Below are 230,686 nucleotides of genomic sequence, written 5' to 3' on the forward strand. Positions count from 1 at the left end.
GTGCTGCAGGCCATTCAGGAGCTGAATTACCGCCCCAGCCTGCTCGCCAAAAGCTTGGTCAGTAAGAGGTCGGGGCTGTTGGGCGTGGTGGCCTACGGCACCGACCAGTACGGACCGTCGCAGGTGGTTCAGAACGTAGAACGCTGCGCCCGCAAACACGGCTACGAAGTCATTCTGGTTACGCTGCGTGAATTCAAGGAAGCCGAGATGCTGAACGCAGTGGGCCGGTTGCAACAATTTGGCGTCGACGGCGTGGTGTTGCTGGCTCCCTACGACGCCCACGACATTGTGCGTGGCCTGGGCAGTCAGGTGCCGTTTATTCTGGTCGACGCCACCGCTGATGTCGACGGCACCACCGTCAGCATCGATCAGGTCGAGGGGGCCGTGATCGCCACCGAACACCTGATCGGCCTCGGTCACCGCGATATTCTGCACATCAGCGGCCCGCGTGAGTGGAGCGACGCCGAGTTGCGGCATCAGGGCTACGTGCAGACTCTAGAGCGCCACGGCTTAGGTGTTTTGCCCCGGCACGAGGGTGACTGGAGTCCGGGCAGCGGATTTGCGGCCACGCGGCGGGCGCTCGACGCCGGAATATCGTTCAGTGCGGTGCTGGCAGGCAACGACCAGATGGCCCTCGGTGTACTGACGGCGCTCAAGGGTGCGGGCCTGAATGTCCCAGCTGACGTGTCGGTGGTGGGCTTCGACGATACCCCCGAAGCGGCCTTTTACGACCCGCCCCTGACCACGGTCGTGCAAGATTTTGGCCTGCTGGGACGCAAGAGTTTGGACGAACTGCTGCGCCTGATCGAGCAGCCCACCGCACACAGCCGCCACGTCGTGTTCCAGCCGCAACTGATCTTGAGGGGAAGTACGGCACGCCGGCCTGATCCAGAAACGCACTAAGACTTTTTGGCACGGAAAACGAAGTTGCAATGAAACGCCAACGCTTCTTTATCAGGTTGCCCCTCTCCGCTGGCTACTTGGACTCCAGATAATGCCGTGACAGCATTGGGAGTGCCGCCTGTACGGCCCCGAACCGGAGTCCGTATCATACGGACTTGCTTTGATTTCCGAACATCTGCAAAGGCACCGATAGAGTCGTCCATCGCCGCCAGCCCGTACCCATTGCCACTCGTTCGGCCCGGATGATGTTCAGGAATCATCGCGATTCGGTATCAGGCCAAGGGGAATTCCCAAAGAACAATGGAGCACTCATAACTCGGAACTGCCTATCATGCGGTGTCGTACAGAGCACAGAGCAACGTCACCACAGGAGGCTAGTTATGCTGGACGCCACAATGCGGCCCCACCGAGAGTTTTTATTGGCCCATACCGCAGGGCAGAAGTTGTTTGTCATGTTGAATGTCTTGCCGGATCAACAGGCCATGCAGGCGCGGCCCAATCTGTCGGTGGTGTTTGTGGTCGACACGTCCGGCTCTATGCGTGAAGTCGTGACCGAGCCGACGGAGCACACCGGGCAGACCACTGTCGTTGATGGGCAACGCTACGAGATCGTGCGCGGGGGCAAAAACAAGTTGCAACTGGTCACTGAAGCGTTGCGCGGCATCATCACTTCTGATCTGATTCAGCCGGAAGACCGTCTGGCTCTGGTCAAATTTGATGATCTGGCCGAAATCCTTGTGCCATTTACCGCTGCCACCGACCGGGCCGCCTTGCTGAAGGCCACCGATCAGCTGGACTGGTATTCGGGCGGCACCCAGATGGGCGCGGGCATGAAAGCCGGGGTACGGGTGCTGAATACCGAATCGGGCAGCCGCCGGATGGTACTCCTCACCGATGGGCAGGCCTTCGATTCGGAAGTGGTGCAGGAACAGGCGGGCGTGCTGGCCGGAATGCAGGTGTCGGTGACCACCATCGGCGTGGGCGACGACGTGAATACCGAACTGCTGACCGAGATCACTGACCGCACACAGGGCCAACCCATCGACGTGGTGCCCGACAACCAGAATCCCCAGCCTCCTGCGGTGCGGGCGTCCGAGTTGCCCGCCGCGCTGCTGGGCGACCTTCAGCAGGCGGCCAACGAAGTCGTGACCAACGTGGCGCTGACCGTGCGGGCCGTCAAGGACGTGAAACTGGAACGGGTCACCCGTGTGCAGCCCACCCAGACCGAGGTGACCAAAACCGAGGGGCCGCTGCAACTTGGCAATGTTGAAGCCGGAACAGGCGCGACCTACATTCTGGAATTTACCCTGCCAGAGCGCCCTGCGGCCCGAATGCGACTGGCCCAACTGGGGCTGACCTACGAAGTGCCCGGTGCCAAATACCGGGGCGAATTGCCGCCGCTGGACGTGGTGGTGGAATTTACTGGTGACGAAACGATGGCCGCGCGGGTAGACGGAGAAGTGATGCAGTGGGTTCAGCAGCGCAATATCGAAAGTCTGGTGGCGCAGGCCAGCCGGGAAGCGCAGAGCAACCCCGAACAGGCCGCCAAGACGCTCGAACAGGCCCGCAACATGACCCAGCGCCTCGGCAACGGGGCCATGACTCAGGTGCTTGACCGGGCCATTGGCGAACTGGGCAGCAGCAAGACCATCAGCCTCGGCACAGCCAAAACCATGCGGCTGGGCGCAAAAACACAGACCCTCAAGGCGGGCAGCGGCGCGGGTGGCCTGCCCACCGACGAGGAAATTCGCAAGCTGACCGGAGCTTAGGTCGGTGAGTTGCCCCGTCTGCGGCTCGGCTGTTCAGCCAGGCGAAACGGTCTGCCACACCTGCGGCGCACCGCTGACCGCCTCCGGGCTGGTGGCCTTGCCCGTCGGTATGGCCTTGGCGGGCGGTCAGTACACCCTCAGCCGCGTGCTGGGGCAGGGCGGCTTCGGCATCACCTACGCGGGCGAGGACACCCGGCTGGGCCTCAAGGTCGCCATCAAGGAACTGTTTCTGGACGGGTCTTCGCGGCGCGGCAAAACGGTGGTCGCGCCGGGCAATATCAGCAGCGCCGAGTACCAGACCACCAAAACAGGCTTTCTGGACGAAGCCAAAGTGCTGGCCAGCTTCAACGATCCCGGCATCGTCAAGGTGATGAATTACTTCGAGGAAAACAGCACCGCCTACCTGGTAATGGAATTCTTGGAAGGCAGCACGCTCGGCGGCCTGATCGAAAAGCGCGGCCCCATGCCCCCTGACGTGGTGTTCGAGGTGGCCCGTTCGGTGGCAAAGACTCTGGAGGTGATTCATCAGCGCGGCTTGCTGCACCGCGACATCAAGCCCGACAACATCTTTTTCAATCAGACCGGGCGCATCGTGCTGATCGACTTCGGCTCTGTGCGGGCCTTCGTGGCGGGCAAAACACTGAGCCATACCCGGCTGGTCACGCCCGGTTACGCGCCGCTGGAACAGTACGGCAATTCGGGGCGCTTTGGGCCATACACCGATATTTACGCGCTGGGGGCCACATTACTGCACGCCCTGACCGGCCAGATGCCGCCGCCCGCCACCGACCTGATGTTGGGCACGTCCCTGCCACCGATGCCCGATTCAACCTTACCGGGACTCCGCAGGGCCATCACTCAGGCAATGGCTCTGCGCGTAGAAGACCGACCCCAGAGTGCACAGGCTCTGTTGGCGATCCTGACGACACCAACGACAAGGCCGAAGACGGCCGCGCCCCCTTCCCCTGTTCCCCCCGCTCCAGCCCCCCGCGCCCCGACTCCTGCACCACCAGCCCCAAAACCTTCAGCCCCTCAGGTTCCGGCCCCAGCCGCCCGGCCACCCGCGCCCAAGCCGAAACCTGCTCCGGTACAGCCCGCCGCCGCGCCGCCAAAGCCTGTGCCCCCTGCGCCCAAACCCTTGCCCCGGACTCCCGCCGCGCCTGCTCCTAAACCCTCACCGACCCCCGTTCCAGCGGCTCCCGTCGCCACTCCGAAACCCGCTCCTACGCCCCCACCTGTCCCTCTTCCCGCGCCCAGTGCTGCCGCTGCCGTGCCTGTGCCGACTGCGCCCGCTACCAAACCCCGCGCCCCGGTGTCCCGCATCATCTTTATCGCGGTCTGCACTCTCTTGGGGGCGGCGGTTGCTGCTCTATCGGTAGAAGAATACTTTGCCGCGCCCATTCAACTCACCCAGTATGCTCTGGCCGCTGGCGTGGGCGCAGTGGCGGGGGCCGTTGCGGGCGGCCTGCTGTGGTTCGCGTTGCCGGTGGCCCTGCCCCTGGCGGCGGGTGCAGCGGCGTACTTCTACACCCAAACGGCGGGGCTGAACTGGCCCACCGTCGTTAGCGCCAGCATCGGCGCAGCAGACCTCGCCCTCATTTTCCTGATCCTCATTCGCCGTATCTCACTTTAATCTCGTCCTAGTCGACATTCCCGGAGGAACCACCATGACCATTCTCTGCACCGTCTGCGGCACCGCCAACCCCGAAGGCACTACCTACTGCGAGGGCTGCGGCGTCGAATTGTCGGCCACTGCCGCGCCCACGCCCACCACAACGCCTCAAACTCCGCAGGAAGTCCTGCCCGAAGTGGTTTCCACCGAAGCTGCACCCGCTCCCGTGGACGCGACGCCGCCAGCCGCAGTGTTTAATGAACCTCCTGTATTCAGTGAAGCGCCTGTGTCCAGCGCAGAATTGACTGCCGCCGCACCGACAGAACCTGTGGCCGAGGAAGCCGCGCCTGTGGGCGGGGAATTTACAGAAGAATCAGCGTCAGCAACGCCCGTCTCTCCAGAACTTGGGTCTGAACTGTCCACAGCCGAAGGCGCTGCTCCCGCGCCAGCCGCTGAAACGCCCTCAGCCACTCCCGTCCTGACTGGAGAAGCCAAGCTGGGAATCAAGAAATTTGGTGCGCCCACTGGCGAATTCATTCCACTGCAAGGTGAGCGTCTGGTTGTCGGGCGCTTCGACGCTTCCAGCGGCCCAGTAGACATCGACCTGAGCGGCCTGGGCGGGCAGGAGCATATTTCGCGCCGCCACGCCGAGTTGTACCGCGAACTGGGCGTGTGGGCCGTGCGCGACCTCGGTTCCACCAACGGCGTGTACATCAAGCGCAAGGGTGAACCGAGTTTCTCGCCGCGCCTGCAAGAGCCTGCAACGCTGACAGACGGCGACGAATTGGCCTTTGGCAACCTGATGCTGATCTTCCACCAGAGCTGAAATGACCCAGGCTGACGACTTGCCGCGTGATCCGGCGGCCTCTGAACAAACTCCGCCGCCCGAAACTCTGCCCACCGAACCGCCTCAGGCATTGACGCTTCCCGAAGCAATGTTGCCACCCGAAACGCCGGAGCCGCTTGCCGCCGATCAACCCGAAGACGGCCTGTTGGACGTGGATTACGTCTTTCCCTCCCATCCGGAAATGAGTGGTGGAGAGACTACAACTCCTGAGCTCCACAACGCTGAGGTGTTGGGAAGCTCTGACGTTGGAGAAAGCCAGATTCATTCAGACGGTTCTGGAACGTCAGAAACTCCATTGGCTCTGGATGCACCACCGATTCCGGAGAGCGCGACCCCTTCAGCCAGTCCAGACCCGGTTGCAGCCCTTCCCGCCACACAGAGCGCAGTAGCCGAAGCAGCTTCCGCCCCCGCAGCGCCGCCCAGTGTGCCGGAGGCTGTGGCCGTTGAGGAATCCTCTGATCTGTCCAGCTTCTCTACGGGCGAATTGGAGGAAGAAACCTACGCGCCCACCGTGGCCGTGCAGGGACCGCAGGCAGGCGAGGTGATCAGCGGCTACCAGCTGAATCAGGACTTGGGGCGCGGCTGGTTCAGCGCCAATGCCCTGGGCGCTGGCCCCAGTGTAGACGTGTATGTGCGCCCTGCGCCGCTGTGGGCGGGGTTGCGGCCTCACCGTCTGCTGCCCAAAGTGACTCCGGCGGGCGACCTGTTGGTGCTCGCTCCTACCGATGGCACGCCGCTGACCCCGCCGCTTGATCCAGCTACGGCGCAGGCGTACGTGACCGAATTGGCCCGGCTGCTGTTTGCGCTGGAAAAGCAGGGCTACGCCGTCACAGACCTCGATCCGGCCAGCGTTCACCAAACCCGCGACGGGTTGAAACTGAGGATGCCGCCGCAAGTGGCCCGCTTGGGCGAAGCGGTTCAGCCCACCTTGCGCGACAGTTTTACGCCGCCTGAAGTGCAGGAAGGACAACCTGCGCAGGCCAAAAGCGGCGTGTATCTGCTGGGCGCACTGTTTTTCCAGTGGCTGACCCAGCAACCCCTGCCTGCCGAAGGGCCGTCCTCTGTCGTGCTGGCGGGCATCAATGCGTCGGGCGTGCCGCAACTGCTCAACGGCATGTTGGCCCCGCTGCCGCAGCGCCTCTCCCCCACTGAACTGCTGGCGGCCCTGAAAACGGCGGCCACCACGCTGCCGGTGTACCAGTTGGCGGCGGCCACCGACATCGGCCTCAACCCCGAACGGCCCACCAACGAGGATTCCTACGGGTTCGTGTGGAAGCAGATTGGGCAACACGGCGGCGGAAATCTGATCTTGCGGGCCGTTGTTTCCGATGGCATGGGCGGTATGGCGGCGGGTGAAGTGGCGAGTCAGGCGGCGGTGCGGGCTTTTCTGGCTTCCGAGGCCCTCAGCTTTGAGGCTTCGGCGTTGGAGGCTCAGGTCTGGGAGGCCAACGCTGCCGTTCTGACCGATATGAAGGGCCGTGACGGAGGCTGCACCTTCACAGGCGTAGAGATTCGCGGCACGCAGCTGCATCTGGGACATGTGGGCGACACGCGGGCTTACATAGCTCAGGGGGGCGCAGTCGTGCAGCTCAGCAAAGACCATTCCTACGTGGCCGCGATGGTCGCTAGTGGTCAGATGACGCCCGAAGAAGCCCAGGTCAGCCCGGAGCGCAACAAGGTGCTGCGTTCGTTGGGCAGCTTGCGTGCCCCGCAGGACGACTATGTTCAGGTGCTGCCAGAGCCGCTGGAATTACCAGTGGGCAGCCGCGTCCTGCTCCTCTCGGACGGAGTTTGGGGTGAAATGCTGCCGCCCGTGATTCACGATATCTTGCTCCACGAACCCTCTTTGCAACGCATCGTAGACCACCTAATCGAACTGAGCTTGGCGTCGGGTGCACCAGACAACGCGACGGCCCTCGTGATCGAACGGGTGAGGTAACCACGCGCTTTGGTGAGACGGCGTAAAGAATGGTTTTACCGGGAGGGAGCCAGAAAGCCGGGAGCAACAACTACGGGAGGCGCGGCATAGCCAGCCACGTCATCAAGCAGAACGGACTGTCGTCGTAAACGGACGCACATGAGGACGCCTGACCGCCGCGCCAGCCGAGGGGCGACGGGCAAGGCGTCCCGTCCCACATTGCAGTGCCAACTCTGAGGTTCTCAAGTCGGTTTCCGCAGAAGTTGTGTCTCGTCCATTGCCCGTAGTTTCTGAGGGATTGGCAGCAGCCTGACGGTGACCCCTATATTGGCCCTATGCCTGAGCGCAAACCACGGCGAAGCGCCGGGACTCCCCCGTCGGTACCGGACATAACCAGCGGCTACGATGAACTCAACCTGGGCCGACTGGCCCTCATCAGCGGCCAAAAAACCGTGCCCGGCACGCTGCGCCGCTGGCAAAAGCAGGTCACCACACCCGATGGCCGCCCAGTGATCATCACCTGCACCGTGCCCGACGATCAGGTGGTGCCGCACGGCCTCGACAACGACTTTATGGTGGGGTTGGTCAACTTGTGTTTTGAGGCGGGTCTGCCCGACGGCCCCTTCAGCGTGTCAGCCTACGGCCTGCTCAAGGCGTCGGGTTTTTCCGATTCTGCCCAATATTACCGGTCGCTCGAAGAAAGTTTGGTGCGCCTGAACAAGGCGTCGTACACCATCGACGAAGGCTGGTTCGTGCAGGGGCCGCATGGCTGGACGACCCAGTCGTTTGCACAGGTGAGCTACCTCTCGTATTCCCGCTCGCGAACAGGCGTGCAGGGCACCAGCGTGGTGACGGTGCAGCTCGCCCCCCCAGTGATGGAGAGCCTGCGGGCCGGGTACATCAAGCCGCTCGATCTGAACTTCTACCGGGGCCTCAGCCAACCTCTTGTGCGGGCGGTTTACCGGCAACTGGACGCCCTGCACTTCGATGAATCGACCGCTGACGGCTTGGTGCGCGAACTGACTGCCCCCCTGATGGCCTGGGGTAACCGACTCGGACTGCTCAGCGACCGCCCCGACAATGTGGTACGTACCCTTACACCCGCACACGAGGAACTGCAGGCCAAAGGCTATGTGGCTGCCGTGGAAATCACGGGCCGGGGCCGGGACAAGGTCGTGCGCTACGTGTTCGGCCCGCCGCCCCAAGGCGAGCATCCCGGCCTGGCCGCGCTCCTCACAGACCGGGGGGTCAAGCAAGGCGTGGCGGTGCGGCTTTCTACCGTCTTTCCAGAGCGTATTGAGGAAGCGGCCCGGCGCTTTGACCACTACCTGAAAGTCAGCCAACGCCCGGTGGGCAATCCGGGGGGGTTGTTGGTGGCGATGGTGCAGCGCCCCGAAGACTTTTCCGAGTTGCCGGGCTATAGAAACCAGAGCGGCGCTGAGGCCCGTGCGCCTGTGAAACGAGCGGGGCAGCGCACGGCGAGGCAAGGAGCCGACGAGAACGAAGCGGATTTGGCGCAGGAAGATGTGCGCCTAGCGGCCCTGAGCGGCACCGACCTGGTGGATTGGATGCTGCGCCAGCTCAGCGTGCTGGGCATCCTCAAGCACTTCACGGTCCCGGAACGTGCCCGCCTCGCCGACGTGGTACTGGCAGGAAATCTCGATGGTCGGCATCTCGTGCGGGCCGCTACCCGCGCCATGGTCGGGGGTGCGCCTGCCATCGGCGCAGTAGTCCAGGACGTCAGGGCACACCTCTAGCGCCACCCGTATGTTCTGAGGGATAGAGAACAGGCCTCACCCGTATATTCTGAGGGGAAAGATAAAAAACTTCGTCCTACACAGCATCTCTCGAAGCAAAATTACAAGCCCGTATATTCTGAGGGAAAGGGGGCGATTTGTCCCCTTCTTTCCCGTATGTTCTGAGGGGACGAAGAGGAAGGTCTACTTTTTTCTCCCGTATGTTCTGAGGGATTGAGGATGGACTCGCCCATACGTTCTGAGGGAAAAGAACGGCCTCTGAATTCTCCTTGCCCGTATGTTCTGAGGGATTGAAGTTGGACTTGCCCGTATGTTCTGAGGGGAAACAGGTTGTTTTGCCCGTATGTTCTGAGGGGAAAGATTGAAAAAGCAGCGCTGGCCGCCACATCTCGCCGCTCTCCTGATGATGTTTTTTCATCAAGTTTTTAAATCTTTTCAATCAGGAGAAAATCAACATCATTCCAATCCCTTCAGACCGTTTGCACCCGCAGGAGAGGAAAGTCTGATTCGGAAGCATATTTAAGAAGTGGCGTGGTACTGCTCCAGGAAAGACTTCCAGAACCTGACCCTCTCGAAGCGAGGGACGAGCACACTGGAGAGCATCATGGGCAAACAACGGAAAACCTGGACGACCGACGTCAAAGAAGCCATTGTTCTGAGTGTCTTGCGCGGAGAACTGGGCGTGGCAGAAGCGGCCCGACAGCATGATGTCAATGAAAGCCTGATCCACAGTTGGAAAGCCCAGTTCCTGGAGGCGGGCCGGGCCCGCCTCGCCGGAGATCGTCCGGAGCAGGGCGTGAGCCTGCTAGAACGCGAAAACGACCGTCTGAAGCGGATCCTCGCGGAAAAGGAATTGGAGCTTGATATTGCGCGAAAAGTGCGGCGGCTCTGACGATGGACGAGCTGATGGTCCTCCGGCAGAGCCATCCCCAACTCAGCTTGCGACGCTTTGCTCAGTACGCGGAGATTCCGTATTGGCGACTCCGAGACCATCAGCACAGCGCACCGGTGCGCTGTGCGCGCCAGCAGCACCGGGATGAGCTGTACGAGCAAGTGCGCCAGACCGCGTTGTTACACCCGACTTCGGGCTACCGGCTGCTGTACCAGGAATTGAAAGCTCAAGGCCAAGCCATCGGATTGCACCAGATTCGAGTGGCGCTCGGTGAACTGCAACTCCATCCTCCGCAGCCTCGGAAAACAAGAAACCCTTCTCCCAAAGTGTCCAGTCCTCAGGACTGGCCCGAAGGCCGCCGGATACAGATCGATGCCACACGCCTCTCCCTCCCGGATGGCGTCTGCTGGATTTACTTTGTGTTGGACGTCCTTTCACGGGTGGTCTTGGCCAGCCGGGTGGTGCGGAGCCTGTCGATGCACCTCGCCAAGCTCACGCTTGACGACGCGGTTGCTGTCCTGCGGGCCGAGGGCCACCCGGATACCATCCTCGTCCAAAGCGACGGGGGCAGCGACTTTACGGGCGACATCTTTCAACAGGGCTGCTTAAAGTACGGCAGTTGGGTGCGCTCCAAGGTGTCCCAACTGGGGGGTACCGGAATCCTGGAAAGACTCAATAGAACCTACAAATATCAATTTGCTTTCCGTCACGACTGGCAGTCCATGGCTGAGGTTCGCGCTGCGATGCCTGACTTTCACCGCTGGTATAACCACCAGCGCCGTCACTCGGCGCTGGGTTACACCACGCCTTGGTCTACACTCACCTCATCGGCGAAGGCTCGCAACGCCGCTTGAAGAATTTCTTCGAGCACTACCCGTTGCTGTGGATTCGTTGACTCGAGAAGAAAGCCATCTGGTTTGGCTCACGTCCGGCGTCAGGCTGGGGACAACGTTGCATTCAGACGGGGTGCAAGGGTGAACAGGTTGCTAGCAGATAGCTGAGCGGGGCCTGTGCTTGCCTTGCAAGGCAGGGGGAGTGCTGGTTAGGGATCCTTTTGGCAGGCAAGGTCTAGGAGACCCCTTAGCGGCCCTCCTGCGGCGTCCTGTGCCACTCTGAAGGCGGTTCCCTCCCATCCGTCTAGTGCTGCTCTGCTGGAGTGGGCTGCGCTTCTCGCTGTCTCAATAGGTCAGCGTATAGCAGTGGTAGAGCCAGACCGGATGGCCGGTGACCGAGATTGGGAATCGCTAGCCTGGAAGGTTCTGGTCGGTTAGCATGGCTTCACCCTACGCAAACAACTGGACTGGGCACTGCTCTGGCAAGTTGCACGGCTTGAAAAGCTGCCAAGCAACAAGAGAAATAAGCTCATGCCAAGCCGTCAATTCAGACGGAGTTCGTTCCGGGCCGAGTTGCTGTACGGGGCTGCCGAAATCCTGCAGCCTGGGCCCGTGCGCCCAGGCTGCAGCTAGAGCCCAGCGCCCGTGTCGTCTCTGCGTCTCGTGGGCGCTAGATTACACCTATCTATGAAGGTGATCACGTTCTTTAACCATGCGGGCGGCGTCGGCAAGTCCAGCAGCGTGCGGGATATAGGCTTTACACTGGGTCAGCTTGGGCACCGCGTCCTCCTGATCGACGCTGATCCACAGGCCAATCTGACCGACTGGCTGGGAGTACGCGGCGTAACCAGCGCAGACGGCCAAATCCGTGATCTGCGGCTGGAAGACACTCTCTACCCGGCGGTATTGGCCGACGACGACACCGAGTTGGCTCTACCCTCCCCTCTGCGGATTCATGGCCTCGACCTGATTCCCGGCCACTTAGACGTGGCAACTATCGAGCCGCTTCTGCCGGGCCAAATGATGGGTCTTTTGCGGCTCAAAGACGCTCTGCGCGCACTGAGTGGTCGATACGACTTTGTGCTGATCGATCCTCCGCCCAGTCTCGGGCAGCTCAGTGCCCTTGCGGTCATTGCCGCGCAGTATGTGGTGGTGCCCGTTCCGGCCAGCGGCAAAGGCCTCAAAGGACTCCAGACGGTCATGCAGATGCTCAACCGCTTCCGCAAGGCCAATCCGGAACTGGCGCTGGCGATGATTCTCGTGACGCAGTACAACGACACCACCAACCATAGCCGCGAAAGCCTGGCGCAGCTTCGGGCGCAGTTTGGGCACTTGGCCCCGATCAGCACGCCGCTGACCTACCGCCCCGCGCTCTATCCGGATTCTCAACTGCACGGCGAGCCACTGCCTGCATTCGCCAGGCGCAGCCCAGCCACCCAGGAGATTGCCAACGTGACCGCCCAACTACTGGACGCCCTCGGGACGGCGCACCATGTCTAAAGCCGCCAAACGCAGCCGGGCCGACGCGTTCGGATCGTTGCTCGGTGCCCTGCCTGACCTCTCCCCTGACGCCCGCCCGCCCATCAGCGCAGTGCCGCTTCAGAACATTCAGATACGGCCCAGTCAACCTCGGCGGCATTTTAGTGAGGGAGCCCTGGCTTCCCTGGTTCAGAGCGTGCGGGAACAAGGCGTGCTGCAACCTGTCTTGGTTCGGCCAGTCACCGGGGGCTACGAGTTGATCGCCGGGGAGCGGCGGGTGCGAGCGGCGCAGTTGGCAGGCCTGACCGCAGTTCCAGCCGTGGTGCGCGACGCCACCGATGAGCAAGCCGACCTGTTGGCGGCACTCGAAAATTTGCAGCGTGAAGACCTCAATCCGCTTGATGAGGTAGACGCCACCCTGACCATCGTGGCGCGGCAATTGAAGATTGCTCAGGGCGAAGTGCTGCCGCTGCTGCACGCCCAGCGCCGCACGCCTCAGCCCGAAGTGACCGAACAACTTGACGGGGTGTTTGCCCAGTTGGGCCGTGGCACCTGGCGGTCGTTCGCGTCCAACAAGGCCGGTGTCCTGCGCTTTCCGCCCGACCTGCTTGACCTGATGCGGCAGGGGACGTTGGAGTACACCCGCGCCGCAGCCTTGGCCCGCATCAAAGATGAGCCGCTGCGTCTTCAGCTGACCCAGCGCACCCTGAAAGAAGCGCTGAGCGTGCGGGACATTGCCCTGGCTGCCAGACCGGACAAAGCGGTGCCAGAGCAGATCATGCGGGTTCGGACGTTGCTTGATGAGCGGCGAGTGGGCCGGTTAGGATTGCCGGAACAGGGGAGAGTCAAGGCGCTTTTAAGCGAACTGGAGGCACTCTTGCTGGGACAGGGTCAGCGCTCCACGCGGGCCAAGTCGAAACGCTCTTAACGTTAAGAGCAGACCGGAAGGGGAGGGCGGCTGGCCTTCTTGCTGTGCCTAGGCAAAAGCTAGCTCCCTGTGCTCTTAACGTTAAGAGCAGCGCCATGAGCCTGATTCGGTTTTGCTCACGTCTGGTTAAATTATTCCTGCTTGGCGCTCGAGCTCGTGTGGTGTCAAGCAGGCGAGTGTCGACAGACGGCGCCGGTTATAGAAGACCTCAACTTATTAGAAGATGGCTTGGCGAGTGACATATCGGCTGTCGAAGTGAGCGTAGAAGGCCATCTAGGACGCTGTTATCTGCATAACAGAGGTGGATGGGGTGTTGCCCTCCTGTTCTCTGGCTCCGTGGCCTTGTTGGGAACTGCACACCTCCATCCGCCCTCAGCTAGATCCGCTGCGTCGCCAGATACCAGGCTGCCTTGGGGCCCAATTTGACAGAGCTGCGCGCTGCTCATCCCGCTTGAATTTGGAGGTTGGGCTGATCACAGTCGGACTTGATCCCCATCCTGACAGTCACACCGTGGCTGCCCTTGACGAGCAGGGCACTCCGTTAGCATCTCTGACGGGTCCGAACACCGCTGAAGGTCTCGCGCAGCTGCAGATGTTCGCGCTACCGTATCCGTGTCGGCAATGGGCGATCGAAGGTGCGGCGAAGCGGCTTCATCACGGCGTTGGTCAGCCAACTCCTGGCGGGTCACGAGCCAGTGACCCACATTCCTGCAACGTTGACAAGCCCGTACCGGGCTCGAAAGGGCTGTAAGAAGAACGACGTCGTTGATGCACAACACGTCGCTCGAGCGCTCATCGCCAATCCGGACTTGCCGAAGTTTGCGTTGGGGGCACAGCAACGTGCATGCAGGAGCTCACCCCCGCTCAGCGCAAGCTCTCTCAAGAACACCAGGCCCATAAAGCGACATTGGCATCGCTGGAAGCCACCTCTCCTGTGCGGCCCATTTTGGAAACGGTGATGAAGACCCCCCTAGAGCAGCTGAAGGTGCTCGAGAAGCAACTCAAGGCGGTCCTGACCTCCTGAATGCCGAGCTTGCTCGAGGTTCAAGGGGTTGGGCCTGTCGTGGCAGAGATCGTGTTGGGTGAAACAGGGAGGATTGAGCGCTTCAAAAATAAATGTCATTGTGCGAGCGACTGCGGAGCCGCACCTGTTGAGCGGGGGAGCGGTCAGAACACTTGAATGCAGCTCAACACCGGTGGGAATCGGCGACCCAATTGGGCGCTGCACATCGTGGCGATTGTGCGGTTGCGGCGGGATGAGCGCACCAAAGCATTTCCCGCCAAACTGAAGGTCGCTGGCAAAATCAACGGACTTCACGGCGCATTCTCAAAACCTATATTGCACGGGAACTGTTTCCTGTATTGCGTCAAGCGGCGTCCGCGTTGATTTTCAGCGCGGGAGTCGTCGTCGCGGACGCCGCTTGACAGGCTTATCCCAGGTTCCTAACAAGTGCCCTTACGGGTCATGCTTCCTTAGCGCATCAATTCGGCCCCAAAATTCTACTGGCGTATTGATTTCTACGCCCATGAGTGATGGGGAGGCAAGGTGGCGGGCGTGTGCGGTTCTATGGCAACCCACCCCCGCCCGTGAATGCAGGTCGAGCGTCCGCCACTTTCCCTGGGCCCGCAGGCCACCAGCCCGCACCAAGCGCGAAATCCGCTTGCAGGGAAGGTGGTGTCCCTCAGCTCAGCTTGAAGAAGCGGTGCACCGCATCCTGCTCAGCGTGTGGGGAGGGGGCGTTCTTTAGCAGATGTAGAACGTACTGGTGGGCGCGTCCAGCACCCGGCATCAGACTTTCAGCGGGCACTGGACACGCTTCAGCTTTCGGTTGCCCGTCTGCCCGTTCTCAATTGGGTTGATGTGTCTCTCGGATTCAGGGCTTCAGCAAGCCCACCAGTGCAGCGTACCCGCGCTCCTGGGCATGCTGCAGGGCGGTCATCCCGTCCCGATCTGCAAGGGTGGGATCGGCACCCGCGCCGAGCAGCAGGCGCACGATTTCAGTGTGGTGCGGCCCCCCGTCTCCAAGAATCACGGCTTCCAACAGGGCTGTCCATCCCAGGTTGTTCACGTGGTTAACGTCGATGCCCGTCTTCAGGATTTCCCGCACGTATTCGGTGTGCCCCCGGTCTGCCGCCGGAATCAGGGCGGTGCCGCCAAAGCGGTTGGTGCGCGTCAGATCCGGGTGGGCACGCAGCACCTCTCGTAGCATGGCCACGCTCCCCGTTTCCCCCGTCACCAGCAACGCGTTGTTGTCGGCCTGATCCTGGCGGTCTGGGTCGGCCCCGGCATCAATCAGCACTCTGGCTGCCTCTACATGGTCGCCCAGTGCAGCAGCGGTCAGAGCGGTGCGGCCATCTTCCTGCACAGCGTCCGGAGACGCGCCGCGCTTCAGCAGCACCCGGACAGCAGCGGCGTCTCCGCGCCCGGCAGCCTGCACGAGCTGTGTATTCAGCAACGTACGGTTCACCTGAGGCACCGGGGAGGGTGCTCCACCCGCTTCTGCCGGGGGCAGAGCCAACAAAGCGGCCAGCAGCAGGAGTCTCACCGACCCAGTACGGTAGTGACCGCGTCCGTACCGCACTGCTCGTCAATGGCTCCGCTGGGTGCGCCGCCCACCCCGATTGCGCCGACCACGGCATTGTTGACGCGAACAGGAGCGCCGCCTGCCAACACCAGGAAGCGGTCGAGGCGGGCGAGTTCTGCCGAGGCCGGGTTGGTGCGGATATTCTCGGCGATTCCAGCGGTGGTGTTGCGGGCCGAGGCGCTGGTGTAGGCCTTGCGGTAAGACGCGTCCACGGTGTGCGGCCCGGCATTTTCCGAACGTGCCACCGCCAGCGTGATCCCGGCACGGTCGACCACAGTCGCGGTGACGTTGTAGCCCTGCTGGGCGCAGTTCTGCACGGCAAGCTGGGCCATGCGCACAGCAGCCGAGAGACTCAGATTCGTCTGGGTGACGGTGGGCGTGGTGGCGAGTTGTACCGGTTGAGATGGGGCGGTCTGGGCCAGGGCGGCGCCGCTGAGGGCGGCAGCAAGCAGCAACAGTTTCATGCCCCTAGCCTGCCCGGCCCGGCCGGTCCATACCATTCGGGCCTTCCACAGCCGCCCTACGTAGTTTTACGGAGTCGCTGGGCCACGGTCTGCGGTCTAGGCTGGCGAGTCGCTGGGTTACGGCGTCTCCAGACTGCTGAGGTACACCCGCACGAGCTGCGCCAGTGAATCCACCCCTAGCTTTTCGAAGACGCTCGCGCGGTGTGTCTCCACTGTGCGTGCCGAGATGCCCAGGGTACGGGCGGCCTGTTTGTTGCTGGCTCCCTCCACGATCAGGCGCAGCACCTCTCGTTCACGGCCTGTCAGTCCGGCCACGGCGTCCTGCGCTTCCTGCGTGACCAGTCGCCGTGACCTGCGGGCCAGATGGGTGCGAATCCCAAGCCCAATGGCCTCCAGCAGCGCCAATTCGTCTACAGGCTTGGTCAAAAATTCCACAGCCCCTGCCCGGAAGGCGCGTCGGCATACATCAATGTCGCCGTGGCCGGTGATGACGATGACCGGCAGATCGATGCCTGCCTGCGTGAGGTGCTCCTGAAGCTGCAGGCCACTCACCTGCGGCATTCGCACATCGACAATCAGGCAGCCGATGGCCTCCGGGTCAAGCGTTTGCAGGAACGCCTGGGCATTGGGGTAGTCGTGTACCTGAAGGCCCATGGTGCCGATCAGGGTGGCGAGTGCGTCGCGTACGGCCTCGTCGTCGTCGACCAGGAACACAGCGGGTTCGGTCGGTAGAACGGAATCAAGCATAAGGCGCCTCCACGGCCAGTGGCAACGTCACGGTAAAGACTGCGCCACCTGCAGGGCCGTTGTGTCCCCGCAGGTCGCCGCCCATGCCCTGCATCAGGGTATAGGACAGAGACAGGCCCAGTCCCAGTCCCGCAGGCTTGGTGGTGGTAAAGGGCGTAAACAGCCTCTCCTGCACTGCCGCGGTCAGACCCGGCCCGGTGTCCTGCACCTCCACGAGTGCGTTTCTTCCCTGATGACAGGCCAGGAGGCGCACCTCGGCTCCCGGCCTGTCCCGCGTGGCCTCGACCGCATTCCGCACCACATTGAGCAGCACCTGTTCCAAATGAACAGGATCACCCCGCACCATCAGCGGCGCGGTGCCTGGCTGCACTACCAGCCTCACCCCCAGGCGCTCGGCCTCGTGGGCAATCAACATCTCTACGTTTTCCAGCACCTGGTGAACGTCCACGGGGCGAACCTCGGAAGGTGCGCGCCTCACCAGCGTTCGCAGGTGGGCGATGATGCTCGCGGCCCGTTTGGCCTGGGTCACCGTGGCCTCCACCGAGCGCCGCACCCGCGCCCCGTCCCACTGAGGATCGTCCCGATCAGAATCGTCCAGCAGCCGCAGCGCCGCTTGCCCGTGGCTCACGATGGCCGTGAGGGGCTGGTTGAGTTCGTGGGCCAGGCCCGCGCCCATCTCGCCCAGAGTCGACAGGCGGGTGACATGGGCCAGCGTCTCGGCATGCTCGCGCACCCGCCGCTCCCCTTCTTCCAGAGCGGCGACCACTCGTGACCGGAGCGGCCCCACATCGCGCAGCACCAGAACCCATCCGGCGGGAGGCTGATTGCGGTCTTGTACGGGAGCCAGCGCCCCTTCCACCAGTCGCGCCGCCCCGCCAGCAACCAGCGAGACGCCTTCCGGCAGCGTCACCAGCCCAGGCTGATTCCAGAACTCGTTGGGGTTGAAGGGCACCTGGTTCAGGGTGGCCCGGAAGTGCACGACCTCCCGCAGATCGCGGCCCGCAGTAAGTGGGTCGCCCAGCAGGGCGCGAGCGGCGGGGTTAGCCAGACGAACTCGGTGCAGTTCGTCGGTCACGATAAGGGCCTCGCTTACCGCGTGAAAGGCCCGTTCGGCACGGGCACGCTCGGTGTGTAAAGCCTGTTCGGCGTGCTGGGCCGCAGCGTGGGCCCGTTCCCGCCCTTCTGTCAGGCGCACCACCCCGGCAGCCGCCAGCGCCGAACACAGCGCGAACAGGGCCACGCCGGCCAGGGGCAGTTCAGCCCAGCCCAGGGGGTGCTCGCCCTCAAAGGTCAGCGGCTGGTCGGCACTGCCCAGCACTTTTTGCACGCTCAAGACGGGCAGCAGGCGGCTCACTTTACGCGTGCGCACGGCCTGCTCCACGAGCACCGGGCCGTTTCCAGGTCGGTGCAGGCGAAACCCTGAGGCCAGGTCGGTAAAGTCGTCCTCCCGAAACAGGCGGCGGACGTCCACCCAGACCCGCACGTCTCCCTGGGCCAGTGCATAGACCGCCGGGAACACGGGGTGCCAACGCAGGCCGCTGTCGTCTGGCTGGAGCGGCTCGGTGGGCAGGGTCATCCCCTGGGGCCCGACGCTCTGGCAGCCTGGTTGGCAGCGCTGGATTCCCGCGATCTGTGGGTACTGGGCCCGCATGGCGGCGGCGTACTGACCCAGCGCTGCGCCGGTCACTCCGGCCTGGGTCAGCGCCGTCATGCTGGCCAGCACTGCCTCCTGCTGCTCGCTGCGCTGCGAGAGTACCCGGTGCAAAATGCGCGCCCCAGTTTCAAACTGTGTCCGGGAAGCCCGCACTGCAGCGGCCGTCCAAGTCAGGGCGACCAGCACCACCACCAGGCCCCACAGCAGGAGGGCGGCGCGGCGCAGGGGGGTCGTCATCGTGGGGGTAGTGTACCGGAGGGCTGAAGGTGCAGCGGGTGCGCCAAGAAACAACGTTCAGCCCAGGGGAACGGGGGGCAGTGGAAACTGGACGGATTAGGCATAGGCATCGATCTGGTTGCCCACTCCCGCAGCGCAACTGCTCGGAGCGTGCGGCGCTTCAGAACTGCCGATGAACAAGAGGTTGCGGACCTACTGACCCTGCAGAGTGGCATTTGTTCACTCAATCAGAACGGGGAGCGGCCTTCCAGATGAAGCTGTTGCTCGCCATCAGAAGGAGCGGTTTCCTGCTGGAGACCAATGGTCTTTTGCGTCTGTGTCAACGTTCGATAGCTTGAATCCTGAGGTAACGTCCATGACAGCAGGCTCGCCGTGTGTCAAAAAATCGGTTGCTCCTTGTGCTCAGTTTATTGGTGCTCTCCCTCAGGAGTTCACATGACGCTGTTCATTTGATGATGTTCACTCGACGGCGTTCAATTGATTCTGCAAGCGTTCCAGACTACCCCGCCAATTTTGATGCAGCGCTCCCTTGGCCTCATGCCAACGCCGCTCCCGCACGGCATCAAGGAGGGCTGCATGTTCGGCCACCGAGGCGTGCCCGCGTGGCCCGGCGTCAAAGTACGCCAGTTCCACTCGGCGCAGCTTGATCCGCAGTTGCCCCAACACGATTGCCAGTTCCCGGTTGCCCGCCCGCGCCAGCCACACGCCGTGAAACGCCTCATCGGCGGCCACTGCACCTCCGGCGTCTTGCCCTTCCAACGCCCGGCGCAGATCCTCGTTGGCTTGCGTCAGAAGGTGCAGGTCTTGCTCGGTCAGGGTGGGGGCGGCCATGTCCAGCGCCAGCACCTCTAGCGCCTCGATCAAGGGGTACAGTTCCGCCGCGCGTGTGAGATCCAGGGGAGCCACGCGAGTCCAGCGGTTGAGGGCCGTTTCCACCAGTCCCTCGTCTTCCAAGCGGCGCAGGGCCTCACGCACCGGGGTGCGGCTTACTCCCAGCCTGGCAGCGATGTCCTGATCGCGCAGGGCCTCACCAGGGGCGAGCACGCCCTGCACGATCCAATCCCGCAGACAGATGTAGGCTTCCTCACGGGCCAGTGTCCGGGGCAACGCCGAGGTGGCAAGGGGCAGGGGCATCTTGCCTGTAGTATAGGTGCCAGACGTGATATGTAATATATCAGTGGGGTGAACTTGAAAACGTTGACGACATTGTTGGCCGATCTGGTGGGGTTGGACTCTATCAACCCGGACCTGGTGCCGGATGGGGCGGGAGAAGCCCCTATCGCCCGGTACGTGAGCGACTGGGCGGGGGCGCAGGGTCTGGAGGCCCACTGGGTCGAGCCGGTGGACGGACGGCCCAGCGTGGTCGTGGTGGCGCGTGGCAGCGGGGGTGGGCGTTCCTTGATGTTGAATGGTCACCTCGATACCGTGGGCGTGGCGGGCATGACCGATCCCTTCAGCGCCCGAATCGAACACGGCCAATTGTTCGGGCGCGGCGCATACGACATGAAAGGGGGCCTGGCGGCCTGCTTGTGGGTGGCGGCTCAGGCCAAGCAGCTATCTCTGCGGGGCGACGTGATCGTGGCCTGCGTGGCCGACGAGGAGGCCGCCAGCTTGGGAATGCAGGCGGTGCTGGAACACTGGCACGCGGACGCCGCCATTGTCACCGAGCCGACGGGCCTCGACGTCTGTGTGGCCCACAAGGGCTTCGTGTGGGTAGAGGTGAAGGTGCAGGGCCGCGCCGCCCACGGCAGCCGCCCAGACCTCGGCGTAGACGCCATTGCCAAAGCGGGGCCGGTGCTGATGGGTGTGGAGGCCCTGGATAGGCACTTACGGGCGGGCCCAGGCCATCCACTTCTCGGCACCGGGTCTGTTCACCTGTCGCTGATTCGCGGCGGGCAGGAGATGAGCAGTTACCCCGACAGCTGCTTCGTGGGTTTGGAGCGCCGCACCGTGCCGGGCGAAACTCCTGAGAGTGCGGAGGCAGAGGTCGAGGCTCTTCTGAACGAGGCTCGCCAGCGCGATCCGGCCTTCCGGGCCTCGCACCGCGTGACGCTTGTGCGGAGTGCCTTTGAAGTTCCGCCGGAGACCGAGGTGGTTCGTCTCGTTCGGCGGTATGCCGGGCAGATTACAGGTGCAGAGCGCCGGGTATACGGCGAGACATTCTGGATGGACGCCGCCTTCCTGGGTGCGGCGGGGATCCCGACCGTGGTCTTCGGCGCGGGTGGCGGCGGAGCACATGCTACCGAGGAGTGGGCCGACCTGACCAGCGTGCAGCAGTGTGCGGATGTGCTGCTGGCGGTTGCGGGCGAGTTTTGTGCCTGAGCAAGTGAACAGGAGATCGCTATGAAGCCAGCTGTTCAGGGGCATGAAGCGTTCCGCGTCGTGTACAACCCTTCGCCCGCCACCTTCCCGGCTTCCACCCGGAACCCAGACCTGCTGGCCTTCCACCGCCGCTTGCCCGGTTACGCGCCCACTCCGCTCGTCTCTGCTCCAGAAGCCGCCCGGCACCTTGGCGTCAGGCAGGTGTGGGTCAAAGACGAGGCCAGCCGACTGGGCCTGCCCGCTTACAAAATCCTGGGGGCGTCATGGGCGACGTACCGGGCCGTCGAGGAGCGGTGCGGCCCTTTTAAGGAGTGGGCGACCCTCTCAGACCTGGCAGCGCAGCTTAGGCCCTCTTCCGGACTGACCGTGGTGGCCGCCACCGACGGCAATCACGGGCGGGCGGTGGCACGCATGGCCCGCTGGCTGGGGCTGGAGGCCCACATCCTCGTGCCGCAGGACATGGTGGAGGTGCGCCGGGAGGCCATCGCCTCAGAGGGTGCGCGGGTCACGGTGGTCGAAGGCAGCTACGATGACGCGGTGGACGCCTCGGCCCGGCTATCCGGCGACGCTCACTTGGTCATCAGCGACACGGCCTGGGACGGCTACGAGCAGATTCCAGCCTGGGTGATCGAGGGCTACGCGACCATCTATGGGGAAATTGACGAGCAACTGCGGGCGCAGAGGGCCGCTCAGCCGGATCTGGTGGCCGTCCAGATCGGAGTGGGCTCGCTGGCGGCTTCGGTGGTGCAGCACTACCGCCGCCCCGGCAGCCTGACTCAAATCATCGGAGTGGAACCCACCCGTGCCGACTGCGTGCGGCGTTCGGTGGAGGCCGGGCATCTGGTCGAGGTGCCCGGCCCCCACGATTCGGTCATGTCCGGCCTGAATTGCGGGCGGCCTTCCCCAGTCGCCTGGCCGCTGGTTTCCGGGGGCATCGCCGCGTTCGTGGCTATCTCCGATGCCCGTACCGAAGATGCGATGCGGCTGCTGGCCCAGGACGGCGTGGTGTCCGGCGAGAGCGGGGCTGCGGGGTTGGGAGGGGTGACGCAGCTCCTGGAGTCCGCAGACCACTGGGGCTGCCTGGGGCTGAACGGTGCGAGCAGCGTCCTGGTGATCTCCACCGAGGGCGCGACGGATCCAGCAGCCTACGCCCGCATCGTGGGGGGCCATGACTGACCCCACCGGGCTGAACTTCCGAACCGATGTTCCTTGAAGAACAAAGAGATGGGTTCAGGGTGTGAGTGCCTGAGAAACTCGACTTCTTCCTCTTAAAGGGACTGGCCCGCTGATCTGACACTCTGCAATCGCTCCCAGCTCCAGACCAATCTTTCTGTGCCTTGAGGCCAAGAAGGCACCATGTTTGATCCCTCCACTCTTCTTGCATTTCTCATCGCTGGCTTGGTACTCCACCTGATTTCTGGCGCACTCGTTCATACGCTGGCCGTTGCCGTTGGCCTATCCGCTCTGATCCTCTCTTCTTCGTTGGCCTTTGCGGCCATCCGATAGACCTCTTGCGAACGTCATGACGGGCAAGTCCGGGTCAGATTGCAGAGCGCCGCGATGAGTTGAACCCGGAGGGCGAACCGCCGCCGATAGACACCCTTGAGCACACGAAAAACCTTCATCCGGCGGATGACGTGTTCTCCGCCGGATGCGTGGTGATGGCGTGCCCGGGGGTACTCCACAGGCCCTGAGCCCCCACGTCCCCGATCAGGGCCGTATCGTGGGGCAACCGCACGCCAGATGGACAACGCTTGGGATCATGAACCGCCCCAGCACCCGTGGCCGTGCCCAGGATGCGCTGCGTCACCGTGCAGATCAGCAGCTGGAACTTCAAGGTGTGCCGCTTTTTCTTGCCGCTGTCCCCGCGGCGCTGTTTTTCTGGCGCGTTCGCACGGTACTTCAGAAGCATCGACGCGGGCGATGCTGTAGACGAGTGGCGCTTTCTGAAACACGCGTTTTCTGAGCATCTGGAACTGCGCCCGAGTGATCAAGGCCGCTTCCACGCGTTGCACGCCAGGCTCATGGCCGCTCCAGTCGTCACCCAGGTGTGCAACGGTTCGGGACTCGCGCCAGAATTCCAGGGTCATCAGGAGTTGTTCAGCCGCGCTGAGCGTGGCTGGGCGACCAGATGTCTTCTTCCGTCCTTCGCGGAGGGTCAGCACGGCTTCCATCTCGGCGAACGTTTCCGGGTACACCCCGGTGCGTCGACGGAATTGCTTGCGGTTCATCTTCAGCGTGCGTGTCAGGCGGTCTCGCTCCACCCTGTGAGCTTAGCCCACGACTTTCGCAAGAGGTCTAATAGAAACCGCAGTTCGCTGTCCTGCAAAGAAAAATGACTGGGGGCATCTTCGTGGTCTTGGCTGCACGCCTCGCTCTTGCCCCTGAATAACCGCGAAGGAGGGGCCAGACGGAAACCGACTTGAATGCCCCATAGTGTGGGCTTGAAATTCGGGCGAACTGGCAAAGTTGACGACGATGGAGCTTCCAGCGGTGCTGTTTCAGGTTGTGGCGCAATGGAGCGCAGTCCGTATCATCCCCGCAGGCTGAAGCAGTGGTACGGCCAACTGGCCTGTTGAATGCTGATAGGGAAGCGGTGGCGGGCGTTGGGTCAGTCTCCAGCCCCACGCTACTGGTTGACCTGACAACACCTTTTGAAGAAAGGCAAATACTGTGTTGAAACGCAGGTGTCAAGAGACGACTTGGGGGCGTTGGTACCCCAGCTCGAAGGGTTTCGCAGACCGAAGGACGGCGAAACTTGTGCGAAGGATTTTGCGTGCCAGGGCAATCAGGGCGACCTTCTTCGGCTTTCCTGCCGCAACCAATCGTCGATAATAGTCACCCATCGGATTTTTGAGACGAGACACCGTGACAGCCGAGAGGTAAAAGGCCTTTCTCAGTCGACTGTTTCCAATCTTAGAGATCCGACACCGTCCCACCATGGCGCCCGACTGGCGCGGCACCGGAGACAATCCAGCGTAAGCGGCCCATTGCCGCGAATCCTGGGCGTCTTGGAGATGACTCGTCTCGGCCAGCACGATCGCTGCGGTCAACTTCCCGATCCCCGGCACGGAAGACAGGAGGGCCACTTGTTCGCGGAGTCCAGCGGATTCCGCCACACACGCATCCATCGCCCGTTCAACCGTGGCGCGCTGCTGTTCAAGCAGCGCCAAGCGCTCTCGACCCAGTTGGACGACCAACTCAAGAGCTTGTTCACGATGATCCAGGGCGTGCTGACGTCCTTTTTCAAGAGTGATCAGAGAAATGACCGCATCCCGTTCGTGGATCAAAGCACGGAGTGCTTCTCGATCTCGTTCAGCGGGCATCCAGCAGGCTGGATGCATCGTCTCGCCATACCGCGCAATCAGCTCGGCATCCATTTTGTCTGTTTTGCCCCGCCTCAACGTACTTTTCGCATAGAACTTAATCTGCGCTGCGTTAACCACACTGACCCGGTAGCCTGCCAAGTGAAGCTTCAACGCGATTCGCTCCCAGTACACGCCGGTCGCTTCCATCACCACCGAGGTCTCTTGGGCCGTGACGCCCTGTGTCTCCAGCCAGGTCTGCAGACCGGTATGGCCTTCGGCGGTGTTGGCCACCACCTGCCGAGCTGGTTTCAATTCGGGTTGCAGGAGACAGGCGTACAGCTCGCTTTTCCCCACGTCAATGCCGAGTACCACCATAAAAACCTCCTGGAAAGGGAAAGGTCATCACAGCCCGGTTCGCTCGGCGAGATTTTGTGTGCAGGCTTCTTGGCCTCAGATACTGTTGCGCCTGATCGAAAGGGCCTCGAGCCGGCCAGAATTTGCAATCCGACCTTGGAAGGTCAAAGATGTCAACAGGCTTGATGGCTCGAGGGGGAGTGACAAGCACAGCTTCCCACAGCTCTGCTCAACACACAAAGATGTCTGTTGAGCTTGACCGATCGGATCGAGAGAACGGAGAGCAGGGGAGACTGGGAACAGAGAGGTTTCAGTGCTCTGCCGGAGGGTCGTCATGTTTAAGTGCGCCCTCCTTAGCAGACAGACACCACGTCTATTCCGAGCAGCGCCCCCAATTTCTGAAGGCGCCCGGCGAGGTGCCCAACGCCAACCGCGCAGTGATGGGCTGGCCCCTGCGCGTTCCACGCCTCCACAAAGGCCCGTGCGCCGGGGGCAAAGCGGTAGCGGCTGTTGGTATTGCCGATCTCCAGAAGCGGCCCCGGCACCGACTCACCCTCGGCCACCAGCAGTTTCAGGCGACTGCCACTCTCGACCACCGACAGCAGTGTGACCGGGCCGTGCTGCACCGACATTTCCACGCTGAGGCCGCGTCCGACTTTGCCGTGAAAGACTTCCAGCGGGCGCACTTTGGTTTTCCCTTCGGCGATCCGGGTATGGCCGGGGCCGTCGTGTCCCATCAGCACCACGTCGTCGGCAAAGTCCAGCGCGTAATACTCGGTAAACGAACCGCCTGCGCCAAACGCATCCATGATTTTCATGGCCTGTGCGTTCTTGATTTCATATTCTCCGGCTACTGGAATTCCCCGCGCTGTCAGCAGCGAGCAGCCCAGAATAATGGAGGTCATGACGTCTTCGTTGTCGTGACCCGGCACCGATTCGGCGTAGTAGGCCAGTGACCCGAGGCGGTGCCGATCGACAAAACGGTCGAGGGCGACACTTGTCCGGGCGGCGCGGGTTAGTTCGGCAGGATCGCAGTCGGGCTGAAGGTCGAATTCGGTCTGAAACAGCGTGACACGCTCGGCGGCTTCGGCCTCCGTGACGCCCTGTCGCAGCTGTGCCAGTTCGTCCAGTTCCACCATCTGAAGATGCGTGCCGAACGTGATGGCCTGTAAGGTCGGGTCGCTGTAAATGTCCAGCATCCCGTTGTACGGGCGGCCCATCAGTCCGAGGCGGTTGTGGGCCATCACGTGCTTCACCTGCGCCGCTTCGATCCAGCCCTCAATCTCGTTCCAGACGTGTGGATCGCCCTGCAACACCCCCGTGACCTGATGCACGGCCAGCCCAGCGCGGGTCAGCACGTTGGCAATTTCGGGCACCGGACAGGCCGAGCAAAACGCCAGCCAGTCGCCCGTCATGGCAGTGCGGTTGCCCAGCGCATTGAAGGCGGCGTAATCGATGGCCGCTTCGGGTTGAAGATTCAGGATCACCACCGGCACGCCCGCCCGTTGCACCACCGGAAGCACCGTGCTGGACAACGCGTAGGTCGTAACATACAGGAAAATAAGGTCTACGTCGGCCTGACGGAAGCGGTGGCCTGCATCCAACGCTTTTTCGGGCGAATCCACCAATCCGAGGTTGACTACCTCTACGCCGGGGCGTTTCAAACGGGCGGCCACCTGGGCCACGTAACCTTTCAAACGGTCTTCAAGGCCCGCGAACTGCGGCCAGTAAGTGTCGAGGCCGATTCCGAACAGGCCGACTTTCAGGGGATAGCTGGTGTGGACTTGACTCATAGGCCTCCTGCGGCGACGGTGGGTGCAAAAAGCCGCCTTCGCCCAGAAAGGGGTTGGCGGCTGACTGGGGGAGGGGGTTGGCTGAACATCGGCCTTGGCTCCTCCCCGAATCCTCAGAAATTAAACTTGTCGATGTTGCTCTTGTCGAAGGTGTAGGGGGGGCCAAGCACGATTTCGCCGTTCTTGCCGATGGTGTATTTGCCCAGTTTGCCGGCCATAAACGTTTCTCCGGTTTTGCCGGTGATCTGTTTGCTGACCAAGGCTGCCGCCGCGTAGGTCGCGAGGTAGCCCACGTCGCCGGGATTCCACAGCTGGAAAGCGCTTACGGTGCCGTCTTTCACAAACTGGCGCATCTGATTGGGCGTGCCGAGGCCCGTCAGCATCACTTTGCCTTTGAGGGGGCTGGTGGACAGGTAACGCGCCCCTGCCGAGATGCCGACAGTGGTGGGCGAAATCACGCCTTTCAGGTTGGGATACGCCTGAATGAGGCCCTGCATTTCGGTGAACGATTTCTGGTCGTCATCGTTGCCGTAAGCGATTTTGACCAGTTTCATGTTCTTGTATTTGGGCAGCTTGAGTTCTTCTTGCATCCACTTGATCCAGGTGTTCTGGTTGGTGGCGTTGGGCGTGGCCGACAGGATGGCAATGTCGCCCTTGTAGCCGGTCAATTTGCCTACCAGCTGCACTTGAGCGCGGCCAATGCCCTCGGAGTTGGCCTGATTGATGAACAGCGTGCGGCCTTCGGGGGCGGTGTCCGAGTCCATCGTGACCACCTTGACGCCCGCCTGCATGGCCCGCTTGAGGTACGGCAGGAGCGCGTTGGCATCGTTGGCAGCCAAAATCAGCGCGTCTTGCCGCTGGGCGATGGCGGTGTTGATGTAGCTGACCTGACTGCTGGCTCCCGCGTCCGATGGCCCCACCACTTTGGCGACTGCGCCGATTTCTTTGGCCGCGTCGAGGCCGCCCCGCGTTTCGGTGACGTTGTAGGGATTGTTGATGTTCTTGGGCAGCAGCGTGATCTTCAGCCCTTTTTTGAGGGCGGGCGTCTGGGCCAGCGCGAGGGTGCCGAGGCCGAGGGTAACGGCCAGAGAGGAGAGCAGCAAGCGACGTTTATTCATGGACAACCTCCGAGAGAAGGAAAAGGACGGGTAGGGACAAAGTGCAGAGGGCGTTCCCATCACAGCTACCGCATGGCGTCCCTCCGGAGTTGCTGCCGCTCGCGGGCAGAGCGGGCGCGGGCCAGCAGGTTGGGAACGAGTACCGAACCGATCAGGAGCAGGCCAGTCACGATGGTCAGGATTTCGTTGGACACGTCCACGATGGTCAGTGCGCCGTTGATGATGCCGATCAGGAACACGGCCGCCACCGCGCCGACGACACTGCCCTTGCCCCCGAAAATACTGACGCCCCCCAGCAGCACGGCGGCAATCACGCTGAGTTCGAACCCCGAAGCGTTGTCGGCGCGGGCGCTGGAAAAGCGGAAGGTGTAGACCACCGCGGCCAGCGCTGCCATCAGACCAGAGACCACGAACAGGGTCAGTTTGACCCGCTCGACCCGCAGTCCTGCGAACCGGGCGGCGACCTCGTTGGCTCCGATGGCGTACAGCGAGCGCCCGAACGGCGTGGCGTGCAAGACGATTGCCGTGACCACTGCCAGTACCAGAAACAGGGCGATGGGAATGGGAATCAGGGTGCCGGGGACGTTCCCGAAACCGAAATTGGTGTAGGCCGCCGGAAACTCGGCAATAGCCCGGTCTCCCAGCAGCACGTAGGCCAGCCCCCGGTACAGCGCCAGCGTGCCAATCGTGACGGCCAATGACGGCAGGCCGAGGCGCGTGACCAACAGGCCGTTGAACAGCCCGGCCAATCCGCCCACCACGAAGCAGGCCAGAATAGCCAGTGGCATCGGCCAACCCGCTGCGAACAGCACGCCTAGCACCGCGCTGCACAGGCCCAAGATAGATGCCACCGACAGGTCGATCTCGGCCACGATCACCAGCAGGGTCATGCTCAGGGCCATCAGCGCTACCTCACTGAAATTGGCCGTCAGGAACGACAAATTGGAGCCGGTCAGAAAGTCGGGCGACAGGAGTGCCCCGCCCAACAGGGCCACGAACACCAGTCCCGTGATGGTCAGTTCCCAGCCCACCACGCCTGCAAATCGGCTCCGCTTGGGGCGGTTCAGTTCAGGGCTGCTCATGACCCACGTCCTTGGTTCCAGCCTTTGGCGGTGCGGCGAGATACCCACATGTCGATGCTGATGGCGGCCAACAGCAGCGCACCCTGAATGGCCTGCTGATAGAACCCCGGCGCACGCAAAATGACCAGGGCGCTACCCATGACGCCCAGCAGCAGCGCCCCGATGCCCGCCCCAAACAGCGTGCCGACGCCGCCGTTGATCGAGACGCCGCCCACCACTGCCGCCGCGATGACCTGAAGCTCTAAGCCGGTACCTGCGGTGGCGTCCACGGTGCCGAAGCGGGCCAGATACAGCACGCCCGCCAGCCCGGCCACCGCGCCGCTGAGAGCAAAGCCCAGCATGGTGCGGCGGTTCACGCGGATGCCGGCCAGCCCCGCCGCTTCAGCGTTGGATCCCAGCGCGTAGTACTCGCGCCCGCCCCGGTAGGATTTGAGGTAGATCCCGAACCCGGTCATGACCGTCAGCACCAACAGCACCAAATTAGGAATGCCCCACACTGCGCCTGTCGCAAACCCCAGAAAGCCCGCTGGCAGGTTGGACGCGTTGATCTGGCCGCCGTCGACCACCGCGTAGGTAACGCCCCGGAACACATACAAGGTTCCAAGGGTTGCCACCAGGGCAGGCACCTTGCCGTAAGCCACCAGCAGGCCGTTGACTGAACCCAACGCCGCGCCCAGCACCAGCCCGAACAGCAGGGCCAACGGGACAGGCAAGCCCGGAACAGCAATAAACAGAGAGCCAGTGAGGAAAGCGCTGAGGCCCACCACGCTGCTGACGCTCAGATCGACGTGTTTCATCAGCAGCACGATGGTCTGCCCGATCACCACCAACGCGATGATCGACACGTTCAGGAACAGGTCTTTGAGGCTGCCGAAGCTCAGGAACAGGGGATTGATGGCGGCAGTGCCCAGCGTGACCACCAAGAGCAGGGCCACCAGACTGACCTCGCGTGCCCGCAAGAGCCGGGACAGCAGAGGCGGCGCACTGGCGGCTGATTTTGCCGTCTGACTGGTCATGCCGCGCCGCCAAGCAGGGGTTCGCCAGTGGGGTGCTGCCCAGTCGCCAGGTACATCACGGCTTCTTCATTGGCTTCAGCGCGGTTCAGTTCGCCCACCACTTGCCCTTCCCGCATCACCAGAATCCGGTCAGCCATGCCCAGCACTTCTGGCAAGTCCGAAGAAATCATCAGCACGGCAAGGCCCGCAGCGGCCAGTTCGGAGAGGGTGCGGTGAACCTCGGCTTTGGCCCCCACATCGATGCCCCTGGTCGGCTCATCCACGATCAGCACGCTGGGGTTGGTCGCCAGCCACTTGGCCAACACCACCTTTTGCTGGTTGCCGCCCGACAGGGTACTCACCGGGTCAGAGAGGCGGTGCGCCTTGAGCCTCAGCTTGCTCGTCCAAGAGTGGGCACTTTCGGCCTCGGCTCCCCGGTTCATCAGCCAGCCGGAGGTGAGGCGGCCCAAGATGGCGAGGTTGGCGTTGCGCTCGATACTCATGTCCATGACCAACCCCTGCTGGCGGCGGTCTTCGGGCACCAGACCCAGCCCGGCAGCCATCACCGATTGCGGGCGCAGCGGCGGCATGACGTGGCCGCCCAAACGCACCTCGCCCCCTTCCCTCGGATCGATGCCGAAAATGGCCCGCGCCACTTCGCTGCGGCCCGCGCCGACCAGCCCGGCCAGGCCCACGATCTCGCCGCGGCGCACTTCAAAACTCACGTTGCTGAAGACCCCTGGTTGCGAGAGGCTACGCACCGAGAGGGCCACCTCGCCCACATTGGCTTCTCCGCGTGGGTACAGGTCGCCGAGGTCGCGCCCCACCATCTGCCGCACCACCAGATCGGTGTCGTAGTCCTCGATGGGGCCGCTGGACACCCAGGTGCCGTCACGCATCACGGTCACGCGCTGGCATTCGCCGAACACTTCTTCCAGTCGGTGCGTAATGAACAGCACCGCCGCGCCCCGTTCCCGCAGCGAGCGCACCACCCGGAACAGCCGCTCGGTTTCCGACAGGGTTAGCGCTGCCGTCGGCTCATCCATAATCAGGATGCGGGCGTTCAGCGACAGGGCTTTGGCGATTTCCACGAGTTGTTGGTCGGCAATCGAGAGGCCGCGGACAGGCCGGGCCGGGTCGAGCTGCACCCCCAACGAGGTCAGGATGGTTGCGACTTGCCGGTTCATGGCGCGGGCGTCGATCCGGCCCCAGCGGGCGGTGGGCTGCCGTCCCATCAGCACATTTTCGGCCACCGACAGGTCTGGAAAGAGGGTCGGCTCCTGATAGATGATGGCGATTCCGGCGTCCCGCGCCTCGGCAGGCGAGTGAAAGTTGACCTCCTGACCCCCGACGTGCAAGGTGCCGCTGTCTCGGCGGTGGACTCCAGCCAGAATCTTGACAAAGGTGGATTTGCCCGCACCGTTTTCACCGAGCAGGGCGTGGGCCTCACCGGGAAACAGCTCGATGCTCACGTCGCGCAGGGCCTGCACCGGGCCAAAGGATTTGCTCGCGTGGGCGAGGGTCAGCAGGGAAGTGCTAGTCAAGGTGAAACACCTCTTCCAGTTGCAGGACCCCCTCGTCGGGCCGTCCTTCCAGCGCCGCAAAGAACGGGGCCATTTCCGCTTGCCAGCGGGCATTCACGTCGGTGGCAGCCATTTTGGAACGGGCTGTTTCGAAATCAGGCGTTTCTAGGTACCCCACGAGGAGTCCGTCTGGGCGCAGGAACAGGGAATAGTTGTGCCAGCCCGCCGATTTCAGGGCAGCGAGCATATCGGGCCAGACCGCCTGATGACGGGCCTTGTACTCCTGAAGTCGTTCAGGACGCACCTGAAGGAAAAAACAAACGCGGTGCAGTGGGAGAGCGGTCATGAACCTCCAGACGTAGAGATGAAAGCAGAGGAGGGCTGGGCCAAGAAACGCCAGCGGGAACCGCCGCTACAGGTTGTGGACTGCCCATATTCAACACTAGTTCACAAATAATTGCAAGGGCTTGTCACCTTTTGTAACTTTGATGTTAGGATAGAAGCATGTCTCCAGAACTTGTGGCTCCATTGCTGGGGCGTCAGCAAGATATTTTGCGCCGTGCCCTGAGCGACAAAGTGGTTCGGATCAAAGAATTGGCCGCCGAATTTGGCGTCCATGAAATGACGGTTCGGCGCGATATCGATCTGCTCTGCGAGCAGGGAAAATTGCTGCGCGTGCACGGCGGAGCGCAGCTGCTCGACAAATCCAGCGAGGAACTCTCGCAGTCCATGCGGGCCGGACAGAACGTGGAGGCCAAAGAGCGAATTGCTCGCGCGGCGCTGGCCCTGATCCAGGACGGCGATACTGTGGCGCTCGACGCCAGCACGACCAGTTTGGCCCTGGCCCGCCTGCTGCCTGCCCGCCGGGTACAGGCCATCGCGTGCAGCCTCGACGCGGCCAACGCCTTGGCCGCAGGCGGCCTGCCGTTCCTGATGGTGGGCGGCAATTTCCACGTTCCGGCCCGCTCGTTCGTGGGGGCATTTTTTATGGACACCATGCAGCGCCTTCATCCTGATCGGGTGTTCTTTTCGGCCAAAGGCTACACGGCCGACACCGGATTTACTGACCCACATCTGCCGGAAGTCGGGGCCAAGCAGGCCCTGATCCGCAGCGGGAGCAGTGTGGTGGCCCTGCTCGACAGCAGCAAGGTGGGCCGCCGGGCGCTGGCGACCATTGCCACGCACGCCGATATCAACACCCTGATCACCGATACCGACCTGGCACCAGACGTGCGCGGGCGGCTGGAAGACGACGACATCCAGGTGATCGTGGCCCCGTAGCAGCAGCGGTATTCGCGGCCTGTTCCCTCTCTTTCTCTTGGCGTTGCAAGGAGCCTGCATGACCCTGACCCCCGACCGACTCGCCGCCCTCAATTCTCAGCGCATCGAAACGCCCTCCTGGGGCTACGGCAATTCCGGCACGCGTTTCAAGACCTTTGCCGCGCCGGGAGCCGCCCGCACCATTCACGAAAAACTGGACGACGCCGCCGAAGTGCAGCGCCTGACGGGAATCGCGCCCAGCGTGGCGCTGCATATCCCGTGGGATGAGGTGGACGATTACGGCGAGCTGAACCGCTATGCCGCTGAGCGTGGCCTGAAGATCGGCTCGATCAATCCCAACGTATTTCAGGACGAGGGGTACAAGTTGGGCAGCGTGACCAGCCCGGATGAGGGCGTGCAGGAACAAGCCGCCTTGCACCTGCTGGACTGCGTGCAGATCATGAAACAGACTGGAAGCCGTGACCTGTCGTTGTGGTTTGCCGACGGCACCAACTACGCCGGTCAAGACGACTTGCGGGCCAGGAAGCGCCGGATGCGTTCTGCCTTACAGCGCGTGCACGACGCCCTGCCCGAGGGTTCCAGAATGCTGGTGGAATACAAGCTCTTCGAACCGGCTTTCTACGCCACCGACCTGTTCGACTGGGGCGCGGCCTATGCCCATTGCCTCGCGATTGGAGAGAAGGCGCAGGTGTTGGTTGATCTGGGCCACCACGCGCAGGGCGTGAATATCGAGCAGATCGTGGCGTTCTTGCTCGACGAGGGGCGCTTGGGCGGCTTCCATTTCAATGCCCGCCGCTACGCCGACGACGACCTGATCGTGGGCACGTCCAATCCCTTCGAATTGTTCTGCATTTACGCCGAATTGGTGGCCGCAGAACGCAGCACAGACGGCCTGACCCGTGCCACCGCGCAGAAAGTGGCCTACATGATCGACCAGAGCCACAACATCGAGCCGAAGGTGGAAGCCATGCTCCAGAGCGTCCTGAACTGTCAGGAAGCCTACGCCAAAGCGCTGCTGATCGACCGCGACCTGTTGAAGGAAGCCCAGTCGGCGGGCGACGTGTTGGGTGCCCACCGCGTGCTGGCCGACGCCTTTAAAACCGATGTCCGCCCGCTCTTGGCAGAACTCCGCACCGAACAGGGCCTGAGCGCCGACCCGATCAAAGCGCACCGCCAGAGCGGGTATCAAGCCAAGGTCGCGCAGGAACGCGGCACCCAGAGCGGCGGCGGCGGGTATCCGGTCAAAGAGAAAGTTCAGCGCCTCTGATTTTCCACCTGAAATCTTCCCGCCTCTCATTCAAGGAGTCTCCTCATGACTGACACCCGCACCGCTCTTCCCACTTCCCGCTGGAGCGCCGCCGCGCCCTCTTCTGACGGCCTCGCTGCGCTGACCTACCGCTCCAATCTGCTGGGCAGTGACCGCACCCTGGTCAACATCTACGGTGGCAATACCAGCACCAAAAGCGTGGAACAAGACCACTTGGGCCGTGACGTGACGGTGCTGTGGGTCAAGGGCAGCGGCTCGGACATCGCCGGCATCACTGAAAAGGGCTTTGCAGGCCTGAAATTGGATGAAGTCCTGCCCCTGTTTAACCGTCCAGAAATGAGCGACGAACAAATGACGGCCTACCTCGACCGCACCGCCTTCGAGGTGGGTCGCCCGCGCCAGTCTATCGAAACGCTGCTGCACGCCTTCGTGCCTGCCAAGCACGTGGATCACACGCACCCCGATGCGATTATTGCCATCGCCTGCACCCCGAACGGCCCGGACATCATGCGCGAGATTTACGGCGAGCGGGCCGCGTGGGTGGACTACATCCGGCCCGGATTTACCCTGAGCCAGCAGATCGGCGCGGCAGTGCGCGACAATCCGGGGCTGGAAGCGGTGGTCATGGGCAAGCACGGCCTGGTCACGTGGGGCAACACCTCCAAAGAGAGTTACGAGACCACGCTGCGCATCATCGGAGAAGCCCAGGCTTATCTGGATGCTCACAGGGAAGCCCAGCCGTTCGGCGGCGCGAAGGTACAGAGCCTGCCGAGCGAGGAGCGCGACGCCCTGCTGGTACGCGTGCTGCCGCTGCTCCGCGGCGCAATGAAAGGAGCGCGGCCCGTCATCCTCAACGTAGATACCAGTGCTGAGGCGATGGAATTCGTCAACTCTCACGCCGCCGCCGAACTGTCGCAGGTGGGCGCGGCCTGCCCGGATCATCTGGTGCATACCAAGAGAGTGCCGCTGTATCTGGACTGGACGCCGGAACAGGGTGCTGACGCGCTGCTTCAGGCCGCGAAGGACGGCGTGGCCCACTTCAAAGCCGAATACGCGGCCTACTTCGACGAGAACAAATCGGAGGGTGACGTGATGTTCGCGCCCAGCCCGCGCATCGTCCTGATTCCCGGCCTCGGCATGGTCACCAGCGGCCCCGACGCGCAGGGGGCCGACGTCTCGCGCCAGCTGTATTTGCGGGCCATTCAGGTGATGAAGAGTGCCCGCAGTCTGGGGGGCTTCGTCTCCTTGAGTGCCGCCGAAAGTTACGCCATCGAATACTGGCCGCTGGAACTGTACAAACTGAGCCTGAAGCCTGCCCCGAAGGCGCTGGAAGGGCACGTCGCGCTGGTCACGGGTGCGGCCAGCGGCATTGGCCGGGCCATTGCCAACCGCCTGGCCGCCGACGGTGCACACATCGTCATTGCTGACCTGAACGAAGGTGGTGGGCGCACTGTAGCCGAAGACCTGACCGGTCAGCGGGGCTACCGCCGGGCCACCAGCATCGGTATGAACGTGACCGAGGAACCCCAGGTGATCGGGGCCTACAGCCACGCAGTCTTGTCCTACGGCGGTGTGGATATGGCCGTCAATAATGCGGGGATTGCTTCCAGCGCTCCGATTGAAGAAACCACGCTGGAGATGTGGAACCGCAATCAGAGCATCTTGTCCACCGGCTACTTTTTGGTGGCCCGTGAAGCATTCAAGCTGATGAAAGCGCAGGGCACGGGCGGAAATCTGGTGTTCATCGGCTCCAAGAACAGCGTGGCGGCAGGCAAGAATGCGGCGGCTTACAGCACCGCAAAAGCAGCTGAACTGCACCTGGCACGCTGTCTGGCCGAAGAAGGCGGCGCGGCGGGCATCCGGGTCAACTCTGTTCTTCCCGACGGGATTCTGGCTGGAAGCAGCATCTGGGACGGCAAATGGCGGGCCGAGCGGGCGGCGACCTACGGCATCGAGCCGGACAAGCTCGAGGAGTTCTACCGCAACCGCACCACCCTGAAAGTCAACGTGTTGCCCGAGGACATTGCCGAGGCGACGTATTGGCTGGCCTCTCCGGCGGCGGCCAAAACCACCGGCGGCGTGATTACCGTGGACGGCGGTGTGCCGATCGCCTATGTCCGCTGAGCGTGTCTGGCATGCAGCGGTGGATCTCGGCGCGTCGGGGGGCCGGGTGGCCATTGGGGGCATCCACGAGGGACGGCTGGAGATCGAGGTGCTGCACCGATTCTCTAATAATCCGGTGATGGTGCCGTTTGGGACGCAGCCCCGGCTCTACTGGGACGTGCTGGGGCTGTGGGCGGAAATCCTGAAAGGTCTGAAGCGGGCTGGAGAGCGGGCGGGCGAACTGGGCGGACGGGTCGCCAGTGTGGGCGTGGACTCCTGGGCCGTGGATTACGCCCTGCTGGACAGCAACGGTCTTTTGCTGGACGGGGTGCACCATTACCGCAGTGCCCGTACTGATGGGGTCATGGCCGAGGTGCTGCAGGAGCATTCCCGGGACGAGCTGTTCGCCCTGACCGGACTGCAGTTCCTGCCGTTCAATACCCTGTACCAGTGGTTGGCCCTGCGCCGCGACACGCCGGGCGTCCTTGATCAGGCCCACACCTTCTTGATGGTGCCGGACTTGATGAACTTCTGGCTCTCGGGCCGGATGGTGTGTGAGCGCAGCAATGCCAGTACGACGCAGTTCTATCACCCGGCCCTGCGAACCTGGTCTTATCCCTTGCTGGAGCGCCTTGGGCTGCCAGTTGCCTTGTTGCCCGGCATCGTGGAGGCTGGATCAGATCTGGGGCCGCTGCTGCCTCCTGTGGCGGAGGCGACTGGCCTCTCGGGCGTCCGGGTCATTGTTCCGGCCACCCACGACACCGCGTCTGCCGTCGTCGCCACACCCCTGTCCGGCCCAGAGGCGGCGTTCCTCAGCAGCGGCACCTGGAGTCTGTTGGGTGTGGAAACGGATGCTCCGATCCTCAGCCCCGCCGCCTTGCAGGCCAACTTTACCAATGAGGCAGGGATAGACGGCACCACACGCCTCCTGAAAAACGTGATGGGGCTGTGGATTATGCAGCAGTGCCGCCTGGCCTGGCCCAACGCCAGTTTCGCCGACCTGAATGTGGCCGCTGAAGCCGCGCCGCCCTTTCTGGCGCTCATTGACGTGGATGACCCGCGTTTCCTGCTGCCTGGGGACGACATGCCAGAGCGCATTCAGCAGGTGTGCCGGGAGACCGGCCAGGGGGTGCCCGGCACACGCGGAGAGATTGCGCGGGTGGTCTTTGAGAGTTTGGCATTGAAATACGCCCGGGTGCTGGCCGAACTGGAAGAGGTGGCCGGACGCGCTCTCGAGGTGATTCATATCGTGGGCGGCGGCTCGTTGGCCGGGCCACTGTGTCAGTGGACGGCGGACGCCACTGGGCGGCAAGTGCAGGCTGGCCCCGTGGACGCCACGTTGATCGGCAACTTGCTGGTGCAGGCGCAGGCGTGTGGCGTCCTTCCTCAGGGTGAGCGCCGCGCCGTGGTGGCCCGCACCTTTGCCTTTCACACCTTCCTGCCGCAGCACCCGGAGGCTTGGCAAGACGCCCAGAGCAGATTTGCCGCTCTCTACGGCGCTGGGATGCTCGCATGAACGGTTTCCAGGTGACCCCTGTGAAGGACTTGATGCGGGAGGGCCCATGAAGATCGACCTGTTTATTACTTGCCTGAACGACGCCCTATTTCCGCAGACCGGGCTGGCCATGGCCCGTCTCCTGCGGCGACTGGGCCACACCGTTCGTTTTAATGAGGCGCAAACTTGTTGTGGCCAAATGCACTTCAACACCGGGTATCAGGCCGAAGCCTTGCCGCTGATTCGCAAATTTGTGCAGGATTTTCAAGATGCTGAGGTGATCGTAGCCCCCAGCGGTTCCTGCGTGGCTTTCGTGCGCGACCTGTACCCGAAGGCCGCCGAGTGGGCCGGAGATGAGGCGCTGTTGGCCCAAGTCCGGGAGCTGGGAAAACGCACTTTTGAGCTGTCCGAATTCTTGGTGAACGTGCTGGGCATCGAGGACGTTGGCGCGTCCTATCCCCACCGGGTCACGTATCACCCGACCTGCCACGCGGCGCGGCTGTTGCGGGTGGGCGACGCGCCGCTCCGACTGCTGCGCAACGTGCGTGGCCTGAGTCTGGTCGAATTGCCCGCCAGTGACCAGTGTTGCGGCTTTGGAGGCACCTTCAGTGTCAAGAACCCCGAAACCAGCACGGCGATGCTGGCCGACAAGGTACAGAACGTGATGGGCACGCGGGCCGAGGTCTGCACGGCGGGTGACAACTCCTGCCTGATGCACATCGGCGGTGGGCTGAGTCGCCTGCAAAGTGGCACAGGCGTGGTGCATCTGGCCGAAATCTTGGCGAGTGTAGAGTCAGGAAACACCGATGTGCTGGACACCGCTCGCGTGAGTGCAGAGGGTCTCGTATGAGTGCGGGCGGCATTCGGCCCTCTCAGCCCTTCCCCGACGCAGCCCGTGAGACGCTGCAAGACGCCCAGATGCGGCGCAATCTGCGGCACGCCACCACGACCATCCGCGAAAAACGCCTGCAGGCAGTCGCCGAATTGCCCTACTGGGAAGATCTCCGGACGCAAGGCGCGGCCATCAAGGACGTCGTGTTGGATAACCTCGCCGAACACCTCTTAACCCTCGAAGCCTCAGTGAAACGCTTGGGCGGCCACGTCCACTGGGCACAGAATGCAGAAGAAGCCCAGCGCCTTGTCGCCGATCTGGTGGCTGCACACGGCGTGTCCGAGGTTATCAAGGTCAAGAGCATCAGTACCGACGAAATAGAGTTGAATGCGGCGCTCGAAGCACGTGGAATTCACGCCACTGAAACTGATCTGGCCGAACTGATCGTGCAACTGGCCGAAGACCGCCCCAGTCATATTCTGGTGCCCGCCATTCATAAGAACCGCGCCGAAATCCGCGAGCTGTTCCGGCGCAAACTGGGCGCGCAGCTGCTCACCGACGACCCGAAGGTGTTGGCTGAGGCGGCCCGCGTGTATCTGCGCGAAAAGTTTTTAGCCACCAAAGTAGCGATCAGCGGCGCGAATTTTGCCATTGCCGACACGGGCACCGTCTGCATCGTGGAATCGGAAGGCAACGGGCGGATGTGCCTGACGCTGCCTGAGGTGCTGATCTCGGTCATGGGTATTGAGAAGGTGCTGCCGACTTGGCCCGACATCGCGCCTTTTATGCAACTGTTGCCGCGCAGTTCCACCGCTGAGCGCATGAACCCGTATACCAGTTTTTGGAGCGGCGTGACGCCGGGCGACGGCCCGCAGGAATTTCACCTGATCTTGCTCGACAACGGCAGGACTGACGTGCTGGCCGATGCAGTGGGGCGCGAAACCTTGCGCTGCATCCGCTGTAGTGCGTGCTTGAACGTCTGCCCGGTTTACGAGCGCACAGGCGGCCATGCCTACGGCAGCGTGTATCCCGGCCCAATCGGGGCAATTCTGACGCCGCAACTGCTGCAACTTGACGATGCCAATGCCAACTCGCTGCCGTGGGCCAGCAGCCTGTGTGGGGCGTGCTATGACGCCTGCCCGGTCAAGATCAATATCCCCGAGATTCTGATCTATTTGCGGGGCCAGATTACGCCCCACAAAACACCGAACGTGGAAAGCATCGCCATGAAAACCGCAGCATGGATTTTCAACGAATCCTACCGCTTCGAAGGCGCGATCAAACTCGCCCGCACGGGGCAGGGGCCACTGGTGCAACACGGCGCGGTTCGTGCACTGCCAGGGATGCTGGGCGGCTGGACGAGTTCGCGCAATCTGCCGCCATTTCCCCCGCAGTCGTTCCGGGAACTGTGGCGCAAGGAGGAGCAACGTGAGCAGTGAAGCGCGGCTGGAGATCCTAACCCGTATTAACCGGGCGACATCGGGCCACCCACCCGCGCTGGAACGCCCCCCCATTCCAACGTCAACCCGGCCCAGTGCCGAAATTCTCGCACAATTTGCCGAGTACGCGGCTGAATACCGGGCGCACGTGCAGCAGATGGCACAAGCGGATATCCCTGAGGCACTGGCAAAACTCCTTGCTGGGAAACGGGTTTTGGTTCCCGAGGGGTTGCCTGCGGCGTGGAGAGCTGCGCTGGACAGTACGCCTGACAACGGCCAGTCTCACGCGGAGCTGACCCATTTTCAAGCCGTGCTGACGACCTGCGCGGTGGCCATAGCCGAGACTGGAACAGTGGTGCTGGATCACGGTTCCGGTCAGGGACGGCGGACATTGACGCTGATTCCCGATCAGCATGTGTGTGTGGTGTTTTGGCATCAGATTGTGGAGAGCGTGCCGGAAGGGGTGGCGACCTTGCAGGAGGCCGTCACGGCGGGCCGTCCCCTCACCTGGATCAGCGGGCCAAGTGCCACCAGCGACATCGAACTCAGCCGGGTTGAGGGCGTACATGGACCAAGAAGCCTGAACCTATTCATCATCACCCCAGGTGATTGAATAGACCTCTTGCGAACGTCATGACGGGCAAGTCCGGGTCAGATTGCAGAGCGCCGCGATGAGTTGAACCCGGAGGGCGAACCGCCGCCGCCGATAGACACCCTTGAGCACACGAAAAACCTTCATCAGGCGGATGACGTGTTCTCCGCCTGATGCGTGGTGATGGCGTGCCCGGGGGTACCCCACAGGCCCTGAGCCCCCGCGTCCCCGATCAGGGCCGTGTCGTGGGGCAACCGCACGCCAGATGGACAACGCTTGGGATCATGAACCGCCCCAGCACCCGTGGCCGTGCCCAGGATGCGCTGCGTCACCGTGCAGATCAGCAGCTGGAACTTCAAGGTGTGCCGCTTTTTCTTGCCGCTGTCCCCGCGGCGCTGTTTTTCCGGCGCGTTCGCACGGTACTTCAGAAGCAGCGACGCGGGCGATGCTGTAGACGAGTGGCGCTTTCTGAAACACGCGTTTTCTGGGCATCTGGAACTGCGCCCGAGTGATCAAGGCCGCTTCCACGCGTTGCACGCCAGGCTCATGGCCGCCTCAGTCGTCACCCAGGTGTGCAACGGTTCGGGACTCGCGCCAGAATTTCAGGGTCATCAGGAGTTGTTCAGCCGCGCTGAGCGTGGCTGGGTGGCCAGATGTCTTTTTCCGTCCTTCGCGGAGGGTCAGCACGGCTTCCATCTCGGCGAACGTTTCCGGGTAGACCCCGGTGCGTCGATGGAATTGCTTGCGGTTCATCTTCAGCGTGCGTGTCAGGCGGTCTCGCTCCACCCTGTGAGCTTAGCCCACGACTTTCGCAAGAGGTCTAGTCTATATGTACTTGCAATTAGCTTAGAAAAATAACATGAGTCATTAAGTACTTAACTTGACAGAACCTGCCAAGGACCAGGTGAAGGCAGCACAACCCTTCCTCCTTTGACGCTGGGGCGTCAGCGCCAGCCTTCACAGCTCACGTCCTGAGCAAAGTACTTCTTGCTCAGCTTGGCGTAGGTGCCGTTGGCCCTCAATTTCGTAAACGCCACGCTCAGAGCCGCCTCCAGGTCGCTGTCGCGGCGGGCCGTCCCAGGTGTGAGGAGTTGGAGGTTCTGATTCCATAGCGGCGGACTGATCTGGAGCTTGCCCGCGCCCGCCCGGTTGTACATCTTGACGGCATCAAAGCGGTCGAGCACCAGCGCATCAACAGACCCTGACACGAAAGCCAGCAATGCCTGGTCCGCGTTGGCAAACACGTTGACCTTCTTCTGAAAGGGAAGGTTGCGCACGAAATAGAAGTAGGGGCTATTGGTTGCCACAGCGACGCTCTTCCCTTCGATGTCTTCTTCGAATTCCGGACCACCGGGGCGGCTCAGGAGGACACCACCTGTGCAGGTAAACGGCGGACTGCGGCCCACATCGTTCAGTTGCGGAGGCAGCTGAACGTCGAAAATGGCATCGAGACTTCCAGCGCGCATGTTCTTCACCAGCTGGTCAGGCGAGTTGACCTTGATCCAGGTCACGCCTTTCACCTTGATCTCTTGGGCCAGCAAACTCACCAACTCCACCGCGAAGCCCGTGACTTTGCTATTTCGTTGTTCCACCAAACCCGGGGTGTTGGTGGAGAAGCCGATTCTGAACTTACCGTTGCTTTGAATTTTTTGAAGTTCTCCCACGGCACTCGCCTGCGTGGCGAACAGCACCGACGTGCACATCAGGAGGGTAGAGAGAACGGAACGAGCACAAGATGATGGAAAAGAATCCACAATTAATCTCCTGAGAGAATGAGAAATGACCCAGAACGGCTGTACTAGGCAAGCAAAGATTGTCTGCCACTCCGAAAAGGCAGGCAGAACGCAGATAGAAATTGTTTCTAATGTCATGTTAGGCAGTGCCCCTGTCTGGTTTATGACAGGATATTTAGAAGGAGAGCACTAAATTCCTGGGGCAGTTGTCTTTTGGGGTCATGGTGGGCCGCCGACAGTTTCAGTATCAGACCCCGTTTAGGGCTTGTTTTTCTCGTACTGACCGTAGAATCTCTGGAGTTCGTTTCAAACGTCATTTTTCTGCCGCTCAACCTGCGTTGCCCATGAACTCTGCCCAGCTTGGTCAAAAACCTCATTCAGCGCTAACACCGATGAGGACGGAGCTTCAAGCCCTAAACGGGGTATCAGGTTTCCAGCATCGAAACCAAGAGCTGATCATTCGGGCAAATTGAAATTGACAAACAAAATCAGGTCCGAACGGAGTTAGGGACGGCTTGAAGCCGAGGCGCTCCCTTTCACGGTGCGTGGCCCGCCCTTCCTCCTTCTGTTCACAACCCCGCAGTTCGCCCGACTGAGCGCTGTTCCTCCTGAGCCAGGTGTTCCGCCATGACCGCCGTACCCACTCCCCAGATCAGGTGCGCGACCACCATCAGTGCGTTGCGCCGCGCCGGGTGATGCACAGCGTTGCTGAGCACCCCGGTGACCGGCAGCAAGCCCAGATAATTGGCGGCCCAAACCCCCAAGCCTAGGGCTGAGCCCTTCACCACCACTGCGCCCGGCGCTCGGCGCAGCGGCGCATACAACGTGCCGGCGGCGGCGCCATAAGCGAAATGGTTGATGAGCGTCAGAGTGCGGCGAGCCACCGGCTGATCTGCGACGCTGCGAATTCCGGCGGCCCGCGCTATATGGTCGGTGATCTGCTCAGGAGGCAGAGCGAAGCGCTCACGGGAAGGCAGCAGGAAGCGCTGGGCACCCAGCATCCAAACCGTCATAGGCAGGGTCGCCAACAAACCGGACACAGCGGCACTGGTCATAGGTTTCATGGTTCTAAAGTGCAGGGATTGAGGGTGAGGATCACGCGACCAGCGTCCCCTAGCATTCTACGAACATTTATTTCTGCAGCAATACCCGGCACGGCTTGTGGCAAGTTTATATGTTGAGCTGAGTCTGGAACCTCAGTACCCAAACCTGGGATGTCAAGTTGGCGGGGAGAGAGATCCTCAGAGGGGGCTGGCGTGCGGCCGCCAGCGTGACTGGCTTGCCAGGTTCGGTACAACTCCCGGGCCAGGTGCGTCTTAAGTGCTCGGAGTGCCGCTCGTCTCGTTTTTCCCTCTTGCTCCTTCTTGGCCCCACATGTTTTGCTCTGTTCATCACAGCGCAGGCGCGTCAAGGCCATCAGGTGGAGCACTGGGTTGAGTTGCCGGTTGCCGCTCACATTCACACACCAGCGCGTGTTCTTCCCGCTGCCCCGTTCAACTGGGGCAGTGCCCCAATCACTGGCGAAATGATTGGCGTTCTCAAACCGCTTGATGTCACCCATTTCGGCCGACACGGTGCTGGTCAGCACCACGCCGATCCCCTGCAACATCAACAGGGGGGGGCGACCTGAGCGACCAGGGTGGCCATAGCGTGTTCAAGCTCTTTCAATGCTGCTTCGAGGGAGCTGAGCACGGCCTGAAGGCCGTGCTCAGCGAGGCGGTCGTCGTGTCGGGGAGCGCTTCGAGTATCATCTGGTTGGCCTTGCGCTGCTGAGCGAGCTTGTCCCGCGTGCGGGACAAGTCCTGCCACTGGGTGCACTGCGTGCTGAGCTGGTAGGGCGGGAGTTCTGGATTGGCCAGCAGCACCCGAGCGACGTTCTCAGCATCGACCAGGTCGTTCTTTTTCTTGCCCCGCCGCGCACGGTACTGACTGGTCAACCTGGGATAAATGTGCCACACCGACTGATTCCTAGCGAAGAGCAGCGCCAGCCGGGGGGCCACATCCCGGTTGCCTGCACCTTCAATCGCCCAGCCGGGCTCTTCGAATCGCACGAACCAGAGCCACAACTGGTGGAGACCATCAAAGTCGTTCTGGACGCTCAGGCTGTCCAGAACGACGCCACGCGAATCGAGAGCGACGGCGGTATGGGTCGTTGGATGGGGATCAAGTCCAAGAATGATCATGGCGCCCTCCAGCAGATTTCGGCGTTTCACCCCCACTCGCGCAGATCTGTTCTGGATGGGGCCCGGAGGCAGTCTGGGATCAAGCGAAGAGCCGTGGTCTGGTGCCGTTGAGAAAGAGAACGCGCAATTCGGGTACAGGCGCTCAGCGCAGACACTTTGAGGGCGACGCTCTCTCCTCACCATTGTTGACATACAGACAGTTTAGGGAGGGTTTAAAAAATATTGTCTGACACACGAGAACTGAATACGTCTTCCCTTGCCCTCGCCCAGCTCGTTCGTACTGCCAGGGTCGCTGTAGCTCTGATACATTTGCCCCTCTTAAGAAGGACACGAGCAGTGGGACAGGTAAGTTGAACCCGCGGCAGGTCAATTGCAAGCTATTCCCGTGCAGGTTCATGAACTTAGCTCCCCAAGTACCCGTCAAGAAGGCGTTTCGACGCTCAGTCGCACAACGCTGTTGGCAGCTGACAAAGCCTCCAGATAAAAGCTGTGATTTAGTGTCCTTCAGAGCAGCCTGTACAGAAGCGTTGGTGTTGTTCTACAGCCAAGGGATCAATCAACCAGCGTATAGATACAATTCACCAGGCTGTAGCAAGTGACAGCGCTGCCACGGCGCACGACGATCGACTTCGTCGAACAACATTCCAGAATTCACACGGTTCTCTTCAAACAGGTCGTTATGAGTTCCAATCAGAACCCGTGCCCCAATGGCAACCGCTAGATCTACCGCCTCGCGTGGCCACAGGTTGCCAATAATGTCGTGCTGGTCGCGGAAATAGTCGCGGCCGTTGATCGGCAACAGTGCCACATCAATCCGCTGCCCTTTAAGGGCCGTCAGTAACTCTGGGAACAAGACCGTGTCCCCAGAATGGTAGATCCTCACTCCACCACACTCAATCAAGAAACCCATCCAACGGGCTTGGCCCTTTTCGTCCACCTCGTGTTTGTAATGTGCAGCAGGCACTGCCGTGTAAGTGAAGTCGCCCAGATTAACCGGTTGGCCGAGGTAGGGCACCGTGATCCGCTCGGCCGCCACGCCGGCCCTTTGAGCCACTTCGCTCCCTTGCGCCGATGTGATCAACGTGGCCTGCGGCGACGCAGCCAGAAGTGGACCCAATGTTGGCCCGTCAGCATGATCCATGTGCTCGTGCGTCGCAAACACCACATCAGCATGGCGAATGGTACTGGGGTCAATTGGGACGGGGAAGCGTCGTGATGGACCGCCTGCTGCTGTAATGGAATCGGACAGGTACGGATCAATGTAAGCAATGGTTGTTCCGCCTTTGATCACGAAGCCAGATTGACCGAGAGCCCAGAAAGCCAGCTGGCCAGGAGGTACAAGCAGTTGCTCAATTTGAACAATCAAGAGGGACGAATTGGGTTGAGTCATGGGAGTCATCCTTCTGAGTGTGATGCATTTAGACTGGCAAGTCCTAGAGGGGCTGGTGGGCTGGCCCGTTGGGTGGAGTTCAGAAAGAGATGGAATGTCTGGGAATATCTCAGTTTTGCGTACTTGAAGTGATCAGGGCACCATCACCGTCAAGCCAGTGGGCACTGTCGTCTGCCCAGCGCTGTTAGCCCCCCAGGCGACGACCGTACCATCTGCTGTCAGCGCGTAATTGTGATAGGCGCCTGCCTCTAGCGAAGTAAAGGGCGAGGTGCAGAACGGGGCGCTGGCCGTTTGACCACAGATACTGCCCTGAACCGTTCCAGTCTGCCGTTGCAGTGGGAAGAACGCGACGGGATGCACCAGATTGTTAGTCACACTCAAGATCGCTGGCGTGAGAGAGGTCTGCTGGAGCGGCTTGAGAATGCCGCTCCGTTCACGGTGAAGGTCGTGGTTGGCTGAAGCTGCGCGCCACCAATAATGGACGGCAAATTCGGGGCGCTCACGCTGAAGGTAGCCTGGGCGTCCACCACCGTGGCTGTCGGGGTACTGCGCACTGCGCGGTTCAGCGATTCTGATCCGGCACACTGGCAGGCTGTTCGTCGCCTGGGTGGTGGGCGTGAGGACTGGTTCCAGTAACCTCCGAATCTGTGCGCCTGGCAGCGCCGCTGCCCGTGCCTCGACGGCCGCTTTGCCAGCCGTCTCCTGCTCTTCGAGGCTCTGCGTGATGGACGTGACGCTGTTCGTGGCGGGAGTCGCCAGCAAGCTCAACTTGAACACGTCCTGTGCTGCGCTGGCCTGGATCGGCAGCGAGAGGGCAAACGTCACCTCCCCAGTGCCACCGGCAGTTATCTGCACTAAGGAGGAATTAGTTATCTCTGACAACTAATTCTCTCAAATTAGGCCGAGAAAAGCACTAGTGGACGGCCACAGGCATGTCTAATGAAAAACCATCACCGTCGGATACGGATCTCTCGCTCTCCATAACACACCACCTATTCTCATCATTCACAAGTCATAGCCCCAGACATGCCTGTGGTGATGCACTAGCCCTTGCGCCCACTGAGGCTACGGGTAGAGCCTCATGCTTAAGCACTAAAACAACACCAAAACTCACCACAGAAGATACCCTCAATCCGCCCGTCCTATCCAGTGCTTGACCAACCACTTCACTTCTTGGACGATCCTAGAAGAATGGTTGTGGCCGGTTGATCTGATCACCCTCACCCTTCAACGTCCCAAGAGCGGCCAGCCTCTTTTACAGCCTTGCCCCTCCACGAGCAGCGCTTCAGTGGCAGAGGCGCCCTTCCCGTTGCGCCAGCACCCGCAGCGCATAACCCATCGCTGACAGCAACAGCGCCGTCGTCGACCCGCCCGCCAAGCCCAAATACGCCGCCGAGTGCAGCGCGTGATACGCCGCCTGCAGCGGTTCATCCCGTTCGGTCACCAAGCGCTCGTACCAACCCTGACCTAAGGCCGGTAAGTCCAGATGCCGTTCTCCTGCCAGCGCCGCCACATCTGCCGCATGCCGATCCAGTTCAGTACTGAACGCCAACAAGGTCTCCCGAGTCGGCTGGGTGTGGTGTAACGCTGGAGCAAATTCCGCGGCCGCCAACACCTGCAACGTCGTCGCAATACAGGTTTCAAAAGCCTGCTGATTGCGCAGCTGGACGTGGGGAGGTTGGGACAAGGCGGTCATCCTCTCCAGCATGGCGCGGCCCGCAAAGAGGGTCAAGGTCAAGAGATCGCAGATGGTCTGAAGATGAACCTCTCCAACTGGAACAGATCCTCACTCCGTGCCTGCCCACGGTCTGTGCAGCAAGGGTCGTTCAGCAGTCCGCCCCAGAGGCCTGGCCTCTTCCCTGGCCAGTGGAGGCACACGCTCCCGCAAGATCAGCTGTACCGACCAGCGACGGTCTAGACTCCGGTATGTCCCTTACGCCCGTCCTGCACACGAAACGTCTCCTCCTGCGTGGACATCAGGAACAAGACCTTGACGACTGCGCCGCGCTATGGAGTGATCCGGACGTCACGCGGTATACGACCGGCATGCCGCTCGCCCGGCAGGAGGTATGGAGCCGGTTGCTGCGGCACCCCGGTCACTGGGCACTCTTCGGGTTCGGCTACTGGCTAGCCTTTGAGCGCGCTTCTGGACGGTTTGCGGGCGAGGTGGGCATCGCTCGGTTTAAACGCGACCTGCTGCTCGACCGGCCTACCCTGGATCTAGTGCCCGAGGCGGGATGGGTCTTCATGCCCTGGTGTCATGGTCAGGGATTGGCCTCCGAAGCCGTCCACGCCGTCCTGGAGTGGCGTGACACATCCTTGAGCCCTGGCCGCACCTTCTGCATCATTCAGCCGAAGAACGCGCCGTCACTACGGCTGGCACAGAAAGTGGGGTTTCAGCTCGACCAGGTGGCCAGCCACGCCGGCCAAGACTGGCAAGTGCTGATGCGGTACTCTGAGCCGGTCTCCTCATCTGCTGCCCAGCTCACTTCGCGCGACTGAACCTCGGTTCGCTGTTTCGGGAAGGCCAGCAGGTCGATGGCTGACCAGACCCATAACACCGTCCCTTTCACAGTCTTTGGCCTCTAGGTCAACCCTTAGTCGCGGTCAGTCACCTTGGCCATCACAGTCCGAATGGCATCAATGACCAAGTGTGGCTCGGTGAACTGTGGGAAGTGTCCGCTCCGATCCGCCAGACGGTGTTCACCCAGTGGCGAAAGCGTTGCCAGCTTCGCCTGATGCACCGCACGGGCGTCGCGCATCTCCCGGGGCATGCCGCGTGGGGAGCGCGTCCCACTGAGCACGACCAGTGGGACTGGGGGAAATCTACCAGCGGTCTGCACTTGCTGGCTCAGACTCTCGACATGTTCCGTTTCCGCCCAGGGATGTGGCCGGTGGAACGCGCGGCTCAGGCGAAACCACAGCCCTGAAGAGGGTGGCGTGTTCAGCAACACGTCCTCCGGTGTCGCGGCGTCGAGCAGAACTACCCCAGCAGTCTCCCCGGGACACGTCCGGGCATACAGATTGACCAGCAGGCCACCCAGCGAGTGTCCCACCAGGACGTAAGGGGGGGTCAGCTTCGCGTGGGCCAAAAGGCCCCGCAAGGTTTCCAGCATGACGGTTCCAGTTTGCGGGGCACCAGGGGAACTGCTGCGGCCGAGCCCCGGACGGTTGTAGGCCAAGACGGTGCATTCCCGCGTGAGCGGTTCAAACACCCGGAACCAGCTGTCCATGGGGCCGCCTGCGCCATTGACGAGCACGACAGCAGGTGTGCCCGTACCAGACTGGATGTATTCGAGGGATTGACCGTGGATGGTGGCGAACTCGGAGCGTTGACGGAGAAGGTGACCCATGCAACTCCTTACGACTGTTGCCGTGCGACCGTTGCGCTCAGCTTTGGGCACCCCAGTTCACACTTCAGGGGAGTTCCAGAACGGAGCGGGAGCCGCCGGCCCTGCTCTGGATTGTTCACGTTCAGAGTGAACTGGATCGATGTCAGCGGCTGATCGCTGAGCTGTCAACCCCTATTCGGGGTGTTTAGTGGCGTCCGACTGTACAGCCAAGTCATGCAGTTCATCACCAGGGTGAGTTGGGCATTGTGCAAGACCCGTGCCACCACGCGGGTTTTGGACTCTAAGGAGGCGTCCCGGGGCAGATGAAGAGCGATCTTGCGGTGCAGTATGGATTCGGCTTGGAGGAGCACCAGAAGGACTTCAGCCAGTCGCTTTGGAGGGTCTATGCGGCGGTGCGGGAGGCGGGTTTTCAGATGGGCAGTCAACGTGTCAGCATGCAGCCGGGCGGTTTCGGTGTTCGTCACAGACTCTGATCTTGCCCTTTGTCGTGCCGTACTGCGTCTAGGACGCCATTCGCCTCAAAGTGTCAGGTGCTGAGCCGAGCCTCATTAGAGCTGGCCCGGCTGCCTTTGTTGGCCTACAAAGTCGCGGTACCACTTGGCGCTGTCTTTGAGGGTGCGCTGCTGGGTTTCGTAATCTACATGAACGATGCCAAACCGCTTGCTGTAACCGTAGGCCCATTCGTAATTGTCCATTAGGCTCCAGCCAAAGTAGCCCGCCACAGGTACGCCGTCCTGCATGGCCCGATGAAGTTGGTGGAGGTGGCTCTGCAAAAAGCGTGTACGGGCTTCGTCATGAACCTCGCCGTTGTCCCAGTGGTCGTCAAAGGCTGCGCCGTTTTCGGTGATGAGGTACTTTGGAGCTTGATATTCGCGGTGCAGTTCGGTCAAGAGGCGGTGGAGGCCCTCCGGATAGACTTCCCAGCCCATGGCCGTCTGTTCGGCGTCTGTTGAGGGTGGTCCGGCCCGGCTGGCCCCGCCTTCGCTGACCCACTGACGGAAATAGTAATTCACTCCTAGAAAGTCCAGGGGTTGTTTGGCAGAAGCCAGCGCCACCGGATCGATTTCAGGCATGGATTCGGCGTAGTCGGCCACCGCCAGCGCCGGAAATCTGCCCCGGAAGATAGGATCGAGATACCAACGGTTAAGCTTTTCATCCACCAGCCGGGCCGCATGCTTGTCTTCGGCCCGCTCTGAGGCGGCGTCCACGGGGTATAGGTTCAGCACCGTGCCCAGCTCTGCGGCCGTGTTTTGTGCTCTGAGTGCACGAATCACACTGCCGTGAGCCAGTTGAATCTGGTAGGAAGCCAGCAGCGACGCCCGCAAATCCTGAAGGCCGGGGGCATGGCGTCCCACGTGATAGCCCAATTCAGCAGTGCACCACGGCTCATTGAAGGTGGCATAACTGGCGACGCGGTTGCCCAGCCGCCCATACACGGCCAGCGCGTAGTCAGTGAACCAATCGGGCATATCTGGATGAGGCCAACCGCCCCGGTCTTGTAAGGCCTGCGGCAAATCCCAGTGATACAGCGTCACGTGCGGTTGCAGGCCCCGCTCCAGTGCGCCGTCTACCAGCCGCTCGTAGAAGTCCAGCCCAGCCGCATTGACGTTTCCGGTTCCCTGCGGCAGAATGCGCGGCCACGCCACACTGAAGCGGTAGGCATTGAGATTCAGCCCGGCTACCAAATCCAGATCGGACGCCCAGCGGTGATAGTGATCGCAGGCCACGTCACCCGATTCGCCGCCCAGCACCTTGCCCGGAATGCGGCTGTAAGTGTCCCAGATGCTCGGCCCGCGCCCATCTTCCTGCGTAGCTCCCTCAATCTGGTAGGCGCTTGTGGCGACGCCCCATATGAAATCCGGCGGAAATGCTCCAATGATGGGTGTGGTTTGATTAACCGTTTTGGAACCGTTTTGGATGGTCATAGAGACTCCTTGATGGCAGATCTGCTGTGCTGAGCACCTGCTGGGCCAGAATTGCTCGGTGAAGCTGCCTGACCTAAACGGGCAAGCTCAGCCTAGGGCAGCTGTGGCCCCGGCAAATTACTTCATACCTGAACCTTATACGAGTGTATGTTGAGCAGCTCGGAGAACTACAGCCAATTCAGGCCACCAAGCCATTCCAAACAGCAAGCTGGCTTAGATGAGAAGCTAGGTGTGCTGACCTGCCATAAATCCTCAATGTTTCTTATTAGTACTACAGTTGCAGTTAAGAGCGTTAGCATGAGGCATGTCGAGCTCTTCCCCTCTGTCTCAACCCCATCACTGGTCGGCTGACTTGAAGGTGCTCCACCAACGGATTGCGTCCCGTTTTACCCGCAGTGAACAACGTCAGCGGGCCTTCGCATACTTGCAGGCTCTCCTCAGCCCTGTTGAGCGCAAGAACGGCTGGCAGATCGCCGAGCAGATCGGTGAGCGCACGCCCTTCGGCGTGCAACGCTTGTTGTCCACGGCGCAGTGGGATGCGGAGGTCGTTCGTGACGACCTCCGCGAGTACGTCCTCGAACACCTTCAGACCCCCGAAGCGGTGCTGATCCTCGATGAAACCGGCTTTCTCAAGAAGGGCACGCAATCCGCTGGTGTCCAACGGCAGTACAGCGGCACTGCGGGGCGAGTTGAAAACTGTCAAATTGGGGTCTTCCTCGCCTACGCCACGCCTCATGGCACTGCCCTGATCGACCGCGAGCTCTTTTTGCCCAAAAGCTGGGTGGATGATCCTGCCCGGTGTGCAGCGGCTCAGATTCCTGAGACTGTTGGGGCCGCGACCAAGCCACAACTCGCGCTCGCCATGCTTGAGCGGGCTTTACAGGCGGCGTACACGCCGCCTGGGTCACTGGCGACGCGGTGTATTCGGCTTCCAACGTCCGTAGCTTCCTCGAACAGCGTCAGCAACCATATGTCTTGGCGGTGGCGTCAAATTGTCATGTGTGGACTTGGGACCAGTCTGGTCCCAAGCAAACCCAGGTGGCTGACGTCGCCCAGCAGTTTGAGCCGGATCAGTGGCAGACCTGGAGTGCCGGTTCCGGGAGCAAGGGAGACCGCCTCTTTGAGTGGGCTTGGGTCAGTGTCACCGAATTGATGGGTCCCGCCGTGTCGGCGGGACTCGGGCCGATCCTGCCAGCTGGATTCGAGCGTTGGGTGCTGGTTCGTCGCTCGCTCAAAGACCCCACAGACCTCGCGTATTACCTGGCCTTCGCACCCTCAAGCACGACCTTGCCAGAGGTCGTGCAGGCCGCTGGATCACGGTGGGCGATAGAAGTGGCCTTTGAGATGGCCAAGGGTGAGGTGGGGTTGGATCACTATGAAGTGCGCTCGTGGGTGGGCTGGTACCGACATATCACGCTAGCCCTGTTGGCCCACGCTTTCCTGACCGTGGTCACCGCCCACGAAAAAAAGGGGGGTCAGTCAACGACCCGGAGTTGATTCCATTGACGGTTCCTGAGGTGCGCCGTCTGTTGCGCTTGGTTCTCCCGCAGCACCAGCTCAACCTGCGGATCTGGGAGTGGTCGGGGTGGCGACGACGCCACCAGGCACGAGCCCAACGGTGTCATCGCCAACGTCAACAACGCTGGCTCTCCTCCCGCTAACTGCAACTGTAGTATTAGAGGCTGTCTGGAAAGCGTGGTTGCAGGGGGTTTTGAGAGATTATACAATTTTTTCATGCGTGCGCGAACGTATTCCACGGACACCAGCGATGCCGAGTGGGTGCTGCTCGAACCCCTCATTCCTGCGCCCAAACCCGGTGGGCGTCCCGCTCGTATCGCTCGCCGCGAGATCATGGATGCGATCTTCTACGTGAAACGAGGTGGGGTGTCCTGGCGCTTGTTGCCCGTTGATTTTCCCCACTGGAAGACGGTGTATGACTATTTTCGACAATGGAAGCAGAGCGGGCTGTGGGAGAGCATTAATGATGCCCTCCGAGCTCAGGTGCGCGAAGCAGAGGGGAGAAATGCGGTGCCCACAGCAGGAATCGTCGACTCGAGGAGCGTGAAAACCTCGCAAAAAGGGGGGTCCGAGGGTACGACGGTGGCAAGAAAGTCAACGGACGAAAACATCATCTGATCGTCGATACCCTGGGCCTCCTGCTCAGGGTCAAGGTTCTACCCGCAAACATCACCGACCGAGAAGGCAGCCAGCAACTCCTGCAGGAGTTGCGTCAAAACCAGCCCCAAATGAAACTCCACCTCTTTGCCGATGGTGGATACACAGGCAAATGGGAAGGCTGGGTCAAAACGACCCTCGGCTACACCGTAGAGATCGTGCAGCGCTCCGACGCCAATACCCGTGGGTATTGGCTCCCAGAGGGGCAGAAACTGACCGAGGAGCAGATCAAAACCTTTCGTGGGCACCGCGGCTTCGTGGTGATCAAGAAGCGCTGGGTGGTGGAGCGCAGCTTCGCGTGGCTGTCCTTTGACCGTCGACTCAACCGTGAATACGACCTCCTGCCCGAGACGACCGAGGCATTCATCCAGCTCTCCTTCATCCGTCGTATGATTCGCAGACTCGCTGCTCTTGCCCAACAGAACGCAGTTTCTACCTGATTCTCCGCTTTCCAGACAGTCTCTTAGAGCATTTGACAGAATAAGAGGATAAGGAAACGGGTCGGGGCACGTGGGTACAGCATTGATCTCCGAGAACGGATGGTTGCGGCTGCACTGAACGAGCAACACCATCCGTGGGTGGCCCAAACGTTCGGAGTCGATGTTCGGACCATCGCGTTCTATCTGAGGAAACATGAGGCGGGCACGCTCTCACAAGTCAAACGCCCGACCAGACGTCGCTCGAGCGTGCAGAGCGAGCAGGAGCAGGTCCTCCTCCAGCAGCTGGAGGAGGACCTCGACGCGACGTTGGAAGAACATGCCCGCCTGTTGGAGGCCAAGACTGGTCTCAAGATCAGCTACCGAACGGTGGACCGGGTCTTCCGGCGACATGGCATCACCTACAAAAAAGACACGGGTCGCCGCCGAACCCAATGAGGAACTACGTCAGCAGGTCCTGAATGACCGCCATGCCCGACCTTCAGACTCCGGCCCGGCTGGTCTTTCTGGATGAACGTGGCTTCAATACCACGATGACTCGTGGGGAGGGTCGCGCGCACCGGACACGGCACGCGGTCTGTTCGGTGCCCCGCAACTGGGGACGGAATCAAACGCTCGTGTGCGCGTTGCAGGCCAGTGGTCCCTTTGCCCCACTGATCTGGGAAGGCGCGGTGAACGGCGTGAGTTTCGAGTGGTACGGACGAGAACTCCTGTGCCCGGCCTTGACCCCTGGACAAGTGGTGGTGCTGGACAATCTCTCGGCACATCACCGTGCGTCCGTTCGGATGCACGGTGAAGCCAGGGGTGGTGTCGTGCTGTTCTTGCCCCCGTCTAGCCCTGACTTCAATCCCATCGAACAGCTGTTTTCCAAAGTCAAAGCCCGCGTTCGCGCGGGTGAATGGCGAGAAGTTCCAGCATTGCTTCAGGGGATTTCGGATGCCCTGGATGCCGTTTCGTTACAAGATGTCTTTGGCTGGTTCACCCACGTCTTCTCCGACATCTTCTTATGTCAAATGCTCTAGTACGCCAGTCCACCACGTTTAATGACAAAGCCCGCTTTGGTAAACACAACCATGACGGTTCGGCCATCGGCCTTAAAACTCAATCCCGTATTTTGAAAGATGCCTTTGGTACTCACGCAGACCGCCTGAAGCCTGTAGTTCATGCCCTTTACGAAACGGGGTATGGGCGTCGTCTTGCCCAGGGGCTTCACCTCACCAGTGGGCGTCAGGGCCACCATCGTTTTGAGGATCTCGGACTCAAAGATTTGCACCTGTACGGTTACGCAGGGTGAAGGGGCGTCGATAACCGCCAACAAGCCATCAAGCTTCACTTCTGCGGCACTGGAGAGGCCAGCAACCAGAAAACTGATCGCCAGTACACCTGTTGTAAACGACCTTCTCGCGGAGGGCACAGGAATTGTGTTCATTTGCCTAATCCTACGGGTCTTTTCCATACTGCCTTCTTACTTCTTACAGCGGCTCCTAGGTTCGGTTTGTTTTTCTAAGCTAAGCACCACTCTCAGGATGTCCTACGCTTGTTCTGTACGTTTAGCCACCCAAATAGGGAGAAAGGCCAGCCTTCATGTTGGCGAAAGGTCAATGGAAGCGTTTCCGTATTGATCTGCATCAATAGTGGCATGTATTAACGGGACTCCTGGCTTTTCCACCTCCCCGATGGGAGGCTCCAACAGGATCTGTATCAGGCAGAAAGAGCTATCAACAGCGGAATGCACTCCACAGAGGCGTCTTTGTAGAGCTTCCACAGGATATCCACCAGTTCATGGCTTCGGATTTACAGATTCGGATCGACTTTGGTCTGGAATAAATCGAAGTTTGATTTTGACACTCGGAAGTCAGACCCGTACTCTGGATGCACTACCCAGTTTGCCAACCTGTCTGAGGTTTCCATGCCTACTCTGTCCGTCCCGTCTGTGTCGGTACCATCTGTGTCAATGCTTCCGGCAGCTCTTCCGGCTGCGGCCTTCATTGCTCCCCTCCTCACCCCCGACCAGCGGGAAGTGCTGCACGCCGTCTTGTGGATGGATCACCCGTCACGTCTTCATCTGTGTGAAGCGCTGGGATTTTCTAAGTCCAAACTGACCAGCTTGGTCGGCATGCTGCTGGAGGAGCACTTGATCGAAGAAGGCGAGGTGCAGCCGTCTAGCGGTGGGCGGCGGGCGCTGGGGTTGCGGCTGAACCGGGCGCTCGGCGTGGTGGTGGGCATCGATTTGGGGGCCACCCATGCCCAAGTTTCGTTGTCTGACCTGACCACCCGCCAGCTGTGTTCGGCGTATGTGGCGATAGAGGTGGGCCGCGGGCCGGGGCCGGTGCTGGCCAACATCGTGCCGCTGATCGACGATCTGCTGACCGGGCAAGGCCTGACCCGCGCCCACGTGCTGGGCCTCGGCATGGGCGTGCCCGGCCCGGTGGAATTTGAAACGGGCCTGCTCATCAGTCCCCCGCTGATGCCCAACTGGGAAGGCTTCAATCTCCGCGCCTATTTTGCTGACCTGTTCGCTGCGCCGCTGGCCGTCGACAACGACGTGAATCTGATGGCGCTGGGTGAACTGCACCATGCCCGCAGGCAGGCTTTGGGAGCGGCCCACACGCCCGGCGCGGTGCGGAGCCGCTGGCCAGGCCAGGAAAATTTCATCGTCGTCAAGCTGGGCACTGGCATCGGCGCGGGCATCATCCTGCGCGGCGAGGTCTTCCGGGGAGCCGACGGCGCGGCGGGTGATATCGGGCACATCAGTGTGGACGCGGCAGGCCCGCGCTGCTCGTGCGGCAATGTGGGCTGCTTGGAGGCGCTGGCGGGCGCGCCCAGCATCGTGCGGGAGGCCCGCGCCGCCGCTGAGGAGGGCCGTAGCCCCATGTTGGCCGCCCTGCTGGAAGTTGCCCCCGACGCCTTCAGCACCCGCGAAGTGGCGCTGGCGGCCCGGCAAGGCGATCCCATCGCCAACGATATTTTGCAACTGGCGGGCACGCGGGTCGGGCAGGTCATCGCCGGGCTGATCAACTTTATGAACCCGTCTCAGGTGCTCCTTTCGGGCGGCGTGGCGCAGGTGGGGCCGTTGCTCCTGGCCAGCGTGCGCCAGAGCGTGTATGCCCGCAGTTTGCCCTTGTCTACCCGCAAGCTCCGAATAGATTATGCCGCGCTGGGCGTGGGGGCTGGGCTGCGCGGAGCATCGGTGCTGGCCATAGAACGGGCGCTGCTGACCGAGGTGAATACGTGATTCCGACTGCCGCCGACAATGCCGCTGCCCCGGACTGGATCAGCTTCGAGAACGTCTCCAAGAGCTTTGGCCCCGTCGAAGTGTTGCGGGACGTGTCGTTTGGCATCCGGCGGGGCGAGGTTCACGCGCTGCTGGGCGAAAACGGCGCGGGCAAAAGCACGCTGATGAAGATGCTGGGTGGCTACCACGCGCCCTCGTCCGGTCAGGTGCGGCTAGGCGGCCAACCCGTTCACTTCCGTTCCAGCCGCGACGCCGAAGCCGAGGGCATCGTACTGATCCACCAGGAATTCAATCTGGCCGAAGACCTGACCGTGGCGCAGAATATCTATCTGGGCCACGAACCCGGCGGATTCCTGATCGATGACGCGGCCATGCGGCGCGGCGCGGCAGAGGCGCTGGCCCGCCTGAGCATCACCCTCGATCCGCGCACGCTGGTACGGCATCTCAGCGTGCCGCAAAAACAGCTGGTCGAAATTGCCAAAGCCCTGTCACGGAGCGCCCGTGTGCTGATCATGGATGAACCCACCGCCACGCTGACGCTGCACGAAACCAATACGCTGCTGGCGCTGATCCGGCAACTGCGGGATTCGGGCGTAACGGTGCTGTACATCAGCCACAAACTGGATGAGGTGGGCCGGATCGCTGACCGCGTGACTGTGTTGCGCGATGGGGGCTACGTGACCACGAAGGACGCTGCCGACTTGAGCCAGCAGCAGATGGCGAACCTGATGGTAGGGCGCGAACTGGAAGATATGTTTCCGGCGCAGGTGCCGCCCCAGCCGCAGGAACGCCTGCGGGTGACGGGTCTGAGTGTGCCGGGCTGGTCGCGCGACCTGAGCTTCGGCGTGCGGGCGGGCGAGGTGCTGGGCTTTGCGGGCCTGGTGGGATCGGGGCGCACCGAAAGTTTTGAAGGACTGTTCGGGTTGCGGCCCCATACGGTGGTCAGCGTGCAGGTGGACGGCCAGCAGCGCCGCATTCGCAACCCGCGTGACGCCGCCCGCGCCGGGCTGGTGTACCTCTCGGAAGACCGCAAAGGCAAAGGCCTGCTGGTGGATTTTGCGCTGACACCCAACCTGACCTTGATGACGCTGGAGGTGTACGCGACGCCCCTGCTGGACGTACAGGCCGAGAAAACAGCGATGGTGCGGGCCGCGCAGGAACACCACATTCGCACCGGGCGGCTGGACGTGACCGCTTCGTCTCTGTCGGGCGGTAATCAGCAAAAGCTGGCGCTGGCCCGAATCTTGGAACGTCACCCCGACGTGATCGTGCTGGACGAACCCACACGCGGCGTGGACGTGGGCGCAAAACGCGAAATCTACCATCTGATTCACGGGCTGGCGGCGGCGGGCAAAGCCGTGATCGTCATCAGTTCCGAGTTGCCCGAACTGCTGGGCCTCTGTCACCGCCTGCTCGTCATGCATGAGGGCCGCCTCGTGGGCAACCTCAGCGGCGCGGCGCTTAACGAACAAGAAGTCATTCAGTACGTCACGGGCCTGAAAAAAGATGACCCCGCCCCCACTAACCAAGACCCACAGGAGCCGCCCCATGTCCACGCCTAGTCCGACCCCCAACACCTCGCCGCTCTCCTCAGTGGCGGCCCCCGGCCCGACCCTGCTGGCCCGGATCGGCAGCCTCGGCCCGCTGCTGGGGCTACTGGCGTTGATGCTGGTGGCCACCGCCCTCAACCCCGATTTCCTAAGCGTGTCCAACCTGACCAACATTCTGACACGGGCCGCTTTCACCGGCATCATCGCGGTGGGCATGACCTTCGTGATCATTTCGGGCGGCATCGACCTGTCGGTAGGGTCGTTGGCGGCGCTGATTGCTGGGGCCATGATTCTGGTCATGAACGCGCTGGTGCCGGGCCTCGGCGCGGGCTGGGGCACGGTGCTGGTGGGCATGGGCTTCGCGCTGCTGCTGGGCGCACTGGCCGGATTCCTGCACGGCGTCATCATCACGCGGGGCCGGGTCGAGGCGTTTATCGTGACGCTGGGCACGCTGGGCATTTTCCGAGCCACCCTGACCTACCTGTCTCAGGGCGGCGCGATCTCGCTGGATCTGGGCGTCAGCGACCGCTACAGCCCGGTGTTTTACGGCTCGCTGCTGGGCGTGCCGATTCCGATTCTGGTGTTCGCGCTGGTGGCCCTCCTGGGCGGTCTGATCCTCAACCGCACCCGCTATGGCCGCTACGTGCAGGCCATCGGCAGCAACGAGCAGGTGGCCCGTTACGCCGCCATCAATGTCGGCGGCGTCAAGATCGCCACCTATGTGCTGCTGGGGGTGTGCGTAGCGGTAGCCACCACCCTGTATGTGCCCCGCTTGGGCAGCGCCTCACCGTCCACAGGCCTCTTGTGGGAACTGGAAGCCATCGCCGCCGTCATCATTGGCGGAACGGCTCTCAAAGGTGGACATGGCCGCATCTGGGGCACGGTGGTAGGCGCGGTGTTGCTGGTCACCATCGAAAACGTCCTGAACCTCACTAACATTATCAGCGTGTACCTCAACGCCGCCGTCCAGGGCGTGGTCATTATCCTCGTCGCCTTCTTTCAGCGCGGAGGCCGCAAATGAGAAAACTCCCGTCCACTTCTGAACTCTCTACTACAACGCCGAATGTTTCTCCCCATCTAAATGGGCAGGGCAGAGGAGGTGCCCCGTGAACTAGAGGTGAGGGATTCAGCCGTGTAAGCCGCGTTTAGGCCATTTGTTCTCAACCCCAAACTCTCTGTTCATCCCTTGAGGAGCACCCTGACATGACCAAATTTGCCCTGCGCCTGACCCTGCTGACCGCCGCCCTGACCACCACGAGCGCTTTTGCCCAGACCAAACAGATTATCGGCGTGTCTATTCCCTCTGCCGATCACGGCTGGACAGCGGGCGTGGTCTATCACGCCAACCAGGCCAAAGCGCAGCTACAAAAGCTGTACCCCACGGCCCAGATTATCGTCAAGACGGCCAAAGATGCCAACGAGCAGGCCAATCAGATTCAGGATTTGTACACCATCAACAAAATTACGGCGCTGGTGATTTTGCCGCAGGAAAGCGCCCCGCTGACCCGCCCGATTGCCAACCTGAAGGCCAAGGGCGTGTTTATTACGGTGGTCGACCGGGGCCTGACCGATCCCAAAGCTCAGAATGCCTATGTGGCGGGCGATAACAACGGCTTTGGCCGGGTCGCCGGAGACTACATCGCCAAGCAACTCGGGGCCGCCGGGGGCAACGTGGTGGTGCTGCGCGGCATTACCTCGGTTGTCGACAACCAGCGCAACGCCGCGTTTCAGGCTGCCGTGACCAAAAATGCCAAGGTGAAGGTGCTCGATTCCCGTTACGGCAACTGGAACCGCGACGACGCCTTCAAAGTCATGCAGGACTACCTGACCCGGTTTCCCAAAATAGATGCAGTGTGGGCCGCCGACGACGATATGGCGGTGGGCGTGCTGCGGGCCATTCAGCAGGCTGGACGCAAAGACATCAAGATCGTGTTGGGCGGCGCGGGCATGAAAGAAATGGTCAAGCGCCTGATGGACGGCGACAAGCTGATTACCGCCAACGTGACCTACCCGCCCAGCATGATTGCCGACGCCATGCGCCTGACCGTGGAAAGCCGCGTGAAGGGCACGCCGCTGGCCGCCAGCACTATTATTCCCTCAGTGCTGATTACCAAGGCCAACGCCAGCAAGTACTACTTCCCCAATTCGCCGTTCTGAGCGGAGCACCAGACGCCGACTCAAAGCTCCGACAACTGATTTTAGCTCCCTCTCCCCATGCGAGGGACTCACAGAGCTGCAAAGCAGTGGGCTGGGGAGGGGGCGAGCGAGCGACGCGCTTACTCTTTTCCCTTCGACTTCCATCTGTTTTCCTGAGGTTCCATCTATGCGCCCCATCACGCTTTTTACTGGACAGTGGGCTGACCTGCCCCTGTCTGACCTTGCCCCGCGAGTGCGGGGACTGGGCTACGACGGCCTCGAACTGGCCTGCTCCGGCGACCATTTTAATGTGCAGCGGGCGCTGACCGAGCCGCAGTACGTGGCCGAAAAACGCGAATTTTTGAAAGATCATGGCCTGACCTGCGCGGCCATCAGCAACCATCTGGTGGGGCAGGCAGTGTGCGACCCCATTGACGAACGCCACCGGGCGATTTTGCCCGCGCACGTGTGGGGCGACGGCGACCCGGAAGGCGTGTGGAGGCGGGCCGCGCAGGAAATGAGCGACACGGCGCGGGCGGCCGCCCTGTTCGGCGTGCCCACCGTCACGGGCTTTACCGGATCGGGCATCTGGCACAGCGCTTACGCCTTTCCGCCCACATCTCAGGCGTACTGGGACGCTGGATTTGAGGACTTCGCCCGCCGCTGGACGCCTATTTTGGAGACCTTCGGCGCACACGGCGTGAACTTTGCACTGGAGGTGCATCCGGGCGAAATCGCCTTCGATACGGTCACCGCCCGCCGCGCTCTGGACGCGGTGAACCACCATCCGCGCTTCGGTTTCAACTACGATCCCAGCCACCTTGCCTATCAGGGCGTAGATTACGTGGGCTTTGTGCGCGCTTTCCCCGAGCGCATTTTTCATGTGCATCTCAAAGATGTCTGGTGGGGACGCGGCACCGGAGAAGTGGGCGTGTTCGGCGGCCACACCACCTTTGGAGACGCCCGCCGGATGTGGGATTTCCGTTCGCTGGGCCGGGGCGATATCCGCTTTCAGGACGTGATCGCGGCGCTGGGCGACATCGGGTACGCTGGCCCGCTGAGCGTGGAGTGGGAAGACGCCCGCATGGAGCGCTGGCACGGGGCAGGGGAGAGCCTGACCTTTGCGCGCGCGCTGGATTTCCCGGCGTCTGGGCAGGCCTTTGACGCCGCCTTTTCAGCACCGGCCTCTGCCAAACAGGAGGGCCAGCCGTGACGCGCCTGCGCTGGGCCATGGTGGGCGGCGGGCCTGGCGCGTTCATTGGGGGCGTTCACCGCCGCGCCGCTGCCCTGACCGGGCAATTTGAACTGGTGGCTGGAGCCTTTTCAAGCGACCCAGAGCGGTCACAGGCCTTCGGGCAAACGCTGGGCGTAGCTGCAGACCGCAGTTACGGCTCGTGGGAAGCGATGTTGGAACAGGAATTGGCCCTGCCGCCCGACGTGCGGATCCAGGGCGTGAGCATCGTGACGCCCAACCACCTGCATTACCCGGTGGCCCGCGCTTTTGCACAGGCCAGCATTCCGGTGGTGTGCGACAAACCGCTCGTGCATACCAGCGAGCAGGCCGGCGATCTGCTGCGGATCGTGGCAGGCACGGGCAGCCTGTTTGCCGTGACCTACAACTATACCGGTTACCCGATGGTGCGCCAAGCCCGCGACCTCGTGCGCAGCGGCGTGCTGGGCGAGGTTCGCAAGGTGCAGGTGCTGTACAACCAGGGCTGGCTGGCCACCCGTCTAGAAGGACAGGGCAACCTGCAGGCCGACTGGCGTACCGATCCCCGCAGGAGCGGCATAGCGGGCGCGGTAGGCGACATCGGGTCGCATGCCGAGAACCTGATGACCACCGTGACGGGTCTGACGCTGGAAGCTGTCTGCGCCGACCTGACCACCTTCGTGCCGGGCCGGGCGCTGGATGATGACGCCAGCCTGCTGCTGCGCTTTCAGGGTGGCGCACGCGGCATCCTCACGGCCTGTCAAATCGCGGGCGGCCTAGAAAACGACCTGAGTCTGCAGGTGTTCGGCACACGCGGCAGCCTGCGCTGGCAGCAAGAAACGCCCAATCAATTGGACGTGTTTCCGCTGGACGGCCCGCAGCAACGCTGGATGCGGGGCAGTTCGGCACTCAGTTCCGCCGCTCAGTCCGCCTCGCAGGTGCCGGGGGGCCACCCCGAAGGCTTTACCGAAGCGTTTGCCAACATTTATCGGGGCGTGGGGGAAACGCTGCTGGCACAGCAAGAAGGGCGCGTGCCTGATCCCGATATCGCCCAGTTCCCCACGCTGGAAGACGGCGCACGTGGCGTCCATTTCATCGAAAAGACGGTAGAGAGTGCGTCTAGTCGTCAGAAATGGACGAGCGCCGTATGGAAGGAACGGTCAGTTCATTGCTAAGTAGGACAAAGGGTTGTGTTGCTTTAACTCGTCTCACGGCAGGCTCATGGGAGGGGTGGCCTGAGGATCAGGATCACCCCTCCCGCGACCGTTGACTACGTCTGGAACGCTTGCGTCTGGTTGGTTCGTCTGGCCGTCGCAGAAACGCTGGTCTGGGAATGGTGATGAAGGTTCAGAGGTTCGGGCATGCAGGCTCAGACGCCCCTGCGCCCGTTTCCTCCGCCCCAATCCTTGCTGTTGCCGCTCTTGACGTTGTGTGGAACGGTGGGACTGTTCGGCAATGTTGTTGCAGCGCGATGTGGAGATCACCTTCTGGTGGTCAACGTCCGCCCGTCTCAGGATCTGCCGGAGTGCAGCTCCTGAGCTGATCAGTACGAATGACTTCTGGGACGTCATATTCCTTCAGCAATCTGCTCAAGAAGGTCTTCGCAGCTCCCCAGTCTCAATGCCGCTGAAGGAGAATGCCCTGCACAACGCCCTGCTCGTTAACAGCGCGCCAAAGCCAGTGTCTGACTCCGTCCACCGTGGTACAGACATCAATCAGATGCCACCGGGAACCCCGCCGGGGTTCCCGGCGACGCAGTTCCTGGGCGAAGAGGGATCCACAGGAGATGCACCACTCGCGTACCGTCTCGTGGCTGACCAGGGTAGCGCGCCCGTGGAGCAATTCCTGGACGTCCCGGTCGTTCAGCGCAAAGCGATGATAGAGCCAAACTGCGTACCCGATGATGGGCATCGGGAAACGGTGACGGTAGGGCTTGATGTCGTTCACGGACGGTCAGCCTATCCCTCCCGCGTTAAGGCAACACAACCTCGGCATGCGTTCCGGACGCGGTTTGCGGTTGCGCCAGGAGCCTGGGTCGGGCGACACCATACACCACAGTCTCACCGGTGGGAGAGGCCGTGGCGTATGGTGTGGCGGGGCGCACAGCGTGCCTGATCAGAAACGGGCCGCCCAGTCGCGGCAGGAGTTCAAGTGAGAGAACCGGGCATGAATGATCACCAACATCACCGATTAACCCCCCGGCAGGGCGACCATTCTTTGGGAGCGTCGCCCGACGGGGAATTCGGCAGGATCACTCGCGCAGCTGCCCACTTGTTCAACGTCTCCTTGGCTCAGATCAGCCTCACCGACGAGACGCGGCATCGGCTCTTCTCAAGGCAGGATCACGTTCTGTCGTCCTCTTTGCCGGATCTGCCGTTCGGTGACCCCCACCAAACGGCTCTGCTCGAAGTGCCGGATCTCACCTTGCACCCTGATTTCGCAGCGCATCCGCTCGTCGCCGGTTCAGACGCCTTCCGGTACTACGTCACTGTACCGCTGCTGACTCTCACAGGCGCGCTTCTGGGCACTTTCTACCTCTTGGACACGGTGCCCCGCGCCCCGCTGTCTCCCAGTCAACAGGCAGCTCTGCTGGATCTGGCGGGGTTGGTCCAAGACGTCCTGAACCGCCTCCAAGGCCAGACCGAGCAAACTGCTGAACTGCTGAAAATGGCTTCGCAAGATCCCTTGACCGGTCTGCCAAACCGCCGCGCCTTCGAAGACGCCTTCGAGTACGCCGTGAGCGCCGGTGACCCGTTTGGACTGATGCTGCTGGATCTGGATGAGCTCAAGCAGGTCAATGATACGCAGGGCCACGCGCAGGGGGATCATCTGCTGTCCAGTTTCGCCTGGGCCCTACAGGACGAGTTCGGCGCACAGGGCCATATCTACCGGTGGGGCGGCGATGAATTCGTGGTGCTGCGTAGAGGGAACGCGCCTGCCCTTCAAAGCGTGCGAACCCAGGTCAATCGGGTCGAGCTGCAGGTCAGGCGCAGAGGCCTGCCAGGCGCACGCGTGTCCATCGGAATGGCCGAATTCCCGTTGGACGCCCTGGCACCGAATGACCTGCTGCGCCTGGCAGACCAGCGCATGCTGCGCGAGAAGGCTGCGCGGCGCGCGGCGCGTGGCCTGAGCGGCCACGCCCTTGACAGCCAACCTACTGTCTGGTCCGGGGAGCTGCTCTGGCAGGCCCTGCGGGCGACGTCCACCCTTATTAGTGCCGATGGTGTGATTGATCAGGCGGGCTGGCAAGCCTTCTTGGAAGCGGCGGTGGCGGCCCTGCCTGGGGCAGAGGCGGGATCCCTGTACGTGCTGGAAGGCACCACGTTCGTCCTGCAGGCACAGGTGGGGTACTCAGTTGCGTTGCTGGGTGCCGGCCGCTCTCCGGCCACCATGCGCCGCTGGCATGGGTCGGAAGGCTGGCAGGGAGGCGTGGCCCGCGTGCTCCGAGGTTCAACTGAGATTGTCGCTCGCGCCCGTGGTTACGAGCAGCTTCCACGTGAGTCAACATCCCTGACGATAGACGACCTGTGTGCCGTGCAGCAGTTGCTCGCCAACCTGTTGGTGCCAGTGGTGGTGCGCGGGCGGGTCGTGGCGGCTTTAAATCTCGACAACCTGCGCTCACCGCAGGCCTTCGCTCCATATGAAGTGAGGATGGCTCAGGAGTTCGCCCGGCAGGCAGCGGCTATCCTGGCCGCCCATGACCGGCACGCGCGGGAGGCCGCACGCACGCAGGAGCTTGAAGTGCTCGTGCATGCCAGCGCCGCACTGAGTGCCGTGCAGACCCCAGAAGAGGTGGAGCAGATCCTCGTTGCAGAAACCCGGGCGTTGCTGCGCACCGAGCATGTGGTATTCGCCCGTTACGAGCCCGACACCCACGCCCTGCGGCTGGTGTCGCCGTCGGGCATGTATGCTCAGTATTCGCCGGGCCTGCTGCCGCACGGGCAAGGCGTGGCATGGCAGGCCATACAGGCCCAAGAGGTCGTGCACGTTCCCAAGATGTTGAACAATGAGCGGATCTATCTCGGGGAAGGGCTGATCGATGGCGCTTTGATGGTTGCTCCCCTTGCGCCGGTTGCAGACGCCCCGGTGGGCGCACTGGCGGCCGTGCGCGCCGCCCCATTGACCTTCAGTGATCTTGATGGTCGGCTGCTCGGAGCGCTCGCCTCAGCGGGTGTGACGGCGCTTGAGCGGCTGCAGGCCGCCGCGCAGGAGTGGCGCCGTTCGCAGGAACTGCAGATTCTTGCAGAGTTTTCGGAGCATGTCGGGCGGGGGAATGACAGCCTCTCCGCCGCGGAAGAGTGCCTCGGCGCCGCCCGCACGTTCCTGAAAGCGGATCTTGCAGTGTTTGTCTGTGGCAACCGGGCCCTGACAGTGACCCACGGTACCGTACCCGCCTCCCTGGCTGACATGTCAGCGGAAGAACTTGAAGCACGTCTTCACGGGCCCAGTGCGGATGACCGCGCAGCATTATGCTTCGCAACTCACTGCTATCCCAGCGCAGGGGAAGCGCATACGGCCCTCGTGGAAGCGGGGGTTCAGGGTTTGGTAAAGGTGCCAATCCTAGAACGGGGTCAGCGGGTGGGTGTAGTGGCGCTGATCTGGTTCCGGCCTTTAGGGGTTCTCCCCGAATCGGCAGCGCTCCTGATGACCCGAAGCGCGGAGCTGATCGGCCAGGTGCTGGATCAGGAAGCGCATATCAAAGACCTGAAAGGCATCCGGGAAGGCGCGCTCCTGACACTGGGAATGGCTCTGGAACTGCGCGATTTTGAGACGGCGGGGCACACCGAGCGGGTGGTGTCTCTGGCGCTCAGGATCGCTCAGCGCCTGGGAATGGAGGAGACGGCGCTGGCAGAATTGCGGGTGGGCGCCTACCTGCATGACATTGGGAAGCTTGCTGTTCCCGACGCAATTCTGCTTAAGCCCGGGAAATTGGATGCCCATGAGTGGGGGGTGATGCAGCGCCATTCAACGATTGGCGACGAGCTGGTGGCACGTATTCCTACGGTGACGGCCCAGGCCCGCAGTGTGGTTCGGCATCATCATGAACGGTGGGACGGAACGGGCTACCCGGATCGCTTGGCTGGAACAGACATTCCAGTAGGCGCCCGAATCTTCAGTGTTGCGGACGTCTACGACGCTCTGACGAGTGAGCGGCCGTATAAAGCTGCGTGGACGTCACAAGAAGCCTTATCGGAACTAATCTCGCAGGCAGGACATCAATTTGATCCGGAGATCGTCCGTGCTGCGGTTGAGGTGTTGATCTCACCCTGCCACACCGTGGTCTTATCCTGCTGATCAGAAGCTGCACCAGATCTGTTCAGCAATTCTAGCAAGTTTGTGTGTTGAGCCGAGCCGTGGGAAGCTTGGTTCGTCACTCCCACTTGGGCCGACTGGCCTGCTGGCAAGTTTGATCTTTCAAGATCGTTCAACACATTTTGGCTGGCTCGAGACCCTCAAGGTCAGGCGCAACAGTATCTGAGGCGGAGGAGCCTGCACACCACATTCCGCCGACCGAACCCGGGTCGTGACCCTCTTTTCCTTTCTGGGGGTTTTGATGTTTGTGTTGGGTCTTGATGAGGGCAACAGTGAGTTGTACGCCTGTTTTCTCCAGCGGCATTCACTGCTTTACGAGACTGCGGTAAGAGTTACGAGAGGCACAGCACGACAGAGTAGGCGGAACATGGCTCAAGTTCGTGGGTTACGTCCCTTCAGCTGGCTTGATGCGTCTATTCCATCACGGCTTGACCGCCTGCTGCTGCTCCTACTCTTCAGTCTGGTTGTCGTCCATTCAGGCTTCACGCTCCTTCCCCACCGACCTGACCTGCTCAGAGAATGGGTTGGGAATCTCTTCTTTTTCCCGTCTTTCTTTCTCAGTGCATTGTTGGCATTTCGCGCTGCCAGTCGTCATTCAGCGCACCGGATTTCTTGGCTCTGGTTCGCGTGGGGCCAGATCGCTTGGGGGATCGGCCAGGTGATCTACATCCAGCTTTCTCTCATTCAGCGTGTCTCCCCGTATCCCTCTCTCGCCGACGCGTTTTATTTGATGTTGATTCCTTGTTTCATGATTGGCCTGCTCCTGCGCAATCCTTTTTCGGTTTCGCTCCAGCGCAGGGCGATCGTCACTCTCGATACGCTGATTGTTGTCTTCGCTTTGGCCAGTGCCTACTGGGAAATCGTGATTGCTCAAAGCGTGCAGAACAACGCGGACACACTGGCCGCGTTGTTGGTCAGCTTGGCGTATCCCGGATTAGATTTGCTGTTGATCGCCTTGCTCATCGTGTGGTGTGTCTGGCGTCCACGGGAGGTTGCAGGACCGGCCGCGCTTGCTCTCACTACAGGCCTAGTCTGGTTGGTGGTGGCTCATGTGGGCTATCAAATCAAGACGGAGACTGGAACCTATCAAGTAGGGTATCCGCTCGATACCTTGTGGCTCTTGGCCACTGGGTTCTTCGGCGTGGCTGCGACCCTAGCCGATGTGTCACTCACCCACCGGCAGATCCAGTGGGAAACACTCACGCGCAACTGGATCCGCAACGCTCAGTTCAGCCAACTGGCGTTGCCTTATCTCGCTCTTCTGTTGGTGTTGGGGCTGGCGGGCACACATTACCTGAGGCCCGAACTTGAGTCTCGCGGCGTCCTGCTGGCGGCGTTCGTGGTGGTGGTGCTCTCGTCCATCCGACAATTCTTGACCCAGGACGAGGCCAGACGCTTACAGCTCAGCTTGGATCGGCAGGCCAGATATGACTCACTGACTGGCCTCATCAACCGTTCTTCGCTGCTGTGTCTCCTGGACCAAGCCATCACCCTTTCTTTCCCGCATCGCCAAGTGGCTGTCCTCTTCATTGACCTCGACCGCTTTAAATTTGTCAATGATACCTATGGACATGCTTGCGGGGATGCTCTCCTGCGGGAGGTGGCCGACCGAATGAAACGCATCGTCAAACCCCATGACCTCGTCGCCCGCCAAGGCGGAGATGAATTTGTGGTGGTGCTGACCCGCGTTGAACCGACCACCCTGCTCAGCGAGAGGGGTCTTCAACTTCTTGAAGCCATCAATCAACCGTTTCTGGTCGCAGGAATCCCAGTTTCGGTTTCGGCCAGTATCGGGATCACCCTCTGTCCTAAAGAAGCCCATACGGCTGCCGACGCCCTAAAAAATGCGGACATGGCCATGTATGAGGCTAAACGGCGAGGTCGCAACACGGTGCAATTTATGACCAGAAAATCCAACAACAAACGACTGAAGTGCATCAGATCGAACTTCACCTCCGAGGAGCGCTTGAGCGTCAAGAACTGAGTGTGCTGTATCAACCTTTGGTCACCCTGGCATCCAACACCATCCATTCAGCTGAAGCCCTGCTTCGTTGGCATTCGCCTGTTCTCGGGGGAGTCTCTCCCGCGACATTCATTCCCATCGCGGAACAGCGTGGTTTGATCGTCCCCATCGGTGACTGGGTCTTGGAGACTGCACTGCAGCAGGTCAGTCAGTGGCGATCCGGGAAGGATCCACACCTGCAGGTATCGGTCAATGTTTCTCCACAGCAGTTCGACCAAGATAATTTCGTTGAGAAGGTTCAGTCGAAGCTGGCCCACTGGGGTCTGCCAGGCGAAGCCCTGGTGTTGGAATTAACAGAAGGCTCTTTGTTGGTGGATCTCGAGGCGTCCAATACCAAATTGGCTCAACTGCGTGGCCTTGGCGTTCAGGTGGCACTCGACGACTTTGGAACCGGGTATTCAAGTTTGGCCTACTTGCGGACTCTGCAGGTGGATGTGGTGAAGATAGACCGATCGTTTATTTGGGCGATGCAACACGAGGGGCCGACGTTCGTTCAGGCGATCGTTCAGATCGCCCACCATATCGGCTTGAAAATCGTTGCAGAGGGGATCGAGACAGTGGAGCAACGTAGGGGTGTGCAAGCGTTGTCGTGTGATGTGGGACAAGGGTACCTGTTTGCACGCCCCCTCGCGCCACAGCAGTTCGGCGCGTTGCTTGATCAGGAAGACTGGGCTTCACAGAGGAGAACCCCCTGAAAGGTTCTCCTCAACTTGGTCTAGGGTTTGTGAGCTTGAGTCAGTCTTGCGCACGTCTGGTTAAGCCACCCCTGCTTGGCGCTCGAACTCGTGTGGTGTCAAGTCGTCCGGGGTCGAGTGGCGTCGGCTGCCCCATCCCGCCCATTCCGACCCTTTAGTTGGATTCGTTGTCGGGTCTGGGTTTCCCTTTTCTCTGGTACATGGCGGTATCAGCGTGATGGAGGAGCAACTCAACCGTGGTGCCGTGCTCTGGATAGTTACTGGTTCCGACGCTTGCCGTCACGGACAGTTCCTGCCCCGCCCATGTCATCGGCTCACTCACCGCCCGAGTGACCCGCTTTTGAATGGTCGCAATCATGTCGGTGCGGGGAAGATCCATTACGGCAGCAAATTCATCGCCACCCAGGCGCGCGACCACTTCTCCACCCCGCAGCATCGAGGTCAGACGCTGACCGACCAGCCGTAAGACCTGATCACCCATCTCGTGACCGTAGGTGTCGTTGACCTGTTTAAACCCGTCCAAGTCGATGTACAGCACGCAGAAGGGCACAGGCGGGTCGTCACTGGACGCGGCGTCCATCCGGCGGGCCAACTCCTGTTCAAACCAGCGGCGATTCGGGAGGCCCGTCAGAGCGTCCGTGTGCGCCAGCTGTTGATACACTCTGGCCCGTTCCAGGGTGGTCGCGTGGCGACCCGCAAAGTGATACACGATCCCCGCCAGCACGAGACAGGTCAAATTGGCCAGATTCAATTGGACAAGCGCATTCAGGGTTTGGCCGTCACGCTCGAACTCCGAAGTGGCCGCGTAGATGCCTGAGAGCAAGACCATCAATGCGATGAAGACCATGTTGACCATTCGCCCCAAGCGGAGGTTGGTGGTGAGGAAGGTGAACATGAAAACTGCTGGCGTCCAGAAAAACGTCCCGCTTAATCCTGCGGCCACATCATCAGTCGTGGAGAGGAAAAACAGGAGATAGCTCAGTTTGGCCAGAAAATAAGCGGTAAACCCCAGCAGAACGCTCGCGGAGACAAACGCGTACGACCGGGGGTTCACCACCAGAAGAAGGGCAAGCCCAAGGAGACTCACGAGAATGACCCGGTACATCACCAGATCGAATGAAAGCGGAGACGGTGCCGTGGACTCGAGCACCAGGGCGGCCAGGGTGGCGACAGCCGCCAGGGCGAGGATCAGGAGCACCGTGGAGCGGTGTACGCCCATCATGTGGAGTGGCGGCTCTCGCCCCTGTCGATCCAGCTTGTGGCTCATTTGACCTTTCATGATAGAGGCGCCGGCTGACCACGGTCTATCCCCTGAGAAGATCAACGCGTTTCGCAGGGGCGTTTGCGCCAAGGCGGAGGGAGAGCAGACCGCAAGGCGAGACTGCGTTGACAGCAGCCCGAGTCAACGCCATCTTGCCCAGTCGGTAAAGACGGATTGGCGGTGGTTCATTTCCAAGCCAAATCCCGCGAGCACAGTGGAAAAGCTCAAACCGCGCGGGCTTTAACTCAGTAGGCTCAACAGGTGCGTCAGCGTGGTATCGAACACGGCAGCCACCAGCCCACCTGCTGTGAGGCCAGTTGAGGCAACACAACCAAAGCCAGCCGTTGAGCCGAGTCTCAAATCTGGAGAGTGAATGGGGTGGTCACTATCTGTGCGTTCATGTGGCGGTGTAGAGCGTCTACACTCAGCGGCGGAGCCACCAGAAAGCCCTGCAATCGCCTGACCCCCATTTCCTGTAAATGCGTGCGCTGAGTCGAAGTCTCGACCCCCTTAGCGATCACGGTCAAATCCAATGCCCGCGCAAGATTCGTGACAGCTTGGACGAGGGCGAGTTCCCGTGCCCCTGCGTCCATCCCGTGAATGAGGGCGCGGTCAAGCTTCACCGCATGTACGGGCAGCTGAGTCAGGCCCGCAAAGTTGGCATGCCCTCCCCCAAAATCATCCAAGGTCAGTTGCACTCCTATCGCCCGTAACTCCGCCAGGGCCCGGTGTGACCGTTCCGGCGCGCGGGCTACCTCCTCTTCACGTACTTCTAGGGCCAGCCGCGCGGGTACGACTCCAGCCTCCTGTAGAGCTCGCCGAACCTGATTGGGCAGGCCCGGATCAGCGAGCTGACGTGCAGAGACGTTGACAGCCACCATCAGGGACGGCCAGCGGGCCAGTTCGGTACACGCCTGCCTTAACGTCCATTCACCCAGGGCCAGGCTCAGTCCACTCCGCTCGGCCAGCGGCATGAACTGATCGGGCGTGACGTTCCCGTAGATGGGACTGCGCCAGCGCAGCAGCGCTTCCACCGCGACCCACTGCCCACAGTCGTCTTCAAGAGGTTGGTATTCGAGGTGCAGCTCACCTGCCCTCAGGGCACCGTGCAGGGCCGCCTCCAACGTCGCAGGCGCGAGTCCAACCGAAGTGCCTCCAAACTCAAAACCGCTGCCCCGGGCTTTCGCACGGTACATCGCTTGGTCGGCACGCTCCAAGAGGCCAGCCAGGTCTGAAGCGTCCTGGGGATAGCAGGCCAATCCCACACTCGGGCGCATCGAGAGTTCTATTCCATCCAGATAGAAGCGGTCGTCAAAGGCCTCCAGCAACTGCCTGGCCACCTCTTGCCTATTCCGGTTGTTCACTCCGGGCATCAGCACCACGAACTCGTCGCCGCCTGTTCGGGCGACGGTGTGTTCAGGATCGACAGCGCCGATCAGTCGCTGCGCGACTTGCTGAAGCAGTAAGTCTCCCGTTTGGTGGCCATGCGTGTCATTGACCTCCTTGAATTTATTGAGATCTAGAACGCCAAGCATGACCTGTTCGCCTTGCTGAGCAGCAGTTTTCAGCGCGGCGCACACCCGTTCGGCGAGCAGCAGGCGGTTGGGGAGAGCCGTGAGCGCGTCGTACAGAGCCAAGCGTTCCAGCTCTTGCAAGCGGGCCGCTTGTTCTCGGGCCTGTTTCTCCTTGGCTTCACGCTCAGCTTCATAGCGGGCCTGCTCGTGCTCAAGTTTGGCGCGGGCCTTTTCCAGCTCGCCGCGCGCGGTCAACTCCCGAGTCCGTTTCTCTGCCTCAGCTTGGAGCACGTTTGTCTCGGCTGCATGTGCCTGCTGCCAGAGGGTCAGGGCCGCTTTCAGATCCCCGTGTTGCTCCGTGGCTTGGGCCTGCAGCTTCAGCGCACGGGCATAGATCCGTGCGCGGCCAGTGGCCAGAGCATCCGTGAGGGCCGCTTCCAATAAGACGAGTGCGTCCTGAGGCCGCTCCAACTGCAGCAGGGTCTGCGCGACGCCGCAGCGCGCTTCCAGAATCACGTCAAGATCCTGTTCCTCCTCAGCCATGTGCAGCGCCGCCCGAAAAGCACTCAACGCCTCAGGTAGGCGGCCTTCGTCGCGGCGCAGTTGTCCTAGACCTTGAAGGGAGCTGGCAGCCAGGATGCCGCAGCCTTCGACCAATTCAAGGGCCCGTTCCAGCAGTGTACCCGCTTGCGCAAAGTCGCCGTGACGGCGCAGCAGGTCTGCGTGATTGATCGACACTGCAGTCTCAGCAGGAACCAGTCCAGCATCCTGCGTCAGTTGCAGCGCTTGGGTCGAGCAGACGAGGGCTTCCTGACTCATGTTGAGGGCGTCGTACGTCCGGGCCAGGTTTCCGGCCACCACCGCTGCACGCGATGGCGTGGTCTGAACTGAGGTCGCCTGTGCACGCAACAAGTGCTCCAGCGCTGTATTGAAGTTTCCTAAGTCGAGGTAGACGGCGCCGAGATTGCACAGCACGACAGCTGCGCCCTCATCATCTTGGGCGGCCTCCCGAACCGCGAGCGCTTCTTCGAGATGCAGCAGCGCGCCCGGACTGTCGCCACGGGCATGCTCTAAACCAGCCAAACCGTTGAGGGCGTCCGCGAGTGCCGCAGGAGTGTGCTGTCTCCGAGCCAGCACGATCACCTGTTCAAAGAGGAGGATGGCCCGTAAGTCATCAATCCCTCGTAACGCCCGGGCCTGACCCAACAGCTGGTCACACAAGGGACTCATGGTGTGAGACCAGCTTTCGGCGGACGCAACCGCATGGGTCACTTCAGCAACGCCTCTACGTCGAGCAGTCTCCCCGAGGAAAGTTGAGCAGCGAGGGTTTGAGCTTCTTTTCCTTGGGCCAGTGCAAGGGCAAGGGCGCCACAGACCACAGGCGCAGCGAACGAGGAACCGCTGGCCGTGACCAGGCGGCCGCCCGGATAAGCCGTGTGAATGTTGACCCCAGGAGCTTGTACCTCTCCTCCCCGAGTACTCCAGAGGGGCAGATGACCACTCTGATCCACTGCGGTGACCGAGAGTCCAAAATCCCCAAGACGATTTTTATGGTTCAAGGCATCTGCAGGAGCTTGAGGCGCGCTCCCTCCATTGTTCCCACTTGCGGCAACCACCAAAACGTTCCTTGATGCTGCGTATTGGAGGGCGGCCCGAACGCCCTCACTCGACACCGGCCCAGCGACACTCAAATTAATGATGTGCGCGCCTTCATCGACTGCCAGCCGAATTGCCTGAGCCACATGGGCGGCTTGACCAGATCCATCAGTCCCCAAAACCCGCAGCGGTAGAATTCTGGCAGCGGGTGCCATCTGCTGTAGAACCCCAGCAACGGCAGTGCCATGTCCGTAGATCAGGTCGGTTTCGTTCCCCTGCTCTGAAGCATTCCCGTCTGCGTCTACGAAGTCATGCCCAGGAAGCAGGACACTCCGCAACATGGGATGAGTGAAATCAACGCCCGAATCGAGCAGAGCAATCGTTACGCCTTTGCCGGCTTGGGCCTGTGCCTCCTGGGCCTTGACCTGCTGCAGCCAAGCCGTGTTGCTGGACAGGACAGAAGTTCCTCCTTCTCCCCAGAGACGGGCGCCCTCAGCCCACAAGCGGGCTCCACTGGACGAGAAACTGTGCCCTGCCGAGAGCGGTGAAGGAGAGGCAGAAAGGCTAGCCACTGAGAGTGGAAGCATGGAGCTGGGAGGGAGGGAGGATTTACCGCAGGCCCCCAGAAACAGCGCCGACAGGAGCAGGAAGACGCGGGACATCAGCAGCCTCTCAGTCCGCCGCTTCAGCGGCAGAAGCGGGCAATTGCCGGGCCAGCCCACGCACCACCGTCATCACCGTGTAGGCGTCGATCGCAGTCACTACACCCGTACAACAGGTGTGGGGCATCTGTGTCGAGGCCACCTCAACGGAAATGGTTGAGCGCTCGCAGCTCAGCCGGAAGTTCGCCGCGGAGCCCGGCAGGGGCGTCCAACCGACTTGAAAGGATGGACAACGCGCGATCAGCCGGTTCAGGAGCCAGCAGTCGAAGGCGCTGGCATGACCACTCTCACTCACGGGCAGCAAAAACTGTACGGCTGAGTTGAGTAAGTCGGCCGCCCGATACTGCTCGTAGCTGTTCATGGCCAACCGCCGAACCTGCCCCATAATGTCTGTGACGGCGTCATCTAGGGTGTTCGCTTGAACCCAAATGCCGTCTCCACCAGGAACATCGTTGCCCAGAGCAATGGTGCCGTGGGCCATACGGCCATCAAAGGTAGTGCGCACTGTCAGGGTCAAACCGGCCACTGATTCGCTCCGAACAATAGTTTTCATGCATGCTCCTGAGCGCTCTATCAGCGCTCTCCCAATACTGGGGTTAAGGACGCCGTCATTTTCTCAACGGCTTGACAGATAGTCGGTCGCACCACTGGCTCCGCGCGTCCCAGGTGCCCGAATACAGGACCACGCCTCATTGCCTCTACCAGCCAGATCCTAAAGGAGCTGTACTGATGAAAAAGATTGAAGCATATCCCACACCCTGAAGCAATGCGCGACTGGGCTATTCCCCCAGTGGGGGTATGCACGATCAGCAGATAGCGTCATTCGGCCGAGCGGTCAAGGGCCAGAAGGACGAGGAAACTGAGGTCGTCGCTAGGCCTTTTGATAGGGCTGGCCCGACTTCACGACGGCTAAGCCCGTCCGCAGGAGTTTGCGCTCGAGGGCGACCAAAGCGGCTTTAGGCGGCTGGCCCTCGGCACGGATGTAATGGTAAAAGTCGTCCATCCGACTCTTGGAACGTTGAGCGCCCAAGGCGGCGAGGTACGCTGTCCGGCTGAGATGAGCATTCCCAGTCTTGGAAATGCGTTCACGTCGATGAATACTGCTTCCTGCTTCAAAAGGTTCAGGGCAATTCCTGCATAAGTAGAAATCTCGCCCCCTCTCCAGCAGCGCGAAACCATCCGTTTGCGCCCAGACACTTGCTGCACTGAGAAAGCCATAACCGGGAATCGTCATCAACAGGGACAGAGGTTCACCCAGAAAACCATCAGTCTCTTTTAGCGTATGCACCGCTTTCTCCAAGGTCTCGACCTGCACTTTCAGGAACGCCACACGTTCCTGAATCAGGCCAAGAGGCTGTGTTGCCTTGATAGGCATAGCGTAGGCTGATTCGCCGTGACCGACGCCAAGCCTTATCGCCCCCGCTTCCCGATGACGATGAGCCAGCCCGCGGGCTGGCTCGACCACCGCTTCCCTTTGAGTTATAGAGATGTTCAGGAGCTGCTTCACCAGCGCGGTATCGAGGTGAGCCACGAGACGCTGCGCGAATCGTGTATTAAGTTTGAACCGCGCTTTGCTGAAGACCTACGTCACCGGGAATCCCGCCGGGGTTCCCGGTGGTTCTTGGATGAGGTCTGTACGACGATAGCTGGTGGCCGGCATCGGTTGTGGCGCGCGGTGGACGAGCACGGTTCCGTGCAGGGCATTTTTCAACGGCATCGCGATCCTGAAGCTGCGAAGACGTTCCTGACCATACTTCTGGGTGAACACGGCGTTCCAGAGGTCATTCACACCGATGGGCTGCGGAACTACGGGGTGGCCATCTGGGAGCTTCCGAGCTTGAGAGACGTCAATTACCAGAAGGTGATCTTCACGGCCCGGTGCAACAATCTGATTGAGCAAGAACACCGCCCCACTCGGCGACAGGAGCGAAGTCAGCAGGGGTTGGGGCGGCGAAAACGCGCTCAATCATTTCTGAGTTTGCACGCCTGCATCACTAACCTCCACCAGCACTCGCGAAGGGGCGTTTCCGCATCAACCGGAAGACAACATCAAAAGCACGTGTTTCAGACGTGGTCTGCGGTTGCAGCAGGGGTGGCCTGAGCCTCAAGCCACCCCTGCCCTCAGCTTGCTGTGATACCAGTTAAGGCCACCTAACCTGCCGGGCCACTTTCGGAGGACGTCTATTGCATCCTGCTTCGGCCTCGTTCGGTACTGCTTCGTAGATTGGGAGAGCCAGACGGGCCAGGGAAGCAAACAGTTTCATCAAGCTAAACCATTGGTAACATATATCACTTTATTTTCGAGTACTGAACTTGCATCACGATGAAGTAGCGCCGACTCACCCCGGCTGACTGTTAATAAAGAGGGGGGAGGGGCTGGATACCCCTAGCGGCTCGCTTTGAGCGTCAACCAAATTTTTCGCGTCCAACACGAGCTTCACTGAGGGTTTCAAGGCTCATCCTCTTTGCCTTGTCTTTCCTTGCGCAGGATTGTAATCACCCTTTGATCTCTTGAAAGATATATTAAGTCATGTTCAATTACTCAATGTGGAGTTGGAGTAGGGCGTTGGAGATATGTGGTGAATTGGGGATCACCAGGTGAACGGATTTGATCCAATCCATCATGGTCCAGCAGTCTGGAAATTGCAGGGGCTGAAGTTCGGCATTGGGGAACTTGCTGTAGCAAAAGTCTTTAAGGGCTGGGACGCGGAGAGACTCGCTACAACACTTGGCCTCAACGTGGTGGACGTGCAGAAGATCCTCACTCCACCCATGAGGTCTGCCCTAGTGTCCAGTCCTCGTCCGCTGGGTCGTCACACCCGTGATCTGAACACATCCGATAAAACAATGTAGAGCTGTTGCCTTCACTGGACTCACAGCAGGGGTGATCTGAGGATCAGGTTACCCCTGCCCTCCTCATTCCCAGACCCGAAGTCAGGCAACACCACCTCTACAAGCGCAAGCCTCTGGTCAACTGTCTTGACGTTTGTGTTCGCAACGCTTCTGTCATGCGCCGCCGCATACGATGCATCAATGTTGCCTTTCGCCCTCCAGACCCACAGGCCTTCCTGGCACGAGCAACAGTTTCGTCGTCAGGCGCTGATGGCGATTGTAGGCTTGTCGCTGGCGACGTCAATCTTCGGGCTGACGGTAGGCTTTCCACTGGGCTGGACACCTGGGGTCAAAACCGGGCTGGCCCTGCTGATTGTCAAGAACGTGGCCTTCCTGCTGTGGCTCCGCACTGTTCCGGGACACTACGCGCTCGTGGGGGCTCTGCACCTCCTGGTGCTGGCCGTCACCGGCATCTATAAGTTCGCTCAGGAGACTGTGGTGGAGCAGATGGTCAATGGGCTGGGCACCTATTCGTACTGGCTGCCGCTCACCTATGTGGTGGCCTTTCTGGTGTTCCGCAGCCACGTGGCGATTGCCACGTCAGTTGGGATTTTTGCGGCCCTGACGATGATTACCTTGCTGTATCTGCTGGACGGCTCCGCTCTGACCGGGGCGCAACAGGCCCATTCAGCGCTGCTGGTGCAGGTGCTGCTGATGCACCTGACCTTGATCAGCTTTTTTGTGTTGTTTGGCGTCTTGCAACGCGGATACATCGGCGCCCTCGCCGAGGCGCAGAGTGAGGCGCGCGCGGGCTATCTGGACAGCCTCACCGGTGTGCCCAATCGTCGGCAGCTCACGCTGTGGCTGAGCGAGCGGACGCGCTCTACCGGGACCAGTGAGGCGCTGAGCATTATTCTTTTTGACCTTGACCGCTTTAAGCATATCAATGACACCCACGGCCACGATTACGGCGATGAGGTGTTGCGGCGTACCACCCAGGCGGTCGGCACCAGTCTGCGGCGCGGGACGTTGTTCGGCCGTTGGGGCGGTGAAGAATTTCTGGTGATCCTGCCGGGGACGGCCACTGCTGAGGCGCAGGGCGTGGCCGAGCGGCTTCGTCAGGCGGTGGCCGCCATGCAGTACGACCGTCCTATTCACATGACGGTGAGCCTGGGCGTCGCGCAGGCCCAGCTGGGCGAGCGGCCCGAAACGCTGCTCAAGCGGGCGGATGACGCGCTGTACGCTGCCAAACACGCCGGGCGCAATCAGGTGCACGCGGCCTGAACTGGCCGCAAGTCAGACAGAGGGCAGGGGTAGCCACTGACCACGTTTGGAACGCTTGTCGTGACTGTGCTGCCGTAACCAGATCGGGGAGGCTGACCCACTGTGACCGGCCTAAAGCGCTCGCGCCAGCGGTTCCCAATCACCATCACTCAGCATGCCGAACGTGGTGTCTCACCGCTTTCCCTACACCTGTGCGCCAATCGTGTCGTGATTGATTCCTGCCGAGTTGAGCAAGACATCAAGCCCAGGGAGCAGTCGGTCTGCGAGGCAAATGTACCGGACTCGCTGACGTCTCCTGACGTTTCAGTCTGACAAACCACGGCTGCGATGGCGAGCCTTCCTCTCGACTTCACCCCGTCCAGTTTTTGGGGGCACGCCAAGTTGACCTGACACCCACCGAGAGTCCACCACCTCACACAACCTTCAGAGCTACACGTCGCTGCTTGGCAGTGTGAAGTGAAAGGTTGTCCCCTCGCCTTCAACGGAAGTCACCCAAGTCCGCCCCCCATGCTCTTCGACAATTTTGCGGACAATGGCTAGACCCAGACCCGATCCCGCGTACTCTATGGTGCCGTGCACCTGTTGAAACAAGCCAAAGACCGTTTCAAAGTGCTCAGGGGCAATCCCAATGCCGTTGTCCCTCACTTGAAAATGCACCCAGACCCCATCCGACCTAGCAGAGATGTCCACTTCAGGCGTTCGGCCCGGCGGTTGAAATTTGATGGCATTGCCCACCAGATTCTGCAATACCTGCTGCAACTGGGTGCCGTCTCCCTGCACCGCTGGTAAGGGCCCCACAATCAGCCGCGCACTTTTCTCCTGGAAGGTGGCGCTCAGGTTGTCGGCGACTCGCTGCATGAGTTGTTCCGGATCCAAGGTCGTGATGGTGCGGTGCCGTCCAACGCGGGAGTAGGCCAACAGATCGTCAATCAATGCGTCCATGCGTGCGGCGGCCTCCACAGTGAAGGCGATGTACTTGTTGCCCTTCTCGTCCAGCTGCCCTGCGTACCGCCGCTCCAGCAACTGCAGAAAACTCGTGATGGTACGAAGGGGCGCTTTCAGGTCGTGTGAGGCGACCGCTGCGAAATGTTCGAGATCCGCATTGCTGCGCTGAAGTTCGGCGTTCACCCGGCGGATCTCTTGCTCCGCCAACCGCCGCTCAGTCACGTCCTGCATGGCGACCACAGCGCCCACTTTTTCGCCGGTTGCACTGTACATGGGGTTGCCGTTCGCGTTGACCCAACGTCTCGCTCCCTGTGCCGGTGCAATCACCATCGCTTGGTCACGAACCTGCTGGCCCTGAAATGCCCGAACCAGAGGGATTTCCTCGGTGGGTAGAGGCGTAACCCCATCGTCCCGGTAAAGACTGTAATGCGCGGCCCAGTCGACTGCAGGCAGCGCCGCTTCCGGTGGCAGGCCGTGGAATTGACGCGTTACATCGTTAAAGACCGACAGTTGACCCTGTGCGTCACAGGCCACGATTCCTTCGGTAAGACTCTCCAGCAACGTGCGCAGGAAACCGCGCTCCTGTTCCAGTTCAGTGGTGCGCTGCCCGATTCTGACTTCGAGGTCTGCATTCAGCCGAAGCAGTTCAGCTTCAGCCTGCTTAAGGGCGGTGATGTCAGACATGGTGACCACCAGGTAGGCCACCGCTCCATCCTCTTGGTGGACGGCTGAGACGCTGGAGTTCGACCAGACCACCGACCCATCTGGTCGGAGGTAGCGCTTCTCCACGGTCACCGCCTCCACCTCACCCTTGAGCAGGCGCTGAATGGCGCGTGCCGTGAGTTGTCGGTCATCGGGATGCGTGACGCCTTCGATATGCCCCCCGATCAGAGCCTCACGGCTATATCCCAGGAATGCCGTCCCAGCGGGGTTGATGTCCAGGCATATCCCCTCAGGCGTCAGTCGACTCACGCCCACAACCGCATGCTCAACCAGCGCCTGATAGCGGGCTTCGCGGTCACGAAGCTGCTGCTCGGCGTCGCGGCGCTCTGTGATGTCCTCGTGCACTCCGATCCATTCGTTGACTGAACCGCCCCCGGTTTGCACGGGGGTCGCGCGCGCCTGCATGAACCGGTAGGCGCCGTCCGAGCGGCGCACCCGGCATTCCACCTGGTAAGGGCGCTGCAGTTCAGCCGCCTGACGCCAGGCTTGGCGGGTGTGCTCCTGGTCGTCAGGATGAACAGCTTCGAGCCAACCCCACCCCAGCGCTTCTTGCTCCGTCTGCCCAGTGAACCGTTGCCAATCAGCTTGCGGCGTCACAAATTCGCCGGTGGGGGCGCACGTCCAGACCATCTGCGAAGTCGCTTCCACCAATGACCGGAAACGCAGCTCGCTCAGCCGAGCGCTCCGGTAGAGTTGGGCATTCTGAAACGCCACGGCTGCCTGAGCTGCGAGGCTGACGGCCAACTGTTCAGACTGCTCGCCAAACACGCCCGCGTGCTCGTGCCCGAAGAAAAAACCACCTATGACCTGGCCATTGGACGCCACGACGGGCACGGCCAGGTAACTGCGTACAGGCAGATGTCCGGCGGGCATACCGTGATAAGGCGCATTGTGCGCGTACCGGGCATCTTGGGTGATGTCATCTGAGCGCACGACGCGTTCATTGCGGAATGTGGGTCCGAACACCTGCGTCATGCGCGGGAGCGGGTATTGGGCGAACGCTTCTCTCGGGGCGCCCGACAGCGTGTACAGCGTCATCGGCTCACCCTGATGGGTGTTGATGGTGTAAAAGAACGCCCCAAACTGCGCCCCAGTCAGTTCCACTCCCGCGTCGGTGACCGCTTGAACCACCTTCTCCAAATCGAGTTCCGCCGAGATGGTGTGCTGGATGCGGTTGAGCGTCTCCAGCGCATGCGACTCCCGCTGCAGATCCAGCTGGCCGCGGCGGGGAGCTGAAATAAGGGTGACCAACCAGACGCCCGCTGTTCCCGGCAGACATGTCACTTGCGCTTGAAAAGTAAGGGGGACAGATTCACCCTCAGCGGGAAGAGTGAGTTGCAGGTGCAACGGGATCCCGGTGTGTAAACTGGTGTCCCACCCAGAGAGGGCTGAGTCCAGTCGATCAGGGCTCAGGAACCGCGCTACAGGCTGATTGAGCAGGCCAGGTACAGACTCGGGAAAAGAGGCGCTGAAGGCCGTGTTGACCGCCTGGACGTGCCCTTGCGGGTCAAGGAGCCAGGCTAGGCAGGGCAACATGTTCAGCAGGGAGAGGTACTCAGGCTCAAGCCATGATGGGCCTGAAGTGAGGGTGGTCATGAACCCAGTATCTCAGACTCCCTCAGGGGACGGTAGGGGCAGGTTTCGCTCCGTCATCCCTGATCCAACGAGCTGGCTACATTCTGCGGCCTGCTTTGTTTGTTAAAGTGCTTCTCGGCGCAAGCCATCCTTCGGGGCGGGGTGAAACTCCCCACCGGCGGTAATCATGACCAGGCCGCCCGGTATGGCAGCCCGCTGCAGCGGCACGACCGGTTGCCCACCAAAGCGTGGCCATGGGTCTTGCGGGCGGACGTAGCAGCGGGGCACTTCCCCGCTGTTGCCCCAGGAGCCGCTCCCACCCTGACCAACAAACCCAGCGTTCTGATCGACCGCGCCACCCGCGGCTCCGACGGCTGGAACGACGCCTCCCTCCAGTACCGGGAACCCTTCGAGGACGGACTGACCCTCAACTCCTACGAGGAGAACATCGGAACCGACATCCTGCGCCAGCAGGCGGTTCACTACCATCAGGGCAGTGCCTTACGGTAAGTTCTGCACCCTTAAGGGGCGTTGACCCCCCTGCTTTGCGTTGAATTCACGTTCTGATTCGTCTTGTTGCCATCAGGAAGGAGGGTCTGGCCTTTGACCTGCCAAGCAGCTTGAGACCTCATCGACAGGGCAGTGCTTGAAAATCGGTGATGGCGTTCTCAACGCTGAGCTCGCACTTAAAACGGGTCAATCCGGTGTCCTCTAGGCTGAAACCTCTGGTTTTGAGTGCGGCATGGAGATTTTCAGTGTGCCAGCGCTGTGAACAGCGCAGCAAATTCCTTCTGGCGTACCCTTGATACGCCAAATACAGCATCTCCCTGCTTGGCCTTGGCCCGGTCTATAGACCCCTGAACCAGTTCACGGTGGTGTCGATCACCTGGTTGCTCTCGCTCTTGTCGTCCGTCAGGACGTGGTAGATGTGGTCCGCCCCGTCGATCAGGACCAGATTGCGAACCTTGCCTCCCAAGTTGTACAGGAAGTACGGCGCATTCCCCGACAGCGGATCGGCGGTGCCGTAAACGAGCATCGTGTTGCCCCTGAACTTCCCGATATCGCCTTCCAGATCCTGGGCCTGAATGCTGCCGTAAAACGCTTTGCCCAGTTTGATCTTGGTAAAACCAAGATCGACGTCCACCACGCCTTCTTTCTCCGCCGTGGCCCTGGATCCGGACTCAATGTCCGCCAGGCTGCGGCTGCTGGTACTGGACCACAGCGCCAGCGATTTCACCGGGTTGGCCGCATTGGCCGCAAGCTTGATGGCGACGCCGCCGCCCATGCTGAAGCCCAGTAGGCCCAGGCGTGCAGCGTCCACTTCGGGGCGGCCCTTCAGATACTCGAAAGCCGCCTGAGCGTCCGACACCTGGTTGGTAAACGTCATCTGCTCAAAGGGAATCTTGCTGGCCCCGCTGCCCTGGAAGTCGATCCTGAGCGAGGCCACGCCCTGGGCGGCCAGCTGAGCGGCTAAGTTCTTGTACATGTCGCCCACCTCGTCCTTCTGGCTGGCGAAACCGTGCAGGAGCAGCACCGCAGGGGCCTTGCCGCTCGGCTGGGCTGGGAGGGACATCGTGCCGGGGATATGGCCCGCAATAGTCACGCTGGACTCAATGGCCAATCCACTCGACGCCAGAACGAAGGGCAGCAACCATCCGAGTTTTTTCATGGCCCCAGTGTAAACGGGGTGAACTGAGACTTCGTCCAAAAATCTGCGCCAAGCATTCAGCTGACTCTATGAGCTATGGATCGCAGTGGAGGGTTGCATCCATGAGGTGGTGTGGAAGGGCGATATACCGGGCACGTCGCCCTGCTGCGACCAACTTCTCCTCGCCGCGAGGCGGCGCTCTTCGGCGAGGGAGAGGGACTCTCGAGGGAGGTGGAGGAAACCTCTCGCTGAGGTCAGCCCAGCGTGTCGAATTTGAATTCACCGTGCTCGTCACGCACGAAAAAGGCACCCCACTCTGTGTTGACGGTGTCAGCATAGTAGTGCAACTCGATCTCCTCCCGCGTGATGTCGACGAACGCCAGAAATTCTTCATAACTCGGACCGGTCAGCATTGCCCTGGCCGCGGCATCAAGTTCCACGATCCTGGACAGCACATCCTCTGCCGTTTGCAAGATGTCTGGCGCGACTGCGCCGCCGGGAGCGTCCAGATAAATGTCGAAATCGACGTGCTCCGTCTTGATTGAGGCAAGCGCTTCTTGATACGCGACCGAACTGGGATGGGCCTGCGCGCTGCGCTTCACGCTCAGGCCCGCCTCACGATACATACGGAGGTAGTCAGCCGAGGTCTGCGGATAGCTTGACAACTGATAGGTGGTCGTGATCCCGTCCTCCGTTTTGGTTCAGTTGCAAAGAATCTGGTTTCAGGTGCAAATAGCGTGATCCGTAACATTAACGGCTATACGCGGAGCACGCTCCAGCGGAGTCAATGCACAGATACACTGTCCAATTTTTGGGGCACTTCAGCTTCCACGATGCCAGCATTTATTGGAGCTGTTGAAAAAGGGTACCTCTTGACCACTCCCGGATGCCTTCGGGCAGAGAGGGAAAGAGGGTGGGCTGTCCACGACGTGCACGCCGCAGGTACTGCTCCAGCGAGGCGTGATGGCGTTGGCTGCGCAATACCAGCAGATTGTCAGGACTGTTGTTGAGTGAATTGCCGTCAATGTGATGCACTACTTCTGCAGAATCAAGCGGACGCCCCAGCAATTCAGCCGCTACGGCACGGTGGAATAGGGTTGAGCGGCGCTGCTCCGAATTCCATATGGTGGCGTACTTCTTGCGCATCGGGGGCTCCTTCGCATGAATAGAGGATGCTCTGAGAGTTCGTCTACAAGACCGCCCTTACGGTCCCCTCTCCCCTCTTGGGAGCGTCAACTTCGCCTAATCTAAGGAAATGACCTTTCTGACTTGGGTGACAACTACTCCAAGCTGCCCATCAAGAATAGCAGCTGTTTGGAATTTTGCACAGCTGAAATTTTATAATTTCATCTTTTTAGCCAGTCGCTCAAGAGTTCGTTGATCAGCTCGCTCACTTCTTTCCGCTCGTCCAGCAGGCGCTTGCGGGTGTCGAGGTAGGTCTGTCCATGGAGCAGCACGGTGACTTGTTGGTAGTCTGGATTGGACCGTTTACCTGGGGGTCGTCCCACACGGCGGGGTGGTTCACTGACAGCTGGAGGAGTGCCAGAGGGAGTGGCCCGTTCCGTCGGAAGCTCTTCTCCCTCCTGTGCGCGGCGCTCCCGCATGGTTTTGAGGCCAGAGAACTTGCTCCCCGTCACGCACGAACTCCGATGGCCGCGACAATTTCTTGGGCAGCCCGCTCATAATCCAGCCAAGCCACTTTGGCCGCGCGTGAGCCTTTGAGGGCGTAGACCGGAACGCCCCCCGCACTGGCATGCCGGAAGGCCGAGGTCTGGCGAATAGAGGCGCGCATGACCGGGAGCTCTTCAGATTCCAACAGGCTGCGGGCCTCTTCGCCTTCTTTGGAAGGCGAAGGCGGCACGAGGGTCAACAGGATTCGGTATTGACCTCCCAGAGTTTGCAGGGCTTCAGTGGTTTGCAGCAGGGCATCCAAGCTCATGGCCTCGGGATTGGTCGGCAACACCAACAGGTCGCAGCCCCCCACCAGGTCTTTGAGCTCGTCCGTGTTGGGACGTGCGCCGGTGTCAATCACGATGTGTTCGAACTGCCGGGAATATTTCATCGCTTGTGCTTCGGGGATGACGGTGAAGGGCAATCCGTCATGAGAGGCCCAGAGCGACGCGCTTCGGTTGGCGTCGCCATCGACCAACATGGTGGGAGCCAAACCTTGAAGGTAAGCAGCCAAGTGCACTGCGGTAGTGGTTTTGCCGACCCCGCCCTTAAATCCAGCCACGGTAATAATCATTCTTTCGATTCTAAGCCCAGCCGCACAGACAGCTGTGCCTAACTTTAAAAGTACGAACTGACAGAATTTTGTAATTATGAAATTCCATCAGTTCATACCGACATTCTTTGGCACTAATCCACTGTCCAATCAAATGTGGAGAGACTGGAACAGGTACAAGATCAAGCCAGAATTGGATGGGGTCACCGAGGTCACCCAAGGATCCGATGGTCCTCACTTGGTCGAAGTGCGCCGCGCTTAGGCCTGAGCCGGCACGTGGTGACGGGTGTACCTTTGTATCAGGGCCACCACGTCATGGGTCCTGCTCAGGTCCCTATAACTCACCGTCAACATCAGGTCATAGGGTCCTTTGCACGTCGCGAGGATGGTCCCGTTCTCATCAGGGCCTTCTGTGATGTCGGTGATCTCGGCCCAGGGCACGACGCCCAGCCCTTTGATGTCCAGCCCAGCTGGTCCGATGAGCACGGGGACGTCAAGGCTGGAAAATGCTCGCGGAATGCCCTGTCTACGGCGTCGAGTTCGTCTGATCCAGGACCACAGGACCCCCACCAGGACCGAGGTCCCAAGCCCCAGCACGAACGTCAACAGGAGGCCACCAAGAAAGAGAGCTGTGCCCACTGAGTCCAGTGGTGCGTCGGGGTCCCCTATCACGAGCAACAAGCTGACCATCGCCGTCACCATGCCAGTCCCGAGGGCAACAGTCAGAAGACGCGTGTCGTCTCGACTGCCCTGAACCACGGTCATATGCACGGCCAAGGAGGCGTCAGGAGAAGGCGGGGCGCTCATGCCTGACACTGTATGTCCCGGCGTTGCTCAGCGTGACTTAAAATGGGATGCCCTTGATCGAGCCGAAGGGAGAGCTGGGCTGGAGTGACAAAGCGCACTGGACACAGAACTAGGGTCTGTAGGCCAAGGGGCAGGGATACGCCTCCGTCTTTGGGTTGCGTTTGGATCATCAGCTGTGTCAGCTGTCAAACCAGAACACCATTCGCAAATCGTGGGGATCGTCCACGAACGCTTGAAGCTGCGTCAAACCTTCGGTCACAAACCTCGTGTCTGCAACTGCATCACGGTAGGTCACCATCTCCGGCCGAGCCTCTCGTGCGTCTTGATCAGCAATGGGCTCCAAGCGCACGAGAGGCGGATCCCAATCAAACGTCAACAGCTCGTGCAGGGAAAGCCACGATGGACTGTGCACCTCTGGATAGTGCTGTGCTGCCCGCCAAGCATCGCGAACTTCATCACTCACGTCGTCTGGGATCCCACGGCACGGGGAGATCGGGCGCACATTCATTCGGTTCCGCACACCACCCAGGATCGCAAAGAGATCGTAATCGCGACCGATAAACAGCGGCAAGCGCCAGTAGGCTTCTTCCTGTTCCGGAGTGGCCGTGTCCCAGTCCAGATCTGGGAGCACCTGAATTCTTTTCCAGCCGTCGTCTTTTCGAACCTCAAAATGCTCGTGTAGATCACAACCCATGGCGTTGACGATGACAGACTTCGGCCGAATTTTTCAGGCTACTGAAGGTGCAGTCAAGCTCTCCACATCTCAGAGCCACAAGAGGATCGCCGCCACTTGGAGCCATGCTTGATAACTCCGGGCCCGTTTGTCATAACGAGTCGCGATCCTGCGAAAGTGTTTGAAGCGGTTGACCAGGCGCTCCACTTTGTTCCGCTCTTTGTAGACAGCAGGATCGAAGCACAGATCAGAACCCTGGTCTTTACGCCTGGGAATCGTGACTCGAATGCCACGGCTGTGCAGATACTTCCGAACAGTGGTGTAGCTGTAGCCTTGATCGCCCACGATGCGATCAGGACGAATCCGCGGGCGGCCCCGTCCGGCGCGTACCACAGCACCTTCTCCAGCAGAGGTTGTAGGTATTTGGATTCATGCCGTTCTCCACCACTCAGGACGAACGCCATGGGCTTTCCGTGCCCTTCTGCACGTAGATGGATCTTGGTGCTGAAGCCACCCCGGGATCTTCCCAGAGCTTCTTCGGCTTGGCCTCCACGTGCGCCTGCAGCACATGGATGTGCTCGAACTACAGTGCCATCGACAAAATGCATTGACCAGTCAAGCTGACCTTTCCGGTCAGCCTGGCGTTGCAATTCGGCCCAGACCTGCTGCCAAAGGCCTTTGGCAGTCCAGCGACGGAACCGACTGGCGATCGTGGTCCATTTGCCGAAGCGCTCTGGGACGTCGCGCCACGGCGCACCTGTTCTGAGGACCCAGAGGATGCCACTGACGATGGGTCGATGCTCTAAATAAGGACGTCCCAGACCGAAGCGGGCTGGGAGGAGGGGTTCCAGACGTTGCCACTGTTCATCCGTGATTTCTTCGCGCCACAGCACGAAAAGATACGCTCATTCCCTCAAATTTCAACCCTTGGCCTACAGACCCTAGTACTACAGTTGCAGTTAGCGGGAGGAGAGCCAGCGTTGTTGACGTTGGCGATGACACCGTTGGGCTCGTGCCTGGTGGCGTCGTCGCCACCCCGACCACTCCCAGATCCGCAGGTTGAGCTGGTGCTGCGGGAGAACCAAGCGCAACAGACGGCGCACCTCAGGAACCGTCAATGGAATCAACTCCGGGTCGTTGACTGACCCCCCTTTTTTTCGTGGGCGGTGACCACGGTCAGGAAAGCGTGGGCCAACAGGGCTAGCGTGATATGTCGGTACCAGCCCACCCACGAGCGCACTTCATAGTGATCCAACCCCACCTCACCCTTGGCCATCTCAAAGGCCACTTCTATCGCCCACCGTGATCCAGCGGCCTGCACGACCTCTGGCAAGGTCGTGCTTGAGGGTGCGAAGGCCAGGTAATACGCGAGGTCTGTGGGGTCTTTGAGCGAGCGACGAACCAGCACCCAACGCTCGAATCCAGCTGGCAGGATCGGCCCGAGTCCCGCCGACACGGCGGGACCCATCAATTCGGTGACACTGACCCAAGCCCACTCAAAGAGGCGGTCTCCCTTGCTCCCGGAACCGGCACTCCAGGTCTGCCACTGATCCGGCTCAAACTGCTGGGCGACGTCAGCCACCTGGTTTGCTTGGGACCAGACTGGTCCCAAGTCCACACATGACAATTTGACGCCACCGCCAAGACATATGGTTGCTGACGCTGTTCGAGGAAGCTACGGACGTTGGAAGCCGAATACACCGCGTCGCCAGTGACCCAGGCGGCGTGTACGCCGCCTGTAAAAGCCCGCTCAAGCATGGCGAGCGCGAGTTGTGGCTTGGTCGCGGCCCCAACAGTCTCAGGAATCTGAGCCGCTGCACACCGGGCAGGATCATCCACCCAGCTTTTGGGCAAAAAGAGCTCGCGGTCGATCAGGGCAGTGCCATGAGGCGTGGCGTAGGCGAGGAAGACCCCAATTTGACAGTTTTCAACTCGCCCCGCAGTGCCGCTGTACTGCCGTTGGACACCAGCGGATTGCGTGCCCTTCTTGAGAAAGCCGGTTTCATCGAGGATCAGCACCGCTTCGGGGGTCTGAAGGTGTTCGAGGACGTACTCGCGGAGGTCGTCACGAACGACCTCCGCATCCCACTGCGCCGTGGACAACAAGCGTTGCACGCCGAAGGGCGTGCGCTCACCGATCTGCTCGGCGATCTGCCAGCCGTTCTTGCGCTCAACAGGGCTGAGGAGAGCCTGCAAGTATGCGAAGGCCCGCTGACGTTGTTCACTGCGGGTAAAACGGGACGCAATCCGTTGGTGGAGCACCTTCAAGTCAGCCGACCAGTGATGGGGTTGAGACAGAGGGGAAGAGCTCGACATGCCTCATGCTAACGCTCTTAACTGCAACTGTAGTACTAGGAGCGAGATCAAGGACTGTCTCGACATGTCGATCCTTGAAGCACTCAGAGCAGTTGAAGGCAATTGCACACACGCCCCATTGCGCTGAACTCAATCGTCGTAGTCAGCCGAATTTTCTGGCAGAGCGTCAGATGCGCTCTCCTGCTGGAGCTGATAGGCCAGCACATCTTCGCGGTGCAGCAGCAGCAGCTCGCCGACTTGACGAGAGGGGAGAGTGCCAATTTCCCCCAGCCTCATGACTTCAGTGGGGGGAAGGCGGAGCAGTGCGGCCGCTTCGTGGAGTTCAATCTCGTCTTCAGGGGGAAGGGAAATGGATTGACCGGTCTTCAACCGGTAGACCAGGTCTTTGAGCAGCTCAGCGAGGTGCACGGAGATCACTCCAGTGCAGTGGGGGAGAGGGAGGGTCTGGGCACGGGTGAACCTCCTGTTATTGAGGATACAAAATCAGGGGGAGGCAGAGGTATGGGCTCTACCCAGAGTTAATGTATGTTATCTATGGGGTATGACCTTACAGCTGTACCAGGGTTCTGCACTCAACCGGGCTAAGGGGTGGAATGACCTGTTGCCGGAAGAACGGAGACGCCGGGCTGTTGAAGCGGCCAGAGACCAGGATGCCGAAGCCTTGTGGACCTTGACCGAGGCTTACTTGACCCTGCACGGCGCCAGCGGAACATCGACCAGTCCCAAAACCTTGAAGGCGTACCGCTGGGCAGTCGTCAAATTTTTGACCTATGCGGGTGATCAGGCTGTGAATTTGTTACGGGCGACTTCCAGCGATGGCGTGCGCTTTGTTCGGACGGTAGAAGCTGAAGGGCTCAGTCCGTCCAGTACCCGCGTGCAACTGGCCGGAGTTCGCTTGCTGTACGCGGCGCTTCGCTGGGCGGAGGCCACCCAGGCCGCTCCCTTCAGTGACGTCAAACCAGTCCGAGACAAAACGGCGGCGTGGGACAAACGGCAACCCTACACCGATGCAGAAGTGCAGGCCCTGGCGGAAGGGGGAGACGCCCGCATGCGGGCGCTGGTGCTCCTCTGTGCCCACGGGGGACTTCGGATCAGTGAAGCCTTGGCTCTGACCTGGAACGACATTCAGCTGGATGCCCGCGAGTTGCGGGTGTTGTTTGGCAAAGGCGGCAAACAACGCCGGGTGGTTTTCGGAGAAACCCTGCGAACAGCTTTGTTGGCACTCGAGAAGGAAGGTCAGGTCGTGGGCGGCAGCTATCCAGCCGCCGTCGAACGGTTGCAGCGCCTATGCACCCGGACTGGGGTGCCGTACCGGGGGCATCACGCGCTGAGACACGCCGCTGGCACGCGCTTGATGCGCGAGGGGGCCAGCCTCGACGATGTGGCAAGGCATCTGGGACACTCGGCGCTGGAAACGGCCCGCATCTATGCCAAGTGGAGTGACGAAAGTTTGCGGCGACGAATCAGTAACTGGTAAGACGAGTGAAGCGTTTTCGACTGATACCCGGCCTGCAAGCCAGCCGCGTGGGTACTCCTCGGAAAGCTGGCCAAGACGCTGACTGTCAACGGCCCAGGTTTGAATCCATATTCGCGATGCCAGCAACGTTCCACTTCACGGAAATTGGGGCGTCACCGTGTGGCTACGGGATCAAGCCAAACCTGGGCCCTCTCGATAGGGCGTCCATACAGACTGCATCAACCAGGCCAAAAGCGATCAGAACAAGAACTCAGAGACTCAGCACGCAGCCTGTCGATGCGCGAGTCCTGCGGTACTCCGGCAGGAGGTTGAACCGTATGGAACAACAAGAAGTGCTTCCTGGTCACAGGAATCAGGGGCTTCATTCATGTTGGACAAAATTGTCAGACACTGCATGCCCCGTCCACAAGTCCAGTGCCGAGGTGTTGACCCCCAGAGTCGCAAGCATGAGCCAGCCAGGGTCTGACTCGCTGGCAAGCCAGACAGCGCGGCGCCAGAAAAGGTGATGGGTCATTTCCTTGGCTACCAAGTGTCCCGGCTGTGTTCAGCTCTGGTGTTGATCTGGGGCAATCAAGAGATGACAAAGAAGGCAAACGCTACAAGGAGAAGGGACAGCAGGATGACGGCGGTCTACAGGCCAGTCTTGCGGTGTCGCGCATCTAACTGTTGCACGGTTTGGCGCGCTAGCGCCGCGTCCACCAAGGTGATGTCCCCTCTGGTCTGAACAGGAGCTGGACTTGCCTTGACTACTTTCAACATCACTTCGGCCATGCTGTAGATCTCCAGCACTGGATCGGTACGTTGTCCCAAGAAGATCAAGATGCCAACAGCAATACTCTGCACGTAGTTCTCGGCCATTTAGATGTTGGTTGTGCTTGCGTACTGGAGATCTTTTTGCTCAAGAATCAACAGAATATCCACAGGAAGACTCAGACGATACTGTAGGGGGGTTGTGGATTCTTTCTTGACCTTGAATGAACAACTGTCCCCTGACTTCTCTATCGATGAGGTTTGCAGTGTGCTTGAACAGCTGGAGCACGCGAGCTTGGGGACTGATCCTCAGGCACAGCAGCTTTTCAGTACCCTGAAGGGTGTCGCTCACTTGGTCTTGCAGCCTGATGACGAACGGTCTCCGTTCAGGGGAGGGTGGCACCCTCGTCCGGAGGGTGGTGTCCAGCAGGGGCCGTCCAGTTCCGAAGAATATCAATGGCTCCGTTCTGCTGTGGATCAAATTCGTCATGCTGGCCTCCGGGCCCGAATTGCTGATTTGCTGTGGCTCCTGACACATGAGGCGTTGTTCCCCCGCAAGGCGATTGACGCGTACATGCAGTACGCCCAAGATCGCGACGACACAGGGATCAATGCTTCTCCACATGACGTCACTGATGGTTTGCGGCGGGCGGCTATTCTGGCCCGGCAACTTGGCAAAAAGAATCCTCAACTGGATCAAGTGTTGCGCGCGGTTGAGGAGGGGCTTGAGCGTCACCGCAATGACGATCAATACGGTTGGTACAGCCACGCCCTTTTCAAGGTCATGATCAGATTTAAGCGTGGAGACCCTGCTGTACTGGCCGAACAGGCCGCTGCTTTTGCCCGTCGCTGCGAAGAGCTCGGAAACTGGCCCATGGCCCGAACACATTGGGACAACGTGGCTACGTTTCATCATCTCTCCAAGCACTCAGAACAGGCCCAACAAGCAAAGCTTGCCGCTGCCGAGGCGTTCACCAAATCCGCGCGCAGTTTTATTCGGCCTGGATCCCCCCCTTTTTTAGCGGTGAAGGAACTCAAGCAAGCCGTACAGGCCCTCCGGCAGGCCAGGGCAACCCCTAAGCGGATTCAAGACGTTCTTCAAGAAATACGCGTCCTGCAGAGTACAGAAGGCGAATTCATGCAGACGTTCTCTACTGAGATCCCGAGCGATGTCGTGGTAACGCAGCAGCAGTCAGGCCGGGCGCAGGTTACAGGGCTCATGCTGCCGAGTGCTCTGCAACAGCTGGGGCGCCTGGCAGTTCTTCCTTCTCTCTCCGAATTGAAGCGCGCTGCTCAAGATACCCTTCAGTCCACTGTGTTTCACCGGCTTGCCACGACGAACCTCACTGATCAGGCTGGACGGTTGCAGGAGACGCTGAGTACTCAGGAGGAGTATTTAACGTACCAGATCAACCAGCAAGCAGCGATGGCCCGGTTGCTGTCCGTAATAGCTATTGATGCGGCGGTAGCACAACTTCACCATGACCATACCATTGGTCTGCATGACCTCGCTTTTATCGTCACCGGTAATGCCCGGATTCCTGTAGGGCATGAGGACAGTGTCCAGCGTGGGCTTTGGTACGGCTTAGAAGGCGACTTCCTTGCAGCAATTCCCATCTTGCTGCCCCAGTTGGAAGCTGGGTTACGGCACCTGGTCAATACAAGCGGCGTCGTTACCTCAGGGCTAGATCATGCTGAAGTACAGCAAGAACACACTCTGAACGCCCTCCTGACAGAGGAAAAGTACACCTCTGTGTTCAATCAGGCACTCGGTGAATTGTTTGTTTTTGACCTGCGGTTTCTGCTCGTAGAGAAGGTTGGAGAAAATCTGCGGAATGTCAGTGCCCATGGGCTCGCGCTGGATGGGCAGTTGAACGGAACTTCGGGACGATACACGTGGGCAGTGTTGCTGCGCTTTTTTATGGATGGATTGCTCTGAAAGACTCTTGCCGTGGTCCTGGCAGTCAATCCTAAGGCCAGTAGATCCAATCAGGTCAATACAACTGCGCCACTCAAATGCAAGCAATAATTCAACGAATGCCCTTTCGCCGAACAAACGAAACCCTTCAGCTTCAATGAATGCTCGATCCGCAACTCAACCTTTCCACCGCTGCCCTGAAGGTCTCACGGTTGCCCGTGTCATCGGGCGCGACCCTATATAGGGGTTGGGCTGGGTAAACCCGTGGACGACCTCCAATATTTCGACTTCACTTGCTATCTATGAAATGCATGGTTCTGCAGGTATGTCCCCCCAGATGGAACAGAAGCAGCAACAACCCAAACCTTTCATAGTATTTCTTTTTGGTGGGCGAGTCGCTCGACATATTTAAGATTTGACAGTTGCTGCTTAAAATCTTCATAACTCTGCACAGGAATCAACGGCTCAGAAGCTAAACGATGTTCACGACGAATTCCAGCAATCACCTTCTTTATTTGATCCCCGTGTTCTGACTCGCCTGCTGTAGCTTCTATGTCTTTAAGAACGATTTTGGCACGATCTCGAGTAGTAGAATCCGGATAATCACGTAAAAAGCTATCTATAATTCTATGCAGTCTGTTATCTCTCCTCTTATCTTCCTCGTCAGTTATCGTCTGACGCAGGAGATCAGCCAGATGCGAGATCAGGGAGCTGAAGTTTGCTTCAAAGTCTGGCATGCCATCTGGTCGACGGCCTGGGGTCTGGATTCCTATAAGCTTAATTACCTCTTTTGCAAATCCGACCTTTTCTAGAGATGTCCCAAAACTTTCCTTAAAGCTTCGAGAAAGTCCATCGAAAAGTGAGTTTTTATTCGCCGCGATCGACTCTTTTACGGACTTTTCCGTAAGATCATTTGCGACTTCTTGACTCAAGCCTAGAAAGTTCACGGCATAAGCCCGTGCAGCCGAAACAGCTATTTTGATTGGAATCAAGTCTTCTATATCTCTAACGACCACACCCTCTGTTGGCCTGAACGCTTCAGAAGACGAGGCCCACGCTCCGAGCATCAGAACGTAATCATTTGATACCAGAGGTTTTCGATACGCTCCTCCTCTCTGAATCTGCTTTTGGGCATCTTCGCCAGCAGCATCGGAGTCCAGAAGGACGGCGCAAGGGGGTTTAATCTCGTCTTGACCGCGTGCTAGGTAGAGCATGTAGGGAATAGTCGAAGCAGAACCGGCCGGTACTATAGTGATCTCATTTAGATTGATCAATTCTGATTCTGGTTTGCCGAGGTTGCGCAGATAATTGGAGATTCCAGCAAGATAGATTTGGTCTGATAGCCCTTCAACAAATAAGTTTGCGCCTCCGATAAAAGCTGTCTCAGCCACAAAAGCTCCTATAGAAGAACGTAGGGGCTCATAGCGGTTACGAGTGGCATCCTTCACCAGCCGGGTTCCTTCTTCCGATTTGCCTTTGTCGAGTACCCGTATTCGGTGAGCAGCATTACGATTGATAAGAAAAGGAGAATGTGTCACATAGACTACCTGTTTTTCGGTTTTGTCAGGCTCTTGATCAATGTAATTTTCTAAAACCCTTAATAGATCTTGTTGACCGACAGCCGAAAGGTAGGTATCCGGCTCATCCATAAGAAGAATCTCATGCCTACCTGTTTCACGCTCATGTGCACGAAGCTGTACAAAGTAACTCAGAAAATACCTAAGTCCAGTGCTTCGTTCATTGAAAGAATAGTCCGTCCCAGTGCGGTCTCTGATGGTGAAGACCAATTCGTGTTCACGAGGAGAGACCCTTAAACTAAATTCTGAATCTTGTTTCCACCATCTTGAAAGATTAAGGTGGCGCGCCAAAGAATCGTTAATCTTTTGAACAAGTCCATTGACATGCCCCTCAAACCCACCTTGAATGGCTTCTGACAAGTCATCAAAAGTTGACGGTGCAATCTTCGCAATTTTAATAAGAAGAAGTTTACTTAAAGCGTTTTGTGTGGCATTTTTAGACGTTTTAGAGGTATCTATAGAATCAGTAGCCAGTGTCGACAAAAGATTGGGGGTAATTCTTTGTAAATCCTCGGGAGTTCGAATATTTTTGAGCAGCTCAAATAGTCGATTGCGCTGGGAGCGGGCGAACGTGGAGCCACTTGCTGATAATTCAGCAATTGAGACAGAGTCGGGAAGGGCAACGTCAGTGATTAAACGGAAAGGGATGGGCAGTAACGATAAAATCCTCTCGACAGCTAATACATCCAACTCTTTGTAGTCACCCTGAGAACCTACTGCTCTCCAATTGGTTTCGTCTACTCTCCACAGCATTAGATTTCCATCAGTTCTGAGAGGAATAGAAAACTCCTTGAGTAAAGGTTTCTCGGCTGTGGAAACCTCAAAAAGACCGGCAAAATCTGGGAGGCGACGAAACCCCTCTTCAACGGAAAATAATGTGGAATAGCGGCAAAAATCACGCATCTGATATGGTTTCTTAGATAAGAAAATTTCGACTGCGTCAAGTAGATGGCTTTTGCCGGACTCGTTAGATCCTACAATGGCGGTAATGTCATTCTCAAATTGAATTGGAATAAATGGGAACCACTGTCCATCAATAGTCTCCCAGTCTTGTGGCTTCGATGTGGGTATGGCCTTCTTCTCGTAATCAAAGTTGAACGATTTGTAGTGGCGTATGTAGATCTTTACGAGTTTCATCAATCTCCCTATGTCTGTTTCAAGATTAGAAGTTTTAAAGATAACTCGAGCTAATACACAAAAATCTCTTGCATTTTCTTACCGTGCAAGGGTTGAAGCACCATATCTCAATCGCCACCACACGTGTCCCATCTGTAATCTAACAAGGTTTTTATATTATGCTACTATAGAATAAACAAATACAACTTATATTCCGCTCCCCATAGCCCATGATTCTTCATGTGTCACTAGATCGTCTATTCTTAGGCATCACGAGACTTTTAAACAAATTTTGTAGAAATCTACCCGTTCACTATAACGTGAATCAACCATGCACAAGAAGGCAATTGCAGCTCTAGGAGAATGGAGTGCGTTACCAGCAGCACCTCCTGAAATCAACAGAAGTTCAGTCGGGCCACTCGCCGAGGCCGTGCTTCGCCAAGACTTCCTGGCGGGCACGCCGGGTTTCATTGCACAGCATCACACTCAATCGAAGGGCGTCGAGTTCCCGGTGTGCGCCACGCAGGTACCACACCTCACTCTCGTAGCCATGCCCCTCAATTCTCAGGATCACGAAGTGAGGGTGCCGCTCACCCCGGTATTCCGCCACGGGCAATACCCGGTACGGGGCCGTAAATCTGTCCCACAGGTAGAAAAACGCTCCTCCGGCATCCGCCCCCTCTGCCCGCGAGGCCCGGTAGGCCTCGAGAACTTCCCGCATCACCACTTGTGGTTCAGTCCCAGTGGACACTCATGCCTCCGGTGTGGACGTCCAGTGGCGTGCGGCACACGGGGCAACGGCCCTCAAACGGCTCCCACTGGTGCTCGCGGTCTTCAGGACAACGCAGGCGCAACTGTTTCCAACGCATTGGCAGCCCCTCGCCCGGATGATCGCCAGAGTGCGGTTCCAGCCAGGGCACGTCGTAGAGTTCCTGACAGTCCAGGCAGCTGATGGTCAGACTGTAGGCCCGGCGCATCCCGGAATCTGGTCCGCCGGACACGACCGCCTGATAGCCGCACTCTGGGCAATTGTGTTCTTTGCAAAAGCCCATCAGTCTTCGGTTCCAAACAGGCTCACTTGCCGCGTGCCCTGCGCCCGCTCCAGCTTCTGCGTTTCTAGGGTGCGGATGGCTTCCTCAACGCTGCTGGTCTCGGGGATGGCAGTGCTGATGCCAGGGGGCCGTCCACGCCGCTTGGGCTCTGTCCTGCCTTCACCTACTGCTTTGGCCACCTTGCCGCCCCCTTTGGCCTTCGGGCTTGCTCCCCGCTGTGCCCAGATGCGTTCCAATAGCACGCTGGCTGGTTCATCGTTGGGGTCTTGGGGCACGAGTTCGCCCCGAAACGCTTTGTCCAGCAGCGCAGGCGTCAGACGGTTGAAGGACTGGAGTGCAGAAGCATAGCGTGCTTCTAAGCGGTCTGCGAAAGCAAAGAGGGCTTCCACGCGGCGCACGATTTCGGCTTGTTCGGGGAGAGAGGGCAGGGGAATTTCAAATGCCTTCAAACTACTGAGTGACACTGTAGGTTGGGCGGTTCCGGTGGCCATTTCCTCACCCTGTTTTCTGATCTCTGGGCTAGCAAGAAAATAGTACAAACATTTGCCAGATATTTTTGAAAAGTTGGGTTTTATGATGGCAATGTGCCTCTGAAACACAAATGGTTGATCTGTGTTAACAATGGCGGGGATACAAATGCTACCCGTAACTGAAAACAAGATGTCCCCTAATTTGGCAACCCGAGTGGCCTTCAAAGCCGCCAAATAGCTTGGAGGCACAAAACGGGTTGATTTCTCAAGCCTGAGAGTGGCGTCATTGATTGCTGAAATTGTAATAAATGGAATTCCGCTGGTTGCTTGAGGAGGCGCTTGATGGTCGCCATCAGTAATGGAATGAGCCAGAGAATTCAGTAGGGTTGCCTCCCACTCCGCATCTCCGCCCCCTCGCCACTCCCGTGTCAATTCTCCACTCACCGCCGCACTCAAGACCGACTGCCTGAACCGCTTAATCAGCTTCGGCACCCGCTCCAGGCGTTCCCGACCTGCATCTACGCGAGAGAGCAGGGTATCGAGCTTATCTGCAATTCGGAGTTGCTCGGGGAGGGGGGGAAGTGGGATTTGAAATCCTTCTATTTTTTCTTTGGTCAACGCTTGACGTGTTGCGCCTGCTTCAGACTCAGTGATGAGGTTCTGCATACTGGGCGACGCCAGAAAGCGGTTGAGATAGCTTGGATTCAAACATTCGGATGTACGAACAATAGCAACGTGCTGATTGACTCTCGCGCCGTGCATCTTTTCTGGAGCGGTGGTCACGCGTCCTATAGAGGCTCCGGTGATATTTAACAGCACATCGTTGGATCTCACTTCTACTGAGCTTAATTTTTCGGCTTGGGCGTCATCAAGGTATGCAAGGCCATCATTCTTGAAGCCCTCGAATCTGATGTTCATAGAGCGAATCAGCGGCACCCCTTGAGGCTTATATGCTTCACTTCCTCCCTTAGGAGTGGATCCACTGCCGATTTTAGTTGTCAATTGTGCAAGCCTTTCACTGATCCACCCTTCCGGCAACCCTTCTTCATTTCCACCCTCAATCCTCAAATCAAGTTCCATCTTCTGTTCAATCGTCACGGGCAAGGCCTTCCTTTTTGGTTTGGTCATACATCTGCGTGGGCCTGTTCCAGTGCATAAAACTCGTCCAATTTGGCCTGAAGTAGAGCTTTGTCAGGCAATTGAGTCAAGTAACGGGCCACCAATGCAGGCGAGGCACTACGAGACAGGGCGTATTCCACCACCTGCGCGTCGGCACTCCGGCACAGCAGCACGCCGATACTGGGATTCTAGTGCGTCAGGCGGTGATCTCGGTCCAGCGCTTCGAGGTAAAAATCGAGCTGGCCCATCATGGCCGGAGCAAAGGCCGTGATCTTCAGCTCGAACGCCACCAGCGCTTGCAGGCGGCGGTGATACATCAGCAGATCGACAAAGAAATCTTGCTGCCCCACCTGCAGGCGGCACTGCTCGCCCACAAAGGTAAAATCAGGGCCGAGTTCCAGCAGAAAGTCTTTCAGATGCACCACCAGCCCGCGTTGCAAGTCCTGTTCACTGTGGCCGCCGGGCAGATTCAGGAAGTCGAGCAGGTAGGTGTCTTTAAAGACCTCGGCGGCGCGGGGGTGCTGAGCCACCAAGGCCGGACTCAGCGGCGCGGGCTGGGTCAGCGCACGTTCGTACAGACCGCCGCCGATCTGGCGCTCCAGTTCACGCACACTCCAGCGCCCGGCGTTGGCCGCTTGCAGGTAATATTCGCGCTCCTGGTCGCTGGTACACCGGCTCATAATGGTGATGTTGTGCGACCAGCTCAATTCTCTCAACAGCGTCGAGAGTTTTGGATTGGGGCTGTAGACCGCGTAAAACTGCCGCATCCGCCACAGGTTCGGCGTTGAAAAGCCCCGTAAGTCGGGATGCTCGGCCCTCAGCCAGTCGGCCAATTGTTGCACCGTACCCCGGCCCCAGCCGTCCACCGCAATCTTCTCATTCAGGTACTTTCCAATCTGCCAATACAGGTCAATCAGCTCGCGGTTGACGCTCCTCAGCGCCCGGCCCTGTGCCTGCTGGATCAAGGTCAATACCGGACGAAAGTCTGGCTGATCCAGTTCAGTCATTCCGCCACCCCAGCGGCTTCCAACACCTCTTCACTTTCGCCCAACTCCAACAAGATGGCCCGCATTTCTTCCAGAGCAGCGTCCAGTTCTATGATCACGCTGGCGGCCACTACGGCAGGCTCAGGCAACTCGCCCTGCTCGGCGCTGTCGTCCTTGAGCCAAGAGATATCCAGGCTGTCGCCGCGTTCAGCAATCTGGTCGCGGGTGTATTTGCGGAAGCGCCCTGGTTCACCAGTGTCTATGCGGGCAGCTAAGGCCTCTGAGCCCACTTTGGGATCAGGGCCAAACGCCGCCTCGAAATCCGCAAAGTAGTCACGGGTAAACGGCGTGCGCTTGCCGAACTGGGGCATGTTGGCCCGCATGTCATAGACCCAGACTTCCTGCGTATTGCCTTTGTCTTCCTCTCCACGGGTAAAGAACAAGACGTTGGTCTTTACCCCCTGCGCGTAGAAGATGCCTGTGGGGAGCCGCAGAATGGTGTGCAGGCGGCACTTCTCCATCAGGTCAGCGCGGATCTGTTTGCCGATACCACTCTCAAACAGCACATTGTCGGGCAGCACGACAGCCGCGCGCCCTCCAGGCTCCAGGGCCCGGTAAATGTGTTGTAGAAAGGCAAACTGCTTGTTGCTGGTCGGAAAAACGAAGTCGGTGCGCGTGGGCATGCCGCCCCCTTTCTTGGTACCGAAGGGGGGGTTGGACAGCATCAACGTGGGGGCTGTGGCCGCGATCTTTTCGCCTTCTGCGCCCAGGGTATCGCCCAGCCGGATGCCCGCACCATTCGGATCGTAATCGAGGTTGTGGAGCATCAGGTTCATGAGCGCGAGCCGGTGGGTGTCCTGCACCAGTTCCATGCCGTAAAAGGTGCCGCGTCTGTACTTGCGCTGCTGCTCCTCAGTCCAATTTGCTCGGTCGCCATGCTCGCGGATGTACCGATTGGCTTCGATCAGGAATCCCCCAGTTCCTGCCGCGGGATCCTGAATCACGTCGTCCAGGGTGGGCTGCATCAGGGCAACAATGCTTCCGATCAGTGGGCGGGGCGTAAAGTACTGGCCTGCACCGCTTTTCTTCTCACCGGCGTTCTTTTCCAGCAGGCCTTCGTACAAGTCACCGAGGCTCTCCTTATCCGTGCTGTACCAGTTGAGGTTGTCCATGGCGGTTACCAGGGTGTTCAGCGTGGTGGGCTTGCGGATCACGGTGGCTGCGTCGGCGTAGATCTCCTGCACGATGCCGCCCGCTTCGGTGCCCAGGTGCAGCAGCAGTTTCTTGTAGAACGTGAGTTGCGAGACCCCACTCAGTATTTTGAGGGCGTTCCAGCGGTAGCCTTCGGGCAACTGCTCTTCTGTCTCGGTTTCCTCCGCCATTTTCAGGAAGAGGAGGTAGGTAAGTTCCGTGACGTATTGGTGGTACGTCACGCCGTCGTCGCGGAGGACGTCGCACAAGCTCCAGAGCTTCTGGACGATGTCACGGGTGGTCGGGGTCTGCGTCATTCCCCCTATTTTGCGCGATGAACCGCTGCAGCGGCGCGCGGCAGGCCTCGACCACCGTTCAGCTGGCCTGACCGGCCTTTTTTCGAACCGCTTGCCGGTACTTCACGACTGCCGGACGGCTGATCAGCTTGTAGATGGTTTCAAAGTCTTCTCTCAGGCCTGCACGGGTGCCTTTGAACACCTCGATATCCGATTCAATGGCACTGGGGTAAAAAGGAACACCCGCAGATCGTCCCCATTCGTCAGCAGATAGTACGGCGCGTTCAGGAAGACGGCATAATTGTGCGCCTGAGCAAGATGATCCCTGATTGACTGATAGCTAGCTATTTAAGATGACTATTCATCCTTATCCAACTCATCCTTTATCCTAAAGATTAAGTCCCAAGAGTACTTTTGCCCCTGTATGTAGAATATGTTACGTGATTCAAAAGAATCTTTAGATTCGTCACTAGCATTTATAAGCCAAGACGTGGGATGAATGAATTTTGAGTAAAATCTGTAAAATCCTAAATATTCTTGCTCGACGCCACTTATAACTGCTAGTTGGCGGTAATTAGTCTGGTCACGTTTAGAAATATCGAATCCATTTCTTTGGGCTATTGCTTTAAGCTCTTCTATCCTCGCTATGAGTGTTTTTGCTGGATCTGTCTCTTGATCGTCAGCAAAACTTAATATTCCCTCTAGCATGTCAACTTCATCCCTGGCGCGAGCGGCAATATACTTTTTCCAGCTTTGCAAAACTTGAATACTTCTAAACTCCAAATTAAGTTCAAATAAATTTCTTACAGCCCAAGCAATTTTTTCTATTGGCTGTTCTACGTCTTGAGCAATATATGTACACTGTCTTGAAACATAGCTAAGCATATTAATCATTATGTGTTTAACATCTTCATCTCGCCGAGATTGGCTGACAATAAGTTTGGTCTCTATCGCAGTTTGGGCAATTTTTCGGAAAGCCTCTGCCACTTCAGAAATTTGGGAGTGTGAAACAAAGTCACCAATTTTTTTGGGATCAGGTTCTGCCATAGCTTAATAATAAAGGTAATGCCTCAAACTGGCTATTCTGTTGATGCTCAGCACCTAACACTCTGGGGCGAATGGTATTCTACTGACCGCGAATAGATAGCGTAGTTTTTGGACATTGTCTACAGCGGTCGCCCGTTCGCCGAACCACTCCACACGTGGTGTGAAGCTGGTTTCACGTACGTTTCGCCCAATGGCTTCCCTGAGCTCACGACGACCAGTCCTGTCCGTAACAATTTATGGCTAAGCGCGATCAACGCCACCTTGGGCGGCTTTCCATCAGCTCGCAGATGACGATAGAAGTCATCCAGATGCCCTTTGTTGCGTGTGACACTCAAGGCCGCAAGGTACGCGGAACGCCTCAGGTGAGCATTCCCTGTTTTTGAAATGCGCCCTCGGCCATGGACACTTGTGCCCGACTGAAACGGCGCTGGGGCGATGCTAGCGTGAGCTGATATCTGCTTGCCCGTCTCCAGCACGGCACACCCATCTGTTTCCGCCAGTACAGACGCCGCAGTGAGCAAGCCGAACCCAGGAACGCTGGTCAGCAGCCCAAACGGCTCGCGCAACATGTCATCGGAACAAATGAGTGCTCGGATGGCCGTTTCGAGCTCCAAGATCTGTTGCTTGAACAAGGCAATGCGCGTGTTCAGCAAAGCGACGACGATCTGGTTTTCATGCTGCCGGCGTTCTGAGACGTGCAGGCGATTCTGATCCTGTGTCAGCGCTTCGCACAACGCCGTGCGTTCACGAACGAGTTGCTTGAGTTCCTGCAATGCGGTGCTCGGCGGTGACCAAGGTTTCGGCCGCATGATGGCGCCGTACAGGGCAATGACCGCTGCATCCATGGTGTCTGTCTTGCCCCGTTTGAGTTTGGCGCGGGCGAAGGACTTGATGCTGGTGGGGTTCACCACGCTGACGGTGCAGCCCGCACTGAACAGGAAGGTCGCGCACTGCTCCCAGTACACCCCCGTGGCTTCCATCACTACGTGCAGCTCCGTTGACCTCACATCATGTTGTTGGGCCCAGTGCACCAGGCGCCCGAATCCAGTGGGCGTGTTCGGAAGGTCATGGAGTGACATTTCCAAGTCGTTGTTGAGCTGTAAATGTGCGTACAGAGAGTCTTTCCCGATGTCGAGGCCGAGGGCAAACATAAAACCTCCTAGAGAAAGGGTCGGGGCAGGTCGGACGCTCTCGGCACTGGCTCTTCTGGTGCAGGCTGGGTGGCCTTGGATCGCGTTCAGTCTTCGAGAAGAGCGCCCGAGCCGGTCCTGTCTATTCGACGGTCTTGCTGGATCTGGGGTTGACGCGGACTTGGCGGCTCGGACTGACCTGGCAGTCTCCATACTGATCAGGAATGAACCCAGACGTACTACATAAGGGGTTGACATCGCCTAGCTATTCTGGATTGATGGAAATTCGCCCACTTGAGTCGGGAGACCTGCCAAACGTGACCCAAGTTTTCATCGCCACCTTTAATGCTGCACCGTGGGGTGAATCCTGGACGCAAGAAACGGCGTCCAACTGTTTGAAAGAAATGCTGATGCTTCCCAGGAGTGTGGCCTGGGGTGCCTGGGAAAATGATCAGTGCCTTGGCGCAGCACTGGGCCACGACCAACAGAAAGACACCGCATTGACGCACGAGATTAAAGAAGTTTTCGTGAACCCGCAGCGACAGGGACAGGGGATTGGGAAAAACCTTCTGAACGCTTATATCGAAGCTGTGCTTGGCCGTGGGGTGAAGAGTATTTACCTGCTTACGGCTCAGGATTCAGACGCTGAAGCGTTTTATCAGCGTGCTGAATTCCGTCGCGCGCGCCGACAAATTGTTCTTGTCCGTCCTTAGCGTGAAACGCTAAAAATCGTGGGTAAGGGTTGACAACAAGGAGAAATGGGTGATGCTGACGCGGCAGAGCATGCTTAGATGTCTCTGATGATCGACTCAACGTGGTATACGCGCGTCTCTGATGTTCCCGTCCGCCAAACTGCCGGTGGCATCGTCATCCGCCAGCAAAATGATCAGCTTTCGGTGGCACTTACCATTGAGCATGAACCAGAATTCGACGTGATCGCGTTGCCCAAAGGTGAGGTCGAAGCAGGTGAGAGTGCTTTGCAAGCCGCAGTACGCGAAATCAGAGAAGAAACTGGGCTGCGGTGGCTCCACCTCCTTCAGGCAGAGCCGCTCACGATCGAGGAGCGGTACGGGTTCGGCAAAGGCGTCTGGCTGCAGTGGCGCTGGTTCCTCTTCGCTACAGAAGAAGTTCACAGCCAGCCAACCGAAATCAATCACACGTTGATGTGGACGCCCCTGGGATCGCACCCTGAGATGTTCTGGCCTGGTGAGCGTGACATCCTGCGCCAACAGACAGACTTCATCGCTCACCAACTGGACATCTACACCCAGAACGGCCTTCTGCGCCACGAGTACAGGACCATTCAGACAATGAAGTCAATGAATTTGAGGTTATGTGCCAGGACGTTCAGGGCGACCTTCAACCGCAAGCTCAAATACGTCTTCACCTTGGTCTAACGCAATCCAGCGCCCACCAGCACAGAGAATGCCGACTCCACACAGTCCTGAAGCTCTGGAGCGGGATTTGGGGTCATGAATGGCACCACTGTAGAGCGGGGGATCGCGTCACAACCAATCAAAGGCCGACACGATGCCAATGATGTTGCCAGTGGGATCTTGAACCAGGCAAGGGTATGACGGAACGGAATCTGAGGTTAACAGCGTAGTCGCCGGAAGATAGGTACCTGGAATGGTGCTCAACTTCTGCTCGGCAATCAAATGGCTTAATGGGTTTAGCTGCCGTACTTTTTTGCCCACGGTGTGCCAACTCTGGGCGACGGCCACGTCGGAAAGCAGCACATACTCCTCTCCCTGCCGGTAAGGAAGATAGGAAAAAGAATGGGAGAGCAGCAATTCCCGAACCTTGGCCAGGGTCATGAACGGCTCAGCATATGTCACGCCTCCGACCATAATGTCGGCGACCGTGGTGGTCAGTTCCATCAGGAGCTCCTCGAGAAGGGCACTGACGGCCACCGCTTTGGTGACCGCATTGCGGGCATATACCCCCCGGTGGGATTTATCGTTGCGAACATCTTTGAGCCTGCGCAGGTCACTTCCAAAGCGTGATTGACGCTCATCAGGTACCAGGGCGACTAGGCCGGGAATAAGGGGCCCTAAGCCATTGGGAACAGGGCTGGCGCGACCCCGGGGCACGTAGAACTTCGCCCCCAGTTCCTCCAGTACAAAGCACGTGCTGGTGAAATTCTCGGCGTCTTCCAGGGCCGCGTACCGGGCCGCCCGGAGAGCTCTCAGAAAATAGACCCGTTCAGCAGGATCCAGATCCATCAGCTGTTTGCGCGGTAATGAGTCCGAAATCAGATCCGCCATACTTCCTCGTTGAAGGTTTTGAGGAGGTTGCTCAGCTGACCGCCCAGCAAGTGGTCTTGCTTCTTCAAAGGCCCGAATTGCTCCCGGAACAGCAGGGCGGGATCATTGAGGGTCTCTGTATCCACGATCCCCAGCACCTTGGTCTGGGCAGCCAGTAAGGCCAACCAGGCCTCCTCTTGAACAGTCCAGGTGGTGGAGGCAAGCAAGGTCTTTCGGGCAGCGTCCACCCGCTCGGCAAAAGGCTTCACACTCTCGCCCAGAGCCGCTTGCCGGATGTACGCGATGATCTGTGCGGCACCTTGCGCGTTGGTCGTTTCTTTCCACGCCTGATCCAGACTGAGGGAGGTAAACCCTTTCTGGCGCAATTTCAACTCCAGTGTTTTGAGTTCTTGGCGGGTCAGCTCAGCGGGGCGCGTCAGGACCGTTTCCAAAGCAGCCAGTTGATCAGGATTGTCCTTGATGTAAGCCGTAAAGGACTCCAGGTAATCTGCGGGGCGGGCGAGATTTGGTCCGTAGCCCGTCTCAGTGCCCAGCAACTCATCCTGGTGCCCGGAAATGACCATGGGGAGCGCCTGCGCCTGCTTCATCTGGTCCAAGATCTCGGTCAGTCCAGTGTTCTGCGTAAACCACGCGGCGATCTCCGAGGCAGGCTTCTGATTCAGCAGGGCCAAGAACTCTTCGGGACTGAGGCCGCCACTGGCCGTGTGAAAATCTTGCTTGTCCTGCGCGCTCATGCGCCGCCGCCGGTTATGCAGTTTCACCTGGAATTGCCGGAGCGCTTCTTGCTGCGCCGCCCCCTGCGTCGACTGAACTTCCTGGATGAGTTGTTGGAAGGAAATGTTGACCTGTTGCACCACAGGCTTCATCTCGGTGATGTTCTTGAGGGCGGCATAGATCCCGACGGCATCGTAGACCGTGAAGTGATCCTTCTGGATGCGGTCGCAAGGACGGGTCGCCCGGCCCAGCATCTGGTCATAGAGGATCCGGCTTTTCACACGTCTCAAGAAGACCAGGTGACTGATCTCAGGGACGTCGATGCCCGTGGTCAGGAGATCGACCGTGACCGCGATATTGGGGAACTTCTCGTTCTTGTACTTGCGGATCATGCCGAGCGGGTCGTCCACGGTTCCGGTAATCTTGGCCACCACATCGTTGTCGACCCCACCCCAGGCGGCGGCAAGTTCCTGCCGCAACAACTTCACGACCAGATCGGCGTGCAGGTCATTGGCACAGAAGATCAGCGTCTTCTCTTTGGACGTGATGGGCAGGGTCTTGGCCAGAAACCGGCAGACCTGTTCATTGAAACTTTCGGTGATGACTTTCTTGTTGAACGTGTCGATATCGAAGCTCAGTTCATCGGGCACCGTCACAGAGGTGACTTCACCGGTGCCGACGTCCAGGACCTTGATCTCATCTCCCGCCCCAAAGTGAATGCCGTCCTGGCTGAGTTTGGTTTTGATCAGGGTGGGCGCTTGATGGTCAATCAGGAAGCCGTCGACCACGGCCTGCTGATAGGAGTAGGTGTAGACGGGCTTTCCAAAAATCTGGCTGGTCTGCAGGGCAGGGGTTGCAGTCAGGCCAATTCGGGTGGCATCGAAGTACTCCAGCACCCGGCGGTACTTGCTGAGGTAATCATCTCCGTCCCGGAACGTCATCTCGGTGTCGGACAGGTCGCGGTCGAGCAGGTATCCCCGGTGGGCCTCGTCCACGATGATGCAGTCGTAGGTGTCGATGGGGAGCGGACCTTGGCCCTCGGATGGCGAGAGCACCCGGCTGACCATGCTTTGCACGGTGGCCACATGCACCACGGTGTCCGGCCCCAGCTTGGCGTCGTTGAGTTCGGCCAGGTTATAAATGTCTGCAAAGTTCTGCACGCCTTCCATGCGGGTGTCCTTGAAGGCACCGGCGGCCTGCTCTCCCAGCGAGCGGCGATCCACCAGGAAGAGCACCCGGTTCACGCGCCGGGCTTTCAGCAGGCGGTAGATCAGCGCGATGCACGTTTTGGTCTTGCCTGTTCCCGTCGCCATCGCCACCAGAATCTGACGCTGCTCCCTCGCCATAGCGGCCTCCACCGCCTGGATAGCATCCCGCTGATAGGAGCGCAGAGGAAAAGCAAACGACACCGCGGTGTCCTCCAAGGTCTGCTGAGCCACCTTGGGGTCATGATCCAGCAGTTTCTGCAGGCCCTCCGGCGTATACCAGTTCACCAGAGCCCTGGGGTGGTTCTCGCGGTGCCGTACATCCCGGAACCAGATGCCACTGACGAGCTCAACCTGCTTGAGGTAAGGCCTGCCATTGGTGGAGAAGAGGAACGGAACCTGATACTCGCCCCAGGGGCCGCCCGGAAACTGGTCGGCCTCAATGTGCACGATCTCTCGGCTGTAGCGTTCCGCCTGAGTCAAGTGGTCGTAAGCATTTTTGTTTTTGCGTTTGGCTTCGATGATGGCGACAGGCGTGAGGCCGATGAACAGCACGTAGTCGGCATGCCCCTTGGCAGCTGGCCACTCGGCAATAGCCCGGTTGTGGCCCTTTTCCGGGCGGGTGCCCGCACTGAATTTCAGTTGATTGGTGTCAACTTCCCAGCCAGCGTCGCGCAGGGCTTGATCGATGAGCACGCGGGTTTCCGCCTCACTCAGGTTCACCAGTTGGGCCGCTTTCTGCGCCGCTTTGAGGGCGGCAGGCTTGGGGATCAGCTGTTCTGGCGTGTGCTGAATCTGTGTTTCGGCGATCTGCCCCGCCTCTTCCTCTTCTCGTCTCAAGACCTGGACGTCGCTGGAAGCCATCCGAGCGGTGGGTTCAACGAACTCAGGCTGAAGATCGGCAGTGATGGTCTCTGGGGCCCGAAGATGGTGAAACCACCAGCCCAGTTGCCAGGCCAGCCGCAACAGGAAGAGGGCCTGTGACGCATCGCCTGCCAGGTCGTGCGTGGCCCGGTTGCCCTGTTGACGCAGCGTCTGGAACACGCGGGCCACTTCCTCGTTGAGAACCGTTTCACGCTTAAGCCGGTCCAACCGGTCGTGTTGACTCTCGTCCGGCTTCCAAGTGCCGCTGTGAATGGCCACCTGTTTGGCCAGCAACTCGGCAAACTGGCGGAGTTTGGCAATGCAGGTGCTGGGGTCGAGCAAGAGCAGCTGCTCTGCGAGTGCCCCCTGTTTGGCCAGAGCATCGTCCAGGGGAAGGAGATGCGCGAAATTGGAAGGGGAAGTCATGACGTGCTGCCAGCTTACTGGGTTGCTCTGATCCCCGCACCTGAAGTTGCGGCAGATAGGGTCCGAACGCTCGACTCAGCCTCTGGATAGTCGGTGAAATTCATCTGGCCCAAGCTCAATTTAAAGGAGTGGTTCACCTCTGCGCTGGAGCACCTTTAGATCCCATATCGCCACGTCACGCTCTGGCTGAGTGCTAGGCGCGGACACAAGGAGGCTGAGCAGGACACCCTTGGAGATAAGCAAATGAGGCTTTGGCCTGAGGCTGATTGTGTCAGGCTGAAAGGCGATGACGCGCGATCACGCTGGAGTGCCCTTTGCTCTTGACGCCGCAGGGCAGGTCGCGGATCCAGCCTTGGTCCCCCGCGAGGGCCGCTACAGTTGTCTGGCGTGTCGGGAAACCGTTCGAATCCGGCGGGGAAGGAAATACCGGACCCATTTCGCCCATCTCGCAGGCAGCAGGTGTACCGCGACAGGGGAGAGTGTCGAGCACCGCGTGTTCAAGCAAGGGCTGTGTGAACGATTGAGCTTATTCCGCGCCTTTGAGGTCATGCTCTGTTGCCCCGTGTGCCTGATCAAGCTGCGCAAGAAGTATCACCTCTTGCCTGTACACGAGGTGGCCCAGGAAGTCCCGGTGGGTTCGTACCGGGCAGATGTGGCCATCCTGGGGGAAAACGCAGAAGTGAAGGTGGCGTTTGAAGCGTATTACGCCCACCAGGTGCCGGAGGACAAGGCCCTCGGGTTGACCGTGCTGTGGTTCGAAGTGCAGGTCAACCTCGCCGCACTGTTGAAACAGGCCGGAGTGCCTCTCCTGACTGCGGTCAATACCAACCTCTTTGCTCGCCAGCCTTGTTCTCGGTGCGGCAACGCAGCGGCTTCCAAAGCGCAGGCCCAGGCCAACGTTCTGGCGGCAAAACAGCAACGCTTGGAAGAGCAGGCGGCCAAAGCGGCGGCCCTACAGGCGGCTCAGAAGCAGGAACGTGAAGCGCGCAGTGCGCAACGGCAAAAACGCGAGCAGGCCGAGATGCGGATCTACCGCGTGGCCCTCCCCGCTCATGCTCAGGAGCAGGCCGTGCTATCCGCCTTTCTGACAGAGCATCTCCCGGACATTGATACTCGCTTGTCTCATTACACCACCATAGTGGCGGTTTGCCCCGGGTGCAGCCTGCAGACGGTATTTTTCGACAGCCAGCACATGGTGCCCACCTGGACCGCCTTGGTGCGGCGTGACACTGCCTTTCAGCCCTGGCAAAGCGTTTGTATTCACTGCGGGTGGCATGGCCGAGCCCCATCAGGTGTTGCCTTCACCCGCTCGGCTGCCGGGGCCGTTGCTCAGACTGAGACGTTTTCCCAGATGCCTCATCGTGCACCAGCGCTGTCTGCCCAGCCAGAGGGCCGGTTTTGGTGGCAAGAGGACTGAACCAATGTCTGGCACGGGCGGTGCAGAGAGGGACATGAAAATTCCCCATTCACTTGCTGCATCGACCCGAGAAATTACACCTCAGGAATCCGTTGGCTTCACCACTCGTCGATCTTTTCCAAGGCAAATGGCAGCAATGCGGGCTACTGGGAGGCTTCCTGTTTGGCCCTTAGAACAACTTGGCGCCGTTCCCGGCAAGTGACGAAATCCCTTGCTCCCATGGCTGCGCCAGGTTCTGCTGACGCGCTGCGGCTGTGGGCATCCCTAAAAGCAGCGGAATGCAGTACGTCAGGTACCAACCTCGGAGAGACATTGCCGGGTACAGGAGGCAAGGCTTTGCATCGATCCATCTCAAGCCGTCTTTGGTTGCTCGTGGGCATCCAAGTGTGAAAGCTTGGAGGGATTGTGCACGATGAGCCACCGTCTGGGAGGGGGTTTTCTTGGCTATTCTCGGCTAAAGTCTAGTCGCCCTAGCGCTGTTTTATGTAGAGTAGCGCAGTCCGAGAATTCCAGTCCTCTCAACAGCCCTCTCAGCGGGCGTCCAGCGGTCCTCTACCGGTCCTCTAGCGTGCACATTGCCATTCCTCATCGTGTGGTTCCCTTTTTGCTCTTGACGGCTGATGGCTTGAACTTTGGCTTCTGTGCCAGATACAGGCGGTCAAGCTTCTGGAGATGCTGCCGATGTTCAGAGATCCGCTTTTCCAGATCAATGATCATTTTAGCCAGATCTGCCTTGCGCTGATGTGTCCTCAGCTGCTGATACCGATGTGCGGCCGCCGCACTGGGCACGAATGGATCATTCGGGAACGGCAGCTTCTCTGGCCACGGACCCTCCTCCAGATTTCCAACGTCCAGCAACTCACGCCGATTCGTATAAAACCGGTCGAGTTCCATTAAACCAACCACATCCTGGGCCAACTGGTCTCGTGACTTGTGTTTGATCAGGTATGAACGTCTTCTGCTTTGTGCCCGATGACCAATGCTTCTGTTGACCTTCAGACTGGCATAGCGAGAGAAGTCAGGGATCGCCTGGAACGTCTCACGCCGAGCCACTGCGATCACCGAGGCAACTTCGGTGTTTGATGACAGTGTCGTTTTGTAAATCGGTTTTTTTCTTTTGCTGTCACTCTTGTTAATCAGCTCATTTGCTATTCTTAAGAGATCTTTTGTTTCAAAGGTGCGTAGCTCTTCAGTGATATGTAACTGCTCTTTGTTCCTCTCATTAATGGCGCGCTTTATAAATTCGAGTGTAAGGCTTTTTCGGTCTTCCCCTGATTTCAGCAGCGACGAAGGTTGAAACGGGAGATCATCGTTCGTCATTGCTGCACCGAGGTACTTTTGATGGCATCAGGCAACAGAGATTGCCAGAGGGTCTCGAGGGGGACATCAACCATCATCTGAGGACGGCTGTCTCTCGCTTTACCCCCCAAGTAATGCTGGGTCATCCATTCGCACGCGTGACCCAGATCTGGAGTGAACCCAAAGTACCGGGCCAGCAGGCAAGTCACTTCTAGGCGCAATGATAGTGGGTGGCGAACTCGGCTGGTGGGACATACCCCAAACTGGAATGCAGACGTTCTTGGTTGTACAGCTGACCGATGAAGTGGTTGATGTGGCGCTGTGCGTCGTCGAAGTCGAGATAGTCCTGCAGATCGACTTCCTCCGTTTTCAGGGTCTTGTAAAAACTTTCCATCCGGGCGTTGTCGTAGGGGTTGCCCTTTCTGGACATGCTGGGAATCAACCCGGCCTCCCGAAGCCGATCCACGTAGACGCGACTTGCGTATTGAGACCCCTGGTCAGAATGGTGGAGGAGACCTGGAGCTGGGCAACGCGCCCCAAGCGCGTTGTTGAGTGCCTTCACGGCCAGCGCCGCGTCAATGCACCTGGACATGGCCCAGCCCACGATTTCTCGGGTGAAGCTGTCGAGGACGCAGGCGAGGTACACAAAGCCATGCTTGACCCGAACGTAGGTGAGATCGACTTGCCAGACCTGGTTGGGTTGCTTAGGGACCACGGTTGGCAACAGATTTTCAAAACGACGTTCGCTGTGCGTCGAGTCCGTGGTGGCCTGAAACCGCCGTTTGGGACGGCATAACAACCCTCCTGCTCGCATCACGCGTAAGACGCGTTTGTGATTGGTCGGGCGTCCCCGGCGGGCCAGTTCATGGGTGACACGACGGTACCCGTACCCGCTCCACTTCAACACCACCGCCTCAATCTCTTTGGCCAGCCCAAGATCCGGGTCTATCGGTGTCCGAGTCTGCTGACCCAGATACCACGACCGACTGACCGCGTGCAGCTCACACAAGCGACGTACCGACACCCTGGGATGCGCGACTCGCGCATCCGCAATCATTTGGTGCCGTGTTTCGAGCGGTACGTCGCCAACGATTTTTTCAGAATCGTGTTCTCCAGAGCGAGCTGACCACAGTACCGTTCCAGCTCGGCAATCCGGAGTTCGTCGCTGCGATCCGTCGTGGCACCATCGGTAAACGCGGCTTCCCCACGTGCCTCAACCTCTTTGCGCCACCGATGAATCAAGCTCGGAGCCAGTGAATGAAGGCGACTGAGATGGGCCGTGGTGTGCTGCCCGCTGTTGATCTGGCTGACAACCTCAAGTTTGAAGTCGCGGCTGTGATTTCGTCCTGGCATCTGATCTCCTTCGCGATGCAATCAGCGTATCCGCTGAATGGGGCAAAGTGTCTTGGCCTGTGGTCCTGTCAGATGGGGTCAGTCCAATCTTTTTGGATATCCGACAGCAGATGTCCAAGTTCCTCCCGGATGCGTGTGTGGCCATGTCGCAGGAGATGGATAGCTAAGCTCATGAAGTCCGGGTCGGTGGAATCATGACATGCGCCAAAAGCCACAAACCGCGCCGACCGTCTCATTACGACCTGCGAGAGTCGCCTGCCGTCAGCTTGCAGTAGATAACCCCCTCGCTCGAAACCGAATTTCTCTCCGTCTTGAGGCAGAACGTATGAAAAATCGCCCCATGATTTGTAATGTGCGTCGCGCAAAGCTTCCCAGTACGTTCTCACAAAAGGCTCTAACTTTTGCTTGAATATTTTCTTCTTGTCCCGTTTTTTACCCTTTTTGTAAATACTGCATTCAAAGTGTCCACTTTCTAGTATCACTGTGTCGGGCGCACGGCCATTGATCTGCTGCATCTCATGCGTCCTCATGCCTGAGCTGTAGGCCACCACCAGAACAAACGCACCATAGGCTGCACCCGCGCAGAGCGCCTTCAAGTCAAACAAAACCCTTGGCTTCCGGCCAGAGCGATGTGCGTCAGCATGTTCTTTATGGCAATGACCGCTTAGGCGCATGGCAGGACGCAGCAAGCCTGGCCAAGTACCCAGGTAATCCGATTCGACCCCGCCATATTTAAGGATCTGCGGCCTGAATTCCGGATCGTACCAGGCGCGCTGAACCAGGGCAAAGTAAGCGTCGGGCAACGGTTGACCAGCCTCGTCGACCGCCCCCACATACTCGACAAGGGTTTCTCGTTGATCCCCTTGATTGAGCAATTCCAACTGCTTGGTGAGGCTCCTCTTTCCGGCGAAGACCGCCGCCGACCAGATCACAAAACGCAAGGTGGCGGATCCATCGGACAGACAGACCTCAAATGGAAGATGGTTTTCTTCGGCACTCAGAGACGCAAACTGCCTATGCGCCACCTCGCTCGCCGCCGCTATTTCCTGGAAAACGGCGGCTCGCCGGATGACGGCACTCAGGGTAGGCAGATAAACCTTTGCTAGAGCGTCCGCCAGGGCATACCGCCTGTTCTTCTCCGCCTGGCGTGCCGCGGCGAATAGTTTGTCCTCATCGATATGTCCTTTCGGGGAGCGCAGTCGCCAGGGAGCAACGGAGGCCTTCAGATCGGGGTGAGCCCTCTCCCAACGATATCCTGCATCTGCACATTCAAGATATGCGCTGATATGCGCGACCCTGACACTGTCAAGATACTGGCCAGATTCATCCTTAAAGTAGGATCTTAAATGTAAATCAGGATCAAAATCCACCATACTCTTAAGCGAGCAGTCAGCAAATACCTTTTTAAGTAAGGACGCAGTATGTGTTAATTTTGTTAAGACTGAGTTGGGGGTATTTCGCTCCCCCCTTGCCGATTCTTCATCCGTTAACATGGAAACAGCCAAAATAAGCTCGGAAACGTACGGTGTTTTGCGCATAGAGTGGATTCTTTTGATAACCTTTCTATTTTCTTCAGGTACAGCACCACCATGGCATTTAAAACGCTGGTCTGCAATTTTTAGTATTGTGGCAGGAATATATCCGGCGAAGTTTGATAAGCCGAGGAGAGGAAGGTATTCGTTTGGTAAAATGCATCTTATATCTGAAAGTAATACAGAAGTAGGATCTGTGATGGCCTCAAGTACCTGACGAGCAACTCTACCGGAATGCTGCCGTAAATCTGCAAGGCTTGTTGTGCGGTCAAGTTCTTTGAAAGTGCTGGGTCTGTGCTGTGCTATCCACATCTCCCGCCAGCATCTGTTCAGATATTTAAGCCGCTTTTCTACAAGTTTGGGCTCAGAATTGCAGACAGCATAGTGAAGAAGCAGGGGGGCGTAAGGCGGCCGTTCCAGTTGAATTTCAATTAAGCAATTGATTACATCTAGGGAGGGATAACCAGCTGACTCCCAGGATAAAATAGATTCCCGGTACTCATCTGAAACTATATTCAGCAGTTTATCAATAGCTTCAATCCTCATTTCTCGCCCTTCATACGGATAGAAAGACCGAGTTTTTCCATCATCTCCGCTGCAACCTCATGGTCGCTGGAGCTCTCTTCATCGAGTTGGGCTATGATGTATGCTTCAACCGCATTGGTTGCATACCCCTCAAAATCATAAGGATGTACACTTTTCCACCGCTTCCACCCCATTTTTTTCATAAATTTTTTCATTTCTCTGTACTGGTCACGCACGTCTTGAAAATTTTCGTAAATGAATTTGATTTCCTTATTTACATACCATCTGCGGAGATGGTGAGGAGTAGGTGTGATCCTCAGCTTTTTCCGTGCTCTTGTCCAGGCCTGGCGGCAAAACGTTTTAGACAAGTACTGCCTCCCTCTATCGTTCAGAAATAGGGGCTCAGATTTAGAGTCAATCTTCTTCTCCGTCAGATAAATTGCGTACCACTGAGGAGTGTAAGACGCATCTCCTTTTTTCTGCGCCCATTCAAGGAAATCGCTGTATCGCTTGTCTTGTAGGGGCCGTTCTAGCGTAAAATAGTCGTTACATAGTTTTTCTGTTTCCGCCGAGAGTGAAATCAGTTTTCTTGGCGTTCTGCCTTGGCCTTTGTTGTGCACTTTGATTTGATTCCCGAAACCACAGAGTTCCCAGCCATGAAAAGATACTTCTACTGATTCGCAGCCTCTGCAGCCTCCATTTATTATAATTCCCAATATTGCATGTTCACTTAGTCGCCATTGGGCAGCTTTGGCCGCTTCTTGCATTAGGTCAGGTAACGTTGACCCGTCAGTGACAAACATAGGTATAACGGTTTCGTCAGTCATCCGGTAATAGCAAACAGGAGACTGACGAAATTCCTCAATGGCAGTGGTCTTTAAATCTTCCACATGAGATGATAAATCTTTTGCTACTGTTTGGTGCGCAGTTAAAGGGTTTTTGCCTTTTCTATATCCATTAGCGAAAAGACGCTCGAAACCCGTACGCATACTGGACAGAAAGGTCTTAATTGTGTATGGATTGCTTTTTTCCCCAGTGTAGATTTTGACATGACTGGAAGCGGTTCTAGAGAAATCTGCTCCATATCTGGTGTGCAGAATATATTCTACGATTTCCCTGACATCTGCTGCACTTGCGTTTGCTCCTTTATTACGTTTCTCCGCTTCTATTAAAAATAGACTCATCGCATAGACAACGCCTCTCGCGTTTGAATCTGTTGAGGGCCTAGCAATATCATTATATATTTGAGTCAAGACTTCACTGAAGCGACCTTTTACATCATAAACAATAATGTTACCGTCCCTCTTATCAAATCTTAAAGAATAGTCAGCTAGATTTGCTCTTTTATTTTGTGAGTTATGCCCTTCTTTCATACTTTTTCTCCCTCATAAGCGCCTAACTTGTGATAGGTTGAAATTCTTAAATTTATCGGCGAAACCGTTGCTTTCCCTTGCACAATGCAATAGATGTTCGAAGTGTCAATATTGTCATTATGAGAAATTGAAGGGACTATGTGTAAAATATGAGAAATTTTTTTGCCAGCCGAAATGGCGTGATTTTCGTCCGAATAGGTGGATTTGGTAGGAATATTTAGGGGTTAAACACCCTCATAACGCCTCTGCGACAAGCACCCTTTATTTTCTTCATAAATGGCTGGCTTTTGCGGACGATCTCGTAGCATCTGCAGTGGTCTTCGACCCTTTCCCACACGCGAAATACTGGATTTTTCAAGCTCATCCAGCACATGCCGACGGAGATTAAGCCGAGATGAAGTCCCAGAATCGAGAAATTGCGGAGCATCTGCTCGTCCTGGGGCGATACTATGCTTCAATAGCATATGCTAATATGGCATATCAGGGGGTATGTTATGTCGCCCGGTTCGTCGACTGAACGGAGGATTACTGCGAGGGAACTCAGGTATGCCTGGTCCGACATTGTCCGTGAACTCATCGCTGGGCAGGTGTTCATCCTCTACCACGACAAGGCGCCACTTGCCCGGTTGCGCCCCGTACGCCGGGCGAGCTCTCCCAGTGAACACACTGCCCACACTCCACCTTTGCCAGCGATAGAATTGGTTCGCCTGTTCGACCACCAGGATCTCTCCCGTATGCTTGGAATTACTGAATCAACATGGTCAGTTCAGTTCCAGCAGGGCCAGTTTTCGGTCAAAGTTCTGGAACGCCTTGCCTTTCTGTCCAGGCAGGTCAGCACCCTCCGGACGTTCATGCCATCAAGCCAAGTGTTAACTTGGTTTCGGCGTTCCCAGAGTGAATTAAAAGGCTTGAGTATCATTGACCACCTGGCAGTCCCCTGGGATACGCAAGATCATCAGGCAACGCTCGTTCAAGTCTTGGTCGAACGTGCACGATTCGACGCTACACCCATGCCTGAACCATGAATGATACGGGTGAGAACACGTCGGCCACGCACTACAAGAGCGTCCCCCACTGCTCCAGCCTGCATCTGTCCCCAGTGCTTTTGCTGACGGTAGCCCACCCACTTTCCCCGGGACTCTTGCAAGCCGTTCGCCAGATGGCCGTCCTCTGCGACGCTCAAGCACGGCTCCTGATCGTCCTGGCAGGTCCCCTGCAACGTAGGACAGCGGTTCACATCCTGGGTAACTGGAGCTGTCCCCATGGCCACATCCTGAATGCCTTGACGGCGCTGCTCTGTAAAGAGGCTTCCCGACATGCCTGACCTTTTGACCGAAGTTCTTCCAAAGGGTCATTCCTAGGCGTGGACTTCCCTGAGTGGTGGCCTGACCAAACTGCTCAGCCTTCAGCCACTAGCAGCGCTCTAGCGGCGGCTTCCTGTCCGACGCCCGAACGTTTCGACCGACAACTGCTTCATCTGCTGGCCCAGCGGAACCTTCTTAGACGTCGCTTCGGTTCAGAAGGTTCCTCACCGCCTCCTCCCACCGATCTACACGGTATGTTTGCCGTAACAAAAGCCCTAGCTCTGGTGAGACCCGGGCAACCGGCTGCTCGATACCGCTGCAGGCCGCCTGCAGCATGGAAGGATCAATCTTGTCGAAGCGCCCCTGCTTCTTGCCACGGAAGAGCGGTGATACGCATGCCGTCCAATTCACGTCGTTTCAGTACCGTGCCGGATGGACGTCCACCTCCCGGGATACGTCTTTGATTCTTTCAGTCAGATCAATCCCGCAGACAGTGCAGGATTTCATTGGAATCCCTATGCAACCAGAGATACCGCCTCAAAGATCAGTACTGAGCGTCTACTGCCTCTGCCGCTCCTTTACTGATCAGCACTGGCCCATCACATGGTAGGTTTGCCGTTGTGAAACGTCCCAGCGCCATTCGCCAACGCTTCAGCAACGCAGAGACGCTGACGCCCGGACGCGGAAACCTGGTCGGCGACCGTGTCCGCCTGGCCCGGCAACGGCGGTCGCTGACCATGATCGAGACCTGTCAACTGATCGAACAACATTCAGGATATGCGTTCCATCAGTCGACCCTGACGCGGATCGAACTGGGTACCCGAAGTGTCTACGACTTCGAAGTCGCTGCCCTCAGTCTGGCCCTGGATGTCGATGCCCGTTTCCTGCTTGGGCTTGTCCCAGACGACCAGGCCTGAGACGCGTCCTCGCCAGCACGCCACTCTACAGTTCATGACGGAAGGTAGAGTGCTCCTCACGAGCATCGGGTCATAACCCATTGGGGAGGTTGACCGTGCACTGGAGCGGCACCGACTTCCCCTCTTCCCAGGCATACCCACGAAGCATCAGGTGCCCTTCCTGAACTCCGGCCACCAGCAGAGGGTGATCTTGATCGAACAGGCCAGCTTCCGCTCCTTGTTGCAGCCATGACAGGTCTTTACGTTCATCCGGCAACCGGCTGTCCGGCGCGGCGATCCAGTTCCCAGCCCAGTCCACCACAGGTCCTGGCTGCGTTTCCATGCTGTCGCTCCAGCCCATCAGGTACGGGAGGTGCGGCGTCAGCGGCTGACCCCACCATGCGGGGGGACCAAGTGGGCTGACGAGCCGCACCGTCAAGGTACCGAAGTCCGTTTCCCCAAAGAGTGCCCCGCCCTGCCAGCGCCCTTTTACCTCCAAGCACCTCGACAGTTCCTGCCGGACGGACGGCAGCAGCAGCACCGCCTCCAGTGGCTGATATTCGCTCTCTGCTCGGGTCTGGGCGACGGCAGGACGGCCCAGGTACAGCTGCGTGGCTCTCCTCATGTTCCCATTCTACCTTCTGAGATGCCACCTTCTAAGGTGTGGCGTATCCGAGAGGCTTGATTACATCATGAAAGTTATGTCTGATGAGCCCAACATTCGCCAGCGTCTGGCTGACAACCTGCGCCGGTTGCGAAAGGAGCGGGGCTGGTCGCATGAAGACCTGGCTGCAATAGGACAGATCCACCGCACCCAAATCGGCAAAATTGAGCAGGCCCGGCAGAACACCGGTATCGACATCATCGAAAGACTCGCTAAGACCTTTGGCGTTGAGCCGGGGGATCTGCTCAACAGCGGTTCCCCCCAGCCCTCTGATCGGTCGTCAGACAACACAGACCCCTGATGGTGAGGCACCCTTGCCTTACAAGGCCTTTCTGCAGACCACTCTCCGGTCCACCGAACGTTGTTCAAGCTCCTGATGCTGGAGTCATCTTAGCTCCCGATTCCGCGCTGCGACTGTTGCTCACCATCATTCACCACCCGTTGCAATGAGCATGCAGGGCCGCTCAATCAGATCTGGCCTCCCACGCATCAAGCACCCCAGCATGGTGTGGAGCAGCACCTGATCAGGACACTGCTGCGCCCCGTAATGCCAGGGACGACGCAGCAGGGCATACAAGTGCTCCGGAGCGAACAACTGCGACAAGAAAGCACCCAGATCAGAGAGGCGGGCCAGAGCAATTTCTTCGGGGGCATGCAGTGCCTTCAGACTGTCCCGCAATTCACCGGGTTTGAGCTGCAGCAAACGCTGCACCACCAAGGCCTCAGCGGGGTAAGGCGGCAAATACCCCTTCTGCGGCTGATAGCGCAGGTACGGCAACAAGGGACGGTACCGCGAGGTGGGCAGCACGGTGCCCAGGGTCACCACGCCAGACCATTCAGCCGCTGAGCCAGTTAATTCCTGCGGGCCCAAGCGCACCCCCGCAGGCCAGCAGATGGACTGGCGATCAGGCGCCACCTGCACCGCCCGAAACAGTTCACGCAGGCGGAGCGCCTGAAACTTTTCATGCTTGAGCAAACCGGTCAAATCCAGCAGGTGCGTCTCTCGCTCGTCGAAGGTCACCCACACCTGAGCACGTCCCGGCTCCGGTAGCACCTCACTCACCGTATTCGGCACTGGGTGTGAGGGGACAACGCCAAAACCATCTGGCACAGCGACAGGGTCGGCTCCGAGCATGCTCACATCGTATCAAATATGATGACACCAAATATGAAGTAGGCGAAAGGGGGTACCACCATGAAGCCTTGGGGTATGTCTGCAGTCCTCTCTCCTGACCCCACGCTCAGCCTGGAAGAGGCCTACCTACAGCAACTTGGATTGCGGATTCGTGCCCAGCGCCAAGACCAGAAGATTGGCCTGGAAGGTCTGGCTGATACTGTGGGTATCCACCGCACCCACCTCTGGAAGATCGAAAAGGGACAGCTCAATGCGGGGATCTACACCTATGAACGAATTGCCCGTGCATTAGGGAGCCGCTTGCAAGAGCTGTTGCCGGATTAGCAGCGGCCTCAGAGCGCAGATCAGATGATTGCTTCACACGCGACGAGAGGCAAACTGTCTTTTCAGATCTCGACCACGAACGAGGGTGCCCCTCCCCGTCTTCGGCAGCCCCAGTCACCGCTGCCCCGTACAATGCCCCTATGCCCCGGCAGAAAACCCCCCCTGCTGCGGAGATGCGCCGTTTTGTCACGGACTGGTCGGCCCGTTTCCACCACCCTGACCCGCTGCCTGACACTTTCACTGACCGGGGGCCACTGTTGGAGGACCTCAAGGCTGCCTACCAGGGCTGGGCCGCCGTGCAGTGGGCCGAACAGCATGGCCAACCTATTCCTGCAGAGGAAGTCAGCGCACTCCTAGGCGAAAGCCGCGTGCGGGCAGGTAACAGCGCCGAGAAACAGCTCTGGCGTGAGCGCGTGCTTTATGTCCAGCCGCTCCAGACCTACTACCGCCTCCCCAGCAAGATCTGGCAGTGGGTGCTGCGCGCAGGCGTAGCTGCTGGACACTTTCCCGCCGTGGTGGCCCCCGCCGCTGCTCCGGTGGCCGATCCCACGCCCAATTAACCCTACCTGCTCACCCTAGCCAACAAACCCAGTGTTCTGATCGACCGCGCGAACATAAAAACCAAAACCGCGCTGTAAAGCGTTTTGAGGCGGCTTTTGATCTCCTGATTCGGTTGTGTTGCCTTAATCGGCCCCAAGGCAGATGGAGGGCAGGGGTAGCCTGAGGTTCAGGCCACCCCTGCCGCGACCGGCAGAACCCTTACATTGCCGCTGATACGACGTTTTCAGGCCAAATACCGCGAAGTTGCGGTGTATAGGATAAGCGAGTAACGCGAAGTTTCGGTAAGTGGAGACCGGGTACTCTGGAGTCCCCCGCATCCCTGAGCCCCCCTTCATATGAGTATCTGCTCATGTATACTCGCCCTATGACTGCCCCGCCCGCCCATTCCGATGAGTTGTCGCTGACCTACTTTGTCGACGGCATGGACTGCGCGTCCTGCGTCCAAAAGGTTGAGCGCATGATCACCACCTTGCCCGGAGCGGCGGAGGTCAAAACCAGCTTCAGCAAGCAAACGCTGACCCTGGCGCTGGATGAAGCGCAAACCCCCAGGGCCACCCTTGAACGCAACCTAAAATCGCTCGGGTATGTGCCCTCATTGCTGACGTCGTCGGCGCATGACCACGACTATGACGCGCCGGGTCACACCCACGTCCCTCTTCCCGCCGGAACGCCGTGGTACCGCAGTGGACAAGGCAGATTGGTGGTCAGCTCCGGTCTGCTCCTGGCCGTGGCCTGGCTGTTCGGCTTCTTTGCACCTTCGCTCTCGGTGTATGGGTACGTGGCCGCCACGCTCCTGGGGGTCTGGCCCTTGGCCCGAAAAGCCTACGCCAGCGCCAAGCTGGGCGACCCGTTCAGCATCAATACGCTGGTGAGCCTCGCGGCCATCGGCGCGGTATTGATCGGTGAAGCGGCGGAAGGCGCAGTCGTCGTGTTCTTCTTCGCCATCGGTGAGTTGCTGGAGGGGGTGGCGGCGGGCCGGGCCAAAGCTGGCATTCAAGCTTTGGCGGCCCTGACCCCCAAAACCGCGCTGCTGCTGGAGGGCGGCGCAGTCCGTGAGCTTCCCGCAGACCGCCTGACCATCGGCCAAACTGTGCAGATCAATCCCGGTGCCCGCGTGCCTGCCGACGGCACCATTCTGACCGGCATTTCTAATCTGGACGACAGCCCCGTCACCGGGGAGAGCGTGCCCGTCGTGAAAGCGGTGGGGGATTCCGTGTATGCCGGAAGTATCAACACCGACGGCGTGCTGACCGTGCGGGTGGACAAGGCGGCCAGCGACAACACCATTGCCCGCATCATCCATCTGGTCGAGGAAGCCGAGGGCAGCAAAGCCCCTACCGCCCGCTTTATCGACCGCTTCAGCCGCTTTTACACGCCGGGGGTGGTGGCCGTCTCGGCGCTGGTGGCCGCCGTTCCGCCGCTGTTCTTTGGAGCCGAATGGTACCCCTGGATCTACAAGGGCATCAGTCTGCTGCTCATCGGCTGCCCCTGCGCCCTGGTGCTCAGCGTGCCTGCCTCTATCACCAGCGGCATCAGCGCGGGGGCACGCCGGGGCCTGCTGATTAAGGGCGGCGCGGCACTGGAAGCCATTGGCAGCGTGAAAACCGTGGCCTTCGACAAGACCGGCACCTTGACTGCGGGCAAGCCCCGCGTGACCGGAATCGTGCCGCTGCAAGGGTCGGAAACCGAAGTGCTGCAACTCGCCGCCAGTGTGGAATCGGGCAGCAGCCACCCGCTGGCCAAAGCCATTCTGAACGAGGCCAAGACGCGTGGTATTACCCCGTTGCCCATCACCGACGCGCAGGCTTTGCCCGGCAAGGCCGTCATAGCCACCGTCAACGGCCAGACCGTTCATGTCAGTTCGCCCCGCTATGCCCAAACGGTGGTGAGTCTGGACAGTGGCCTCCAGACCCAAATCGCTGCGCTGGAACATGAGGGCCGAACCGTGGTCGTGCTGCACGACTCCCGCCCCCTGGCCCTGATTGCCATTCGGGATGAACCCCGCCCCGATGCCAAAGCGGCGCTGGCGCACCTTCATCAGATGGGGGTCAAGACCTTGATGCTCACGGGCGACAATGCCCGCACCGGGCAGGCTATTGGCCGCGACCTCGGCCTGGACGTGCAGGCCGACCTGCTGCCGGAAGACAAGCTGAAGATCATCGCGGGCCTTAAAGCGCAAGGGGGGATTGCCATGGTCGGCGACGGTATCAACGACGCTCCCGCCCTGGCCCAGAGCGATGTAGGCATCGCCATGGGCGGCGGCACCGACGTGGCCTTAGAAACCGCCGATGCTGCCCTGCTGCGGGAACGGGTGATGGGCGTGGCCGATCTGGTAGGCCTGTCGCGGGCCACCATGGGCAACATCAAGGCCAATATCGCCTTTGCCCTGGGCCTGAAGGCCATCTTTCTGGTGACCACCCTGCTGGGGTACACCGATCTGTGGATGGCGATTTTGGCCGACACCGGAGCCACCGTTCTGGTCACGGCCAATGCCCTGAGATTGCTGCGCTGGAAGGGAACGCCGGAAGCCTTGGTCGCTCCCGTCAGAGCGTAACTGCTGTCAGTTAATCCCATCTCAGCCGGACATTTTGCCCTAAAGCGCGTGTGTTAACGTCTCGAAGTGTTTCTGGACATAGTTTTCATCTTACTGTGAAGCATGACGGGCATGGGATACAGCTCCGACCTCACGGATCAGGATTGGGCTCTGCTTGAACCGCTGCTTCCTGGCCCCGGGGGGACAGGACGAACATCCATTCGCAGCGTCTGCTGACTGACGCCATGCTCTACGTCCTGCGAACCGGGTGTGCCTGGCGTCTGTTGCCCACAAACTTTCCGAGTTGGGGCACGGTGTACGCACAATTCCGGAGGTGGCGCATTCAAGGGGTACTTCAGCGTGTCCATGACGTGCTTCGGGAACGAGTACGTTTGGCCGCTGGACGGGCTGCAGAGCCCACAGCGGGGATCATCGACATGTCAAAGCGCGAAGACCACCGAATCTGGCGGCATCCGAGGCTTTGACGGTGCCAAGAAGGTGAAAGGACGCAAACGGCACATCTTGGTGGACACGCTCGGCTTGATTCTCAAGGTCGTCGTACATCCCGCGAATCTGCAAGACCGGGAAGGCGGCAAGCTCGTCCTAGAAGGGATACGGTAGACCTACCCGGAACTGAAGAAGGTGTGGGCAGATCAAGGCTACACCGGTGGATTTCTGCGCTGGGCAAAAGACAGTTCAGATGTACTGGTGGAGGTCGTCTACCCCTGGTGGCGACAGGCCAAGCGGTATATCTCAGACCTCGTTGAGGAGGTAGATCCTCGCAAAACGTGAAACGTTTTGCCCCGACGGTGGGTCGTCGAACGAACGTTCGCGTGGTTAAACAAGTGCCGCCGTTTGTCAAAGGACTACGAAGCGTGACCTGAGACCACAGCAATGCTGATTCACTTGGCCATGATTCGGCTGATGCTTCGCCGTCTGGTTCGAGCACCGCCGGTATAGTGATTGCATACCATCAGAACCTCTTCCCGCTTATGCTCGGTCGCTCTCTCCCTCTGAACTCCACCGGGGATGGACAGACCGTGCGTCACGTCTCCTGGCTGCCTTTCCTCGCCAGTCCTGTGATGACGAGGGTGATCCGTTCGTGACAGTTGATACGCTTGCGGAACGGTTCCACCGAGCAGGTCTGCCCATCCATGAGGTTGTGGTGCAGTTTCAGCGGGATCTAGCCGGACACGTGTTCTATACGCATCCAAGAGAAAAGCCATATCGCTGGGGCATTCAATCTCCTGTGCCTGACAATTTTCGCCATGAACCCTATGAAGACGAATGTGTGGCTTTGACCGATGCTTTGCCCGCAAGTTACGTCATCCGTGCGGATGGAAGAATTGAGGTCAATGGACAAGTGCACGCCCAAAATGCCCATATTCTGGTCGAAGGTCAGGCCCTCCAGTTCGAGTGGGATGTTGACATCAAGCCTCACCACACCACGTACTTTCTTCGACTTCCAGTGCGGCCAAGAAACGACATGGGCTTTTGGCAGGCACTGGTCGATGCCGCAGAGCAGACGGGTTTGACGAGAGTGAACGCCGCCTCTGATGATCATCAGCACTGGTGGATCAGGCCATCAACTCGTCTGCAAGTCGAGCCTTTCTACGGAGCACGTCGTTTTTCCGATGACGTCCCAGTGAGCTGGGGATCGCTGTGCTCAACGGCTGTGGAAGAAGTTGGGGTTTTCTACCAACTTCTAGCTTCTGGAATGAGATGGCCGCCGCTGGAGTGGCAGCAGTTAACCCAAGAGTGTCGACCCGCTGACTTCTATTGCGGTGTCACGCCGTAAAATTCAAGCCCAAAAAAGTTAACACACGCGCTTTAGCCCCCGGGATACTTCCCAGAAGTCATGATGAACACACACCGTTGGATGGTTGCCCTGATGCCCACGCATCAAAACGTTCCTCGTCAAATACGAACAGGGTGGAGAAGCCCCAGAGACCGGAGCCTCGTGCAGCGGCGCGTATGACGGTACGGTGTAGCTGCCGCCGTACTGGTGACGGGGTTTTCTGGTGACTGAGTTGGCCGTTGCTGGCCCCTGGCTACCTGGCCCCAACAGCGCTGACGTGCGCTTTGCCCATGACATAAGCGTCCACTCCACCCAAGCGGTCACCATGAGCAGGATGCTGCGCAGGCGGGCGGCTGACCCGGCAGTGAAGTTCTTGGCGCAGAACAATACCCTCACGCAGCAGTCCCAGATCGGGCAGAGGACGATTGGCTGTTGGCAAAAGGTATAGAGCAGTTGAGTACTGCCCCTGTCGTCCCTGCTGAACGCCATTACCTGCCCCTAACTGACCCTGATGCGCGGCCACCACCTCGGCGGGGTGGCGATGGCCCAGTCCGACTTGAAGACGGTCAAACGGCTCGAAAACCGGTCTCTTGCTGAGCGGACGGTGGTGCTCCAAACTGGGCGCGATGGCCCCTGCGCTGTGATGTGCCGGTGAGAACTGGTTCTCAAACAGAGGGGGTCAACAGTCCTCCTGCTGAGGACATCGCGGCCCAAATGTGCGTAGCTTCCGAATCAGGCGTGCGTCGAGGAAGCCAACGCCCTCCTCAAGCTGGTGGCCGATCCGACCTGACTGCAACTGCTGAGTGCCCTGCACATTCAGGAGCTGTGTGTGGGCGACCTCGCAGCGGTGGTGGGCCTCTCTGAGAGCGCCGTCAGCCATCAACTCCGGCTGCTGCGAACCCAGCGCTTGGTGACGTTTCGCAAAGAGGGCCGCGTGGTGCATTCCTGCCTGCTGGATCACCACGTCACCGGACTGATCGAGAACGCGTTGGAGCATGCTCAAGAATGAGGCGGGCATTGATTATCGTGGCGGCTGGCACAGTTACTCTGGCGGGTCTGGGTGACCGAGCGCCGCTGGCAAAGCCCACTGTTCTGTATCGAGCAGCCCGGCACGCTCTGGAATGGGTTGGCGCCGCTTCCCGCCGTGTTCACACCGGAATGTCCGCCCTACAGCCGCAGTTACCGGGCAGAAATCCGGGCAGGACTCAGCCGCGTAGAAATGTACCGGGTCGTAGGCTGGCAGCCTCAACCGCTGTTGCCCTTATTCCGGGCAGCCGCTCTGGGGTCTGGTACGCCCGTGACCACTCTCGCCGCCGTGCCCAACACGGGAACTGGGCGCATCTTGGCAGAGTACATTCAACCCACCACGGTCAGAAGCACTTACACGATGTTTGCCCGCCAACCCACAACAGGGACAGTCACATGTGTCACGTTAAGTCTCTGCGCAAATGGCCGAGAGGATCTAACACCTTATGCGTCCCTGGGCAGACGGAGACGCTGACCACCGCAGCGGCACCTCAAAATTTGGGCAAATAGGGTGCTTGATCGCCGGAGAAAATCATTGGCACCGTCAACGACGACATTCCACCTTGGGTTCTAAACCTTCAGGATAGTCAGAGCAGCTCAGCACCGCCGTTGTGACAAAATTGTAAAAACGCAGATCGTGGCGCAGGCCACCAGCCCGCCTACCACAGTACCTGTCAGCGTCTGAGTAAACTTGACTAAATTAGTCGGATTAATCTAGATTACGGCGGTGAAACGAATTGCCCTGCTCCTGACCCTGGCGCTGATGCCTACTGCCGCCGCCCAGACCAACACTCTGACCCTGAAACATGACGAGGGAACGACCACCCTCAAGAAAAACCCACAACGCATCGTGGTCATGGACGAGGAAGCGCTGGGCTGGATGTTCGCCCTGGGGCTGGGAAACCGCGTGGTGGGGCTGGCGAGCAGTTACCTGTCGCCTGCCGATATAAGCGGCGGCAAGGTCAAGCCGAGCGTCCTTAGAGGCGGCTTCTACGCCCGTGGCAAGCTGAACAACCCCAGTTTCGTGGGCAGTTGGACGGCTCCCAACCTGGAAACCATCCTGGCCCTCAAGCCTGACCTGATCGTGCGCCTGACCTGGAAGGGCAACGAGAATTACGACAAGCTCAGCAAGATTGCCCCCACGGTGGGCTATGAGGAGGGCGGCGAGGGTTTCTGGCAAAAGGGGCTGCGTGATCTGGCGCGCGTGTTCAGCAAGCAGGTGCAGGCCGAGCAGATCATCAAACAAGCGGCGGATGTCAACCGCGTCAATGCCCGCAGATTGCAGGCGGCGGGCGTGTTCAGGAAGTACGACAAGGTGGTGGTACTGGCCCCCTTCAGCGGCGGCAACACCTGGGCCTACAGCAGCGTGCGCCTGATTGACGATTTGCGCTCCTTAGGCTTCAGGGACGGCCTGAAGATAGGCAACGCCACCCTGGGCATCGGGGCGCAGGTCAGTGAAGAGGGGCTGCTCGGCATCGATAAGAAGACTCTGGTGGTGCTGTTTCCCCCCGGCGGCCAGTTCAACGGCGCAGACGCCTTCCTGAAAACCCCGGTAGGCCAGCGCCTTGCGTCTCAGAGCGTGCTGTACACCCCCGAAGCCTTTAGCCCGTATTCCGGCCCCCTGGTGTCTATTCGCAACAGCAACGAGATGACGCGCCTGATTCTGGACAAGGTGAAGTGACAGCCGCCCCTCCGCGCCTGAGCCTGTGCTCCGACGTTTCCCGCGCCGCCGGGGAAGACCCGATTGGCACGGCCCCGCACTGGCGGGAAGTGACGGTGCTGGAGCTGGACGTGCCCCTGTGGGCGAGATTGCGCGACGTGGAAAACTGGACGCCTGAACAACGAGATGTGTTTGCGCGGCTGCGCGGCAAGGTAGAGGCGGGCGCGGGCTTCGGTCTGCTGATGAGCGCCCCGCTGCAGGCTGGTCGGCCGCTCCGGGTACGGCACTACCGGCAAGGCTCAGGCGGCTATCTGCGCCGTGATTACCAGTCGGCCTTGCCCCAGGCCGAGTGGGCGCGGGGACTGATCGACACGCTGCTGGAGCCGGAAAACCTGAACGGCTGGCAGGCGGTTGAATCTCCGGCCACCAGTCCAGATGTTCACGTTTGCACCCACGGCACGGTGGACGCGGCCTGTGGGCGCTACGGCGTGCCAGTCCACGCGGCTCTGCGAAGTGCAGGCCTGCGGGCGTGGCGCACCGGACATTTCGGCGGACACCGTTTTGCGGCAACTGCTGTCGACCTTCCCAGCGGCTACCTGTGGGCGCACCTGACCCCGGAACTGGCCGTGCGGGTGGCCCGCCGCGAGGTTCACCCCGCCGAAGTCGCCCGCCACCTGCGCGGATTCGCTGGCCTGCCCCGACTGGGTCAGATCCTAGACCGCGAACTCCTGATCCGGTACGGCTGGGCCTGGCTGCGGGCCAACCGTTGGATTGAACCGGGCCGGGCCGAGGTGGACGGGGAAAACGTCACCCTGCATTTTGAGCTGGACGGCATGAAAGGCACGGCTCAAACCGCGATCTCGTCCGCCTTGCCCCTGAAGCTCCCCGGCTCCAGCCACACGCCCGATCTGAGTGAGATCCGTCAGTGGTCTCTGGGTGAGGTCACCCTAGAGATGCAGACTCCAGAAATGCAGGTCTCCTCTTGACCATGCGCGCCCTCCAGACCGCTCGCCCACGCCTCTCCAGGCAAGTGCTGGCGTTCGTGGGAGCGGTGGGGTTGCTTGGCCTGTCGCTGCTGGCATCCTTGGCACTGGGGGCCAGCGACGTTCCCCTGACGCGGGTGGCCCACCTGCTCTTTGCCCCCGACGCCAGCACAGACAGTCTGGTAGTTCATGCGTTACGGCTGCCGCGCACGTTGGTGGCGGGATTGGCCGGAGCAGCGCTGGCCGTCTCGGGGCTGCTGCTTCAGGGCGTGACCCGCAACGCGCTGGCTGATCCTGGCATTCTGGGCGTAGAGGCGGGTGGAGCCTGCGCCATTGTGATGATGGTGGTTTTCTTTCCTGCCGCGCCCAGCGTGCTGTTCGTGCCTGCCGCCTTTCTGGGCGGCCTGCTGGCAGCGGCGGCGGCGTACAGCGCAGCAAAAAGCGCTGGTCTCACTCCGTTGCGGCTCGCGCTTGCCGGGGTGGCGGTAGCCTACCTGCTGGGCGCAGCCACCCGCGCGGTGCAGATTCTGTTTGAAACCCGCGCCCAGGGCGCCCTGTTCGCGCTGTCCGGCTCGGTGGCAGGTCGCACCTGGGAGCACCTGTGGCAGGTCGCGCCGTGGCTGGGACTGGGGCTGGTTCTGGCACTGGTGTTCTCGGGCCGGGTCAACGTGCTGGCGCTTGGAGAGGACGTTGCGAGCAGCCTGGGAGCCAGCACCGCCCGCGACAGCGCCCTGATCACTGTACTGGGCGTGTTGCTGGCCGCCGGTTCGGTCAGTGTGGTGGGGCCCATTGGTTTCGTGGGTCTGGTCATTCCGCACGCCGCCCGCGCCCTGGTGGGAGCCGATCACCGCCTGAGCTTGCCCCTCGCGGCCCTGCTGGGCGCAGCTTTTTTGATACTGGCCGATGTCGCCGCCCGTCTGGTTGACCGGCCCGCCGAAACCCCGGTGGGCATTGTGGTGGCTGCCGTTGGTGCGCCCTTCTTCGTGCTGTTGGCGCGGCGGATTGGGCGGCATAGCGGATCTGTCTCTTTGATCTGACCCCCTCGCCTTTTCCCTCCCATCACGTACCCCTCCGAGGTTTTCCATGACATCAACATTCTTCTCCCTGTCCGCCCTGGCCCTCCTTTCTTCCAGCTTGGCGCTGACCGTCAAGCACGAGCGCGGCACGCTGGAATTGAGTGCCCCAGTCAAGCGTGTGGTGGCGCTGGAATACTCTTTTATAGATACGCTGTTGGCGTTGGGGGTAACTCCGGTGGGCGGGACGCTGGGAACGCAGGGCGGGGACAGGGGAGCGCCACCCTATTTGCGTGCCCTCACGGGGAAAATTACGGCCACAGGCAGCCGGGCCCAACCGAGCTTGGAAGCTGTCCTCGCGCTGCGTCCCCAGCTGATCATCGCTGACGCCTTCGTGCACAGCGGCATTTACCCGCAACTGGCGACCTTGGCCCCCACCGCCGCGTTCCAGAGTCGGCGCGGCAGTCTGGATGACCTGAACGCACAGACGCTCGTCATCGGACGACTGGTGGGGCGTGAGGCCGCCGCGAAGCAACTGCTGGCCGATCAGCAGAGCCTGATTCGCAAGGCAAAGGCGTTCGTGAACAAGAAGGCGGCGCCCTTCGTCGCAGCGGTGGTGACGCCAAACTCGTTTACAGTCCACAGCAACCAGAGTTTCGTGGGCAGCTTTCTGGAGGCGCTGGGGCGCAAAAATGCGCTGAGTCCCAAGGGAGACCAGACCCAGTACGAACTCTCGCTAGAGGGACTGGTGGCGCTGAATCCGCAGACGCTGGTGCTGTTCACTGCGCCGGATGAACTGCCCGTCACGCGGGAGTGGAAGAAAAACCCCCTGTGGCAGAAACTCAGCGCGGTGCAGCGCGGACGGGTCTATGTGTTTGACCGCGACAACTGGACGCGCGGACGCGGCCCAGTCGCCCTGAAACTGATGGTCGCTCAGGCCATTGAGAGCCGCCTGTTGCTCGACGCCGCTCCGCCCAGCGCTTTCCGGGAGCAGTGATGCTGTGACGGGTCAAGTCACTGCACCGCACTACACTGCTGCCCGCGCCCTGACCGTTGGGGGAGTGCTGGCCCTGCTGAGTGCGCTGCTGGCCGTGCTGGCCCTGGGCCTAGGCGCGGTGGCGACCCCGGCGGCAGCAGTCTGGGCCGTGTTGTGGGGCGGGGGAGATGAGCTGACCCGGCAACTGGTACTGGACTTGAGGCTGCCCCGCATAGGTGTCTCTCTGCTGTGCGGAGCGATGTTTGCCGCTTCGGGTGCCATGATGCAGGGCGTGATCCGCAACCCGCTGGCCTCGCCGGACATCATCGGCGTTGGGGCCGGGGCTGGACTGGCAGCCACCGTGTTTTTGCTGGCTTGGCCCACCGCGCCTCCCGGCGGTCTGCCTTGGGCCGCGCTTGCCGGAGCCTGGGGCGGCTTCGGGCTGGTGCTGCTCCTTTCAAACGAGTGGCGCGGAGTGGGCGGCCTGCATCCGGTGCGTCTGGCGCTGGTGGGGGTGGCCGTCGCGGCGGCGCTGGGCGCGGTTCAGCAACTGGTGCTGGTGCGTGCCCCCGATGGCCTTGGCGCGGCGCTGACCTTCCTGACGGGCACGGTGTACGGGGCAGACTCAGCGCGGCTGATGCGGGTGCTTCCCTGGGCTTTGGTGCTGCTGCCCGCCGCGCTGCTGCTGTCTCGCACGCTGGATGTGCTGAATCTGGGCGAGGATCTGGCAACGGGCCTGGGCACGCGGGTCAAGCCAGCCCGCCTGCTGTCTCTGGGCGTGGGCGTCGCGCTGGCCGGGGCAGCCGTAACCGGAGCAGGTATTCTGGGCTTCGTGGGACTGCTGGCCCCGCATCTGGCCCGTCTGCTGGTGGGCGCAAAGCACGGGCGGATGCTGCCGGTATCCATGCTGCTGGGGGCGCTGCTGGTGTTGGCCGCCGATACGCTGGGGCGCGTGCTTCTGCCGCCGCTAGAGGTTCCGGCGGGCATTTTCACTACGCTGGTGGGCGCACCGTATTTTCTGTATCTGCTGAGAAGGAGTGCATGAACCCTCTTGTCCCTGTCCCCGCTTTTCCCCCTACTCCCTCAGTGCCTGCTGGCGCCACCACGCCGCTGTCCACCCACGATTTGAAACTGGCTTACGGCGCGTCTGTGATCGTGCCGCACCTGAACCTGAGCCTCAAGGGTGGACAGGTCACCAGTATCATCGGGCCCAATGGCTGTGGCAAAAGTACCCTGCTGCGGGCGCTGGCGCGGTTGCGGCCCGTGACTGGGGGCACTGTGGAACTGTACGGTCAGGCGCTGCATAGCCTGCCCAGCAAAGAGGTGGCGCGGCGGCTGGCTATTTTGCCGCAGGGGCCGACCGCGCCCGAAGGCCTGTCGGTGGAGGAACTGGTCTGGTTTGGCCGTCATCCCCACCAAGGCCGCTTTCCCGTGCGCCGTCCGGAAGACCGTGAGGCGGTGGCCTGGGCGCTCTCCCAGACAGGCATGACCATTTTCGGCAGCCGCCCCTTGGAAGCTCTTTCGGGCGGGCAGCGGCAGCGTGCCTGGATCGCCATGAGTCTGGCCCAGCAGACTGAAATCCTGCTGCTAGATGAACCCACCACCTACCTGGACTTGTCGCACCAGCTAGAAGTCTTGCAACTGGCGCAGCGCCTCAACCGTGAGCAGGGCAAAACGGTGGTGATGGTACTACACGATTTGAACCAAGCCGTGCGTTACAGCGACGAGCTGATTGCCATGCGTGAGGGTGAGGTGTACGCCCAAGGCCGACCGGAGGACGTACTGACTCCCGATCTGCTGGCCGAGGTCTTCGGGCTCAAGGCGCACATTCTGAGCGATCCGGACACGGGCAGGCCGTACATCATCCCCTATGCTTTGACGCGGTAGGTTTGATTCGGGAGGGGGGAACGACATTGGGCTTGATTCGATGTCGTGCACGTCTGCTTAAGTCAGTCTGATCTGTGGGCCGAGTTCGTCCGTGTTGAGCCGGGCAGCCGGGTAAGCGTGAACGGCAGTTGCGTGAGCGCTTCTCCGGATTCCGTCCCATTCGCACCAACCGGATCGGCGGCAACACCGTACAGGGCAACAGAGCAGGGCAACAAAGAAGACCAGTGACGCCCTGTGATCTCTATGCCGCTGGCTTCTTCAACCCTGCGCCTGTTCGCCGCCGAAGGGAGACGGCTGGCACCGAAGATCAGTCAGGTTTGTGTCCCCGTCCGCCTCTAATGCATTCCGTCTGTCCGAGTGGCGGCGACTGTGGCCCCCCTCATTCACCTACATTCTTAGGGCAGGAGTGCTTGGTTGCCCTAGAACTGTAGAGGGAGAGTCCAACCTATTTAATATCGAGACCTTATTAACTGTTAGGCTGACCTTCAGTCACTGGCTGGTCAGGTTCTTAGGAGATCGCTGTGAGAAACCTGTGACGGTTTACTCCTAAGCTGAAACGACAGGCGTCCTCTAGAGCACGTTGTCTTTCGTTTCAGCACTTTATCAAGGAGAATCAGATGTTGCCATCCCGTCGCGTTTTTACCCTAACGGCCCTTACTGCTGGCCTGCTGATGGGCTGCACTCAACAGCAAGGGGTGCCCAGTCTCAATGCAGACCGTCCGGGACAGGTGGCCCAGCGGTACGACTCGGTGGTAAGCGTGCCCCTCCAGAGCGGCGATACGCCCGGTGGCCTGACCAACAGTTTGGGCGGCGAAGTATTGGCCTGGAACGAAACGGATTGTGTCACTGCCGGAACGGAATCCTGCTTCGCTTTGCTGGGCATGAACGGCGCACACGGTGCCGCGGCCCAGCGCGTACAAACCCTGAGTGCACAACGGGGCCGCACCGTGTACATGGAATCCAACCGCGACGTGTTTAGCGGCGGCGGCACCCTGACGGCCACGATGGGCGGGTCGCGGGGAACTTGGGCGGGCGGTGATTTTCTGGCTTGGACAGGTGGTTCACGCGGAACCTGGGCGGGCGGAGTATACAATGTCGTGCCCGAAAACAGCCAGAATTGGCGCAAAATTCGCCTGGAACAAGCCCACAAGATGGCCCCCAACTTGGGCTTGGGTATTACGGTTGCGGTCATTGACACCGGGGTTGACCTGAGGCACTCGGCGTTTCAAGGCTCGTTGTCCGACCCCTCCACATGGCGCGATTTCTATGCCGCCGATAACGTGCCTCAGGAAGAGGGCACACTTGGGGTCGGCGGGTATGGGCACGGCACCAACGTGGCGGGAATCGTTTTGCAGGTCGCCCCCAAGGCCAAAATTATGCCGCTGCGGGTGCTGGGGCCAGATGGTTCTGGAGACGTGGCGACGGTGGCCAGCGCCATCGACTGGGCCACCGCCAAAGGTGCCCGGATCATCAACCTGTCATTGGGCAGCGATGAAAATTCCAAGGTAGTGCAAGAAGCCGTTGCACGCGCCACCGCCAAGAATGTACTGGTCGTGTCGTCTGCGGGCAATGCCAACCAGAATCAGATCACTTATCCGGCTGCTATTGCCACCTTGAAGGAACTGAACAGCAATTCGCTGAGCGTCGGCAGCGTCGATCTCAATGACCTCAAGTCCAGCTTCTCCAACTACGCGTCTGAACTTGAACTCGTCGCGCCCGGCGAAAATGTCTTTGCTCCGGCTCCGGGTGAACTGCTGGCCGCTTGGAGCGGTACGTCGCAGGCCGCGCCGATGGTGACTGGAGGGCTGGCCCTCGCGCTGGGGCAAACGTTGTCGGTGTCTCTAAACGACGTGACCAAAAAATTAGCTGAAAACGCTTTCGATGTGTACAACAACGGAGCCAATCAGGCCTACAAGGACAAACTGGGCGTCAAGGGCCGCCTTGATCTGGTGGAGTTCTTGAACAGCACCATCAAATACTGATTGCCTTGACACGCCAAATCAGAAGTCTGCACCGCTACGATTCCGGCTCTCCGGCCCTCTCCTCTCTTGCTTTGCGGCTGGAAGGGCTGCATTCGGCGGCCACTGCCTTCCTGAACACCGACCCAAAACGGGCCTTGCAGTTGGCCCGTGAATACAGCGATCTTGCCCAAACCATCGAATCACTTGCCGTGCGGGCCAGCGCTGAACAGTTGTTGGGACATGCCCTGTCTGTGTGCGGAGAACTCCCCGAAGCGTTGACCCGGCTCCGGGCGGCGATTCATCTGTTTCAGGAGATGGCTGACCCGCTCAGACAGGCGGGAGCCGAGGAGTTGGCCGGTAAAGTCTGCCTGAATCTGGGCGAGCTGGACGAGGCCAACCACCTGCTGCAAGGCGCGATCAGCCGAGTCGGCCAGCTTCAGACGGCAGCCGCAAAATCCACTCGTGCCACCGCTCTCAATCATTTGGCGGGGGTTCAGCACAGTCAGGGCAGGGCCGCCGAAGCGTTGGCTTCGTTGCGCCAGGCCCTGAGCATTTGGGAGCAGCAAGGGCAGTTCGTGGGGCAGGTTCACTGCCTGAGCAATATGGGCAACATTCAGACCTGGCTGGGGCAATACCCGGAGGCTGTGGGAAGTCTGTCGCAGGCTTACACCATCTATCAGACCCACCTCAACGATCCCCGCTCAGAGGCCTTCATTCTGCATAACCTTGCGCGTGTACATCACCTGAAAGGGGATCACAGCCTGGCCGTAGAAGTGATGCAATCGGCCTGTCGTTCTGCGGAGAGCAGTCAAGATCATGTGTTGCGAACGGATACCCAGCTCAACTTGGGCACCTTCTACCTTGAACTCGGTCAGTTCCTGGAGGCCCGTACCCACCTGGAAACGGCGCTGAGCCTCAGCCGCCAGACCAGCTACCGCGCCGGAGAAATGTCTACGCTCGATAGCCTCGGCCTGCTGGCAGAACAGACCGGAGCCACGGCCGAAGCTCAGCAGGCGTATCAGCAAGCCCTTGAAATTGCTCTGGAAATTGGTGATCCGCAGGGTGAACTGGAAGCCCGGCTCCACCTCGGCAAGCTGTATCTACTGCAGCGCACAGATGTTTTGGCTCAGGCACAACTGAGTACTGCGCTAGATCTGGCCGTTCAAACCCAGTCTCCCAAAGAGGCGGCAGAAATTCATGACGCTCTGGTGCAACTGTACGAGGCCCAGCAGGATTTTCAGCTGGCCCTGCACCACGCGGCGGCCCTGCGGCGGATCGAGCGCGAATTGTTTAACGCCGAGAGTGACCGGCAGACCCGCAACCTCAGCATCCAGTTTGAAGTCGAGCGTGCCCGCCACGAAGCCACCGTTTACAAACTCCGGACAGAGGTGGAGCACGAGGCCCGTCAAGCCGCTGAACGACTTGTGCAGGAGCGCACCTCTGAGTTGTCCCGCGCCCAGCATGAAGTGGTGACCCGGTTGGCTATGGCCGCAGAATACCGCGACGACACCACTGGGGAGCATACCCGGCGTGTGGGGCGAGCCACCACCCGAATTGCCCGCGCCCTCGGCTGGTCAGAACGGCGGGCAGGCGTGCTCGGCATTGCGGCGCGGCTCCATGACGTGGGCAAAATTGGCATTCCAGACACCGTGCTACTCAAGCCCGGCAAACTCAGTCCAGAGCAGTACACCCAGATGCAGACCCACACCCTGATCGGCGCGCGAATTCTGTCGGGCGGGCGCTCGGAACTGCTGCGTTTGGCAGAAGAAATCGCCCTGACCCATCATGAGCGCTGGGATGGAGGCGGGTATCCACGCGGCCTCAGTGGAGCGCAGATTCCGATGAGTGGCCGGATCGTGGCGATTGCGGATGTCTTCGACGCCCTCACGCAGGCCCGCCCCTACAAACGGGCCTGGACGCTGCAGGAGGCCATTGAAGAAATTCAGCAGCAGTCCGGCGTGCACTTTGATCCCTCAGTGGTAGAGGCTGCGGTGGCGGTCTTGAATGATCCAGAAGCCAACAGTTCAAGCGAGTGGATGAGCTTGGGGGCAAGTCAGGCTTCACCAGACGATCTGCCCTTGTCGCAGGAGGAGGCCACGCCTGTGCTGTCGGTTTTCGAGCAGGTGCTGGTCGAGCGCACCCGCGAGTTGGAGCTGGCCCGGCAACAGGCCGAACACAGCGCCCAAAAAATGCAGCGCATGGCCCTGACCGACAGCCTCACGGGGTTGGCCAACCGCCAGGCCTTCGAGGCCGATCTGGAAGCAGCGATCTCCACGGCCCGTGCTGAAAACACCGGTCTGGCAGTGTTGTCGTTCGATCTCGACGGTCTCAAACTCCTCAATGATTCGCTGGGACACGACAGGGGTGACCACTTCCTCTCCTCATTCGGGCAAAGTTTGGTCGCCGAATTTGAACGGCTAGGTGTGACCTACAGAATCGGGGGTGACGAGTTTGCCGTCATTGCCCCTCAAGCGCCCGACAATCAGACCCTTCAAACACGGATTGACGCTGCCATCGGGCGTGTTCAGGCAGTATGCGCCGTACCGGTAGGGGCAAGTTCCGGTGTCGCCCGTTTTCCAGACGACGCCCGCAGCGGTGGAGACCTGTTGCGGGTCGGTGACCGCCGAATGTATCAAGACAAATTGTGCCGCCGGTCAGGACGCGCAGCTCTGTGATACGGATACCAGCCATTTCGCTATCTTTTGGGAAAGCACGGGAAGCCAACTGCATTCTGGAATTTGTATTTTTCGCTCAGGTCAGATTAAACAGTATTTTCTCAGTACCCGAACCTGGTATGTCAAGTCCACTGAGAAAAGGATCCTCAGAGGGGCTGGGAGGAGGTTATCAACGTGGCTGGCCTGCAATATTCGGTACAACTCCCGAGCCAGGTGAGTCTGGAGCGCGCGGAGTGCCGCCCGTTTCGTTTTTCCCTCTTGCCCCTTCTTCGTGACGAATGTGCTGGTGCGCTCTTCACACCTCAGTCGGGTGAGCACCATCAGGTGAAGCACTGTATTAGTTGCCGATTGCCGCTGACATTCACGCACCAGCGTGGGTTCTTTCCGCTCCCCCGTTCCACTGGGGCAGCGCCGCAATCACTGGCGAAGTGATTGACATGTTCAAACCGCTTGATGTCACCGACTTCAGCGAGTACGGTACCCGCCAGCACCACGCCGATCCCCCGGAGTGTCAACAGGGCGGGGGCAACCTGGGCCACCCATGCTGCCATGGCTTGCTCCAGTTCCTTCAGCGCGGCCTCCAGGGAGGTCAGCACCGCCTGCAGGGTCGTGCGCAGTGAGTCTGTCGTCGTGTCCGGCAGAGCCTCGAGCATCATCTGATTGGCCTTGCGCTGCTGGGCGAGTTTGTCCCGCGTGCGGAACAAGTCCTGCAACCGGGTGCGCTGCTCCGATTCAAGCACTGCCTGGATAACGCACTGAACTCCAACTCCGCCATATTCAGCCAACTGGCATGTCTGGGGGTGAAGACCCATTCAAAGCGGCCCACCAAGCGGTGGGCCGCCTCTGGGGTCATGAACTTGTCGAAGCTGCCCCCATGATGGGTGTTGAGGTTGTCCTGCACGATGGTGAGCTGCTCTGCTTCTGGATAGGCCGCCTCCAGCCTCCACTTCGGCCATGAACGCGGAATACTCCTTGGCGGTGCGCCGCGTGGTCACGTGGACGAAACGCCGTTCCGTCAGCGGTTCCACCGCGAATAACACGCAGCAGCTCCCGAATTTCTCGTACATACAGTCATCTTTGGCGACGTTGCCCGGTTCCACCGGAACCGGGGTGATCAAATCGCCAATCAAAAAACTGGGGCGCTCATCGAAACACAGCACAGGACGCTTCGAATTATAGGGACGAGCATAGACATCAAGCACGCGCTCCATCTCACACAAGAAATTCGCGGTCAGCTTGGCGATACACCATTGGCGTTTTCGGTGCGGCTGGAGCGCGTTTTTTCAGCATACAGAAGACGGTGGACGGCGCAATGCCGTCCACCAACTGCAATTCCACGGCTTTGTCCGCGGTCAGCCGAACGCTCCACTGGGCATGGCCTTCTGGCGCCTGTGTACAAGCCAAGCTGGTGATGGTCGCCCGATCATGCCCATCGAATTTTAGCGGACGCCCCGCGTTCGGTGCGTCCTGCACGGCTGCCGGTATACCGTGTTGAACACACCGTTTCCGAGTAGCTTTAACCGTTGACAGACTGATGTTCAACGCCCGCTGAATCTCCTGATCATCTAGGCCGCGATGCGCCATCAATGAGGTTTGTGCCCGTCGAATCACGCGCTGCTCTTACCCACCCTTGAGAGTTGAGTTTGCGCAAGCTCGTTTGCTCGCGCTATGAATCTCTGGATCTGAACGTCGTTACGTAGCCCAGTCCCCCAAACGCACCCGCGTGATCTGGCAGCCAGGAGACAGTTCTGCCAGCAGCATTTCCAGCGTGTTTCCTGCCCCCTCTAGCTCCTCAGCAGTCATGGGTGGTAGAGCATCGAATAGGAAGTACGCCTCCGTCGTGTCATCTGTCAGTCGGGTGCGGGTGCCCTGCCGCCAGTTCCAGGCCCGGCACGTCACCCCCGCCTCATCCGCCCAGACCACTTCGCCAACCGCAGGATGATCGGTGAAGGGCACGCCATCCTTGTTCGTCTCGAACAGCTCCGTGCCGTCCGCCACTTTCAAGGTCACCAGTCCCACCACCTGGGCGAGATCCTCACCGCCGCACGGCACGACAAAACGCACGCTCACGGCGTTGTAGACGTCTGCCAGACAGTTGATGGCAGGCAATTCACCGCCCTTCATGACCCGGGTGATCAGCGCCTCGGCAGAATTCATCATCTTCTTGGGCTTGACCCCAAAGGCACGGAAGGCGTCCTGCCAGGCCGCCAGGTGCGGGTGTTCAGCAGGGGGCGTGTTCGCAAACATCTGACGCACCTGGAGTTCCGCTTCCCGCAGCACCGCCCTGCTGCGGTCAGTGCTGGGGCCGTTGGTGAGGCCAGTGGCGCGCAGCACCAGGCCACGGTAGGTCGGGAAGCGCTCAGCAATAGCTGGGCTGATTTGAAGCAAGTCAGTCATCAGTCGTTCTCCTGAAAAGCACCAAGAAGTCGGGAGGGACAGCCCATCACTTGCGTTGTTGCCAGTGGGGCGAGGCGGTGTTGTTCTGGGCCGGCCACCGGTCACTCAACCCAGGCAGGTGGCCCTGTTTGCCCGTGATGTTCTCTGGCGTGATGGCATACACGAGGGTTCCACCGATGCGCGGGAGCGAATCTTTTTCCCGGCCCCAAGAGTCTTCCGGAGCGTACTTGTCCATAAAGGCCCGGTAAAAGCGCACCTTCTCGTCCACGTCCTCCACGATCCGAATCCGCCCGAAGACGATCACCGACCGGTACGAGACGGACGTATCACATTCGATGTGCCCGTACGGGAAAATCTCACCGGGCTCGTCCACTTCGAAGCTCACCTGGTCGTGAAAGCGGACGTTCGTCAGGAAATGCCCTTCGTAGCGTGCGGTATGCAGGTATACCTGTCCATCCTGCCAGGTGAACAGATTGGGAACGACATAGGGATACCCGTCCGGGCCGAGGGTCCCGGTGCGGCCACAGAAGGCGGCGGCGAGAAACGCTTCGGCCTCTTCAGAGGTCATGGCTTTGTCCTGGCGTTTGAGCTGTCCCCGTGGAGTGCTGTCAGTCATCATGGTCTCCTAGAGAGGTTGAGGGAGTCGGTTCGGCTCGGGCAATCAAGGTTGTGCTCGCTCTGGGTCTGGTCGACCCAGATGGAGTTCGTTTCGGCACCGTCTGCGGATGAGCCGACGTGCCCCACCGGGTGACGAGGACAGCTGCGCCTAAGATCAAGCCGCCGCCCAGCAGCGTGAGCGCGCCGGGCCGTTCATGCAACACCAGCACCCCCAGGAGCGCACCTACCAAGGGTTCGAGATTCACGAAGACGCCTGCGAAAGACGCGGAGGTGCGTGAGACGCCCCAGTTCCAGAGCACGAGGGTCAGGGCAGTACAACCGATCCCCAATCCAGCCAACGCTGCCCACACAGTGGGCGCGAGGTGGAGGTCAAGGCGACCCGACAGGAGGGCAAAGGGGAAGGTCAAGAAGGTTCCCGCTGTCAGCGTCCAGGCTGCCGTGATCACTGGCCCGTAGGAACGGACAAGGCGTTGGCTGAGCAGCAGTCCGCCGACGGCTGCGAAGGTAGAGGCGAACACCAGACTGTCTCCTAGCACCGTGCGTCCTGGGCCCGGTGACCCCACAATCAGGGCTACACCGAGGGTAGAGGTGGCAATGGCTGCCCACCCCAAACGGGACAGACGTTCTCCGGCGAATCGCCAAGCCCCCAGGGCCAGCAGGGGTGCCAAGACGCCGAGGATCAAGGCGGCGCTTGACGCACTGGTGTGCGCGAGACCGCCCACTTGCAGCAGGTAGGTGGCGGGCACTTGCAGCAGGCCCGTGAGGACGAACAGCGGCACATCGCGCCGCTGAGGGAAACGGAGCTTGGCAAGCGCGAAAGGCAGGAGCGTCAGAGCGGCGAAAGTGAAACGCAGCAGCACCACGTGAGCCACAGGAAGAACATCGAGCGTGACCTTCCCCAGCAAGAACGTCGTTCCCCACAGCCCATTGGCCAGTGCTAAAGCCAGGATCGGCAGCGCCGCGCTGGTGGTCACTCTCTCAGCTCGGTGCTCGGTTCAGCCAGAGCAGCCAGAGCAGCACCGCTCAGCCCATAGTCAATCCAGATAGGATTGGCCTGAGCACCCAGCCGTTCGTAAAACCGTTGCCCAGCGGTATTCCAGTTGGCCACCGTCCAGCGAACCGATCCGCAACCCCGTGCGGCGGCTTCTCGGGCTGCGGCACGCATTAGCCCCTCCCCGATCTGCTGCCCACGGGCAGCCTCTGTCACGTACAGCTCTTTGATGTACAGCGTGGGTTTGGCCGTGGCCGTGAAAGGCACCAGGTAGAACACCAGCATCCCTACCAGGTTACCGCCCTGTTCGGCCACGAGGGCAGAGAAGTCAGGCGGATCTTTGCGAAAGCCTTGCTCCCGCAGGACATGTTCGTCCACTGCAAAAACATCAAGGTAATGTTCAAATTCAGCCAGTGCCCGCATCAGAGGCAGCAGGTGTGGAATGTCCTGTTCAGTGGCCAGGCGGATGATGGGGGTCATACCGAGTATCCTGACGGCTCAGTGGTCTGACGGGAAGGACCAATTGGGGAGGAAAATGACAAACCATTTGCCCGTTCGGTTGCGGGAGAGCACGGTGGATCTGCCTTTGTCCTTGGAGCGGGCCAGAAACCTGCCCCTAGCACCACAACTGGTGGCGCAGCTCCGCGCCGCCATTTTGAGTGGGCAAGTCCAGCCAGGCACTCGCCTGCCCAGTACCCGCACGCTGGCCCAGGTGCTGGGCATCAGCCGGGGAGCTGTCGTTACAGCTTACGACGATCTGTTGGCGGCGGGCTATCTGGTCGGCCGCGTCGGGGCAGGCACCTACGTCAGTGCAGACGTGCCGGTCATCCAGGCCGCGAGCCCAGGAGCCAGTGCCGCTGAAGGGGTGCCTCGCTGGCTGCGCGGTTCACCGACAACCCCGGACGTAACCGCGTCAGGCACCGGTGAGGACGTCATCGACTTCCGGGTGGGACAGCCAGCAGTAGCCAAACTCTCGGACGCGGCCTGGAAGCGGGCCTGGCGCCGGGTGGCGGAGGAGGCACTGCCCGGTGCGTATGCAGACGCGGCAGGGGATCCGGAGTTGCGGGCCGAGGTCGCCGCCTATCTGGGACGTTCCCGGGGGCTGCTGTGCCGCGCAGAGGATGTGGTGATCACCAATGGAACCATTCAGGGGCTGCACCTGGTCGCGCGGGCCGTCCTCGCGCCTGGGGACACGGTCGCTTTTGAGGAGCCGGGCTATCGCCTGGCTCGGCAGGTACTGCGCGAGCGGGGCGCCCAGATCTTGCCGGTGCCCGTGGACGACGACGGCCTGCGGGTGGCTGAGCTCCCCATCGGCGACGGCGCGCCGCCCTTGGTCTACACGACCCCCTCGCACCAGTTTCCCCTGGGGAGTCGCCTGTCGCTCCCCCGGCGCCACGCCCTGTTGGCCTGGGCACGGGAGCAGGACAGCCTGATCGTGGAAGATGATTACGACGGCGAGTTCCGCTACGACACCGCCCCCTTACCCGCGCTGGCCTCCCTCGATCCTCACCGCGTGGTGTACTTGGGCACCTTCTCTAAAGTGCTGTCCCCAGCCCTGCGGGTGGGATACATCGTGGGGCCAGCTGTGCTGCGCGAGCGGTTGATTGATCTGAAGACCATCGCCGACTACCACACGTCCTGGCCGGTGCAGCGGGCCCTGACCTTCTTCCTGCGCTCAGGGGATTTAGAACGGCATCTGGGACGGATGCGGCGGGTGTATGCCCGCAAGCGAGAACTGCTGGTGCGCGAATTGGCCGGAGCACAGTCTGTAGCGCGGGTGGGTGGCCTAGAAGCGGGCTTCCACGTTCACCTGGAACTGGACGAGCGCCTGAATGCAGCGGAAATCGTGCGCCTGGCAGCAGAGCAGGGTGTGCGCGTCAGTGTGCTCTCGCCCTTCTATGTCTCGAACACCGCACCGGGCGGGTTGCTTCTGGGCTACGGCGGGCTGGAGCCTGCACACATTGTGCGGGGCACTCGGGTGCTGGTCGAGGTGCTGAACCGCTTGGCCGTTCCCTCTTAAGCATTCCGGCGGCGCTACCACCACGCCCCGTGGCATCGGTAGAGGGCGTGTGCTTCGCCTGCACCCAGCAACCTTCAAGACCTAACGGACTGGTTGTGTTGCCTTAATGGGCTTAAGGTAGGCTAACCCGCCGTGACCGACGCCAAGCCTTACCGCTACCGGTTCCCCATGACCATTGTCCAGCACGCCCAGAAAGCTGTACCACCGCTTTCCTTTGAGTGACCGTGACGTGCAGGAATTGCTGCACCAGCGCGGCCCAACAGGTGAGTCACGAGACGCTCCGCGAATGGTGCATCAAATTCGGACCCCTCTTCGCTGAAGACCTGCGCCAGCGGGAACCCCGACGGGGTTCCCGCTGGCATCTCGACGAGCTGTGTCCGACTGTGGACGGCGTTCGACACGGGCTGTGGAGGGCCGTGGACGAGCACGGTGTCGTGCAGGGCATTCTCCTCCAGCGGCATCAGGACACCGAAGCCGCAAAGACCTTCCTGACCCGGCTGCTGGGTGAAGATGATGTCCCAGAGGTCATCCATACCGATCAGCTCCGCAGCTCCGGGGCCGCGATCCGAGAGCTATTCAGCCTGATCAACGTCGACCATCAGCAGGTGATCTCCACGGCCCAGTGCAATAACCTCACCCTCCAATCCCACCGGCCCACACGGCGACGAGAGCAAAGTCAGCAAGGATTCAGACGGCGAAAACGCGCTCAAGAATTCCTAAGTTTACATGCCCGAATGACCAATTTTCACCATCATTCCTGCACCAGCGTCACCGCCGCCACCCGGAGAAATAATCAGAACACAGCGTTCCAGACTTGGTCAACCGTTGCGGCAAGGGCGATCTAAAGTTCAGACTATTCCTGCCCTTGTCTTGCCGTGACGCCAGTTAAGGCAACACAACCAGTTAAACTTCTCGACCCAAGCTCGGAAGATCTGTCAAATAACGCGTGTAATGGCTATGGACGCTGGATGAGGGCCTATGGCAACAAGGGCACTCCACTTGAAGCTGTGTTGATTTGGCCTGAATAACCACTGCTGACTGATCGGGGTCACAACAAACGGCAGTCACTTCCAAGTCGTCACCGCCCAACAGCACGGCGCCTAGCGCCACAGGTTGAGTCATAGGGCTTCAGAAAACCATATTCAGCCCATCTGCACCAAAAGCGTGCAAGAACCACAAAGGCCTTGCAATATCACAATTGCAAGAGCCATTGTCCGCCCTGACACTGGTGAAGACGACCTTTCAGGCCTTAAAGGAGGTGACTGGGTGCCTCCGGTCAATTCATCTCTCTGACGAAGACAGCAATCGTAGACTTTAGCCAGTTGTGCCAACTCACTTGGCTTAGCATAACGATGAGAATCGTAAGAATCTTGTCGGAGCTGTACCCTCAAACTGGAACGAGAAGATCCGTTCTTCATAAGTGTTCAGTCCGCCCTACACCGACATCTTTTGGGCCAATCGTTTCAGCAAGTGGACGAGCAAGCGGAACTGAAGTATCTCAAGGAGTGAGATGGTTTGCGCCCTGCTGAATGAATTTTGGGTGGTCAGAAAGAGGCTGAACACTGTGCAATTGCAGTGTCGCCCAGCCGATCTAAGGAGTCCTGAAGAGAGCTACCTTCAAACTGTCCTTACTGCCTTGAGCGGTCTGTACAAGTGCTGGGGAGCAAGGAAGGGGAGGGGAGAGCGGCCTCCCCCTCCTGCGGTATTTGAACCCGTCTTGCTGAGAACAGGGGGACGAGATCTGCAAGGGAAGGACTGCGGCTGGCGCAGCCTTGGGCGGGTGTACCACCTGCGAAGTACTCACGCCTGGGGGCTACCCCACCAGTGGCAAGCTTTGAGGATTCAAGAACAGTTCACCGAGCTCCAACACCACGTGCCACGCCAAGCAACCGTTTCAGTGTGTGACAAGTTGCCAAGCCTCTTCGGGCACTTCAGTTCACCCATGACAGCCCATGCCTAAAGCCCTTATCCGGCCGACCATCACGGTAGATATGAGGCAAGGCAACATCCTTGAGGCAGATCAGGCGGTTTCGGTCTTGCTGCGCCCCCTAGATATCAGCAGCATGCGTTTCACTGCCCTCTGTTTGCCCCAGAAAGCCAAACGTCGATGGAGTCAACTGCTTGCTGCACAACCGGGGCAGACCATCACGGTAGAGTGGCAGGCTGGATTCCAAGCTGACCTGATGGTTCAGTTGACCCGGTTAGACATCAGCAGTCCCGTTCATACACGCCGTTTTGCCGTGCATGCCCTGACGCCGGACGAACAGCAGGATGCCGCGCTCCACACTGTCGCTGAACAGGTCATGGCGTTGGTAAGCAATTTGGTGCTGTTCTTAGACGCGGAGAATTGCATCACGTATGTCAGTCGAAGCGTGACCCAGTACCTAGGGTATGAGGCACTAGCACTGTTGGGACAATCCATTTTCCACTTGTTTGACGAGACACAAGGCCGTCAGCTTCAGCAGCAGCTTCGATCCCCTCAAGTTCAACCCCACCAGACCTATCCAATTCAGCACCACGACGGGTCTGTGAGGCTGTTGGAAGTGACTTGGTCAGACCTGTTGGATGATCCTTTGGTCAAGAGCGTCATTGTGGTGGCCCGGGACGTGACGGATACCTCTCAGGTTCAAGCCTTGTTGAGCAGTCAACACGCGTTTTACGAAGCGATTTTGGAGGATTTGCCGACCCAGGTGGCAGTTCTGGATGCCCGGGGCCGGTACCTGTATGTTAATCCAGCAGCCATCCGTAATCCTCAGATACGAACCGGCATTCTCGGTCTCACCGATGAGGAGTACTGCCAGTGGCGGGGTCATGACCCCGCCATTGCACAGCAGCGTCGAACACACTTTCAGGCGGCGGCACAAAGCCGCAGCAAGGTTAGTTGGTCTGAAGTAATGTACGACAAGGCTGGACACTCCCAGTATCATCAGCGTCATTACCTGCCCACCTTTGATTCCTCTGGAGAACTTACCCGCATGATTGGCTACGGCCAGGACGAAACACCACGCCAACGGCAGTTGGAGCTGCAGATCCGTCAAACACGCATCCTCGCTCTTTCGACCCAGAATGCCCCACTGTCTGATGTCCTTGGGGAGGTGCAGGCCGCCTTAGAGCACCATTATCCCCAGTCCTATGCTGAACTGTCTCTGGGTGGGTCAGCTCCTGCAGAGGTCAACGTGCTTGGAAACCACTGGATTGCCCTTCAAGGAGAGCAGGGACATCCGGTCGGGGGGCTGTATCTTCAGGGAGTTTTTGAACCCCCTCAAGAGGTTCAGCGTGTTCTGGCTTACCTTGCCCAGGTGGCGGGCCTGGTCATTGAGCGGGCGCAGTCGTTGGCGCGGCTCAAACGGCTCGCCTACGAAGATCCGCTCACGGGACTCCCCAACCGTGCCGCACTCAGTCAAAAGCTGACAGACCATATTGCTCTAGGACGTCCATGGACTGTGGTGGTGCTCAATCTCGCTCGCTTTCGCCAGATCAATGACCGCTACGGTTACTTGGTGGGTGATGAGGTGCTGCGGCAAGTGGCTCAGCGCCTCCTCGCCTGTCTTCCCCCTGCCGGCTCGGCCGCACGGTTGGGAAGCAATACCTTTGCCCTGCTGCTGCCCCTGGTCACCACAGCGTCCACCCTAGAAGCGCTGACCAGCTCGCTCGCTCAACCACTCTTGGTTCAACAGCATGCGTTGTATGTGGACATCCATGTCGGCGTCCGACCTTGGCTCTCCGGTTTTAGTACGGCCGAAACCTTACTGCAGCAGGCGGAACACACCATGCGCCGGGCCCAGCACTTGGGGCAGTCCGTCTCTCACTACGACGCTCAAACGTATGTCGTGGAGTTGACGCAAGATGCCCTCGAAACTGAACTTCACCAGGCTGTCGAGGCTCAGCAACTTACTCTGGCCTTCCAACCGTTGGTGCATCCCCAGACGCGACGGCTACACAGTATGGAGGTGCTGCTGCGGTGGGATCACCCACAGCGGGGGATGATTTCACCAAGCGTGTTTATTGTGCTTGCGGAACAGAGCAGTCTGATTCTCCGGCTCGGACGTTGGGTGCTGCATCAAGCCTGCCTGGAGGCCGCACGCTGGCCCGGTGGCCCACTCCGAATCAATGTCAATGTATCGGCCCATCAGGTGGAACAAGCAGAATTCGCCCAGGAGGTGGAAGAAATACTGCAGCTGACCGGTTTGCCCTCAGGGTACCTAGAGTTAGAGATCACAGAGGGCGTGCTGATGCGGGCCAACCGGACAGTCACCAACGTGCTCAACCAGTTACATGCTCTTGGCGTTCGGCTGGCCTTAGATGATTACGGAACAGGGTACGCCAATCTGGCTTACCTCAAACGCTTTCCATTGGACGTCCTGAAAATTGACCGCAGTTTCGTCCAAGGCCTGGGAGCCGACGTCGCCGACCAGCGCGATTTGGCCATTGTTCGTTCCACCATTGCCCTCGCCCATGAATTAGGTCTGTCTGTAGTGGCCGAAGGTATCGAACGTGCCGAACAGCTTTCCCTCATCGCAGCGTTGGGATGTGACTTGGCGCAGGGCTACTTGTTCTCTGCCGCATTACCGTTGCCTCAGGCGCAGGAGTGGGCAATACAGGGCCCGGACTCACCCGAGCTCTGAAGCCCGCGATCCTGAAGAGAACCGCTCCAGTAGTCATCGACAGTGCAAAGCCGGTAGTCGCACCTATGCCCAAGCTGGCGAGCTCCGCGCTCAGGAGTATCTCGAAGTGGGCTTGAGTTGGTTTCGCACATGGCTGGTTAAGCCACCTGAGCTTGGCGTTCAAACTCCTGTGGTGTCAAGTAGTCTATTGGTACTCCGTTGACTCTCGAGAAAAATGCCCTTGTGGACGGTGTTTAGGTGACATAGCGCGAGAGGGGCTGCCCTTGTGCCACAGATCTGAGCAACGCGAGCAGCGTCTTGGGTGGCTCAGCTGTTGTGAAGGCACCCCACGCTTGCCAGATCCAGACGAAGGGTTCCAAATAACAGCGCACGCGGCGAAGAGCGGCGCTCCAGGTCAGCGGCGGCTGAGCTGCTGCTGACGGCGGTTCATGTCCATCGCCGTGCGGCTCTGTCGTGGGATCGTCATGCGTGGGTTGTGTGGTTGACCAATACAAGAAACAGAATGCGATGCAGACGAGGTTCCAATGACGGCGGAGGGCCAGGTCTGAGCGTGCCTGACAGTGTGTCCAGCCCAAATGCTGCTTGACCTCGCGGTAGGCCTGTTCAATTCGAGGACGCCGAGCATACAGCAGGGCGATCTCCAAAAGGGACGCTGGCGGCGTCTTGGCCTGCCACACCACGGTGTCCTGCTCACTCTCGCGGAGATTGGAAATCAGATATTCCGTGCGATCTTCTGGCAACTCCACCGGATCCGGCGTGACGACAATCCGCCGAAAAGTTTGGTGCGGCCCGAAGGGGCCGCACTGTCGTTCGGCGACCCATTTGATCTCTTGATGTCCATTGGCATACGTGCGCACGAGAGGTTGCCAAGCCGCGCACGCAGCGCCAGCTCCAGGGCGCTCCCGGGTTGATCTGCAGGCCACCACGTATGGGATGCGGGCAGGGCCAACACGAAGGGAATGTGCTGACGGATCAGGTGGGTCTGGAAGACCTCATTACGCCCGTAGAAACTGTCTGCGATCACCGCCCGATACGGCCAATCGAATCGAACCGCGTCAATCAGGTCAAGCGCAAGTTGGGGTTTCGTTTTGAATGCGGGATCACTGGTTTTCCGTTCAAAATGATGCGCTGGTGTATACGGCACGAATTTCAAGGGGACAGAGGCGTTTGGCGTGTCATACAGCACATGGACGGTCACGATTCCCGAATCGACCTTGCCCAAACTCCCCAAATATTGCTGACCCACATGCGCGGTGTGCGTGCCGTATCTCCGGTCGCCTGTCTCGTCAATCACCAGCACCGCGCCGTCACACGGCGCAGTGCTGACAAGGCTTCGCAGCATGGCTAACCGCGCCTCATTCAACCTTTCTCGAGAAAAGACCTTGCGTGTCGAGCAGTCAGGAAGCACGCTAAAGCCATGACAGCGCCTACGTTGTCCAAGAAGCTGTGGCGGTTGTGTTGCCTTGATCGGCCCCAAGGCAGATGGAGGGCAGGGATGACCTGAGGTTCAGGTCATCCCTGCAGCGGTCGCTGCCCACGTCTGGAACGCTCATCTCTGGTTGATTCGTCTGGTCGTGGCGGAAACGCCCCTTTGAGGAAGGTGGAGGTTCAGAGGTTCGACCGTGCCAGTGAAGGAATTCCTGCGCTCGTTTCCTCCGCTCCAATCCCTGTTGTTGGCGTTCCTGACGCCGTGTCGGTCGGTGAGATTGCTCAATCATGTTGTTACCGTGTGCCGTAGAGATCACCTGGTGGTCGACGTTCATCCGGCTAGGGAGCTCCCGGATCGCCGCCCTGTATGAATGACCTCAGGGACGTCATATTTCCCCAGGAGCCTGGCCGGGAAGGTCTTTGCGGCTTCAGTGTCGCGGTGCCGCTGAAGGAGGGCACCCTGCACGAATCCGTGCTCATCGACCGCCCTCCAGAGCAAGTGGCGGACGCCATCGACGGTCGTACACACCTCAATCAGAGGCTAGCGGGAACCCCGACGGGGTTCCCGCTGGCGCAGTTCTTCTGCCAACAACGGCCCACACTTGATGCACCATTCGCGGAGGGTCTCGTGGCTGACCTGTTGGGCCGCGCTGGTGGAGTCATTCCTGAACGTCTCGGTCGCTCAAGCGAAAACGGTGGGAGAGCCAAACGGCGTGCTGGATCATCGTCACCTTGAATCGGTGACGGTAGGGTTTTGGGTCAGTCACAGCGGGTCAGCCTCCCCCGATCCGGTGAAGGAAACACAACTGTTTCGGGTGAATGTGGTTATCCCCCGCAGAACCCCCAACCCTAAATGGGGGGATGACTTACCTGAACAGAACCCTCCAGGGTCGATGTGGCGTATTGAATAACCCGGTTGCGGCCTTGCCGCTTGGCCCGATACAGCGACTGGTCAGCCCGGGCGAAGATGTCCACCACCAGATCTTCGGGAGTCAGCACCACCAGGTGCGGCAAACTCGCGGTGCCGATGCTCACCGTCACGCTAATGCTTTGACCGTTCCAGCGGAGCGGCAAGTCCTCTATGGCTGCTCGCAGGCGCTCGGCAATGATCAAGGCGCCCGCCTCCGACGTATGCGGCAACAAGACCGCCAGTTCTTCGCCGCCGTAACGCCCGGCCACATCCGAACGGCGCAGCTGCTGCTGGATACAGCTACCCAACGCGGCCAGCACATAGTCACCTGCCAGGTGACCGTACGTGTCATTCACCGACTTAAAATGATCGAGATCCAGCAGCAGCACACTGGTGGAAAACTCATGCCGGGCCGCCAGCTGAATTGTTTCCTCCAGCCGCACCAACCACGCGCGTTTGTTCACCAGCCCCGTCAGATCATCCACGGTCGCCAAGCTGTAGAGCCGAGCGTTTTCGATGGCTACCGCGGCCTGAGCGGCAAAGATTTCGAGCAGGTGCAGGTCACCACTACCCTGCACCGGGTTGTCGACCATAACCACGCCCAGCGTGCGCTCTCCCGCCTTCAGCGGCAAGATCACCTGCGAGCCGAGGTGGGCCTGACCACTGTCGAGCGCGGCGCGGATCAGGGTTTGTTCCTCCGGCGTCAACACCGTCCAATCGGTGTGGCCAAAGCGGCCCGTGCCGATCCGGAGGGTCAACTCCTGGAGTTCGGGAGTGAACAGGGCGCCGCTGAGAGTCGGCACGGCCCCTTCTGGCGTCAAGGTGGCGAGCATGGCACTGGTAAAGCCCAGCAGGCCCTGAATCTGCAGCAAAATGCCGAGCAGCAAATCGTCCAGGGGTTGCAAACGGTGCAATTCCGGCGTGGCTTTCAGGATGTACTCCAGACCGCTGCGCGAAGCGTGCAGCGCCCGAACATGCTTGTAGGTTTTCAGGGCCGCGTCCACCCAGACCAGCAGCTTGTCAGGACCTTCAGACTTATCGTGATAGCCCTGAATGTCTAAGTCGCGCAGCATTTGCCGGGGGAGCTTTTCCGAAGCATAACCGGTCTGCAGAACAATCTGGACTTTGGAATCGAAGGTGCGCACGTGCTTGACCACCTCTTCACCGGTCATGCCCGGCATAAAGTAATCGAGCAGCATGATATGGATGTCACGTCCACGGCACAGCTCTAGGGCCTGTCCACCACTGGCTGCAGACAAGACCTCATGTCCATCGACTTCGAGCAGGCGGCAGAGGGTGGCGCGCAGATCGTCGTCGTCGTCGACCACCAGCACGGTATGCCCGGAAGGTGGAATGGTGGTGCGTAATCTGGCCATAGATGCCTCCGTAGGCCGATACGCTAGTGTGCCAGCCATTACAAGGACATGACCAATCCTTTCTGCCCGGGCACAACATGCCCGGTTCGGCAGCACACCTGCAAAACCAGATCTCCCCACCCGGACTCATAAGACGGCTGTGTTGCCTTCACTTAGCTTACGGCCCAGGGATGGCCTGAGGATCAGGCCATCCCTACCGCAACCCTTCCCCTGTCTGGAATGCATGCTTCTGATTGCTTCTTCTGATGGGGCGGAAACGCCCCTTCGGGAGGGATGGTGACGATTCTCAGTTCGGGCGTGCAGACTCAGACATTCCTGTGCGCGTTTTCGCCGCCCCAATCCTTGCTGACGTCGCTCGTGTCGCCGTGTTGAACGATGTTCTTGCTCAACCATGTGGTTGCATCCGGCGTCACGAATCACCTCTTGGTGGTCAACGTTCACCCGGCTCGGAACCTCTTGAATTGCGGCTCCCTCGCTCCGCAGCCCATCCGTATGAATGACCTCCGAGACAGCGTCTTCACCCAGCAACCTCGTCAGAACGGTTTGTGCAGCGTCGGTAGAGCGGTGGCGTTGAAGGAAGGAAGCCTGCACGAAGCCGTGCTCGTCCACGGCCCTCCAGAGCCAGGGGCGAATCCCATCAGCGGTGGTACAGACCTCATCCAGAGGCCACCCCGAACCCCGTCGGGTTCGGGGTGACGTAGTTCCTCTGCAAAGAGGGGTCCGAACTTGATGCACCACTTGCGGAGGGTCTCATGACTGACCTGTTGGGCCACGGTGGTGGGTGAATTCTTGAATGTCCCGGTCACTGAGCGGAAAGCGGTGGGAGCGCCAAACCGCGTACTGCCTGATGGCCATCGGGAACCGATGACGATATGGTTTTGGGTCAGTCCTGGAGAGTCAGCCTACCCCAACCCAGTGAAGGCAACACAATCCCTTGAGGTTCTCCCAGAACATGCCAAAAAGCGGCCGGTGCCTCGGAAGGACGCCGGCTGCTCTTTACTTGGGTTTACATCCCACGTTTCATCAACCAGACGCGGAAGTCATACATTTCTTTGGCCTGGGCCGTCACGATATTGCGGGCCAACGGCAACATCTTCGAGTTGGGCGTCTTTTGCAGGGCCATATTGGCCATCTCAATGGCCGAAGCGTGGTGCGGCAGCATGCCTTCAACAAAGGCCATGTCCGGGTTCTTGGCTTTCTTGACCATGTCCGCCATGCCAGCCATGCCTTTCATCATGCTGGCCGCCATCATCGCGTCTTTCCCGCCGTAGGTCTTGAGCAGGGCATTCATCTCGTTGATCTCGCGGTTCTGATCTCTGATGACCGCATTGGCCCACACTTTGACGGTGGCGTCTTTGCTGACCGGCAAAACGGCCCGGGCCATATCAACGGCTGCCTGGTGGTGGGGCACCATCATGCTGAGAAAGGCCCGGTCAAACGCCTTGCCACTCAGTTTCCCCAGTCCACTCATGTCCATGGCGCCCATGGCCATACCCGCCATCGGTGCTTGGGTTTTCGCCGGCGTGGCGCCCATCTGGCTATGATCCATCCCACCCATCGTGTTTTGAGCAAAGGCGTACACGCCGAGGCCTAAGGCCGCAGTCACGATCACAACAGGAATGCTTTTCATGCCGGAACTCTAGAGGGGCCCTGTTAACTTCGTGTAAAGACAGACGCTTCTGAAGTGTTCCTGAACGGCGTCCTTCAACCCCGAGCTCGATGGCAGCGTCCGAAAGAAAAAAAACGAGACAGACCTCCTCCCCCCCTGAGAGGCGAGTGTGGACGTCGGGCTCTGAACTTCAATACCACGCCATCGGATTGATCGTCTGACCGTTCTGGATCACCCGGTAGTCCAGATGCGGGCCCGTGCTATTGCCGGTGCTCCCCACCCGGGCAATGACGTCCCCCATCTGTACTTGCGCGCCCACCCGGGCCAGATTGGCACTGTTGTGACTGTAGCGGGTCTTCAGCCCCCCGCCATGGTCAATGACGATGGTCCAGCCCCACCCGGTGCGGCCATCAAACCGGCTTTCTATGACCACACCGCTGCGCGCTGCCCGGATCAGTGTGCCGGTAGGAGCGGCGATGTCCAGACCTTCGTGACCCGTGCGGTAAGGCGTGGTCAACCGGCCCTGCACAGGCATCACGGCAGTGACCCGGATCCCCGTCGACTGGGTGCGGAGCACCGGAGAGGCCGAGCGGCGAATCAGGACTGTGACCGGAGGAAGATTCAGCTTCTGTCCGATCTGCAGGGCGCGGCGCGGATCAACTCGGGGATTGACCGTCAAGAGGGCAGTCACAGTCATCCCCTTTTGCCGGGCGATGCCGCTCAACGTATCGCCTGCTTTCACCACCACGCTGCCTGCCGCCCCTGAAGAACCAGGCACCCGCAGCACGGTACCGACCTGAAGCAGGCGTGGATTCAAACAAGGATTAAGTTGCAAGAGCGCTCGAGAAGTGATGCCCGGCCGGTTGGTCAGTTCAGTCAATTTGTCGCTTGGGCGCACCTGAAGCGTGGCTGCCCCAGCAAAAGCAATCGTCGTCATCAATACAGCGGCGAAGGTACGAATCAGCATGGATAACGGCGAGCTAACAAACTTGTGTAAAGATTGTATGAAACTCTGCCGTTGGGCAGGAAAAGCAGGAGCAGTCGGGCTTCAGGGACACCCGGTGGCCAGATCCTCAAGCGACTTGCTGAGAAGAGGGCTGGAGTGGTGTGGGCGGAATTGAAAGAACAGGATAACCCAGCTGTCAGGAGAAACCTTGGAGGCTGCAGCACTGCAAAGCGGCTCTCCACCTCTGGTGGAGAGCCGCAGAGACTATGAATGTCTCAGAGCGTCGTTGGAGTCAGGCCGTCGCGCAGGGTCACCAACAACTCCTCCGCCCGCTCGTAGCCAGGACGCAGGTAGACCATCGCAAAGGTCGTCCAGTCCTGCACGGCGGCCACTTCCTGTTCGCCGTCTTGCAGCTTGAGGTGAGGATAGACGCCATACTCCACGAAGCAGTCAAAGTCGCGGGCAATCTCTTCTAAGGCCAGTGTATTGGCGTCCGTCCAGGTCAGGGTATGGGGCAGGGCGAAACAAGGCTTGCCGCAACTGCCGCCCAACCCGATGAGGGGCAATCCGGCTACCTCATGCTGAATCTGGCGCTGCCGGGTGCGCTCCAAGAACGCGGCACGGTCACGGGCGAGGGCTTTGCTGGGCAGTTTCTGGGCAGCGAGCCAGGGGCCGACGGTGAGCTTGGTCATGGGAATCTCCGGGAAAGGTTAAGAATGAGCGGGAAGGGTGGTGATGGCCACCTTGCTGGTGGGGGGCGGGACTGGGGGTTTAAAGCCCCGTAACCTGAGGGCGTTGCTGAGCACGAAGACGCTCGATATCCCCATGGCGGCGGCGGCTAGGACTGGACTCAGGAGCCAGCCGAACGCCGGATACAGCACGCCTGCAGCGACTGGAATCAGGATGATGTTGTAGGCAAAGGCCCAGAACAGGTTCAGGCGAATATTGCGCAGGGTGGCGCGGGACAGGGCCACCGCATTCGGGACGCCGCGCAGGTCGCCGCTCATCAGGATCACGTCGGCGGTCTCTACCGCCACGTCGGTTCCCGTACCGATAGCCAAGCCCACATCCGCCTGCGCTAAGGCGGGTGCGTCGTTGATGCCGTCACCCACGAAAGCCACCGAGTGCCCTTTGGATTGCAGCTCTTTAATAGCGTCACTTTTCCCGCTCGGCAAGACTTCGGCCAGCACCTCGTCAATGCCCAGTTGACGGGCAATCGCCTGCGCGGTGCGGGCATTGTCGCCCGTGATCATGGCGACCCGGAGGCCCTGCTGGTGGAGGGCCTGTACCGCTTCCAGACTGCCCGCTTTGATGGGATCGGCCACCGCGATCAAGGCGGCGAGTCGGCCATCAATGGCGGCGTAGAGCGGGCTTTTGCCTTCGTCACCCAATCTGCGGGCTTCTGCAGCAAAAGGACTGACATCCAGACCCAACTGCGCCATATAGCGATCCGCTCCCACATGCACGCGATGGCCTTCTACGCCTGCATCCAACCCAAACCCCGGGACTGCTTCGGCCTGCTCGGCGGCCATGACCGCAATCCCTTCCCGCTTGGCCGCGTCCACGATGGCGCGGGCGATAGGGTGTTCGGATTGGTCTTCGGCGGCGGCCACCAGTTTCAGCACCGACACACGCTCGAAGCCCGGAGCCAACACGAAGTCGGTCAGTTCGGGTTTGCCTTTGGTCAGGGTGCCTGTTTTGTCCATCGCCACGACCTTCACGCCCTGCAAGCCTTCCAGCGCTGTGCCGCTGCGGAACAACACGCCCAGTTCGGCGGCTTTGCCGGTGCCCACCATCACGCTGGTCGGGGTGGCTAGACCCATGGCACAGGGACAGGCGATGATCAACACGGCGACCGTATTCACCAGGGCAAAGCTAAGGGCTTGCTCACCGCCGAAGATCAGCCAGACCAGGAAGGTCAGCGCGGCGATGCCCAGTACCACCGGAACAAAGACAGCGACGACCGCATCGGCGAGGCCCTGAATGGGTGGTTTGGAGCCCTGGGCACGTTCCACCAACTGGATGATCTGGGCCAATGCCGTATCTGCCCCGATCTTGGTCGCTCTGAACTGCAACGCACCATTCTGATTGATGGTGCCGCCCACGACTGCTGCACCCACTTGCTTGGCGACAGGAATAGGTTCTCCAGTGATCATGCTCTCGTCCACGTAAGACTGTCCACCCGTCACCTCGCCGTCCACCGGAAGCTTTTCACCGGGGCGCACCGAGATTAGGTCACCCAGCAGGACTTCATCCACTGGAAGCTCGAGTTCCTGACCACCACGCAGGACGCGGGCTGTTTTGGCCTGCAGGCCCAGCAGCTTTTTCATGGCCTCGCTGGAACGGCCTTTAGCCAGCGCCTCAAAATATTTGCCGAGCAAAATGAGGCTGATCACCACAGCCGAGGCTTCGTAGTACACGTGTGCCGTCCCCGCGGGGAAAATCTGAGGCACCAGCGTGACCAAGAGAGAATAGAAAAATGCTGCACTGGTGCCGATCATGACCAGGGCGTTCATGTCCGGCGAGCGGTTTTTGATGGCCTTCCAGCCCAGGCGGTAAAAACGCAGGCCAGGGCCGAACTGTACTGGCAGGGCCAGGGCCAGCATGACCCAGTTCAGCGTGCGCTCGGTGGTCCAGCCCATCAGCCACATGTGCGCGGGCATGTACAGCATGGGGATCATCGCCAGCAACAGGAGAGGGACAGCGAATACCGCGCTGAGGGTCACGGCGCGGCGCAGGCCTTGAACCTCCTTCTCACGGGCCTCGCGTTCCTGATCACTGCGGTCTTGGCCTGCTTCCGTGTCCAGCACCTCGTAGCCCGAAGCCCGCACCGCTGCTTTCAGTTGCCCGGCACTCACGCTGGATGGCAAGTACGTTACGCTGGCTCGCTCGGTCGCGAGGTTCACGCTCGCGCTCAGCACGCCGTCGACTTTGGTCAGCGCCCGTTCCACACGTCCCACACAGTTGGCACAGGTCATCCCCTGCACACTCAGGTCTATCTGGCTGACCAAGGGCTCATAGCCTACATCCTTGACCTTGGCGATTAAGGCCTGCGGCGTGGTCAGCGCCGGATCGTAGGTCACGGTGGCCCGCTCGGTGGCGAGGTTCACTGCCGCACTCTCCACCCCCTCCACCTTACCCAGGCCCCGTTCCACCCGGCCCACGCAACTGGCACAGGTCATCCCCTGCACGCCCAACTCAATGGTTTTACTCACAGTGTCTCCCTATCCCCCTCTGGGGGGTACAGACGAAGCATAGACCAGTATTTTTCTTTTTTCAAGCTCCAACACCTCAATCTGTTCAATTAAGGCTTTTCAGAGGAGATTGATTCTTGACACCCCCCTACAGAGGGTCTAGACTACATGCATGACGAAGCAGACCATTGAACTGACGGTATCGGGCATGACCTGCGGACATTGCGAAAAAGCAGTGCAAGGGGCCTTAAAAAGTGTGCCTGGCGTGCAGGACGTACGCGTAGACCTCAAAGGTGGGACAGCGACCGTGCATGGTGACGCTGATGCACAGGCCCTGATCGCAGCCGTGACCGAAGAGGGCTACCTTGCCCAAGTCCGCGCTTAAGGTGACGACGCCTCACGTGCACAGCCATCTGTGCATGCCCGAAGACGCCCGTAAACGTGCGGCGCGGCGACTGAAGATCGCACGAGGCCACCTGGACAGCATCGTCACCATGCTGGACAAAGAAGATGCATACTGCGTGGACGTCTTGCGTCAACTCAAAGCCGTGCAGGGGGCCTTGTCGGGAGCTGGAGAAGTGGTCTTGCGCGGGCACCTTGAAGCTCACGTCGCTACAGCGTCGACCCGCGGTGACAGCGTCGAAATTGTGGAAGAACTGATGGAAGCCCTGAAATACACTTAAACAGTAGGAAGAACCGCAGGGGGTGAGCTTGAAGCTCATCTCCTGTCATCATTGTTGCGAAGTTGAGTTCCCATTGCTGCCCCAAAGATCAACCAGCTGGTGCGGCCACATCTGGTTTATCTAAAGATGGGGAGGGTAAAGACCATATGGGTGGCGTTACCCCTGCCGTGGAGTACAAACTGAGCGGTGACGACTGCGGAATTTGGAGTTCGTGTAAGCAAACCGATTGACAACTTGAGGGAGGGATGCCAATAACCTTTCGAGCAGCGAGTTGAATTGTTGTTCCTGCTGCGCGATCAGTTCTGACAGGTAGGCGTTTAGGACATCCAATTGAATTGCTGAAGCATACGTGCGGCGGGGATCTTGTCGGGTATGCGGCTGGAGCTTCGGCGTGAAGGTCGGACTGAGCCACAAGTTCTTGTGCTGAAACACCGCGTACGGCACGCCTTCAATCTCCTCAATGAGCAGGTGCCCGCGCCAGGAATGCTCGTACAATCGTCCGTTGATCTCCTGCAAGAACACCAGGGCGTGATCACCCGCTGCCAGTCCCACCTGCCCCCAGTGTGTGGGGCAGCCGACAAAGGTGATCACCTGTCCCAACATCTTCCCCTTCACGCCGTGCCGCGCCGTGAAGACGGCGGTGAACCTCGCCGTGATGTCTTGCCGATGTACGTTCAGGACTTCCAAGGTCACCAGGTCATGCTGACGGAGCATCTCCGCCAGGAACGGTAGAGCGTCCGGAGCCTGCGGTTCAGCATTGCCAGGAAGAACATCCATGTCTGGAAGTGTAGGTGAAGTTCCCCTTGGTTCCGCGCAGAACACAGCACCCCGTCACCTCGCCTGTGACGGGGTGCTGGAGCACCATGAAACGATGACAGTGCCCTATCGCCATTGAAGTGGCCTGGCCGTCCTGATGAAGGGATGCGTCGCCCTGCATAGTCATGGCCTTACTTTATTGATACCGGTAGAAATTGAAGTTGCCTTCAGTTCAAGACGGCACGCCAGGACACATCCAGCACAAGAGCTGACTTGATCCCACGACTCAGATGTACACCTGCATCACTAGTGGAACCCCGTTGCCTTGCTGCCTCAGTGTGTCTATCAGCCGTGTTCCTGGGAATGGACAACGCCAGCCAGACAAAACGACGCTGTATCCATCGTACCGCTTGCCCGAGTCAACGGAGTACCACTCTCTAGCAAGACAATGTCCAGCGCGCAAGAGCAGCAATTGTCCGAACAGTAAACGGAATACCGATAGTTAATCCCTTGGATGCAGGGGCGGTGCGGGAATCTCCTTGATTGCCGAAGCCCTCCAGCAAAAGGTGCTGCCCTGAGGCGTAGAGGACACGACCTGAACGTCTCCGTGCATGGCGCGGGCCAGCCCACGCGCGATCGTCAACCCGACGCCGCTGCCCTCACCCCGCCGACGGGCCAAATCTGCTCGGAAGAAGCGCTCAAACACCCGCTCGGTATGCTCGGGTGCGATCCCTGTACCGCTATCCTCCACCAGGAAGATCACTTGTCCGGGCTGAATTGTGACTCGTAACTGAACACTGCGACCTGCAGGGGTATGCCGCAGGGCATTGCCCAACAGGTTCGCCAGGATTTGTTGTCCGCGCTCCGGATCAATCCAGACCCAGAGTGGCGAGTCTGGAGAGGTCACCTGCAAGGTCACCTGACGGCTTTCAAAGGGCAGCTCATACCGCTCCTGGGCTTGCCGCAGAACATCATTCACGGCCACCGTTTGGAGATGTAAGTCGACCTGGCCCGCTTCAACGCGGCTGACCACGGTCAAATCCTCTACCAGACGTTCCATCACGGCCAGTTCCCGCCGAATACTGGAAATGGCCAGTGAGGTGGGGAAAATGCCGTCCTCCGCCGCCTCCGCGTAACCACGAGCGGCAGCCACAGGCGTCCGCAGCTCATGGCCGACATTCCCCATCAACTCCACCCGGCTCTCCTCGACCCGTTGCAACGTGGCCGCCATCACGTTAAATGACCGTGCTAGGTCTGCCAGTTCGTCGTGTCCCGCCGTTGGCAAGCGCCGGGCATACTCTCCACTGGCAATCGCCCCGCTCCCGGCCTGTAATACGCGAACCGAAGCGGTCACCCGCCGAGCAGCAACCCACGCGGTTAACGTCGCCACGACGAGCGCCATGGGCAGCGCCACGATCAAGGCGCGCGTCAACGTCCCGCGCATGCCTGCCGCCAGATCAGTCCGCAGGCTTTCGCCCTCAGGGCCAATCATTGCGGCCATTTCCTCGACATGGTGACGAATAAAGGGGAGGGCTGCCAATTCAGCCGCCAAGATCAACACGGCCCCCATCACGCTGACCACGACCAAATGGTGAAGCAACAGGCGCGCGAACAGTTTCATTCAGCTCTCCCGAAATCGGTATCCCAGCCCCCGAACCGTTTCAATGAATGTGGGGGCGTCGGCATCGTCTCCCAGTTTGCGGCGAATGGCCGTGATGTGCACGTCCACGACTCGGGTGGTGCCCAGGTAGTTTGAACCCCAGACACGCTCCAGCAACCGGTCACGTGACCACACCATCCCGGGATGCTGAGCCAGCGTGATGAGGAGGTCAAACTCTGTCCGGGAGAAACTGACCCCTTCGCCGTTTAGGGTGAGTTGACGAGACGTCACGTCCACTTCCAATGGGCCGACCACGATCCGTTCACGGATCTGCACCCGGCGCAGCAGGGCCCGAACCCGCGCCACCACTTCACGCGGGCTGAACGGCTTCACCATGTAGTCATCGGCCCCGGCATCCAAGCCCTCAAGACGGTTCTCAATCTCACCCCGGGCCGTCAGCAGCAGGACAGGGAGATCAGGGTGGGCCGTCCGAATGTACTGCGTGAGCTCCACGCCGGTGAGGCCCGGCAGCATCCAGTCCAGCACCGCGACATTGGCCCGCGCCAAGAGGGGCACAGCGGCGGTTCCGTCCATGGCAGTTTCAACGACGTGCCCTTCCGCTCTTAAATAAGCCTGCAACACCTCAACGATTCCAGGATCGTCATCCACGATCAAGATCGTCGCCACGAACAGATCACCCCCTTGTTCCTCCCGTGAATCATTCACAGATTCTGCTTGAAAACGCGACGGAACGCGCCAATGCCAGTATCAAGTTATTGCTAAGGTGGTTGTCGTTGGCGTAGGTGAACAGGACATGGGGTTGCTTCGCCTGCTTCAAGGCCCCTGCCAGGACTTGAGAAAATCGGTACGGCACGTGGGTGTCTGCCGTAGCGTGGTGAAGTTGCAGGGAACGTCCTTTCAAGTTTTGAAGAAAGAAGTTCGGTGAGATGGCTTGATAGGCGTTCACGTTGCGCTCTGGTCAGCCGTATGCTCTTGCCAGGCCTTGATGGTTTTTGCTTGCTTTTGATGCACCGGCCCATGGAGGTTGCAGGCGTTCAATAGCGCTTGTCTCAACGTCGGCCTCAAACGGCTGGAAACGCCTTAGCTCAATCGATTGTGGGAAGAAATGGAGCAGTGAATCGCAGCAGGCCGTCCCTAGATCAGAGAATGCACCAAAAGTAAGTATGAACCACGAGGGCCTTGCAATATCACAGCTCAGAACTCACGCCGTGGCGTAACTGCAAGTATGCAGATAGAGTCACTCGGTTGAGCTGTCAAGCGCTAGAAGGGTCAGAAACCTGGGGTCGTCGGTAGGCATCTTGCAAGAGCAGATGGGCAAAAATGCTGTCTTTCCCTATATCCAAGCCCAGTACGTGCATCACAAACCTCCCAGAGAGTGGGATGAGTTATCAGGTCAAGCTCTCTCGGAACTGGTTCTGATGGAGCAGGCTTCTGTGCTTTGGAGAGCTTTCAGTGTTCGGGAAGAGCGCCCGAATCGGCCAGACCTGCGGAAGGGCCTTGAAGGGCCTAAAAGCGAGCCTGGCTTGCTAGTTCGGGCTGGCCTGACTTCCCACTCTGATCAGGAATGGCCGTCAGGCGTAAGACATAAAAAGCGAGGCAAGCTCACCCGCTATTGATTTTGCCAGTGCAGCCGCTGAGAAAAGGCTTGGGTTAATCCCAAGATAGTTTTGCTTGGGCAACTACTGTCACTGGTAAGCGGGCACCTGGGCACAGATGGAAATCGACCCCAACTTCTCGCCTGCACATGCGTTTGCCTGCTGTGGTCAATTCCCTCGTCTGCCGGGACATTTTGTCCTGTACGGCGTCGGGGCGTGAGTGACCTGCTCAGAAAGTGTGGGCAGGATCTAGAAACGAAAGGGGAAGGCGTAACGCTCTGGTAACGCCCTCGGAAGAATCTAGTTCATCGGAGGGTTTTATGACAAGCATTCGCACCAGTTGGATTCCCGAGCCCCACATCACTAAGTTTCTCTTCGCAGACATCCGACTCGCGCCCCTGTGGGCTCTGATCCGTATTTACGTTGGCTATGAGTGGCTCATCGCCGGTTGGGGCAAGGTCACCAGTCCCAGCGGAGTTTGGGTGGGTGACCAGGCTGGTGCCGCCGTCTCCGGGTTCTTGAAAGGGGCACTCACGAAAACGACTGGTGATCATCCAGATGTGCAGGGCTGGTACGCTTGGTTCATCCAGAATGTCGCGCTTCCCAATGCAAGTGTCTTTTCTTACCTAGTCGCCTACGGGGAAGTCCTGATTGGCCTCGCACTGATCATCGGACTCTTTACAGGCCTCGCGGCCTTCTTCGGAGGCTTGCTGAACGCTAGTTTTCTACTGGCTGGTGCCGTGAGCAGCAATCCGTTGCTGTTCATCTTGGCGACGTGGCTCGTTCTGGCGTGGCGAGTGGCTGGGTACTGGGGACTCGACCGCTGGGCTCTAGAGAAGGTAGGCGTTCGCGTTTTCTCTAAGCCACCAGCCAACCTCACCCAGGTGTAAGGCGGCTTGAGACAAGGGAAGGAACTTTTGGGAGTTCCTTCCCTTGTCTTGACATTTTGCGATCCCGATTGTTCGCTGTGGACGGTTGCCACAGGGCATGGAACGGAGCAGTGACGCTGGATCTCAGCCATAGCTGAGGTCTGACACTCCGGCCATCAGCTCTTCCGTGCAGCGGAATAAAGTCCAGCGCCCCACCGACCCACTCTTCCAAGATGCGCTACAGCGAAAACGGTTTAATCACTGCCCCTTCCTCCCACCCTGCTAGATGATCGACGGTCACAGCAGGCGAACCAACTCGCGGAGCATATCTTTTACAGTCACGATCCCAGTCAACTGTCCATAGTGGTTGACCACCACCAGCGCACCGACATTTCGGCTCAAGAGCTTGGTGGCTCCTTCTGCAATGGAGGCCTCTTCATCAATCGTCACGACCTCAGTGGTCATGATGCTGCGGACTTTAACCTGACCGATATTCTGAATCCTTTCGTGTCCAGAGATCAGTGGGGCTCTGGAGGGCCAAGCATCCTTGAGATCTCGGTCGCTCAACATACCCACCAGTCGACCTTCTTCCACCACAGGAAGATGTCGACAAGGCCGGGCTTTCATCTTCATCAGTGCAATCGGTAAAGGCTCATCTGGCCCAACCGTATGAAGGTCAGTGGACATGATCTTGTGGATAGGCATGGGGACTCCTTGCAACTCAGAAATGAGCGAATGTACACAGCTCAGTAACGCCTTCTATCTCAGGTTTTTCGCTCTCTTGATCATCTACAAACGGTCAACCGCTCAACCTCGTTCAGGCATTGTGTTTGCATAAAGCTCTCGACCAGTGACGCCCAGCACGACCACTAGAACGCCGTTTGGTTGATGTGGCCTCAGTCCTCTAATAGAACTAATTTTCTTCAGCAAAAAACCACCACTTCAACCATCCATTTGGAGTTTGGGAGCAGTCTGGGCCTCTGATTCAGGCTCCTGCTCTGCGCGTCCAGCTCCGCCTGACCAGCTTGGTCAGTTCGCGCAGCCAGAGCACAGACGAGGCTACGGCGGCGCAGACCAGCCAGTCGGTCAGCCCAAGGGAAACCGTCCCAAACGCTTCTTGCAGCGGAAGGACGTTGAGCACCAGCGCGTGCAGTCCCAGCGACAGCGCCACTGCGCCCCACAGCCAGCGGTTCCGGAACAGACCATGAAAGGCGCTGCGGGTGTCTGAACGGGCATTGAAGACATTGAACAGCTGGAAAAACATCAAGGTGGTAAAGGCCATCGTGCGGGCATACGTCAGCTCGCCCGTGCCCGCGATCAACCCGCCGGGCAGCGCGGCGTCGAGCACGCCCAGGGTGCCTGCGGCGACAACCACTCCGACAAAGATGATGCCGCGCCACATCTGAGGCGTGACTACGCCCTGAGCTTTGGGGCGCGGCGGGCGGGTCATCACGTCTGGGTCAGCGAGGTCGAGGCCCAGTGCTAGGGCAGGGGCGCCGTCTGTCGCTAGATTGATCCAGAGAATCTGAGTCGCCAGCAGCGGCAGCACCACTTCGCCGGGTTCACCGACCAAGCCGAGAAGAGAAGCGAACACCACACCGAAAAACATGGTCATCACCTCGCCGATATTCGAGGACAACAAATAGCGCAGGAATTTCTGAATGTTGTCAAAAATGCCGCGTCCCTCCTCGACGGCAGCGACAATGGTGGCAAAGTTGTCGTCCGCCAACACCATGTCGGCGGCTTCCTTCGAGACGTCGGTGCCGGTGATACCCATGGCTACGCCGATGTCGGCGGCCCTGAGCGCGGGTGCGTCGTTCACTCCGTCTCCGGTCATGGCCACGACCGCGCCCGTGCGCTGCAGGGCCTGAACAATCTGCAGCTTGTGCTCGGGATCGACCCGTGCATACACGCTGATCTCCTGAACCACCTGCTCCAGTTCGGCGTCAGACAGGTGCGTCAGTTCTGCGCCGGTCATCGCCCGCGCGCCGTGCTCCACCAGACCCAATTCAGTGGCAATTGCGGCGGCCGTGCGGGGATGGTCGCCAGTGATCATGATAGGACGGATGCCTGCCATCCGCGCCTGCACTACAGCATCTTTAGCTTCAGTGCGCGGCGGGTCAATCATGCCGACTAACCCAAGGAACACCAGCTCCCTTTCCATTCCTTGATTCGCCTCGCCCTGCAAAGCGTCTTCCGGTAGCCTGCGGGCCGCTACACCAAGTGTCCGGAGCGCCTGAGCTGCCAATTCCTCGTTCGCAGCGTGAATGGCCGTGCGGCGCTCATCGCTCAGCGGCCGGATCTCAGTGCCGAACAATTCCGCAGTACAGCGTTCCAGCAGCACATCGGGGGCCCCCTTGCTGAACAGAGTCAGTTGCCCAGGCTGCTTGACATCAGTATGAACGGTGCTCATCAGTTTGCGCTCAGAGGAAAACGGCACCTCACCGACCCGGGCGAAGCGTGCGTCTAACCGTTCAGAGGACACCCCCGCCTTGTGCGCCGCTACGATTAGGGCCGCTTCCGTGGGATCACCCTGAACGCTCCAGTGCCCGTCCTGCTCCAGCACCGCTGCGTTGTTGGCCAGGTCGGCCCCGGCCAGCAGCCGCTCCACTTCCTCTCGCTGAAGTCCCCGGCCCAGCGGCCCTCCGGTGCTGCTGAGCTCACCTTCCGGCCCGTAGCCGCTGCCGGAGAAGTTGGTCACGCCGCTGGCGGTCACGGCCACCCGCACCGTCATCTCGTTGCGGGTTAGGGTGCCCGTCTTGTCTGAGGCGATCACCGTGGCGGACCCGAGGGTCTCGACGGCTGGCAGCCGCCGCACGATGGCGCGGCGCTTGGCCATGCGCTTGGTGCCCAGGGCCAGCACTGTCGATGTGATGGCAGGCAACCCCTCGGGCACCGCCGCGACTGCCAGCGCCACGCCCAGGATCAAGACGTCCACGAAGCCGGCGACGTCGCGCACGCCGTCGACCAAGACGATGGTCACGATCATGACCACGGCAATCATCAACACGACCACGCCCAGCAGCCGACCGGTACGGTCGAGTTCCCGTTGCAGCGGCGTCTGCTCGGAGACCGTGCGTCCCAACAGTCCGGCGATCCGTCCGATCTCGGTGCCCATGCCCGTGGCGGTCACGAGGGCCCGGCCCCGGCCCCCACTGACGGCCGTGCCCGAAAACACCATGTTGTGACGGTCGCCCAGCGCCGCTGCGCCGCCCACCGGCAGGGTGTCCTTGTCAGCGGGCAAGCTCTCGCCTGTGAGGGACGCTTCCAATGTCCGGAGGGCGATCGCCTGCGTCAGCCGGGCGTCGGCAGGAATGGTATCGCCCTCCTCCAGGAGCAGCACGTCACCGGGCACCACCTCACGGGCCGGCACCGAGCGGGGCTCACCGCTGCGCAGCACCCGGGCACTGGCCGCCGACATGGCCTTCAGGGCCGCGACCGCCTGCTCAGCCCGGGCCTCCTGCACATAGCCCAGCACGGCATTGATCAAGACGATGCTCAAAATAGCCAGCCCCTCGTACGGCAACGCGGAATCGCGCTCATACAGCCACAGGCCGACCGAGATGGCCGTCGCGACCAGCAGTAAAATCACCAGCGTGTTCTGAAACTGCGCCAGAAAGCGCCGCCAAGCGGGGAGAGACGGCTCGGCTTCCAGTTCGTTGAAACCGGCGCTGGCCAGCCGCGTCTGGGCCTCGGCGTTACTGAGACCCTCGACCGGGTCGACCCGCTGGGCTCGGGCTACCTGTTCGCTGGTCTGGCGGGAAGGATCGGCGTGCCCCTGTTGAAGCTCGGCAGCCACACCCAGTACAGCTCGGTCAGTCATGATGACCCGGCCATTTTAAGTACAGGACGCGAGCCGAAACCCGGCGAATTGCCCCCGGGTATCGGCTGGAGAGCATGTGTAATAGGTGGCAAGACGAGCGATGAGGCATTTGTTCTCCGAAATAGGGGTGGCTTAGAACAGGCTGAGTGATCGGTGGTAGACGACGTTAGAGGGATGCAAGATGGTAAACAGACGATCCGCCCCAACGCCAACAAGGGTCAGGATGGCGTGGGCCGATCCCTCTCAGCGATTTCCCGCATCAAATCCATCTGTGCTTGTTGGATCACCAATAAGCGCTGCCATTGCTGCTGGGTGAGGTGGTCGAGTTTGTCGTGAAGGTTGCGAACCTCTAGTTCAACTTTGAGGTTGACTTCATAGTCTTGCTCGGCACGCAGACGGTCACGGGCTTCCTGACGGTTCTGACTCATCAGAATCACAGGTGCTTGTAAGGCTGCCACCGACGACAGCACGAGATTGAGCAGGATAAACGGATACGGATCAAAGGGCTTGTCGAACACCTGCAGGGCGTTGACAGCGATCCAGACGATCAACAGGCCCACAAACAGCCCGATAAAGGCCCAACTTCCGCCGAAGTTCGCGACACGGTCCGCCATGCGGTCTCCAAAGGACCGCCTCCGGTCGTCCTCCGCGTTGAGGTTCTTCGTGACCAATTCCTGCTGTTCCAGGCTGCGGAGCGCTGCAGCCTGCATGGTCACGAAGTCAGACTTGTCTTGCTTGATGGCGAGGTCGATTTCATGGCTGACGGCGCGGTTGATGCACGACAGACAGATCAGGGCGTCAGAGGTGACCTGCGGGGAGGTAGCGCGTACGCAACTTGCCACTCCCAGCCGCACGGCAGACAGGGGCAGTAGATCCGCTGGTCTACGGAAGGCGTGGCAAGCCGCGCAGGCCACGCTGGAAGTCCCTGGAGGAAGCTCGGTCATGGGGTCATCCCTCTTTTAGGAGGGGTTCCGAAGGCGTTTGACGTTTGCATGGGCCAGACGACACGGCAACCAGTTGAGGACGACGAGAACCAAGCAGCCGGTCTCCCACACCTCTGACCCTCATTCATCCTGTCCGGTGGTCATCCCATCTGCTGTCCAGCGCCAATCCCTGACTTCTGGCAGGTCATCACCGGTTCCCTGCACATACGCTCGGTGCTCGTCAAGCTTGGTCAGCAGGTGCTGCTTCACGCCTGCCCCCACCTCTCCTAAGCGGGGCACGCGGTCAATGACGTCAATGGCGAGGTGAAAGCGGTCAAGGTCGTTCAAGACCGTCATGTCAAACGGCGTGGTGGTCGTGCCCTGCTCCTTGAAGCCGCGGACATGCAGGTTGGCGTGACCCGTGCGGCGGTAGGTCAGGCGGTGGATCAGCCAAGGGTAGCCGTGGTAGGCGAAGATGATGGGCGAGGCGGTGGTAAACATCTGATCGAAAGCTGCGTCTGAAAGGCCGTGGGGATGCTCGCTCTCCGGTTGCAGCGTCATCAGATCCACCACATTTACCACCCGGATCTTCAGGTCAGGGAAGAACTCACGCAGCAGCGTCACGGCCGCCAGCGTCTCAAGGGTCGGCACGTCCCCCGCACAGGCCATGACCACGTCCGGGGCCGGGCCGTCATCCGTGCTGGCCCAAGCCCAGATGCCCAGCCCAGCCGTGCAGTGCTGCACCGCCTCATCCATGGTCAACCACTGCGGCGCAGGCTGCTTGCCCGCCACGATGACGTTGACATAGTGACGGCTGCGCAGGCAATGATCCGTCACCGAGAGGAGCGTATTGGCATCCGGTGGCAAATACACCCGCACGACGTCGGCGGTTTTATTCATCATCAGGTCAATGAAGCCCGGATCTTGGTGTGACAGGCCGTTGTGGTCTTGCCGCCACACGTGCGAAGTGAGCAAGATGTTGAGGGACGCCACCGGACGACGCCACGGGATTTTCCGGCTCGTGTTCAGCCACTTGGCATGCTGACCGACCATCGAGTCCACGACGTGAATAAACGCCTCGTAGCACGAGAAGAGACCGTGTCCTCCACTCAGCGTGTATCCCTCCAGCCAGCCCTCGCACAGATGCTCACTGAGCACCTCCATCACCCGGCCGTCCGGGGAGAGGTGTTCATCCGTGGGGAGCGTGGGTTCCAGCCAAGTCTTGCCGCTGGTGGCGTACACGCTGTCTAAGCGGTTGGACGACGTTTCATCGGGGCCGAACAGCCGGAAGGTGGTCATGTTCTGCTTCATCACGTCCCGCAGAAAGGTGCCCAGTACCCGCGTCGCCTCGCCATCCACCGAGCCGGGTTGAGGCACCGTCACCGCGTACTTGCGGAAGTCGGGTAACTTCAGGTCTTGCCGCAGCAGACCGCCGTTGGCCGCTGGATTCATGCCCATGCGCCGCTCACCGCTGGGGGCCAGGGCGGCCAGTTCTGGGCGCAGCGTGCCGGCCTCATCAAACAGCTCTTCAGGCGCGTAGCTGCGGAGCCACTCTTCGAGCTGCCGAACGTGCTCCGGGCTGCTGCTCAGGCCCGCCAGCGGCACCTGATGGGCGCGCCAAGTGCCCTCGACCGGTTTCCCGTCGACCACCTTCGGGCCTGTCCAACCTTTGGGACTGCGCAGCACGATCATGGGCCAAATAGGGCGTTCCTGGATGCCCTCCACCCGTGCTCGATGCTGAATGGCCGCGATGTCATCGTAGACCTGCTCTAAAGTTCGCGCCATCAACTCGTGCATCACGTCTGCATCGTCACCCTCCACGTAGTACGGCAGATGCCCATAGCCGCGCAGCAACGAGTCCAACTCTTCGTGGCCTAACCGGGCCAGAACAGTCGGGTTGGCGATCTTGTACCCGTTCAGGTGCAGGATCGGCACTACCGCGCCGTCGGTTTTGGGGTTCAAAAACTTGTTGCTGTGCCAGCTGGCGGCCAGCGGCCCAGTTTCGGCTTCGCCGTCGCCGATCACGCAGGCCACCAGCAAGTCAGGATGATCAAACGCCGCGCCGTAGGCATGGGCGAGGCTGTACCCGAGTTCGCCGCCCTCATGGATCGAACCCGGGGTCTCGGGCGCGGCGTGGCTGGGAATCCCGCCAGGAAACGAGAACTGTTTGAACAGGCGACGCAGGCCCTCTTCTCCAGACCCAATGTCCGGATACAACTCGCTGTAGCTGCCTTCCAGATGAGTGTTCGCCACCAGGCCGGGGCCGCCGTGACCAGGACCAGCCACGTACAGCACCGAGAGGTCGTGCTTGCGAATCATTCGATTGAGATGCACATAGATAAAGTTCAGACCCGGCGTGGTGCCCCAGTGACCGAGCAGTCTTGGTTTGATGTGCGCCAAGGTGAGCGGCTCGCGCAGCAGCGGATTGGCCAGCAGGTAGATTTGACCGACGGACAGGTAGTTGGCAGCCCGCCAGTAGGCGTGGGTCAGGCGGAGTTCAGCGGGCGTCAGGGTGGACGGGGGGCGGGGGGTTGCAATACTTGTCATGCCAACCTCTTTTGATTTCAGATGCACCGACGTCTAACGATGTGGCGCGCAGGATAGGATCGGGGACGACCCTCACGTGAGATGATTCCTAGAGGAGAGTCTTTGACGAAGGTGTTACGATGCCATTACTAGACCTGATCACGCCGACTCGTCCAGACCAATCCTTCAAGCGATAAGCGTGCTTCCTGATGGCCAACTGCAGAGCCAGCGGTATTTCAATGGGGTGGAGGCAGGATGTCTGTAATGTCCCACCGTGCCCTGATGCTGGGTGATCTGGGCGCCAACATCTTTCGGGCAGGTGAACGTGTGATTACGCCTCACGCTCCCTTCCAGGTGCTCAGACCTCTGACGCCCTGCGTGAAGAAGGTCATGCTCAGCCATCCAATCTCTAAAAACCTCGGGTGCTAGGGGATCAAAGGCCGCCAAAGAACAAGGCTAGATTGTGGGCAGCAATTTTGCGGCACACATGGGCGCGAATGGATCGAAAAGAATTGAGCTGTGGAAGCATAAGGTGAAATGAGCGATCAAGACGAGAAAAGACCGTTTCTATCGTCTTTCTGAGGCCCCTCCGTAACGCCCCACCCGGGGCGCGGTTGCTTCATGTTGCTTTTGGGTTGCGCGTAGACGCCACAGCCTTGGTAGCCCCGATCACCGAGTACCAATGCTCCTTCGCCTTCGTCCAATAAGGTGCGAGCGGCGGATCACTTTCATTTCCAGCAGCGAGGGCAAAGCGGACGATCATGCCATGATCGTCAATGATGGCCTGCAGCTTGAAGCCATAGAACCGTCCTTTCACACTGTAGCCTCCGTGCCCACCGCGTCCACTGCCCGCCTCGGTGATCGCTCGGGGTCGCGCATAGCGCGTCCCTTTGCACAGCACCAACGGTGTGCTGTCAATCACATACACAGTGTCGTCGTTGAAGTGGGGCAGTCTCAAGGCAAGATCAGCGTAGATGGTCTCGAGATTGGCCTGAATTTGGAGATACCGGGTTCGATCTGGCAAGCACAGAAACAGTGCCCGGTACGTCGAACGCACCTGAGCCAACCACTTCTGCCCTGACACTTCGCCAAGCAATTCGCCCACGAGCGCAATCGTCATCAGTTCGCCGTAACTGCCCTTCTGATTCGGTTCGTGGGGGAGCACAAATAAGCCGCTGCATGCAGCGGCTTGGAGATAATCATCTACGTACACGTAGATGAGCGTGAACAGGTCTTCGACGGTATCCTGATCCAGCGGAAGTTCTTTGGTAGGCATACCGGAGCTTCCGCTTGTTCATGTCCCGTTCGCAACCCCTAGCACCCGAGGTTTTAAGGCAGATAGAGGGGAACAGCGGAGGGGCCTCATCTGGGTATGGACGCAACAGCCGGGAAGCGAGTGGGGTTCGAACCGGCCAACATGCGGAGGTAAGGATATTTTCGGTTGTGTGGCCTTCACTTGCCGCGCAGCAGGTGGAGGGCAGGGGTGGCCTGAGGTTCAAGCCACCCCTGCCGCAACCGCAGACCACGTCTGGAACGCTTGTCTTTGATGCGCTCTTCGGATCAGGGCGGAAACGCTGGTGCGAGTGTACTGGTAAAAGTTCAGAGGTCCGGGCGTGTCGGCTCAACACTTCCTGAGCGCGTTTTCGTCGCTTGAATCCAAGTTGCGTGTTGCAGCGTGCCGTGGAGATGACCTGGGGGTGGTCGACGTGGATTCAGACGGGTGAGTTCCTGGATCGCCGCCCCGTCACTTCGCCGCCCATCGGTGTGGATGACCTCTGAGACATCAGAGTCTTCCCACCGCCGGGTCAGGAAGGTCTATGCAGCTCTCTCCGTCCCGATGTCTCTGAAGGAGAAGGTCGAGGACGAAGCCGTGGTCATCCATGGCTCTGCACCACCAACGCCGGACGCCATGGATGCTCGGACACCTGCATCAGAGGCCACCGGGAACCCCGCCCCTGTTCCCGGTGGCGTACATCTTCAGCGAAGAGGGAGGCGAACTTGATCCACCCTTCGCGCAGCGTCTCGTGACTGACCTGTTGGGCCGCGCCCGTGGCGCAAGTCCTGAATGTCCCGGTCACTGGGAGGAAAGCGGTGATCGAGCCAGACGGCGTGCTGGAGGATGATCATGGGGAAACGGTGGCGGGAGGGCTGGGCAGCGGTCACGCACAGTCAGCCTCCCCCGATCCGGTTAAGGCAACACCACCATAATTGGAACTAAGCTTTACAGGTTTGAACGACGCCCTGCTGCAGACTGCCCGAATCTCAGGCAGTCTGCTCTAACGACGAGTCCCCTTGGCCTTAAATTGTCAAAACCTCTCAGAGCATCCTTATTGAATATGCTTGGCGCGGTGAACCACTGCCGTGCTCCGGTCATTTCAAGCCCGAGTAATAGACAGGCCCAGTTCCAAGTAGGGGCTAGTCACTTCCTGTGGCACGTCGTGCTCCACCACAAGGCCACTGATCTCTGTCAGAGGTGCAATCACGTACCGCGAAGCTACGCCCATGGAGGGCAGCAGCATCATCCGGCATGTCAGCCACCTCACGCAGGAGACCAGGGGGTTGGCCCGTATTGAATGACCCTACCGAATCCTCTCGTTCTCCCGCCACAACTCCAGCAGTCGTGCACGCCCAGAGGGTGAGACCCGCACCCGCGCCCGCAGTCCCGCCGCGCCCTGCCCTTCCTCGACCCGGGCGGCTTCCTCACTCAGGTAAAAGCGCTCAATCCCATAGTTGAGGGTGACCTGACCACCGCTGCTCCACTGCACCCGGCCCCGCAAAAAGACCCCGGCTCCGGGACGAAGAGACACGGCCCGCTCGCCGGTCCACAAGCCATCACTGCCTTTTTGCAGCGGGACATAGGCCAACTGCCCGGCCTTCACGTCTGGCCCAGGTTGCACCCGGCTGACCCCGTACCCCAGCGTCAGGTATTGCCCCCGCAGCAGGTCGCGCGGGTCCACTGGTGCTGTTTTCAGCATGATCTCCTGAGCTCCAAAGCTGTCCAACACAGCCGGGGAAAGCAACCCGCCCACCAGCAACAGCTGGATGGCCACGGCCAACCCCAGGCGTCCTTGGGGGCTCGTTGGCCGCTTCATTTCGCCGCCGGAGACAGACGCCGCCGCGCCACTTCCAGTCCCCACCCCAAAGTCAGCAGCAGCAGTCCAGCGCCTACCAGCGCGGCTCCGGTGGCGGCCAGCGTGCCCAACACTCCGAAATACACCGTCAGCACGACCAGCCCCACGTTCAGCAGGCCCCAGTTCACCCACGCACGGCGACCCTCGCGGTGCCCCAACCAGGCCAGACTCAGGGAGAGAGCCGTCAGGAGTAGCAACAGCATGCTCACGACGTCACCCTGCCGGAGATGCAGCGCATAGACACTCTCCAGAAGCAGGGGCGGTCCCCAGAACGCCCAGGGATTCGAGAGGTCCCGCCGACCCGGTTCACGGCCATGAACTTGGGCAGCAGCCAACATCAACAGGCCCAGACTTCCCACGGTGACCTCGGGATTTCCGAGGCTCCAGCCGGACCACCCACCGTACACCCCGCTCAAGGGAATGACCGCGCCCAGTGGCAGCGCGAGGTGCAGGGCCGGGGGCAGGCGCATGGCGTAGGCCAGAATCAGCAGACCAAGACCCCACAGGGCCAGCAGCACGTTGACGCCCACATCCAGTTGGAAGCCCTGCGAGACAAAGGCCAGCAACGCTCCGTACAACATGCCTCCCAGCAGGTACAGTGCAGCGCCCATTCCCGGCAAAGAGGCGCTGGGCCGGTCGCGGAGGTGGTACCCGCCCGCATATGCCCCCAACATCGGAAGCAGCACGCAGAGCAGCTTGGCCCAGCCAGGCAGTTCACGCCAGTTCGCGCCCACCAGCGCGATGATTCCCAGTCCCAGCACCAACGCGCCGAGTGCGGACAGAGTGGCTGCCCAGGGGTTCGCTAAGCGGCGGGCAGGGTCAGCAAGCCCCTCGTGCACCAGGATGGCGTGAACCTGTCGCCTGCTGAGCAGACCTCCAGCCTGCCAACGTTCCAACACCTCAGGGAGGGGTTCTCGGAACGGTTCGCCTAGGGAATCTGCCATGAGACAGTTTGACACTCCCGAATGTTCCCATCACGTTCCCGGCAACCCCTGTCAGCACCAAGCAGCTTGTTGGGGAACGACTCACCTTTTCGGACGACTCTTGGGTCGTCGGAACAAGCAAATCTCGACCCGGAAGCCCGGTTTGCGCTGCAGGTGGCACCTCCCGTGACGAAAGGTTGTACGCTGAAGCTGGCTCTGCCGCTGCCACTCCCTCTCGCACCTGCACCCGCACTCCTGCGGGCACGGCAATTGCGGCGCACTCTGACAGTCTTGCGTTCTCTCCTGGTGTTTCATCCGGGCGCAACCGCAAGAAGATGCCGCTCTGGGTGAGCTTACCAATCTCGCCGACCTGCTGAAAGCACGAGTCCCCTTCCTCCGACGCGACACGCTGTCGCGTATCGCTGACGTGATCGGCGCCCTGATTCAGGCGCAATCCACCTGTCACAGAGTGTTCTGCGTGTCAAAGGCAGTGCTCGTGTCGATGGTGACCGCCTCGACGAGCTCTACGCTGACCTGCCTCCTGGCCGGATGGTCGCCATGCTGGACAAAGAAGTGATCTATGGTGCCGCCTGCAGATCGTGGTCACCAGATCCATGGCTGGGGACCTGGTGTGTCTGGTTACCTATTGACACGCCCAGGACGCGTTTTTTGTCTACCGACTTCGCTGGTCGATCGAATGCACTTTCTCGTTGATGAACGTGCGCGGCTTCAACTTGGAACGAACCGGGATGACGCAGGAAAGTCGCCTCGAGCGGCTGTTTGGCATGGTCACCCTCGCCTGCGTGTGGGCGTAAATGGGACGCTCCAGCGCCCCATTCAGGTCAAGACACATGGCCGCAAGCCCCTGAGCCTCGTCACCGCGGGTTGGGAACGCCTGGCACACGTACTCCGGTGGAATCCCCCAGTACGGGTCACCTTTGCGAACCTCCTGGCGTCTAGTTTTTCAGTGCCTGACGCGGCTGGAGGGCAAGGTGTCCAGTACTGAAGCGGTTATTTATACTTTCTGAACTCGCTTTTTTACCCCTAAGAGCTCTGTACCAGACAACTTCAGGTTGCGGCTGTGCTGGACGAGGAATCTGTGAACGTGTGAATGGTTGCGAAGCGGTACGACAAACGGCGGTGTTTTGGGGGTGTGACGACTCCAAAACCCGCCGATCTTCAGCGTACCGAACTCACCCGCCACTTCAAAGCTTGCGTTCCTTTCCCCGGTACGACACGCTGCAGCGTGTCGTGGACGTCATCCTCGCGATGGTCACCGCCCAAAGTGTGAACCAGAGTACTCTGTGCAGCCATCTCCCCGGAGCCAGCTCTCCAGAAGCGAAGAAACGCCGGGTGGAACGTGGCTGCCAGGATCCACAACTGACTGAATCGGTGTTCCTCGCGTTTTGACTGGCCCTGCTGCCCCCAGAGAAACGGCTGCTCAGCTTGGACCGCACCACTTGGGAACGTGGGGCATGACCGCTCAATCTCCTCGTGCTCGGTGTCGTCCTCCACGGGTACACGGTGCCCTGGGTCTGAATCGCCCTGGATCACGATGGGGACAGCGATACCACAAAGCGCCTTCAACTCGTTTCACGACCCTTGAAGGCCCTTCCAGCGGGACGCTGGAAGGGCTTAGTTGCCGACCGGGAGTTCATCGGCGGGGAGTGGTTCCGGTTCCTGAAACGAAAGAGGATCAAGCGGGCCATCCGCATCCGGAAAAACGCCATCATCGACGAGTTGCGCGTAGACGAGTGGTTCGGGGACCTGAAGGTCGGAGAAGTGCGCCTCCTGGTGTCTGGGTCATGGTACGCCCGGTTTGTGGAGCCAGGCGAGTATGCCAGCCGTATCCGGCTTGCGGAAGAGCCACCTTTGGACGATTGACGGCGACTTCTAATTGGATCCAAACCCCTACACTGCCCGTCCATGATCCTTTAGTGGAAAACTAGGTTTAAAAGTTGTACACTTGACTAAGACAGATGACTAAGAATAGAGGCGAGTGATGACCACCGACAGAGTCTGTCGACAGGTAGACCAGCGCGGCCTCAGCCAACTTCAATGTCAGTCCACTGGGGCACTCACCCCCTGCCCATCTGTCTGCGACGGGGAACGCCTATGAAGGCCAGACGAGCTGCGCGGGCCGACACTAAAGAACGCTTCTTGGACGCAGCCGAGCGGCTCTTGATCCAAGTGGGCTACGCCCCGATTACCACCCGGATGCTGGCTGAGGAGGCAGGGGCCAACCACGGACTCGTTCACTACTATTTCGGCTCCATGGAAGAACTTTTCCTGAAGGTACTCGAACGTTTCACTGAGCGGCTGGTTGAGCGCCAGCGGGCGATGTACGCCGCGCCGACGCCGTTTATCGAGAAGTGGCGGCAAGCTATGCGTTACTTGGACGAAGATCAGCCGTATCAGAAAGTTTGGTGGGAGCTTCAGGCCATGGCCTGGAACCACCCTGAGTACCAAGCGCGCGTGCTTCAGGTCCACCGTGCCTGGCGAGACGCGATGAGAAGTGCTGTCTTGGAGGCTTTCTCGCGCTATCGGCTGAGCACTGGCCCGTTCTCGGTCGAGGACTGGATCACGTTGATCGTCTCGATGAATACGGGACTCATCCACCAGCGGCTGTCGGGCACTCGGGACGGCCATGAAGCGCTCCTGGCGGCCATCGAGCGCTGGCTATCGGCGCTGGAGGTGGAAGCCCTAGAGAAGGAAGAGGTGACTGGACAGGGATAACATCTGGGGGTAGGCATGAGAGCACGCGAACTGGATCAAGCTGGTGTGGCAGAGCGTCATGGAGTGCGGTTGCATTACGAGGTCTTCGGCTCCGGCCCGACGACGGTGTTTCTCCTGCCCACCTGGTCGATCATCCACTCGCACTTCTGGAAAGCGCAGGTACATCACCTCGCGCGACACTTCCGGGTGCTGACCTATGACGGGCGTGGCAATGGCCGATCCGACCGGCCAGAAGCCCCCGAGGCTTACCGTGACGAGGAGTTTGTGGCCGACGCGCTGGCGGTCATGGACGCCACGGGGACGGAGCGTGCCATCCTGATCGGGCTCTCGATGGGCGCGCTGCGGGCGCTGTATCTGGCGGCTGACTTTCCAGAACGTGTTCAGGCGGTGGTTTTTATTGGGTCGGCGGTGAATCTGGCACCGGGACACCCCGAACGGCTGCTGTACCCCTTTGATCAAAAGCTGGATACCGTTGAGGGGTGGGCCAAGTTCAACGCCCACTACTGGCGTCAGGACTTCCGGGGTTTCCTAGAGTTTTTCTTCAGCCAAGCTTGCAGTGAACCTTATTCCACCAAGGTGATCGAGGACTGCGTGGGTTGGGGCCTGGAGACCGACGCCGAGACGCTACTCGCCACGCGGGGGGGTGGTGGAGGGAGCCCAGAGGAACTGCTCGAACTTTGTGCCCGCGTCCAGTGCCCCACCCTCATCCTGCACGGGGATCACGACGCGATTCGGCCGCATGCCAACGGCGTGGCCTTGGCGCGCGCCACCGGCGGCCAGCTCGTCACACTGGCAGGCTCAGGGCACTTGCCGCAGAGCCGTGACCCCGTCAAGGTCAACCTGCTGGTGCGCGAGTTCGTGGAGAAGGTGTGTCCACCTCCTGCGGCGGGTGAACGGCGGTGGACGCGGAGCGCCAGCCGCAAACGCCGGGCGCTTTTCGTCTCCTCGCCCATCGGCCTGGGCCACGCCCAGCGCGACGCTGCCATCGCGCGCGAACTGCGGCGCCTCGTGCCGGAACTGGAGATCGACTGGCTGGCCCAGGATCCGGTCACGCGCGTCCTGGCCGCCGAAGGCGAGCGGGTGCATCCGGCGAGCATCTGGCTGGCCAGCGAGTCGCGACACATCGAACTGGAAGCCGCCGGGCACGATCTGCACGTCTTCCAGGCCTTGCGGCGCATGGACGAAATCTTCATCGCCAACTTCATGGTCTTCCACGACGTGGTGCAGGCCGAGCCGTATGACCTGTGGATCGGCGACGAGGCCTGGGAACTCGACCACTTCCTGCACGAGAATCCAGAGCTGAAAACGGCGCCCTATGTCTGGCTCAGCGATTTCGTCGGCTACCTGCCTATGCCGGACGGCGGCGAACGCGAGGCTTTTCTCACCGCCGACTACAACGCCGAGATGCTGAGGCACCTCGCCCGCTTTCCGCAGGTACGCGACCGCTCGATCTTTGTGGGCAATCTGGACGACATTGTGCCGTAGCGCTTCGGGCCAGGCCTGCCGCTGATCCGCGAGTGGACCCAGGAGCATTTCTCGTTCCCTGGCTATATCGCTGGCTTTGACCCGGCGGGCCTGCCGCCGCGCGAGGTGCTTCGCGCGGAACTGGGCTATGCACCTGACGAGCCAGTCTGTGTAGTGACCGTCGGCGGCTCGGGCGTCGGCGCTCACCTCCTGCACCGGGTCATCGACGCCTTTGATGAGGCCCGGCGCCTGGTACCAGGATTACGCATGGTGGTCGTTGCCGGGCCAAGGATTGACCCGGCCACACTACCCACGAGAGTTGGCCTAGAGGTGCATCCCTACGTGCATAACCTCTACCGACTCTTGGCGGCCTGCGACCTCGCAGTTGTGCAGGGTGGCCTCACGACCACCATGGAACTCACGGCGAGTGGTCGCCCGTTCCTGTACTTCCCGCTGGGCCACCACTTCGAGCAACAGTTCCACGTTGCCTACCGCCTGAACCGCTACGGCGCCGGACGGCGGATGGACTTCGAGACCTCGACCCCGCAGGTGATCGCCGAAGCCATCGCCTCTACCATTGGCCGCCCAGTCCACTCGCAGGCCGTCGAGACCGGAGGCGCCGCCCGCGCGGCGGCCACAATAGCCGAATTACTCTGACAAACGAGCGTCTCAGCAAAAGAGGAAACCGCACATGACGTCAAAGCGTTCAGCCACCGTTCTCCACCCTGGGCTGCCGCCGCCAAGCCCCAGTCTCTCAAGCCCCGGCATCATCCTTCTTGGAGAACAGACCTGGGAAGGCGCTCGTCCTCATTCCTGACTCCCGCTCCGTCCTCCACCCCCTTCACATTCCCGGGCCACCACACGCCCGTGGAAGGAGACACGAATGACCACCATGTTGCCTACAATGCCGGTCATCCCCCCAGTGCTCAGCGACGAGCTTCTGAAGGGCTTTGCCGTCCGCGCTCCTGCATATGACCGCGAGAACCGATTTTTCAGTGAGGATTTCGAAGAACTTCGGGCGTCCGGCTACCTGAAACTTGCCATTCCCCAGGAACTGGGTGGGGCCGGATACACCCTAGCTGAAGTGGCCTGCGAGCAGCGCCGTCTGGCCTACCGGGCACCCGCGACCGCGCTGGCCATCAACATGCACCTGTACTGGACGGGCGTCGCCGCCGACCTGTACCGCGCGGGCGATGATTCACTGGAATGGCTGCTTAAAGAAGCGGCGGGCGGTGCAATCTTCGCCGCTGGGCATGGTGAGGCGGGCAATGACCTGCCCCTGATGTACTCAAGCGCGCGGGCCGAGCGCGTTGAGGGCGGCTATCACTTCACGGGCCACAAGATTTTCGGCAGTCTGTCACCAGTCTGGACCTGGCTGGGGTTGCACGCCATGGATACCTCCGACCCCGAGCATCCCAAAGTCGTTCACGCCTTTATCCGCCGCGATACGGCGGGCTATCACATCGCCGAGACCTGGGATGTGATGGGCATGCGCGCCACCCGCAGCGACGATACAGTGCTCCGTGATGTGTTCGTCCCGGACAGCCAGGTCGTCCGAGTGCTTCCTGCCGACTGGGCCGGTGCAGACGCCTTCGTGCTGAACATTTTTGCCTGGGCGCTGCTCAACTTCGCCCACATCTACGCGGGCTGCGCCGAGCGGGCCTTCGACCTGACCGTGCAGAGCGTGACGAAAAAGACCTCGGTGGCCATGGGCGGCGCCACCATGGCGCACAATCCGATGGTGCAGCACCTTGTGGCCGAGATGGCGCTGGAACTTGAGACGCTGCTGCCGCACCTGGAACGCATCACGGATGACTGGTCAAGCGGGGTGAACCACGGCAGCCTGTGGCCCTCGAAGATCGTGGCGGCCAAGTACCGAGCGGTGCAGGGCGCCCGGCGCGTGCTTAATCTCGGCCTGGACGTGATGGGCGGAAGCGGCGCGTTCCGGGGCACCGAATTTGAGCGGCTGTACCGGGACGTGGCGATGGGCGGCATCCATCCTGCAAACGACGCCTTGACTCATGAAATCGTTGGGAAGACTCACCTGGGCTTGTTGGGCGCCTCACCGCGCTGGGGCTGAACCCAACTCAGCTCTCCACCCGAGACGCACTCCTATAGCGGGGGGCGCTGTGCGCCCCTCACCTTTTCCTGCGTTCATAACAAGCGTGTAGGTTCAAGGGCAGAGCAGCAGGCCGCTCGGTGCAGCTCTCCAAATTCGGCAGCGCCTCCTGCACAGCCCGCACGGGCGCGTTGAAAGAGGTGTTTAGTCTGGGGGCTGGGGCCGTGGGCTTCATCCTTAATGGTCTAGGCTTCGGCGTGAATATCATCACGCAGGCGCTGTCCGATGTGTTCAGCTTGGGCGCCGACGTCCTGGGGGGCATCCTCAAAACTCTGGGCTTTGACGCCAGCGCTATTACGGGGGCTTTGAAGGCGGTGTTCAGCCTGCCAGCGGCAGCGATCGGGACGATCCTCCAAGGATTGGGGTTCGGCGTGAACGTGATCGCGGGTGCCCTGAACGCGGTGTTCAACCTCAGCGGCGCTGTCTTGGGCGGCATTTTGGAAGGTCTGGGCTATGGAGCCAATGCTATTGCGGGTGCACTCCAGACCGTGCTGGGGCTAACGGGTGACGCGGTCGCTGGCATCCTCCAGGGCCTGGGCTTTACAGTCAACGTGATTACCGGAGCATTGAGCGCGATCTACGGCTTAGGTGGAGACGCGGTCGCCGGTATCCTGAAAGGCTTGGGCTTCGGCGCAGACGCCATTGCCGGTGCCCTCAAGGACGTCCTGGGCTTGGGCGCAGACGCTGTGGGCGGCATCCTCAAGGTGCTGGGTTTCGGGGCAGAAGCCATCGCCGGGGCGCTGCAAGGGTTGTTCAGCCTGAGTTCGGACGCGCCGAGCGCCCTCCTGGGTGGGCTGGGCTTCGCCGCCGGCATCATTGACGACATCCTCTGCTTTTTCTTCTGCTGAGCGTCGGTCTCGCCGGTCGTTCAGGAGCACCAGAACGGAAGATCCTGATGTGTTCAACTTGTTTCCCAACCACCTAGAACTCGGAAATACTGACGCCTTCGCCGCCTTGAATCCTTCCACCGGCATTCTCCTCTGGCAGGTCAAGAATTCCCTGACTACCCCCAAAACCTAACCAAAACATGGCATAAGTGTCGCCAAGGGGTTCCGTCAGGTTAATTAGTAAGGTGGTGGACAGTGACTGACCCAACGCCCTACCGACACCGCTTCCCGATCAGCGTCATCCAACACGCGGTTTGGATCTATGACCGCTTCCCGTTGAGTTACCGGGATGTCCAGGAACTGCTCCAGGAACGCGGCACCCGGGTCAGCCATGACACGCTGCGCAAGTGGAACATCAAATTCTCGCTGCTCATCGCTGAAGAGCTGCGTCACCGGGAACCCCGTCGGGGCTCCCGGTGGCACATGGACGAGTTGTGTACCACCGTCGGCGGTGTCCGTCACTGGTTGTGGCGGGCCGTTTCACCTCGCCTGATGACGGTCATATCTCCATCCTCAACCAGAGCGTCATGGCACTGGACTGGCTCAGCCAGCAGCAAGGAGAACAGCAATGACGAAAGACACCACCTGGACGAACACCATCACGCTTTTCGCCGAAAACCTTAAAGAGACGAAGGCGTTCTATAGCCGGGTTTTTGAACTTCCGATCTTTTTTGAGGGCGATACCTCAGTCGTCTTCACATTCGGTTCCACCAGGATCAACCTGCTTCAGATCGGTCAGGCAAACGAGCTGGTCACCCCCGCCAATGTTGCCAACAGTCAAACTGGCGCGCGTGCGGTTTACACGCTGGAGGTCGATGACGTTGATACCAAGTGTGCGGAGCTGGAGACCAAAGGTGTCCCCCTGTTGAATGGACCGATGGATCGTCCCTGGGGGATCCGTACGGCCAGTTTCAAAGACCCGGCGGGGAATATCTGGGAGATTGCGAGGTAGGTATGGATCTCTTGGAGACGCTGCTGACCTCGTTGCAAACCGTTATCTAAGAAACTGTAAGGGACTGACGCGCAGGAAGTACCCAGACTCACAAGTTTTAGCGCGACGCACGTCAAGAGGGGCACGACCGTCTGGATGCACAATAATGCGCCTGAGGTTCAACCATGACGATTGAGTGGCGAGACAGGCCAGGTATCGCGCTCCTTGTGGATCTGCCCAGCAGGCTCACTTCCCTCATCAGCCGGGAATTAGGGGCACTGGGGTTTTCTGGGCCAGACAATGCTCAGGCCTCTTCTCTTCTTCGGGAGGCACTCGAACGAGTCACACCTCTGGCATCGCGTAAAGCGCGTGGTTGGATCCGTTGGGCGCTGCGGATGTCGAAGCAGTTTAGCTACGACGAGAACCGCGCCGCCGCTCAACTCTGGCATGCCTTGCTCAGAGGCGAGCATCCTGATGTATGGCGACATCTCAGTGTCAGAACCGTTTGGTCGGGTGTACTCGACGGGCCAGCATTCGCAGCCCTTGCCGAGGCCATCGGGACTGCACTTGAGACCCTGACGCTCACTGAGGTACTGGACATTCAGCCTGATCTGCAGCCATTCCAACAGACCATTCAGGCGTTCGTCGCGGACCAGCCCAGTTCCGACCTGGCGGCGGACCGGCTTCAAGCCTGGCTCCAGCCCCGCAGTCAGGCGTTCCGGAACCATCACCTGACGCTGTACCTTCTGAAGTTCGCTGTCGTGCATGAGGAAGCCCGCATCTTTCTGGGCAACCCCAGTGCGCCCCTGTACACCGCTATGCTGGATGTTCTGGAGAAGCACGAGGCTGAGGTCGGGACGCTCAAGCGGTACCTGAGTGAGGAGGGGCAGGTGCGTATCTGGACGCGCAAGACGCGCGCGCTTGAGGCACTTCTCCCGTATCTGGCGAAATTGTTCGAGCTGCAGCGAACCTATACCGAAGCGGAAGTTACGCAAGTGTTACAGCCCTGGTTGACAGCTGGCGACGTCGCAGAAGTACGGCGCACCCTGATTGAATACGGCTGGCTGGCACGAACGCCCAATGGAGCCGTGTACTGGCGTGTGAGCCAGGAGGCAGATCCTTCCGCAAGTCGGTGACCCACGTCAAGATCAATCTTCGGGCTGAAACCACCTCGTGATCGAGGTTGCGGGCTCTGGTTCGAGCTATCAGCCGGAAGATTGGTCGCGAGGATGTGCTCCTCCTCCCCCAAGTGACCTCCTGACCCCGTCCCAAATAGGCATCAGGTGGACTGCTGGCTGGCCTTCAATTAAAGTCTTCGATCCGCCACTCCTCCTGCCAGTCCAGGTAGGCCATGTCTCCCTCGAGCCGCACGGGCAGCCAGACGTACCCCGCGGTGGACGTGTCGGGAGCGGCAACGGGATACGGCCAGCGCTCAGGGGGGGGGGGTCTTGGAGAAGGCTGTGCAGGAGACGCAGGACGCCCTCTAGGCCTCGGCAGCACCTCAGTCGTCAGAGGCCGAGGGAATGCCGTCAACAGGTGAAGGGCCTTCCTGAGCATCACCGAAGTGATGAGAAGAAGGCGACCTGTAGGGGTGGCCTGTGATGTTGCACAGCCTTGTGCGGTATGCAGGAGACGTCCAACCTTTCCAGTCTCATGAGGGATGAATCTCTTGCCTGAGCCGTTGGGCTCCACTGAGCAGCAACGGTATGAGCTTCAGGAGCGGATTGAGCGCCTGTTGGCGGCAGTCGCGGCGGGGCAGAGAGTGGTCGAAGAGCGAGCATTTTGTGCTTAAACGCTTGCCGCAGAATGGCAGTGGTGGTGAGAGCAGGGCACCGAGGAGGGCTGTTCTGTGAACTGCCCCCTCGAGCGGCACGTTGGATCCACTGCACGCCCGGCTGCGCTATCCGGTGGGCGAGTCCCTGCTGTTCCCGCTTCCAGTACCCCGCATTATGATCTTTAGCTCATGGCGGCCCAGCAACGCTCCACCCTAAGCTGACCTCATGTCCCTCCCTTCCGACACGCCTGCACGGTTCTCGCTGAATGAGCGCCTGCAAGACGTGACCCATGCCCTCGCCGCATCCACCACGGTTCACGGCGTCTTCGAGATCCTGCTCACCTCGGCCCTGGACACTGTGGATGCCACGACCGGAGCCGTCTTGTTGGTCAACGCGGAAGGCGACCGCCTAGAACTGGCCCACAGCCGCGGCTACAGTCCAGAGGTGCCCACCATCTGGAACGATGGGCCACTCGACGACAGCATCCCCGCTGGGGCGGCGTTGCTCAAGCAGACGGCCCTGTTCTTTGAGCACCAGGACGCGCTGATGCTGGCCTATCCCGATCTCCAAGAGCGGGTCGGCGCCCCACCCCCCGTCGCCACCGCCGTGCTGCCCATGTTCGAGAACCAGCGGGCTCTGGGGCTCATCGTGCTGGACTTCACGGAGCCGCACCACTTTACGCAGGAAGAACGCTTTTTCCTGCGCACCCTGAGTACCCAGTGCGGCATCGCCCTGGGCCGCGCCCGCCTGATGTCAGATTTGCAGCAGCAAGTCGAGGAGCGCACCCAGCAGGTGTACCGGGAAGCCCGCGCGCAGGAAGCCTTTATCGCGTTCACCGAAGCTGTCGGCACCGAAACGGAGGTCTTCTTACTCGCGCAGCACGGCGTCGCCGTGCTGGATCAACGCTTTCCGGGCAGCACCGCGGCCTACTACGAATGCGAAGGGGAGCGCTGGAAACTGCGGGTCGAGAGTAAAAATCTGGCCGAGAATCCAGAGCTGTTAGCGCAGTTGCGAGCTGGTTTACCTCTGGAAACTCCAGTGTTTGCCGCCACGCTCCGCACCCAGGCCCCAGTGTTCGTGGACGCTTGGGACGCCCAGCAGGAGTGGTTGGAGCGCACCAACCAGTATCACGCGGTCGCCACCTATCCCTTCCTGCGGCAGGGTGAGGTGCAGGCGGTGCTGGTGGTCGGTCTCAAAGATCAGCATCACTGGACAGCCAGTGACCGCGCTCTGTTTCTGGCTGTGTGCCGGGGACTGAGTCTGGCCCTCGACCGGGCCGAACAGGTCGAGCAGGTGCAGCACCGCAACCGGGCCCTCGAGGCGTTCTCCCAGCTGGCGCAAGACTTTATGTTTGAAACCCAGCGCGTCCCGTTGGTGCGCCGGGCTCAGGAAATCGTGCTGTCCTTGTTGCCGTCCGGATACGCGGTGTATTACGAACCTGAAGGAGAGCTGTGGCGCTGCCGCTCCCAAGTCGGCGACCTCGGCAACGACGCGCTTCAGGCGTTGGTGGACGCTGGCTTTCCAAGCGAGATCCCGACCCTTCGTCAGCCCTTCGATACCGGTCAGCCTCTGTATCAGGACGTCTACGCACAGGGGAGTGATACAGACGCCGAGGTCGTCAAGCACATCAGGGCGGTGGTTTCGCTGGCTCTTCAGGTGTCGGGAACCACGGTGGGCATCTTTGTGATCGGTCTGTTTCACGAGCGGGCGTGGACGGCAACCGACCGAGCCGTGTTGGAGACGACCATGCACAGCTTGGGCTTGGCGCTGGAACGCGCTGAACATGCCCGGGAACTGACGGTGCAACGCGATATGTTGGACGCCCGAACCCGTTCGCTGAGCGCGGCCAACGAGGAGCTCGAAGCGTTTGCCTACTCGGTCTCGCACGATTTGCGGACGCCTGTTCGGCACCTCACCAGTTTCGCTCAACTGCTCCGCAAGACCCTGGGCGACCGACTGGATGAGAAGTCCGCCCGCTACCTGGGCATCATGGATCAAGCTGCGACTCGCATGACGACGCTGATTGACGCCATCCTGGACCTCTCCCGCACGTCCCAGCAGCCGCTGCACTCGCGGGTGGTGGACATGGGGGCGGTCGTGAGCAGTGCTCGGGAACTGCTTGAACCCGAAGCCCTCGACCGACAGGTGACGTGGACGGTCGGGCCGCTGCCCCTGGTGATGGGTGACCTCGCATTGCTGCGTCAAGTCATGGAGAATTTATTCTCCAATGCACTGAAATACACCGCTCCCCGAGCAGAAGCGCAGATTGAGGTTTGGGCCGAAGAAGGTTCCCAGGACTGGCGCGTCTTCGTGCGGGACAACGGGGTTGGGTTCGATTCGGGGTACACCCACAAGCTGTTCGGGGTGTTTCAGCGGCTGCACCGCCAAGAGGAATTTGAAGGCAACGGCGTCGGACTGGCCAACGTGCGCCGAGTGATCTCCCGGCACGGCGGCACGGTGACCGCTGAGGGAGTGCTGGATCAGGGTGCCACCTTCTCGTTTACACTCCCCAAAGCGCAGTGACGGGGGAACAGGGGCTGTGGCAAGTTTGTGTGACGAACCAAGCTTCCCACGGCTCGGTTCAACACACAAACTTGTCAGAACCCACGGAAGGTCAGCGTACCTCGGCTCAGTTAAGGCAACACGACCACTCAAACACCGTAGGCTGAGGCTTATGCGGATCAAGATCAAGGAGGTGGCGTTGGCAGCCGGGGTCAGTTCGGCCACCGTGTCCAAAGTCCTCTCTGGGCGGGCAGAGTACCCGGTCAATGCCGAGACCGCCATACGGGTACGTCAAGTCGCGCTTGAACTGGGTTACGTTCCTGACGTCGCGGCCCGCAATCTCAGAACCCGCGAGACCGGGCAACTGGGCGTGGTGCTCGAAGCGGTGGGCGCGTCCGAGCCGGACAGCCTGCTGGACGGCGTCTCGGCGGGCGCCGTGCGGCGCACCTTCGATGGAGCGATTCTGGCGGGTCTCAGCGGCGCTGCACGTGACCTGAAGGTGCCCGCCTTGGTGATCTACCCCGGCGGAGACGTCCCCATCCACACGTTTTTGGATGGCCGGGTAGACGGACTGCTGGTCAGCTGTGACCCTCTGCGGGGTCACGGCCTCCTCGATGCCCTGCACGCCGCACCATTGCCTGTGGTGGCCCTCTGGACTCAGCGTGTGCCTCCCAACATCGGCGCCGTAGACGTGGATCATCAGGCTGGCGCGGCGCAAGCGACCCGCCATCTGCTAGAGCTTGGACACCGTGACGTTGCCTTTTACGGTGGCGGCACAGCCAGCGGAGTCGAGCATTTTCACCGCCGTGAAGAAGGGTACCGCCAAGCTCTACATTCGGCTGGGTTGCCGCCCCGCCCCGCTCTGCACGACGGAACTCAGTTGGTCGAGGCAGTGCGGCGCGGCGACATCAGCGCGGTCTTTGCCGAAACGGATTTGGGTGCAGCAGCGGTATTTCACGCCCTTCATGCAGCGGGCCTCAGCGTGCCTGGCGACGTCTCTTTGGTGGGGTTCGACGACATCCTGGGTGCCGAGTACATCGCAGGCGGCCTGACCACCGTGTATCACCCTGCTGCCGAGATGGCGGCCGAAGGCGTGGCGGCCCTGCTGGGCCAATTGGCCGGCGACCCTGCGTGCCAACTCCTGTTGCCCACCCACCTCACTGTGCGCCACAGTACCCGGCGGTACGGCTCCTAAATCTCGTCTGGAATCGGCGAGAAATGCATCCTCGAAAGAGCGACGTTGAGGGCGCAACGGCCTACGCTGGACGAAAACTGGCACCGGCGTCACTGGGATTGACCTTGCCACGCCCCGTTAGTACTACAGTTGCAGTTAAGAGCGTTAGCATGAGGCATGTCGAGCTCTTCCCCTCTGTCTCAACCCCATCACTGGTCGGCTGACTTGAAGGTGCTCCACCAACGGATTGCGTCCCGTTTTACCCGCAGTGAACAACGTCAGCGGGCCTTCGCATACTTGCAGGCTCTCCTCAGCCCTGTTGAGCGCAAGAACGGCTGGCAGATCGCCGAGCAGATCGGTGAGCGCACGCCCTTCGGCGTGCAACGCTTGTTGTCCACGGCGCAGTGGGATGCGGAGGTCGTTCGTGACGACCTCCGCGAGTACGTCCTCGAACACCTTCAGACCCCCGAAGCGGTGCTGATCCTCGATGAAACCGGCTTTCAAGAAGGGCACGCAATCCGCTGGTGTCCAACGGCAGTACAGCGGCACTGCGGGGCGAGTTGAAAACTGTCAAATTGGGGTCTTCCTCGCCTACGCCACGCCTCATGGCACTGCCCTGATCGACCGCGAGCTCTTTTTGCCCAAAAGCTGGGTGGATGATCCTGCCCGGTGTGCAGCGGCTCAGATTCCTGAGACTGTTGGGGCCGCGACCAAGCCACAACTCGCGCTCGCCATGCTTGAGCGGGCTTTTACAGGCGGCGTACACGCCGCCTGGGTCACTGGCGACGCGGTGTATTCGGCTTCCAACGTCCGTAGCTTCCTCGAACAGCGTCAGCAACCATATGTCTTGGCGGTGGCGTCAAATTGTCATGTGTGGACTTGGGACCAGTCTGGTCCCAAGCAAACCCAGGTGGCTGACGTCGCCCAGCAGTTTGAGCCGGATCAGTGGCAGACCTGGAGTGCCGGTTCCGGGAGCAAGGGAGACCGCCTCTTTGAGTGGGCTTGGGTCAGTGTCACCGAATTGATGGGTCCCGCCGTGTCGGCGGGACTCGGGCCGATCCTGCCAGCTGGATTCGAGCGTTGGGTGCTGGTTCGTCGCTCGCTCAAAGACCCCACAGACCTCGCGTATTACCTGGCCTTCGCACCCTCAAGCACGACCTTGCCAGAGGTCGTGCAGGCCGCTGGATCACGGTGGGCGATAGAAGTGGCCTTTGAGATGGCCAAGGGTGAGGTGGGGTTGGATCACTATGAAGTGCGCTCGTGGGTGGGCTGGTACCGACATATCACGCTAGCCCTGTTGGCCCACGCTTTCCTGACCGTGGTCACCGCCCACGAAAAAAAGGGGGGTCAGTCAACGACCCGGAGTTGATTCCATTGACGGTTCCTGAGGTGCGCCGTCTGTTGCGCTTGGTTCTCCCGCAGCACCAGCTCAACCTGCGGATCTGGGAGTGGTCGGGGTGGCGACGACGCCACCAGGCACGAGCCCAACGGTGTCATCGCCAACGTCAACAACGCTGGCTCTCCTCCCGCTAACTGCAACTGTAGTACTAAAACCCAGTGCCTTTTCAATTTGTGTGCTGCCGCGAGTCTCGGTTAACAGACATCTTCCCAGCGAACAGGGATCTATCCGGCCTATGCACTTACGCAATGAAGTGTGACCCCTTGCACTCTCCACTGGACTCTGTATACTTTATCTACCGAAATCGATTTCGTCACGACTGGAGCGCCTAGTAGATGGGCGATACAGACAGCCCTGCTGACCCTCTTTCGGTGTCTGAATGGACTAGGGCTGGCGAAGACCTATCCCGCAGCGGGCCTGATCCCGCCGTTTAAGGAGTGCTATGAACCGATCTGGCAAGCTCATGACCGCCGTCCTCGGCTTCGCCCTGCTGACCGCTTCGCCCGCACTGGCTCAACGTGTCGTGGTCGGCGTCAGCTGGTCTAACTTTCAAGAAGAACGCTGGAAGACCGATGAGGCGGCCATCAAAGCGCAGCTCGCCAAGTTAGGCGCGACGTACATCAGCGCCGATGCCCAGAGCTCCAACGAGAAGCAACTCTCGGATATTGAAAGCTTGGTGACGCGCGGCGCGACCGTGTTGATCGTGCTGGCGCAAGACAGTTCTGCCGTGCTGCCCGCCATTTCCAAGGCCAAAGCAGAGGGCATCCCCGTTGTCTCTTACGACCGCCTCATCGAAGATCCTTGGGCTTTTTACATCTCATTTGACAACAAGGAAGTGGGACGCTTGCAGGCCCGCATGATCTTGAGTGCCAAGCCGCGCGGCAACTATGTGTTCGTCAAAGGGAGCCCCACTGACCCCAATGCCGCGCTGCTGTACGCCGGACAACTGGAAGTGCTGGCCAACGCCATCAAATCGGGGGCCATCAAGAACGTGGGCAACCAGTTTACCGAGGGCTGGCAACCTGAAATTGCCCAGCGCAACATGGAGCAGTTCCTGACCGCCAACCAGAACAAAATTGACGCGGTGGTGGCCTCGAACGACGGCACGGCAGGCGGCGCGGTCGCAGCGCTGGCCGGTGTCGGCATGGCGGGTAAGGTGCCGGTTTCGGGTCAGGATGCCGACAAGGCGGCCCTCAACCGGATCGCCAAGGGCTTGCAAACGGGTACAGTCTGGAAAGATTCGCGCACGCTGGGCACCGAGGCGGCCAAGATCGCCGTGCAGCTGGCCAGAGGTACCAAAGTTGCTGCCGTATCAGGCAGCTCAGTGTTTAGTGGCGGCCCCCGGAAGGTCAAGGTCAGCAGCCTCCTGCTCAAACCCGTGGTCATTACCAAGGCCAACCTGGGTACCCTGATTACCGCCAAATGGGCCACCAAAGCGGAAATCTGTGCTGGCGTCAGCGGTGCGCTGGCCCCCGCAGCCTGTAAATAAGCTCTCTGGATGACGCTCCGGGGAATGGGGGAGAGGTCCTATTCCCCGGTTGTCCTGACCCGAACTCGATTTTGAGCACTGGAGAGCGCATGCAACGAGTCAACACCACCGTCATTCCGCGGGTTCCCGTGATGGCCCGGTTGGGCCTCGACAGCCGCCTGATCTTCATGGTCTTGGCTATCGCGGCAATTTGGATTGTTTTTCACCTCCTCACCAACGGCATCTTCCTGACGTCGCGCAATCTCTGGAACCTCTCGGTTCAAACCGCTTCGGTCGGCGTGATGGTCAGCGGCATGGTGCTGATTATCGTGATGCGCAACATCGACCTCTCCATCGGCTCCATTCTGGGCTTTACCGGCATGGCGATGGCGGTCATCAACTCCCGAATTTTTCCGGAGGACACGTGGTGGGGCGCTGTCCTGACCTTGCTGTTGGGGCTGGCATTGGGCGCGTTGGTGGGGGCCATTCAGGGCACTTGGATCGCCAAGCTCGGGGTGCCTTCTTTTATCGTGACGCTCGGCGGCCTGCTGATTTTTCGCGGCGGAGCTTGGCTCCTGACCAGCGGCCAAACCGTCGCGCCCCTGAGTGACAGCTTTCAAATTCTCGGTGGCGGCCTGAACGGGTCGATTGGCGGCCCCTGGAGCTGGATCGTCGGCTTGGGACTGATGGCTGTGATCTTCGCCTCAGACCTCCGCACCTTTCAGCAGCGGGCGCGGCGCGGCCTGCCCAATCGCTCCGTGTTGGTGCAGGCCCTGTTGACGGGCGCGATGCTGCTGCTGGTGCTGGGGTTCGTGCTGGTCATGAACGGCTACGCCGATCCCCGCAGCGGCCTGCCACGCGGCATCCCGGTTCCAGTGCTTGTGATGCTGGCGGTCACGGCCGTCATGATGTGGGTGGTGCGGGCCACGCGCTTTGGCCGCTACGTCTTCGCCTACGGCGGCAATCCAGAGGCCGCGCGGCTGGCCGGTATCAACACCACTCGCCTCACCATCATGGTGTTCAGTCTGATGGGCTTGCTCGCCGCACTGGCCGGAGCCATTCAGACTGCGCGGCTGAATGCGGGCACCAACTCGACCGGCACTCTGGCCGAACTGAGCGTCATCGCGGCGGCAGTCATCGGCGGCGCGTCGCTGTCCGGCGGCAGTGGCAGCATTCCGGGCGCGTTTTTGGGCGCCGTCCTGATGGCCAGCCTGATCAACGGCATGTTGCTGCTCGATTTGCCCAGTGCATGGCAAAACGTCGTTCAGGGCCTGGTGCTGATGTTGGCCGTCACGTTGGACGTGGTGGTTCAGAAGCGGAGGGTCAAATGACACTGACCAGACAGCAGGACAGCGCTGGAAACGGCAATCTCTCCACGCCTCTGATCGAAACCCGTGGAATTTCCAAGAGTTTCGGCGGCATCCACGCCCTCGAAGACGTCGCGGTTCAGCTGATGCCCGGAGAGGTGCTGGCCCTGCTCGGGCACAACGGCGCGGGCAAATCCACCCTGATCAAAATGCTCTCCGGCGCGTATACCCCCGACACCGGCCAGGTGCTGATGAACGGGCAGGAGGTGCAGCTGAGCAGCCCGCGCGCCGCCCAGCTGCTGGGCATCGAAACCATTTACCAAAACCTCGCACTGGCCGACAACCTTGACGTGGCCGCCAATATCTTTTTGGGCCGGGAACTGCTGCGGGGCGGCGTGCTGGACGAAGACACCATGGAACTGGAAGCCCGCAAGGTGCTGGACCGGCTCAAAGTGAATCTGCCCGACCTTAAAAAGCCGGTGTTCAACCTGTCCGGCGGCCAGCGGCAGTGCATCGCCATCAGCCGCGCCATCTATTTCAAAGCCCGCGTGTTGATTATGGACGAGCCGACGGCGGCGCTCGGCCCGCAGGAAACGGCCCAGGTCAACGAACTCATCAGGTCGCTCAAGCAAGAAGGCGTCGGCATCTTCTTGATCAGCCACGACATGCACGACGTCTTCGATCTGGCCGACCGGGTGACCGTCATGAAAAATGGCCGGGTGGTGGGCAGTTCCCCCACCTCAGACATCACCCAAGACGAGGTGCTGGAAATGATCATCGCGGGCAAGCTGCCGCGTGGTCAGGCGGCTTCCAACTAAAGACCCACCTCCGCACTCCGTCCTCTGTTCAGGAGAGTTCACCATGACCCAGTACATTCCCACCCCCGCAGATAAGTTCACCTTCGGCCTCTGGACAGTCGGTAACGTGGGCCGCGATCCGTTTGGTGAGGCGACCCGCACACCGCTGAGCGCCCCCTACATCACGCAGAAACTCGCCGAACTCGGCGCCTACGGCATCAACTTGCACGACAACGACCTGGTGCCCATCGATGCCAGTGCTCAGGAACGGGATCAGTTGGTGCGTGACTTTCAGACCGCTCTGTCGGATCACGGGTTGGTGGTCCCGATGGCCACCACCAACCTGTTCTCCGATCCGGCTTTCAAAGACGGCGCGTTTACTTCTGCCGACGCGCGGGTTCGGGCCTACGCGCTGCAAAAAACCATGCTCAGCATGGATCTCGGGCATGAACTCGGCGCCACCACTTACGTCTTCTGGGGCGGCCGAGAAGGGACTGAGGTCGATGCCAGTGGCAAACTGCTCGACAGCCTGGCGTGGTTCCGCGACAGCCTGAACTTCCTGGCCCAGTACAGCCAGGCGCAGGGGTACGGTTACCGTTTTGCGCTTGAACCCAAGCCGAACGAACCTCGCGGCGATATCTTTTTCCCTACTGCTGGCAGCATGCTCGGCTTCATCCCGACCCTCGACCAGCCGGAACTGTTCGGCGTCAATCCAGAATTCGCGCACGACACCATGGCGGGTCTGAACTTCGCGCATGCGGTAGCCCAGATCCTGGACGCGGGCAAGCTGTTTCATATCGACCTGAACGACCAGAAAATGGGCCGCTTTGATCAAGATCTGCGTTTTGGGGCGGAGAACATCAAGACCGCGTTTATGCTGGTCAAGTTGCTGGAAGACTCGGGATACGCTGGCCCCAAGCAGTTTGACGCCCACGCGCTGCGCACTGAAGACGAAGCAGGTGTCTGGGCCTTTGCCCGCGGCTGCATGCGCACTTACCTGATCCTGAAAGAGAAAGCCCGGCAGTTCAATGAAGACAGTGAAATTCAGGCGGCTCTGAGCACCTACCGGGTGAACGACGGTGGACTCGAAGAGTTGAGCCGGGGCTTCAGCCTCGAGAAAGCGCAGGCGCTCAAGGCCCAGACCTTTGACCGGGCCGCCCTTGGAGCACGTGGGATGGGCTTAGAGCAGCTCGACCAGCTCACCATCGACCTGCTGCTGGGCGTCCGGTAAGCCGTGGCTGAGGTGACGCTCGGCCTTGACCTCGGCACCAGTGGCGTCAAGGTGGTGGCGCTTGGTGCGGACGGCCGCACGGTGGTGCAGGCTTCCAGAGCCTACCCGCTGCTGACTCCCCAGCCCGGCTGGACGGAACAGCGGCCAGAGGACTGGGTCGCCGCCAGCGTAGAGGCGTTGCGTGAGGTGGCCGAGGTGCTGCTGGCTGCAGGTCACGTGCCCCTGGCGCTGGGCTTAAGTGGGCAAATGCACGGCGCGGTTTTCTTAGACCAGCATGGCGACCCCCTTCGGCCCGCGCCCCTCTGGAACGACCAGCGCACAGCAGCGGCAGTGGCCGAGATCGAACGCGCCATCCCCCGTGCCGACCTGATTGCCCGCACGGGCAACCGCGCGGTGACCGGGTTTCAATTGCCCAAGCTGCTGTGGCTGCGGCAGACAGAGCCGGAAGTGTTCGCCCGGACACGGCAGGTGCTGTTGCCCAAGGACTACTTGGGCTACGTCTTGACGGGGCAAATGCACACCGAACCTTCCGACGCTTCAGGTGTTGGCGCCCTGAATCTCAGTTCTCACAGCTGGGATGAGGAGGTCTTGGGGGCCTTGAACCTGCCTTCTCATCTGTTTCCGGACGTGGTGCGCTCTTGGGACACCGTGGGACACCTCACCGCCTGGGCCGCGCAGCACACGGGTTTGCCGGAGGGGTTGCCGGTGATCGCAGGTGGAGGAGACAACGCCGCTGCAGGCATTGCTCTCGGCCTGACCGCAGCGCGTCCTGAGCTGGGCAGCGTCAGTCTGGGCACGAGTGGCGTGCTGTTTGCTCCCCTGACCCTGCCGACCCCGGATCCTGAGGGACGAGTCCACCTGTTCGCTCATGCGGACGGCGGGTACAACCTGCTCGGGGTGACGCTCGCCTGCGCGGGGGCGCTCCAGTGGCTGCGCGACAAACTCGCGCCCGATACCAGCTTCGACACGCTGCTGACGGAGGCTGTCAGCGTCCCCGACGGCGCGGACGGCGTAACCTTCCTACCTTACTTGGCTGGGGAGCGTAGCCCGTGGATGGATCCGAACCTGCGGGCCAGTTGGACGGGCCTGTCACTGGCGCATGGTCGGGGGCACCTGACCCGGGCGCTGCTGGAGGGCACGGTCATGGCCCTCTCGGATACGTTTGAAGTCATGAGACCCCTGGTGAACGTGACGTCGTTCCTGGCCACTGGCGGAGGTGCCCGCAGTGACCTGTGGCTGGGCCTCGTCGCCGGAGGACTGGGCTCAGATATTCAGCGGTCTCTGCAGGAGCCGGGCGCTGCAGAGGGAGCCGCAATCTTGGCGATGCCTGCTTCGGGGGTATACCGCACCCTCCAAGAAGCCATGGAAGCGCTGCGACCTCAGGGCCGCAGCATCCAGGCAGTGGAGACCACCCAAGCCAAGCATCAGCACATTGAAGCATTGAAGCACCAACGCTGAAGGCTGAACCGAAAGGATAAAAAAGTGTCCCTCAGCGGCAAGAGCTTGACTGATGAATTGGTGAGGGGCCGCTCTCCTGCTGAGATTGAACTTAGCGAAGGTTCTTTTTTCGTCACGTAAATGAAGAATCTAATCTAGTTGTGCAAAAGGGAAGCCTTTAGCGGTTGACAGCGGAGGCTCAAGCTGCTGTTTGAGACCAGGATGGTTTCGGCCGCGGCTGGCCGAACACCAGGTGCTTCAGCGTGATCAGCCCGCACTCTCTCCAGCCTTCGTCCTGCCCCCTATCAACTAAGAGAGACGGTATGCCCGCCTGAGCCCGCGCTGGAGCCGGCGGGAGAGCGTCTGCATGCCCAAAGACAACATCCTTACTTACCACCAGACCCACCCTTTAGACCTCGTCACTATTGAAGCCCTGAGACTGAAAGGGCTTCAACCTGCGGACGGTCAACCCGTGGCCGCCCTCTTTAAGCTCCGGACCGGCGACCGTGAACACCTCTGTGGCTTGTACCGCCGAGCAGACGCGGTGGCGCTGCAGGTCAAACAGCAGCCCTAACTGCCCCTAGGGCCAGCTGGACGACAGCCGAGCAGAAAACGGCTGCCTGCATCCGCACGGCTGCTCGAGCCACAGATCGACTTGCCGCCTGCGAGCAAGGCAAGCAGGATGTTCAGGTCTGCCAGAACGACTGCTTCAATCTCAACGTGGTGATGATCCTTCCTGAGGGATGTCCTCCAACGTGGTCTTCAGGTAACCGAGCAGCGCCATCCGCACTTGCTGGCGAACGTGCGGATCAGAAGCGGCGTCTGGCGCGAGGGTATAGAGCGCATCGGAAATGTGAATGGTCATCCGGGCCAGCAACCGGTTGTGCTCCGGAAGGCTTTCTGGGCGCCGCATCAGGGCCATATGTTCCAGCCGTTCCTGTATGGCCCTACGAACCGTGAGGCTGGGGTCTCCGGTTGGGCTGTTGGTCAGCAGGAAGCCCAGCAACCCGCCGGATTCCCGCTGCAATCTGGCATGAACGCCCAGAACCTCATCAATAAGTTCAACCACCGGGCGGTGTGGATAGGCCAGTGCCACATCGAGTTCAGCGCCGAGTCGCTGCGTCCAGATGATTTGCAGCTCGGACAGCAGCGCTGTCTTGTTAGGGAAAAACTGGTACAGCGATCCCACCGAGACGCCTGCGGTCTCAGCAATCCGGTTGGTCGTGGCGGCCTCAAAGCCTTCTTCCAGGAAGACCCGAGCGGCGGCCAACAACAGCCGCTCCACCATCTGGCGGCTGCGGGCCTGCTGCGGCCGCTTCCGCGCTAATAACGCGAGTTCTTCGTCACTTTTTACGACGTTTCTCGTGTTAGCAACACTATTTTTCACCGTATAGAACGCGAGTTGTCAAGATGAGTTTTTATTCGCATACTGACACTCTAGCTTAAAGGAGACGCCGTGCTTCAACCTGATTTTCTGCAGGTGCAATCTGTCCGAACCCGCCATATCAAGCGGGGCAACGGTGACCCTGTCGTGCTGTTGCACGGCATCGGGCGCAGTCTTGAAGACTGGTTCGACACGATTCCTGCACTGGCTGAGCGGTACCAGGTGTACGTCCCCGACCTGATTGGCTTCGGCCTGACTGACAAGCCGGATGTGCCCTACACCCTGCCAGGACTGGCCCGGTTCGTCCAGCACTACCTCAGTGCGGCCGGTGAGACGCGCCCGGTGACCCTGATTGGGAACTCCCTGGGCGGCGCGGTCGCGCAGCAATTCGCCGTCATGTATCCAGAACAGACGAAGAACCTCGTGCTGGCCAACAGTGCTGGTTTTGGACAGGAGGTCGCGGTTGCCCTCCGCCTGCTGGCTGTGCCGCGCCTGGGCGAGCGAATGATGGCCCCGAATCCCCGGAACAGCGCCCGGGTGGTCAAGAGCCTCTTTCACGATCCACAGTTCGCGACTGCCGAACGCCGCGCGCACGCCCAGTTCCTCGCCGGGCAACCTGGCCGCGCCCTCTCTTACCTGCGCGTGGCGCGGTACCTGGGCAGCTGGCGAGGCGTCCATCAGACCTGGCGTGACACCCTCACCCGTCAGCTGGCCAAACAACAGATCCCCACCCTGATCGTCTGGGGTGAGCACGACCGGGTGCTGCCGGCCCATCACCTGCGCGCCGCCCAGACGCTGTATCCCCATGCCCGCACCCATCTCTTTGCCTCAACCGGCCACCTGCCACAAATTGAGCAGGCGTCAGCCTTCAATGCTCTTATCCTCAACTTTCTGGGAGAACACCTATGATTCCTTACACCTTTGCAGGCGGCACCGCCGTTTTGACTGGAGCGGCCAGCGGGATCGGCAAGGCGCTCGCGATTGACCTTGCCGCACGTGGCAGTCACCTGGCCCTCATCGACCAGAATCAGGCGGGACTGGACAGCGTCACCGCCATGTTACAGCGCCAATATCCAGCGCTTCGGGTCACCACCCATGTATTCGATCTGAGCGAGACAGCGAAAATCCCAGAACTCGCTGACGCCGTGCTGCGCGAACACCGGCGCGTGACCCTTCTGATCAATAACGCGGGTGTAGCTCTGGGCGGCACGTTCGAGGAAATCAGCTTGGAAGACTTCGAATGGGTGCAGGCCATTAATTTCCGCGCGGTCGTCGCGATGTGCAAAGCGTTCCTGCCCGCACTGAAGGCGGAGCTGTATCCGCACATCGTGAATGTCTCCAGCCTGTACGGCATTGCCGCTCCTCCTGGACAGATTGCCTACAGCGCCAGCAAGTTCGCTGTGCGCGGCTTCTCAGAGGTTCTCCGCCACGAACTGGCGCCGCACCACATTGGCGTCACGGTCGTGCATCCAGGAGGTGTCCGCACCGAGATCGCCAACAGCGCTCGGGTGGGCAGAGGCGTCACAGCGAGCGCTCAGGAAGCCGAAGCTCAGCGTCAGGCCATGAACCGCCTGTTGCGCCTTGAACCAGCGAACGCGGCGCAGCTGATCCTGCGGGGGCTTGAATGCCGGTCTCCCCGGGTGGTGGTGGGCACCGACGCCAAAGTGGTTGACCTGCTCGTGCGCGCCCTGCCCGGCATGTACTGGCCGGTGCTGAGCCGGGTGCTGTCCTCGCGCCGAACAGGACCGGGCCGTGGGTAAAGGGCGGCAGTTGACCGCGTTAGGTGCAGCGCTGGGCGCCCTTGCTGTAGGCAGCATGTGGCTCCGAGCCACACGACGTCGACCAGGACAGGTCTCGTTCCCACATGCGCCGTCAGACGGCCCCTGTCCACTCGACGTACTGATTATCGGGGCAGGCCTATCCGGCATTGGCGCGGCGCGGCACCTGCTGGCCAAAGCGCCAGATAAACAATTCGAACTGTTGGAGGCCAGAGACGCCATCGGGGGCACGTGGGATCTGTTCCGGTACCCTGGGATTCGCTCGGATTCCGACGTGTACACCCTGGGTTACAGCTTCAAGCCCTGGACCGGACACAAGTCCATCGCGGACGGCCCGGACATTCGGGATTACATTCAGGAGGCGGCCGACGAGGCCGGCATCACGCCGCGTATCCGTTTCGGACACCGAGTGAAGGGCGCCGCGTGGTCGTCCTCGGAGCAGCTCTGGACGGTCACCGCCGAGCACCGGGACGCCCAGGGTCACCTCCAGCGGGTGACCCGCCAGGCGAAGTTCCTGTTCCTATGCAGTGGCTATTACAGCTATGACGAGGGGCACCGCCCCGAATTTTCGAACGAGACCGCGTTTCAGGGGCAGATTGTCCACCCTCAGTTCTGGCCAGAAGATCTGGATTACGCGGGCAAACGGGTGGTGGTGATCGGCAGCGGGGCCACGGCGGTGACGCTCGTTCCGGCACTCGCGGAGCGGGCCGCGCACGTCACCATGCTGCAACGCTCGCCGTCCGACGTGGCCGTCCGACCACTGGTAGACCAGACCGCACTCAAGCTTCAGCGGTGGCTCCCAGCACAAACGTCGCACGGGCTGGTGCGCTGGAAGAATATTCTCCTCAGCCTGCTGTACTACCAGGTGGCGAGGCGGTACCCCAAAAGGTTCCGGCAGCGCCTGCACCAATCCGCACAGGAATACCTTGGGCATCACTTTGACGCGGCCATGTTCACGCCTACCTACAACCCTTGGGATCAGCGGGTGTGCGCCGTTCCTGATGGTGACCTGTTCGTGGCGATTCGGGACGGCAGGGCGTCGATCGTGACCGACACGATCAAGCGCTTTACCTCGGTCGGCATCGAATTGTCCTCGGGCAAGGCTCTGGACGCTGACCTCGTCGTCACGGCGACTGGGCTCAAGCTGAACGTACTGGGAAACATTCTGTTCACCGTGGACGAACGACCCATCGATGTCCCCCGAACCCTGGTCTACAAAGGAATGATGCTCAGCGGCGTCCCAAATTTTGCGTATGCCTTCGGTTACACCAACTCATCGTGGACTCTGAAAGCAGAACTCACCGCAGATTACGTGTGCCGCCTGCTCAATCACATGGACGGGCACGGTCTCACAAGTGTTGTGCCGCAGGCGGATCCATCTGTGGAAGAGCAGCCTATGCTGAATTTCAGTTCCGGGTATGTCACCCGGAGTGCACACGCTCTTCCCAAGCAGGGGTCAAAGAGGCCCTGGCAGGTCTATCAGAACTACCTGCTGGACAAATACACCATGCAGCTCTCTCCCCTCAATGACGCCACCCTGAAATTCACGGGCCCCCGCCAGGTTTAGAGACAGATGGATCACTGAACGGGGAAGGCCGCCATGATGACGTCATGGCGGCCTTCTATCCTCTGCGCGCAGGTTTCCTTGAGAACTGGACTTCGAGCCTTGGATGCCGCACTTAACGCTGGCTTCCCGATGAGTGGTTCTCAAGCAAAGTTACGGGGCTGAGCGGAGCTGACCTTGAGGTTGCCGAGGTGTGGGCGGAGTGGTAGGTGCGTGGGCTTACCGACACCCAGTTTCGCGTGCAGATAGCCGAGCGGAGCGACCTGGTACATCACCTGAAAGGGGTGCAGGTGTTGGGCGCTCCTGACGTCAACATGATGGTTTTGGCTGTTGATCCCGCGTCCATCTGCACAGCCCGTGCAGCCGTGAAGCCCCTACCAGGAAGCCCGGTCTCCTTTTTCTGAACCGCGAGGACAGTCATAGGGGTAGGTGGTGTGCCTGAGATGACGCCTGAACGGGATCGAGAACGCCCCCAAATCTCCCAGTGTACATGCCGGTCGTCTGGGAAAGCTGCTGGACTTCACTGTGAGCGGCAGCTGGGTCACCTTCGATCCCTCCCCGCTGAGCGACTACACCGCGGCCGTCACCGGCCTGAACGGCCAGACCTACCGTGATGAGAACCGCGGTGACGTCGGAGGTCGCCGCCGAACAGGGCGGCACCTTCACCGACTCGCCACCTGACGTCATCCAGGACGGCGACCTCACCACCGGCGAGGTGGACGAACAGATCCCGTGAGGTGAGTCCAGACGGTGCCGGTTGCTGGGGTGCGTCGACCGGCCAGCTGTTGAGCACCACGTCACTCTTTACCAGGAATCGAGAGCTTTAGGTCAGAACTCCAGGATTTTAGGCAAGCATCTTCCGATCCGGCTTTGTAAACTTCCCTCACGTGTTCGAGGTCAGGACACATGAGCGGAGAATCGGCACGAGCCGTGTATGAGCAGACAGCTCTTCCCGCCCGATGCACAGTCCCTGCCAACTACGCCTCATATCGTCCTTTGAAAAGTGCTCGACGGTTCAGCCGCCGAGGCGCTGAACTCTGTCACCGACAAGGCGTACCAGACCGTTGGCACTCCAGAAAGCCTGCCAGCGCTCAAGCTCGGCATCACCGTTCCCAAGGAGGAATTGACGACATGACCACGAAACTCAAGTTTGCCCCGCTCGCACTTGCGCTTGCGCTCCTGGCCCCCGCGCCCACCTTCGCTCAATCCAGCACGATTCCCAGTACCCCAGCTCAAAGCAGCACGGCTCAGCGCGGCCTGGGCTCTCTCGTCGGGGTCTGGCGCATGACATCGTTGGAAGTCGGCACCCCAGGAAATCTTTAGCCCATCCCCTACTCCGGCCAGATCGTCTTCACCTCTTCCGGCACCATGCCGGTGCAGGCCATGAACCCCAACCGTGCGGCCCCGGACACCGCCTACACGGTGAATGGCTACGAAGCCTTTTACGGAACCGTCCGTGTCAACAACGCGGCCAAGACGTTCGTTGTGACCGTTGCGTCCTCCCTGGCCCGCGACCTCATCGGACAACGCCTGACGCGCGGCTTCAACGTGTCAGGGAAGACGTTTGTCCTGACGCCAGTCGACCCGAATCGTTGACGTTTCAGCCCCAAGCCCAGCAGGAAGCGCTGCATGCAGCGCGAGACGCCATGGTTGATGCACAAGCGCGGCGCCGCTACCAGCGGCGCGCGGGCATTGAGGGCACCCTTTCACAGGGGGTTCGAGCCTTCGGACTGAGAAGGTGTCGCTATCGGGGAGTGCAAAAAACGTCTCTCCAGCATGTGTTGATTGCCCTAGCCACCAATGGAGTTCGGCTCTGTGCCTGGCTGGACGGGGATCGGCCCGTCAGAACCAGGCGCTCGCGCTTCGCTCAATTGCGTGCCGCCTGAATTCGCCAGCAGAATCCCTTCCCTTTTGCATGCTCAGCGTACGGTCAGGATTGATCTGTGTCGTAACCCCAGAAACGCGCGTTCAGGGAACACGTCGGCGGCGGAACGGTTGCTGTTGCGCTCGAACTCGTCCGCCCATCCCATGCCCAGTGCGCCCCGGGCTGTGGCCTGACGTCGAACTCTGCCTCCGGCGTCGTGTAGCTTCACACGCCGGAGGACGCGAATTCCCTGTATGCATTGCCGCTGCTGGCCACCGATGTGTCTCACCTGTCGCCAGCCCTGATCCTGACGTCCGAGTATGACCTGCTCCGGAATGATGGGGAAGGGGAGGCGGAGTATTGAAGCGGAAGAAGAGATTTCGTCTCCACCTCTTCTCAGGAAGCTGCTCCAGGGGCCAGCAGTTCCAGCGTGCGGTGCTGGTGTTCTTCGGCAACGGCCAGGTTGACCAAGATCAGCTCATCGGCCTGCACTTCCCTAACCAACGCTTTAAGGCCACTCACCACGTCTGACTGCGTGCCGACAATGGTGCGGTCAAGCATTCCCAGAATCTGCTGCGCCTGGGGGTGCCCTCGCACCGCCATGAGGTCCTCTGGACTCAGTGCTTGTCCACGGCCCAGAAAAGTCTGGAGCCAGCCATCTTCAGCCCGCCTCCGCTGGTCACGGGCCGTACTGGTGTCGTCCGCAGCAATCACGTTGACAGCCGCTATCAAGTGCGGTTTCGCATCCGGGCCTGCGAGTGGGCCGCGGGCGTCGAAGGTCTCCCGGTACATCCGGGCCGCTTCATTCAGCGCTGCGGGAGCAAAGTGAGAAGCGAAAGCATAGGGCAGGCCGAACTGGGCGGCCAATTGTGCACCGAACAGTGATGATCCAAGGATGTACAGCGGCACATGGGTTCCCGCACCCGGGTAGGCGTTCACGCCAGAGATGCGCGAATCCCCACTGAGGTAACCGTGCAGCTCGAGGACGTCGTTGGGAAAATGGTCTGCTTCGCGTCCGTCGCGCCGCAGTGCACGCATGGTCGCCCCGTCCGTTCCGGGGGCGCGGCCCAGGCCCAGGTCAATGCGGCCTGGATAGAGCGTTTCCAGCATGCCGAATTGCTCCGCGATCACCAGCGGCGAGTGATTGGGCAGCATGACGCCACCCGCGCCCACCCGCAGATGCTCGGTCTGCGCGGCCACGTGCTGAATCATTAGAGAGGTCGCCCCCGACGCGATGGTGGGCGCGTTGTGGTGCTCGGCAAACCACAGGCGGTGATAGCCGAGCCGGTCGGCGGTGCGGGCCAGCCGCACACTCCGGGCGATGCCTTCAGCGGCAGGTTCATCTTTATGGACTCGGGTGAGGTCAAGCAGGGACAGGGGAACAGCAAAAGTCATAGGGCATTCTCCTAAGAAACGGTTGGACTTTACGGTGAGCGAAGCCTGGAGCCTAAAAGTGGAAGGCATTCAGTCGGGTGTGTGGCCTGCACTGGGGTCGCGGCAAGCCGAGGGCAGGGGTGATCTGAACTTCAGACCACCCCTGCGATGACCGTTGACCACGTTTGGGAGGCTTGTTGCTGATTGCTTCGGCACGTCGTGGCGGAAACGCTGGTGCGGGCATGAGGGTGGAGGCGGGTAATCTCGGCGTGCAACCTCAGACCTTCTTGTGCGCGTTTCCGTCGTGTGAACCGGGAGTGCTGGTCGTGCTCCAAGACATTCTTCAAGCGGCGTTGCGAGCGTTTGCCGATGAGGCGAGGCCAGCGCCGAGAATGCCAATGTTCATGGTGGACTTTTGGTGGTGTCTGGGCGGTCATACCCGCTCTGAATCAGGGGGCGGAGGCGCTTGGCGTCATCCGTAAACCCTGCCCCTCGGATCCAGGCGACGGCCGTCGTAGCCAGGAACAGGTCACGCGACTGTACCTCAGGGCGGACATGGCCCTGCCGTTGAGCCGCTTGGAGGAACTCATCCGTCATCGCAATCAACTGATCGCAGGGGTAAGTCAATGGACTGTCCGGTGCGCTTGCCCGGGCCGCCGCCATCAGGGGTTCAGGCAGGCCGCTAAAGGCATTGAGGTAGTCCTCCAGGGCGCACAACCAGTGCTGCAGGGCCTCATCCGAGTCGGCAATCTGGATCAGGGTTGCGCGACGCGCGACCAATTCCTGGGAGTGGAGCTGTAGAACCGCCGCCAGCAGGGCCTCGCGGGTCGGGAAATGACGGTAGAGCGTCCCCGGTCCGATTCCTGCTTCCTTGGCGATAGCGTCCAGTGAGGTGCCGATGCCGTGCCTTTGGAAATGACGCTGTGCTGTATCCAGGATGGTGGCGCGGTTGCGGATGACGTCGGTGCGGGGTTTACGTGGGGGCGGGGCTTCCGTAGAGATCAGTCCTCCTTATCGAAGTGAGTGGGCGTGGCTTGACAATAGGGAGACTATCTCCCTATTGTTGAAAAAGCAAACGGAGACCAAATCCGTTTTAATTTGACTTCTTGGAGACCCTGTATGACGCCACACCTCCCTTCTTTCCCGAGGCTTCTTTCATGATTACCCAACCCCTTTCTGCACCTGTAGCCGCAGTCCAAGACGCCCGCAACCGTGCCATCATCTTGGTTCTCCTGATCGCTGCGTTCGTCGTCGTGCTGAACGAAACCATCATGAACGTGGCCCTGCCGACCCTGATCGACGAATTTCAGGTCACGGCGGGCGTCGCGCAATGGTTGACTACGGCGTTCATGCTGACCATGGCCGTGGTCATTCCCATCACTGGCTTTCTGATGCAGCGGCTGTCATCACGTGCCGTGTTTTTTGTAGCCATGGGGACCTTCACTGTCGGGACGCTGCTGGCGGCCGTCGCCCCTACCTTTGGGCTGCTCCTGTTGGCGCGGGTGGTGCAGGCGGTTGGCACAGCCATCATGATCCCGCTCTTGTTCACCACGGTCATGACCTTGATTCCTGCTGAGCGGCGCGGCGCCGTGATGGGTAGCATCAGTATCGTCATCGCCGTCGCCCCCGCCCTGGGGCCGACCGTCAGCGGACTGATTCTCCAATCCATGTCCTGGCGCTTCATGTTCGTGTTCGTCCTGCCGTTCTCGATTGCCGCCCTGATCTACGGCGCGCGGACGCTCGTGAACTTCAGCGAGCCGCGGCGCCTGTCTCTGGATCTGGTGTCGTTGCCCCTGTCAGCGGTGGGCTTCGGCGGTCTGGTGTACGCGCTGAGTCGCCTGGGTGAATCACCGGCGGGCCTCAGTGACCCGTTGGTCAGCATTTCGCTGGCTCTCAGTGTGCTGAGTCTCCTCCTGTTCGTCTGGCGGCAGCAGGTGCTCCAACGCCAGGACATGCCGCTGCTGGATCTTCGCGCACTGCGTTACCCCATGTTCACGTTGGGCGTCGTGCTGATCATGCTGCTGGCTATAGTCTTCTTTGGCGGCGCCATCCTGCTGCCTCTGTACCTCCAAGAAGTTCGCGGCCTGAGCACCCTGCAGACCGGGTTCCTCGTCCTGCCTGGCGGAGTCTTGATGGGCGTGCTTGCGCCAACGATCGGGCGGCTGTACGACCGTCACGGCCCGGCGGTGCTGGCGACTCCAGGGGCGATTCTCCTGACCCTGTCGCTCTGGAGCTTCAGCCGGATCACGGCCGAGACCGGTACACCGGTGCTGTTGGCCCTGCACCTTGTGATGAGCGTCGGGCTGGCCTTGACCTTTACCCCACTGTTCACGGCCGCGACCAGTCCGCTTCCTGCTCGCCTGTACTCCCACGGCAGCGCCATTATGAACACGTTTCAGCAGGTGGCCGGCGCAGCCGGGACTGCGCTGTTAATCACGGTGATGACCGGGCAAATCACGCGTGCGCTGGCCGAAGGGGTCGCGTTGCCGCTGGCCCGCGCAGAAGGGGTGCGAGCGGCCTTTGGGATGGCCACAAGCACGGCCCTGGTGCTGACCTTGCTGGTAGCGTTTATGCGCCGCGCCCCCTCGCCTGATGGAGCCGATGCCGATGCAGCACGTGTTCACGCCGGGCACTAAGAGACTGACCTTGACTTGATCCCTGTTTGTCGGTTCATTCCGATTCAATCAGGAATGGCGGTGAAAGGAAAACGGTACACCAAACTGCGGATTCTGAAGATCCTTGGGTAGGGAGAAGCTGGGCAACCGCTGGAAGGCAAAGTACGAGGAGAGATCTAGAATGAACATTGGAATTCTTGGTGTTGGAAATATCGGTAAACTAGACCTCTTGCGAAAGTCATGACTGGCAAGCTCGAGTGAGGTTGCAGAGCGCGGCAATGAGTTGAACCCGGAGGGCGAAGCGACGACGCCGATGGCGATACACCTCCTTCAGCACGCGAAAGACCTTCATGCGGCGGATCACGTGCTCTACGCCTTGTCGGGTGTGTGCCAGCACCCGATTCTCTTGACGCTGTTCGGCAGAGAGGGGCGACGCTTGCGTCGCCTTGTGCGTGGTAATGGCATGCCCATGGCTCCGCCAAAGTCCTTGGTACCCCGCGTCCCCGATCAGAGCCGTATCGTGGGGCAACCGCACGCCAGACTGACGGAATAGCTTCAGGTCATGCACCGCCCCAGCACTCGTGGCGGTGCCCAAGATGCGCTGAGTCACGGTGCAGATCAGCACCTGGAACTTCAGGGTATGGCGTTTTTTCTTGCCGCTGTACCAGCGGCGCTGCTTTTTTTGGGCCGTTCACACGGCACTTCAGAAGCATCGACGCGGGCGATGCTATAGACGAGCTGCGCTTCTTGAAACACGCGTTTTCTGGGCATCTGGAACTGTGCACTGGCAATCAAGGCCGCTTCCACGCGTTCCACCGTGCGGTGCACAGTGGTTTCATGCACGCCCCAGTCGTCACCCAAATGTGCAAAAGTACGGTACTCACGCCAGAATTCCAGCGTCATGAGCAGTTGTTCGGCCACGCTGAGTGCGGCTGGGCGGCCAGATTTCTTCTTGCGTCCTTCGCGGAGGGTCAGCACCTCTTCCATTTCGGCAAAGGTTTCCGGGTACACCCCAGTACGTCGACGAAACTGCTTGCGGTTCATCTTCAGCGTGCGTGTCAGACGGTCTCGCTCCACGCAGCCAGCTTAGCCCACGACTTTCGCAAGAGGTCTACTGTTGACGTTGGGCGGATGTTTTGTCGGGCTTCAGGGTAACCTCTGGGTGGTCAAAGATCGGGATGGCACACCTGTGGCGTTCCCAGAGGACGTTGTGCCTGGGCTTGTCGTTCTCCTGGAACGGGTGCCAGCAGATTTTGACGACGAACTTAGAAGCCTCCTGCGAGCCGAAGGGCTCAATCCACAGTGTGCTGAGCCCTTTCCCTTGCCCATGATTCTCCGTCTTAGCCTGGAATGGCCGAGTGAACACTGGCAGGAACTGGCCCGCACCTGGGTTGAAACGTTGCAGTGCGTCCATGCGGTCATGAGCGCATGAGAGCTCACGGCCGTCAACGGCCGCACACAGCGACATCGGCAGCGGGCAAAACGCCCCCTAAAACACGCTCGAAGACCTGAGATAATCTTCTGAGAACTGTGTCTGGCAGCTCTTCAGGCCGTTTACATACGCGTTTTAGCCTCGCCACTCCTCAGACGGCCACGCCTTCTCCTGCATTACAATTCTACCCGTCGGCCCTCCCGCGCTGATTGCAAAAGAGCATCCAGCACCCTGGCCTGCTGCACCGCGTCTTCAGGCGGATACAGTGCCGTTTCCTCACCCCGCACCACCCGCTGAAAATGGGCGGCCATCAGCGCGTAGCCGTTGCCGGGGTCTATGGTCTGCCTCTTACCGTCGCGGGTCAGGATGAACTCAGGCTCATCGCTGAAGAACGCCCGATCCAGTTCCATTACTCCGCCCGTCCCCAGCACCTGCGAGCGGCCAATCCGGCCTCCGGACAGCCAGTCAAAGCCGCAATCGATACTGGCCAGCGCCCCACTGCCGACATGGCTGTAATCCAGTACGGCGGACATCGATACGTCCACACCGTCTGGCGTCCAGCGCGCCTGGGCGGTGACGCTTAAGGGTTCACCCAGCAGCATCCGGGCCTCGTTGACTGGATAACAGCCGATGTCGTAGAGCGCGCCGCCCCCCAGCCCAGGTTGCAGGCGAATATCCCCGGCATTCCGCACGGTGAAGCCGAAGGCCCCGCGGTAGGCCCGGACCTCGCCGAGGTCACCGCCACGAACCGCGTCCAGCAGGGCGCGGTGCTGCGGCGTGAAGCGATAGGCGAAGCCTTCCAGCAAGATCCGCCCGCTGGCCCCAGCCACATCGGCCAGCTCGCGCGCCTCCTGGGCATTCAGGGTCAGCGGTTTCTCGGTCAGCACATGCTTCCCTGCCTGAAGGCTGGCGGTACTCCAGGGCAGGTGCAGGGCGTTGGGCAGCGCGATGTAAACCGCGTCTAGATCGGCATCGATGACGTCTTGGTAACCGCCAGTGGTGGGGATCTCCCAGTCACTGGCAAAGGTTTGCACGCGGGCGGACTGTGGCTCCCGTGCGCCGAGCATCGTTACCTCACCTCCAGCGGCCCGAATGGCTGGAATGAAGGCCCGAGCGATGCGGGCCGCGCCAAGAATGCCCCAGCGAAAGGTCATACCCTTACCATAGCGCCTTGGGCAACGCAGGCTGTTCGGCCCGCTCTGGTCAACTCTCCGCACTGAGGTTCCTCCTATCTTCAGTTCAGTTGCACTTCAAACGGTGGTGTTGCCTTAACCGGATCGGGGGAGGCTGACTGTGCGTGACCGCTGCCCAGCCCTCCCGCCACCGTTTCCCCATGATCATCCTCCAGCACGCCGTCTGGCTCGATCACCGCTTTCCTCCCAGTGACCGGGACATTCAGGACTTGCGCCACGGGCGCGGCCCAACAGGTCAGTCACGAGACGCTGCGCGAAGGGTGGATCAAGTTCGCCTCCCTCTTCGCTGAAGATGTACGCCACCGGGAACAGGGGCGGGGTTCCCGGTGGCCTCTGATGCAGGTGTCCGAGCATCCATGGCGTCCGGCGTTGGTGGTGCAGAGCCATGGATGACCACGGCTTCGTCCTCGACCTTCTCCTTCAGAGACATCGGGACGGAGAGCTGCATAGACCTTCCTGACCCGGCGGTGGGAAGACTCTGATGTCTCAGAGGTCATCCACACCGATGGGCGGCGAAGTGACGGGGCGGCGATCCAGGAACTCACCCGTCTGAATCCACGTCGACCACCCCCAGGTCATCTCCACGGCACGCTGCAACACGCAACTTGGATTCAAGCGACGAAAACGCGCTCAGGAAGTGTTGAGCCGACACGCCCGGACCTCTGAACTTTTACCAGTACACTCGCACCAGCGTTTCCGCCCTGATCCGAAGAGCGCATCAAAGACAAGCGTTCCAGACGTGGTCTGCGGTTGCGGCAGGGGTGGCTTGAACCTCAGGCCACCCCTGCCCTCCACCTGCTGCGCGGCAAGTGAAGGCCACACAACCTGGCAGACGCGGTGCGCTATCTCAGCAAATGAGGCTTGGCGGCAGTGAAACCTCGAGGAAGCCCAGCAAAGCCCCTCCGCGGCGGAGGAGGACTGTCAGTCAGCGGGCACTCAGCACTGAGTCGCGGGGCGCTGTTGAGATGACGCCGTGCGGGCATACGGGCTGGTGCGTGGGTAGAGTTGAATTTTCACACTAATCAGGATTAGTGCCAAAACCACCTCGACCCACCCGCCAGCCCTCCGGCCCATCAACGCACTCCTTGTTCTCGACCAGCCTCGCCCAGGGCGAAGACGGCCATCACCCTCCAGCCAGCTCCTTCCCCAGGCACGTCGCCATCATCGCCAGAAAGCCGCGCGTCTTCAGCGTCACCCGGGCAGGTTCAGGCGTCGGCAGTGAAGCGAGAGGCTCACCCCGGTCACGGATCAACAGGCCCGCAGCGACCGAGAGCGGCACGTCGGTGTCGGCCCCCGGCACATGGTCATGAAAGCGGTACCCTTCCGGCGCGTAGAGCCTCACCTTGGCCCCCAAATGTTCTTCCACCCGCAACCAATCCCCGCTGTACTGCACCCAACTCCCCAGCGGCGGCGGGAGGTGGACGGCTTCAGGCGCGTGCTGTTCTCGTTTCGCCGTCACTCTCGCAGGCAGCATGGCGTTCTCCCCAGTGCGCATCAACCGCACGAACAGCCCAGTCGGGTTGGTAATCCGGCACTGATGCACCACCAGCGCTCGGATGTCTTCCAGCACTGTCTTGACTCGTGTCAAGGGATTGCCGTAGCGGAGCAGGGAGCTGAGCACTTGCTTGGCATCCACCTTGGCTTCTTTTGCCAGCAGGTGTAGGTCAGCCAGTTCTGAACTGTCCAGATGGTGTTGTTTTTCTTGTTCTAAAGAATCCCCCGTGTACATCCGGACACCTTGGGAAAAGATGCGCCTGAGCGTCTTCGGGCAACTGGCGAGGTGCTGCACCGAGTGTTCAAAGGTGGCGAGCTTCGCCAGCGTCAGCGTGACCAGTGCGAGGTCATAGGCCGTGGACTTTTGACCTCTCAGGTCATCGTTCAGGAGGACGGAGAGTTCCCGGAGAGTCATCTCCGGGTGAAGATTGGATACGTTCAGCATCTTGCAACACCTCGTCTGGTGGTGTACCTTGGAGGCATCTAAGGGCTCCTCGGCACAACACTTCTTTGTTTGACTGGAAACTCACCTGGCCGGGTGAGTTTTCGGTTGTGGGGCAGGTCATCCCCTTGTGCAGTGGTCAGCGATTCAGTTAGTCCATGGGAGGAGTATAAGCACAAAGCACCCCGGAAGGTGGCTGAATTGCGGTCTCCCCCGTGGTGTCAAGCTCGGTATTCTTGCTGCTGAAACGCTTGGGGTGGTGCGTCTCGCCACGAAGAAACCACCCTTTCGGGTGGCTTCTCCAACACATGCCTTGATCGTGCTTAGGCTCGTGGCGCGTGGCTTACCACTTGAAGACGCGATTCAGCCGCGTGCCGGAGACGTTGGTTCCATCATTCTTGTTGTACATCAAGAACCCGGTGCCACTGGGGTGAAACACCTGAAAGGCAAAATTGTCACTGCCGGCATTGATGTTGTTCCCGACGCCGGCTCCTGGATTATTGGCCGGGGAGCTGTCCGGGCTTACTTGGACATTCTGTGCCGTGCAGGCTTCCCGCACGTCTTCGCCCATGCTCGCGACCGGGGCCACGTACCCGCTGCCTTCGGCTTTGAACACCACTTGGGCGGTAACAATGGCCCGGCCACATTGCGCGGCGGCCACATCAAAGGGCTTTTTCTGTGCGCCCGCGAAGGTGGGGATGAGGATGGCCGCGAGCACGGCAATAATCGCAATCACTATAAGTAATTCAATTAAGGTGAAACCTTGAGTCTGGGTGGTTGGTCTGGAAAAACGCTGGGATGTCATAACGGCTCCTAGAGGATAAGAAAAAGCGGTGAGTGGACGGTCAGCCATTAGTACGGGTTTTTGCTGAGCTTAATGCCATTGAGCGGGCTGGTGTAATACGAGGCCGTGCCTCCGGGATGCCAGACCCAGTACGCCACGCTGTTCCCGAGCGCAGTAATGCTGCCGTCTCCCGCTGTGGCCGCTCCCGGAGTCCCTCCGGCGTACTGGCGCACTTGCACGCCCTGAGCGGCACAGACTTCCGTGACGTCCTCGCCCAACTGGCTCACGTTGGTGGGAGAGTTGCCTGTTTGCAGTCGATAAGGCCCGGCCTCGGTGAGGATGGCGCGGGCGCACTGAATGGCGGCGGTATCCCGAGGTTTTTTCTGTGCGCCGGAGAACGTGGGGATGAGAATGGCGGCGAGCACGGCAATAATGGCAATCACGATTAATAATTCAATCAACGTGAAGCCGTGCGTGTGATGGGTGGAACGGGCAGTATGGTTCATCAGCAGTGCTCCTTATCGGCAGGGGTGCCGTGTCTGTAGAGTGAGGGGGCTGGGGGTGACGCGGGTGTCAACCCCCCCCATCGCCGCCTGCGCAGCTCGGGCGTCAGCGGCGGGCGTCCGGTCGCGGGTGCATGCGAGCACCAGAGGCGCCCATGCCGGTGAGGCGTGTGCTGGCCCGTTGAAATGAGCGGGGTCGGCAGAAGTGAGCGGTCAAGAGCGCGGTCAGCAGACTGACGCTCAAGATGTCGATCCAGGTCAAGTGGGAACGGCAAGACGCGGGTGGGGGTGAGAACATGGGTGACTCCTTTCGGCACAGCGGCCGTGGTCTTACCATGAGGGGGCTGGGGGTGACGCGGCGGTTCATCCCCCCTGCTGGGGTTACGGCAGATTGAACAGCCGACGTAACTCGTTGGAGGGCTCCGTCAACGGCAGGTGATCGACCGACGTGGTGGCTGAGAGGTAACCCCGCGTGCCGCCGATCATCAGCAGGTCTGGGCCCAGACACACCGTGTGCAGGAACGGTTGGCCGGTGGTGATCGCCGCGATCACGCTCTTGACGGCTTCTGGGAACTGGGCTTGACTGAGCCGAAGCAGTAAGGCCCCGGCCTGAACGGGCAAGTCGTTTAACCGAACCGTCCAGCCTTGCAGGAAGGTGCGGCATTCTTGCTGGCGCAGGCCGTCGAGATTGCGCAGCAGGCTGTTCACCATCCCGCTCGGGAGGTCGCCGAACGATTGCGTGAGGCGGAACGTCGTCTCAGTGGTTTCGGGTGCGGGCCAGAACTGAACGTGGTGCGGAGTCAGGCGAGCCGTGATGGGAATGGCGATGGCGGACGGGCGCGCTGGCACGAGGGTGGCGTGTGGCGCTCCGGGCGTCAGGCGGGGCGTGACGCCCACGGAAACGGGCAGGCCATCGAGCGCGGTGCGGAGTTCGGGGGCACTCAGCGTGAGGGTGTGGGTGGCCGTGTGCAGTTGAGCGTACTGCTGGATGGGCCACAGTTGGTCGAGGGCGGCGGTGAGGGGATCGGGTTGGAAGAGGGTGGGGTCATGGTGTCTCCTTTGGGTGTCGCCCGGCCTTCAGGGTGAGGGGCTGGGGTGACGCGGGCGTTCTCAGGCGCGCAACAGGTCAAGCAACCGAGAGTGCTTCGGTGGGGTAGGAGTTTCGGCGGCCCACCCCCAGGCTTGCCGGGAACCACACGCGATCAGGCTTTCTTTCGCGCGGGTGACGGCGGTGTACGCGAGTTGGCGGGTGAGGAGGAGTTCGTGGTCTTCGCTGAGGACGACGATGACGTGCGGCCATTCACTGCCTTGGGCACGGTGGATGGTGATGGCATACGCGGGGGTGAGGAAGGGCAGATCCAGCAGGCTGAACAGGCGGGGTTCGCCTTCGACCAAGCAGTGCACTTCGAGGGGCTGTTTCTTCTTCGCGTTGGCTGGAATGATCTGCTCGACTTGTCCGGTCATGCCATTCATCAGGCCGCTGGCGTGGTTGTTCTTCGTGATTAGGAGGGGATCACCGGCACGGAGGAGGCCACCGGGGGTCTTGACGCCGCCTTCACCGGGATTTAGGGCGGCTTGCAGGGCGGCATTTAACGCGATGACGCCGAGCGGCCCGGCCTTGCCGGCAGTCAAGACCATGGGCCGGGGGCCGACGCCTGCGAGTTGTGCAACGTCGTCTGCGCCCTGAGCGGCATGGAACGGCACACCCGTCCGGTTCGGGGCTTCTCCACTGATGAGCTGTTGGGCGAGTTTGAGGATGGGACTGCCTGCGGCTTGGCGTTGGGTCTGCGTGAGCCGAGCCGTCGGCACGGTTTGAATCAGGGCCGCGAGGGGAAAACCAGGATCAATCGGAGGCAACTGGTCTTCGTCGCCGACCAAGATGACGCGGGTGCCCGTTTCGAGGCAGTGCAGGAAAGCGCCCAGGAGTTCGCTGCTGCACATACTGACTTCGTCGAGGATGAACACTTGCCCGAGTAAACCTTTGCGGTGGAAGGTCTTGCCGTCTGACTTCAGTAAGCGGTGCAGGGTGGTGGCAGGGCGGCCCGTGCTTTGGGTCATGCGAAAGGCCGCTTTCCCGGTGGGCGCGCAGAGGATGGGGGTGAGCCCAGCCTGCTCAAAGGACTCAATGATGGCTTTGAGCGTCGTGGTCTTCCCTGTTCCGGGGCCGCCGGTAAGCACCATCAGGCCGGAACGTAAAGCGTGTTGGACAGCGTGCGCTTGTTCCGGCGTGAGGTGTGCGGGAACGTGGGCGGGCAGGGGCGCAACGTCAGTCGCCAGCAGTCGAGCGACGTCGCGGGCGAGGCGGCGTTCGACTTGGTACCAGGTGGGGTGATACAGAGCATTTCCGACTGGAATGGCCATCTTGGAGTCGATGGCCTCCTGACAGGCGGTCTCGATCTCCGCTTCGTCCAGGGCGTGTTCGTCGCGGAGCACTCCGGCGAGGTCACGGCGACTCAGGCAGGTGTGCCCGTGCTGGGTGGCTGCGCGGTACAGCGTCACCCCGACAAGGGCGGCATTTCTGCGGGGATCAAAGAGACTCAGACCGGCACGTTTGGCCGCGTCATCCAAGACAGGTAAGGGGGTGCCGAGCAGGACGGCGTGGTAGGGGTGGGCGGCGAGAAAGGTTGGTGCGGCCGCCCCATGTCGGTAGAGCAGGGGCCAGGCGTGTTCTGGGGGCAGGCCCTGTACGGCAAGTTGCATCATGGCGACGTACAGACGGTGCTTGTTGCGGGCGAACTTGCTCAGGGCACGGGCGGCACTGGGTGAGACGCCTTTGGTGGTTTTCAGGGCACTGGGGTACGTGCGGATGGTGTCATGCGTGTCGTCACCGAAGGCGGAGACGGCGGCCGCTGCAGCCGGGCCACCCAATCCGGGGGCACGGGTATAGAAGGTGAATGCGATCTCCCGGGCGGGGATCAAGCGTTCGGCGTGCTGGAGATCGAGGCTGCCGTTTCGGTTCAAGGTGCCGGTGACCTTGAGGGTGGCGCCTCGCGTGACGGGCGGCACAGGGCCGTAAACCAGGAGGTGGGTGAGGGTGCTGAGCAGAAGTTCTGCGCCGGTGGACGTGGGGGTGTGCCAGTGGCGCAAGACGCGGCCCGTGTGGGTGACGGGCGAGTCGGGCAGGGTCATACGGCATGGTGGTCGGGCTGGGGGTGACGCGGGGAGGTTGCATCCAGCAGACCTGAGCGGGCAGACTGCGGGCATGACGAAGAAGCCAACGAAGCGGACAACCCCAGTGGCGGTGCCAGAGCCGACGCCCGAGGTGAGTGTGGACAGCGGGAAGCTGACTAAGGCGCAGTTGATCGAGCAGGTCGGGGCACAAGCGAGCCTGACCAAAGCACAGACGACGAGCGTCGTGAATGCCATGCTGGAAGCGGTTGTCGCCGCGTTAACGCAAGGGCAGGCCGTGAGTCTCCCAGAGTTGGGCACGTTCAGCGTGACGGCGACGGCGGCTCGGACGGGACGCAATCCTGGCACCGGTGAGCCGATTGACATTCCGGCGGGGAGGAAGGTGACCTTCAAGGTCGCCAAGACGTTGAAAAGCACGTTGTAAACGCACGACGGAACGGGGCGGGGTGATCTTGAACCACTCTGCCCCGTTCCGTCGTGCTTGTGGTCTTGAGGTGTCGGCGGTCTCCCCCACTGAGCCAAGTCCGTGGATGGGCAAGTACGCTCACGCCTGGGAAAGGGCGGGTGTACACTCCAGCCATGCTTTATATGATCTTCATCTATCAAACGTTCAGCCTCGCCTGGCCTCGATGACGCCCGACCGTCCACTCCAGGTCTGGCTGGTCGATGACAGCCCGACCGATCGTCTCTTGGCCGAGGAAGCCTTCGCCCAGGTCGGTGCCGACTGTACCCTCAGCACCCTGGCCAGTGGACCGGACACTCTGACGGCGCTCCACACCCCGGGCGTCGCGTTACCGAGCGTACTCTTGCTGGATCTCAATATGCCGGGCATGAACGGTCTGGAGGTCTTGAGCGTGCTCAAAGCGCACCACACCTTCCGGTACATTCCAGTGATCATGTTGACGACGTCCCAGAATGAGCAGGACATCCAACAGGCCTACCAACAGCGGGCGAGTGCGTACGTGATCAAGCCCGTGCGGTTTGAGGACTTTTTGCAGCAGGTCGAGGGTTTTGTGGCGTTCTGGAGCAGAGCTCAACTCGTGACTCGGCGCTGAAGGAGAAATGCACAGCGTCAGCCGGGTAGGTCGTGTACTGTGCCCGCATGACGACATGGCCGCTTGAGCTTGGCGTTGAGCCAGGCTCAGCGCGGCAGGTGCTGGTGATTGAGGACAACTTGCAGGACGCCCTCCTCTTGGAAACTGCTTTTGACGAGGTGGCGCCTGAGGTGCAGGTCACCCGAGTCGGGAATGGCTCAGCAGCATTGGGCGTGTTGGAGAGCGGCGCTGGGCCTTGGGTGGTGGTGCTTGACCTGCATTTACCGGGGGAAGAAAGTGTGAAGATCTTACAGGCACTCCGCGCTCAGGGCGGTGACGCGCTGCGAGTGGTGTGCTGGAGCGGTTATGCTCACCCGAGTGAGGTGGCGGTGATGTGTACGCACGGCGCTGATCAGTATGTGGAAAAACCTGTGGACTTGCTGGGCTTTTTCGCGTTGGCGGAACGCTTATCGGCTCTGTAGAGGTTGATCCTGTGCTTGAGCATCTCCTGCCTCGTTAACGTGGGCCGAGGCCACCCCAACCAACGAGGTTGATCAGGAACGGCCGTGGATGCCCTGTGGCAGACTTGACGCATGCAGCGCCTCACTCCTGACATGACGACCGAGTTCTTGGCGCGTCACTTCAAGTTTTCTGATGGCGTGATCACCCATGCGACGCTGTTGTATGTGGAACACCGCCTGCACTGTACCGTTCATGTGGAGGTCAAGGATCGGCAGGCCGCCTCTGGCTGGTCTTTTCTCGCGTTGAAATTTGAAGAGGTGTCATTCATTCAAGTGCGTGAAACGCCAGCGACGAACGTCGTCATGAGCCCGTACGGTGCGGAGATTTTGTTTTCTGGGGGGCTGGTTTATATGGATTTTAGTCCGGTGACTGACACGGGCTATTCACTGCATGATTTCGAGCAGTCGACGTTCGCTGTTCGTGCCGCCAGCCTGTGGGTGACGACAGAGCCTTGGCTGGATGCTTGAGGCTGTGGCGTTTGAGCTCAGAGACCAGGTGGTGTGGCTCGGCCAGCCGTTCGGCGTGGCTCCCTGTTGACCGATGAGAGGACGACGGCTCAGTAGGGGTCAAGGGAGCTCAGGGGTGTGGTCCATCAGTCGACGAGCGAGATCTGTGCAGAACATGGTCTGGCGCAGTTGGTTATGCTGCGAGCATGCTGCGTGAGCAACTGCTCTCCCCCACGCCCGTGGATTTACGGGCCTTCCTCATGCGTGCCCTCCGTACCCGGGATTGTCTGGTGCAGGTCGGCGGTCTGGCGGAAGTGAGCTACCACGGGCGGGCGGCGAGTACCGCTGAGGTGGGGTCGTACCTCGTCATGATCAAGCGGGACGGCAGCTTGCAGATTCATGCCCCAAAAGGCGTGAAGCCGATGAACTGGCAACCGAAGACCGATGAGATCACGGCGGTGTTGGAGGAAGAGCAGTGTGTGCTGTTGGCGTCACGCCGGAGTCCGCTCGAGCTGGTGCGGGTGACGTTCTTGGAAGCGCAAGTGGCGCAAGCGCTGGAGTTGAACGAAGAAGCCGGCTTCTTGCTGACCGGTTCTGAAGCGCAGATGCAGGAGACGCTGGCCGCGCATCCGGAACTGATCGAGCCGGGATTGCGCGTGTTGAACCGGGAGTTGCTGGTGGAATCGGGTGGTATTGACCTGTACGCGCAAGATGCTCAGGGCCGCTTTGTCGTGGTGGAATTAAAGCGGGGCCGCGCGACCCAGGATGCCGTGTCTCAACTCGGACGGTATGTCTCTTCCGTGCAGCGGGTGGTGGGTCTGGGGGTGGTGCGGGGAATTCTGGCCGCACCATCGATCACGGGGCCCGCAAGACGGGAGTTGGAAGGCCGGGGACTGGAGTTTGTGGAGGTCAGTGCTCTGCCCTGGGTGGAGAAGGCCATCACTCAGCCCAGCTCTTTTAATCGTCCCCAACAGCCGGATGGGGCGTGAGGGCTGTTCTGGCTGCTCGACTGGACGTGGCAGCGCTGGGGTCGGTCCGTGGGCGGCCGCAGCGCAGGATTCCTCCAGCGGCGGTGGGGTAAGCGGAGCGGCGTTCAGGTGGTCTCGCAGCCACTGGAGTTGCACGAGATTCGCTTCAAGGTGAGAGGGCGGGCGGTGCGGGAACATGGAGCGAGTGTGACAGAGGGATGGGACCTTCGTGACCGCACTTGCTCGCGGCGAGGCGCTGGGCTTTCTGGAGGTGTCGGGCGAGGCGGTGTGCCAGGACGGCTCGCAGATACCCAGGTGGGTGGTCGAGTTGTGCCCGACGGCGGTACGTGAAGGTCACCACTTCCAGAAGAAGATCCCCCGGCGAGTGTTCGACCAAGCGTTGTGCTTCAGCGGCGGTCACGCCCAGCAGGCGCAAGCCGTCATAGGCCCTCAGGAACACCGGGATGGGTTGCTTGGCGCGGTCATAACAGTCTCGGCGCACTTGGACGGTGAGCGGCTGATGCCAGACGATTTCACCCAGGATCTCCCCGAGTTCTCCGCCCAACAGCCAGGGCAAGGTGATGAGCTGCCCGAGCTGGTCGGCCGCCAGCGTCAAGGGAACGGAGAAAGTGAAGGAAGGGTCGTCCGGGTTGAGGGTGCGGCGGTGCGTGCCTTGCGGAATGAGGGGCAGGAGGCTGGCCCAGACGGGGTCGTCGTGCGGCCAGGGGCCGGCGCGTCCGGTCATCAGTTGCAGGACGCTGCCCATGAGGAGCTGACGGTGCTCGGGGTCTTCGCAGTGTCCGGAGAGAGCGAGGGGATTGAGCAGGTCGCCCAAGCTCAGCATGGGGGGAACTCCAGTGGGGCGGGATCGGTCATGGCGGGCCTCCTGTGTCTAGAGTGGATCGGCTGGGGGTGACGCGGATGGTGCCCTATCGCTTGACAGTCACCCCGGCCCACCCCGAGGCTAGAAGAGATGACAGTTTCTGCTGCGCCACCGAGCTTCAGTTTGCACAATCAACAGACGTTCGAGACGTGTATTGCGTTGACGCTTCAGGCGGTGGCGGCCGTTGAGTTCGGGGCGGTGCTGAGTGCCGAGCGGTTGTCTGGGCCCGTGCTGGTGGAGTTCGCTGAGCAAGTGGAACGGCACGCCGTAGATGTGGCCGCGCTGGCCGGGGAGCGGGGCTTGGACTTGCCGGGCTTAGGGCAGGGGTATTACCAGCAGTTAGCGGCTGGGCGGGATGAGCCGTTGCAGGCGGCGTACCACGGCCTGCATGCTGCTGCATTTCTGGGCTTGGCTGGTGGGGCGACCACCGCGATGTTGCTGTCCATGGTCGGGTATGCCTTGCGGGTCTTAGCGGGCGCCGAAGATCGGGTGTGCAATTGACGATGTGCAACCGAAGGTCGACGACGTGTGGGAGTAAGATCGGGTAGAGTACTCGGGCGGCGGGAGATCGACTGGGGAGTTGATCTCCCCTCCAGGATTTCAAGAGTGCACCCCCGACTGGAATGGTCGGGGGTGTCCTTTCTACGTGCGCCGTTGACTGTTCAACTGTTGAAGGAGAAGCGACATCCCGCACTGGGACGCCGCTTTTGCCCTCACCGTGTTGCTGACTTATGCAGAGATTAAGAGAGAAGTCAATGACCCAAGGACGATAACGACGTCAAGGCTATTGAGTTCAAAATGGGAGGATATCACTCAAAAAATAAATACTGCCATTCAGGAGGTTGGTGTCAGGATGCTCTGAACATATCCTGACACCAACACCGTTAAAGACTGAACGGCATGGAGATTCATCTACAGTGATCGTCACCTGCTTCCCAAGAAGATTTACATACACATTCGAAACTCTTATGTCAACTTCTTTGGTCAGAAGGTGATTTCTGACAAAGTCTTTGCCCTTTGACGATGAAGCAAAACTCTCTAAGGTATGTCCGGAGTTTTGCATGATACTTTCAATACTCTTATTGGGTGGAATCAGGGCCGTAAATGCTTGTGATGCAGGTATTTCGTCCCCAACTTTGCTTGCTTTGAACAAGCGACCGAAGACTGTTGGCGATGCTTCTACGGCCGCTCGTATCACACGTTTTATGTCCTGCCCATCCTGAGACGGTGGGGAACAAGACACCAGGATACTCATCAACACGACACCAGACCAGGTGTGAAGCATATGCATCTCCGAAGTCACCTCCCCCTTGCTTAAGATCTAAGGTTGCTCTGATCAGCGGCACATCTCTCAAGTATGTTTCAGACGCTGTTATTCGGCTCTCTACAGCTGAGTCACGCCGCTTGACGTTCTGCGATCACTGAACTCAGATGTATCCTGAACGCGGGTTCCTTCAGGAGATGTACACGTGAAGTGGTCTGGGTGCTGTTGCATCTGACGGAGGCAGTGAGTCTGCTGCCGCTTGGAGAACCAAGTGCCTCGAGAGATCCGCCAGCAGCTCTGTCCATACACTGGGCCACTCCGGACATCTTGCTGAGGTTCGTGATGTGAGCGTTGTTCCTGTTACATTGCCCAGCGTCTTTCTGTGCGCTCTCCCTCCACGTGAGACGGTTCGTGTGGCGGACAGCTGGAGCGTGCGAGCTGGAGCTTGTATCGATACACGTCTACAACGACATCAGGACGCCGGTCATTGTTGACATCTTGCTTGCGCCAACTGCCCAAGTGCGTGAAGATGACTTCGTTTGACCCACAGCCCTGAAGTTCCCCATCCAGCAACGTCTTTTGTGTGGCGTGGGTCGCATTGGCCGTGACCAGATGGAGCTTCACGCCGAACATCACAAATTCATTCCCACGACAGGCCAACTGGTCACGCCTATCGAAGCGGCGAAACGTTAAACAGTCGCGGGGCGTGACGCCTTCCGTATGGTATACGGCCTTCCATTGCCCACGCTCACGGCGGAGCAGGGTCACACCATCACAGGCGTCGCTTTGTGCAAGGCACAACGTCATTAAGACTTCCTGCACATTGGGCCGCGAGAAGCTGCCATAGGCGAGACTGACCGGGACGCGGTTGTTCATCACTGGAATTGTTTTACCCGCAACACCGATGGGTTGAAACTTCACTTCACAGTTCGTGCGCCCGACGCAGTAGGCCGTACCGAACACCTGAGCCTCGTGGGCATCTGGGGCCCGGGTATCGTGTTTCACGATTGGCGAAGAAGCATTCCAAGTTGGAAGGGCAAGAGCTGTCATGGCTAGGAGCGAGGCGATCATAAATATTTCCAGAATAAGAGTGGAGGCTGATGGCGAACTGAATCGCAGGCGGCACTGATATTGCAAATACTGTGGGTTGTCAAGTGTGAGCAGTAAGGCGCTGGTAGAGTGCCCCCCCAAAAACTGGACGGCGTGGCGATCTCATCGGGTCACGTCTAAAACTTTTTGTCGAGTTTGCTGATCAGGAATAAAAGCATTGTCTTGCACAATCCAAGTGAGCTTTTCCCTCTGCAGTTGGGAACTCTGCGCCTCAAGTTGCTGGCACTGCTTCGCATCTGCAAAGACCAGATCAAACTGACGGAGCTCCATTGTCAAGTCTTGATGTCCATCACCATTAACATCCTGCCGTGCCCATTCGCCAAAGCGGAAGAAGGGCGTGGAACCTTTTGCTTTACGACAGTCAAGGGAGAGCTGAGGAAATAAAACCTTACTGTAGGTTCGCCTGCCCCCAACAGCCACAAGATTCAAGCTCAGACCCAAGTCAGGAAGAAACCGCACATTGCCTCGGCAAGCCAAGAAATCCCGCCCATTTACGCCACGAAATTTTAAACAGTCACGAGGCGTGATTCCCGGAGTGCGGTGAATGATCTGCCATTGATTGCGCATCCACCGGAACAGGGTCGCCCCGCTACAACGCTCGCTCTCAGCTGCGCATATGGTTACCAACGCTTCCCGGCTATTTGCCTTGGCGAAACTACCGTACACGATACTATCGGATATTAGATTGGCGTAGTAAACATTTCGCCCAACTATCTCTGGATTGCATTCTGGCATAGGGAATTTATCGCAGTAAATCCGTGCGAACACCAGTTGTTCATGAAGATCGGGCTTACGGCTATCCTTAGAGGTAAAGTGTGAAGGTTGAAGCCAGTCAGAAGAGATAGCCAAACTCTGACTGGTCAGAATTTCTACAATAATTGTGAAATACAGCAATCTGCGGCTCATAGATGAACAACACCCTCTTTCAAAAGGTAGACATGATGGCTGATTCTTGACTGACGCAAGAAGTCTGGATGTGGACGGTTGAAAATTGTCCACATCCACTCATTTACTTCCTCAACACGGATTGGCAACAAACTCGTATTCTCGAAGCAGAACCCAGTTGTTGCTATAGATGTTGCATCCGGCGCGGGTAGGATCACGACCGCGGAAGCCGTAGACATCACCCTGAATTAGCGCGATGTGCAGATGCTTAGCAGCTGCTCCTGTAGACCCAATCAAACCCATTGCTTGGCCTTCTGAGACAGGCTTGCCATCGGTAATGCCATAGCTGGCAGGACTACCTGTTTCGAGATGACAATAGTAGGTGTCAGCAGTTGTTGTCGTGTGGTCAACCTTCAAGTATACGCCGCAGCCACTCTGGTAAACATTCTTGACGACGCCACTTGAAATAGCACGGGCTGCCTTCGCCACGTCTCGTGGGCGCGGACCAAAGTCAAGTCCTATGCCCCACGAATACCCACTCGCCATTCCAGTACCGTGAAACGTATCTGTCAAGGCTGCAATACCCTGATAGGGGAGTCGGCCTACAATTCCCAAATCTTGGGCCTGAAGTGCGCCTCGTACTTCCGCAGAGACTTGAGTCGTCTGGTGAGGAGACTCTATTAAACGGCTAGTTTCGTCGAAGTTCGGATAGGGTAGGTTTCCCGAGCTTTGAACATTAATTTTTGTGAGCCTATTAATATTCTGCGCGCTGATACCACTCTTGAGATCGATAGTATAAATTGCATTGGTGTGCGAGGTTTCATCGGATCGTTCGTCATTATGAATCGTATAACCTCGGAATGCGAGCGTCTCGCCATTTGGTGAAACGATCAGTGTTTCGCCTTCTACTTCGGTCAGGCCATTTTGCTTTGCCGTGCTGCGATTAAGGAGTGGAATGACCTGTCCACTCTGTAGTTCAATGGAATAAAGGATCCAGTCGCCGTTTGCGTTGATGACAGTGTATGCAGTGCGGTTGTCGGAAGAGAGTGCACCTCCATCCGCGTAAAAATGTTCTCCAAATTGTGTTGTAGTCGTGACCGGACGATATGTATCTTTCTGTTTATCATGGACATACAAACGTCCGTCAGGAACCTGCGCCTTATCCTCCTCGGTGAAAGCGCTCCCAGAAACGAGACGCAACTGCGCAGCGTCTGTAAAGATGTAGAAGGGGATGATAGATACATCTGCGGGTTGCTGTACTGCAGGGGGAGTTAAATTTTGGGACTGTGCAGTTTCGTTGCTGCATGCGGCCAAGATAGTCGAGAGTGACAGAATGGTCGATATAACAGTGAGATTGCGCATACAGTAACTCCTTAAAACAGAGAGGCTTATTGAGATCTACTGCATTTGAACAGCAGAAACCGACCGAGATCAGGTCTTACCAGAGGTAAGACTTGGGCGTCACTACCGGAGGTGACCCAGCTGCAGGCTTCAGACTGGGTTCATGCCCGGTGCTGGGATCAGCTGCGGCATAGCCAGCCGCGAAGAGCGCACAACACAATGAAAGGAGAACTTGTTTCAGGGTTTTCATCGTATGGCTAAGGCTAGGCTCCCCCCGGTTTGGTTCCGTTTAGGAAACGGTTTGGGGCGTCTCGTACGAAGAAAATGAGGGAGATCAATGTAGTTTCAGGAAGGCAAGAGGCTGGTCAATTCTGCACCACGGTCTTTGGTTCCTCACCTATGCTGGGCTATGGCTCAGGCCCTCCTCAAAACCGTCCTGGCCGGTCAGTACCAGCAAGGTGTCCAGCTTTTTGACGCTCTCAAGCGCCCGAGCGCACAGGACTTCCGCTGGAGTGGAGTCTGTCACCTGCACCTCGGCAACGTACTGATGGCCCGCCGGTTGCTGCTCACAGCGGTGGTGAAGGGCGATCAGGGGGCACGCGTGGATCTGGCCACCTGTTTACGTTTCGAGGGGGAGTTCACGGCAGCACGTGCACAACCCAGCGCTCTGAACGTAGACCAGTTGAGCGCCAGAGATGCCGCCCTGGCCCTGCGGGAAGGGGCCATTCTGGAGCAGCAGTGCGGTGAGATTGCCCGAGCTGCTGCATTACTCGACGAAGCGTGGAGTCACGCGGTCGGTGCTGACTCGCTCGTGCAGTCCGCTGTGGCCCAATCCATCGCGCTGGTGGCGTCACACCAAGGGAATGGCGCGAAAGCTGAGGCGTACCTCCAGTTCGCAGAGGAATATGTCAATGCCATGTGCCGCGTGTATGTGCACCTAGCGCGCGGCCAGTGCCACGTACTTGGGGAAGTTCAGAGACGCGGAGCAAGCTCTCGCTGCCGCTGAGAAACAGGCGAAGGGTGGCCTCCTGTCCTCCCCGCTGCTCCCCTACCGCTGGGGAATGTGGTTCTATACTCAGGGCCAATGGCAACCGGCCCGTGAGTCATTTGAGCAGGCGATCCGCTTAGCATGTGAACAACAACAACCTGAAACTGAGTTCTATGCGCAGCTTGGATTGACCGCGCTCGCGACGGCCCTGGGGGACGAGGCGGCTGAGCGCGGCAGCTTGGCACGGGCGAAAGCACTCGTGAAAACGCCCCGCGTGTAGGCTTACCTGGATTGGCGGCTGGGGGCGGCGCTGATCTGCCAGGCCGATCCCCGTGGCTTTGAGTGGCTGGACGCGGCTTCAAACTATTTCAAAGTCAATGGGTGTACCCTTGAGGTGGTCTGGGTGTTGTTTATTCACCTAGTACAGCGTCAGCCGATCATTTTAGGGTACAGGCGGCAAAGTTTGATACGCGCGTCTGGGGTCGTGAATTGCCAGCGGATGGGGATGGCCGCCGCACAGCGGCGGCCGATCCAGTGAGTCACGGTGCTCTCCAAAGCGGCCTGATCGCCGACCCGTTCCTGAAGCGCTTGGCGAGCGAGCGCCGAGAATTCCAGTTCCTGCATGTTCAGCCAGGAGCCGTGCCGAGGCGTGAAATGAAAGTCAAACCGCGCGGCGAGCCGCCGCGCTTCGGGGGCGGGAAAGGCGTGATACAGCGCCGCCTTGGAATGCGTGGAGAGATTGTCCTGCACCAAGACAATCTGCACGGCATCGGGGTAGGCCTCTGACACGCGCTTCAGAGCGTGGGCGTAGTCGATGCTCGTGCGCCGCGCGGTCACCCAGGCGTCGCGGCGGCCAGTCAGCGGCTCGACCCAGCCAAAGACGTTGGCCGTGCCACAGCGCTCGTACTCGCTGTCCTGGCGCTGGAGCCGTCCAGGCTGCGCCTGGACAGGTTGCCGCACGTCCCGGATCAACTGGCAGGGCTTCTCGTCGAAACAGATCACCGGGAAGCGAGCGTTCACTGGACGCTCGTAGACGTCCAGCACGTCCTCCATGGCGCAGACGAAGGCCGCGTTCTGCTCGGGTGGAATGCACCACTGCTGTTTCAGGTGCGGCCTGAGCGAATTTTTTTCAGCGTTTTCCGCACCGTCTCGCGGGAGATGCTGTCCACGAGCTGTAATCTGACCAGCTCATCGCTCAGCATCTGCAGCGTCCAACTGGACTCGCCGTTCGGTGTCTGACTGCAGGCCAGGCTGATCAGCTGGGCTTCTACTCGCCCGTCCACTTTCTGCGGGATGCCCTTGTCCTGGCGTGGCGCCCGCTGCAGCACGGCCTGCAGGCCGTGCTGCACGTACCGTTTGCGCGTGACCTCCACGGTAGGCACGGTGATCCCCAGCGCCTTGGCGATGTCGGCATCATTGCGGGATTCGCCCTGTTGGTCAGCCATCAGCAACAGTCGCGCCCGCGTGATGGCCTGCGCGCTCCGTGTTCCACTGCGCGTGAACGCCCGCAGTTCCGTCCGTTCAGCCTCTGCCAGCCTGACCAGATGCTTCTTCATGCCTCAACGTACCCGAATTCATAGGTTATTCGGTTGACGCTGTACTAGCAGACATTTAAAAAACGACCTTGCCACTGAGGTGTCGTGGTGCCGCTGAAGGAAGAAGTCGAGCACGGCATCTTGATCAGCGGCAGCCAGCCAGAGCCAGATGGCATAGCCGATGACCGAAAGCGGGAATTGCTACCCTGGGAGCTTCATTTAGGGAGGACAAGCAGAATTCAGAACCACCTTCGACATGGCCACCAGGGTGACTCTCCGATTCAATCTGGCGATCCAAGCACACTATGAACCACTGCTCCACCGAGAGAAACCGGAAATGGTTGCCTTGATCTCTTGTGCGCCCAAGTTGCTGATCTGCCTCAATGTCATGCTCAAGATCAATCAAAACTGGGGAGCAGGAAAGCATCCATAGACCAGTGTTGGCATCTTTGGCTCAGAACTCAAGCCCATCAGGGCACCTGGTGCATGCGGGATGCGGAAGAACCGCGGGTAGCCCAAATGAGCGAGCGTCTGCGACAGTTATCGTCACGATCATTTCTACCTGTATGAGCTCTGCAGTGCTAGTTCGATCATGTTGCTGATGCCTTCAGTCGTCTTGGCTGTCACTCGAATGCCATTCACATAGATCTCCGGCGTACCTCTAACATCATGATGCTCGGCCAGCTTCTGGTCTGCCGTTACATCCTGTGCAAAAGTATGCTGCAATAAGCATGACCGCAACTCGGAAACCTCGATCCCAGGAATGGTGGCGGCTAGTTCACCAAGCGAGTCTGGTGTGGCCCAAATCGTCGTTTCGTTTCCCTGATGATGGTAGACCTTCTCGACAAAATCCCAGAAGAGTCGTGACTCTTGCTTGTTAACGCATTCACCAGCTTGGGCCGCCGTGATGGAGTCGGGGCCAAGGAAGGCAAGATTGACAAAGCTATATCTTACTTTACCTGTATCTATGTATCTCGACTTCAGTTGTGGAAAAACGTCGTGCTCATACCTAGCGCAAAAAGGACACTTAAAATCCTCGAATACCACGACCTGAACAGGTGCATCAGCCTCGCCAAGTGTGGGTTGCCCTGTAATGTTAATTGGACGAAACGGTTCACTGCGCTTCGTTAACAAGAGTCCAGCTGAGAAAGCACCACCAATTGTTGTCAGCACCAGCAGTGATGGGAAAAGCCGAAATTTCACGCTGCTCACCTCCTATCTCCATGATGTCTGTGTTCTGAGCAGGCCTAAATGTGGCAGGAAGGACGGTCTTCCGTCCCTCCTGCCTGCTGTACCTGCCTTACTCGAAGCATGAAACTGAACCGTGTCCTAAAAAATGGAGTTAGTTACTTGGTGCCTCTGAGACAAGGTCGCGCCCATACTTGACGTGTAGGACTCGTTGAGTTGGATCTCCAGGTGGTGACGACACATCGTTCGAGAGGGTGAAGCGTCGCGCTCTGTCTACGAGATGGAGTGTGACGCTCAGGGGGGAGTTTGCAAATCCTTCGACCCTTGCAGCCGTCAGTTGTGTGTGCAGAGCTGCGGAGAAGAACGACGCGGCATGCTTTGCGCGATAAGTCCAGGTATCCGTCAATGGAAAGATGTATGCGGCACCGATAGCCTCGCTTCCCAAAAAGTACACCCGCAGTTCTACATCTCGAGCACTCGTCAGAGTGTAAATTCTTACTTCGCGATCCTGAGCAAGTTCTACACTGCCCTGACTTACGCAAACTGCTTGGCGGCAGTACGAGGAGTCAAGAAAGGAAGTGCGGTTAGCGGTTCCCCCAAGTGCATGCGCCATGAGACCCGAGACACCCAAAGCAAGCAGCAGTGACAGTCGAGAGGCCATACTGAGCAGCTTACAGGGTGACCTTAAGAAAGTTGCACGCATCCGAGGTATCTGTACTGAAGGTGGTATTACAGGTGGGTACGCCATTTGGTCGATTTTTGACGCTAATACCATGGTAAGAGATCTTCAGGGGATAGGATCCCCAGTTCTGATCCTTCACATTCATGGTGCTTGCACTGTAGCCATTGAACAGCGCTACGTGCCCATAATAGCTTGTGCCACTGAAGGTCGCTACGGCATCACCAGCGTAGACGCCAGCTTTCAGGGTGGGGTTGGCACCACGTGTCAACACGGATGTACCTAGCTTCCAAGTGCCCGTGGTGTTGGTCGGCCCAATCTGATTGCCGAAAGCCTTTGCAAAAGCTGTGCATTGCCCACATTCAGCATCGGTGGATGTGGAGCAGCTGTTGCCCTGCACGTTCACCGTCTTTCCCACCCACGTGCTGTCTAACTGGCTGAAGTTGCGGCCGGTCGCTGCTTGTCCGGAAAGCCAGGGGGTTTCAGACAACATCGGCGAGAGAGGGTTCGACTGGGCAGTCTCCAAGTATGTGGTGTAGGTACTGTTGTTCGCCGTTCGGACGCGTAGGTTGACCGCCTCATTCGATAATGGCGTGATGAGTCCTGGACCGTCGATACGCAGCTTCGTGGAGTCCTCGCTCTCCCAAACCAAATCCTCAGCAGCAACGGCAATGCGACGGCCCGCTTTGTCGAAGGCGTCCACTTCCACTTTAATCTGCTGGCCTACCACAGCGGTCTCTTGGCGAAGCAGAATTATGTCCACTTGTGACGTGGCGTTGGAATTTGGGGCTGCCTCAGGAGCTGTCAGTGGCGTTTGGTTACAGCTCGCTAGAGCAAGAGCAGCCAGAACGGGAATGGCAAGCTGGAAGTGTTTCATGTTGAACTCCTTGTGAACGAGAGGTTTTTTGCTTCATCCGCCACTCTTGAGCGGCAGAAACGAATAGAGATCAAGTCCCACACGAGGTCGTGCAGACGGGAGGGGGTGGGGGGCTGGCGGGTTTCAATCCGGGACCGTGCCCAGTGCTGGGATCAGCTCCGACATATCCAGCCGCAAAGAACGCACAGCACAACAACGAAAGGAGAGCTTTCTTTAGGGTTTTTGTCATTTGTCCTCGCAAGGCCAAGGCTAGACCCCCCCCGGTTTGGTTCCGTTTAGGGAACGGTTTGGAGCGTTTGACACAGCAAAAATGACGTAGGCCAATTCAATTCTCAGGAAGACGGAGGGCTGGTCAGTTCTACACCACGGCCTCCTGTTCCTCACATATGCTGAGACTATGGCTCAAGCTCTCCTCAAAGCCGTCTTATCAGGTGAGTACCAGCAGGGTGCCCAGCTCTTTGAGGCTCTCAAGCGGCCAGCGGCACAGGACTTTCGCTGGGGTGGTATCTGTCACCTGCACCTCGGGAACGTGCTGAAGGCCCGGCGCCTGCTCCTCACGGCTGTGGCGAAAGGAGATCAGGGGGCACGCGTGGATCTGGCCACCTGTTTACGTTTCGAGGGGGAGTTCGCTGCTGCACGCTCGCAACTCAATGCACTGGACGTGGATCAGATGGCTGCTAGAGATGCTGCCTTGGCCTTACGGGAAGGAGCCATTCTGGAAGAGCAATGTGGAGAAGTCGCCCGAGCCGCTGCGCTGCTTGACGAGGCCTGGAGTCACGCGGTCGGTGCCGATCCGCTCGTGCAGTCAGCGGTGGCCCAGTCCATCGCCCTGGTGGCGGCGCACCAGGGGAACGACGTAAAGGCCAAGGCGTACCTCGAGTTTGCGGAAGAACACGCCAACGCCATGCGCCGCGTGTATGTGCAATTGGCACAGGCCGCCAGTGCCACCTGTCTGGGAAGGTTCAGGGATGCCGAGCAAGCCCTCTGTGCTGCTGAGAAGCACGCGACCCGTTGTCCGCTGTCCTCTGCGCTGCTGCCCTACCGCTGGGGCATGTGGTTCTACGCACAGGGTAAATCGAACCCAGCACGCGAGGCGTTCAGGCGAGCGGTCCATTTGGCGCACGAACAGCAACAACCTGAAACCGAGTTCTACGCGCAGCTTGGATTGACTG

General features: G+C 60.0%; 204 protein-coding genes, 21 pseudogenes and 1 riboswitch (2 of these 226 cut by a window edge). Of the genes and pseudogenes, 110 read left to right on the plus strand and 115 right to left on the minus strand.

What is annotated here, in order from left to right; all coding sequences use genetic code 11:
* The 13 genes from M1R55_RS16605 to M1R55_RS16665 form a co-directional block, all read left to right on the plus strand.
* A protein-coding gene (locus M1R55_RS16605) for a LacI family DNA-binding transcriptional regulator (RefSeq protein WP_249394669.1) crosses the window boundary here: on the plus strand, positions 1-903 show its 3' portion. It extends 126 nt beyond the left edge of the window; 903 of the gene's 1,029 nt are visible here — the last part of the coding sequence; its start codon lies beyond the left edge, outside the window; the stop codon is at positions 901-903.
* Between the two features lie 380 nt (positions 904-1,283).
* Positions 1,284-2,672, plus strand: a complete 1,389-nt coding sequence (locus M1R55_RS16610; protein ID WP_249394670.1) for a VWA domain-containing protein — start codon at positions 1,284-1,286, stop codon at positions 2,670-2,672.
* Positions 2,673-2,676: 4 nt separating this feature from the next.
* Positions 2,677-4,305, plus strand: a complete 1,629-nt coding sequence (locus M1R55_RS16615) for a serine/threonine-protein kinase (protein WP_249394671.1) — start codon at positions 2,677-2,679, stop codon at positions 4,303-4,305.
* A gap of 34 nt (positions 4,306-4,339) precedes the next feature.
* Entirely contained in the window at positions 4,340-5,110 is a 771-nt protein-coding gene (locus M1R55_RS16620) for an FHA domain-containing protein (RefSeq protein WP_249394672.1), read from the plus strand.
* 1 nt (position 5,111) lies between these two features.
* A complete protein-coding gene (locus M1R55_RS16625) occupies positions 5,112-7,070 on the plus strand; it encodes a protein phosphatase 2C domain-containing protein (RefSeq protein WP_249394673.1) in 1,959 nt (652 codons plus the stop codon).
* A gap of 314 nt (positions 7,071-7,384) precedes the next feature.
* Positions 7,385-8,806, plus strand: coding sequence for a replication initiator protein A (locus M1R55_RS16630; protein ID WP_249394674.1), 1,422 nt, complete (start codon positions 7,385-7,387; stop codon positions 8,804-8,806).
* Positions 8,807-9,410: 604 nt separating this feature from the next.
* Positions 9,411-9,698 carry a transposase gene (locus tag M1R55_RS16635; RefSeq protein ID WP_249394675.1) on the plus strand — a complete coding sequence of 96 codons (288 nt, stop codon included), beginning with the start codon at positions 9,411-9,413 and terminating at the stop codon, positions 9,696-9,698.
* Between the two features lie 2 nt (positions 9,699-9,700).
* A complete protein-coding gene (locus M1R55_RS16640; protein ID WP_249394676.1) occupies positions 9,701-10,552 on the plus strand; it encodes an integrase core domain-containing protein in 852 nt (283 codons plus the stop codon).
* 666 nt (positions 10,553-11,218) lie between these two features.
* Positions 11,219-12,031 carry a ParA family protein gene (locus M1R55_RS16645; RefSeq protein ID WP_249394677.1) on the plus strand — a complete coding sequence of 271 codons (813 nt, stop codon included), beginning with the start codon at positions 11,219-11,221 and terminating at the stop codon, positions 12,029-12,031.
* Positions 12,024-12,938 (plus strand): ParB/RepB/Spo0J family partition protein, encoded by a 915-nt coding sequence (locus tag M1R55_RS16650; RefSeq protein WP_249394678.1) that lies wholly within the window; start codon positions 12,024-12,026, stop codon positions 12,936-12,938. Before M1R55_RS16645 ends, M1R55_RS16650 begins: the two co-directional genes overlap by 8 nt.
* 844 nt (positions 12,939-13,782) lie before the next feature.
* Positions 13,783-13,962, plus strand: a complete 180-nt coding sequence (locus tag M1R55_RS16660; protein ID WP_249394679.1) for a hypothetical protein — start codon at positions 13,783-13,785, stop codon at positions 13,960-13,962.
* Positions 13,963-14,118 (plus strand): transposase, encoded by a 156-nt coding sequence (locus M1R55_RS32180; protein WP_371827235.1) that lies wholly within the window; start codon positions 13,963-13,965, stop codon positions 14,116-14,118.
* On the plus strand, positions 14,119-14,325 hold the full coding sequence (locus M1R55_RS16665; RefSeq protein WP_249394680.1) for a hypothetical protein: 207 nt from the start codon (positions 14,119-14,121) through the stop codon (positions 14,323-14,325). It begins immediately after the preceding gene.
* A gap of 487 nt (positions 14,326-14,812) precedes the next feature.
* Here the strand turns inward: M1R55_RS16665 and M1R55_RS16670 are convergent, their stop codons facing one another.
* From M1R55_RS16670 to M1R55_RS16690, 5 genes are all read right to left on the minus strand, one after another.
* The gene (locus M1R55_RS16670) at positions 14,813-15,391 is read right to left on the minus strand and encodes an ankyrin repeat domain-containing protein (RefSeq protein ID WP_371827243.1); all 579 of its coding nucleotides are present in this window, start codon (positions 15,389-15,391) and stop codon (positions 14,813-14,815) included.
* 89 nt (positions 15,392-15,480) lie between these two features.
* The gene (locus M1R55_RS16675) at positions 15,481-15,987 is read right to left on the minus strand and encodes a heme-binding protein (RefSeq protein ID WP_249394681.1); all 507 of its coding nucleotides are present in this window, start codon (positions 15,985-15,987) and stop codon (positions 15,481-15,483) included.
* A gap of 117 nt (positions 15,988-16,104) precedes the next feature.
* Positions 16,105-16,734 (minus strand): response regulator transcription factor, encoded by a 630-nt coding sequence (locus tag M1R55_RS16680; protein WP_249394682.1) that lies wholly within the window; start codon positions 16,732-16,734, stop codon positions 16,105-16,107.
* Positions 16,727-18,625, minus strand: a complete 1,899-nt coding sequence (locus tag M1R55_RS16685; protein WP_249394683.1) for a sensor histidine kinase — start codon at positions 18,623-18,625, stop codon at positions 16,727-16,729. Before M1R55_RS16685 ends, M1R55_RS16680 begins: the two co-directional genes overlap by 8 nt.
* A 459-nt stretch (positions 18,626-19,084) precedes the next feature.
* Positions 19,085-19,759 (minus strand): GntR family transcriptional regulator, encoded by a 675-nt coding sequence (locus M1R55_RS16690; protein ID WP_249394684.1) that lies wholly within the window; start codon positions 19,757-19,759, stop codon positions 19,085-19,087.
* A 54-nt stretch (positions 19,760-19,813) separates the two neighbouring features.
* On the opposite strand from M1R55_RS16690, the gene M1R55_RS16695 reads away from it, so the two are divergent.
* The gene (locus M1R55_RS16695; protein ID WP_249394685.1) at positions 19,814-20,947 is read left to right on the plus strand and encodes an ArgE/DapE family deacylase; all 1,134 of its coding nucleotides are present in this window, start codon (positions 19,814-19,816) and stop codon (positions 20,945-20,947) included.
* 21 nt (positions 20,948-20,968) lie between these two features.
* Complete coding sequence (locus M1R55_RS16700; RefSeq protein ID WP_249394686.1) at positions 20,969-22,123, plus strand: diaminopropionate ammonia-lyase; 1,155 nt, start codon at positions 20,969-20,971, stop codon at positions 22,121-22,123.
* A gap of 445 nt (positions 22,124-22,568) precedes the next feature.
* Here the strand turns inward: M1R55_RS16700 and M1R55_RS16705 are convergent, their stop codons facing one another.
* On the minus strand, positions 22,569-22,757 hold the full coding sequence (locus M1R55_RS16705) for a hypothetical protein (protein WP_249394687.1): 189 nt from the start codon (positions 22,755-22,757) through the stop codon (positions 22,569-22,571).
* Between the two features lies 1 nt (position 22,758).
* Here M1R55_RS16705 and M1R55_RS16710 point away from each other — a divergent pair, with 1 nt between their 5' ends.
* A complete protein-coding gene (locus M1R55_RS16710; protein ID WP_249394688.1) occupies positions 22,759-23,286 on the plus strand; it encodes a hypothetical protein in 528 nt (175 codons plus the stop codon).
* 351 nt (positions 23,287-23,637) lie between these two features.
* On the opposite strand, the gene M1R55_RS16715 is transcribed toward M1R55_RS16710, so the two are convergent.
* The 7 genes from M1R55_RS16715 to M1R55_RS16745 all read right to left on the minus strand — a co-directional run bounded on the left by M1R55_RS16715 (position 23,638) and on the right by M1R55_RS16745 (position 31,466).
* Entirely contained in the window at positions 23,638-24,630 is a 993-nt protein-coding gene (locus tag M1R55_RS16715; RefSeq protein ID WP_249394689.1) for an IS110 family transposase, read from the minus strand.
* Between the two features lie 332 nt (positions 24,631-24,962).
* Positions 24,963-26,402 carry a hypothetical protein gene (locus tag M1R55_RS16720; protein ID WP_249394690.1) on the minus strand — a complete coding sequence of 480 codons (1,440 nt, stop codon included), beginning with the start codon at positions 26,400-26,402 and terminating at the stop codon, positions 24,963-24,965.
* 113 nt (positions 26,403-26,515) lie between these two features.
* A complete protein-coding gene (rhaS, locus tag M1R55_RS16725; protein WP_249394691.1) occupies positions 26,516-27,520 on the minus strand; it encodes a rhamnose ABC transporter substrate-binding protein in 1,005 nt (334 codons plus the stop codon).
* Between the two features lie 65 nt (positions 27,521-27,585).
* On the minus strand, positions 27,586-28,602 hold the full coding sequence (locus M1R55_RS16730) for an ABC transporter permease (protein ID WP_249394692.1): 1,017 nt from the start codon (positions 28,600-28,602) through the stop codon (positions 27,586-27,588).
* A complete protein-coding gene (locus M1R55_RS16735; protein WP_249394693.1) occupies positions 28,599-29,618 on the minus strand; it encodes an ABC transporter permease in 1,020 nt (339 codons plus the stop codon). Before M1R55_RS16735 ends, M1R55_RS16730 begins: the two co-directional genes overlap by 4 nt.
* Entirely contained in the window at positions 29,615-31,141 is a 1,527-nt protein-coding gene (locus M1R55_RS16740) for a sugar ABC transporter ATP-binding protein (RefSeq protein ID WP_249394694.1), read from the minus strand. The genes M1R55_RS16735 and M1R55_RS16740 overlap by 4 nt, the downstream gene beginning before the upstream one ends.
* A complete protein-coding gene (locus M1R55_RS16745) occupies positions 31,134-31,466 on the minus strand; it encodes an L-rhamnose mutarotase (protein ID WP_249394695.1) in 333 nt (110 codons plus the stop codon). Before M1R55_RS16745 ends, M1R55_RS16740 begins: the two co-directional genes overlap by 8 nt.
* 158 nt (positions 31,467-31,624) lie before the next feature.
* On the opposite strand from M1R55_RS16745, the gene M1R55_RS16750 reads away from it, so the two are divergent.
* The 7 genes from M1R55_RS16750 to M1R55_RS16780 are packed head-to-tail and all read left to right on the plus strand — an operon-like array spanning position 31,625 to position 40,150.
* On the plus strand, positions 31,625-32,401 hold the full coding sequence (locus M1R55_RS16750) for a DeoR/GlpR family DNA-binding transcription regulator (protein ID WP_249394696.1): 777 nt from the start codon (positions 31,625-31,627) through the stop codon (positions 32,399-32,401).
* A 58-nt stretch (positions 32,402-32,459) separates the two neighbouring features.
* On the plus strand, positions 32,460-33,668 hold the full coding sequence (rhaI, locus tag M1R55_RS16755; RefSeq protein ID WP_249394697.1) for an L-rhamnose isomerase: 1,209 nt from the start codon (positions 32,460-32,462) through the stop codon (positions 33,666-33,668).
* Between the two features lie 45 nt (positions 33,669-33,713).
* The gene (locus M1R55_RS16760; RefSeq protein ID WP_249394698.1) at positions 33,714-35,792 is read left to right on the plus strand and encodes a bifunctional aldolase/short-chain dehydrogenase; all 2,079 of its coding nucleotides are present in this window, start codon (positions 33,714-33,716) and stop codon (positions 35,790-35,792) included.
* Positions 35,782-37,287: a rhamnulokinase family protein gene (locus M1R55_RS16765; RefSeq protein WP_249394699.1), complete on the plus strand. Its 1,506-nt coding sequence runs from the start codon at positions 35,782-35,784 to the stop codon at positions 37,285-37,287. Before M1R55_RS16760 ends, M1R55_RS16765 begins: the two co-directional genes overlap by 11 nt.
* 46 nt (positions 37,288-37,333) lie before the next feature.
* Positions 37,334-38,116: a (Fe-S)-binding protein gene (locus M1R55_RS16770; RefSeq protein ID WP_249394700.1), complete on the plus strand. Its 783-nt coding sequence runs from the start codon at positions 37,334-37,336 to the stop codon at positions 38,114-38,116.
* The gene (locus M1R55_RS16775) at positions 38,113-39,537 is read left to right on the plus strand and encodes a lactate utilization protein B (RefSeq protein ID WP_249394701.1); all 1,425 of its coding nucleotides are present in this window, start codon (positions 38,113-38,115) and stop codon (positions 39,535-39,537) included. Before M1R55_RS16770 ends, M1R55_RS16775 begins: the two co-directional genes overlap by 4 nt.
* Positions 39,527-40,150 carry an LUD domain-containing protein gene (locus tag M1R55_RS16780; RefSeq protein ID WP_249394702.1) on the plus strand — a complete coding sequence of 208 codons (624 nt, stop codon included), beginning with the start codon at positions 39,527-39,529 and terminating at the stop codon, positions 40,148-40,150. The genes M1R55_RS16775 and M1R55_RS16780 overlap by 11 nt, the downstream gene beginning before the upstream one ends.
* A 125-nt stretch (positions 40,151-40,275) precedes the next feature.
* Here the strand turns inward: M1R55_RS16780 and M1R55_RS16785 are convergent, their stop codons facing one another.
* The 9 genes from M1R55_RS16785 to M1R55_RS16825 form a co-directional block, all read right to left on the minus strand.
* Positions 40,276-40,488: a hypothetical protein gene (locus M1R55_RS16785; protein ID WP_249394703.1), complete on the minus strand. Its 213-nt coding sequence runs from the start codon at positions 40,486-40,488 to the stop codon at positions 40,276-40,278.
* A gap of 196 nt (positions 40,489-40,684) precedes the next feature.
* Positions 40,685-40,915: a hypothetical protein gene (locus tag M1R55_RS16790; RefSeq protein ID WP_249394704.1), complete on the minus strand. Its 231-nt coding sequence runs from the start codon at positions 40,913-40,915 to the stop codon at positions 40,685-40,687.
* Between the two features lie 158 nt (positions 40,916-41,073).
* Positions 41,074-42,000, minus strand: a complete 927-nt coding sequence (locus tag M1R55_RS16795) for an ABC transporter substrate-binding protein (RefSeq protein WP_249394705.1) — start codon at positions 41,998-42,000, stop codon at positions 41,074-41,076.
* Positions 42,001-42,431: 431 nt separating this feature from the next.
* Positions 42,432-42,917 carry a DUF1440 domain-containing protein gene (locus M1R55_RS16800; protein ID WP_249394706.1) on the minus strand — a complete coding sequence of 162 codons (486 nt, stop codon included), beginning with the start codon at positions 42,915-42,917 and terminating at the stop codon, positions 42,432-42,434.
* Positions 42,918-42,922: 5 nt separating this feature from the next.
* Positions 42,923-43,471, minus strand: a complete 549-nt coding sequence (locus M1R55_RS16805) for a transposase (protein ID WP_371827239.1) — start codon at positions 43,469-43,471, stop codon at positions 42,923-42,925.
* A gap of 55 nt (positions 43,472-43,526) precedes the next feature.
* On the minus strand, positions 43,527-44,045 hold the full coding sequence (locus M1R55_RS16810; RefSeq protein WP_249394707.1) for an IS110 family transposase: 519 nt from the start codon (positions 44,043-44,045) through the stop codon (positions 43,527-43,529).
* A gap of 556 nt (positions 44,046-44,601) precedes the next feature.
* Positions 44,602-45,435 carry an MBL fold metallo-hydrolase gene (locus tag M1R55_RS16815; RefSeq protein WP_249394708.1) on the minus strand — a complete coding sequence of 278 codons (834 nt, stop codon included), beginning with the start codon at positions 45,433-45,435 and terminating at the stop codon, positions 44,602-44,604.
* 132 nt (positions 45,436-45,567) lie between these two features.
* Positions 45,568-46,260 (minus strand): RCC1 domain-containing protein, encoded by a 693-nt coding sequence (locus M1R55_RS16820; protein WP_249394709.1) that lies wholly within the window; start codon positions 46,258-46,260, stop codon positions 45,568-45,570.
* 460 nt (positions 46,261-46,720) lie between these two features.
* Positions 46,721-47,167 (minus strand): hypothetical protein, encoded by a 447-nt coding sequence (locus M1R55_RS16825; protein WP_249394846.1) that lies wholly within the window; start codon positions 47,165-47,167, stop codon positions 46,721-46,723.
* A 194-nt stretch (positions 47,168-47,361) separates the two neighbouring features.
* Between M1R55_RS16825 and M1R55_RS16830 the strand changes: the two genes are divergently transcribed.
* Positions 47,362-47,937, plus strand: a complete 576-nt coding sequence (locus tag M1R55_RS16830; RefSeq protein WP_249394710.1) for a GNAT family N-acetyltransferase — start codon at positions 47,362-47,364, stop codon at positions 47,935-47,937.
* 95 nt (positions 47,938-48,032) lie between these two features.
* Here the strand turns inward: M1R55_RS16830 and M1R55_RS16835 are convergent, their stop codons facing one another.
* On the minus strand, positions 48,033-48,788 hold the full coding sequence (locus tag M1R55_RS16835; protein WP_249394711.1) for an alpha/beta fold hydrolase: 756 nt from the start codon (positions 48,786-48,788) through the stop codon (positions 48,033-48,035).
* Between the two features lie 182 nt (positions 48,789-48,970).
* A pseudogene (locus M1R55_RS16840) lies at positions 48,971-49,174 on the minus strand (IS4 family transposase); the annotation flags it as partial.
* Between M1R55_RS16840 and M1R55_RS16845 the strand changes: the two are divergent.
* On the plus strand, positions 49,091-49,261 hold the full coding sequence (locus tag M1R55_RS16845; protein ID WP_249394872.1) for a hypothetical protein: 171 nt from the start codon (positions 49,091-49,093) through the stop codon (positions 49,259-49,261). The pseudogene M1R55_RS16840 and the gene M1R55_RS16845 sit on opposite strands and share 84 nt — an antisense overlap.
* A 75-nt stretch (positions 49,262-49,336) precedes the next feature.
* Here M1R55_RS16845 and M1R55_RS16850 read toward each other — a convergent pair whose 3' ends face one another.
* Positions 49,337-50,713 (minus strand): GH1 family beta-glucosidase, encoded by a 1,377-nt coding sequence (locus M1R55_RS16850; protein WP_249394712.1) that lies wholly within the window; start codon positions 50,711-50,713, stop codon positions 49,337-49,339.
* 304 nt (positions 50,714-51,017) lie between these two features.
* Between M1R55_RS16850 and M1R55_RS16855 the strand changes: the two are divergent.
* From M1R55_RS16855 to M1R55_RS16870, 4 genes and pseudogenes are all read left to right on the plus strand, one after another.
* Positions 51,018-52,374 (plus strand): annotated as a pseudogene (locus tag M1R55_RS16855) (IS701 family transposase).
* A gap of 73 nt (positions 52,375-52,447) precedes the next feature.
* The gene (locus M1R55_RS16860; protein ID WP_249394713.1) at positions 52,448-52,849 is read left to right on the plus strand and encodes an IS5 family transposase; all 402 of its coding nucleotides are present in this window, start codon (positions 52,448-52,450) and stop codon (positions 52,847-52,849) included.
* Positions 52,849-53,328, plus strand: a complete 480-nt coding sequence (locus tag M1R55_RS16865) for a transposase (protein ID WP_249394847.1) — start codon at positions 52,849-52,851, stop codon at positions 53,326-53,328. Before M1R55_RS16860 ends, M1R55_RS16865 begins: the two co-directional genes overlap by 1 nt.
* Positions 53,329-53,427: 99 nt before the next feature.
* Positions 53,428-54,347 (plus strand): annotated as a pseudogene (locus M1R55_RS16870) (IS630 family transposase).
* On the opposite strand, the gene M1R55_RS16875 reads toward M1R55_RS16870, so the two are convergent.
* On the minus strand, positions 54,344-54,754 hold the full coding sequence (locus tag M1R55_RS16875; protein ID WP_249394714.1) for a hypothetical protein: 411 nt from the start codon (positions 54,752-54,754) through the stop codon (positions 54,344-54,346). The pseudogene M1R55_RS16870 and the gene M1R55_RS16875 sit on opposite strands and share 4 nt — an antisense overlap.
* Positions 54,755-55,279: 525 nt before the next feature.
* Between M1R55_RS16875 and M1R55_RS16880 the strand changes: the two genes are divergently transcribed.
* The 6 genes from M1R55_RS16880 (at position 55,280) to M1R55_RS16905 (ending at position 62,631) form a co-directional block, all read left to right on the plus strand.
* Positions 55,280-56,560, plus strand: a complete 1,281-nt coding sequence (locus M1R55_RS16880) for an ROK family protein (RefSeq protein ID WP_249394715.1) — start codon at positions 55,280-55,282, stop codon at positions 56,558-56,560.
* The gene (locus M1R55_RS16885) at positions 56,560-58,122 is read left to right on the plus strand and encodes a sugar ABC transporter ATP-binding protein (RefSeq protein ID WP_371827244.1); all 1,563 of its coding nucleotides are present in this window, start codon (positions 56,560-56,562) and stop codon (positions 58,120-58,122) included. Before M1R55_RS16880 ends, M1R55_RS16885 begins: the two co-directional genes overlap by 1 nt.
* Positions 58,109-59,131: an ABC transporter permease gene (locus tag M1R55_RS16890; protein ID WP_249394717.1), complete on the plus strand. Its 1,023-nt coding sequence runs from the start codon at positions 58,109-58,111 to the stop codon at positions 59,129-59,131. Before M1R55_RS16885 ends, M1R55_RS16890 begins: the two co-directional genes overlap by 14 nt.
* A 182-nt stretch (positions 59,132-59,313) precedes the next feature.
* Positions 59,314-60,267 (plus strand): substrate-binding domain-containing protein, encoded by a 954-nt coding sequence (locus tag M1R55_RS16895; RefSeq protein ID WP_249394718.1) that lies wholly within the window; start codon positions 59,314-59,316, stop codon positions 60,265-60,267.
* 166 nt (positions 60,268-60,433) lie between these two features.
* Positions 60,434-61,459 (plus strand): sugar phosphate isomerase/epimerase, encoded by a 1,026-nt coding sequence (locus M1R55_RS16900; protein ID WP_249394719.1) that lies wholly within the window; start codon positions 60,434-60,436, stop codon positions 61,457-61,459.
* 17 nt (positions 61,460-61,476) lie between these two features.
* On the plus strand, positions 61,477-62,631 hold the full coding sequence (locus tag M1R55_RS16905) for a Gfo/Idh/MocA family protein (protein WP_371827245.1): 1,155 nt from the start codon (positions 61,477-61,479) through the stop codon (positions 62,629-62,631).
* 95 nt (positions 62,632-62,726) lie between these two features.
* Here the strand turns inward: M1R55_RS16905 and M1R55_RS16910 are convergent.
* Positions 62,727-63,403 (minus strand): annotated as a pseudogene (locus tag M1R55_RS16910) (IS6 family transposase).
* Between the two features lie 219 nt (positions 63,404-63,622).
* Here M1R55_RS16910 and M1R55_RS16915 point away from each other — a divergent pair.
* From M1R55_RS16915 to M1R55_RS16925, 3 genes are all read left to right on the plus strand, one after another.
* Positions 63,623-66,751, plus strand: coding sequence for an HD domain-containing phosphohydrolase (locus M1R55_RS16915; RefSeq protein ID WP_249394721.1), 3,129 nt, complete (start codon positions 63,623-63,625; stop codon positions 66,749-66,751).
* Between the two features lie 385 nt (positions 66,752-67,136).
* Positions 67,137-68,753 carry a GGDEF domain-containing protein gene (locus M1R55_RS16920; protein WP_249394722.1) on the plus strand — a complete coding sequence of 539 codons (1,617 nt, stop codon included), beginning with the start codon at positions 67,137-67,139 and terminating at the stop codon, positions 68,751-68,753.
* Positions 68,702-69,487: a bifunctional diguanylate cyclase/phosphodiesterase gene (locus M1R55_RS16925; protein ID WP_249394723.1), complete on the plus strand. Its 786-nt coding sequence runs from the start codon at positions 68,702-68,704 to the stop codon at positions 69,485-69,487. The genes M1R55_RS16920 and M1R55_RS16925 overlap by 52 nt, the downstream gene beginning before the upstream one ends.
* Positions 69,488-69,641: 154 nt before the next feature.
* Here the strand turns inward: M1R55_RS16925 and M1R55_RS16930 are convergent, their stop codons facing one another.
* The 5 genes from M1R55_RS16930 to M1R55_RS16950 all read right to left on the minus strand — a co-directional run bounded on the left by M1R55_RS16930 (position 69,642) and on the right by M1R55_RS16950 (position 75,850).
* Positions 69,642-70,754 carry a GGDEF domain-containing protein gene (locus M1R55_RS16930; protein WP_249394724.1) on the minus strand — a complete coding sequence of 371 codons (1,113 nt, stop codon included), beginning with the start codon at positions 70,752-70,754 and terminating at the stop codon, positions 69,642-69,644.
* A 350-nt stretch (positions 70,755-71,104) separates the two neighbouring features.
* Positions 71,105-73,492, minus strand: coding sequence for an EAL domain-containing protein (locus M1R55_RS16935; protein ID WP_249394725.1), 2,388 nt, complete (start codon positions 73,490-73,492; stop codon positions 71,105-71,107).
* A 38-nt stretch (positions 73,493-73,530) separates the two neighbouring features.
* A complete protein-coding gene (locus M1R55_RS16940) occupies positions 73,531-74,361 on the minus strand; it encodes a S8 family serine peptidase (protein ID WP_249394726.1) in 831 nt (276 codons plus the stop codon).
* A 169-nt stretch (positions 74,362-74,530) separates the two neighbouring features.
* On the minus strand, positions 74,531-75,073 hold the full coding sequence (locus M1R55_RS16945) for a hypothetical protein (RefSeq protein WP_249394727.1): 543 nt from the start codon (positions 75,071-75,073) through the stop codon (positions 74,531-74,533).
* 71 nt (positions 75,074-75,144) lie between these two features.
* Positions 75,145-75,229: riboswitch (cyclic di-GMP riboswitch) on the minus strand.
* 162 nt (positions 75,230-75,391) lie between these two features.
* Complete coding sequence (locus M1R55_RS16950) at positions 75,392-75,850, minus strand: transposase (protein ID WP_249394728.1); 459 nt, start codon at positions 75,848-75,850, stop codon at positions 75,392-75,394.
* 63 nt (positions 75,851-75,913) lie between these two features.
* On the opposite strand from M1R55_RS16950, the gene M1R55_RS16955 reads away from it, so the two are divergent.
* A complete protein-coding gene (locus M1R55_RS16955; protein ID WP_249394729.1) occupies positions 75,914-76,621 on the plus strand; it encodes an IS6 family transposase in 708 nt (235 codons plus the stop codon).
* A 932-nt stretch (positions 76,622-77,553) separates the two neighbouring features.
* Positions 77,554-78,636, plus strand: coding sequence for a diguanylate cyclase (locus M1R55_RS16960; protein WP_249394730.1), 1,083 nt, complete (start codon positions 77,554-77,556; stop codon positions 78,634-78,636).
* A 429-nt stretch (positions 78,637-79,065) separates the two neighbouring features.
* On the opposite strand, the gene M1R55_RS16965 is transcribed toward M1R55_RS16960, so the two are convergent.
* Positions 79,066-81,588: a PAS domain S-box protein gene (locus tag M1R55_RS16965; protein ID WP_249394731.1), complete on the minus strand. Its 2,523-nt coding sequence runs from the start codon at positions 81,586-81,588 to the stop codon at positions 79,066-79,068.
* A 453-nt stretch (positions 81,589-82,041) separates the two neighbouring features.
* On the opposite strand from M1R55_RS16965, the gene M1R55_RS16970 reads away from it, so the two are divergent.
* On the plus strand, positions 82,042-82,389 hold the full coding sequence (locus M1R55_RS16970; RefSeq protein ID WP_249394732.1) for a hypothetical protein: 348 nt from the start codon (positions 82,042-82,044) through the stop codon (positions 82,387-82,389).
* Between the two features lie 181 nt (positions 82,390-82,570).
* Here M1R55_RS16970 and M1R55_RS16975 read toward each other — a convergent pair.
* From M1R55_RS16975 to M1R55_RS17025, 11 genes and pseudogenes are all read right to left on the minus strand, one after another.
* Positions 82,571-82,705 (minus strand): annotated as a pseudogene (locus M1R55_RS16975) (IS4 family transposase); the annotation flags it as partial.
* Positions 82,706-82,726: 21 nt separating this feature from the next.
* Positions 82,727-83,548 (minus strand): S9 family peptidase, encoded by an 822-nt coding sequence (locus tag M1R55_RS16980; RefSeq protein WP_249394733.1) that lies wholly within the window; start codon positions 83,546-83,548, stop codon positions 82,727-82,729.
* Between the two features lie 233 nt (positions 83,549-83,781).
* A complete protein-coding gene (locus M1R55_RS16985) occupies positions 83,782-84,129 on the minus strand; it encodes a hypothetical protein (RefSeq protein ID WP_249394734.1) in 348 nt (115 codons plus the stop codon).
* A 241-nt stretch (positions 84,130-84,370) separates the two neighbouring features.
* On the minus strand, positions 84,371-84,673 hold the full coding sequence (locus M1R55_RS16990) for an HNH endonuclease (RefSeq protein ID WP_249394735.1): 303 nt from the start codon (positions 84,671-84,673) through the stop codon (positions 84,371-84,373).
* 200 nt (positions 84,674-84,873) lie between these two features.
* A complete protein-coding gene (locus M1R55_RS16995) occupies positions 84,874-85,164 on the minus strand; it encodes a hypothetical protein (RefSeq protein WP_249394736.1) in 291 nt (96 codons plus the stop codon).
* Positions 85,161-85,772 carry a ParA family protein gene (locus M1R55_RS17000; protein WP_249394737.1) on the minus strand — a complete coding sequence of 204 codons (612 nt, stop codon included), beginning with the start codon at positions 85,770-85,772 and terminating at the stop codon, positions 85,161-85,163. Before M1R55_RS17000 ends, M1R55_RS16995 begins: the two co-directional genes overlap by 4 nt.
* A gap of 237 nt (positions 85,773-86,009) precedes the next feature.
* Positions 86,010-86,558 (minus strand): hypothetical protein, encoded by a 549-nt coding sequence (locus M1R55_RS17005; protein WP_249394738.1) that lies wholly within the window; start codon positions 86,556-86,558, stop codon positions 86,010-86,012.
* 178 nt (positions 86,559-86,736) lie between these two features.
* On the minus strand, positions 86,737-87,252 hold the full coding sequence (locus tag M1R55_RS17010) for a hypothetical protein (RefSeq protein ID WP_249393617.1): 516 nt from the start codon (positions 87,250-87,252) through the stop codon (positions 86,737-86,739).
* A gap of 69 nt (positions 87,253-87,321) precedes the next feature.
* Positions 87,322-88,121, minus strand: a protein-coding gene (locus M1R55_RS17015) for an IS5 family transposase (protein ID WP_371827187.1) whose coding sequence is annotated in 2 segments (ribosomal slippage) — positions 87,322-87,626 and positions 87,626-88,121 — 801 coding nt in all. Because the reading frame shifts where the segments join, the coding sequence is not laid out codon by codon here.
* A gap of 233 nt (positions 88,122-88,354) precedes the next feature.
* Positions 88,355-89,547: pseudogene (locus M1R55_RS17020) on the minus strand (IS701 family transposase).
* Between the two features lie 129 nt (positions 89,548-89,676).
* Positions 89,677-89,955, minus strand: a complete 279-nt coding sequence (locus tag M1R55_RS17025) for a helix-turn-helix domain-containing protein (RefSeq protein WP_249394739.1) — start codon at positions 89,953-89,955, stop codon at positions 89,677-89,679.
* Between the two features lie 133 nt (positions 89,956-90,088).
* Between M1R55_RS17025 and M1R55_RS17030 the strand changes: the two genes are divergently transcribed.
* Positions 90,089-91,024, plus strand: a complete 936-nt coding sequence (locus M1R55_RS17030) for a tyrosine-type recombinase/integrase (protein ID WP_249394740.1) — start codon at positions 90,089-90,091, stop codon at positions 91,022-91,024.
* 630 nt (positions 91,025-91,654) lie between these two features.
* Here M1R55_RS17030 and M1R55_RS17035 read toward each other — a convergent pair.
* Entirely contained in the window at positions 91,655-91,882 is a 228-nt protein-coding gene (locus tag M1R55_RS17035) for a hypothetical protein (RefSeq protein ID WP_249394741.1), read from the minus strand.
* 106 nt (positions 91,883-91,988) lie between these two features.
* Between M1R55_RS17035 and M1R55_RS17040 the strand changes: the two genes are divergently transcribed.
* Positions 91,989-93,713, plus strand: a complete 1,725-nt coding sequence (locus tag M1R55_RS17040; RefSeq protein ID WP_249394742.1) for a DUF4209 domain-containing protein — start codon at positions 91,989-91,991, stop codon at positions 93,711-93,713.
* Between the two features lie 347 nt (positions 93,714-94,060).
* Here the strand turns inward: M1R55_RS17040 and M1R55_RS17045 are convergent, their stop codons facing one another.
* The 9 genes and pseudogenes from M1R55_RS17045 to M1R55_RS17080 all read right to left on the minus strand — a co-directional run bounded on the left by M1R55_RS17045 (position 94,061) and on the right by M1R55_RS17080 (position 103,697).
* Positions 94,061-96,406, minus strand: a complete 2,346-nt coding sequence (locus tag M1R55_RS17045) for an AAA family ATPase (RefSeq protein WP_249394743.1) — start codon at positions 96,404-96,406, stop codon at positions 94,061-94,063.
* A gap of 385 nt (positions 96,407-96,791) precedes the next feature.
* Positions 96,792-97,136 carry a hypothetical protein gene (locus M1R55_RS17050; RefSeq protein WP_249394744.1) on the minus strand — a complete coding sequence of 115 codons (345 nt, stop codon included), beginning with the start codon at positions 97,134-97,136 and terminating at the stop codon, positions 96,792-96,794.
* Positions 97,120-97,386: a hypothetical protein gene (locus M1R55_RS17055; RefSeq protein WP_249394745.1), complete on the minus strand. Its 267-nt coding sequence runs from the start codon at positions 97,384-97,386 to the stop codon at positions 97,120-97,122. Before M1R55_RS17055 ends, M1R55_RS17050 begins: the two co-directional genes overlap by 17 nt.
* A 50-nt stretch (positions 97,387-97,436) precedes the next feature.
* Entirely contained in the window at positions 97,437-99,035 is a 1,599-nt protein-coding gene (locus M1R55_RS17060) for a restriction endonuclease subunit S (RefSeq protein ID WP_249394746.1), read from the minus strand.
* Positions 99,032-100,033 (minus strand): annotated as a pseudogene (locus M1R55_RS17065) (YhcG family protein). The gene M1R55_RS17060 and the pseudogene M1R55_RS17065 overlap by 4 nt, the downstream one beginning before the upstream one ends.
* Positions 100,030-101,520: an N-6 DNA methylase gene (locus tag M1R55_RS17070; RefSeq protein WP_249394747.1), complete on the minus strand. Its 1,491-nt coding sequence runs from the start codon at positions 101,518-101,520 to the stop codon at positions 100,030-100,032. Before M1R55_RS17070 ends, M1R55_RS17065 begins: the two are co-directional and overlap by 4 nt.
* Before the next feature lie 58 nt (positions 101,521-101,578).
* Entirely contained in the window at positions 101,579-101,701 is a 123-nt protein-coding gene (locus tag M1R55_RS31755; protein WP_256566018.1) for a hypothetical protein, read from the minus strand.
* A 155-nt stretch (positions 101,702-101,856) separates the two neighbouring features.
* Entirely contained in the window at positions 101,857-102,546 is a 690-nt protein-coding gene (locus M1R55_RS17075; protein WP_249394748.1) for a DUF5677 domain-containing protein, read from the minus strand.
* Positions 102,547-102,665: 119 nt separating this feature from the next.
* Positions 102,666-103,697 (minus strand): transposase, encoded by a 1,032-nt coding sequence (locus tag M1R55_RS17080; RefSeq protein ID WP_249394749.1) that lies wholly within the window; start codon positions 103,695-103,697, stop codon positions 102,666-102,668.
* A gap of 257 nt (positions 103,698-103,954) precedes the next feature.
* Here M1R55_RS17080 and M1R55_RS17085 point away from each other — a divergent pair, with 257 nt between their 5' ends.
* Positions 103,955-104,389, plus strand: a complete 435-nt coding sequence (locus tag M1R55_RS17085) for a GNAT family N-acetyltransferase (protein ID WP_249394750.1) — start codon at positions 103,955-103,957, stop codon at positions 104,387-104,389.
* Positions 104,390-104,476: 87 nt separating this feature from the next.
* Positions 104,477-104,842, plus strand: a pseudogene (locus M1R55_RS17090) (NUDIX domain-containing protein); the annotation flags it as partial.
* A 137-nt stretch (positions 104,843-104,979) separates the two neighbouring features.
* Here M1R55_RS17090 and M1R55_RS17095 read toward each other — a convergent pair.
* The 3 genes and pseudogenes from M1R55_RS17095 to hsdR all read right to left on the minus strand — a co-directional run.
* A pseudogene (locus M1R55_RS17095) lies at positions 104,980-105,114 on the minus strand (IS982 family transposase); the annotation flags it as partial.
* 67 nt (positions 105,115-105,181) lie between these two features.
* The gene (locus M1R55_RS17100; protein ID WP_249394751.1) at positions 105,182-105,943 is read right to left on the minus strand and encodes a hypothetical protein; all 762 of its coding nucleotides are present in this window, start codon (positions 105,941-105,943) and stop codon (positions 105,182-105,184) included.
* Entirely contained in the window at positions 105,931-109,152 is a 3,222-nt protein-coding gene (gene hsdR / locus M1R55_RS17105; protein ID WP_249394752.1) for a type I restriction-modification system endonuclease, read from the minus strand. The genes M1R55_RS17100 and hsdR overlap by 13 nt, the downstream gene beginning before the upstream one ends.
* Positions 109,153-109,438: 286 nt before the next feature.
* Here hsdR and M1R55_RS32185 point away from each other — a divergent pair.
* A pseudogene (locus tag M1R55_RS32185) lies at positions 109,439-109,615 on the plus strand (competence protein CoiA family protein); the annotation flags it as partial.
* Positions 109,616-109,672: 57 nt separating this feature from the next.
* A complete protein-coding gene (locus tag M1R55_RS17110) occupies positions 109,673-110,569 on the plus strand; it encodes a hypothetical protein (RefSeq protein ID WP_249394753.1) in 897 nt (298 codons plus the stop codon).
* Between the two features lie 585 nt (positions 110,570-111,154).
* Here the strand turns inward: M1R55_RS17110 and M1R55_RS17115 are convergent.
* The 5 genes from M1R55_RS17115 to M1R55_RS17135 all read right to left on the minus strand — a co-directional run bounded on the left by M1R55_RS17115 (position 111,155) and on the right by M1R55_RS17135 (position 116,651).
* The gene (locus M1R55_RS17115; RefSeq protein ID WP_249394754.1) at positions 111,155-111,889 is read right to left on the minus strand and encodes a hypothetical protein; all 735 of its coding nucleotides are present in this window, start codon (positions 111,887-111,889) and stop codon (positions 111,155-111,157) included.
* Positions 111,890-112,079: 190 nt separating this feature from the next.
* Complete coding sequence (locus tag M1R55_RS17120) at positions 112,080-112,925, minus strand: IS3 family transposase (protein WP_249391328.1); 846 nt, start codon at positions 112,923-112,925, stop codon at positions 112,080-112,082.
* Positions 112,922-113,221, minus strand: coding sequence for a transposase (locus tag M1R55_RS17125; RefSeq protein WP_249391329.1), 300 nt, complete (start codon positions 113,219-113,221; stop codon positions 112,922-112,924). The genes M1R55_RS17120 and M1R55_RS17125 overlap by 4 nt, the downstream gene beginning before the upstream one ends.
* A 68-nt stretch (positions 113,222-113,289) precedes the next feature.
* Positions 113,290-115,299, minus strand: coding sequence for a hypothetical protein (locus M1R55_RS17130; protein WP_249394755.1), 2,010 nt, complete (start codon positions 115,297-115,299; stop codon positions 113,290-113,292).
* Positions 115,296-116,651 carry a hypothetical protein gene (locus M1R55_RS17135; protein WP_249394756.1) on the minus strand — a complete coding sequence of 452 codons (1,356 nt, stop codon included), beginning with the start codon at positions 116,649-116,651 and terminating at the stop codon, positions 115,296-115,298. The genes M1R55_RS17130 and M1R55_RS17135 overlap by 4 nt, the downstream gene beginning before the upstream one ends.
* 494 nt (positions 116,652-117,145) lie before the next feature.
* Here M1R55_RS17135 and M1R55_RS17140 point away from each other — a divergent pair, with 494 nt between their 5' ends.
* Entirely contained in the window at positions 117,146-117,676 is a 531-nt protein-coding gene (locus tag M1R55_RS17140; RefSeq protein ID WP_249394757.1) for a hypothetical protein, read from the plus strand.
* An 899-nt stretch (positions 117,677-118,575) separates the two neighbouring features.
* Positions 118,576-118,872: a helix-turn-helix domain-containing protein gene (locus tag M1R55_RS17145; protein ID WP_249394758.1), complete on the plus strand. Its 297-nt coding sequence runs from the start codon at positions 118,576-118,578 to the stop codon at positions 118,870-118,872.
* Between the two features lie 70 nt (positions 118,873-118,942).
* Here M1R55_RS17145 and M1R55_RS17150 read toward each other — a convergent pair whose 3' ends face one another.
* A complete protein-coding gene (locus M1R55_RS17150; protein WP_249394759.1) occupies positions 118,943-119,476 on the minus strand; it encodes a hypothetical protein in 534 nt (177 codons plus the stop codon).
* A gap of 76 nt (positions 119,477-119,552) precedes the next feature.
* On the opposite strand from M1R55_RS17150, the gene M1R55_RS17155 reads away from it, so the two are divergent.
* On the plus strand, positions 119,553-119,816 hold the full coding sequence (locus M1R55_RS17155; protein ID WP_249394760.1) for a helix-turn-helix domain-containing protein: 264 nt from the start codon (positions 119,553-119,555) through the stop codon (positions 119,814-119,816).
* Positions 119,817-119,942: 126 nt separating this feature from the next.
* Here the strand turns inward: M1R55_RS17155 and M1R55_RS17160 are convergent, their stop codons facing one another.
* Positions 119,943-120,650, minus strand: a complete 708-nt coding sequence (locus tag M1R55_RS17160) for a DUF2442 domain-containing protein (RefSeq protein WP_249394761.1) — start codon at positions 120,648-120,650, stop codon at positions 119,943-119,945.
* 75 nt (positions 120,651-120,725) lie between these two features.
* Between M1R55_RS17160 and M1R55_RS17165 the strand changes: the two genes are divergently transcribed.
* From M1R55_RS17165 to M1R55_RS17240, 15 genes and pseudogenes are all read left to right on the plus strand, one after another.
* Positions 120,726-120,974, plus strand: coding sequence for a helix-turn-helix domain-containing protein (locus M1R55_RS17165; protein WP_249394762.1), 249 nt, complete (start codon positions 120,726-120,728; stop codon positions 120,972-120,974).
* A gap of 140 nt (positions 120,975-121,114) precedes the next feature.
* A complete protein-coding gene (locus M1R55_RS17170) occupies positions 121,115-121,534 on the plus strand; it encodes a hypothetical protein (protein WP_249394763.1) in 420 nt (139 codons plus the stop codon).
* Positions 121,535-121,899: 365 nt separating this feature from the next.
* Positions 121,900-124,089 carry a heavy metal translocating P-type ATPase gene (locus tag M1R55_RS17175; protein WP_249394764.1) on the plus strand — a complete coding sequence of 730 codons (2,190 nt, stop codon included), beginning with the start codon at positions 121,900-121,902 and terminating at the stop codon, positions 124,087-124,089.
* Positions 124,090-124,191: 102 nt separating this feature from the next.
* Positions 124,192-125,028, plus strand: a pseudogene (locus tag M1R55_RS17180) (IS5 family transposase).
* Positions 125,029-125,170: 142 nt separating this feature from the next.
* On the plus strand, positions 125,171-125,866 hold the full coding sequence (locus tag M1R55_RS17185; RefSeq protein WP_249394765.1) for a hypothetical protein: 696 nt from the start codon (positions 125,171-125,173) through the stop codon (positions 125,864-125,866).
* Positions 125,867-126,200: 334 nt separating this feature from the next.
* Positions 126,201-126,314: a hypothetical protein gene (locus M1R55_RS17195; protein ID WP_249394848.1), complete on the plus strand. Its 114-nt coding sequence runs from the start codon at positions 126,201-126,203 to the stop codon at positions 126,312-126,314.
* Between the two features lie 276 nt (positions 126,315-126,590).
* Positions 126,591-126,875: pseudogene (locus M1R55_RS17200) on the plus strand (ArsR/SmtB family transcription factor); the annotation flags it as partial.
* A gap of 780 nt (positions 126,876-127,655) precedes the next feature.
* A complete protein-coding gene (locus M1R55_RS17205) occupies positions 127,656-128,573 on the plus strand; it encodes an ABC transporter substrate-binding protein (protein ID WP_249394849.1) in 918 nt (305 codons plus the stop codon).
* Positions 128,570-129,538 (plus strand): sucrase ferredoxin, encoded by a 969-nt coding sequence (locus M1R55_RS17210; RefSeq protein WP_249394766.1) that lies wholly within the window; start codon positions 128,570-128,572, stop codon positions 129,536-129,538. The genes M1R55_RS17205 and M1R55_RS17210 overlap by 4 nt, the downstream gene beginning before the upstream one ends.
* 2 nt (positions 129,539-129,540) lie before the next feature.
* Positions 129,541-130,572, plus strand: coding sequence for an iron ABC transporter permease (locus tag M1R55_RS17215; protein WP_249394767.1), 1,032 nt, complete (start codon positions 129,541-129,543; stop codon positions 130,570-130,572).
* A 46-nt stretch (positions 130,573-130,618) separates the two neighbouring features.
* On the plus strand, positions 130,619-131,545 hold the full coding sequence (locus tag M1R55_RS17220; RefSeq protein ID WP_249394768.1) for an ABC transporter substrate-binding protein: 927 nt from the start codon (positions 130,619-130,621) through the stop codon (positions 131,543-131,545).
* Positions 131,546-131,549: 4 nt separating this feature from the next.
* The gene (locus M1R55_RS17225) at positions 131,550-132,569 is read left to right on the plus strand and encodes an iron ABC transporter permease (RefSeq protein ID WP_249394769.1); all 1,020 of its coding nucleotides are present in this window, start codon (positions 131,550-131,552) and stop codon (positions 132,567-132,569) included.
* Positions 132,566-133,411, plus strand: coding sequence for an ABC transporter ATP-binding protein (locus M1R55_RS17230; protein ID WP_249394770.1), 846 nt, complete (start codon positions 132,566-132,568; stop codon positions 133,409-133,411). The genes M1R55_RS17225 and M1R55_RS17230 overlap by 4 nt, the downstream gene beginning before the upstream one ends.
* Positions 133,412-134,028: 617 nt before the next feature.
* On the plus strand, positions 134,029-135,393 hold the full coding sequence (locus M1R55_RS17235; protein WP_249394771.1) for a S8 family serine peptidase: 1,365 nt from the start codon (positions 134,029-134,031) through the stop codon (positions 135,391-135,393).
* Between the two features lie 5 nt (positions 135,394-135,398).
* Positions 135,399-138,047, plus strand: coding sequence for an HD domain-containing phosphohydrolase (locus tag M1R55_RS17240; protein ID WP_249394772.1), 2,649 nt, complete (start codon positions 135,399-135,401; stop codon positions 138,045-138,047).
* A 320-nt stretch (positions 138,048-138,367) separates the two neighbouring features.
* On the opposite strand, the gene M1R55_RS17245 is transcribed toward M1R55_RS17240, so the two are convergent.
* The 8 genes and pseudogenes from M1R55_RS17245 to M1R55_RS17270 all read right to left on the minus strand — a co-directional run bounded on the left by M1R55_RS17245 (position 138,368) and on the right by M1R55_RS17270 (position 142,533).
* A complete protein-coding gene (locus tag M1R55_RS17245; protein WP_371827246.1) occupies positions 138,368-138,703 on the minus strand; it encodes a transposase in 336 nt (111 codons plus the stop codon).
* Entirely contained in the window at positions 138,700-138,948 is a 249-nt protein-coding gene (locus M1R55_RS32190; protein ID WP_371827240.1) for a transposase, read from the minus strand. The genes M1R55_RS17245 and M1R55_RS32190 overlap by 4 nt, the downstream gene beginning before the upstream one ends.
* Positions 138,949-139,259: 311 nt before the next feature.
* Positions 139,260-139,520 (minus strand): hypothetical protein, encoded by a 261-nt coding sequence (locus tag M1R55_RS17250; RefSeq protein ID WP_249394774.1) that lies wholly within the window; start codon positions 139,518-139,520, stop codon positions 139,260-139,262.
* 63 nt (positions 139,521-139,583) lie between these two features.
* Positions 139,584-139,631, minus strand: a pseudogene (locus M1R55_RS32195) (hypothetical protein); the annotation flags it as partial.
* A 108-nt stretch (positions 139,632-139,739) separates the two neighbouring features.
* A complete protein-coding gene (locus tag M1R55_RS17255; RefSeq protein ID WP_249394775.1) occupies positions 139,740-140,444 on the minus strand; it encodes a B3/4 domain-containing protein in 705 nt (234 codons plus the stop codon).
* Between the two features lie 46 nt (positions 140,445-140,490).
* Entirely contained in the window at positions 140,491-141,060 is a 570-nt protein-coding gene (locus M1R55_RS17260) for a pyridoxamine 5'-phosphate oxidase family protein (RefSeq protein ID WP_249394776.1), read from the minus strand.
* Complete coding sequence (locus M1R55_RS17265; RefSeq protein WP_249394777.1) at positions 141,053-142,036, minus strand: DMT family transporter; 984 nt, start codon at positions 142,034-142,036, stop codon at positions 141,053-141,055. The genes M1R55_RS17260 and M1R55_RS17265 overlap by 8 nt, the downstream gene beginning before the upstream one ends.
* Positions 142,033-142,533 carry a GNAT family N-acetyltransferase gene (locus tag M1R55_RS17270; RefSeq protein WP_249394778.1) on the minus strand — a complete coding sequence of 167 codons (501 nt, stop codon included), beginning with the start codon at positions 142,531-142,533 and terminating at the stop codon, positions 142,033-142,035. The genes M1R55_RS17265 and M1R55_RS17270 overlap by 4 nt, the downstream gene beginning before the upstream one ends.
* 55 nt (positions 142,534-142,588) lie before the next feature.
* Between M1R55_RS17270 and M1R55_RS17275 the strand changes: the two genes are divergently transcribed.
* The 3 genes and pseudogenes from M1R55_RS17275 to M1R55_RS17285 all read left to right on the plus strand — a co-directional run bounded on the left by M1R55_RS17275 (position 142,589) and on the right by M1R55_RS17285 (position 148,698).
* On the plus strand, positions 142,589-144,073 hold the full coding sequence (locus M1R55_RS17275; protein WP_249394779.1) for a PLP-dependent aminotransferase family protein: 1,485 nt from the start codon (positions 142,589-142,591) through the stop codon (positions 144,071-144,073).
* A 132-nt stretch (positions 144,074-144,205) separates the two neighbouring features.
* Positions 144,206-144,918, plus strand: a pseudogene (locus M1R55_RS17280) (IS6 family transposase).
* A 1,107-nt stretch (positions 144,919-146,025) separates the two neighbouring features.
* A complete protein-coding gene (locus tag M1R55_RS17285; RefSeq protein ID WP_249394780.1) occupies positions 146,026-148,698 on the plus strand; it encodes an EAL domain-containing protein in 2,673 nt (890 codons plus the stop codon).
* Positions 148,699-148,931: 233 nt separating this feature from the next.
* On the opposite strand, the gene M1R55_RS17290 is transcribed toward M1R55_RS17285, so the two are convergent.
* The 9 genes and pseudogenes from M1R55_RS17290 to M1R55_RS17330 form a co-directional block, all read right to left on the minus strand.
* A complete protein-coding gene (locus M1R55_RS17290) occupies positions 148,932-149,438 on the minus strand; it encodes a transposase (protein WP_249394781.1) in 507 nt (168 codons plus the stop codon).
* Positions 149,411-150,040, minus strand: coding sequence for a transposase (locus M1R55_RS17295; RefSeq protein WP_249394782.1), 630 nt, complete (start codon positions 150,038-150,040; stop codon positions 149,411-149,413). Before M1R55_RS17295 ends, M1R55_RS17290 begins: the two co-directional genes overlap by 28 nt.
* A gap of 207 nt (positions 150,041-150,247) precedes the next feature.
* Positions 150,248-150,893, minus strand: a pseudogene (locus M1R55_RS17300) (IS6 family transposase).
* Positions 150,894-150,975: 82 nt separating this feature from the next.
* Positions 150,976-152,412, minus strand: a complete 1,437-nt coding sequence (locus M1R55_RS17305) for a diguanylate cyclase (RefSeq protein WP_249394783.1) — start codon at positions 152,410-152,412, stop codon at positions 150,976-150,978.
* A 193-nt stretch (positions 152,413-152,605) separates the two neighbouring features.
* Positions 152,606-153,267 (minus strand): annotated as a pseudogene (locus M1R55_RS17310) (IS6 family transposase).
* Positions 153,268-153,418: 151 nt separating this feature from the next.
* Complete coding sequence (locus M1R55_RS17315; RefSeq protein ID WP_249394784.1) at positions 153,419-154,042, minus strand: DUF305 domain-containing protein; 624 nt, start codon at positions 154,040-154,042, stop codon at positions 153,419-153,421.
* Between the two features lie 169 nt (positions 154,043-154,211).
* Positions 154,212-154,988, minus strand: coding sequence for a peptidoglycan DD-metalloendopeptidase family protein (locus M1R55_RS17320; protein WP_249394785.1), 777 nt, complete (start codon positions 154,986-154,988; stop codon positions 154,212-154,214).
* Positions 154,989-155,242: 254 nt separating this feature from the next.
* Positions 155,243-155,659, minus strand: coding sequence for a hypothetical protein (locus M1R55_RS17325; protein WP_249394786.1), 417 nt, complete (start codon positions 155,657-155,659; stop codon positions 155,243-155,245).
* Positions 155,660-155,677: 18 nt separating this feature from the next.
* Positions 155,678-158,182, minus strand: a complete 2,505-nt coding sequence (locus tag M1R55_RS17330; RefSeq protein ID WP_249394787.1) for a heavy metal translocating P-type ATPase — start codon at positions 158,180-158,182, stop codon at positions 155,678-155,680.
* Between the two features lie 151 nt (positions 158,183-158,333).
* On the opposite strand from M1R55_RS17330, the gene M1R55_RS17335 reads away from it, so the two are divergent.
* Both M1R55_RS17335 and M1R55_RS17340 read left to right on the plus strand, forming a co-directional pair.
* A complete protein-coding gene (locus M1R55_RS17335; protein ID WP_249394788.1) occupies positions 158,334-158,546 on the plus strand; it encodes a heavy-metal-associated domain-containing protein in 213 nt (70 codons plus the stop codon).
* Positions 158,547-158,580: 34 nt separating this feature from the next.
* Positions 158,581-158,844, plus strand: coding sequence for a metal-sensitive transcriptional regulator (locus M1R55_RS17340; protein ID WP_019009372.1), 264 nt, complete (start codon positions 158,581-158,583; stop codon positions 158,842-158,844).
* Positions 158,845-159,000: 156 nt separating this feature from the next.
* Here M1R55_RS17340 and M1R55_RS17345 read toward each other — a convergent pair whose 3' ends face one another.
* The 4 genes from M1R55_RS17345 to M1R55_RS17360 form a co-directional block, all read right to left on the minus strand.
* On the minus strand, positions 159,001-159,621 hold the full coding sequence (locus tag M1R55_RS17345; RefSeq protein ID WP_249394789.1) for a hypothetical protein: 621 nt from the start codon (positions 159,619-159,621) through the stop codon (positions 159,001-159,003).
* A 481-nt stretch (positions 159,622-160,102) separates the two neighbouring features.
* The gene (locus tag M1R55_RS17350; protein WP_249394790.1) at positions 160,103-161,221 is read right to left on the minus strand and encodes a cell wall metabolism sensor histidine kinase WalK; all 1,119 of its coding nucleotides are present in this window, start codon (positions 161,219-161,221) and stop codon (positions 160,103-160,105) included.
* Positions 161,222-161,887: a response regulator transcription factor gene (locus tag M1R55_RS17355; RefSeq protein WP_249394850.1), complete on the minus strand. Its 666-nt coding sequence runs from the start codon at positions 161,885-161,887 to the stop codon at positions 161,222-161,224.
* Between the two features lie 31 nt (positions 161,888-161,918).
* A complete protein-coding gene (locus tag M1R55_RS17360) occupies positions 161,919-162,167 on the minus strand; it encodes a S9 family peptidase (RefSeq protein ID WP_249394791.1) in 249 nt (82 codons plus the stop codon).
* A gap of 969 nt (positions 162,168-163,136) precedes the next feature.
* Here M1R55_RS17360 and M1R55_RS17365 point away from each other — a divergent pair.
* Complete coding sequence (locus tag M1R55_RS17365; protein ID WP_249394792.1) at positions 163,137-163,706, plus strand: DoxX family protein; 570 nt, start codon at positions 163,137-163,139, stop codon at positions 163,704-163,706.
* Positions 163,707-163,982: 276 nt separating this feature from the next.
* Here M1R55_RS17365 and M1R55_RS17370 read toward each other — a convergent pair whose 3' ends face one another.
* The 8 genes and pseudogenes from M1R55_RS17370 to M1R55_RS17405 form a co-directional block, all read right to left on the minus strand.
* A complete protein-coding gene (locus tag M1R55_RS17370) occupies positions 163,983-164,390 on the minus strand; it encodes a CBS domain-containing protein (protein ID WP_249394793.1) in 408 nt (135 codons plus the stop codon).
* Positions 164,391-164,670: 280 nt separating this feature from the next.
* On the minus strand, positions 164,671-167,508 hold the full coding sequence (locus tag M1R55_RS17375; RefSeq protein ID WP_249394794.1) for a cation-translocating P-type ATPase: 2,838 nt from the start codon (positions 167,506-167,508) through the stop codon (positions 164,671-164,673).
* 218 nt (positions 167,509-167,726) lie between these two features.
* Positions 167,727-168,452, minus strand: a complete 726-nt coding sequence (locus M1R55_RS17380; RefSeq protein WP_249394795.1) for a DUF1003 domain-containing protein — start codon at positions 168,450-168,452, stop codon at positions 167,727-167,729.
* Between the two features lie 120 nt (positions 168,453-168,572).
* Positions 168,573-170,978: a phosphoketolase gene (locus M1R55_RS17385; RefSeq protein WP_249394796.1), complete on the minus strand. Its 2,406-nt coding sequence runs from the start codon at positions 170,976-170,978 to the stop codon at positions 168,573-168,575.
* Positions 170,979-171,576: 598 nt separating this feature from the next.
* Entirely contained in the window at positions 171,577-172,233 is a 657-nt protein-coding gene (locus tag M1R55_RS17390; RefSeq protein WP_249394797.1) for a transposase, read from the minus strand.
* A 219-nt stretch (positions 172,234-172,452) separates the two neighbouring features.
* Positions 172,453-173,120, minus strand: a pseudogene (locus M1R55_RS17395) (DDE-type integrase/transposase/recombinase).
* A 416-nt stretch (positions 173,121-173,536) separates the two neighbouring features.
* Positions 173,537-174,049, minus strand: a complete 513-nt coding sequence (locus tag M1R55_RS17400) for a GDYXXLXY domain-containing protein (RefSeq protein ID WP_249394798.1) — start codon at positions 174,047-174,049, stop codon at positions 173,537-173,539.
* Positions 174,046-175,032 (minus strand): DUF2157 domain-containing protein, encoded by a 987-nt coding sequence (locus tag M1R55_RS17405; RefSeq protein WP_249394799.1) that lies wholly within the window; start codon positions 175,030-175,032, stop codon positions 174,046-174,048. The genes M1R55_RS17400 and M1R55_RS17405 overlap by 4 nt, the downstream gene beginning before the upstream one ends.
* 1,191 nt (positions 175,033-176,223) lie before the next feature.
* Here M1R55_RS17405 and M1R55_RS17410 point away from each other — a divergent pair.
* The 20 genes and pseudogenes from M1R55_RS17410 to M1R55_RS17500 all read left to right on the plus strand — a co-directional run bounded on the left by M1R55_RS17410 (position 176,224) and on the right by M1R55_RS17500 (position 196,812).
* Entirely contained in the window at positions 176,224-176,421 is a 198-nt protein-coding gene (locus M1R55_RS17410; protein WP_249394800.1) for a hypothetical protein, read from the plus strand.
* Between the two features lie 192 nt (positions 176,422-176,613).
* Entirely contained in the window at positions 176,614-176,895 is a 282-nt protein-coding gene (locus tag M1R55_RS17415) for a hypothetical protein (protein WP_249394801.1), read from the plus strand.
* A 231-nt stretch (positions 176,896-177,126) separates the two neighbouring features.
* Positions 177,127-177,747: a TetR/AcrR family transcriptional regulator gene (locus M1R55_RS17420; protein WP_249394802.1), complete on the plus strand. Its 621-nt coding sequence runs from the start codon at positions 177,127-177,129 to the stop codon at positions 177,745-177,747.
* 69 nt (positions 177,748-177,816) lie between these two features.
* On the plus strand, positions 177,817-179,232 hold the full coding sequence (locus M1R55_RS17425; RefSeq protein ID WP_249394803.1) for an alpha/beta fold hydrolase: 1,416 nt from the start codon (positions 177,817-177,819) through the stop codon (positions 179,230-179,232).
* A gap of 153 nt (positions 179,233-179,385) precedes the next feature.
* Positions 179,386-179,868 (plus strand): glycosyltransferase, encoded by a 483-nt coding sequence (locus M1R55_RS17430; RefSeq protein ID WP_249394804.1) that lies wholly within the window; start codon positions 179,386-179,388, stop codon positions 179,866-179,868.
* Positions 179,869-180,094: 226 nt separating this feature from the next.
* Positions 180,095-181,291 (plus strand): acyl-CoA dehydrogenase family protein, encoded by a 1,197-nt coding sequence (locus tag M1R55_RS17435; protein WP_249394805.1) that lies wholly within the window; start codon positions 180,095-180,097, stop codon positions 181,289-181,291.
* Positions 181,292-181,410: 119 nt separating this feature from the next.
* The gene (locus M1R55_RS17440) at positions 181,411-182,178 is read left to right on the plus strand and encodes a hypothetical protein (RefSeq protein WP_249394806.1); all 768 of its coding nucleotides are present in this window, start codon (positions 181,411-181,413) and stop codon (positions 182,176-182,178) included.
* A gap of 234 nt (positions 182,179-182,412) precedes the next feature.
* Positions 182,413-182,706, plus strand: a pseudogene (locus M1R55_RS17445) (IS6 family transposase); the annotation flags it as partial.
* Positions 182,707-182,785: 79 nt separating this feature from the next.
* A complete protein-coding gene (locus M1R55_RS17450; RefSeq protein ID WP_249394807.1) occupies positions 182,786-183,169 on the plus strand; it encodes a VOC family protein in 384 nt (127 codons plus the stop codon).
* A gap of 374 nt (positions 183,170-183,543) precedes the next feature.
* Positions 183,544-184,284 (plus strand): DUF2087 domain-containing protein, encoded by a 741-nt coding sequence (locus M1R55_RS17455; RefSeq protein WP_249394808.1) that lies wholly within the window; start codon positions 183,544-183,546, stop codon positions 184,282-184,284.
* Between the two features lie 524 nt (positions 184,285-184,808).
* On the plus strand, positions 184,809-184,940 hold the full coding sequence (locus M1R55_RS31760) for a hypothetical protein (RefSeq protein ID WP_256566019.1): 132 nt from the start codon (positions 184,809-184,811) through the stop codon (positions 184,938-184,940).
* Positions 184,941-185,148: 208 nt separating this feature from the next.
* Positions 185,149-187,446 carry a GAF domain-containing protein gene (locus tag M1R55_RS17460; protein ID WP_249394809.1) on the plus strand — a complete coding sequence of 766 codons (2,298 nt, stop codon included), beginning with the start codon at positions 185,149-185,151 and terminating at the stop codon, positions 187,444-187,446.
* Positions 187,447-187,597: 151 nt separating this feature from the next.
* Complete coding sequence (locus M1R55_RS17465) at positions 187,598-188,620, plus strand: LacI family DNA-binding transcriptional regulator (protein WP_249394810.1); 1,023 nt, start codon at positions 187,598-187,600, stop codon at positions 188,618-188,620.
* Positions 188,621-188,776: 156 nt separating this feature from the next.
* Positions 188,777-189,968 (plus strand): annotated as a pseudogene (locus M1R55_RS17470) (IS701 family transposase).
* 472 nt (positions 189,969-190,440) lie between these two features.
* Entirely contained in the window at positions 190,441-191,487 is a 1,047-nt protein-coding gene (xylF, locus tag M1R55_RS17475) for a D-xylose ABC transporter substrate-binding protein (protein WP_249394811.1), read from the plus strand.
* Between the two features lie 89 nt (positions 191,488-191,576).
* Complete coding sequence (locus M1R55_RS17480) at positions 191,577-192,797, plus strand: sugar ABC transporter permease (RefSeq protein WP_249394812.1); 1,221 nt, start codon at positions 191,577-191,579, stop codon at positions 192,795-192,797.
* Positions 192,794-193,591, plus strand: a complete 798-nt coding sequence (locus M1R55_RS17485; RefSeq protein WP_249394813.1) for an ATP-binding cassette domain-containing protein — start codon at positions 192,794-192,796, stop codon at positions 193,589-193,591. The genes M1R55_RS17480 and M1R55_RS17485 overlap by 4 nt, the downstream gene beginning before the upstream one ends.
* A 43-nt stretch (positions 193,592-193,634) precedes the next feature.
* Positions 193,635-194,801 carry a xylose isomerase gene (gene xylA, locus M1R55_RS17490; RefSeq protein WP_249394814.1) on the plus strand — a complete coding sequence of 389 codons (1,167 nt, stop codon included), beginning with the start codon at positions 193,635-193,637 and terminating at the stop codon, positions 194,799-194,801.
* A gap of 3 nt (positions 194,802-194,804) precedes the next feature.
* Complete coding sequence (gene xylB / locus M1R55_RS17495) at positions 194,805-196,259, plus strand: xylulokinase (RefSeq protein ID WP_249394815.1); 1,455 nt, start codon at positions 194,805-194,807, stop codon at positions 196,257-196,259.
* A 346-nt stretch (positions 196,260-196,605) separates the two neighbouring features.
* Positions 196,606-196,812, plus strand: a complete 207-nt coding sequence (locus M1R55_RS17500) for a hypothetical protein (RefSeq protein ID WP_249394816.1) — start codon at positions 196,606-196,608, stop codon at positions 196,810-196,812.
* 141 nt (positions 196,813-196,953) lie between these two features.
* Here M1R55_RS17500 and M1R55_RS17505 read toward each other — a convergent pair whose 3' ends face one another.
* Positions 196,954-197,511: a TetR/AcrR family transcriptional regulator gene (locus M1R55_RS17505; RefSeq protein WP_249394817.1), complete on the minus strand. Its 558-nt coding sequence runs from the start codon at positions 197,509-197,511 to the stop codon at positions 196,954-196,956.
* A gap of 183 nt (positions 197,512-197,694) precedes the next feature.
* On the opposite strand from M1R55_RS17505, the gene M1R55_RS17510 reads away from it, so the two are divergent.
* The 8 genes from M1R55_RS17510 (at position 197,695) to M1R55_RS17540 (ending at position 203,192) form a co-directional block, all read left to right on the plus strand.
* Entirely contained in the window at positions 197,695-198,531 is an 837-nt protein-coding gene (locus M1R55_RS17510) for an alpha/beta fold hydrolase (RefSeq protein ID WP_249394818.1), read from the plus strand.
* Complete coding sequence (locus tag M1R55_RS17515; protein ID WP_249394819.1) at positions 198,528-199,382, plus strand: SDR family oxidoreductase; 855 nt, start codon at positions 198,528-198,530, stop codon at positions 199,380-199,382. The genes M1R55_RS17510 and M1R55_RS17515 overlap by 4 nt, the downstream gene beginning before the upstream one ends.
* A gap of 55 nt (positions 199,383-199,437) precedes the next feature.
* A complete protein-coding gene (locus M1R55_RS17520; RefSeq protein WP_249394820.1) occupies positions 199,438-200,967 on the plus strand; it encodes an NAD(P)/FAD-dependent oxidoreductase in 1,530 nt (509 codons plus the stop codon).
* Positions 200,968-201,967: 1,000 nt separating this feature from the next.
* Positions 201,968-202,099, plus strand: a complete 132-nt coding sequence (locus M1R55_RS31765; RefSeq protein ID WP_256566020.1) for a hypothetical protein — start codon at positions 201,968-201,970, stop codon at positions 202,097-202,099.
* Positions 202,096-202,287, plus strand: coding sequence for a hypothetical protein (locus tag M1R55_RS17525; RefSeq protein ID WP_249394821.1), 192 nt, complete (start codon positions 202,096-202,098; stop codon positions 202,285-202,287). The genes M1R55_RS31765 and M1R55_RS17525 overlap by 4 nt, the downstream gene beginning before the upstream one ends.
* Positions 202,288-202,347: 60 nt before the next feature.
* Complete coding sequence (locus M1R55_RS17530; protein WP_249394822.1) at positions 202,348-202,560, plus strand: hypothetical protein; 213 nt, start codon at positions 202,348-202,350, stop codon at positions 202,558-202,560.
* Positions 202,557-202,850 (plus strand): transposase, encoded by a 294-nt coding sequence (locus M1R55_RS17535; protein ID WP_249394823.1) that lies wholly within the window; start codon positions 202,557-202,559, stop codon positions 202,848-202,850. Before M1R55_RS17530 ends, M1R55_RS17535 begins: the two co-directional genes overlap by 4 nt.
* A 258-nt stretch (positions 202,851-203,108) precedes the next feature.
* Complete coding sequence (locus tag M1R55_RS17540) at positions 203,109-203,192, plus strand: alpha/beta hydrolase (protein WP_249394851.1); 84 nt, start codon at positions 203,109-203,111, stop codon at positions 203,190-203,192.
* A gap of 32 nt (positions 203,193-203,224) precedes the next feature.
* Here the strand turns inward: M1R55_RS17540 and M1R55_RS17545 are convergent, their stop codons facing one another.
* The 3 genes and pseudogenes from M1R55_RS17545 to M1R55_RS32205 form a co-directional block, all read right to left on the minus strand.
* Complete coding sequence (locus M1R55_RS17545) at positions 203,225-204,223, minus strand: LLM class flavin-dependent oxidoreductase (RefSeq protein ID WP_249394824.1); 999 nt, start codon at positions 204,221-204,223, stop codon at positions 203,225-203,227.
* A 381-nt stretch (positions 204,224-204,604) separates the two neighbouring features.
* Positions 204,605-204,982 carry a hypothetical protein gene (locus M1R55_RS32200; RefSeq protein ID WP_371827241.1) on the minus strand — a complete coding sequence of 126 codons (378 nt, stop codon included), beginning with the start codon at positions 204,980-204,982 and terminating at the stop codon, positions 204,605-204,607.
* Positions 204,983-205,063: 81 nt separating this feature from the next.
* Positions 205,064-205,207, minus strand: a pseudogene (locus M1R55_RS32205) (hypothetical protein); the annotation flags it as partial.
* A 152-nt stretch (positions 205,208-205,359) separates the two neighbouring features.
* Between M1R55_RS32205 and M1R55_RS17555 the strand changes: the two are divergent.
* A complete protein-coding gene (locus M1R55_RS17555) occupies positions 205,360-206,838 on the plus strand; it encodes an MDR family MFS transporter (RefSeq protein WP_249394825.1) in 1,479 nt (492 codons plus the stop codon).
* A 217-nt stretch (positions 206,839-207,055) separates the two neighbouring features.
* Here the strand turns inward: M1R55_RS17555 and M1R55_RS17560 are convergent, their stop codons facing one another.
* From M1R55_RS17560 to M1R55_RS17575, 4 genes are all read right to left on the minus strand, one after another.
* Positions 207,056-207,442, minus strand: a complete 387-nt coding sequence (locus tag M1R55_RS17560; protein WP_249394826.1) for a transposase family protein — start codon at positions 207,440-207,442, stop codon at positions 207,056-207,058.
* 8 nt (positions 207,443-207,450) lie between these two features.
* Complete coding sequence (locus tag M1R55_RS17565) at positions 207,451-207,894, minus strand: transposase family protein (protein ID WP_249394827.1); 444 nt, start codon at positions 207,892-207,894, stop codon at positions 207,451-207,453.
* Positions 207,895-208,425: 531 nt separating this feature from the next.
* On the minus strand, positions 208,426-209,403 hold the full coding sequence (locus tag M1R55_RS17570) for a Gfo/Idh/MocA family protein (protein ID WP_249394828.1): 978 nt from the start codon (positions 209,401-209,403) through the stop codon (positions 208,426-208,428).
* An 80-nt stretch (positions 209,404-209,483) separates the two neighbouring features.
* Positions 209,484-209,660 carry a hypothetical protein gene (locus M1R55_RS17575; RefSeq protein ID WP_249394873.1) on the minus strand — a complete coding sequence of 59 codons (177 nt, stop codon included), beginning with the start codon at positions 209,658-209,660 and terminating at the stop codon, positions 209,484-209,486.
* Between M1R55_RS17575 and M1R55_RS17580 the strand changes: the two are divergent.
* Positions 209,583-210,212, plus strand: a pseudogene (locus tag M1R55_RS17580) (DDE-type integrase/transposase/recombinase). The gene M1R55_RS17575 and the pseudogene M1R55_RS17580 overlap by 78 nt on opposite strands.
* Before the next feature lie 353 nt (positions 210,213-210,565).
* Here M1R55_RS17580 and M1R55_RS17585 read toward each other — a convergent pair.
* The 4 genes from M1R55_RS17585 to M1R55_RS17600 all read right to left on the minus strand — a co-directional run bounded on the left by M1R55_RS17585 (position 210,566) and on the right by M1R55_RS17600 (position 213,514).
* Positions 210,566-211,381, minus strand: a complete 816-nt coding sequence (locus M1R55_RS17585; protein ID WP_249394829.1) for a hypothetical protein — start codon at positions 211,379-211,381, stop codon at positions 210,566-210,568.
* 340 nt (positions 211,382-211,721) lie between these two features.
* Positions 211,722-212,183, minus strand: a complete 462-nt coding sequence (locus M1R55_RS17590; protein ID WP_249394830.1) for a prepilin-type N-terminal cleavage/methylation domain-containing protein — start codon at positions 212,181-212,183, stop codon at positions 211,722-211,724.
* Positions 212,184-212,230: 47 nt separating this feature from the next.
* Positions 212,231-212,668 carry a prepilin-type N-terminal cleavage/methylation domain-containing protein gene (locus M1R55_RS17595; protein ID WP_249394831.1) on the minus strand — a complete coding sequence of 146 codons (438 nt, stop codon included), beginning with the start codon at positions 212,666-212,668 and terminating at the stop codon, positions 212,231-212,233.
* A gap of 378 nt (positions 212,669-213,046) precedes the next feature.
* Complete coding sequence (locus M1R55_RS17600; protein ID WP_249394832.1) at positions 213,047-213,514, minus strand: hypothetical protein; 468 nt, start codon at positions 213,512-213,514, stop codon at positions 213,047-213,049.
* Between the two features lie 9 nt (positions 213,515-213,523).
* On the opposite strand from M1R55_RS17600, the gene M1R55_RS17605 reads away from it, so the two are divergent.
* Positions 213,524-213,751, plus strand: coding sequence for a hypothetical protein (locus M1R55_RS17605; RefSeq protein ID WP_249394833.1), 228 nt, complete (start codon positions 213,524-213,526; stop codon positions 213,749-213,751).
* A gap of 24 nt (positions 213,752-213,775) precedes the next feature.
* On the opposite strand, the gene M1R55_RS17610 is transcribed toward M1R55_RS17605, so the two are convergent.
* Positions 213,776-215,794: an AAA family ATPase gene (locus tag M1R55_RS17610; RefSeq protein WP_249394834.1), complete on the minus strand. Its 2,019-nt coding sequence runs from the start codon at positions 215,792-215,794 to the stop codon at positions 213,776-213,778.
* A 73-nt stretch (positions 215,795-215,867) separates the two neighbouring features.
* Here M1R55_RS17610 and M1R55_RS17615 point away from each other — a divergent pair, with 73 nt between their 5' ends.
* The 5 genes from M1R55_RS17615 to nucS all read left to right on the plus strand — a co-directional run bounded on the left by M1R55_RS17615 (position 215,868) and on the right by nucS (position 218,785).
* The gene (locus tag M1R55_RS17615; RefSeq protein WP_249394835.1) at positions 215,868-216,218 is read left to right on the plus strand and encodes an HU family DNA-binding protein; all 351 of its coding nucleotides are present in this window, start codon (positions 215,868-215,870) and stop codon (positions 216,216-216,218) included.
* A gap of 205 nt (positions 216,219-216,423) precedes the next feature.
* Complete coding sequence (locus M1R55_RS17620) at positions 216,424-216,849, plus strand: response regulator (protein WP_249394836.1); 426 nt, start codon at positions 216,424-216,426, stop codon at positions 216,847-216,849.
* A 47-nt stretch (positions 216,850-216,896) separates the two neighbouring features.
* Positions 216,897-217,310 carry a response regulator gene (locus M1R55_RS17625; RefSeq protein ID WP_249394837.1) on the plus strand — a complete coding sequence of 138 codons (414 nt, stop codon included), beginning with the start codon at positions 216,897-216,899 and terminating at the stop codon, positions 217,308-217,310.
* A gap of 111 nt (positions 217,311-217,421) precedes the next feature.
* Positions 217,422-217,817: a hypothetical protein gene (locus tag M1R55_RS17630; RefSeq protein ID WP_249394838.1), complete on the plus strand. Its 396-nt coding sequence runs from the start codon at positions 217,422-217,424 to the stop codon at positions 217,815-217,817.
* A 185-nt stretch (positions 217,818-218,002) separates the two neighbouring features.
* Positions 218,003-218,785 (plus strand): endonuclease NucS, encoded by a 783-nt coding sequence (gene nucS / locus M1R55_RS17635; protein WP_249394839.1) that lies wholly within the window; start codon positions 218,003-218,005, stop codon positions 218,783-218,785.
* A 145-nt stretch (positions 218,786-218,930) separates the two neighbouring features.
* Here nucS and M1R55_RS17640 read toward each other — a convergent pair whose 3' ends face one another.
* The gene (locus tag M1R55_RS17640) at positions 218,931-219,608 is read right to left on the minus strand and encodes a hypothetical protein (protein ID WP_249394840.1); all 678 of its coding nucleotides are present in this window, start codon (positions 219,606-219,608) and stop codon (positions 218,931-218,933) included.
* A gap of 129 nt (positions 219,609-219,737) precedes the next feature.
* Between M1R55_RS17640 and M1R55_RS17645 the strand changes: the two genes are divergently transcribed.
* Positions 219,738-220,148 (plus strand): hypothetical protein, encoded by a 411-nt coding sequence (locus M1R55_RS17645; RefSeq protein ID WP_249394246.1) that lies wholly within the window; start codon positions 219,738-219,740, stop codon positions 220,146-220,148.
* A gap of 292 nt (positions 220,149-220,440) precedes the next feature.
* On the opposite strand, the gene M1R55_RS17650 is transcribed toward M1R55_RS17645, so the two are convergent.
* The 4 genes from M1R55_RS17650 to M1R55_RS17665 form a co-directional block, all read right to left on the minus strand.
* Positions 220,441-220,932, minus strand: a complete 492-nt coding sequence (locus tag M1R55_RS17650) for a hypothetical protein (protein WP_249394247.1) — start codon at positions 220,930-220,932, stop codon at positions 220,441-220,443.
* Positions 220,933-221,271: 339 nt separating this feature from the next.
* Complete coding sequence (locus M1R55_RS17655; RefSeq protein WP_249394248.1) at positions 221,272-221,916, minus strand: hypothetical protein; 645 nt, start codon at positions 221,914-221,916, stop codon at positions 221,272-221,274.
* 207 nt (positions 221,917-222,123) lie between these two features.
* The gene (locus tag M1R55_RS17660) at positions 222,124-222,927 is read right to left on the minus strand and encodes a hypothetical protein (RefSeq protein WP_249394249.1); all 804 of its coding nucleotides are present in this window, start codon (positions 222,925-222,927) and stop codon (positions 222,124-222,126) included.
* Between the two features lie 111 nt (positions 222,928-223,038).
* Positions 223,039-224,268, minus strand: coding sequence for a M23 family metallopeptidase (locus tag M1R55_RS17665; protein WP_249394250.1), 1,230 nt, complete (start codon positions 224,266-224,268; stop codon positions 223,039-223,041).
* A 388-nt stretch (positions 224,269-224,656) separates the two neighbouring features.
* On the opposite strand from M1R55_RS17665, the gene M1R55_RS17670 reads away from it, so the two are divergent.
* A complete protein-coding gene (locus M1R55_RS17670; RefSeq protein WP_249394251.1) occupies positions 224,657-225,253 on the plus strand; it encodes a hypothetical protein in 597 nt (198 codons plus the stop codon).
* 411 nt (positions 225,254-225,664) lie between these two features.
* Here M1R55_RS17670 and M1R55_RS17675 read toward each other — a convergent pair whose 3' ends face one another.
* The 4 genes from M1R55_RS17675 to M1R55_RS17690 all read right to left on the minus strand — a co-directional run bounded on the left by M1R55_RS17675 (position 225,665) and on the right by M1R55_RS17690 (position 229,514).
* Complete coding sequence (locus tag M1R55_RS17675) at positions 225,665-226,414, minus strand: IS630 family transposase (protein WP_371827247.1); 750 nt, start codon at positions 226,412-226,414, stop codon at positions 225,665-225,667.
* Positions 226,339-226,791 (minus strand): helix-turn-helix domain-containing protein, encoded by a 453-nt coding sequence (locus M1R55_RS17680; RefSeq protein WP_249394252.1) that lies wholly within the window; start codon positions 226,789-226,791, stop codon positions 226,339-226,341. Before M1R55_RS17680 ends, M1R55_RS17675 begins: the two co-directional genes overlap by 76 nt.
* 537 nt (positions 226,792-227,328) lie before the next feature.
* Entirely contained in the window at positions 227,329-227,973 is a 645-nt protein-coding gene (locus M1R55_RS17685; protein ID WP_249394253.1) for a DsbA family protein, read from the minus strand.
* Between the two features lie 656 nt (positions 227,974-228,629).
* Positions 228,630-229,514, minus strand: coding sequence for a CHAP domain-containing protein (locus M1R55_RS17690; RefSeq protein ID WP_249394254.1), 885 nt, complete (start codon positions 229,512-229,514; stop codon positions 228,630-228,632).
* 397 nt (positions 229,515-229,911) lie between these two features.
* On the opposite strand from M1R55_RS17690, the gene M1R55_RS17695 reads away from it, so the two are divergent.
* Positions 229,912-230,686: the 5' portion of a hypothetical protein gene (locus M1R55_RS17695; RefSeq protein WP_249394255.1), read on the plus strand. 680 nt of this gene lie beyond the right edge of the window; 775 of the gene's 1,455 nt are visible here — the first part of the coding sequence; it begins with the start codon at positions 229,912-229,914; its stop codon lies off the right edge, out of view.

It is taken from the genome of Deinococcus sp. QL22, assembly GCF_023370075.1.
GTDB lineage: Bacteria > Deinococcota > Deinococci > Deinococcales > Deinococcaceae > Deinococcus.

What these genes read in the sequence shown, in the direction of transcription:
- M1R55_RS16835 (WP_249394711.1), bottom strand. Translation starts at nt 48,788, where the DNA reads ATGGGTCACCTTCTCCGTCAACGCTCCGAGTTCGCCACCATCCACGGT.
- M1R55_RS16935 (WP_249394725.1), bottom strand. Translation starts at nt 73,492, where the DNA reads ATGAGTCCCTTGTGTGACCAGCTGTTGGGTCAGGCCCGGGCGTTACGA.
- M1R55_RS17555 (WP_249394825.1), top strand. Translation starts at nt 205,360, where the DNA reads ATGATTACCCAACCCCTTTCTGCACCTGTAGCCGCAGTCCAAGACGCC.
- M1R55_RS16640 (WP_249394676.1), top strand. Translation starts at nt 9,701, where the DNA reads ATGGACGAGCTGATGGTCCTCCGGCAGAGCCATCCCCAACTCAGCTTG.
- M1R55_RS16660 (WP_249394679.1), top strand. Translation starts at nt 13,783, where the DNA reads ATGCAGGAGCTCACCCCCGCTCAGCGCAAGCTCTCTCAAGAACACCAG.
- M1R55_RS16980 (WP_249394733.1), bottom strand. Translation starts at nt 83,548, where the DNA reads ATGAAAAAACTCGGATGGTTGCTGCCCTTCGTTCTGGCGTCGAGTGGA.
- M1R55_RS17525 (WP_249394821.1), top strand. Translation starts at nt 202,096, where the DNA reads ATGACCACGAAACTCAAGTTTGCCCCGCTCGCACTTGCGCTTGCGCTC.
- M1R55_RS16900 (WP_249394719.1), top strand. Translation starts at nt 60,434, where the DNA reads ATGCGCCCCATCACGCTTTTTACTGGACAGTGGGCTGACCTGCCCCTG.
- M1R55_RS17350 (WP_249394790.1), bottom strand. Translation starts at nt 161,221, where the DNA reads ATGAAACTGTTCGCGCGCCTGTTGCTTCACCATTTGGTCGTGGTCAGC.
- M1R55_RS17000 (WP_249394737.1), bottom strand. Translation starts at nt 85,772, where the DNA reads ATGATTATTACCGTGGCTGGATTTAAGGGCGGGGTCGGCAAAACCACT.
- M1R55_RS17615 (WP_249394835.1), top strand. Translation starts at nt 215,868, where the DNA reads ATGACGAAGAAGCCAACGAAGCGGACAACCCCAGTGGCGGTGCCAGAG.
- M1R55_RS17295 (WP_249394782.1), bottom strand. Translation starts at nt 150,040, where the DNA reads ATGCTGCGAAGCCTTGTCAGCACTGCGCCGTGTGACGGCGCGGTGCTG.
- M1R55_RS17570 (WP_249394828.1), bottom strand. Translation starts at nt 209,403, where the DNA reads ATGACCTTTCGCTGGGGCATTCTTGGCGCGGCCCGCATCGCTCGGGCC.
- M1R55_RS16645 (WP_249394677.1), top strand. Translation starts at nt 11,219, where the DNA reads ATGAAGGTGATCACGTTCTTTAACCATGCGGGCGGCGTCGGCAAGTCC.
- M1R55_RS17275 (WP_249394779.1), top strand. Translation starts at nt 142,589, where the DNA reads ATGACAAACCATTTGCCCGTTCGGTTGCGGGAGAGCACGGTGGATCTG.
- M1R55_RS17010 (WP_249393617.1), bottom strand. Translation starts at nt 87,252, where the DNA reads ATGGGTTGTGATCTACACGAGCATTTTGAGGTTCGAAAAGACGACGGC.
- M1R55_RS16690 (WP_249394684.1), bottom strand. Translation starts at nt 19,759, where the DNA reads ATGCCCCTGCCCCTTGCCACCTCGGCGTTGCCCCGGACACTGGCCCGT.
- M1R55_RS17130 (WP_249394755.1), bottom strand. Translation starts at nt 115,299, where the DNA reads ATGAGGATTGAAGCTATTGATAAACTGCTGAATATAGTTTCAGATGAG.
- M1R55_RS17620 (WP_249394836.1), top strand. Translation starts at nt 216,424, where the DNA reads ATGACGCCCGACCGTCCACTCCAGGTCTGGCTGGTCGATGACAGCCCG.
- M1R55_RS17165 (WP_249394762.1), top strand. Translation starts at nt 120,726, where the DNA reads ATGTCTGCAGTCCTCTCTCCTGACCCCACGCTCAGCCTGGAAGAGGCC.
- M1R55_RS16730 (WP_249394692.1), bottom strand. Translation starts at nt 28,602, where the DNA reads ATGAGCAGCCCTGAACTGAACCGCCCCAAGCGGAGCCGATTTGCAGGC.
- M1R55_RS17670 (WP_249394251.1), top strand. Translation starts at nt 224,657, where the DNA reads ATGGCTCAGGCCCTCCTCAAAACCGTCCTGGCCGGTCAGTACCAGCAA.
- M1R55_RS16875 (WP_249394714.1), bottom strand. Translation starts at nt 54,754, where the DNA reads ATGAACACAATTCCTGTGCCCTCCGCGAGAAGGTCGTTTACAACAGGT.
- M1R55_RS17520 (WP_249394820.1), top strand. Translation starts at nt 199,438, where the DNA reads ATGTGGCTCCGAGCCACACGACGTCGACCAGGACAGGTCTCGTTCCCA.
- M1R55_RS17005 (WP_249394738.1), bottom strand. Translation starts at nt 86,558, where the DNA reads ATGAGCGCCCCGCCTTCTCCTGACGCCTCCTTGGCCGTGCATATGACC.
- M1R55_RS16805 (WP_371827239.1), bottom strand. Translation starts at nt 43,471, where the DNA reads ATGTTGCAGGGGATCGGCGTGGTGCTGACCAGCACCGTGTCGGCCGAA.
- M1R55_RS17325 (WP_249394786.1), bottom strand. Translation starts at nt 155,659, where the DNA reads ATGACCAAGCTCACCGTCGGCCCCTGGCTCGCTGCCCAGAAACTGCCC.
- M1R55_RS17175 (WP_249394764.1), top strand. Translation starts at nt 121,900, where the DNA reads ATGACTGCCCCGCCCGCCCATTCCGATGAGTTGTCGCTGACCTACTTT.
- M1R55_RS17485 (WP_249394813.1), top strand. Translation starts at nt 192,794, where the DNA reads ATGACACTGACCAGACAGCAGGACAGCGCTGGAAACGGCAATCTCTCC.
- M1R55_RS17215 (WP_249394767.1), top strand. Translation starts at nt 129,541, where the DNA reads ATGCGCGCCCTCCAGACCGCTCGCCCACGCCTCTCCAGGCAAGTGCTG.
- M1R55_RS16625 (WP_249394673.1), top strand. Translation starts at nt 5,112, where the DNA reads ATGACCCAGGCTGACGACTTGCCGCGTGATCCGGCGGCCTCTGAACAA.
- M1R55_RS17285 (WP_249394780.1), top strand. Translation starts at nt 146,026, where the DNA reads ATGCCTAAAGCCCTTATCCGGCCGACCATCACGGTAGATATGAGGCAA.
- M1R55_RS17170 (WP_249394763.1), top strand. Translation starts at nt 121,115, where the DNA reads ATGCCCCGGCAGAAAACCCCCCCTGCTGCGGAGATGCGCCGTTTTGTC.
- M1R55_RS17260 (WP_249394776.1), bottom strand. Translation starts at nt 141,060, where the DNA reads ATGACTGACAGCACTCCACGGGGACAGCTCAAACGCCAGGACAAAGCC.
- M1R55_RS16800 (WP_249394706.1), bottom strand. Translation starts at nt 42,917, where the DNA reads ATGACCAGTGCCGCTGTGTCCGGTTTGTTGGCGACCCTGCCTATGACG.
- M1R55_RS17345 (WP_249394789.1), bottom strand. Translation starts at nt 159,621, where the DNA reads ATGGATGTTCTTCCTGGCAATGCTGAACCGCAGGCTCCGGACGCTCTA.
- M1R55_RS16830 (WP_249394710.1), top strand. Translation starts at nt 47,362, where the DNA reads ATGTCCCTTACGCCCGTCCTGCACACGAAACGTCTCCTCCTGCGTGGA.
- M1R55_RS17660 (WP_249394249.1), bottom strand. Translation starts at nt 222,927, where the DNA reads ATGAGCCGCAGATTGCTGTATTTCACAATTATTGTAGAAATTCTGACC.
- M1R55_RS17155 (WP_249394760.1), top strand. Translation starts at nt 119,553, where the DNA reads ATGTCTGATGAGCCCAACATTCGCCAGCGTCTGGCTGACAACCTGCGC.
- M1R55_RS17375 (WP_249394794.1), bottom strand. Translation starts at nt 167,508, where the DNA reads ATGACTGACCGAGCTGTACTGGGTGTGGCTGCCGAGCTTCAACAGGGG.
- M1R55_RS17035 (WP_249394741.1), bottom strand. Translation starts at nt 91,882, where the DNA reads ATGGCCGAGAACTACGTGCAGAGTATTGCTGTTGGCATCTTGATCTTC.
- M1R55_RS17585 (WP_249394829.1), bottom strand. Translation starts at nt 211,381, where the DNA reads ATGCTGAACGTATCCAATCTTCACCCGGAGATGACTCTCCGGGAACTC.
- M1R55_RS17680 (WP_249394252.1), bottom strand. Translation starts at nt 226,791, where the DNA reads ATGAAGAAGCATCTGGTCAGGCTGGCAGAGGCTGAACGGACGGAACTG.
- M1R55_RS17625 (WP_249394837.1), top strand. Translation starts at nt 216,897, where the DNA reads ATGACGACATGGCCGCTTGAGCTTGGCGTTGAGCCAGGCTCAGCGCGG.
- rhaI (WP_249394697.1), top strand. Translation starts at nt 32,460, where the DNA reads ATGACCCTGACCCCCGACCGACTCGCCGCCCTCAATTCTCAGCGCATC.
- rhaS (WP_249394691.1), bottom strand. Translation starts at nt 27,520, where the DNA reads ATGAATAAACGTCGCTTGCTGCTCTCCTCTCTGGCCGTTACCCTCGGC.
- M1R55_RS16760 (WP_249394698.1), top strand. Translation starts at nt 33,714, where the DNA reads ATGACTGACACCCGCACCGCTCTTCCCACTTCCCGCTGGAGCGCCGCC.
- M1R55_RS17075 (WP_249394748.1), bottom strand. Translation starts at nt 102,546, where the DNA reads ATGGCAGAACCTGATCCCAAAAAAATTGGTGACTTTGTTTCACACTCC.
- M1R55_RS17320 (WP_249394785.1), bottom strand. Translation starts at nt 154,988, where the DNA reads ATGCTGATTCGTACCTTCGCCGCTGTATTGATGACGACGATTGCTTTT.
- M1R55_RS16665 (WP_249394680.1), top strand. Translation starts at nt 14,119, where the DNA reads ATGCAGCTCAACACCGGTGGGAATCGGCGACCCAATTGGGCGCTGCAC.
- M1R55_RS32180 (WP_371827235.1), top strand. Translation starts at nt 13,963, where the DNA reads ATGCCGAGCTTGCTCGAGGTTCAAGGGGTTGGGCCTGTCGTGGCAGAG.
- M1R55_RS17365 (WP_249394792.1), top strand. Translation starts at nt 163,137, where the DNA reads ATGACAAGCATTCGCACCAGTTGGATTCCCGAGCCCCACATCACTAAG.
- M1R55_RS17645 (WP_249394246.1), top strand. Translation starts at nt 219,738, where the DNA reads ATGACAGTTTCTGCTGCGCCACCGAGCTTCAGTTTGCACAATCAACAG.
- M1R55_RS17045 (WP_249394743.1), bottom strand. Translation starts at nt 96,406, where the DNA reads ATGAAACTCGTAAAGATCTACATACGCCACTACAAATCGTTCAACTTT.
- M1R55_RS16735 (WP_249394693.1), bottom strand. Translation starts at nt 29,618, where the DNA reads ATGACCAGTCAGACGGCAAAATCAGCCGCCAGTGCGCCGCCTCTGCTG.
- M1R55_RS17595 (WP_249394831.1), bottom strand. Translation starts at nt 212,668, where the DNA reads ATGAACCATACTGCCCGTTCCACCCATCACACGCACGGCTTCACGTTG.
- M1R55_RS17085 (WP_249394750.1), top strand. Translation starts at nt 103,955, where the DNA reads ATGGAAATTCGCCCACTTGAGTCGGGAGACCTGCCAAACGTGACCCAA.
- M1R55_RS17305 (WP_249394783.1), bottom strand. Translation starts at nt 152,412, where the DNA reads ATGGCCAGATTACGCACCACCATTCCACCTTCCGGGCATACCGTGCTG.
- M1R55_RS16715 (WP_249394689.1), bottom strand. Translation starts at nt 24,630, where the DNA reads ATGGTGGTACTCGGCATTGACGTGGGGAAAAGCGAGCTGTACGCCTGT.
- M1R55_RS17400 (WP_249394798.1), bottom strand. Translation starts at nt 174,049, where the DNA reads ATGAAGCGGCCAACGAGCCCCCAAGGACGCCTGGGGTTGGCCGTGGCC.
- M1R55_RS16895 (WP_249394718.1), top strand. Translation starts at nt 59,314, where the DNA reads ATGACCAAATTTGCCCTGCGCCTGACCCTGCTGACCGCCGCCCTGACC.
- M1R55_RS17230 (WP_249394770.1), top strand. Translation starts at nt 132,566, where the DNA reads ATGAACCCTCTTGTCCCTGTCCCCGCTTTTCCCCCTACTCCCTCAGTG.
- M1R55_RS17255 (WP_249394775.1), bottom strand. Translation starts at nt 140,444, where the DNA reads ATGACTGACTTGCTTCAAATCAGCCCAGCTATTGCTGAGCGCTTCCCG.
- M1R55_RS16920 (WP_249394722.1), top strand. Translation starts at nt 67,137, where the DNA reads ATGGCTCAAGTTCGTGGGTTACGTCCCTTCAGCTGGCTTGATGCGTCT.
- hsdR (WP_249394752.1), bottom strand. Translation starts at nt 109,152, where the DNA reads ATGACTTCCCCTTCCAATTTCGCGCATCTCCTTCCCCTGGACGATGCT.
- M1R55_RS17420 (WP_249394802.1), top strand. Translation starts at nt 177,127, where the DNA reads ATGAAGGCCAGACGAGCTGCGCGGGCCGACACTAAAGAACGCTTCTTG.
- M1R55_RS17125 (WP_249391329.1), bottom strand. Translation starts at nt 113,221, where the DNA reads ATGCCAGGACGAAATCACAGCCGCGACTTCAAACTTGAGGTTGTCAGC.
- M1R55_RS17060 (WP_249394746.1), bottom strand. Translation starts at nt 99,035, where the DNA reads ATGACCAAACCAAAAAGGAAGGCCTTGCCCGTGACGATTGAACAGAAG.
- M1R55_RS16620 (WP_249394672.1), top strand. Translation starts at nt 4,340, where the DNA reads ATGACCATTCTCTGCACCGTCTGCGGCACCGCCAACCCCGAAGGCACT.
- M1R55_RS17590 (WP_249394830.1), bottom strand. Translation starts at nt 212,183, where the DNA reads ATGACATCCCAGCGTTTTTCCAGACCAACCACCCAGACTCAAGGTTTC.
- M1R55_RS16635 (WP_249394675.1), top strand. Translation starts at nt 9,411, where the DNA reads ATGGGCAAACAACGGAAAACCTGGACGACCGACGTCAAAGAAGCCATT.
- M1R55_RS17530 (WP_249394822.1), top strand. Translation starts at nt 202,348, where the DNA reads ATGAACCCCAACCGTGCGGCCCCGGACACCGCCTACACGGTGAATGGC.
- M1R55_RS16795 (WP_249394705.1), bottom strand. Translation starts at nt 42,000, where the DNA reads ATGACATTAGAAACAATTTCTATCTGCGTTCTGCCTGCCTTTTCGGAG.
- M1R55_RS17115 (WP_249394754.1), bottom strand. Translation starts at nt 111,889, where the DNA reads ATGACGAACGATGATCTCCCGTTTCAACCTTCGTCGCTGCTGAAATCA.
- M1R55_RS16960 (WP_249394730.1), top strand. Translation starts at nt 77,554, where the DNA reads ATGTTGCCTTTCGCCCTCCAGACCCACAGGCCTTCCTGGCACGAGCAA.
- M1R55_RS17080 (WP_249394749.1), bottom strand. Translation starts at nt 103,697, where the DNA reads ATGTTTGCCCTCGGCCTCGACATCGGGAAAGACTCTCTGTACGCACAT.
- M1R55_RS17030 (WP_249394740.1), top strand. Translation starts at nt 90,089, where the DNA reads ATGACCTTACAGCTGTACCAGGGTTCTGCACTCAACCGGGCTAAGGGG.
- M1R55_RS17220 (WP_249394768.1), top strand. Translation starts at nt 130,619, where the DNA reads ATGACATCAACATTCTTCTCCCTGTCCGCCCTGGCCCTCCTTTCTTCC.
- M1R55_RS17630 (WP_249394838.1), top strand. Translation starts at nt 217,422, where the DNA reads ATGCAGCGCCTCACTCCTGACATGACGACCGAGTTCTTGGCGCGTCAC.
- M1R55_RS17135 (WP_249394756.1), bottom strand. Translation starts at nt 116,651, where the DNA reads ATGAAAGAAGGGCATAACTCACAAAATAAAAGAGCAAATCTAGCTGAC.
- M1R55_RS17460 (WP_249394809.1), top strand. Translation starts at nt 185,149, where the DNA reads ATGTCCCTCCCTTCCGACACGCCTGCACGGTTCTCGCTGAATGAGCGC.
- M1R55_RS17690 (WP_249394254.1), bottom strand. Translation starts at nt 229,514, where the DNA reads ATGAAACACTTCCAGCTTGCCATTCCCGTTCTGGCTGCTCTTGCTCTA.
- M1R55_RS16680 (WP_249394682.1), bottom strand. Translation starts at nt 16,734, where the DNA reads ATGCTTGATTCCGTTCTACCGACCGAACCCGCTGTGTTCCTGGTCGAC.
- M1R55_RS17120 (WP_249391328.1), bottom strand. Translation starts at nt 112,925, where the DNA reads ATGATTGCGGATGCGCGAGTCGCGCATCCCAGGGTGTCGGTACGTCGC.
- M1R55_RS17610 (WP_249394834.1), bottom strand. Translation starts at nt 215,794, where the DNA reads ATGACCCTGCCCGACTCGCCCGTCACCCACACGGGCCGCGTCTTGCGC.
- M1R55_RS17070 (WP_249394747.1), bottom strand. Translation starts at nt 101,520, where the DNA reads ATGACGCAGACCCCGACCACCCGTGACATCGTCCAGAAGCTCTGGAGC.
- M1R55_RS17270 (WP_249394778.1), bottom strand. Translation starts at nt 142,533, where the DNA reads ATGACCCCCATCATCCGCCTGGCCACTGAACAGGACATTCCACACCTG.
- M1R55_RS17640 (WP_249394840.1), bottom strand. Translation starts at nt 219,608, where the DNA reads ATGCTGAGCTTGGGCGACCTGCTCAATCCCCTCGCTCTCTCCGGACAC.
- M1R55_RS16845 (WP_249394872.1), top strand. Translation starts at nt 49,091, where the DNA reads ATGAAGAGCGATCTTGCGGTGCAGTATGGATTCGGCTTGGAGGAGCAC.
- M1R55_RS16815 (WP_249394708.1), bottom strand. Translation starts at nt 45,435, where the DNA reads ATGACTCAACCCAATTCGTCCCTCTTGATTGTTCAAATTGAGCAACTG.
- M1R55_RS17195 (WP_249394848.1), top strand. Translation starts at nt 126,201, where the DNA reads ATGCTGCGCAGGCGGGCGGCTGACCCGGCAGTGAAGTTCTTGGCGCAG.
- M1R55_RS16930 (WP_249394724.1), bottom strand. Translation starts at nt 70,754, where the DNA reads ATGAGCCACAAGCTGGATCGACAGGGGCGAGAGCCGCCACTCCACATG.
- M1R55_RS16915 (WP_249394721.1), top strand. Translation starts at nt 63,623, where the DNA reads ATGAATGATCACCAACATCACCGATTAACCCCCCGGCAGGGCGACCAT.
- M1R55_RS17545 (WP_249394824.1), bottom strand. Translation starts at nt 204,223, where the DNA reads ATGACTTTTGCTGTTCCCCTGTCCCTGCTTGACCTCACCCGAGTCCAT.
- M1R55_RS17205 (WP_249394849.1), top strand. Translation starts at nt 127,656, where the DNA reads ATGCCTACTGCCGCCGCCCAGACCAACACTCTGACCCTGAAACATGAC.
- M1R55_RS17455 (WP_249394808.1), top strand. Translation starts at nt 183,544, where the DNA reads ATGTCGAAGCAGTTTAGCTACGACGAGAACCGCGCCGCCGCTCAACTC.
- M1R55_RS17160 (WP_249394761.1), bottom strand. Translation starts at nt 120,650, where the DNA reads ATGCTCGGAGCCGACCCTGTCGCTGTGCCAGATGGTTTTGGCGTTGTC.
- xylA (WP_249394814.1), top strand. Translation starts at nt 193,635, where the DNA reads ATGACCCAGTACATTCCCACCCCCGCAGATAAGTTCACCTTCGGCCTC.
- M1R55_RS16720 (WP_249394690.1), bottom strand. Translation starts at nt 26,402, where the DNA reads ATGAGTCAAGTCCACACCAGCTATCCCCTGAAAGTCGGCCTGTTCGGA.
- M1R55_RS16685 (WP_249394683.1), bottom strand. Translation starts at nt 18,625, where the DNA reads ATGACGACCCCCCTGCGCCGCGCCGCCCTCCTGCTGTGGGGCCTGGTG.
- M1R55_RS17315 (WP_249394784.1), bottom strand. Translation starts at nt 154,042, where the DNA reads ATGAAAAGCATTCCTGTTGTGATCGTGACTGCGGCCTTAGGCCTCGGC.
- M1R55_RS16880 (WP_249394715.1), top strand. Translation starts at nt 55,280, where the DNA reads ATGCTTCCGGCAGCTCTTCCGGCTGCGGCCTTCATTGCTCCCCTCCTC.
- M1R55_RS17650 (WP_249394247.1), bottom strand. Translation starts at nt 220,932, where the DNA reads ATGCTTCACACCTGGTCTGGTGTCGTGTTGATGAGTATCCTGGTGTCT.
- M1R55_RS17150 (WP_249394759.1), bottom strand. Translation starts at nt 119,476, where the DNA reads ATGAGGAGAGCCACGCAGCTGTACCTGGGCCGTCCTGCCGTCGCCCAG.
- M1R55_RS17385 (WP_249394796.1), bottom strand. Translation starts at nt 170,978, where the DNA reads ATGACAAGTATTGCAACCCCCCGCCCCCCGTCCACCCTGACGCCCGCT.
- M1R55_RS16610 (WP_249394670.1), top strand. Translation starts at nt 1,284, where the DNA reads ATGCTGGACGCCACAATGCGGCCCCACCGAGAGTTTTTATTGGCCCAT.
- M1R55_RS17450 (WP_249394807.1), top strand. Translation starts at nt 182,786, where the DNA reads ATGACGAAAGACACCACCTGGACGAACACCATCACGCTTTTCGCCGAA.
- M1R55_RS17335 (WP_249394788.1), top strand. Translation starts at nt 158,334, where the DNA reads ATGACGAAGCAGACCATTGAACTGACGGTATCGGGCATGACCTGCGGA.
- M1R55_RS17380 (WP_249394795.1), bottom strand. Translation starts at nt 168,452, where the DNA reads ATGACCGAGCTTCCTCCAGGGACTTCCAGCGTGGCCTGCGCGGCTTGC.
- xylF (WP_249394811.1), top strand. Translation starts at nt 190,441, where the DNA reads ATGAACCGATCTGGCAAGCTCATGACCGCCGTCCTCGGCTTCGCCCTG.
- M1R55_RS31760 (WP_256566019.1), top strand. Translation starts at nt 184,809, where the DNA reads ATGAATCTCTTGCCTGAGCCGTTGGGCTCCACTGAGCAGCAACGGTAT.
- M1R55_RS16990 (WP_249394735.1), bottom strand. Translation starts at nt 84,673, where the DNA reads ATGCGCAAGAAGTACGCCACCATATGGAATTCGGAGCAGCGCCGCTCA.
- M1R55_RS17140 (WP_249394757.1), top strand. Translation starts at nt 117,146, where the DNA reads ATGTCGCCCGGTTCGTCGACTGAACGGAGGATTACTGCGAGGGAACTC.
- M1R55_RS17515 (WP_249394819.1), top strand. Translation starts at nt 198,528, where the DNA reads ATGATTCCTTACACCTTTGCAGGCGGCACCGCCGTTTTGACTGGAGCG.
- M1R55_RS17665 (WP_249394250.1), bottom strand. Translation starts at nt 224,268, where the DNA reads ATGCGCAATCTCACTGTTATATCGACCATTCTGTCACTCTCGACTATC.
- M1R55_RS16765 (WP_249394699.1), top strand. Translation starts at nt 35,782, where the DNA reads ATGTCCGCTGAGCGTGTCTGGCATGCAGCGGTGGATCTCGGCGCGTCG.
- M1R55_RS16945 (WP_249394727.1), bottom strand. Translation starts at nt 75,073, where the DNA reads ATGAAAACTATTGTTCGGAGCGAATCAGTGGCCGGTTTGACCCTGACA.
- M1R55_RS16650 (WP_249394678.1), top strand. Translation starts at nt 12,024, where the DNA reads ATGTCTAAAGCCGCCAAACGCAGCCGGGCCGACGCGTTCGGATCGTTG.
- M1R55_RS16890 (WP_249394717.1), top strand. Translation starts at nt 58,109, where the DNA reads ATGTCCACGCCTAGTCCGACCCCCAACACCTCGCCGCTCTCCTCAGTG.
- nucS (WP_249394839.1), top strand. Translation starts at nt 218,003, where the DNA reads ATGCTGCGTGAGCAACTGCTCTCCCCCACGCCCGTGGATTTACGGGCC.
- M1R55_RS16675 (WP_249394681.1), bottom strand. Translation starts at nt 15,987, where the DNA reads ATGAAACTGTTGCTGCTTGCTGCCGCCCTCAGCGGCGCCGCCCTGGCC.
- M1R55_RS17370 (WP_249394793.1), bottom strand. Translation starts at nt 164,390, where the DNA reads ATGCCTATCCACAAGATCATGTCCACTGACCTTCATACGGTTGGGCCA.
- M1R55_RS17435 (WP_249394805.1), top strand. Translation starts at nt 180,095, where the DNA reads ATGACCACCATGTTGCCTACAATGCCGGTCATCCCCCCAGTGCTCAGC.
- M1R55_RS17340 (WP_019009372.1), top strand. Translation starts at nt 158,581, where the DNA reads ATGCCCGAAGACGCCCGTAAACGTGCGGCGCGGCGACTGAAGATCGCA.
- M1R55_RS16850 (WP_249394712.1), bottom strand. Translation starts at nt 50,713, where the DNA reads ATGACCATCCAAAACGGTTCCAAAACGGTTAATCAAACCACACCCATC.
- M1R55_RS17500 (WP_249394816.1), top strand. Translation starts at nt 196,606, where the DNA reads ATGCCCAAAGACAACATCCTTACTTACCACCAGACCCACCCTTTAGAC.
- M1R55_RS16630 (WP_249394674.1), top strand. Translation starts at nt 7,385, where the DNA reads ATGCCTGAGCGCAAACCACGGCGAAGCGCCGGGACTCCCCCGTCGGTA.
- M1R55_RS17390 (WP_249394797.1), bottom strand. Translation starts at nt 172,233, where the DNA reads ATGCCTACCAAAGAACTTCCGCTGGATCAGGATACCGTCGAAGACCTG.
- M1R55_RS16700 (WP_249394686.1), top strand. Translation starts at nt 20,969, where the DNA reads ATGAAGCCAGCTGTTCAGGGGCATGAAGCGTTCCGCGTCGTGTACAAC.
- M1R55_RS17235 (WP_249394771.1), top strand. Translation starts at nt 134,029, where the DNA reads ATGTTGCCATCCCGTCGCGTTTTTACCCTAACGGCCCTTACTGCTGGC.
- M1R55_RS17245 (WP_371827246.1), bottom strand. Translation starts at nt 138,703, where the DNA reads ATGATGCTCGAGGCTCTGCCGGACACGACGACAGACTCACTGCGCACG.
- M1R55_RS17480 (WP_249394812.1), top strand. Translation starts at nt 191,577, where the DNA reads ATGCAACGAGTCAACACCACCGTCATTCCGCGGGTTCCCGTGATGGCC.
- M1R55_RS16770 (WP_249394700.1), top strand. Translation starts at nt 37,334, where the DNA reads ATGAAGATCGACCTGTTTATTACTTGCCTGAACGACGCCCTATTTCCG.
- M1R55_RS16905 (WP_371827245.1), top strand. Translation starts at nt 61,477, where the DNA reads ATGGTGGGCGGCGGGCCTGGCGCGTTCATTGGGGGCGTTCACCGCCGC.
- M1R55_RS17405 (WP_249394799.1), bottom strand. Translation starts at nt 175,032, where the DNA reads ATGGCAGATTCCCTAGGCGAACCGTTCCGAGAACCCCTCCCTGAGGTG.
- M1R55_RS16745 (WP_249394695.1), bottom strand. Translation starts at nt 31,466, where the DNA reads ATGACCGCTCTCCCACTGCACCGCGTTTGTTTTTTCCTTCAGGTGCGT.
- M1R55_RS17465 (WP_249394810.1), top strand. Translation starts at nt 187,598, where the DNA reads ATGCGGATCAAGATCAAGGAGGTGGCGTTGGCAGCCGGGGTCAGTTCG.
- M1R55_RS16750 (WP_249394696.1), top strand. Translation starts at nt 31,625, where the DNA reads ATGTCTCCAGAACTTGTGGCTCCATTGCTGGGGCGTCAGCAAGATATT.
- M1R55_RS16860 (WP_249394713.1), top strand. Translation starts at nt 52,448, where the DNA reads ATGCGTGCGCGAACGTATTCCACGGACACCAGCGATGCCGAGTGGGTG.
- M1R55_RS16810 (WP_249394707.1), bottom strand. Translation starts at nt 44,045, where the DNA reads ATGATCATTCTTGGACTTGATCCCCATCCAACGACCCATACCGCCGTC.
- M1R55_RS17100 (WP_249394751.1), bottom strand. Translation starts at nt 105,943, where the DNA reads ATGGCGGATCTGATTTCGGACTCATTACCGCGCAAACAGCTGATGGAT.
- M1R55_RS16775 (WP_249394701.1), top strand. Translation starts at nt 38,113, where the DNA reads ATGAGTGCGGGCGGCATTCGGCCCTCTCAGCCCTTCCCCGACGCAGCC.